Origin of the sequence: Sanguibacter inulinus (genome assembly GCF_013415325.1) — a bacterium.
Classification (GTDB): domain Bacteria; phylum Actinomycetota; class Actinomycetes; order Actinomycetales; family Cellulomonadaceae; genus Sanguibacter; species Sanguibacter inulinus.
Genome location: NZ_JACBYE010000003.1, coordinates 1 through 166,482, shown reverse-complemented (window position 1 = coordinate 166,482; position 166,482 = coordinate 1). Strand labels below are relative to the sequence as shown.

General features: G+C 70.9%; 140 protein-coding genes, 3 tRNA genes, 2 pseudogenes and 2 riboswitches. Of the genes and pseudogenes, 65 read left to right on the top strand and 80 right to left on the bottom strand.

All coding sequences use genetic code 11. The features are described 5' to 3' along the window. The first annotated feature begins 39 nt into the window (after positions 1 to 39). Positions 40 to 198: an LPXTG cell wall anchor domain-containing protein gene (locus HZZ10_RS20150; RefSeq protein ID WP_373367310.1), complete on the top strand. Its 159-nt coding sequence runs from the start codon at positions 40 to 42 to the stop codon at positions 196 to 198. A gap of 22 nt (positions 199 to 220) precedes the next feature. Here HZZ10_RS20150 and HZZ10_RS02440 read toward each other — a convergent pair whose 3' ends face one another. The 9 genes from HZZ10_RS02440 to HZZ10_RS02400 form a co-directional block, all read right to left on the bottom strand. Continuing rightward, positions 221 to 562, bottom strand: coding sequence for a hypothetical protein (locus HZZ10_RS02440; RefSeq protein WP_156382662.1), 342 nt, complete (start codon positions 560 to 562; stop codon positions 221 to 223). A 127-nt stretch (positions 563 to 689) separates the two neighbouring features. Then, the gene (locus HZZ10_RS02435) at positions 690 to 1,340 is read right to left on the bottom strand and encodes a hypothetical protein (RefSeq protein WP_218928345.1); all 651 of its coding nucleotides are present in this window, start codon (positions 1,338 to 1,340) and stop codon (positions 690 to 692) included. Continuing rightward, entirely contained in the window at positions 1,331 to 1,975 is a 645-nt protein-coding gene (locus HZZ10_RS02430) for an RNA polymerase sigma factor (protein WP_218928344.1), read from the bottom strand. Before HZZ10_RS02430 ends, HZZ10_RS02435 begins: the two co-directional genes overlap by 10 nt. 84 nt (positions 1,976 to 2,059) lie before the next feature. Then, positions 2,060 to 2,197 (bottom strand): hypothetical protein, encoded by a 138-nt coding sequence (locus HZZ10_RS02425; protein WP_156382661.1) that lies wholly within the window; start codon positions 2,195 to 2,197, stop codon positions 2,060 to 2,062. 51 nt (positions 2,198 to 2,248) lie between these two features. After that, on the bottom strand, positions 2,249 to 2,857 hold the full coding sequence (locus HZZ10_RS02420; RefSeq protein ID WP_056129167.1) for a hypothetical protein: 609 nt from the start codon (positions 2,855 to 2,857) through the stop codon (positions 2,249 to 2,251). After that, positions 2,857 to 3,414 (bottom strand): DUF6286 domain-containing protein, encoded by a 558-nt coding sequence (locus HZZ10_RS02415; RefSeq protein WP_179912256.1) that lies wholly within the window; start codon positions 3,412 to 3,414, stop codon positions 2,857 to 2,859. The genes HZZ10_RS02420 and HZZ10_RS02415 overlap by 1 nt, the downstream gene beginning before the upstream one ends. Then, the gene (locus HZZ10_RS02410; protein WP_056129160.1) at positions 3,411 to 3,827 is read right to left on the bottom strand and encodes an Asp23/Gls24 family envelope stress response protein; all 417 of its coding nucleotides are present in this window, start codon (positions 3,825 to 3,827) and stop codon (positions 3,411 to 3,413) included. Before HZZ10_RS02410 ends, HZZ10_RS02415 begins: the two co-directional genes overlap by 4 nt. Continuing rightward, entirely contained in the window at positions 3,824 to 4,006 is a 183-nt protein-coding gene (locus HZZ10_RS02405) for a hypothetical protein (RefSeq protein ID WP_056129157.1), read from the bottom strand. Before HZZ10_RS02405 ends, HZZ10_RS02410 begins: the two co-directional genes overlap by 4 nt. 165 nt (positions 4,007 to 4,171) lie before the next feature. Then, a complete protein-coding gene (locus HZZ10_RS02400; protein WP_056129155.1) occupies positions 4,172 to 4,666 on the bottom strand; it encodes an Asp23/Gls24 family envelope stress response protein in 495 nt (164 codons plus the stop codon). 208 nt (positions 4,667 to 4,874) lie between these two features. On the opposite strand from HZZ10_RS02400, the gene HZZ10_RS19770 reads away from it, so the two are divergent. Beyond that, a complete protein-coding gene (locus HZZ10_RS19770) occupies positions 4,875 to 6,398 on the top strand; it encodes an Ig-like domain-containing protein (RefSeq protein WP_179912255.1) in 1,524 nt (507 codons plus the stop codon). Positions 6,399 to 6,515: 117 nt separating this feature from the next. Then, the gene (locus HZZ10_RS02390) at positions 6,516 to 6,728 is read left to right on the top strand and encodes a hypothetical protein (protein ID WP_179912254.1); all 213 of its coding nucleotides are present in this window, start codon (positions 6,516 to 6,518) and stop codon (positions 6,726 to 6,728) included. Positions 6,729 to 7,042: 314 nt separating this feature from the next. On the opposite strand, the gene HZZ10_RS02385 is transcribed toward HZZ10_RS02390, so the two are convergent. Beyond that, the gene (locus HZZ10_RS02385) at positions 7,043 to 8,161 is read right to left on the bottom strand and encodes a sugar kinase (RefSeq protein WP_056129149.1); all 1,119 of its coding nucleotides are present in this window, start codon (positions 8,159 to 8,161) and stop codon (positions 7,043 to 7,045) included. A 1-nt stretch (position 8,162) separates the two neighbouring features. After that, on the bottom strand, positions 8,163 to 8,816 hold the full coding sequence (gene eda / locus HZZ10_RS02380) for a bifunctional 4-hydroxy-2-oxoglutarate aldolase/2-dehydro-3-deoxy-phosphogluconate aldolase (RefSeq protein ID WP_056129145.1): 654 nt from the start codon (positions 8,814 to 8,816) through the stop codon (positions 8,163 to 8,165). An 83-nt stretch (positions 8,817 to 8,899) separates the two neighbouring features. Between eda and HZZ10_RS02375 the strand changes: the two genes are divergently transcribed. The 3 genes from HZZ10_RS02375 (at position 8,900) to HZZ10_RS02365 (ending at position 12,723) form a co-directional block, all read left to right on the top strand. Continuing rightward, complete coding sequence (locus tag HZZ10_RS02375) at positions 8,900 to 9,700, top strand: IclR family transcriptional regulator (RefSeq protein ID WP_179912253.1); 801 nt, start codon at positions 8,900 to 8,902, stop codon at positions 9,698 to 9,700. A gap of 188 nt (positions 9,701 to 9,888) precedes the next feature. Next, entirely contained in the window at positions 9,889 to 10,266 is a 378-nt protein-coding gene (locus HZZ10_RS02370; protein WP_056129138.1) for a universal stress protein, read from the top strand. Between the two features lie 417 nt (positions 10,267 to 10,683). Further along, on the top strand, positions 10,684 to 12,723 hold the full coding sequence (locus HZZ10_RS02365; protein ID WP_179912252.1) for a S8 family serine peptidase: 2,040 nt from the start codon (positions 10,684 to 10,686) through the stop codon (positions 12,721 to 12,723). A gap of 186 nt (positions 12,724 to 12,909) precedes the next feature. On the opposite strand, the gene HZZ10_RS02360 is transcribed toward HZZ10_RS02365, so the two are convergent. Then, positions 12,910 to 13,419 carry a DinB family protein gene (locus HZZ10_RS02360; RefSeq protein ID WP_056129133.1) on the bottom strand — a complete coding sequence of 170 codons (510 nt, stop codon included), beginning with the start codon at positions 13,417 to 13,419 and terminating at the stop codon, positions 12,910 to 12,912. 192 nt (positions 13,420 to 13,611) lie between these two features. Then, the gene (locus HZZ10_RS02355; RefSeq protein ID WP_179912251.1) at positions 13,612 to 14,463 is read right to left on the bottom strand and encodes an SDR family oxidoreductase; all 852 of its coding nucleotides are present in this window, start codon (positions 14,461 to 14,463) and stop codon (positions 13,612 to 13,614) included. A 142-nt stretch (positions 14,464 to 14,605) separates the two neighbouring features. Between HZZ10_RS02355 and HZZ10_RS02350 the strand changes: the two genes are divergently transcribed. After that, complete coding sequence (locus HZZ10_RS02350) at positions 14,606 to 15,052, top strand: winged helix-turn-helix transcriptional regulator (RefSeq protein ID WP_056129125.1); 447 nt, start codon at positions 14,606 to 14,608, stop codon at positions 15,050 to 15,052. A 22-nt stretch (positions 15,053 to 15,074) separates the two neighbouring features. Here the strand turns inward: HZZ10_RS02350 and HZZ10_RS02345 are convergent, their stop codons facing one another. From HZZ10_RS02345 to HZZ10_RS02330, 4 genes are all read right to left on the bottom strand, one after another. Then, a complete protein-coding gene (locus tag HZZ10_RS02345; RefSeq protein WP_179912250.1) occupies positions 15,075 to 16,409 on the bottom strand; it encodes a carboxylesterase family protein in 1,335 nt (444 codons plus the stop codon). Between the two features lie 173 nt (positions 16,410 to 16,582). Next, positions 16,583 to 17,833 (bottom strand): N(5)-(carboxyethyl)ornithine synthase, encoded by a 1,251-nt coding sequence (locus HZZ10_RS02340; protein ID WP_179912249.1) that lies wholly within the window; start codon positions 17,831 to 17,833, stop codon positions 16,583 to 16,585. A gap of 208 nt (positions 17,834 to 18,041) precedes the next feature. Continuing rightward, the gene (locus HZZ10_RS02335) at positions 18,042 to 19,031 is read right to left on the bottom strand and encodes an SDR family oxidoreductase (RefSeq protein WP_179912248.1); all 990 of its coding nucleotides are present in this window, start codon (positions 19,029 to 19,031) and stop codon (positions 18,042 to 18,044) included. A gap of 43 nt (positions 19,032 to 19,074) precedes the next feature. Beyond that, positions 19,075 to 19,836 carry a sensor domain-containing protein gene (locus HZZ10_RS02330; RefSeq protein ID WP_179912247.1) on the bottom strand — a complete coding sequence of 254 codons (762 nt, stop codon included), beginning with the start codon at positions 19,834 to 19,836 and terminating at the stop codon, positions 19,075 to 19,077. A gap of 212 nt (positions 19,837 to 20,048) precedes the next feature. Between HZZ10_RS02330 and HZZ10_RS02325 the strand changes: the two genes are divergently transcribed. The 3 genes from HZZ10_RS02325 to HZZ10_RS02315 all read left to right on the top strand — a co-directional run bounded on the left by HZZ10_RS02325 (position 20,049) and on the right by HZZ10_RS02315 (position 21,359). Next, complete coding sequence (locus HZZ10_RS02325) at positions 20,049 to 20,753, top strand: DUF429 domain-containing protein (protein ID WP_179912246.1); 705 nt, start codon at positions 20,049 to 20,051, stop codon at positions 20,751 to 20,753. Positions 20,754 to 20,832: 79 nt separating this feature from the next. Then, positions 20,833 to 21,099 (top strand): type II toxin-antitoxin system Phd/YefM family antitoxin, encoded by a 267-nt coding sequence (locus HZZ10_RS02320; protein ID WP_179912245.1) that lies wholly within the window; start codon positions 20,833 to 20,835, stop codon positions 21,097 to 21,099. Beyond that, positions 21,096 to 21,359: a type II toxin-antitoxin system RelE family toxin gene (locus HZZ10_RS02315; protein ID WP_179912244.1), complete on the top strand. Its 264-nt coding sequence runs from the start codon at positions 21,096 to 21,098 to the stop codon at positions 21,357 to 21,359. Before HZZ10_RS02320 ends, HZZ10_RS02315 begins: the two co-directional genes overlap by 4 nt. A 78-nt stretch (positions 21,360 to 21,437) precedes the next feature. On the opposite strand, the gene HZZ10_RS02310 is transcribed toward HZZ10_RS02315, so the two are convergent. Then, positions 21,438 to 21,511, bottom strand: a tRNA-Met gene (locus HZZ10_RS02310). A gap of 304 nt (positions 21,512 to 21,815) precedes the next feature. Here HZZ10_RS02310 and HZZ10_RS02305 point away from each other — a divergent pair. Both HZZ10_RS02305 and HZZ10_RS02300 read left to right on the top strand, forming a co-directional pair. After that, a complete protein-coding gene (locus HZZ10_RS02305; RefSeq protein WP_179912243.1) occupies positions 21,816 to 24,041 on the top strand; it encodes an MMPL family transporter in 2,226 nt (741 codons plus the stop codon). Positions 24,042 to 24,255: 214 nt separating this feature from the next. Further along, positions 24,256 to 25,242, top strand: a complete 987-nt coding sequence (locus HZZ10_RS02300; RefSeq protein WP_179912242.1) for an aldo/keto reductase — start codon at positions 24,256 to 24,258, stop codon at positions 25,240 to 25,242. Positions 25,243 to 25,308: 66 nt separating this feature from the next. Here HZZ10_RS02300 and HZZ10_RS02295 read toward each other — a convergent pair whose 3' ends face one another. The 4 genes from HZZ10_RS02295 to HZZ10_RS02280 form a co-directional block, all read right to left on the bottom strand. Continuing rightward, entirely contained in the window at positions 25,309 to 27,420 is a 2,112-nt protein-coding gene (locus tag HZZ10_RS02295) for a S9 family peptidase (protein ID WP_179912241.1), read from the bottom strand. A gap of 123 nt (positions 27,421 to 27,543) precedes the next feature. Further along, positions 27,544 to 27,617 (bottom strand) — tRNA-Met (locus tag HZZ10_RS02290). 61 nt (positions 27,618 to 27,678) lie between these two features. Continuing rightward, positions 27,679 to 28,179, bottom strand: coding sequence for a DUF2249 domain-containing protein (locus HZZ10_RS19985; protein WP_308507465.1), 501 nt, complete (start codon positions 28,177 to 28,179; stop codon positions 27,679 to 27,681). Continuing rightward, a complete protein-coding gene (locus HZZ10_RS02280) occupies positions 28,169 to 28,438 on the bottom strand; it encodes a DUF2249 domain-containing protein (RefSeq protein ID WP_056129097.1) in 270 nt (89 codons plus the stop codon). The genes HZZ10_RS19985 and HZZ10_RS02280 overlap by 11 nt, the downstream gene beginning before the upstream one ends. A 181-nt stretch (positions 28,439 to 28,619) precedes the next feature. Here HZZ10_RS02280 and HZZ10_RS02275 point away from each other — a divergent pair, with 181 nt between their 5' ends. The 4 genes from HZZ10_RS02275 to HZZ10_RS02260 are packed head-to-tail and all read left to right on the top strand — an operon-like array spanning position 28,620 to position 31,938. Next, positions 28,620 to 28,958 (top strand): metal-sulfur cluster assembly factor, encoded by a 339-nt coding sequence (locus HZZ10_RS02275; protein ID WP_235533829.1) that lies wholly within the window; start codon positions 28,620 to 28,622, stop codon positions 28,956 to 28,958. Then, positions 28,952 to 30,085, top strand: a complete 1,134-nt coding sequence (locus HZZ10_RS02270; RefSeq protein ID WP_179912240.1) for a DUF8744 domain-containing protein — start codon at positions 28,952 to 28,954, stop codon at positions 30,083 to 30,085. Before HZZ10_RS02275 ends, HZZ10_RS02270 begins: the two co-directional genes overlap by 7 nt. Continuing rightward, a complete protein-coding gene (locus HZZ10_RS19765; protein WP_218928343.1) occupies positions 30,082 to 31,497 on the top strand; it encodes a multicopper oxidase domain-containing protein in 1,416 nt (471 codons plus the stop codon). Before HZZ10_RS02270 ends, HZZ10_RS19765 begins: the two co-directional genes overlap by 4 nt. After that, positions 31,498 to 31,938, top strand: coding sequence for a hypothetical protein (locus HZZ10_RS02260; protein WP_179912239.1), 441 nt, complete (start codon positions 31,498 to 31,500; stop codon positions 31,936 to 31,938). Positions 31,939 to 31,940: 2 nt separating this feature from the next. Here HZZ10_RS02260 and HZZ10_RS02255 read toward each other — a convergent pair whose 3' ends face one another. From HZZ10_RS02255 to HZZ10_RS02240, 4 genes are all read right to left on the bottom strand, one after another. Next, on the bottom strand, positions 31,941 to 32,657 hold the full coding sequence (locus tag HZZ10_RS02255) for a helix-turn-helix transcriptional regulator (RefSeq protein ID WP_179912238.1): 717 nt from the start codon (positions 32,655 to 32,657) through the stop codon (positions 31,941 to 31,943). A gap of 144 nt (positions 32,658 to 32,801) precedes the next feature. Continuing rightward, a tRNA-Met gene (locus tag HZZ10_RS02250) sits at positions 32,802 to 32,875 on the bottom strand. 174 nt (positions 32,876 to 33,049) lie between these two features. Then, a complete protein-coding gene (locus HZZ10_RS02245; RefSeq protein ID WP_228086862.1) occupies positions 33,050 to 34,063 on the bottom strand; it encodes an aldose 1-epimerase in 1,014 nt (337 codons plus the stop codon). Between the two features lie 216 nt (positions 34,064 to 34,279). After that, positions 34,280 to 37,324 carry a UPF0182 family membrane protein gene (locus tag HZZ10_RS02240; RefSeq protein ID WP_179912237.1) on the bottom strand — a complete coding sequence of 1,015 codons (3,045 nt, stop codon included), beginning with the start codon at positions 37,322 to 37,324 and terminating at the stop codon, positions 34,280 to 34,282. 229 nt (positions 37,325 to 37,553) lie between these two features. Here HZZ10_RS02240 and HZZ10_RS02235 point away from each other — a divergent pair, with 229 nt between their 5' ends. Continuing rightward, positions 37,554 to 38,198, top strand: a complete 645-nt coding sequence (locus tag HZZ10_RS02235) for a PPA1309 family protein (protein ID WP_306525902.1) — start codon at positions 37,554 to 37,556, stop codon at positions 38,196 to 38,198. Positions 38,199 to 38,282: 84 nt separating this feature from the next. On the opposite strand, the gene HZZ10_RS02230 is transcribed toward HZZ10_RS02235, so the two are convergent. Then, entirely contained in the window at positions 38,283 to 39,473 is a 1,191-nt protein-coding gene (locus HZZ10_RS02230; protein ID WP_308507464.1) for a YlbL family protein, read from the bottom strand. 101 nt (positions 39,474 to 39,574) lie between these two features. Next, entirely contained in the window at positions 39,575 to 40,720 is a 1,146-nt protein-coding gene (locus HZZ10_RS02225) for a Rossmann-fold NAD(P)-binding domain-containing protein (protein ID WP_179912236.1), read from the bottom strand. Positions 40,721 to 40,806: 86 nt separating this feature from the next. Between HZZ10_RS02225 and HZZ10_RS02220 the strand changes: the two genes are divergently transcribed. Continuing rightward, positions 40,807 to 42,372, top strand: a complete 1,566-nt coding sequence (locus HZZ10_RS02220; protein WP_082543779.1) for a zinc-dependent metalloprotease — start codon at positions 40,807 to 40,809, stop codon at positions 42,370 to 42,372. Positions 42,373 to 42,398: 26 nt separating this feature from the next. Here HZZ10_RS02220 and HZZ10_RS02215 read toward each other — a convergent pair whose 3' ends face one another. After that, positions 42,399 to 42,968 carry a M48 family metallopeptidase gene (locus tag HZZ10_RS02215; protein ID WP_056129072.1) on the bottom strand — a complete coding sequence of 190 codons (570 nt, stop codon included), beginning with the start codon at positions 42,966 to 42,968 and terminating at the stop codon, positions 42,399 to 42,401. A 379-nt stretch (positions 42,969 to 43,347) separates the two neighbouring features. Between HZZ10_RS02215 and HZZ10_RS02210 the strand changes: the two genes are divergently transcribed. Then, the gene (locus HZZ10_RS02210; RefSeq protein WP_179912235.1) at positions 43,348 to 44,058 is read left to right on the top strand and encodes a TOMM precursor leader peptide-binding protein; all 711 of its coding nucleotides are present in this window, start codon (positions 43,348 to 43,350) and stop codon (positions 44,056 to 44,058) included. An 18-nt stretch (positions 44,059 to 44,076) separates the two neighbouring features. Here HZZ10_RS02210 and HZZ10_RS19120 read toward each other — a convergent pair whose 3' ends face one another. The 3 genes from HZZ10_RS19120 to HZZ10_RS02195 all read right to left on the bottom strand — a co-directional run bounded on the left by HZZ10_RS19120 (position 44,077) and on the right by HZZ10_RS02195 (position 47,010). Beyond that, positions 44,077 to 44,481 carry a WhiB family transcriptional regulator gene (locus HZZ10_RS19120; RefSeq protein WP_308507463.1) on the bottom strand — a complete coding sequence of 135 codons (405 nt, stop codon included), beginning with the start codon at positions 44,479 to 44,481 and terminating at the stop codon, positions 44,077 to 44,079. A 166-nt stretch (positions 44,482 to 44,647) separates the two neighbouring features. Continuing rightward, on the bottom strand, positions 44,648 to 44,806 hold the full coding sequence (locus tag HZZ10_RS02200; RefSeq protein ID WP_156382660.1) for a hypothetical protein: 159 nt from the start codon (positions 44,804 to 44,806) through the stop codon (positions 44,648 to 44,650). A 101-nt stretch (positions 44,807 to 44,907) separates the two neighbouring features. Then, positions 44,908 to 47,010, bottom strand: coding sequence for an ATP-dependent DNA helicase UvrD2 (locus HZZ10_RS02195; protein ID WP_228086859.1), 2,103 nt, complete (start codon positions 47,008 to 47,010; stop codon positions 44,908 to 44,910). A 141-nt stretch (positions 47,011 to 47,151) separates the two neighbouring features. Between HZZ10_RS02195 and HZZ10_RS02190 the strand changes: the two genes are divergently transcribed. Beyond that, positions 47,152 to 47,430 (top strand): mycoredoxin, encoded by a 279-nt coding sequence (locus tag HZZ10_RS02190; RefSeq protein ID WP_056129062.1) that lies wholly within the window; start codon positions 47,152 to 47,154, stop codon positions 47,428 to 47,430. A gap of 151 nt (positions 47,431 to 47,581) precedes the next feature. On the opposite strand, the gene nudC is transcribed toward HZZ10_RS02190, so the two are convergent. Next, complete coding sequence (gene nudC / locus HZZ10_RS02185; protein WP_179912234.1) at positions 47,582 to 48,577, bottom strand: NAD(+) diphosphatase; 996 nt, start codon at positions 48,575 to 48,577, stop codon at positions 47,582 to 47,584. 127 nt (positions 48,578 to 48,704) lie between these two features. Here nudC and HZZ10_RS02180 point away from each other — a divergent pair, with 127 nt between their 5' ends. Further along, a complete protein-coding gene (locus HZZ10_RS02180) occupies positions 48,705 to 50,288 on the top strand; it encodes a phosphotransferase (protein ID WP_179912233.1) in 1,584 nt (527 codons plus the stop codon). On the opposite strand, the gene HZZ10_RS02175 is transcribed toward HZZ10_RS02180, so the two are convergent. The 3 genes from HZZ10_RS02175 to HZZ10_RS02165 form a co-directional block, all read right to left on the bottom strand. Further along, entirely contained in the window at positions 50,246 to 53,752 is a 3,507-nt protein-coding gene (locus tag HZZ10_RS02175; RefSeq protein WP_179912232.1) for an ATP-dependent helicase, read from the bottom strand. The genes HZZ10_RS02180 and HZZ10_RS02175 overlap by 43 nt on opposite strands. Further along, a complete protein-coding gene (locus HZZ10_RS02170; protein WP_179912231.1) occupies positions 53,749 to 57,096 on the bottom strand; it encodes an ATP-dependent helicase in 3,348 nt (1,115 codons plus the stop codon). The genes HZZ10_RS02175 and HZZ10_RS02170 overlap by 4 nt, the downstream gene beginning before the upstream one ends. A gap of 63 nt (positions 57,097 to 57,159) precedes the next feature. Beyond that, a complete protein-coding gene (locus HZZ10_RS02165) occupies positions 57,160 to 58,341 on the bottom strand; it encodes a DUF3152 domain-containing protein (protein WP_179912230.1) in 1,182 nt (393 codons plus the stop codon). A 97-nt stretch (positions 58,342 to 58,438) separates the two neighbouring features. Between HZZ10_RS02165 and HZZ10_RS02160 the strand changes: the two genes are divergently transcribed. The 7 genes from HZZ10_RS02160 to HZZ10_RS02130 all read left to right on the top strand — a co-directional run bounded on the left by HZZ10_RS02160 (position 58,439) and on the right by HZZ10_RS02130 (position 66,968). After that, positions 58,439 to 59,113 carry a TetR/AcrR family transcriptional regulator gene (locus HZZ10_RS02160; protein WP_056129050.1) on the top strand — a complete coding sequence of 225 codons (675 nt, stop codon included), beginning with the start codon at positions 58,439 to 58,441 and terminating at the stop codon, positions 59,111 to 59,113. A gap of 65 nt (positions 59,114 to 59,178) precedes the next feature. Then, a complete protein-coding gene (locus tag HZZ10_RS02155) occupies positions 59,179 to 59,403 on the top strand; it encodes a DUF3107 domain-containing protein (RefSeq protein ID WP_056129045.1) in 225 nt (74 codons plus the stop codon). 220 nt (positions 59,404 to 59,623) lie between these two features. Further along, positions 59,624 to 60,919 carry an ABC transporter substrate-binding protein gene (locus tag HZZ10_RS02150; RefSeq protein WP_179912229.1) on the top strand — a complete coding sequence of 432 codons (1,296 nt, stop codon included), beginning with the start codon at positions 59,624 to 59,626 and terminating at the stop codon, positions 60,917 to 60,919. Between the two features lie 8 nt (positions 60,920 to 60,927). Beyond that, positions 60,928 to 61,887, top strand: coding sequence for a carbohydrate ABC transporter permease (locus HZZ10_RS02145; protein WP_082543774.1), 960 nt, complete (start codon positions 60,928 to 60,930; stop codon positions 61,885 to 61,887). Beyond that, positions 61,887 to 62,816 carry a carbohydrate ABC transporter permease gene (locus HZZ10_RS02140; RefSeq protein WP_082543773.1) on the top strand — a complete coding sequence of 310 codons (930 nt, stop codon included), beginning with the start codon at positions 61,887 to 61,889 and terminating at the stop codon, positions 62,814 to 62,816. Before HZZ10_RS02145 ends, HZZ10_RS02140 begins: the two co-directional genes overlap by 1 nt. 83 nt (positions 62,817 to 62,899) lie before the next feature. Beyond that, entirely contained in the window at positions 62,900 to 65,707 is a 2,808-nt protein-coding gene (locus tag HZZ10_RS02135) for a beta-galactosidase (RefSeq protein WP_218928340.1), read from the top strand. A gap of 22 nt (positions 65,708 to 65,729) precedes the next feature. Beyond that, the gene (locus HZZ10_RS02130) at positions 65,730 to 66,968 is read left to right on the top strand and encodes an ROK family transcriptional regulator (RefSeq protein WP_056129036.1); all 1,239 of its coding nucleotides are present in this window, start codon (positions 65,730 to 65,732) and stop codon (positions 66,966 to 66,968) included. Positions 66,969 to 67,117: 149 nt separating this feature from the next. Here HZZ10_RS02130 and HZZ10_RS02125 read toward each other — a convergent pair whose 3' ends face one another. After that, positions 67,118 to 67,852 (bottom strand): ferritin-like fold-containing protein, encoded by a 735-nt coding sequence (locus HZZ10_RS02125; protein ID WP_179912227.1) that lies wholly within the window; start codon positions 67,850 to 67,852, stop codon positions 67,118 to 67,120. 309 nt (positions 67,853 to 68,161) lie between these two features. On the opposite strand from HZZ10_RS02125, the gene HZZ10_RS02120 reads away from it, so the two are divergent. Next, entirely contained in the window at positions 68,162 to 69,967 is a 1,806-nt protein-coding gene (locus HZZ10_RS02120; RefSeq protein ID WP_179912226.1) for a DEAD/DEAH box helicase, read from the top strand. Between the two features lie 174 nt (positions 69,968 to 70,141). Here the strand turns inward: HZZ10_RS02120 and HZZ10_RS02115 are convergent, their stop codons facing one another. Beyond that, the gene (locus HZZ10_RS02115) at positions 70,142 to 70,762 is read right to left on the bottom strand and encodes a MarC family protein (protein WP_179912267.1); all 621 of its coding nucleotides are present in this window, start codon (positions 70,760 to 70,762) and stop codon (positions 70,142 to 70,144) included. A 5-nt stretch (positions 70,763 to 70,767) separates the two neighbouring features. Next, positions 70,768 to 71,622 (bottom strand): PHP domain-containing protein, encoded by an 855-nt coding sequence (locus HZZ10_RS02110; RefSeq protein ID WP_179912225.1) that lies wholly within the window; start codon positions 71,620 to 71,622, stop codon positions 70,768 to 70,770. A 131-nt stretch (positions 71,623 to 71,753) separates the two neighbouring features. Here HZZ10_RS02110 and HZZ10_RS02105 point away from each other — a divergent pair, with 131 nt between their 5' ends. Then, on the top strand, positions 71,754 to 72,638 hold the full coding sequence (locus HZZ10_RS02105; RefSeq protein WP_179912224.1) for an alpha/beta fold hydrolase: 885 nt from the start codon (positions 71,754 to 71,756) through the stop codon (positions 72,636 to 72,638). A 10-nt stretch (positions 72,639 to 72,648) separates the two neighbouring features. Further along, complete coding sequence (locus tag HZZ10_RS02100) at positions 72,649 to 74,208, top strand: aminopeptidase P family protein (protein ID WP_056129024.1); 1,560 nt, start codon at positions 72,649 to 72,651, stop codon at positions 74,206 to 74,208. 141 nt (positions 74,209 to 74,349) lie between these two features. Here HZZ10_RS02100 and HZZ10_RS02095 read toward each other — a convergent pair whose 3' ends face one another. Continuing rightward, positions 74,350 to 75,195, bottom strand: a complete 846-nt coding sequence (locus tag HZZ10_RS02095) for a YflT domain-containing protein (RefSeq protein WP_228086857.1) — start codon at positions 75,193 to 75,195, stop codon at positions 74,350 to 74,352. A 146-nt stretch (positions 75,196 to 75,341) separates the two neighbouring features. On the opposite strand from HZZ10_RS02095, the gene HZZ10_RS02090 reads away from it, so the two are divergent. From HZZ10_RS02090 to HZZ10_RS02080, 3 genes are all read left to right on the top strand, one after another. Continuing rightward, on the top strand, positions 75,342 to 76,625 hold the full coding sequence (locus HZZ10_RS02090; RefSeq protein ID WP_179912223.1) for a magnesium transporter MgtE N-terminal domain-containing protein: 1,284 nt from the start codon (positions 75,342 to 75,344) through the stop codon (positions 76,623 to 76,625). Further along, positions 76,618 to 77,217, top strand: coding sequence for a DUF1003 domain-containing protein (locus HZZ10_RS02085; protein WP_179912222.1), 600 nt, complete (start codon positions 76,618 to 76,620; stop codon positions 77,215 to 77,217). Before HZZ10_RS02090 ends, HZZ10_RS02085 begins: the two co-directional genes overlap by 8 nt. A gap of 141 nt (positions 77,218 to 77,358) precedes the next feature. Further along, entirely contained in the window at positions 77,359 to 78,522 is a 1,164-nt protein-coding gene (locus HZZ10_RS02080; protein ID WP_179912221.1) for an Mrp/NBP35 family ATP-binding protein, read from the top strand. A gap of 13 nt (positions 78,523 to 78,535) precedes the next feature. Here the strand turns inward: HZZ10_RS02080 and HZZ10_RS20145 are convergent, their stop codons facing one another. After that, entirely contained in the window at positions 78,536 to 78,796 is a 261-nt protein-coding gene (locus HZZ10_RS20145) for a PTS transporter subunit EIIB (RefSeq protein ID WP_373367309.1), read from the bottom strand. Between HZZ10_RS20145 and HZZ10_RS19285 the strand changes: the two genes are divergently transcribed. Next, positions 78,726 to 78,983, top strand: a complete 258-nt coding sequence (locus HZZ10_RS19285; protein ID WP_228086856.1) for a hypothetical protein — start codon at positions 78,726 to 78,728, stop codon at positions 78,981 to 78,983. The two genes, HZZ10_RS20145 and HZZ10_RS19285, sit on opposite strands and share 71 nt — an antisense overlap. 37 nt (positions 78,984 to 79,020) lie before the next feature. Here HZZ10_RS19285 and HZZ10_RS02070 read toward each other — a convergent pair whose 3' ends face one another. The 3 genes from HZZ10_RS02070 to HZZ10_RS02060 all read right to left on the bottom strand — a co-directional run bounded on the left by HZZ10_RS02070 (position 79,021) and on the right by HZZ10_RS02060 (position 83,433). Continuing rightward, the gene (locus tag HZZ10_RS02070; RefSeq protein ID WP_179912219.1) at positions 79,021 to 79,917 is read right to left on the bottom strand and encodes a PRD domain-containing protein; all 897 of its coding nucleotides are present in this window, start codon (positions 79,915 to 79,917) and stop codon (positions 79,021 to 79,023) included. A gap of 130 nt (positions 79,918 to 80,047) precedes the next feature. Further along, positions 80,048 to 81,460, bottom strand: a complete 1,413-nt coding sequence (locus tag HZZ10_RS02065; protein WP_179912218.1) for a glycoside hydrolase family 1 protein — start codon at positions 81,458 to 81,460, stop codon at positions 80,048 to 80,050. Positions 81,461 to 81,477: 17 nt separating this feature from the next. Then, the gene (locus HZZ10_RS02060; RefSeq protein WP_179912217.1) at positions 81,478 to 83,433 is read right to left on the bottom strand and encodes a beta-glucoside-specific PTS transporter subunit IIABC; all 1,956 of its coding nucleotides are present in this window, start codon (positions 83,431 to 83,433) and stop codon (positions 81,478 to 81,480) included. Between the two features lie 310 nt (positions 83,434 to 83,743). On the opposite strand from HZZ10_RS02060, the gene HZZ10_RS02055 reads away from it, so the two are divergent. From HZZ10_RS02055 to HZZ10_RS02030, 6 genes are all read left to right on the top strand, one after another. Then, a complete protein-coding gene (locus HZZ10_RS02055) occupies positions 83,744 to 84,406 on the top strand; it encodes a histidine phosphatase family protein (protein ID WP_179912216.1) in 663 nt (220 codons plus the stop codon). A 274-nt stretch (positions 84,407 to 84,680) separates the two neighbouring features. Then, complete coding sequence (locus HZZ10_RS02050; protein ID WP_179912215.1) at positions 84,681 to 84,950, top strand: HPr family phosphocarrier protein; 270 nt, start codon at positions 84,681 to 84,683, stop codon at positions 84,948 to 84,950. Between the two features lie 284 nt (positions 84,951 to 85,234). After that, positions 85,235 to 86,260: a hypothetical protein gene (locus HZZ10_RS02045; protein ID WP_179912214.1), complete on the top strand. Its 1,026-nt coding sequence runs from the start codon at positions 85,235 to 85,237 to the stop codon at positions 86,258 to 86,260. 74 nt (positions 86,261 to 86,334) lie between these two features. Continuing rightward, positions 86,335 to 87,927 (top strand): efflux RND transporter periplasmic adaptor subunit, encoded by a 1,593-nt coding sequence (locus tag HZZ10_RS02040; protein WP_179912213.1) that lies wholly within the window; start codon positions 86,335 to 86,337, stop codon positions 87,925 to 87,927. Next, a complete protein-coding gene (locus HZZ10_RS02035; protein ID WP_179912212.1) occupies positions 87,924 to 88,631 on the top strand; it encodes an ABC transporter ATP-binding protein in 708 nt (235 codons plus the stop codon). Before HZZ10_RS02040 ends, HZZ10_RS02035 begins: the two co-directional genes overlap by 4 nt. Before the next feature lie 80 nt (positions 88,632 to 88,711). After that, entirely contained in the window at positions 88,712 to 90,160 is a 1,449-nt protein-coding gene (locus HZZ10_RS02030; protein ID WP_373367307.1) for an ABC transporter permease, read from the top strand. 95 nt (positions 90,161 to 90,255) lie between these two features. On the opposite strand, the gene HZZ10_RS02025 is transcribed toward HZZ10_RS02030, so the two are convergent. Continuing rightward, on the bottom strand, positions 90,256 to 91,056 hold the full coding sequence (locus HZZ10_RS02025; protein WP_179912211.1) for an exodeoxyribonuclease III: 801 nt from the start codon (positions 91,054 to 91,056) through the stop codon (positions 90,256 to 90,258). A 166-nt stretch (positions 91,057 to 91,222) separates the two neighbouring features. Continuing rightward, the gene (locus HZZ10_RS02020; RefSeq protein WP_179912210.1) at positions 91,223 to 91,810 is read right to left on the bottom strand and encodes a TetR/AcrR family transcriptional regulator; all 588 of its coding nucleotides are present in this window, start codon (positions 91,808 to 91,810) and stop codon (positions 91,223 to 91,225) included. Between the two features lie 95 nt (positions 91,811 to 91,905). Here HZZ10_RS02020 and HZZ10_RS02015 point away from each other — a divergent pair, with 95 nt between their 5' ends. Then, positions 91,906 to 92,865, top strand: coding sequence for a zinc-dependent alcohol dehydrogenase family protein (locus tag HZZ10_RS02015; RefSeq protein ID WP_179912209.1), 960 nt, complete (start codon positions 91,906 to 91,908; stop codon positions 92,863 to 92,865). Between the two features lie 152 nt (positions 92,866 to 93,017). On the opposite strand, the gene HZZ10_RS02010 is transcribed toward HZZ10_RS02015, so the two are convergent. Together HZZ10_RS02010 and glyA are read right to left on the bottom strand one after the other, a co-directional pair. Continuing rightward, positions 93,018 to 93,905, bottom strand: a complete 888-nt coding sequence (locus HZZ10_RS02010; RefSeq protein ID WP_179912208.1) for a bifunctional methylenetetrahydrofolate dehydrogenase/methenyltetrahydrofolate cyclohydrolase — start codon at positions 93,903 to 93,905, stop codon at positions 93,018 to 93,020. Positions 93,906 to 94,056: 151 nt separating this feature from the next. Continuing rightward, positions 94,057 to 95,349, bottom strand: coding sequence for a serine hydroxymethyltransferase (glyA, locus tag HZZ10_RS02005; protein WP_056128973.1), 1,293 nt, complete (start codon positions 95,347 to 95,349; stop codon positions 94,057 to 94,059). Between the two features lie 121 nt (positions 95,350 to 95,470). Beyond that, a riboswitch (ZMP/ZTP riboswitch) is annotated at positions 95,471 to 95,610 on the bottom strand. Positions 95,611 to 95,975: 365 nt separating this feature from the next. On the opposite strand from glyA, the gene chvE reads away from it, so the two are divergent. From chvE to HZZ10_RS01980, 5 genes are all read left to right on the top strand, one after another. After that, on the top strand, positions 95,976 to 97,118 hold the full coding sequence (gene chvE / locus HZZ10_RS02000) for a multiple monosaccharide ABC transporter substrate-binding protein (RefSeq protein ID WP_179912207.1): 1,143 nt from the start codon (positions 95,976 to 95,978) through the stop codon (positions 97,116 to 97,118). Positions 97,119 to 97,211: 93 nt separating this feature from the next. Continuing rightward, on the top strand, positions 97,212 to 98,750 hold the full coding sequence (mmsA, locus tag HZZ10_RS01995; protein ID WP_056128966.1) for a multiple monosaccharide ABC transporter ATP-binding protein: 1,539 nt from the start codon (positions 97,212 to 97,214) through the stop codon (positions 98,748 to 98,750). Further along, positions 98,747 to 99,928 carry a multiple monosaccharide ABC transporter permease gene (mmsB, locus tag HZZ10_RS01990; RefSeq protein WP_056128963.1) on the top strand — a complete coding sequence of 394 codons (1,182 nt, stop codon included), beginning with the start codon at positions 98,747 to 98,749 and terminating at the stop codon, positions 99,926 to 99,928. Before mmsA ends, mmsB begins: the two co-directional genes overlap by 4 nt. Positions 99,929 to 100,058: 130 nt before the next feature. Then, positions 100,059 to 101,321: an ROK family transcriptional regulator gene (locus HZZ10_RS01985; protein ID WP_235533825.1), complete on the top strand. Its 1,263-nt coding sequence runs from the start codon at positions 100,059 to 100,061 to the stop codon at positions 101,319 to 101,321. Continuing rightward, positions 101,318 to 102,076: an ATP-binding cassette domain-containing protein gene (locus HZZ10_RS01980; protein WP_056128953.1), complete on the top strand. Its 759-nt coding sequence runs from the start codon at positions 101,318 to 101,320 to the stop codon at positions 102,074 to 102,076. Before HZZ10_RS01985 ends, HZZ10_RS01980 begins: the two co-directional genes overlap by 4 nt. 123 nt (positions 102,077 to 102,199) lie before the next feature. Here the strand turns inward: HZZ10_RS01980 and HZZ10_RS01975 are convergent, their stop codons facing one another. Continuing rightward, a complete protein-coding gene (locus HZZ10_RS01975) occupies positions 102,200 to 102,727 on the bottom strand; it encodes a GNAT family N-acetyltransferase (RefSeq protein ID WP_056128952.1) in 528 nt (175 codons plus the stop codon). 86 nt (positions 102,728 to 102,813) lie between these two features. Beyond that, positions 102,814 to 103,518: a GntR family transcriptional regulator gene (locus HZZ10_RS01970; protein WP_308507461.1), complete on the bottom strand. Its 705-nt coding sequence runs from the start codon at positions 103,516 to 103,518 to the stop codon at positions 102,814 to 102,816. Between the two features lie 132 nt (positions 103,519 to 103,650). On the opposite strand from HZZ10_RS01970, the gene HZZ10_RS01965 reads away from it, so the two are divergent. Next, positions 103,651 to 104,946, top strand: coding sequence for an amidohydrolase (locus tag HZZ10_RS01965; RefSeq protein ID WP_179912206.1), 1,296 nt, complete (start codon positions 103,651 to 103,653; stop codon positions 104,944 to 104,946). Positions 104,947 to 105,051: 105 nt separating this feature from the next. Further along, positions 105,052 to 105,945 (top strand): formyltetrahydrofolate deformylase, encoded by an 894-nt coding sequence (purU, locus tag HZZ10_RS01960; protein ID WP_056128948.1) that lies wholly within the window; start codon positions 105,052 to 105,054, stop codon positions 105,943 to 105,945. 70 nt (positions 105,946 to 106,015) lie between these two features. Here the strand turns inward: purU and pulA are convergent, their stop codons facing one another. Both pulA and HZZ10_RS01950 read right to left on the bottom strand, forming a co-directional pair. Continuing rightward, positions 106,016 to 112,897, bottom strand: coding sequence for a pullulanase-type alpha-1,6-glucosidase (pulA, locus tag HZZ10_RS01955; RefSeq protein ID WP_179912205.1), 6,882 nt, complete (start codon positions 112,895 to 112,897; stop codon positions 106,016 to 106,018). 435 nt (positions 112,898 to 113,332) lie between these two features. Further along, complete coding sequence (locus HZZ10_RS01950) at positions 113,333 to 114,322, bottom strand: malate dehydrogenase (protein ID WP_179912204.1); 990 nt, start codon at positions 114,320 to 114,322, stop codon at positions 113,333 to 113,335. A 403-nt stretch (positions 114,323 to 114,725) separates the two neighbouring features. Here HZZ10_RS01950 and HZZ10_RS01945 point away from each other — a divergent pair, with 403 nt between their 5' ends. Then, the gene (locus tag HZZ10_RS01945; RefSeq protein ID WP_179912203.1) at positions 114,726 to 115,985 is read left to right on the top strand and encodes an MIP/aquaporin family protein; all 1,260 of its coding nucleotides are present in this window, start codon (positions 114,726 to 114,728) and stop codon (positions 115,983 to 115,985) included. 143 nt (positions 115,986 to 116,128) lie between these two features. Here HZZ10_RS01945 and HZZ10_RS01940 read toward each other — a convergent pair whose 3' ends face one another. Then, entirely contained in the window at positions 116,129 to 116,605 is a 477-nt protein-coding gene (locus HZZ10_RS01940) for a DUF3017 domain-containing protein (protein ID WP_179912202.1), read from the bottom strand. Positions 116,606 to 116,676: 71 nt separating this feature from the next. Here HZZ10_RS01940 and HZZ10_RS01935 point away from each other — a divergent pair, with 71 nt between their 5' ends. After that, the gene (locus tag HZZ10_RS01935) at positions 116,677 to 118,077 is read left to right on the top strand and encodes an NAD(P)/FAD-dependent oxidoreductase (protein WP_228086854.1); all 1,401 of its coding nucleotides are present in this window, start codon (positions 116,677 to 116,679) and stop codon (positions 118,075 to 118,077) included. A 77-nt stretch (positions 118,078 to 118,154) separates the two neighbouring features. Here the strand turns inward: HZZ10_RS01935 and purH are convergent, their stop codons facing one another. Both purH and purN read right to left on the bottom strand, forming a co-directional pair. Next, positions 118,155 to 119,816, bottom strand: coding sequence for a bifunctional phosphoribosylaminoimidazolecarboxamide formyltransferase/IMP cyclohydrolase (purH, locus tag HZZ10_RS01930; protein WP_179912201.1), 1,662 nt, complete (start codon positions 119,814 to 119,816; stop codon positions 118,155 to 118,157). A gap of 68 nt (positions 119,817 to 119,884) precedes the next feature. Beyond that, positions 119,885 to 119,974, bottom strand: a riboswitch (ZMP/ZTP riboswitch). A gap of 128 nt (positions 119,975 to 120,102) precedes the next feature. Next, positions 120,103 to 120,789 carry a phosphoribosylglycinamide formyltransferase gene (gene purN / locus HZZ10_RS01925; protein ID WP_082543763.1) on the bottom strand — a complete coding sequence of 229 codons (687 nt, stop codon included), beginning with the start codon at positions 120,787 to 120,789 and terminating at the stop codon, positions 120,103 to 120,105. 98 nt (positions 120,790 to 120,887) lie between these two features. On the opposite strand from purN, the gene HZZ10_RS01920 reads away from it, so the two are divergent. After that, positions 120,888 to 121,505 carry a hypothetical protein gene (locus tag HZZ10_RS01920; RefSeq protein WP_179912200.1) on the top strand — a complete coding sequence of 206 codons (618 nt, stop codon included), beginning with the start codon at positions 120,888 to 120,890 and terminating at the stop codon, positions 121,503 to 121,505. On the opposite strand, the gene HZZ10_RS01915 is transcribed toward HZZ10_RS01920, so the two are convergent. The 8 genes from HZZ10_RS01915 to HZZ10_RS01880 form a co-directional block, all read right to left on the bottom strand. Beyond that, positions 121,481 to 122,953 (bottom strand): cell division protein PerM, encoded by a 1,473-nt coding sequence (locus HZZ10_RS01915; RefSeq protein ID WP_179912199.1) that lies wholly within the window; start codon positions 122,951 to 122,953, stop codon positions 121,481 to 121,483. The two genes, HZZ10_RS01920 and HZZ10_RS01915, sit on opposite strands and share 25 nt — an antisense overlap. 255 nt (positions 122,954 to 123,208) lie before the next feature. Then, positions 123,209 to 124,099 carry a succinate--CoA ligase subunit alpha gene (gene sucD / locus HZZ10_RS01910; protein ID WP_056128929.1) on the bottom strand — a complete coding sequence of 297 codons (891 nt, stop codon included), beginning with the start codon at positions 124,097 to 124,099 and terminating at the stop codon, positions 123,209 to 123,211. Positions 124,100 to 124,132: 33 nt separating this feature from the next. Continuing rightward, positions 124,133 to 125,305 (bottom strand): ADP-forming succinate--CoA ligase subunit beta, encoded by a 1,173-nt coding sequence (gene sucC, locus HZZ10_RS01905; RefSeq protein WP_056128925.1) that lies wholly within the window; start codon positions 125,303 to 125,305, stop codon positions 124,133 to 124,135. A 205-nt stretch (positions 125,306 to 125,510) separates the two neighbouring features. Next, positions 125,511 to 126,530 carry a magnesium and cobalt transport protein CorA gene (locus tag HZZ10_RS01900; protein WP_373367306.1) on the bottom strand — a complete coding sequence of 340 codons (1,020 nt, stop codon included), beginning with the start codon at positions 126,528 to 126,530 and terminating at the stop codon, positions 125,511 to 125,513. A gap of 327 nt (positions 126,531 to 126,857) precedes the next feature. Continuing rightward, positions 126,858 to 127,367 (bottom strand): GNAT family N-acetyltransferase, encoded by a 510-nt coding sequence (locus tag HZZ10_RS01895; protein WP_308507459.1) that lies wholly within the window; start codon positions 127,365 to 127,367, stop codon positions 126,858 to 126,860. A gap of 187 nt (positions 127,368 to 127,554) precedes the next feature. Further along, a complete protein-coding gene (locus HZZ10_RS01890; RefSeq protein ID WP_056128922.1) occupies positions 127,555 to 128,205 on the bottom strand; it encodes an AIM24 family protein in 651 nt (216 codons plus the stop codon). A 131-nt stretch (positions 128,206 to 128,336) separates the two neighbouring features. After that, positions 128,337 to 131,138, bottom strand: a complete 2,802-nt coding sequence (gene pcrA, locus HZZ10_RS01885) for a DNA helicase PcrA (RefSeq protein WP_179912197.1) — start codon at positions 131,136 to 131,138, stop codon at positions 128,337 to 128,339. 58 nt (positions 131,139 to 131,196) lie between these two features. Further along, positions 131,197 to 131,679, bottom strand: a complete 483-nt coding sequence (locus HZZ10_RS01880; protein ID WP_179912196.1) for a DUF456 domain-containing protein — start codon at positions 131,677 to 131,679, stop codon at positions 131,197 to 131,199. 46 nt (positions 131,680 to 131,725) lie between these two features. Between HZZ10_RS01880 and HZZ10_RS01875 the strand changes: the two genes are divergently transcribed. Together HZZ10_RS01875 and HZZ10_RS19280 are read left to right on the top strand one after the other, a co-directional pair. Further along, on the top strand, positions 131,726 to 132,958 hold the full coding sequence (locus tag HZZ10_RS01875) for a S66 family peptidase (RefSeq protein ID WP_179912195.1): 1,233 nt from the start codon (positions 131,726 to 131,728) through the stop codon (positions 132,956 to 132,958). 544 nt (positions 132,959 to 133,502) lie between these two features. Continuing rightward, complete coding sequence (locus tag HZZ10_RS19280; protein WP_373367305.1) at positions 133,503 to 135,197, top strand: HNH endonuclease signature motif containing protein; 1,695 nt, start codon at positions 133,503 to 133,505, stop codon at positions 135,195 to 135,197. Positions 135,198 to 135,285: 88 nt separating this feature from the next. Here the strand turns inward: HZZ10_RS19280 and HZZ10_RS01860 are convergent, their stop codons facing one another. The 7 genes and pseudogenes from HZZ10_RS01860 to HZZ10_RS20135 all read right to left on the bottom strand — a co-directional run. Then, positions 135,286 to 135,834, bottom strand: a complete 549-nt coding sequence (locus tag HZZ10_RS01860) for an AAA family ATPase (RefSeq protein ID WP_179912194.1) — start codon at positions 135,832 to 135,834, stop codon at positions 135,286 to 135,288. A 137-nt stretch (positions 135,835 to 135,971) separates the two neighbouring features. Further along, positions 135,972 to 136,319, bottom strand: a complete 348-nt coding sequence (locus HZZ10_RS01855; protein WP_056128908.1) for a hypothetical protein — start codon at positions 136,317 to 136,319, stop codon at positions 135,972 to 135,974. 258 nt (positions 136,320 to 136,577) lie between these two features. Next, positions 136,578 to 137,018, bottom strand: a complete 441-nt coding sequence (gene arfB, locus HZZ10_RS01850; protein WP_179912193.1) for an alternative ribosome rescue aminoacyl-tRNA hydrolase ArfB — start codon at positions 137,016 to 137,018, stop codon at positions 136,578 to 136,580. Positions 137,019 to 137,258: 240 nt separating this feature from the next. After that, positions 137,259 to 138,059 carry a sirohydrochlorin chelatase gene (locus HZZ10_RS01845; RefSeq protein WP_082543762.1) on the bottom strand — a complete coding sequence of 267 codons (801 nt, stop codon included), beginning with the start codon at positions 138,057 to 138,059 and terminating at the stop codon, positions 137,259 to 137,261. Between the two features lie 366 nt (positions 138,060 to 138,425). Further along, positions 138,426 to 139,088 (bottom strand): LuxR C-terminal-related transcriptional regulator, encoded by a 663-nt coding sequence (locus tag HZZ10_RS01840; protein WP_179912192.1) that lies wholly within the window; start codon positions 139,086 to 139,088, stop codon positions 138,426 to 138,428. Then, positions 139,085 to 139,525, bottom strand: a pseudogene (locus HZZ10_RS20140) (histidine kinase); the annotation flags it as partial. The pseudogene HZZ10_RS20140 and the gene HZZ10_RS01840, both read right to left, overlap by 4 nt. Positions 139,526 to 140,467: 942 nt before the next feature. Further along, positions 140,468 to 140,536 (bottom strand): annotated as a pseudogene (locus tag HZZ10_RS20135) (hypothetical protein); the annotation flags it as partial. A 331-nt stretch (positions 140,537 to 140,867) separates the two neighbouring features. Here HZZ10_RS20135 and HZZ10_RS01830 point away from each other — a divergent pair. Both HZZ10_RS01830 and HZZ10_RS01825 read left to right on the top strand, forming a co-directional pair. Then, a complete protein-coding gene (locus HZZ10_RS01830; RefSeq protein WP_179912191.1) occupies positions 140,868 to 142,535 on the top strand; it encodes a PspC domain-containing protein in 1,668 nt (555 codons plus the stop codon). Continuing rightward, positions 142,532 to 143,464, top strand: coding sequence for a hypothetical protein (locus HZZ10_RS01825; RefSeq protein ID WP_179912190.1), 933 nt, complete (start codon positions 142,532 to 142,534; stop codon positions 143,462 to 143,464). The genes HZZ10_RS01830 and HZZ10_RS01825 overlap by 4 nt, the downstream gene beginning before the upstream one ends. Before the next feature lie 244 nt (positions 143,465 to 143,708). Here the strand turns inward: HZZ10_RS01825 and HZZ10_RS19760 are convergent, their stop codons facing one another. From HZZ10_RS19760 to HZZ10_RS01805, 4 genes are all read right to left on the bottom strand, one after another. Next, positions 143,709 to 144,581, bottom strand: coding sequence for a hypothetical protein (locus HZZ10_RS19760; protein WP_306525899.1), 873 nt, complete (start codon positions 144,579 to 144,581; stop codon positions 143,709 to 143,711). A 194-nt stretch (positions 144,582 to 144,775) separates the two neighbouring features. Beyond that, a complete protein-coding gene (gene guaA, locus HZZ10_RS01815; protein ID WP_056128894.1) occupies positions 144,776 to 146,356 on the bottom strand; it encodes a glutamine-hydrolyzing GMP synthase in 1,581 nt (526 codons plus the stop codon). A gap of 192 nt (positions 146,357 to 146,548) precedes the next feature. After that, the gene (locus HZZ10_RS01810; RefSeq protein WP_179912189.1) at positions 146,549 to 147,241 is read right to left on the bottom strand and encodes a pyridoxine/pyridoxamine 5'-phosphate oxidase; all 693 of its coding nucleotides are present in this window, start codon (positions 147,239 to 147,241) and stop codon (positions 146,549 to 146,551) included. A 64-nt stretch (positions 147,242 to 147,305) separates the two neighbouring features. Then, entirely contained in the window at positions 147,306 to 147,890 is a 585-nt protein-coding gene (locus tag HZZ10_RS01805) for a TetR/AcrR family transcriptional regulator (protein ID WP_179912188.1), read from the bottom strand. 95 nt (positions 147,891 to 147,985) lie between these two features. Here HZZ10_RS01805 and HZZ10_RS01800 point away from each other — a divergent pair, with 95 nt between their 5' ends. After that, positions 147,986 to 148,231, top strand: coding sequence for a hypothetical protein (locus tag HZZ10_RS01800; protein WP_056128885.1), 246 nt, complete (start codon positions 147,986 to 147,988; stop codon positions 148,229 to 148,231). Then, positions 148,228 to 149,256, top strand: coding sequence for an SRPBCC family protein (locus HZZ10_RS01795; protein WP_179912187.1), 1,029 nt, complete (start codon positions 148,228 to 148,230; stop codon positions 149,254 to 149,256). The genes HZZ10_RS01800 and HZZ10_RS01795 overlap by 4 nt, the downstream gene beginning before the upstream one ends. Here the strand turns inward: HZZ10_RS01795 and HZZ10_RS01790 are convergent. Next, a complete protein-coding gene (locus HZZ10_RS01790; RefSeq protein WP_179912186.1) occupies positions 149,241 to 149,852 on the bottom strand; it encodes a hypothetical protein in 612 nt (203 codons plus the stop codon). The genes HZZ10_RS01795 and HZZ10_RS01790 overlap by 16 nt on opposite strands. A 28-nt stretch (positions 149,853 to 149,880) precedes the next feature. Continuing rightward, positions 149,881 to 150,291, bottom strand: a complete 411-nt coding sequence (locus HZZ10_RS01785; protein WP_179912185.1) for a DUF3817 domain-containing protein — start codon at positions 150,289 to 150,291, stop codon at positions 149,881 to 149,883. 54 nt (positions 150,292 to 150,345) lie between these two features. Between HZZ10_RS01785 and HZZ10_RS01780 the strand changes: the two genes are divergently transcribed. The 3 genes from HZZ10_RS01780 (at position 150,346) to HZZ10_RS01770 (ending at position 154,833) form a co-directional block, all read left to right on the top strand. Continuing rightward, the gene (locus HZZ10_RS01780; protein WP_179912184.1) at positions 150,346 to 152,184 is read left to right on the top strand and encodes an ABC transporter ATP-binding protein; all 1,839 of its coding nucleotides are present in this window, start codon (positions 150,346 to 150,348) and stop codon (positions 152,182 to 152,184) included. After that, entirely contained in the window at positions 152,181 to 153,923 is a 1,743-nt protein-coding gene (locus tag HZZ10_RS01775; protein ID WP_056128866.1) for an ABC transporter ATP-binding protein, read from the top strand. Before HZZ10_RS01780 ends, HZZ10_RS01775 begins: the two co-directional genes overlap by 4 nt. 226 nt (positions 153,924 to 154,149) lie before the next feature. Further along, a complete protein-coding gene (locus HZZ10_RS01770; RefSeq protein WP_056128864.1) occupies positions 154,150 to 154,833 on the top strand; it encodes a YceI family protein in 684 nt (227 codons plus the stop codon). 169 nt (positions 154,834 to 155,002) lie between these two features. Here the strand turns inward: HZZ10_RS01770 and HZZ10_RS01765 are convergent, their stop codons facing one another. From HZZ10_RS01765 to HZZ10_RS01755, 3 genes are all read right to left on the bottom strand, one after another. After that, the gene (locus HZZ10_RS01765) at positions 155,003 to 155,884 is read right to left on the bottom strand and encodes an SURF1 family protein (protein ID WP_308507457.1); all 882 of its coding nucleotides are present in this window, start codon (positions 155,882 to 155,884) and stop codon (positions 155,003 to 155,005) included. A 93-nt stretch (positions 155,885 to 155,977) separates the two neighbouring features. Then, positions 155,978 to 156,715 carry an ABC transporter permease gene (locus HZZ10_RS01760; RefSeq protein ID WP_179912183.1) on the bottom strand — a complete coding sequence of 246 codons (738 nt, stop codon included), beginning with the start codon at positions 156,713 to 156,715 and terminating at the stop codon, positions 155,978 to 155,980. Next, on the bottom strand, positions 156,712 to 157,710 hold the full coding sequence (locus tag HZZ10_RS01755; protein ID WP_179912182.1) for an ABC transporter ATP-binding protein: 999 nt from the start codon (positions 157,708 to 157,710) through the stop codon (positions 156,712 to 156,714). The genes HZZ10_RS01760 and HZZ10_RS01755 overlap by 4 nt, the downstream gene beginning before the upstream one ends. A 118-nt stretch (positions 157,711 to 157,828) precedes the next feature. On the opposite strand from HZZ10_RS01755, the gene HZZ10_RS01750 reads away from it, so the two are divergent. The 4 genes from HZZ10_RS01750 (at position 157,829) to HZZ10_RS01735 (ending at position 164,851) form a co-directional block, all read left to right on the top strand. Next, positions 157,829 to 158,809, top strand: a complete 981-nt coding sequence (locus HZZ10_RS01750; protein ID WP_179912181.1) for a TetR/AcrR family transcriptional regulator — start codon at positions 157,829 to 157,831, stop codon at positions 158,807 to 158,809. A gap of 101 nt (positions 158,810 to 158,910) precedes the next feature. Beyond that, positions 158,911 to 161,427, top strand: coding sequence for a phosphoketolase family protein (locus HZZ10_RS01745; protein ID WP_179912180.1), 2,517 nt, complete (start codon positions 158,911 to 158,913; stop codon positions 161,425 to 161,427). Beyond that, complete coding sequence (gene pta, locus HZZ10_RS01740) at positions 161,424 to 163,625, top strand: phosphate acetyltransferase (RefSeq protein WP_179912179.1); 2,202 nt, start codon at positions 161,424 to 161,426, stop codon at positions 163,623 to 163,625. Before HZZ10_RS01745 ends, pta begins: the two co-directional genes overlap by 4 nt. Next, positions 163,622 to 164,851 carry an acetate/propionate family kinase gene (locus HZZ10_RS01735; protein WP_056128854.1) on the top strand — a complete coding sequence of 410 codons (1,230 nt, stop codon included), beginning with the start codon at positions 163,622 to 163,624 and terminating at the stop codon, positions 164,849 to 164,851. Before pta ends, HZZ10_RS01735 begins: the two co-directional genes overlap by 4 nt. Positions 164,852 to 165,054: 203 nt before the next feature. On the opposite strand, the gene HZZ10_RS01730 is transcribed toward HZZ10_RS01735, so the two are convergent. After that, positions 165,055 to 166,482 (bottom strand): UDP-glucose dehydrogenase family protein (locus tag HZZ10_RS01730; RefSeq protein ID WP_179912178.1); only part of this gene is annotated, 1,428 nt, incomplete at its 5' end.

The window sequence follows — 166,482 nt, the reverse complement described above, 5'->3', positions numbered from 1 at the left end:
CCCGGGACGCCCGTCCCCACCCATCCTGGTGTCGCACGCGTGACCTCGCGGCCGACGGCCGGGACCTCTGACCTGGCATCGACAGGCAGCTCGGCTGCCACCCTGGTCCCCGCGGCAGCAGCGCTGCTCGGAGCCGGAGTCGCATCGGTCTGGTCGGTCCGCCGCCGCCGCCGAGGACATGTCCGTCACGCACGCTGACAGGACCGTTACGCCCGACGGCTCAGCGGGTGACCTCTGCGGAAGTCACCGGCTCGACCGTCAGGACGCTCACCTCGACCGAGCCCGGCTCGAGGCCGTGCTCGACGAGCAGCTCCCGGACGACCTCGCGGACCCTGTGCGCGACAAGACGCGCCTCGTCTCCCTGCACGGCGAGGTGCACGGCCACGTCGACGGTCCCGCCTGTCGGCGTGAGGCGGACGAGGTCTTCCGGGTCGGGAGCCGTCGACCACGAGCGGACCACGGTCGCCAGCGTCGGCTCGACCCGGAGCACCCCGGGGTCGGCGAGGATCGCCTGCGCGATCTCGCGGCGCACCGCGTCGGTGCCGGCCCGACCTGTCGTCACCGGTCGACCTGTCGTCTCCGGACCACGCGTCGTCACCCGGACGCCGGGTGTCGTCGGCACACCAGGGGTCACCGGAACCCCCGGCACCAGGTGCGGCGCTCCGGGCATCCTCTGGCTGGGGTTCGTCTCAGACATCGCGCGTGTCCCTCACCTCGATGTCGACGCGGACCACGTCGACTCCCACCTCGCTGCTCACTCTTCTCCTCACGCTGCTGCGGACCTCGGCCGCGACCGCCGGGATCGAGGCCGACACGGGCACGGTGATCTGCAGGGTCGCCTCGACCCTGGACGGCCGGGCACGGCCGTAGCTGTCGGGCCCCTGCCGCAGGTCCAGGACGCCGACGGGGCTGGCCTGCCACGGTCCACGACCGTCGACGACGAGCGAGACCACGCAGCGCTCGACCTCGACACCCGGGACCGCGTCGCCGGCTCGCCGGGCGCTCGCCGAGACCGCCTGCTCGCTCACGGTCAGCTCCGGGGCCGGCTCGCTGACCTCGGGCTCGTCGAGCGGGAACCGGCGACCACGGCGCACCTCTGCGCGGGCCACGTCCATGATCCGGCCGAGCACGGCGGGATCCGGCTCGAGACCGGGGGCGGTCCGCTCGGCCTCGCGCTCGAGCGCGGTCAGGCTCGCGAGCTCGCCGAGGTCTCGGCGGGCCTGCTCGCAGTGCGGGCAGCCTCGCTCGTGCTCGTCGGGGGGTGACCCGATCCTGTCCCAGACCGCGTCCATGTCGCGGCCGCAGGCCAGGCGGGAGGACGGACGCTCGCTCATCGCCATGCTTCCATTCCTTTCGCCAGGTTCTGCCGGGCCCGTGCGATCCGACCGCGCACCGTCGACAGGGGCAGGCCGGTCGCTGCGGCGATCTCGGGGTACGAGAGCTCGTGCAGCTCCCGGAGCACCCAGCATGCCCGCTGCTCGTCCGTGAGCCTGCCGAGCTCGACGTTCAGCCGTCGGAGCTGCTCGGCGTGCTCGGTCGCGGCCACGGGGTCTGCTGACCCCGTCCCTGCGGCGAGCCTGCCACGAGAGCCGGCCTCGAACACCGTGTCGTCCCCGGCCGGCTCCGTGCTGCGACGGGCTCTGGTCCTCAGCACCGACATGCACCGTCGGGTCATGATCTGGTAGACCCAGCCGTGGAACGCTGGCAGGTCTGTCAAGGACGGCAGCTTGCGCCAGACCGAGACCATCGTGTCCTGGAGCGCGTCCTCGGCCTCGCCCCGGTCGCCCAGCAACCGCACCGCGAGCCTGAAGAGCGGGCCCTGGTACCGACGGCTCAGCTCTTCGAAGGCCGCGAGGTCCCCGGACTGCGCACGTCCGACGATGGTCGCCTCGGACGGTCCGTGGGCCCCGCCGTCAGGTGGGGACGTCACGACGTCCCGGGCCGGGGACCGGTGGTCTCCGTGCGGACCGCTCACCCTCGCTCACCTCCTCGTCGTCGCTCCTACCTTCTCCGCAGATGCGTCCCTCGGCACCTCGAGACGGGTGCTGGGGCGCAGGTCTCACCCGCCGTCCGGCGTGCGCCTCGGCTGGTCCGGACGGCGCTCGGTCTTGCGGACCAGGTGGCCGGCACGGTTGATCACGGTGCCGAGGCCACGCAGGCCCCAGCTCACGACTCGGGTCATCACGCTGGCGATCATGGGGTTCTCCTGAGGTGTGCGGGGTGGGGGGAAGGGGCTTCAGACGGACGGTCAGACCGTGATCTGACCGTGCGTGCGCCGGGTGCGCTGGACGTCGACGAGCACGCCCAGGCGCGCGAGCCGCGTGTCCAGGGCCGTGGCGACCGATGCCGCCACGACAGTGTCGACCTCGCGCAGGACCTCGCCGAGGTCGGCGCGGTCGTCGACCACGAGGCGCAGCGTGAGGTCCGGGGTGCGGGCGCTTCCGCGGAGCACGGCGCTGGCGCCGCTGACACCGGCGAGCGACCTCGCCTGCTCCTCCACGGCGTCGGTGAGGACCGACGGCGCGCACGCCGTGAGGCCCGTCACGGACGACGACTGGAGGCGGAGGTCCTTGGCCTCGTGCTTGCGCGGGACCTGCGCGACCAGCCAGGCCGCGCTCGCGAGGGCGAGGACGAGCGCCACGACCCCCACGACGACGGGGAACCAGGACTGGTCCCCCACGGTCGTGCCCGAGATCAGGTCGGCGTCGCGCCCGGGGAGCCGCTCGGCGAGGTCGGCGGGCAGCACAGAGCTCCACGCCCCCGTCGCGATGCCCGTGACGAGTGCACCGAGGACCAGCAGGACCAGCCCGGTGATGCCGAGCCAGGTCCGGTTGAGACGAGAGGGTGCGTGGTGCATCAGGACTCCTTCACTCGGACACGGGACTGGACGGGGCGGACCGGGCCGGTCCCGAGGACGTCGAGACGCGACCGGACGGCCTCTTCCACGGCGCTACGGACCGTGTCGGCATCGTCGAGCGACGACGTCACGGCCAGGACCCGCACCGCGGTGCTGGAGGCGCTGACGTCGACGTGCTCGACACCGTCGACCTCGTCGGCGGCAGCTGCGGCGAGCCGGGCGAGACCGCGCTGGGTGAGCACCACCTCGGACTGCTCGGCGTTCTCGACCTCCAGCGCGATCGCAGCGCCGCTGCGCCTGCCGGGGACGACTGCTGCCAGGAGCAGCACGACACCGAGGACGAGGACGACCGCACCGGTCGCGAGGACCGTGGTCGACCCCCAGGTCTGCTGCCCCAGGGACGACGCAGGGTCGACGAACCACGTCGGCCAGGTGCCGTCGACGAGGCGCGACACGCTCGCGACCGTGAGGACCACGGCGCCCGCGAGGACGACGAGCGCCACGACCGAGGCGGTCAGGGAACGGCTCGGTCGAGGCCTGAGCTGGACCTGGTTCATCGCAGTCTCTCCTTCCTGGTGCGTGCGCCGGCCGGTGCCGGCTGGAGCCCGTCGATGCGGACGTCCACGCGCCGGACCTGGACACCGGTCAGCGCGGTGACCCGCTGCTGCACCCGGTCCCTGATGGTGTCTGCGGCCGACCGCAGCGACACGGGGTAGGCGAGCCCGACGGTGACCCGCAGGTCGGCGAAGCCGCTGTGGAGGTCCACCTCGACCGTGGGCCGGGTCCGACCTCCGACCCGCTCGCGCCAGCCCAGCAGCCCGCGTGACGTGCTGTACGTCTCGCTGACCTCGTCGACGACCTGCGAGGCGATCTTCTCCACCACGCCGTCGGAGAGCGTCAGGGTCCCGCGAGCACGCGGCTCGTCCGCCTGACCGGACCCGACGCCGGTGGTGGGCGTCGAGGCGCTCATCGCTTCTCGGACGCTCGGCCCAGGATGCCCTGGACGTCGATGCGGCCGTCGAGCGCCAGACCGACGACCAGCCCGATGCTGCCGAAGGCGAGGACGGTGATGAAGGCGGCGAACGAGCCGAAGGCGGCCGTGAGCCCGAGGACGAGCCCGACGGCGAGGCCGATCATGGTGCGCGACATGAGAGTTCCTTCTGTTGGCATGAGGGTGGTGGCCAGAGCGTGGGGGTCAGCGGTGCGGGTGCCAGAGGGGGGTCAGGCACCCGCACCGCCGTCATGGGGCGACGCTTCAGCGCGCGTCGGTCAGCGCAGGGTGTGGCAGCGCAGGGTGGGGCAGCGCCGGGTCGGTCAGCGCAGCTCGGCCGACTCGAACGAGGAGGACGTGTCCTCTGCGTCGTCGTCCGGCAGGTGCACGTCGGTGACGTTGATGTTCACCGCGACGACCTCGAGGCCGGTGCCGTACTCGACGGCCTGGATGACGTTCTCGCGGATCTGCTCGCTGACCTGGACGACCGACTCGCCGTAGTCCAGGACGATCGCGATCTCGATCGCGGTCTGGGTCTCGCCCTTCTCCACGGAGACGCCGCCGGTGACGTTGGTCTGGCTGCCAGGGATGCGCTGCGCGAGGGCGTTCACGGCACGACGCGCGGCGTTGCCCATCGCGTAGACGCCGGGGACCTCGCGGGTGGCCATCCCGGCGATCTTGGCGACGACGCTCTCGGCGACGGTCGTGTCGCCGTGCTCGGTGTGCAGGGCGTCGAGCTCGCGCTGCTGGGTCTCGTCCTGCGCGGCCTCCCGAACGCGACGTTCTTCGCCGGTGGCGGGGATCTGGTCCTGCGACATGGTGAGCTCTCCTTCGTGGTGCTCTGTGAAACACGGTCACAGGTAAGGACGCCACGACCTCACGGATCGTCACGGACGAGTTCTCGGAGGCCGGGTGAAACCGCGACGAGCGGTCGCGCCGCCCCGCGCGACGGGTGACGATCCTCCTCGTCCCGACGCCGCTGCGGCGGCGTCTCGTCCTCCCCCTTCCCCCCCGGAACGAGCACGCATGTCCCGATCCCCCAACCCCCGCAGGCGGCCCCAGCCTCGCGTCCGCCGACCTCGTATCTCTGCGCGCGGTGCTGCGGTCCTCTGCCTCACCAGCCTGAGCCTCGGCCCGGCGGTCCTCTCCGCCCCGCCCGCCGTCGCGGCCGAGCTGACGTCTGCCGTCACCTCGGCGGCCCTCGCCTCGACCACCTTCTGGGCGTGGGAGGCCGTCCGGCTGGACGTCGCCTGGGCTGTGCCGGACGGTGCACGAGGCGGCGACACGTTCACGATCTCGCTGCCCGACGAGCTGCGGCCCTTCTCGACGGTCGGCTTCGACCTGCTCAGCCCGGACGGTGACCGGGTCGCCTCTGCCGTGTGGGAGGGGCGGACGGCTGTCGTCACCCTCAGCGACTACGTCGACGAGAGGTCCGGTGTCACCGGCCACGTGTTCTTCGACGTCGCATGGCACGGCGCCCGCTTCGGCACCGCACCGCAGCAGCGGGTCCTCGACCTCGCCGGTACGCCGGTCCCCGTGACGATGCTCGGCGACGCCGAGGACGTCGTCCCCGACGGCTACGCCGGGACGTGGGGATTCTGGCAGCACCCCGACCAGGGGACGACGCAGACGCAGTCGGCCGCCGGGTGGGAGATCCGCCTGCCGTCTCGGGCCGAGGGCTTCGACGGGCCCGTCACGGTGACGGAGTCTCTGGACCCGGGGCAGGTCCTCGACTGCGACTCGTTCTCGCTCAGCGGGCAGGTCGGCGCAGGCCGCGGCACCCCTGTGTACTCGGTCCTCGAATCGGCCCCCGAGCGCGTGCTCGCCTTCGAGTGCGACCCGAGCGGCTTCACCCTGACCCTCGACGAGATCCGGCCCGGCGAGATCATGGTCGGGAGGTTCGGCGGTGACCTGGTCGAGCTCGGGCGCGAGCCGTCGAGCACGGTGACCATCAGCCACGCCGACGGCACGCAGGTGCTGACCGCCCGCCTCGTCCGGACCGTCTCGGGCGGAGCAGGGTCGGGCGTCGGCACTCCTGCTCCGGTGCCGGTGCCTGGTCCGACTCCTGCTCCCGAGCCCGCGCCAGACCCCGTCCCGTCTCCAGCGCCGGCCCCAGCTCCCGCCCCGGGGCCTGACCCGACCAGGCCCACCGAGCCCGCGCCGGAGAGCCCCTCGGACCCACCGACCCCTCAGCCCTCCGGACCGGCTGCACCCGACGACTCCCCTGCCGTCCCCGGGCCGCCCCGTGAGCCGGGCGGGCAGGACCAGACCACCTCAGTCCTGCGTCCCGGACCGTTCGATGCAGGTGCGGGTGGTGGATCTGCCGCCCCTCGGCAGCACTCCGCGACGGCGACAGACGTCTCGTCCACGTCAGCGCCCTCCGACGCCGCAGTCGAGTCCCGAGCCCTTGCCGTGACAGGCCCCGGGTCGGCGCCGGCTGTCGCCGCGTCGGTCGGCGCGCTGCTCACCGCCGGAGCCACCCTGCTCCGCGCCGCCCGCACGACCCGACGACCACTGACCCGCCCGGCACACAGCCGCCGGTCTGGTTGACACGTCTCCCGACGATGCCAGTTCCGATCGCCACGGTTTCAGCGCTCGGTGTCAGGGTCGACTCACACCTCAAGAGACCCGAGTGAAGATTGTCCTTCTTCCGACTAAGGTCCGGGTATGACCTCCCTAGCGCTCAACCGGTGGATCGTCGACCGATCAGCAGCACTGGGGCGGCTCGAGCGCGTGCACGGCACTATGACCGGCGGGCTCTCCGGTCGGCCACGCGACGTCACTGAGCTCAACCATGCGCTCTTCCTGCGCCTCGCGGCCGAGGTCCAAGGTTTTTGTCGGGACCTGCACGACGAGGCCATCGACGCGAGGGTCTCATGACCGCACGGCGCTCCACGAGGACCGACCGCACCATCACGAAGAGCTCGCCAGACCTGAAGTCCGGGTCTCGGGTCACCGTGTCGTTCGGCCGTCATGACACGACAGGGATGGTCCTTCGCAAGACCGTGACAGGCAGGTATGCCGTCGAGGTCCAGGTCGATGGTGCTGATGAACCTGTGACCACCAGCTACGCGCGGAGCGAGCTCCAGGTAGCCCCGGACCGCAGCTGACCCGCTCGACGGCGTGAGCACGACCGCCGGACGACAGCGCAGAGGGCCCGAGCCACGGTCGGCTCGGGCCCTCTGCGCGAACAGCTAGCGCTGCACGCGCGCGCTGCCTCCACCGGCGAGCTTGGCGACCTCGGCGAGGCTCGCCGTCGAGGTGTCCCCCGGGGTTGTCATGGCGATCGCGCCGTGCGCGGCCCCGTACTCGACGGCCGACTGGATGTCGCCGATCTCCATGAGCCCGTAGGCGAGGCCGGAGGCGAAGGAGTCGCCGCCACCCACGCGGTCGAGGATCTCGAGGTTCGGGCGGTGCGTCGCCTCGGCGAAGCCCTGCTCACGGCTCCACGCGATGGCGCCCCAGTCGTTGTCCGACGCGGAGTGGACGCCGCGCATGGTCGTGGCGATCACCTGGAAGTTCGGGTACGCCGCGGCCGCGGTCTCGATCATCGCGCGGAAGGCACCGGTGTCGAGGTCGGTGAGGTTCTCGTCGACCCCTTCGACCTCGAAGCCGAGGCTGGCCGTGAAGTCTTCCTCGTTGCCGATCATCACGTCGACGTACTGCGCGAGCCGCGTGTTGACCTCCTGGGCTCGGGCCGAGCCGCCGATGCCCTTCCACAGGGAGGGACGGAAGTTGAGGTCGTAGGACACGATCGTCCCGTGCTCGCGGGCCGAGCGCATGGCCGCCTCGGCGACGTCTGCCGAGGACTCGGAGAGCGCCGCGAAGATGCCGCCTGTGTGCAGCCAGCGGACGCCGCGACGGCCGAAGAGGTCGTCCCAGTCGACGTCACCGGGCTGCATCTGCGAGATCGCGGTGTTGCCACGGTCCGAGACGCCGACGGCCCCGCGCACCCCGAAGCCGCGCTCGGTGAAGTTGATGCCGTTGCGGACCGAGCGGCCGATACCGTCGTAGTCCACCCAGCGGATGTAGCTCGTGTCGATGCCGCCGGTGAGGATGAAGTCCTCGACCAGACGGCCGACCTCGTTGTCCGCGAGGGCGGTGACGACAGCTCCGCGCAGGCCGAAGCAGCGGCGCAGGCCGCGGGCGACGTTGTACTCGCCGCCACCCTCCCACGCGTCGAAGCTGCGGGCGGTCTTGATGCGGCGCTCACCCGGGTCGAGGCGGAGCATGACCTCGCCGAGGGACACGACGTCGAAGTCGCAGTCTGCGGCGGGGCGGACGGTCAGGGCGGGGCTGGTGGTCTCAGGCATGTCAGGCTCCGATCGTGGCGGGGGTCTGGGCGGCCAGCTCGACGGCCTCGGCGGTGCGGCGGGTGATCTCGGCCCAGTCCTCGGCCTCGATGAGGCTGCGCTCGACCATCCACGAGCCGCCCGCAGCGATCACGGACGGCAGGGCGAGGTAGTCACCGACGGTCGCGGCGGAGATCCCTCCGGTGGGCACGAAGCGCAGGCCAGGGAACGGTGCGGAGAAGGCCTTGATCGCCGACGGCCCGCCGAGGGTCGCCGCGGGGAAGAGCTTGACGATGTCGAGGCCGAGCGCGAGGGCGGCCATGATGTCGCTCGGGGTGGCGACACCGGGCAGGATCGGCACACCCACAGCCTGCGCGCGCTCGACGACAGCAGCACTGAGCCCGGGCGAGACGAGGAACTGCGCACCGGCCTCGACGGCGCTGTCGACCTGCTCGGGACGCACCACGGTGCCGGCTCCGACGACGAGCTCGGGGAGGGCCTTGAGCGCTGTGAGCGCGGCCTGCGCACCCGCCGTGCGGTAGGTGACCTCGATGACGTCGAGCCCGCCGTCGAGGAGAGCCTTGCCGAGCGGGACGGCATGGTCGGGGTTGTCGATGACGACGACGGGGACGATCCGTGCCGCCGCGAGGGATTCGGTGATGGTCTTCTCTGACATGTCCGCGTGAACCTCTGCTATCGTTTCGTATGGGCAAACGGTCGTTGCCGGTTGCGAAATCAGGATAACAAAGGAGCGGGACCATGGACAGAGCGGGTCACGACGGCACAGACCACCCAGGCAGCTCCCCCGACGCGACCTCCCCGATGGGCAGCGTCGACAAGGCGCTCCTCGCCCTCCAAGAGCTCAGTGCCGCCGGGACGGGCGGTCTGCCGCTCGCCGACCTCGCGCAGCGGCTCGGCCTCAACAAGACCTCCTTGCACCGCACGCTCGCAGCCCTGAGGTTCCGCGGCTTCGCCGACCAGGACGCAGCAACCGGGCACTACGTCCTCGGCCCCGCAGCCACAGCCCTCGCCTCGTCGTACCTCTCCGAGGAGAACCTGCCGAGCCTGCTGCAGAACGCCCTCACCTCGCTGTGCGCCCAGACCGACGAGCTCGTGCACCTCGGGGTGCTCTCGGGCGCGGAGATCCTCTACCTCGACAAGGTCGAACCGGCCCGTCCGGTCCGCGTGTGGTCGGCCGTCGGCCGCCGCCAGCCCGCTGCGACCACAGGCCTCGGCCGCGCGATCCTCTCGCGCAGGTCCGTCGACCCGGCCTCGCTCGCGTGGTTCGCCGGCGACAGGCTGCCCGCCGAGCGGCTCGCCCAGATCCTCGACCTCTCGCGGTCGCGGGGGTACGCGACCGAGACCGAGGAGAACGAGGTGGGCATCAGCTGCCTCGCCGTGCCGCTGCTGCGCGACGGCGCAGCGATCGCGGCGATGTCGATCACGGCCCCGTCCGAGCGCATGACGGATGCCCGCAGGACCGAGCTCGCGACGACCATCGCGCGGGAGATCCCCCCGCTCCTCCCGGCCGGGATGAGCCTGCCGGCTGAGCTCGGCTGACACAGACAGGGCGTCCGGACGACCAGACGGGCCGCTTGGCCCTAGGCTGTGACCAGCGGCCCGACCTCCCGGTGACGGGAACGGGTCGTGTGCTCGGCCTGCGTGCGTCCCGACCATCGGAGTCCGGGCACCGGTAGGCCTGCGCACGCACGGCTCGACACTTCGCACCGACACAGGAGTTCTGCGACATGACCGTTCTGGTGGCCTACAACGAGACCCCTCAGGGTGAGGCAGCCTTCGCGGCGGCCGTGGCCGAGGCGGCCCGCCGCACGACGACGGTCACGGTGCTCGTCCTGACCCCGCAGCCCGATGCCGCGCCCGTCCCCCCGCACCTCGCCCACCTGCTCGAGACCGTCGCAGGAGAGAAGGTCGAGGTCGCGTTCCGCCTCGACAGCATCGACGTCGCCGACGCGATCCTCGACCACGCCGAGCGCTCCGGGGCCGAGGTCATCGTCATCGGCTCGCGCAAGCGCTCGAGCGTCGGCAAGTTCCTCCTCGGCAGCACCACGCAGCGCGTGCTGCTCGACTCGGCCGTCCCGGTGCTCGTCATCAAGGCGACGCACTGACGCTCGCCGTCGAGACGCACCTCTGACCCATGCCCTCAGGGCGCTCCTGTGACGCACGCTGTCGGGTCCTCCTCTGACCCGTGCCCTCGGGACGCTCCTCTGACGCTCGCCGCCAGGGCGAACCACCGACGCGGCAGCCCCGCTCGGCGTGTCTCTCGTCACACTGCGCCCAGAAATTCGTTGAGGATTCAACGATCGTGCTCTCCGCACCTGCGACGACGTCCGACAGGGCCCATCCCCGTCGCTCCTGACGTCGAACTTGTCACGCTCCACCGTGGGTGGAATCTAGTTGAATGCTTAACCGCGCCGAACGTCACGCCGATGAGCACATAGATCAGCAGCCGGCACCGTGCCGCTGCGGCGGACACGGAAGGCACGAGCATGACGAGCACGAGACCCGGCTTGAGAAGCCTTGTCGTGGCACTGGTGACAGCAGCCCTGGCGACGGGGACCATCGCCGCTGGCGCACTCCCGGCAACCGCGGCCGACCCTGCCGCAGAGCCGACCACCTGGCTGGTCCAGGTCGACGGCGACCCAGCCGCCGTGACCGCGGACCTCGCCGAGCAGGGTGTCACCACGGTCCAGGAGTACGACGCCGCCCTCGACGGCTACGTCGTCGAGGCGACACCCGAGCAGATCGACGCGATCTCCCAGACCGAGGGCGTCGCCGAGGTCGAGCCCGACCTCGACGTGAGCATCACCGAGAGCTCGAGCCAGAGCGGCGCCCCCTGGGACCTCGACAGGCTCGACCAGGTGGCCCTCCCCCTCGACAAGACCTACACCTACCCGAGCTCGGCCGGCGCGGGCGTGCGCGTCTACGTCCTCGACACCGGCGTGGACTCGGCGATCCCCGAGCTCGGCGGACGGGTCGCCCCGGGGTTCTCCGCCTTCGCGGACACGACCGGGACAGCCGACTGCCACGGCCACGGCACCCACGTCGCCGGCACTGTCGCCTCGCGCACCTACGGTGTCGCGAAGTCTGCGACCGTCGTCCCGGTCCGTGTCCTCGGGTGCTCCGGGTCGGGCAAGATGTCCGACGTCATCAGCGGTCTCGACTGGGTGGTCAAGAACCACCCGGCCGGCACGCCCGGGGTCGTCAACATGTCCCTGTCGGGGGCACGCAGCGACATCATGGGTCGGGCCGTCGACGCCGCGACAGCAGCGGGCCTCCTCGTCGTCGTCGCCGCAGGCAACACGAACACCGACGCCTGCCAGGCCTCCCCGTCGGACGTGCCCTCGGCACTGACCGTCGGAGCCAGCACGATCACCGACTCCCGCGCGACCTTCTCGAGCTGGGGCACCTGCGTCGACGGCTTCGCCCCCGGTGAGCGCATCGTCTCGACAGCGCCCGGCGGCACGACGGCGACCCGTTCCGGCACCTCGATGGCGGCCCCGCACGTCGCCGGGCTCGCAGCGCTCCTGCTCGCCGACTCCCCGCGGCTGACCCCCAAGGACGTCACCGACAGGCTCGTCAGCTCGAGCCGGACGGGCGTCACCGACCGCAGCGCGGGCAGCCCGGACCGACTCTTCGGCCTCACTCCGGCGACGGCCCCGGTCACGGCGCCCGCTCCGGCTCCGGCTCCAGCTCCGGCTCCGGCTCCGGCACCTGCTCCGGTCGCGCCTGCCGCCCCCACGAAGCTCGCGGTCTCGGCGGTCACGACAGTCGCGGGCACGGTCTCGTGGACGCCCGCTGCGGGCACCCCGGCCACGAGCTGGACCGTCCAGCGCTCGACCGACGGCAAGACGTGGACGACGGTCGCCGCCCAGGGCACGACAGCCCGGCTCAGCGGGCTGGCCCCCGCCACGAAGTACCAGGTCCGGGTGGCAGCGAACGCTGCTGCAGGCCGGAGCCCGTGGGCGACGGTCACCGTCACGACCGCCGCACGACCCTCGGGGATCCGCACGCCCACCGTCACGTCGAGGGCCCCGTCCACCGCGGCGCTGACCTGGACCGCTCCCGCGACCTCGGGCACGCTCATCACGGACTACAGGGTCGAGCTGTCACGAGACGGCAAGAAGTGGTCGACCTTCGCCGACGGCGTCAGCACGGCGCCGAAGGTCCAGCTCACGGGTCTCGCCCCGTCGGCGACCTACAGCGTGCGCATCACCCCTGTCGCCGACGGCACGACGACAGGCGCGCAGGCCGTCGTCAAGGTGACGACCCTCGCGGCGCCCTCCGCACCCCGAGCCATGAAGGTGACCGCGAGCACTGCCACCACGCTCTCCCTCGCCTGGACGGCGCCGGCGACGTCTGGCCCTCAGGTCACCGACTACAAGGTCCAGGTCACGCGCGACCGCAAGACCTGGACGACCGTCAAGGACGGCGTGAGCCCCAAGACCTCGGTGCAGATCACCGGCCTCGCGAAGAACACGGCATACACGGTCCGGGTCACGGCGATCTCCGGGACCGCCTCGAGCACCTCCTACGCCGAGATCAAGGCCTCGACCCGCAAGTGACCTACGGCAAGCCCTGAGGCCACGCTCCTCCGTCACGGGCAGATCGACGCGAGGCATGTCCTCCCGGTCCTCCGGGAAGACGACACGCACAGCGAAGGGGCACCAGCATCGCTGGTGCCCCTTTCTCTGCGTGCAGGCCGCTCTCGGCCTCGCGGGTCCTCGTGCCGGCGACGACCGGTCGCCCGGTCACTCTCCCGTGGTGCCGTCCAGCAGCTCGCGGAGGATGTCGACGTGCCCGAGGTGCCGGGCGGTCTCTTCGATGACGTGCACGAGGACCCAGCGGAGCGACGGGTACTCGGGGTTGTCGGGCGCCTCGTCGAGGTCGTGCCGGGCGAGCACCTCGTCAGCCTCCGCCCATGACGCCCTGTAGTCGTCGATGATCTCCGCCAGGGAGTCCTGAGCGGTCACGCGGAACTCACCGTCCGGGTCCTCGTCGCTGCCGAAGCGGCGGTCGTAGGGGCGCTGCTCGACGGCCTCGACGAACCACGACCGCTCGACGTCGGCCAGGTGGCGGATGATCCCCGACACCGTGGTGAGGCTGGGCAGCAGACGCCGCGCGGCGTCCTCGTCACTGAGACCCTGCGCCTTGATGACGACGGTCTCGCGGTTGAGCATCAAGAAGCCCATGAGGGTGCTCTTCTCGTCACCGCGTCCGGGAGGCTGGGTCCGGGGAGTGTCCTGCGTCACATCGCTCATGATCCCGAGTGTAAGAGGACCAAGGGTCGGCGTGAAGGCCCGCAGCGGGCTGGGTGCGCAGAGGCCGGGGGTGCCGTCCTGGCACCCCCGGCCTCTGCGTCGATCACCTGAGGTCGCGCGGACCCTCCGGCCGGCAGGACTCCCGCGCGGCAGGGCAGGTGACGCCCGCTGCCACCGCTCCCGCTGTCACCGTCAGAGCGCTGCGCGCAGCGCCTCGACGAGCCCGGTGGTCGGACGGCCGAGGAGCGTGCTCAGGTCGCTCGTGACCGTCGCGAGCTCACCGTCGCGGATGTTGCCGTCGAGAGCGACGACAAAGCCGACGGTCCCCTCGTCGAGGCCGAAGCCTGCGAGGACGGCGGCGTGCTCCTCGGGCGAGACGCGGTGGTACGAGACCTCGCGGCCGAGCACCTCGCCGGCAGCGGCGGCGAGCTCGTCGTGCGTCCAGGCGACGTCACCCGAGAGCTCGTAGACCTTGCCCGCGTGCGAGTCGTCGACGAGGACCACGGCAGCGGCCTCGGCGAAGTCCGAGCGGGGCGCCGAGGCGACCTTGCCGTCTCCGACGCTCGCGAGGATCTCGCCCGAGTCCTTGGCCTGCTGGACGGGCTGGAGGTAGTTCTCGGTGTACCAGTTGTTGCGCAGGATGGTCGTGGCCAGGCCCGACTGCGCGAGGTACTCCTCGGTCGCCTTGTGGTCGGGGGCGAGCACGAGGGTCGAGGTGTCGGCCTGCGGTGCACTCGTGTAGACGACGCGGCCGACGCCCGCAGCCTTCGCGGCGTCGATCACGGCGACGTGCTGCGGGACGCGCTGGCCCACCTCGGAGGAGGAGACGAGCAGCAGGGTGTCGACACCCTCGAAGGCCGCCGCGAGAGTCTCGGGGCGCGAGTAGTCGGCCTCGCGGACCAGGACGCCGCGGGCGGCGAGGTCAGCGGCCTTGGCCGGGGTGCGCACAGCGGCGACGACCTGGTCGGCGGGGGTGCCGCGCTCGAGCAGGGACTCGACGACGAGGCGTCCGAGGTGTCCGGTGGCTCCGGTGACAGCGATCATGGCGTGCTCCTTGTGAGATGGCCGCGCAGACAGGTCCCGCGGCGACGATTCGGCAACACGACGAGCATGGCACTAACTTTTCGAAAGTGCAATCCTTTCCGCAGCACTATCGGTTTCTGATGCACGGTCGTATACTCGAGACATGGCCAGGACCGAGAACGTCGAGACCCACGACCCCGCCGCACCGCGCGAGGTCGGGACCGACGACCTCGAAGACTTCTCGGAGTTCGCCCCCGACGTCTTCCAGCGCGGCTGCAGCTCACGGCAGACCCTCGAGATCGTCGCGGCGAAGTGGGGCGTCCTCGCGCTCGCGGCCCTGCGCGACGGGTCCGTGCGCTTCAACGCGCTGCGCCGCAAGATCGACGGCGTGAGCGAGAAGATGCTGTCCCAGACCCTCCAGGCCCTCGAGCGCGACGGCCTGGTGGTCCGCGAGGTCCGCGAGACGATCCCGCCGCACGTCGAGTACAGCCTCACTGCGCTCGGCACCCAGGTGTCCGACAGCCTCGCCTCGCTCATCCGCGTCATCGAGGACGCCGTCCCCGAGGTGGTCGAGGCCCGCGAGGCCTACGACTCCCGCAAGCCCGCCTGAGCAGCGCAAGGTCGTCGACAGGTCACCGCACCGCTGTGCACCTGAGGACACCCGGGACTGACGCGTCCCGCCCTAGGTCGTCACCCCGGGCGAAGGCTCCCCACACAGCACGGACAGCTCGTGCCGCCTCCTGGACCTGGTCCCACGACGCCCCATCGACCAGCTCGGCTCGCGCCCAGGTCTTCTCGTCGCCGAAGAGCATCGGCAGGTCGACAGTGTGCGCGGCACCCCACGGGTTCCCGGGCGCGGACCACGACAGCACGTACCTGTGCACCCGCCCACCTGCTCGCGCGTGCCGACGGGCGAAGCGCCGCGCCGACCGCCCGTAGACGACCTCGGTGAGAGCAGCGACGAGGGCACGGCGCACGAGCGGCCCGACGACGGGCAGCGCGATCACCCGCTGGACCACGGGAACCTCGCGGACGAAGAGCCGAGCCTCTTCCGAGGTGCAGCCGATGAGCAGGTCGACCTCCTCGGCCACGGCGTCCCACGCGTCGTCGACGGCGTCTTCGGGCGGGAGCGGGTCGAAGCCGTACTGGGTGCCGAAGGGCATCGCAGCACGCAGCCCCGAACCCTTCGCGGTCTTCGCGACAGCAGACTGCCGGGCGACGACCTCGTCGACCGGGGTCTGCGCGGTGATGCCCTCGGCGGCCTCGAGCATCGCCGCGTTCATCGCGCTCCTCCCACGGGAGATGCCGAGCGGGGCGCTCTGGACGATCGCACGGGAGAACAACGACGCAGCCCCAGCCACCGCCATGAGGTGCGCGACGGCATCCCCGCCCGCCGACTGCCCGAAGACCGTCACCCGCGCAGGATCTCCCCCGAAGGCCTCGACGTTGCGCTGGACCCATCGCAGGGCCTCCACCTGGTCGAGCAGCCCGAGGTTCGCAGGGCGCCCGGCACGCCCTCCGAGGTACCCGAAGATCCCGAGCCTGTAGGTGACGGTCACCGCGACGACCCGCTGCTCGGCGACCAGGGGCGCCGGGTCCATCACCGGGACGTCACCGGCACCCGAGGTGTACGAGCCACCGTGGATCCAGACCATCACCGGGAGCCGCTCCCCGGCCTGGACGTCACGCGGCACCGTGACCGAGAGGTTCTGGCAGCTCTCGTCCGTCGCGAGCGAGCTGAAGTCACCGCCGAGCACCCGTTCGAGGAAGACCACCGGTGCCTGCGGGCACGCTGGCGCCCATCCTGTCGCCTCGAGCACCTCGGTCCTGTCGGCAGCCGGGACCGGCTCCTCGAACCGGCCCGCCGTGGCGTAGGGGATCCCCGTGGCGCGCAGCACGCCGGCGTCGGTGTCGACCCAGCCCACGACGGTCCCCGACGGTGGGGCGAAGGTCGGTCGCTCGGTCATGGTGCCCCTCTCGGTAGTCCTTGCGCGGGCAGCATCAAGGGTATCGACCACCTCAGCCTCTGGCTCGCCCCGCACTCCGCCGCGCTCCGCCCTGACCTGGTCGCGCGAGGTGCGTCTCCGGCGACCACCGTCTGAGCGGCCTGCGGGTCGCGGACCTCAGCCCTGCGGGACCGTCAGGCCTCCTGGGCGTGCGGGTACGCCTCGGCCCGGTGCTGGAACCTGAGGATCGCCGGGTTCTCGACGACCCCGTCACGAATCTCGATCGCACGCGCGACGGTCTCGTCGGACGCCCAGCCCGACGGTCCGCTCATGACCGAGCGCAGGAAGGGCAGCACGGCGTCGCTGATCTCCCAGGTCGCCGAGTTCCACAGGTACGAGGGGCTGTGGTCGACGGCGTAGTAGAGGATGTGGTCGCCCACCTCGAAGGTCGGCTCCGCGAAGGTCGTCGGCCGCGCCCAGGAGAACCCCATCCCCTCGTCGCACGACACGTCGACCACGAGGCTCCCCGGCCTGAACGCACCGAGGTCGTCCTCGCAGAGGTAGGTCAGCGGGGCGTCGGTGTCCTGCAGCGTGCAGTTCACGACGATGTCGAACTCCGCCAGGTAGGGGGCGAGCGGGACGCGCCCCTCCTCGGTCAGCACGTGGCTGAGGTTCGGGGCCGTCTCGTCGTGGTCCAGCTGGACGATGCGCGCCGAGTGGATCGGCGAGCCGACGGCTGCCACGTCGCGGTTGGTGAGCACGTGGACGTCGTGGACGCCGTGCGCCCTCAGCGCTGTCACGGCACCACGCGCCGTCGCGCCGAAGCCGATGACGATCGCGTTGAGGCGGCGTCCGTAGTCCCCCGTCGACCCGGCGAGCTGGAGCGCGTGCAGGACCGAGCAGTACCCGGCGATCTCGTTGTTCTTGTGGAACACGTGCAGCGCGAACCGCCCGTCCCCCGTCCAGTGGTTCATGGCCTCGAAGGCCACGAGGGTGAGGCGACGGTCGATCGCCTGCTGGGTCATCTCGACGTCCTGCACGCAGTGCGGCCACCCCCACAGCACCTGCCCCTCGCGCAGCTCCGCGAGCTCGTGCGCCTGCGGCTTGGGCAGGAGGACGACGTCCGACCTCTCGAGGAGCGCAGCGCGCGGCAGGACCTGACCGACCAGGCCTGACAGGCGCTCGTCCGTCATGCCGAAGGCCGAGCCGTAGCCGTTCTCGACGATCATCCTCTCGCGCAGGTCTGCGTCGATGCGATCGAGGTGCGAGGGGTGGATGGGCAGCCGACGCTCGTCGGTCTTCTGCGAGGTCGCGAGCACCCCGAGGGTGAGCAGCTCTCCGGGGACCTCGTGCGCCGGGACGTGCGCGGGCTCGTGCCCCGCCTCGAGGACAGCCTCGTCGCGCGGTTCGTGCTTCGGACCGGACTGCTCTGACCTGTCGGTCATCGTCGCTCCCTCACGGTCACCGCCATGGTGAACCGTTCCAAGAGTACGTCCGCACAGCGTCAAGAGCAGACCAAAGATCTCTCCACGGCTGTCGGCAGGAGGTCCCGTCGACCGTCACGGGACCTCCCGGCACGCACTCGGGCCAGGGCTTGGTGACAACCGCAGGGCGGCGCCCCGGCCCGGCGACGGGCGCAGACGAACCTCCACCTCAGACCCGGAACCGCTCCACCAGGTCGTCCATCACTGCGTCCATCCGTGCGTCGACCTGCCGTCGGGCCGGGTCCGCGTCGTGCCACGCGACGATCTCGCGCGCACCCTGCTCGAAGGTCGTGCGCGGCACGAACCCCGGGGCGACGCTGCGGATCTTGGCGTTGTCGAAGACCATCGAGTGCGCCTTGTCTCCGAGCAGCCCGGCACCCCACCCAGGGTCGACGGCCGCGATCGCGTCCGACGGCACGTGGACGATCTTCGCCTCGACCCCTGCTGCTCGCGCGAGCGACTGGGTGATGTGGTCCCACGTCAGCGCCTCGTCCGAGGTGATGTGGAAGGTGTCGCCGACGACCCTCGGGTTTGCCAGCAGCGGGACGAAGCCGAGCGCGAAGTCGTCGGTGTGCGTGATCGTCCACAGCGACGTGCCGTCACCGTGCACGACGACCTCCTTGCCGGCGCGCATCCGCTCGACCACGGTCCACCCGCCGTCGAGCGGGACGGAGGTCTGGTCGTAGGTGTGCGACGGTCGGACGATCGTGGCCGGGAACCCGGTGTCGCGGTACGCGGCGACGAGCAGGTCTTCGCACGCGATCTTGTCCTGGGAGTAGCCCCAGAACGGGTTGCGCAAGGGCGTGGACTCGAGGACCGGGCTGCGGGCGGGCGGCGTCTGGTACGCCGAGGCGGAGCTGATGAAGACGTACTGCCCGGTCCTGCCGGTGAAGAGGTCGACGTCCTGCTGCACGTGGCCGGGGGTGAAGGCCACCCAGTCCACGACAGCGTCGAAGTCACTCCCGCCGAGCGCCTCGCGCACCGACCCTGGGTCGCGGACGTCGGCGCGCACCGAGCGCACCTCCGCCGGGAGAGGACGGGTCGTTGACGACCCGCGGTTGAGCACGGTGACGTCGTAGCCGCGCTCGACAGCGAGCCGCACGCTCGCCGAGCTGATGACGCCGCTGCCACCGATGAACAAGACTGTGGGTGCACTCATCGTCCGACACTATCGGCGCGACGGCGATCACGCCCGGAGATGGTCAGCGCGCGACGGTCAGGGTCGGCTCGTCGAGCAGCGTCCGCGCGAACCCTGCCTGAAGGCGTGCCATCGCCCGGGTCATCGGCAGCAGGGTCAGCAGGAAGACGATCCCTGCGGCGAGCTTGAAGCCTGTCGAGTTGAGCATCTCGAGGGCATCACGGGCGGCGCCGCTGAGGTCGTCGTTGCCGGTGTTCTCCGGGAGGAACCTCACCCAGGCGTAGACGGTCGTCCCCGCGACGGCGCCGACCCACCAGGTGACCGTGACGGTGAAGGTGACGATCGACAGGATCCAGCCAGTCAGCGCGTGCACGGTCTCCCGCCAGCCCTGGGGGTCGCGCAGCGACGCGAGGACGCGGCGCGTCGACGACGGGCGCTCCGCGCCGACAGGTGCACCCGGTCCGGGCGCTGCCGCTCGACGAGGCTCCGCGAGAGGCAGGTCTCCGGCGAGCACGGCACGTCGCACCGTCCTGCTCCGCTCGACCGAGGCGAACCACCGCGCGACGACCAGCACACCCGCCGCGATCGGCAGCCCCACCCAGAAGACCATGAGCGGCACGGCGACGGCGAGCCCTGTGAAGACCACGACGAAGGCGACCAAAGACCACGGGAGCGTCACCAGCACGTACGCCGTATCGGCGCCGAGGCTGCGGATGCGGCGCACGACGGCGGTCCACGGCGTGCTCGCCTCCGTCTGCCACGGCTGGTCGGCCGGGTCCGGAACACTGTCTGCGCGGTGCGGGAGGCGCGCGGTCGTCTCGATCATGAGTCCATCCTCCTCGCCCCTGCGTCCCGCGACCATCAGGTCAGCCACCCAGTCTTGAGGTAGGGCTGTCCCTACCAGCCACAGCGCCTCGCGCTCCTCGCCCCCCGCCCCCGGGAGCACTGGCTCGTTCTCCTCCCTCCCTCAGGCGGCTCTGGGCTGCCGGCCCTGTCCCCAGCCCGCGCGCTCAGCACGCACCTGGTACTCCTAGAACCATGACCAAGACGACCCGGGTGCTCGGGGTGGACGCGTGCCGGGCCGGCTGGGTCGGCGTGGCATGGGACGGCGACGGCGCGACGGCGCTCGCCGCGCAGGACATCGGCTCGCTCGTCGCTGCTGCCGAGCTCGGCGGTCGTGTCTCGGTCGTGGCGATCGACATCCCGATCGGCCTCCCGGACACCGGTCGACGGCAGGCCGACGTCCTGGCGAAGCTGGAGATCGGACGGTTGCGCTCGTCGGTCTTCATGACCCCGGTCCGCCCCGCCCTCGAGGCGGACGACCACCCGAGCGCCGTAGTCCTGAACCGCGAGCTCGCCGGCGAAGGCGTCTCGATCCAGGCCTTCGGGCTGCGGTCGAAGGTGTTCGAGGTCGAACGGTTCGTCCGCAGCCCGGCATGCGAGGACCGCACGGTCCTCGAGGTGCACCCCGAGGTGGTCTTCGCCCGGATGAACGGCGCCCCGCTGACCGACCGCAAGAAGACCTGGGCGGGTGCCGAGACACGCAGGGCACTGCTCGCCGAGCGCGGCCTGGTCCTGTCGGGGGCGGGCGGGCTGTCCGGTGTCGACGTGGGGGTCGACGACGTCCTCGACGCCGCTGCGACGGCCTGGACCGCGCGTCGTCACACCCGCGGCCAGTCCGAGGCGCTCCCTGCGACCCCTGAGATCTTCAGCGACGGATGGCCCGCCGCGATCTGGGTGTAGGCGAGCCGGCGTCGTCGGGTTCATCCACAGGCACATCGCCTTGCTGACATCGACCCATGCGGTGACTAGGATCATGGTCATGACAACCACCTCGTTGGCCTCCGTGAAAGCCCGGCTCTCGTCGTACGTCGACTCCGTCCACGACACGCACGAGCGTGTGGTGATCACCCGCCACGGCGAACCTGCTGCGGTGCTCATCTCTCCCGACGACCTCGCCTCTCTCGAGGAGACCATCGCTGTGCTCTCCGATCCCGCAGCCATGGCAGAGCTCGCCGAGGCACAGGCCGCTGTGGCCGCAGGCGACGTCGTGCCGCTCGACCAGGTGACGATGCGACAGACCTCGTGACGTATCGGGTCCTCCTCGCCCCTCCAGCCCGACGAGCCCTGGAGACGACCCTGCCCGAGGCGGTCGCAGCAGCCGCCTGGGAGTTCATCCGAGGCCCCCTCGCAGAAGGGCCTCTGCGCGTCGGCAAGCCCCTCCAGGGCGAGCTCACCGGGATGTGGTCGGCGCGCCGTGGCGAGTACCGGATCGTCTACACGGTCCAAGGAGACGTGGTCACGATCACCGTCCTGAGGATCTCTCACCGCAGGGACGCCTACCGCTGAGCTGCTGAGCGAGACGTCCGCCGCCTAGGACGCAACGCAGAACGGCCCCCGATCGATGATCGAGGGCCGTTCTTCTTGTAGCGGGGACAGGATTTGAACCTGCGACCTCTGGGTTATGAGCCCAGCGAGCTACCGAGCTGCTCCACCCCGCGTCGGTGATCCCTACTCTACGCCATCTGGGCCCGAGGTCCAACCAGACCTCCCCCGGGGGCCTCGGCACCCTCACCGGCGCCTCCGACCAGCCCCGGCAGCCCTCAGCGCCGGCGGGCACCGCGGGCCCCCTCTCCGCGTCCCCCCTCCCGGCACCCTGCGCTGTCGACCGAGCCGCACGGGTCGACAGACCGCGCCCTGCTACCGCGCCTGCGGTACCGACGATCAACCACCTGCCGGATTCGCCGAGGACCCGCCACGAGCAGGATCGGTAGCGATCGCAACCCCCTGCCCCAAGGAGTGCCCATGTCCACGTTCCTCTCTCGTCTCGGGCGCTCGAGCGCCCGGCACCGGCTGGTGGTGGTCGGTGTCTGGCTGGCCGTCTTCGCCGGGCTCGCCGGGATCCTCGGGGTCAACGGCTCCGGCGACAGCGCCCCGCAGACCATCCCCGGGTCGCGCGCCTCGCAGGCCCTGGAGGTCATGAACCGGGAGTTCCCGGCTGCGCAGGCCCCACCCGAGAACACCCTCCAGCTGGTCTTCGCGCCCCAGGACGCCGAGGTCACCGACCCAGGCGTCTCGTCGCAGATCGACAGCGTGCTGGCCGAGGCGGCCTCGCTGCCCGGTGTCGAGTCGGTCTCGGACCCCTTCGCCCCCGACGCGCCCTACACCTCCCCAGACGGCACCCTGGCGGTGGCGACCCTGATCTACGGCGACCTCTCCGACGACGCCCAGGTCACCTCCTACGACGCGGCCCTCGCCCTCCAGGAGTCCGCACCGGCCGACCTCGGGGTCGAGCTCGGCGGCAACCTCGTCCCGCTCGGGGCGGAGTCCGGCCCCGGCGAGGTCGTGGGAGTCCTCATCGCCTTCCTGGTCCTGGTCCTGACCTTCGGCTCGATGCGGGCCGCGGGGGCGAACCTGCTCATCGCGGTCTTCGGCGTGGGTGTCGGGCTCGTCGGTGTGCTGGCCTACGGCTCAATCACCCCGATCGGGGAGAACTCGATCATCCTCGCCTCGATGCTCGGACTGGCCGTGGGCATCGACTACTCCCTGTTCATCCTGTCCAGGTTCCGCACCGAGCTGCGCTCGGGCCGCTCGGTCGAGGACTCGATCGCCCGCGCCACGGGCACCGCCGGGACCGCCGTCGTCTTCGCCGGCCTGACAGTCATCGTCGCCCTGGCCGCGCTCATGGTCGCCGGCATCGACTTCGTCACCGAGATGGGCATGGCCGGAGCCTTCGGCGTCCTGGTCGCCGTCCTGCTCTCCCTGACTCTGCTGCCGGTCTTCATGAAGACGCTCGGGGTCAAGGCACTGTCCAAGAAGCACCGGAAGGACCTGGCCGCCGGAGTGGTCTTCGACGAGGACACCACCCCGAAGCACGGCTTCGTGCGGCGCTGGGGGCAGGCCGTCGTGCGCCGCCCCGTGATCTCGCTGGTCACCGGAGTGCTGGTGCTGGTCGTGGTCGCCCTGCCGATGCTCTCCATGAAGACCGCCTTCAACGTCCCCGGCGGCACCGACCCCGAGTCGACCGAGCGCGCCGCCTACACCCTCATCCTCGACGAGCTCGGTGGCGTCCAGAGCCCGTTGATCGTCCTGGCCGAGGGCGACGACGTCGCCTCGAGCACCACCGCCCTCGAAGACCAGCTCACCGGCATGGCCGGCGTGGCTCAGGTGACCCCGGCCGAGGTCAGCGCCGACGGCCAGACCGCCCGCATCACCCTCATCCCCACAGGCGGTCCCATCGACGACTCCACCAAGGACCTCGTCCACCAGCTGCGCGAGGACGCCGACTCGATCTCCGGCATCCACCTCGAGGTCACGGGCGAGACAGCCATCGGCATAGACCAGGACGCCGCACTGTCCGACGCCCTGGTCACGTACCTCGTCGTCATCGTGCTCATCTCCCTCGCCCTGCTGGTCCTGCTGTTCCGCTCCCTGCTCATCCCCCTCGTGGCCACCCTCGGCTTCCTGCTCTCCGTCGGAGCCTCCTTCGGCGCTTCCGTCGCGGTCTTCCAGTGGGGCTGGCTGCCCGCCCTGGTCAACGCACCCCAGGGCGACCCGATGCTCTCCCTCCTGCCGATCCTGCTCGTCGGGGTGCTCTTCGGTCTCGCGATGGACTACCAGGTCTTCCTCGTCTCACGCATCAAGGAGATGCACGACCGCGGCCTCACCCCCAAGGACGCCGTCGTCGAGGGCTTCTCGCGCTCGGCCCCGGTGCTCGTGGCAGCCGCCACGATCATGACGGTCGTCTTCGCAGGATTCGCGACGAGCACCTTCTCGGTCGCCGCGTCGATCGCCTTCGGGCTCATGGTCGGCGTCCTGGCCGACGCCTTCATCGTCCGCCTCGTCCTCATGCCAGCCCTGCTCTCCCTCCTGGGCAAGAGCGCCTGGTACATGCCCCGCTGGCTCGACAAGATCCTCCCCAGCGTCGACGTGGAGGGGCACGCGGTCGAGCACGCCTCGGCACCGATCGCAGGCGACGACGAGCCGTCGCAGACAGGCGACAGGGACAGCCTGCAGGGCACGCACGTCTGACCTGGGGTCCTGACCTGCAGGTGCGACCTGCCCTCTCACGAGCGGTCTGGGGCCACGGCCCCAGACCGCTCGTGCGCAGCTCGTGTCATTGGACGGGCCTTGGAGGCAGGTGCTGGGCAACGGGGTACCAGCAGCCCCTGCCTCTCCGCCCAGACCCGTCCTAGCGTGGTCCAGGTCAGCACCACGAGCACCACCGACCACCACGGAGGACCAGATGCACACTCGAACTCTCGGCCAGGGCCTGCAGGTCTCCGCGGTCGGCCTGGGCGCGATGGGCATGTCGATGAGCTACGGGCCGAACCCTGGCACGCGCGACGAGATGATCGCCGTGCTGCGCGGGGCTGTCGACCGCGGCGTGACCTTCTTCGACACCGCGGAGGTCTACGGCCCCTACGTCAACGAGGAGCTGGTCGGCGAGGCTCTCGCACCGGTCCGCGACGAGGTGGTGATCGCCACGAAGTTCGGCTGGCACATCGAGGACGGGCACATGGTCGGTCTCGACAGCCGCCCCGAGCAGATCCGCCGGGTCGCCGACGCCTCGCTGCGCAGGCTCCGGACCGACACGATCGACCTGTTCTACCAGCACCGCGTGGATCCCGACGTCCCCGTCGAAGAGGTCGCGGGGGCCGTGGCCGAGCTCGTCCAGGCGGGCAAGGTCCGCCACCTCGGGCTCTCCGAGGCGGGCGCCGGGACGATCCGCCGCGCCCATGCCGTCCACCCCGTCACCGCCGTCCAGAGCGAGTACTCGTTGTGGACCCGTGACCCTGAGCCCGAGGTCCTGCCCACGCTCGCCGAGCTCGGGATCGGGTTCGTCCCCTTCAGCCCGCTCGGCAAGGGGTTCCTCACGGGCTCGGTCGACACCTCGACCACCTTCAGCGAGGGCGACATCCGCAACCGCGTGCCGCGCTTCACTGCCGAGAACCTCGCCGCGAACCAGGCGCTGGTCGACCACGTCCGCGCCCTCGCGACGATCAAGGGCAGCACGCCGGGGCAGGTCGCGCTCGCGTGGCTGCTCGCCCAGCAGCCGTGGATCGTCCCGATCCCCGGCACCCGCCGGATCGAGCGCGTCGAGGAGAACGCCGGCGCGACCACCCTCGCGCTCTCGGCCGACGAGGTCGCCGACCTCGACGCCCTCACCCGGACCGTCCCGGTGAGCGGCAACCGCTACGACGACTCCGGCATGGCGATGGTCGGCCTGTAGGGAGCCCGCGCGACGATGGCTGAGGGGCCGCACCCGACCTGGGTGCAGCCCCTCGCTCGTCGTTGCTCAGACGCCGTCGACCATCGGGCTCACGGGCAGGTGCTGCGCCCACCACGCCAGCACGTGCTCGAGCCGCTGGAGCCTGTGCTGCGGGCGGCCGGACCGGGTGAGCTCGTGCCCCTCCCCCGGGAACAGCAGCAGCTCGGACTCGACACCGCGCCGCTTGAGCTCGACGAACCACCGCTGCCCCTGCTCTACGGGGCAGCGCCAGTCCTGCTCGGAGTGGATCACGAGGGTCGGTGTGGTCACCTTCGCCACGTGCGCCATCGGAGACTGCGCGGCGACACGGGCTCGGGCCTCGTCGGTGTCCCCGTCGCCCAGGTACTCGAGCCCGAAGAACCAGCCGATGTCGCTCGACCCGACAAAGCTGACAGGGTCGAGGAAACCGCGCTCGACGATGGCTGCTTCAAAACGGTCGGTCCGGGTGGTGAGCCACGCCGTGAGGTACCCGCCGTAGGAGCCACCCATGACGCCGACCCTGTCCGCGTCGAGGGCGGGGTCGGTCAGAGCGGCGTCGAGCAACGCGAGCACGTCCTCGGTGTCGACGGTGCCGAAGGCGTGGCGGATGGCCGAGCCGTGCGCGGAGCCGTAGCCGGCCGCGCCGCGCGGGTTGCCGTAGACCACGGCGTAGCCGGCCTCGGCGAGGGTCTGCACCTCGTCGAAGAGCGCGACCGTGTACTGCGCGAAGGGCCCTCCGTGGATCATGAGGATCGTCGGGTGCGGCCCTGCGCCGAATCGCTCGGGGTCCGGGGTGACCACCCAGCCGTGGACGGGGTAGCCGTCAGGCGCCGTGCTGGTCACCTCGACGGGCTCGCGCACGCGCCCCGTGGCACGCAGCGGCGCGGACCAGTCGGTCAGCGTGCCCGTGGCCCCGGTCTGCAGGTCGACCACGTGCACGTCGCCCGACGTCGCTGGGCTGGCGACAGTCGCGACGGCGAGTGCTGAGCCCGCTCCAGGCTCCGCTCCCGCCACGTGTGACGCACCGGTTCCGCCGGGCGAGCTCGCCGCCGGCGCCCTCGTCGCGGCACCGTGCACGACCACGTCCCCGCCGAGGAGCTCGCGTGCCGCGCCGTCGACCTGCAGCTCGTGGAGCACCACGGTCCCACGGCGGAGCTCACCGACCAGGACGCCGTGGGCTGTGGCGGCGAAGGTTGCCGGGTCGAGGTCCACGGCTTCCTCGTCGGTCACCCGGGCCGGCACGCCCACGGGAGCCGGCGCGCCGTCCTGCGTGGTCAGCGGCAGGTGGAACAGGCCGGTCTGGCGCGCCACGAAGTCTCGTCCCGACGGCCCCATGTCCTGGGCCAGGAGCCAGAGGGCCGAGCCGTCGGCCGACGGGAGCGCAGCGGCGACGGCGAGGGTCGACCCAGAGTCGGCATCCGTCAGCGGTCGCAGCGTCGGGTCCCCCTCGGGTGCGGTGTCGACGACCACGGCGTCCGAGCGCCGGTCCTGGTGCCGAGCGGTGTGCCTCGCCCCGACCGCGACGACGTGCCGGCCGTCGGGCAGCCAGGCGATGCTCGTGAGGTCGACGTCACCGTCGGTCACCTGCCGTGCGGTCGGCCCTGCGTCCTGCGCTGCGGGCACCGCCGTCCGGGAGGCCGGGTCGACCGGGACGTCGACGACGAACAGCTGGCGGCGCTTGTCGTGCGTGAATCCGACGCCGTCGTGACGATACGTGAGCTCGGTGATGTGGCGCGGAGGCTCCGCACCGGGGTTGCCGCCGGGGACGTAGCGCCCCTCGTCGGGGACCCGTGCCAGGAAGGCGAGCATCGACCCGTCCGGGCTGAGCTGCGGGCCGCCCGCGCCGAGAGGCAGGTCGGTCAGCCGGACGGGCTCGCCCCCGGACGCCTCGACCACGTGCACCTGGGGCCGCCCCTCGGGCTCGGCGCGCAGGAAGGCCACCCACCGCCCGTCGGGCGAGACCTGCGGCTCGGTGTCCCGGTGCCCTCGCGTGAGTCGCACGGGCGGCGTCGAGCCGTCGACGGCGATCCTCCAGAGCTGGCCGACGTACTCGTCGAGGTCCAGGTCTGGAGCGGTCCTGGCCACGACGACGAAGGTGCCGTCAGGGGCGAGTGCCGGAGTTCCGGGGGCGTGCAGCAGGGAGAGGTCGGCGGGGATCATGGATCGACCGTAGTACGACCTCCCGACGTCGAGCGATCGGTCCTGACGGGGACGGGCACCTGACAGGGGACGAGAGAGGCCCTCCTGGTCGGAACCAGGAAGGCCTCTCTCGCACTGCATCTGTAGCGGGGACAGGATTTGAACCTGCGACCTCTGGGTTATGAGCCCAGCGAGCTACCGAGCTGCTCCACCCCGCGTCGGTACTCACCATCCTACGCCACCGCGGGGTGCACCTCAGCCATCAGGACCTGCGGGCGGCTACGCCTCCGCGATCCGTCCGATGCGGACCCTCCAGACCTCAGGCCCCTCCTCGAGATACTCCCAGGTGAACGCGTCGGGGCTCTCGGCCGCGAGCTGGTAGTACAGCGGCTTCGGGTCGTGGTCGTTGACGAGGACGAAGCCCGTGCCGAAGGGCAGCTGGTCGAAGGTCGTGAAGATCAGCGCGTGGCGGGTGCGCGGGATCTCGGTACGGACGTCGACGATGCGGTCTGGTGTCAGGGTCATCAGTGGTTCCTCCGGTGCGTGGGCGAGGTCCGCGAGCCGTTGCTCGACGCGGGCGACGTGGTGCATGGTGCCGTCCAGGCGCAGCGCCTGGTCCGGGTGACGGTGCCGGAGCAGGACCCAGCCGTCGGCAGCCAGCCGCCCGGCATCCTGCGGGCGACCTGCCTCGGCGAGCGCACGGCACGCGCGGGCGAGCGTCCGGGCGAGCCCGTCGACGACGTCGACGGCCGGCGCGGTCGACGAGCCGTCAGTCGGCACGGGTGATCGCGACACGCCACTGGAGGGGCCCGGCCTCGAGATAGGTCCACTCGAAGGCACCGGGCCAGAGGGCCTCGGTCTGGTAGCGCAGCGGCTTGGGGTCGTGGTCGTTGCGGATGACGAAGGTCTCGCCGTCCGCGAGCGCCTGCAGACGGGCGAAGATCACGTCGTGCCGTGCGCCGTGCGGCAGCGTCCGCACGTCGAGGTCGAGCGACCCGCTGTCGTCGACGGGGTCTGGCAGTGCGGCTTCAGATGACATCGGAGCTCCTCGGGGTGGCGGACGAACTAGCACATCTTGTTTTTACTACTCGACTAGTGAAAACTACACCCATGCCAGGTGCCCACCGCAAGCCCGCCGTGCCAGAGCCCGTCCCGACCACCACGCCAGGCGCGTCCCCTGGCTCGCCCGCCACGCTCGGCTCCCCACGCCCTGATGCCACGTGAGCCGCGACCTGCTCTCCGTCACCCGGTTCCTCGCACCCGGGACCGAGACCGCCCAGCTCCGGGAGGAGCTGCGCTCGGTCATCGACCCTGAGCTGGGGATCGACATCGTCTCGCTGGGGCTCGTGTACGGGGTGGAGCTCAACGGCAGGGTGGCTGCCGTCGTGATGACCACCACCACCCCTGCCTGCCCCCTGGGTGAGTACCTGACCGACGAGGTGCGCAGGGTCCTCGTGGAGAGCGGCGCCGTGGACCGTGTGGAGGTCGTCATCACCCACGCACCTGCGTGGTCTGCCGACATGATGAGCGCCGAGACCAAGCAGGCCTTCGGATGGTGACCGCGACCACGCCCGCCGTCGCCCGGCCCGACGGCCAGCAGCGCACGGCGCGCCGCATCCCGATCTTCGTGGCTGCCCTGCTCTGCCTGCTCGCAGCCCTGTGGGGAGGCCTTCTCCTCCTCGGGCTCCCGCTGCCGACCCTCGCGAGCAGCACAGCCTCCGACCACGGGCCGCTCATCACCCTCGGCTTCCTCGGGACCGTCATCTCGCTCGAGCGGGCCGTCGCGCTCGGCAGGTCCTGGGGCTTCCTCGCCCCCGCCGTCTCAGGGGCCGGAGGCCTCGCCCTGCTCGTCGGTCAGCCGCTCGCCGGACGCCTGCTCCTCTGCCTCGCGTCCGTCCTCCTCTGCGTGATCTACCTCGTCGTGCACAGGATCCAGCCGGCCTTCCACCTGCGCGTGATGGCTCTGGGAGCACTCTGCTGGTACGTCGCGACAGTGCTGTGGCTCGCCGGGTGGACAGTGCCCCGCATGGTCCCGTGGCTCGCGGGCTTCCTGGTCCTGACGATCCTCGGCGAACGCCTCGAGCTGGCACGGGTGGGCATGCTCCGCCCGTCGGCGGTACGCCAGCTCGCCGCCGCGGGCGCACTGTTCCTCGTCGGCCTCCTGGTCGCCACGGCGTTCCCCGAGACATCGACGGGGACCCGTCTCGCCGGCGCCGGGATGCTCGCCCTGGCCCTGTGGGGAGCAGCGCACGACGTCGCCCGCCGCACCGTCCGCGTGCCGGGCGTCACGCGGTTCATGGCGGTGTGCCTGCTGGCCGGGTACGTGTGGCTCGCGGTCGGCGGGACGATCTGGCTCGTCGCGGGCGACCTCGGCTCGAGCCTCGCCGTCTACGACTCCGGGCTCCACGCAGTCTTCCTCGGCTTCGTCATGTCGATGATCTTCGGGCACGCGCCCGTGATCGTCCCGGCGGTCCTGCGGGTGCGCCTGCCGTTCCACCCCTCCTTCTACGCGCACGTCGTCCTGCTGCACACGGCTCTCGCCGCCCGACTCGTCGGCGGGGACGCGCTCGGGTCGAACCCGTGGTGGACAGGCGGCGGGATCGCGACCGAGGTCGCCGTCGTCCTCTTCCTCGTCGCCTCGGCCACCGCGGTCGTCAGGGCACGTCGCACGGGACGGACAGCGTGAGCACCACGACGGCGGAACCCGGACCTGCACCCGCCACCCAGCCGGCCGCCGACCGCAGAGGGCTGCTCGGAGGGCTCGCCCTCGGTGCGCTCATGGTCGTCGTCGCCCTGGTGGTCGCGCTCACCGGACCCGGGGTCCCCAGCTCTCGGTCTGCCACCGTCACCGGTGCCGCAGGGACGCAGACCATCCAGGTGACCCTGGCCGGGATGCGCGTCTCCCCGGCGGTGATCGAGATCGCGGCCGGGACCCACGTCGTCCTCGAGGTCACGAACACCGACGGCATGCGGCACGACCTCGCACTCGCCACCGGGCAGCAGACACCCATGCTCGCCACCGGAGAGTCCGCGACCCTCGACCTCGGCGTCGTCGACGCCGACACCGAGGGGTGGTGCACAGTCCCCGGTCACCGGGCGGCAGGCATGACCCTCGACATCCTCACGACTGGGGCCTCGGCTGCGCCGGACGACGGCGCCAGCACCGACGACGGCCACGACATGGCAGCCATGCCCAGCGCAGGTACCGAGACGGACGACTCCGTCACGGTCGACCCGCAGGCAGTCCCCGGACCCGACTGGCAGCCCTTCGACCCGGAGCTCGCACCCCTGCCCGGCGGCACGGAGCACGCTGTGCGGATGGTGGTCACCGACACCGTGACCGAGGTCGCCCCGGGCGTCCGACAGACCCTGTGGACCTTCGACGGGTCGGCACCCGGTCCCACGCTCCACGGCTCCGTCGGCGACCTCTTCACAGTCACGTTCGTCAACGAGGCGAGCATGGGCCACAGCATCGACTTCCACGCCGGCACGCTCGCCCCCGACGAGCCGATGCGGACGATCGACCCGGGCCAAGAGCTGACCTACCAGTTCGTCGCGGCAGGTTCGGGTGCCTGGCTCTACCACTGCAGCACCGCGCCGATGTCGCTGCACATCGCCAACGGGATGTACGGGGCTGTCATCATCGAGCCGCCGGGCCTCCCCCCGGTCGACACCGAGCTCGTGCTCGTCCAGTCCGAGCTCTACCTCGGCCCCCAGGACGGCACTGCCGACGAGGATGCGATCGCCGCGGAGGCCCCGAGCGCCGTCGTGTTCAACGGCTACGTCGACCAGTACGTGCACGCCCCGATCGCCGTCCGCGCGGGTGAGCGCATCCGCATCTGGGTCGTCGACGCCGGACCGCAGGAAGCCACAGCCTTCCACGTCGTCGGCGGTCAGCTCGACACCGTCTTCAAAGAAGGTGCCTATCTGCTGCGGCCCGGGAACGCCGAGCAGGGCCGCGCCCAGGTGCTCGACCTCGCCCCCGCCCAGGGTGGCTTCGTCGAGCTCATCCTGCCCGAGCCCGGGCACTACACCTTCGTGGACCACGCGATGGTCGACGCCGAGCGTGGAGCCCGCGGGATCCTGGAGGCGTCGTAGGTGCTCACCGTCTGGTCGCTCGTGCGGTTCGTGCACGTCCTCGGTGCCATCCTCTGGGTGGGTGGTCAGCTCACCGTCTCGGCTCTCGTCCTGCCCGTCGCGCGCAGGCGTCTCGGTGAGGAGCAGCGCGCGGCCCTCATGCGGAGCCTGGGCATGCGCCTCGGCATCGTGACGGTGGTCGCCTTCATCCCGCTGCAGGTGACCACCGGCGTCCTCCTCGCAGCGCACAAGGGCGTGACGATCGGCTCGCTCGCAGAGCCGGGCTACGGACGGATGCTCGCCGGCAAGCTCACGGCCTTCGTGCTCGTCATGCTCGCCGCAGCCCTGCACGGCTGGGCCACCGGGGCCGGGCGGCGGACGCTCGCCCGCGCGCTCGCAGTCTCGACCCTGGTCGGCTCGGTCGGTGTGGTCCTGCTGGCCACGGCCCTGCCGATCACCTGAGCTCAGCCCTCGTCGCCCCGGTCGTCCACCTCAGGATCGCGCGCCGAGGTCGTCGCACTCCTCTCGATCCGTGCGACGCACAGCGTCGGTTCGACGAAGGGGTCCAGACCGGTCGCCTGCCACGGCGAGCGGAGCTCGGCGAGGGCTCCCTGCATGAGTCCGAGGTGGAGCGCGCACACGACGTCGGTGTGCCGGACCGCCACGTCCCGGAACGGGCAGTGACGGAGGTTGACGACAGCGACAGGACCGTCCTGCAGGGTCTCGGGGGCGAAGCCGACGTCGTCGAGGACTCGCTCCAGACGCGCGAGGCTCTCCTCGTCCGAGGCCCGCTGCGAGGGCAGGTCGCTCTCGACCAGATGGCGACCCCAGTCGCGTCCGGCCTCAGCGGCCTGTGCCCGCCCACCGCCCATCGTCACGACAAGACCGGTGAGCATCTCCGCGAGGAGTCCGTAGCTCGTCGGCCCGGACGCCTCGCCACGCGCGGCGTAGAGGACGCGCCGCCGACCAGGTGTCGTACGTTCCTCGGTCTCCCGCGTCGCCAACCCGTCGTCGACGAGCCCGTCGAGGTGGAACCGTGCGGTGTTCGGGTGCAGACCTGTCGCCGCGGCGAGGTCGAGGACACCGAGCGGTCCGCGGGCGGCCCGGAGCCTGTCGAGCACCTCCGCGCGCCGCGACCCGAGGGGCTGGCCGGACGGCGCGTCCGTGAGGCCTCCGGGCATCGCCAGCGCCTCCCCCAGCCATGAAAAAACGACGGTCGTCGGGTCAAAGCCTACAGCGCTGACGCCACCCGACAGCGACGAAGACCCTGCCTCTCGAGGGAGACAGGGTCTTCGTGTCGTACATCGTGCGGTTCACTTCACAAGTAGCGGGGACAGGATTTGAACCTGCGACCTCTGGGTTATGAGCCCAGCGAGCTACCGAGCTGCTCCACCCCGCGTCGGTAAAGACAACGTTACGTCGCGTGGGCCGGGAGTCCAAGTCGATCGTGCCCGTAGAGCGTGTGACTCCGCTCTCAACCCTGGCCAGGATCGTCGACATGACCCGGTGAGGTCGACCGTCCACCAGCCCGGACGGGGTCGGAGACGGACGCTCTCACCGCTCGACGCGGACGTCAGCCCTGCTGGCCGCGCACCACGTGCACACCGAGCTCGAAGGTCTTCGCCTGCCCGACGGCGACCCGCACCTCGTCGGCCCTGTCGGGGCGGTTGAAGGCGTCGGTCGTCGTCTCGAGCGACTCGATGGCCACGGACTCGCGCTTGCGCTCGAGGGCGTCGCTCGTGAAGACGAGGAGCGTCCCAGTCTTCTGCCACACCGCGAGGCCGTCGCCTGTCGCCGGGTCGGTCAGCAGCGTGCGGATCACACCGTCGGCGTCGGGCACCAGACGGTCCCAGGCGTCGTCGTACTCGACGCCCTCGAGGGTCTCGTGGACGAGGTCGGCGTCCATCGGGGCGTAGGCGGCGTCGCCCGGCAGCGGGATGAGGTCGGCGTCGTTGACGATCTGCGCACGGGCGGGGACGCGCAGGGCCAGGCCGTCGATGGTGTCGTGCCCGGGCAGCGTGAAGTACGGGTGCCATCCCGCAGCGACCGGGGCGTCGGTCTCGCCGACGTTGCGGTACGTGAGCGTCAGGTCGAGCGACGTCGCGGTGAGGTCGAAGCGGACCGTCGCGTCGAGAGCGAAGGGGTAGCCCTCGACGTCGCCCGGACGGACCTCGAAGGCGAAGGTGATGCTCACGGCGTCGGCGGCAGGGTCGACGTCCTCGGCGACGACGGTCCAGTCGTGACCGCGCGCGTGGCCGTGGATGACCTCCTTGTCGACGGGGAACTGAAGCCCCATCTCGTGGGTGACGCCGTCGAAGGTGTAGCGGTCGTCCTTGAGACGGTTGGCGAAGGGGAAGAGGATCGCGCTGCGGCCACCGTGCTGCAGCTGGAAGTCGGCCTCGTCGCTGTAGCCGTCGATGTACCCGGCCCAGCCGTCACGCCAGGGAGCGGTCCACGACAGCACCGTCGCGCCGCGGACCAAGATCTCTGCCCGGGCACCGCTCGCGTGCTGGAGGATCTTCGTGGGGAGCGAGCCGAACGACCCGTCCGTGATCGCGTGCTGTCCCGTGGTGTTCATCGTTGTCATGGCGCAATGGTCGTCCGTGGGAGCACCGTGAGGCAAACCACGTCCACCCTCGGGGCCTACCTCCCCGCACCAAGAGCGCGCCCGGTCCGTCAGCAGCGCACCGGGCACCGGGCACCGGGATGGTGACCGGTGGGACGAGACGCCGACGGCGGCCCCCTCTGGTATCAGAGGAGACCGCCGTCGTCGGTCGATCAGGTGCAGCGTGGGAGCGCCGGATCAGTTCCCGAGCGCCTCGTCGGCCGCGAGGGCTGCCTCGAGGGCGAGCTGCAGACGGTCCTGAGCCTCGCCGTAGGCGGCGAAGTCACCGTCGGTCAGCGCGGACTGGCTGTCGTCGAGCGCCTTCTTGGCATCTGCCAGCGCCTCGTTCAGCTGCGTCCGTGCGTCACCCGCGGGGACGTCGGTCGTCGGGGCGTCCGTCGGGTCTGTCGTCGGCTCGGCGGTCGGGGTGTCGGTCGCCCCGTCCGTCGGTGCCGACGGGTCCGTCGGGGCGTCTGTCGGGTCGTCGACAGGCACCTCGCCCTCGTCGGGGGTCTCCGCGTCACCGGCTGTCGCACCGGAGTCACCGGCGAACACCTGGTCGAGAGCCTCGTCGAGGGTGTTGGCGAAGCCGACCTCGTCACCGAAGGCCACGAGGACCTTGCGCAGCAGCGGGAAGACCGTGCCGCTCGACGACTGGACGTACACAGGCTGCACGTACAGCAGGCCGCCACCCATGGGCAGGGTGAGCAGGTTGCCGTTGATCACCGTCGAGTTTCCCTGCCGCAGCAGGTTGAGGTCCTGGGCGATCTCCGAGTCGGAGTTGAAGTTGTTCTGCACCTGGCCGGGGCCGGGCACCGTCGAACCTCGCGGCAGCTCGAGGAGCCGCAGCTTGCCGTAGCCCTCGGCGACCTCTCCAGCCGTGTTGCCGGCCTCGGCGTCGACCGCGAGGTACCCGGTCATGACGTTGCGGTCGCTCGTACCACCGGTGATGAACGACGAGGACAGCGAGAAGGACGGAGCGTCCTGGCCCGGCATCTGGAGCGTCTGGTAGTACGGCGGCTGGAGCGTCGTGTTCGAGGTCCCACCGGTCGGGTCTGTCGGGCTGCGCCAGAAGTCCTGACCGGAGAAGAACTCGCTCGCCGTGTCCACGTGGTAGCGCGTGAGGAGCGCACGCTGGACCTTGAACATGTCCTCCGGGTAGCGCATGTGGCTCATGAGGTCGCCGGAGATCTCGGAGATCGGCTGGATCATGTTCGGGAACACACCCTGCCAGGCCTGCAGGACCGGGTCCTCGGTGTCCCACGCGTAGAGCGTGACCGAGCCGTCGTAGGCGTCGACGGTGGCCTTGACCGAGTTGCGGATGTAGTTGACCTGCTGCGGCGCGAGCGCCTGGATCGAGGTCGACGTCGCCGTGAGCGAGTCGGCCGTGACGTCCTCGAGGGACTCCGAGGCCGAGTACGGGTACTCGTTCGAGGTGGTGTAGCCGTCGATGATCCACTTGACCCGGCCGTCCACCACGGCCGGGTACACGCGCCCGTCGAGTGTCAGGTACGGAGCGACCTTCTCGACGCGGGCCCGCGGGTCGCGGTCGTAGACGATCTGCGACTCGGAGGTCACACGGTCGGAGAAGAGGATCTCCTCGGACTGGAACTTGAGCGCGTAGAGCAGCTTGTTCATGAAGGAACCGAGGTCCGGTCCGATGGCCGTGTCGGCGGTCGGGAAGGTCGTGTTGACCTGCCCGCCCTCTTCGTCCGTCGGGTAGTCGAGCTCCCACGGGTCCGTGCCCTCGGGGGCACCGACGATGGAATAGCTCGGGGACTTCGGGCTGAAGTAGATCCGCGGCTCGTAGCCGTTGTCGGTCTCCTCGGTCAGCGCGCCGACCGACGGGATGCCGCCCTCGTAGAAGGCCGGACGGCCGTCCGGTCCGATCTGGTTGCCGTAAGCCGCGACCACACCGAAGCCGTGGGTGTAGACCGTGTGGTCGTTGACCCAGTTGCGCTGGTCGCCGCCGAGGCCGTTGAGGTCGAGCTCGCGCACGGCGATGACCGTGTCCCTGCTCTCCCCCTCGATCTCGTAGCGGTCGACCGAGAGCGTGTCCGCGAAGTTGTAGTAGCCACGGTTCTGCTGCAGCTGACGGAACGACGGGCTGACGATCGTCGGGTCGAGCAGACGGATCGACTGCGTGGTCTGGGCGTCCTCGCGGAGCGCACCGGCTTCGGCGGTCGTCTTGGCGTTGTACGACTCGGTCTCGATCTCGTCGAGGCCGAAGGCCGTCCGTGTCGCGTCGATGTTGCGCTGGATGAAGTCGGCCTCGAGCTCCTGGGCGTTCGGGGTGACCTGGAAGCGCTGGACGATCGCCGGGTAGATGCCACCGACGGCGATCGCGGCGACGACCATGAGGCCGACACCGATCGCCGGCAGACGCCAGTTGCCACGGACCGCGGTGATGACGAACAGGACCGCGACGAGCAGAGCGACCCCGGCGAGGATCGCCTTGGCCGGGATGACGGCGTTGACGTCGGCGAAGGACGCACCTGCGAAGCGGTCGTTCTCGGTCTTGAGGATCGAGTAGCGGTCCAGCCAGTAGTTGACACCGAGCAGCACCATGATGACCGCGGCCGTGGTCGCGAGCTGGATGCGCGCGGCACCCGTCGTCCGGACGCCACCGTCACCCAGGCGCACACCCCCGTAGAGGTACAGGGTCGCGATCGCACCGATGCCGGAGATGATCGCGACAGCCATGAGGAAGCTCACCACGAAGCGCAGCACGGGCAGCGTGAAGATGAAGAACGACAGGTCCATGCCGTACTGCGGGTCGGTCGTGCCGAAGGGCACCGAGTTCAGCGCGAGCAGCACCGTCGTCCACTGCGAGGACGCCGCGATGCCGGCGAACAGCCCGACGAGCAGCGGAGCGGCGACCATCACCAGACGACGCAGGGGCTCGATCGCCTCGCGGTACTGGTCGAGGGTCGCCTGCTCGGGCGTCGACGGCGCATAGATGGGGCGCTTGCGGTACGCGAGCTGCAGGCTCGCGTAGACCGCGGCGGCCATCACGAGGAACCCGGCGACGAACAGGGCGGCACGCGTGCCCCACTGCGTCCACAGGACCTTCTCGTACCCGAGCTGGTCGAACCACATCACCTCCGTCCAGAACTGCGCGAGCAGGAAGAGGGCCACCACGACGACGCCGACTGCGGCGACGGTGATGACGAGCGGACTCGGCCTACGGCGACCCGGTCCCCGTGCGGGGGCTGGTCGACGAGGGGGCGCTGCTGAAGACACGGCGTGGGATCCTCGCTGTTGGTGACACTCGTGCACGAGCACCCCGAGGGAGCACTCACACAGTGAACGCGTGCGGTCTCCTCAAGGTTCCCACAGTTCATGGGGGTATCGCCTGCTCCGGCGGGCTTCCCGACCGGCACGACGGCTCGGGGCGCTGGCGGCGCACCCGCCCGACGCGCTGCGCCCGGCTGCCTGCCGTCCCGGCGCGAGGTCTGCGAGACTTGTCCGCATGACTGACGCACCTGCCACGCCGACCGGCCCGACCGGCGACGCCCACGACTCGACCGGGACCCCGGACCGCCAGACGGCGCAGGCCGCACCCGCGCAGCAGCAGGCTCCGTCGATGGCCGAGATCTTCCTCGCGGAGGCCGTCGTCGACGTCGAGGCCCACGTCGCCTCGACAGGGTGGGACGCCCCGCTGCGGGTCTTCGCGCTCGTCTCGACGCAGGCCGCCCTCGAGGCCGAGCCCGAGCTCGCGAAGATGCTCCCCGCCGAGACCGTCGAGGCTGCACGGGACAACCCGCTGCACCTGACCTCGGTCGAGCAGGACGGCGTGCCCGACTCGGTCGAGCTCGACGACCTGCTCGCGTCGATCACCTGGCCCGAGGCCGTGACAGGCGCCGCGCTCGTCGTCGAGCGGATCATCCTGCCGCCGACGGCCGAGGAGGGCATCCCCGAGGACCCGTCGGCCGCGCTCGCGTACCTGTCCGAGCACCCGGACCGTCAGGACGTCCGGATGGCCGTCGGCGTGCTGCGTGACGGGACGTCGTGGTGCGCGCTGCGCTCGCGGTCCAACGACTCGGCCGCCGAGGTCGCCGGCGGACCGGCACTCGTCCCAGGCCTCGTGGAGGCGCTCCGCGCGACCTTCGACTGAGCGGGCCGGTCCTGCCGACCCTGCCGGCTCGAGCAGCGGGAGACGCCTGAGCACCGACGGCCCTCTCGGGGCCTGCCACTGGTGTCAGCCGGCTGTGCAGGTGTCGAGCGTGCTGCCCTCGCCCGCGCCGATCGCGACCATCGCGGCCCGCGCCTCGGCCAGCGTCGCCACCTTCGCGACCTGCAGACCTTCCGGCACGTGGCCGACGACCTCGTCGCAGTTGGCTGCGGGTGCGAGGAACCAGGTGGCCCCGTCGCGCACGGCGCCGTCGAGCTTCTGGCGGATGCCGCCGATGGGTCCCACCTGCCCTGCGAGGTCCATGGTCCCGGTCCCGGCGATCACCTGACCGTTCGCCTCGTCCTCGGGCGTCAGCCTGTCGATGATCCCGAGCGCGAACATGGTCCCGGCGCTCGGTCCGCCGATGTTCTCGATCTGGATGCTCACGTCGACGGGGAAGTCGAAGCTGCTCTGCACCACGACACCCAGGCGTGAGCCGTCTTGTCCCTCGACGGCCCCCGTGGTCACGGTGAGGTCGGTCGGGGTCCCGTCGCGGACCACGCCGAGCGTCACGTCGGTCCCGGGGTCGATCGTCGTCAGACGCTCGAGCAGGTCCTCGGAGGATGCCAGCGGCTCCCCGTCGAGAGAGGCGATCACGTCGCCCGGCTCGACGACACCGCTAGCCCCGGAGTCTGCTGCGGTCTCGACGGCCGAGAGCGTCACCGGCACGTCGTAGCCGAGCTCGGTGAGCGCCGCGTACGTCGCCATCTCCTGCGAGGAGGTCATCTCGGCCGAGCTCTGCGCGTCGAGCTCCTCGCGCGAGACGGACTTCGGGAACACTGTCTCGACGGGTGCCACGACCCGCGTCGGGTCGACCCACCCCTGGACCACCTGGGCGAGGTTCACGGGGAAGCCCGGGCCGCCGCTGACCCCGACTGTCGTCAGGCGCAGCTCGCCCGTGGACTCGTAGGTCGGGGCGCCGGTGATCTCGATGAGCGGCGTGCCGTCCTCCTCGCCGAGGGTGTCGCGGGTCGGCCCCGGAGAGCGCACAGCGTACGGCGACGGGAGGATCGCCAGGCCGGAGAGCAGCAGCACCGTCGCCATGAACGAGATGCCGAGCGTGATCGAGCGCGCCGACGGGCGCTCGCGTCCGGGCAGCGCGTACGGCTCGCGGAGGTTGCGCTCGAGAGCGCTCTCCCGGCCAGCCTCCGGAGCCGCAGAGGGCTGGTCGGACGACTGGTCTGCGGGGGGCTGGGTCGACATCTTCTTGCGGCGCACCGACCCATCATCCCCGAGAAGTCTGGCAGCGTGCTGAGCGACGGGTCGGTTCCTGTCGACCGTCCGGTGCTGGGCCGGTGCTGGGCTGGCGCAGCACCGGTTCAGCGGCGGCCGCGGGCCTGCCTCCAGACTGCGGCTGTCCCGAGCAGGGCGACAGCTGCTCCAGCCGCACCGAGGGCCGCCGCGTCACGGCGCGCGACCCTGCGCCCACCGACACCGAGACGCCCACGGGCCTGGTCGACCAGCAGCTCGAGGCACGAGCGGCTGGACCACCCCGGCACCCAGCCGGCCGCCGTCAGACGGCGTGCCGACACGGTCCAGGGGTAGACCGTGCACGCGAGGTCCGACGCGGGAGCGGGCAGCGCGCCGACCCTGTGCAGCCGCTCGGCGGCGGCGAAGGCGACCGCGGCCGGGAGGTCGACGGTCCGCAGACCGGTGATCGCGACGACCTCGTCAGGGTCGAGGACGTCCGGCGCGCCGTCACGCACCGCGCCGACGGTGAGCGCACCTGTGAGGCCATGCTCCACGCAGACAGCCACAGCCGACGCCAGGTCGTCGACGTGCACGAGCTGCCAGTCGCGGCGCGTCCCCCGGACGGTGAGGATCCGCGGTGCCTCGAAGTGCCGGGTGAGGAGCGTGTCGACGCCGGGGCCGACGAGGACCGCAGGCCGCAGCACTGTCAGCCTCGGGACCTGGTGCACGGCCGCCGCCTCGCGCAGCGCAGCCTCGAAGGCCCGCAGGTCGCCCGCAGCGCCCTCGTCAGGCTCGTCGGGTTCGAGACCGGGGTCGGGGGCTGTGCTGCCTGCGCCGTCTGTGCCGTCGCTGTCGTCGCCGTCGTCGCCGTCGCCGTCGCCGTCGCCGTCGTCACCATCGTCGATGAGCGCCCGACCGGGCGCGGCTCCCTCGACCATCGCCGAGCTGATGCCGACCACGTGGACCACCCCGGCGGCCACGGCCGCCGCGACCGCGGCGTGCACCCGCTCCGCGGTCTCCGCCCGGCGCTCAGCCGTGCGGCGGGCGACGACAGACTCGAAGTCGCCCGTCTGACCGACGATCACGACAGCCTCCGCGCCGTCGAGCCCGGCGGACCCGTCGTCCGAGGCAGGGTGCTCAGAGATGGCTGCTCCCGCGTCGCCACCGCCACCTGGCGCGTGCAGGCGCACGCCGAGCGCCTCCCGCAGGCCGCGGGCGACCGGGGATTCGCCGACGACGACGGTGCGCCCTGAGCGAACCAGGTGTGGTGTCATGGTGAATCTGGCCTCTCGCAGTACGTCTGTGTGGTTACCGTAGTCAGAACGAAGCCCGGTCCGAGTCATCGCCCCAGGAGATCCTCATGAGCAGCGACCCGTTCGACCCCAGCGGTGCGCCGCGCGAGCCCGACCCGAACCAGTGGGAAGAGCTCCTGCGGTCCATGTTCGGGGCGGACGCCGACGAGGCCATGGCCGAGCTCAAGTCCCGGGGCCTCGACCCCGAGCTGCTCGCCGCAGGCTCGGCGCTGCAGAACGACCCCGCGATGCTCCGTCAGGTCCTCGACCAGGTCAAGCAGATGCTGACGGCGACAGGCACGGGCCCTGTCAACGCGGACGTCGCGCACGACGTCGCTCGTCAGGCGGCTGTCGCCGAGGGCGACCCGTCGCTGTCCGCACGGGACACCCGCGTCGCGACCGAGGCGCTGTCTGTCGCCGAGCTCTGGCTCGACGCCGCGACCGAGCTGCCCCCGGGTGGCGGACGGTCGCTCGCGTGGAGCCGGTCCGAGTGGGTCGAGCACACGCTCCCCGCCTGGAGCGCGCTCGCCCAGCCCGTCGCGGCCTCGGTGGCCGACGCCCTCGGCGCCGTCCTGCGCGACCAGCTGCCCGAAGACCTCAGCGAGCTCGGTGGCCCCGACTCGGGGATCCCCGGCATGGCTGGCCTGTCGAGCTTCTTCGGCGGGACCGACGGATTCGACCCCGCTCAGATGATGCGCCAGATCGGCTCGGCCGTCTTCGGCATGCAGGTCGGCACGGCCGCCGGGACGCTGTCCCGTGAGGTCTTCGGTGCGACGGACATCGGCGTCCCGCTGCTCAGCGAGCCCGCGACGGTCCTCGTCCCCTCGAACGTCAAGGCCTTCGCCGAGGGGCTCGACGCCCCCGAAGACGAGGTCAGGCTGTTCCTCGCGCTCCGCGAGGTCGCGCACGCCCGCCTCTTCACGCACGTCTCCTGGCTGCGCGGTCACCTGCTCGGGCTCGTCGAGGCCTACGCCCAGGGCATCACGATCGACATGTCGGCCCTCGAGTCCTCCATGCGCGAGATCGACCCGACAGACACCGAGGCGCTGCGCGGTGCGCTCTCCGGCGGCGTGTTCGGCCTGCAGTCGACCCCCGAGCAGGAGGCCACCCTGCTGCGCCTCGAGACCGTCCTGGCCCTCGTCGAGGGCTGGGTCGACGAGGTCGTGGCGCGTGCCGCGCTCCCCCACCTGCCGCACTCCGTCGCGCTGCGCGAGATGATCCGTCGCCGCCGCGCGGCCGGCGGACCTGCCGAGCAGACCTTCGCCTCCCTCGTCGGGCTCGAGCTGCGTCCACGACGCTCGCGAGACGCCGCCACCCTCTGGGCCACCATCGACGCGCAGGTGGGGTCCGAGGCCCGCGACGCGGTCTGGGACCACCCGGACCTGCTGCCCGGGACCGAAGACCTCGACGACCCGGCCGGCTACTTCAGCCGTCGCGAGCAGGTCACCGCCGAGCAGTCGGACGTCGACAAGGCTCTCGCCGAGATCTTCGGGGACGACACGGCAGGAGAGCCTTCCGCTGCTGGCAGCGACGAGGGCAGCGTCCAGACCGACGGTCCGACGAGCGCCGGCTCACCCGACGACGACACGTCCGGTGACGAGCCTGACGGCCAGGGGTCGGCTCCCCGCTCCTGAGACTCCGCTCCTCAGGCAGGCTCGGCTCAGGCGGGGTCGTCGTCCTCGTCGTCCTGGGGCGGCATCTCGTCAGCCCCCGTGTCGCAGGCGAAGGAGAACCCCTCGAGGAACCCCCGGGCCCGCTCGGTCCGGGGGTAGGCGTCGAGCAGCGCCCAGAACTCGGGCCCGTGGCCGGCGTGCAGCGTGTGGGCGAGCTCGTGGAGCAGCACGTAGTCGAGCACCCACGAGGGCATCCCGCGCACCCGCGTCGAGATGCGGATCGACCTGTCGGGCAGGGTGCACGACCCCCAGCGTCGTCCTTGGCGGCTGGACCACCGCACGGACGATGGCCGGGCACGGCCGTCGAGGTACTTCTCGGAGAGGACCGCCGCCCGCGTCGCGAGCCCCTCGTCGGAGGGTCTGCGGCGCTGCTCCTTGTCCGCGAGGCGCGCCACCATCCGCGCGACCCACTCTGCCTCCTGGGCGCGCGAGAACCGTGCAGGGATGGAGACGATCGTCCGGTCCCCGTCGCGGTACGCACTCACCGTGCTCTTGCGTCGACGGCTGCGTCGGACCTCGACCTGGGGGACTGGCACTCCGTCGACGGTGTCGGGCACAGACGAACCGTAGCGTCTCGGCGGCTGATCACGAAGCATCTCACCGGGGCGGTGCGTCCTTTCGCCCGGTCTCACTCCGTCCACCGGACGATCGAGACGACTCCTGTGGAGAACCTCCGCAGGCTCCCAGGTCACGAGACGATGGACCTCCGCGACAGGTCTGGCAGCCGTCGTCCAGGTGCACGCCCCTGCCGACAGCACCCCCAGGACGGAGACCACAGTGCGGAGGACCTCCACCCCGGGCAGGCCCAGCCGAGGGGTGGGCGCTGCCTCGCAGACAGCCGCGACCGATCCCGGCCAGGTCACGTCGGCGCTGCTCGACGACGCCGCCGCGGTCGACGCACGATCACGGTCCCAGGGGACGACGGGAGGACCTGTCGTGGCAGCCCGAGCCCGGCGGGTCGTGGCGGTCGTCGGGACAGGTCGTCTCGGAGCCGTCGCTGTCGACGTCCTGACCGCGAGCGGCATCGGCACGCTGCTGCTCGTCGACCCGCGGGAGGTCCGGCCGTCCGACGTCGGCGTGGGAGGCCTGCGCGAGCACCACGTCGGCCGGCGCTGGGACGACGCGCTGCGCGACCTGGTCGTCCTGGCCCGGCGTAGGACGCAGGTCGGCGACGCTGAGCACGACTCCCCTGACGTCGTCGTCCTCGTCGTCGAGGAGGGGGTCGGGGTGCTGCGGACGGCACGGCTCGTGGCTGAGGGAGTCCCGCACCTGGTCGTGACGGTGACGGCGTGGGGAGCCGTGGTGGGGCCCTTCGTGCTGCCTGGTCAGACGGCGTGCGTGCGCTGTGTCGAGCTCCAGGTCGAGTCCCTGGGCGATCTCGCGGACGACGATGCTCTGCATGCTGCAGGGCCGGCGGCGCTCGGTGCCGCGCCTGGCGGACGGCTGCCGCAGTCGTCTGCGGTCGCGGCGACGGCGGGTGCGCTCGTCGCGGCGGAGGTGGTGGCCTACCTCGACGGGCGGCGGCCCGCGACAGCCGGGGCGAGCATCGACGTCGAGACGCTCGATGCCATGCCCCGGCTGCGGGGCTGGTCGGTGCACCCGCGCTGCGGGTGCACCGAGACGGGTGTCGTGGCACCCGGGTGCTGACGAGGGGCTGACGTCATGTCATGCCACCTCGGTCTTGCGGGGGCGTCCCCGCCCTCTCTTCTTCGCGACGACGACGCCGTCGACGAAGACCTCTCCACCCCACACGCCCCACGGCTCGGCGCGGTCGACCGCACCGGTGAGGCAGGCTGCCGCGAGCGGGCACTCCTTGCAGAGGGCCTTGGCCTGCTCGACCTGGGCCGACTGCTCGGCGAACCAGAGCTCGGGGTCGTTGTTGCGGCAGGGCACGAGGCCCGCGACGAGCTCGTCGAACTCCTGGCCCTCGAGCTGGGTGAGTGTTGCTGCAGGTCGAGCGTCCCTGCGGACCCTCGCCTGGTCGTGCGTCGGCTCCTGGGTGGTGCTGGGTCGAGCCCAAGCCCCGGAGCCGCCCTGTGACATCGTGTCGAGCAGCGTTGTAGGCCGCACGGTGTCCTCCTTGTATCCCGTTTTCTCACATGGTCTGGCTGTGAGGGATGCGCGGAGCCTGAGTACGACGAGCCGACCCCCGCAGACGCGGAGACAGGCTGGTGGTACGAAGAAGGCCGCGGATCCCTGAGGACTCCGCGGCCTGGACGGCTCGTCTGAACAGTCGTCAGACGGTGTGTGCCCTGGGTGCGGAGACGTGGGTGCGGTCGATGCCGGCGAACCGACGACGAGTGGAGACAGCGGTCGCGGCTGAGCCGACCTTCGCTGGGTAGCTCGCAGCGTCGCGGCTTCCGATGACCGTTGCGGTCATGATGTTGATCTCCATCTAGCACCCACCTCCTCTCGTCTCGGGCTCAGACCTCTCGGTCGTCGCCGCTCCTTCTTCGGACTCTTGAACCTTAGGGCTGGCGGTTCTCGACCTGCAAGTTAATTACCGAGTTTCTTTTCGACATGTGCTCGGACCACCCCGAGGACCTCTGCCCCGTAGGTCTCGACCTTGCCCGGGCCGACCCCGTCGATCCGCACCAGGTCAGCGTTCGAGGTCGGTGCGAGCTCGGCCATGGCGCGCAGGATCGAGTCCGAGAACACGACGAACTTCGGCCTGTCGATCGCCTCGGCGCGGGCGGTCCGCCAGTCCTTGAGCGCCTCGTAGAGCTCGGCGTCGTACTCCCCCGTGACGACGACCGCCGTCCGGCCGCCGACGTCTCGGGGCGCGCGCCGGATCCCGGCTGCCGGGTTGTCGCTCGGCCACAGCCCGTCGAGGAACCGTGTGCGACGCCGTCCGGCGCGTCCTCCGGGGTTGCGAGCCCGGGCGAAGGAGAGGTCGAGGTGCTCCCTGGCACGGGTGATGCCGACGTAGAGCAGGCGCCGCTCTTCGGCGACGGCCTCGTCGGTCTCCGCGAGCGAGATGGGCATGAGCCCCTCGCTCATCCCAGCGAGGAACACCGCGTCCCACTCGAGTCCCTTGGCCGCGTGCAGCGAGGCGAGGGTGACACCCTCGACAGTCGGTGCGTGCTGAGCCGATGCGCGCTCTTCGAGGTCCTGGATGAGGTCGGGCAGCGAGGCTCGACGCTTGTCCCAGAGGTCGTCCGCGAGCCCCACGAGGGCCTGCATGGACTCCCACCGCTCACGGGCGGCGCCGCGGGTCGCGGGCGGCACGGCCGACCAGCCCGCCGAGGTGAGGACGTCCCGGACCGTCGTCGGCATCGGGATGTCAGGCTCGGCGGAGCGCGCGGCACCTCGGAGCAGGACGATCGCGTCGCGCACCTCGCGGCGGACGAAGAACCTCTCCCCTCCCCTGACCAGGTAGGCGATCCCAGCGTCGGCGAGCGCGGCCTCGAAGCCTTCGGACTGGGCGTTGGTGCGGTACAGGACGGCGATCTCCGAGGGAGCGGTCCCGGCGGCGATGAGCCGTCCCACCTTGGTCGCGATGCCCTTGGCCTCGGCCTCGTCGTCGTCGTAGGTCGTGTACGCGACAGGCGGGCCCGAGGGGCGCTGCGCGACGAGCTCGAGCGCCGGGTGGCTGCCCGAGCGGCGCACGCCCTTGGTGGCGAGCAGCTTGTTCGCGAGGCCGACGACCTGGGGCGTGGACCTGTAGTCGCGGACCAGCCGGACGACCTGGGCGTCGGGGTGGGTCTTCTTGAAGCTCAGCAGGTGGTGGGGCGTCGCACCCGTGAAGGAGTAGATGGTCTGGCTCGGGTCACCGACGACGCAGAGCTCTTCACGCCCGCCGAGCCACTGGTCGAGGACGAACTGCTGGAGCGGGGAGACGTCCTGGTACTCGTCGACCACGAAGTGCCTGTACTGGCTGCGGACCGTCTCGGCGATGGTGTGGTTCGAGGCGAGCATGTCCCCCAGCATGAGCAGGACGTCTTCGAAGTCGATGACCGACCGCTCCGTCTTGACCTCTTCGTAGGCGGTGATGAGGCGGGCGACTGTGCGGTGGTCGAAGCCGGCGGGAGCAGGTCGCCCCTTTGCGACGCAGGCGCGCTCGTAGTCTTCCGCCGTGACGAGCGAGACCTTGGCCCACTCCACCTCGGAGGAGAGGTCGCGCACGGCGACGCGGTCGACGCTGAGGCTGAGCCTGCGGGCGGCCTCGCCGACCGCGGGGGCCTTGTGCTCGAGGATGCGGGGCGGTGGGCCGCCGACGACCTGCGGCCAGAAGAAGCTCAGCTGGCGCAGCGCGGCGGCGTGGAAGGTCCGGGCCTGGACCCCGCTCACGCCGAGGTCGCGCAGCCGGGTCCGCATCTCGCCCGCGGCGCGCGCTGTGAAGGTCACGGCGAGGACCGTCGTCGGCTTGTACATGCCTGTCCGGACGCCGTAGGCGATCCGGTGCGTGATGGCGCGCGTCTTGCCGGTCCCCGCGCCCGCGAGGACGCAGACCGGACCTGTGAGCGCCTCGGCGACGGCTCGCTGGTCCGGGTCGAGGGCCTCGAGGATCGCCTCGGGAGTCCGCGGGACGCTCGAGACGAGCGCACCGGTCGGCTGTGACGGCAGGGAAGGCTGGGAGGAAGACGTCGGTGCAGGCATGAGGACTCCATCTTCCCAGCCCGCACCGACACGTCGGGACGAAAGACGGGAATACTGGTGGTCGACCTCAGGGTTGTCCACGACGAGGCGCCGCCCGCCGGGCAGCATGCCGCACATCTCTCGAGAGGAGAGTCTCCCGCCATGAGCGAGACCACCGCCACCTCCCCCACGCTCCCCCCTGCCGGCGAGGTCGTGATGTACACGACGTCCTGGTGCGGCTACTGCCGCCGCCTGAAGACGCAGATGGACTCGGCCGGGATCGGCTACACCGAGGTCAACATCGAAGAGGTCCCCGGGACCGCCGAGTACGTCGAGCAGGTCAACGGCGGCAACCAAACCGTCCCGACGCTGGTGTTCCCGGACGGGTCGTCGGCGACCAACCCGTCGCTCGCCGACGTCAAGGCGCGCCTCGCGGCCTGACGCAGCGACGCACGGCGCGGCGGCTCACCGAGCCGCAAGGCGCACGCAGCACACGAGAGACCGTCTGGGCCGCAGCCCGACGGTCTCTTGTCGTGTGCAGACCGTGGCCTGCCCGCCGCCCCTCCTCGTCAGACGAGACCGAGCGTGCCGCTCAGGCTCCCGGCAGCTCGCCGCCGTACCAGTCCTCGATGAGGGCGCGGGCGATCGAGGCCCGGCTCGGGAGGCCGAGCTCTCCTGACTCGACGGCCCGGAGCATCTCCGTCCGCGTGAACCAGCGGGCCTCGGTCACCTCGACACCGTCCACCTGGATGTCGCGCGTCTGGGCGTGGGCGACGAAGCCGAGCATGAGCGAGGCAGGGAAGGGCCAGGGCTGGCTGCCCCGGTACTCGACGCCTCCGACGACGATCCCGACCTCTTCGAGCACCTCGCGGCGGACGGCCGCCTCGAGGGGCTCACCGGGCTCGACGTAGCCGGCGAGGGTCGAGAACCGGTTCGCGGGCCACTGGGCGGCGTGACCGAGCAGCATCCTGTCGTCCTCGTCGAGCACCGCCATGATCACCGCAGGGTCGGTGCGCGGGTAGTGGTCGGACCCGTCGTTGCTGCAGCGCCGCACCCAGCCGCCGTCGACAGGCTCGGTCGGCTCGCCGCAGCGAGGGCAGCGCGGGTGGGCGGCGTGCCAGGCTGCGAGGGCCACGGCCTCGGTCGCGAGCCCGACGTCGCGGGTGGTGAGCTGGGCACCGAGCTCACGGAGCGACCCCCAGCTGTGACGGGCGACGACAGCGTCGGCCGCGCTCACCGGGGCGACACCTTCGAGGCCGAGCTCGTCCGCGCCAGCGGCATCGGGGAGGATGCACGCGACGTAGGCGCGGTCGTCGTCTGCTCCGAGGTAGAGCCAGGTGGGACGCGTCTCGGGTGAGTGCGCCGCAGCGTCGGCGACATCGAGGACCTCAGCCGCTGGGACGAGCGCGAGCAGGCGCTCGGGACCGTCACCAGGGACGACGGCGAGACGCTTGCGGTGCACGAGCAGCACGAGAGTCCCCGGCTCGGCGAGCACCGTCCTGACGATCTCGGGCTCGGTGCGGCGCTCGGCGCGGCGTGCTGTGGTGGCTCGTGAGAGCGGTAGCTGGTCCCAGTCGACATGTCCCATGCCTCCACCGTACGACGATCCAGCAGCCCGGGCGGCCCGGGCCGGGCCGCGCGCTCGACCCACCCGCACCCCGCCGGTGCGGGGTGCCTCCGGGCCGTGGGACACCCTTTGCGTCTACCGTGGGGAGGTGCCACGTTCACCGCTCGCTCTCGCAGCCCTCTCCACCCTGGCCGTGCCCGGACTCGACGTGCACGCCGTCCAGCCGTGCTCTGCGCCCGACGGCTTCGACGCCGCGACCGCGATCGACTCCGAGCTGCGCCGCTGGGTCGTCCGCGCGCCCGCGACTCTCGCGGCCGGCGCCGCGCTCGAGGCCGAGGTCGCCTTCCTCGCCGCCCTCGAGGGCTACGTCGACGACGGTCGACTGCCCTTCGAGGTCCCGCGCGCTGCCGGGTTCGCCCCGCTCCCCGAGGGCGGACGGGCTGTCGTCTACCCCGACCTGCCGGGACACCCGCTGCGGGTCGAGCGGATCGTCCCCGGACCTGGTCTGAGCGCGAGCCTAGGAAGGTCGGTCGGCGCGCTGCACGAGCTCCCGGTGTCCATCGTCGAGCGGGCCGGGCTGCCCGTGTACTCCGCGCAGGAGTACCGCGAGCGTCGGCTCTCCGAGGTCGACGCCGCAGCGTCGACCGGGCGGGTGCCTGTCGGCCTGCTGCGCCGCTGGGAGCGCGCGCTCGAAGACGTGGCCATGTGGCGGTTCAGCCCCACGATCACGCACACAGCGCTCTCGGCCGAGACCTTCCTCGTGCGGTCGGGGCAGGTGAGCGCCATCAGCGACTTCGCCGAGGTCCAGGTCGGCGACCCTGCCGACGACCTCGCGTGGCTGCTCGTCACAGCGCCCCACGACGCTGTCGACTCGATCCTCGAGGCCTACCAGCTGCGCCGGACCGAGCTGACCGACGCCCACCTCGTCGACAGGGCGCTGCTCGCCTCAGAGCTCGCCCTCGCCCGCTGGTTGCTGCACGGGGTGCGGACCAAGGACGACGAGATCGTCGAAGACGCCGTCGGCATGCTCGCCGACCTCGAGCGCGCCTCGACCGAGGTCGGGGCCTTCTCGGTCGCGAGCGGTCAGAGCTCTGCGGGTGCTGGCAGCCCGGCCTCCGGAGCCACGTCTCGGGCGTCGTCGGTCCACGCCCAGGCGCAGGACGAGGCGATCGACCGTGCCCGGGCCTCGCGCTCGACAGGGTCGACGCCTGTGGCGCGGGACGCCGCTGGGGGATCTTCGGCCGGGACCGGGTCTGGAGCGAGCGCTGGAGCAGATGACGCACCGTCGGCCGGATCGCGGTCGTCGTCAGGTGCCTCTCCGTCGACAGCTGCTGCACCCTCGTCGGGCTCCGCCTCGCAGGCGGACGCGGGCGGGGACGACACCATCGGAGACGACGAGATCCGGCTGCCCGACTACGGCAAGGTCGAGCCGCGCCCGCACCAGGACGTCGCGACAGCTGCGTTCACAGCCCCCGTGCGGGTCGTCGGATCCGACGCTGTCGCTGCTCCGTCCGGACCGCGCACCAGCGGGACACCGCGTGCTGGTGAGACTCCGAGCTCTGATCAGACACGGCGCACCGATGAGACACCGAGCTCTGATCAGACACCGCGCGCTGACGGGATGAAGACCTCAGGCCCTGGCGCCGTGCCGCCCCCGCCGACCGAGGCTGTCGCGACCGTGGAGCCCGATCACCCGCGCGGGGATCCCGACGGCTCGACGTCCGAGCGCTGACCGTCCCCTCGGACGAGGGCCTCGAGCTCGGCGAGCCCGGCGAGGCGTCCTGGGCGGACCGTCGTGTCGTCGGCGACGTAGTAGAACGCCGCCGAGACGTCCTCGAGCGGGGTGCCTGACCACTGCGACCAGGCGAGCCTGTAGACGGCGAGCTGGACCTCACGGGCACGGGCAGCCTCGAGGTCGCGCGGCACACGACCGGTCTTCCAGTCGACGACGACCACACCCGGCGCTCGGCCGTCCGCGCCAGGCCTCGCGGGATCGACGAACACGGCGTCGATCCGCGTGCGGGTGATGACCCCCGCGATCATGGTGTCGATGCCCACCTCGACGGCGAGCGGGGTCAGCTCGGCCCACTCGGACGCCTCGAAGGTCCGTTGGAGGTCGGACAGGGCGGTGTCCTCGTCGACGAGGTCGTCGTCGGCCCCCGGCATGTCGTCGAGGTCGAAGAGCGAGGTGGCGCCGTAGCGACGCTCGACCCACAGGTGGAAGGCCGTCCCTCGGCGGGAGTGCACCGAGGGCTGCCGCGGGACGGGGCGGCGCAGGGCGAGAGCGTAGGCCCCGCGGTCCTTGGCGATCTCGACGAGTCCCGACGCGGAGACGTGCGCGGGGAAATCCATGGCTGTCGCGGCGCTGCGCCGGGTCATCCGTTCGGCGAGCAGGATCTCGCTCAGCTCGGTGAGGTCGGTGCCGTCGCGGCCGATCACGGGCTCGACGCTCGCGGGGGCAGGCTCGTGCGTGACGTCGACGAGGGCGTCGAGCACGTGGTCGCGGGCGTTCCGGAGCACCTCGAGCGGGTCCGTCTGGGGTCCGGCACCGCCAGACGGCGCTCCCTTCCCGGCGAGCGGGCTCTGGGCCAGGTCGCCGTGACGTGCCTCGTCGGCCTCGAGCGGGGGCCAGACCGCTTCGTTGGTCAGCTCTTCACGGGGGTTCGTCGCAGACGGCTCGGGCTGCTCGGCGACCGTGAACTCGGCGAGCACCCCGGCCTCGTGGAGCTCTGCGAGGAAGATCGACGGGGTCGCCGGCTTGCTCGCGCTGCGCCACCACGCACCGGTGAGGAGCAGGTCGCTGCGCGCACGGGTGAAGGCGACGTAGGCGAGCCGGCGCTCTTCGGCGACCTCGTGCTCGCCGCAGCGCGCTCTGAAGTCGACCAGACGCGCGTTGAGCTCGGCCGAGTCCTCAGCGCCGCCGAGGGACAGCTCAGGCAGGTCCTGGGCGTCTCCGCGCAGCGGGAAAGGGAGCTCCCCGAGGCCAGTCAGCCATCCTGAGGAGGTCGGGCCCTTGTCCGTGCTCGCTCGGGTCGACGGGAAGGCACCGTCGACGAGCCCGGGGACCGCCACGACGTCCCACTCGAGGCCCTTGGACGCGTGCACGGTGATCAGCTGGACGGCCTCGGGGTCGGGGGTCCCTGCCGGACGGTCGAGTCCGCGCTCGCGCTTCTCGGCAGTCGCGAGCCAGGCGAGGAAGGCACCGAGCGTCGCGAGCTGGGAGGTGTCGGAGAAGGTCGCCGCGACGTCACGGAAGGCGTCAAGGTGGGCACGCCCCCGTGGGTCGGCGGTCGGTCTGCCGGCTCGTGCGTCGTCCCGGCTGCGCGCGGCGACCAGGGCCATCTCGATGTCGAGCCCGAGGGCACGCTCGGCTCGGTCCACCAGCTCGGGCAGGGAGAGATAGGTGAGGGCCCGGAGCTCACGCAGCATCGCGGCGAGCGAGCGCAGACGGGTCCATCCCGCTGTGGTGAAGGACCTCCCGTCGGGCCCGGTCCAGCCTTCGGGGGGCAGGTCGTCGAGGGCGTCGACGATCGACCTGTCGTCGGAGATGTCTCCCTCGACAGGCCTGTCCGCCCGGGTCCGTCGTCCGAGCTCGGCCGAGCGGCTCGCGAGGGCGTGCAGGTCGGACGCGCCGAGGTTGAGCCTGGGGCCTGTGAGCAGTCGCATGAGCGAGTCTCCGCGCGACGGGTCGTGGACCACCTCGAGCAGAGCGACGAGGTCGACCACCTCGGGGGTGGTGAGCAGCCCGCCGAGGCCGACGACCTCGACGGGCAGACCACGCCCGCGCAGCGCTGCCTCGATCGCCGGGAACTGGCTGCGCGCCCTGCACAGGACAGCGGCTGTCGTCTGGCCGGGTGCCCAGCGCTTGGCGACGAACTCGGCGATCGCCGACGCCTCTTCTTCGATCGTCGCGGCGTACACGCCGTGGACCGAGCCCAGGCCCGCTGTCGGACGAGGGTCGAGGGAGGGCAGGGAGTTGTCCGGGTCTGCGAGGTAGAGCGGACGCGACGTGGTGTTGGCGACGTCGAGGATCGCGAGGTCGTTGCGCCACGACGTGCTCAGCCTGTGCACCACTGCGGGACGGCCGTCGGCGTCGCGGAACTGCCCGGGGAACCTGGCGGGACCCGAGGCGCTGGCGCCGCGCCAGCCGTAGATCGACTGGTTGGGGTCGCCGACAGCGGTGACGGGGTGACCGTCACCGAAGAGTGCGCTCAGCAGGCGGATCTGAGCGTACGAGGTGTCCTGGTACTCGTCGAGCAGCACCACGGAGTAGCGGGCGCGCTCCCCAGCGGCGACGGCGTCGACCTCGAGGGCGAGCTGCGCGGCGAGGGACACCTGGTCGCCGAAGTCCACGGCGTCCATCGTGCGCTTGCGCCGCTGGAAGGCGTCGACGACCTCGAGGAGCGCGTGCCTCTCACCGAGGGAACGCGCGAGCTTGCCGAGGTCGGCGTGCAGCGAGCGGCGCTTGCCGCCGAAGGGCGTCGTGACGATCTGGTCGACGAGCGTCTCGATCTGGTCCCGGGCCTCGGTGACGGTGAGCAGGTGCTCGCTCAGTGCGTTCGACAGGTCGAGGACGGCCGAGACGACGGTCGACACCGCGGCGTCGGTCCCGAGGTCGCCGTGCCAGCTCTCGACGACGTCGCTCGCGACCTGCCAGCTCGACGCCTCGGAGAGCAGACGGGCTCCGGGCTCGCGGCCGATCCGCAGACCGTGGTCCTTGACGAGCGAGGCGGCGTAGGAGTTGTAGGTCGAGATGGTGGGGCGGTCGAGCGCGTCGAGGGCAGACCCTCCCGACCCGGCGCGGCTGCGTCGGAGCTGGCGCAGCCGGCGTCCCACCCTGTCGGAGAGCTCGCCGGCAGCCTTGCGCGTGAAGGTCAGACCGAGGACCTCCTGCGGCTCGACGAAGCCGTTGGCGATGAGCCACACGACACGGGCCGACATCGTCTCGGTCTTGCCCGAGCCTGCCCCGGCGACGACGAGCATCGGTGCCATGGGCGCCTCGATGACAGCGGCCTGCTCGTCGGTCGGCCTGTGCTGCCCGAGCAGGTCGGCGATGTCAGCGGCGCTGAGTGTCGGGCGGTGGCCCGCGCTCTGGTCCGGGCGGTCGCCCGCGTCCAGGTTCGAGCGGTGGCCCGCGCTGCGGTCCAGGCGGTCGCCCGCGTTCAGGTCCGGGCGGTCGCCCGCGGGGACGGTCATCTCTGCTCCTCCGGGAGGACGGCCGGTATGCCGAGGTCGACGACGTGCCGCCCTTCGGACTGGACGGGGCAGGCGCGGCGCACGCTGCAGGTGGGGCACAGGGAGTTCTCGACGGCTCTGAACCTCGCGCCGGCCATGGTCTCGGCGGCCTCGGTCACGAGGGTCTGCGCCCAGCTGCCCTCGGCCTCTCCGAGGGCTTCTTGGGTGCGTCGGGTGGCTCGCACCCCCTCCCCCACGAACACGAGCTGGGCGCCGACGCTGTGCACGTCCGGGCCGAGCTCGGGGAAGGCTCCGGACTCGACGGCGAGCTGGTACGCACCGAGCTGTGCGTTGGTCGACGCCTCGGCGACGCTCGGGATGCCCCGGCCTGTCTTGAGGTCGGTCACCCTCACGCCGTCGTCGCCGCTGCGCTCGAGCCTGTCGACCGAGCCACGCAGCACGGCGCGCCCGACCTGCACCTCGAAGGACTCTTCGACGAGCACAGGGCCGGAGATCTCGGTGTAGTACTCGGCCAGCCGCCGGATCATCGCGTCGGCCCGGCGGCGCGTCTGGGTCGCGGGCCAGCCGTCGGGCATGCCGAGCTCGTGCCAGCGGCGGTCGAGCTCGGAGGCGAGCTCGGCGTGCCCTGCGGCGGGGAGCTCGCGGGCGATGTCGTGGACGAGGTTGCCGACAGACTGCGAGAGGGCGCTGCCGGCGGTCCCGCCCGCGCTCTCGAGCGCCCAGCGGAGTGCGCAGCGGTGCACCTGCTCGACCTTCGACGGCGACACGGGGACGGTCTCGTCGGGTGCGCGCAGGGCAGCCGAGCTGGAGAGCTCGGCCGAGCCGTACCAGCTGGTCGGGTCAGCCTCGGCGACTCCCGACACCGTGAGCCTGGCGAGCAGACCAGCGACAGACCGGGCCCGCGCCGCACCGGCGCCGGTCCCCTCGGTCAGGGCAGCCGCGAGCTCGGAGCGCAGCGTCGCCACGACACCGCGCAGGTCGAGCGGGGCGGCGAAGACGTCCGGCGGTTCGCTGTCGCTGCCGTCCGCGTCCGGCGAGACGAGGTCGACGAAGACCGACGGCTCGGAGTCGACGTCGCGCACGGCGGTGACGACGAGTCGGCGGGTCGGCCGGGAGACAGCCACGGCGAAGGCGCGGAGCTCGTCGGCGAGGACAGCCCGCCGCGCGTCACGCCCTGTGCCAGAGGCGTCCTGGGACCGCCCGGAGAGGATGTCGACGAGGGCCTGCGAGCCGAGCATCGAGTCACGCAGGCGGAGGTCGGGCCAGGTGCCGTCCTGCACACCGGCGACGACGACGACCTCCCACTCGCCCCCGGCGGCACCTGCCGGTGTGAGCAGCTGGACGGTGTCCGACGCCGCCGCGCGCGCAGCGAGGTTGTCGGCGGGGAGGTCTTGGGACTCGACGTGGTCGACGAAGGCGAGGGCTGTCGCCTGCGGGACACGCTCGACGAAGGTCTCCGCGGCGCGGAACACGGCCATCACGGAGTCGAGGTCACGGTCGGCGCGGGCCGCGCCGGGTCCACCGTTGACGGCGATCGACCGCCAGCTCTCGGCGACCCCTGCGGCGTCCCACAGCGCCCACAGGACGGTCTGCGCGTTCGCACCCGGAGCGTCGAGCGCAGTGCGCCCTGCGGCGAGCATCTGTGCGACACGGCGCGGACCGCGGACCACGTCGGAGGGCAGGGTGACGACGCGGGCGGGGTCCCCGAGGGCCTCGACCAGCAGCGCGTCGGAGGTGCGCCCACCACCGCCCTCGAGCTCTTCGGCACGCAGGGCGCGACGCAGCCGGCGCAGGCCCACGGCGTCGATCCCACCGAGCGGAGACGTGAGGAGCTCGACGGCGACCTCCGGCTCGAGCTCTCCTGTCGCGGCAGCCCGTAGGGCGCGCAGCAGCGGCCGGACCGCGGGCTCGTCACGCAGCGCGACATCGGTCCCGACGACCGCGACGGGCACACCGGCCCCGCCGAGGGCACGGCGCAGGCGCACGAGCTCGGACCCGGAGCGGGCCACCACGGCCATCTGCGACCAGGCGGTCCCGGCGACGAGGTGCTCGGCGCGCAGGGTCTTGGCGACGTGCGCCTCTTCGAGCGCAGGGCTCGGGAGCACAGCGGTCTCGACAGTGCCGTCGTGGTCCTCACGGAGCTCGACGTCGTGCTCGGACCCGGCCTCCTCCTCGCGGGACAGCCCGAGAACCACGGACCGCGCGGGAGCCCGCCGGTGCTCGACCGCCCCGACCGACCCGATCTCCTGCGTGACAGATCGCACGGCCTCGCGCAGCCGCGCGCCGTGCCGCCAGACCGTCCCGAGGGCCAGCACCTGGGCGCCAAGCTCACCGACGGCCCCAGGGGCCTGGTCGAGCGACCGGCTCGACGGCGGCGAGCCCGCCGGCGACCGGCCGACGAGCGCCGGGGTCGCACCGCGGAAGGCCTGCGCGGAGGTATCGGGGTCCGCGAGCAGCACGAGGCGGGCTCCGTCGCCGGCGAGGACGTGGCAGAGGCGGGCGGTGGCTGCCGTGGCCTCTTGGTAGTCGTCGACCACGACGAGGTCCCACCGAGGCCTGTCGTCGTCCTGCCAGGTCTCGAGGGTGCGCGCGGCCTCGTCGACGATCCCGGCCGGGTCGTAGCGCTCCCCCGAGTCGGGCGTCAGCTGACGCAGCGCCATCACCGAGAGGTATTCGTCGTAGAGGCGCCCCGCAGCAGCCCACTCGGGGCGCTCGTGCCGGTGGCCGAGCGTCACGAGGTCGGCGGGCCCGAGGCCACGCTCGGCCGAGCGCATGAGGAGGTCGCGGAGCTCTTCGCGGAAGCCCCGCAGCTCGAGAGTCTCCTCAGGGAAGGTCGAGGGCCACCCGACGTCGGCGCCCTCCCCCGCAGCGTGCCCGGCGAGGAGCTCAGCGAGGACGAGGTCCTGCTCAGGCCCGGTCACCAACGTCGGAGCGGGCTCTCCGAGAGCCTGCGCGCGAGCGGTGAGGATCGTGAAGGCCGCCGACGGGGCCGTCCGGACGACAGCGCCACGCACGGTGAGCCCGAGTCGCGCGGCGAGGGTGTCACGCAGGTGCCCCGCGCCGCGACGGGTCGCCCCGAGCACGAGGATCTTGTCGGGCGAGGTGCCGTGCTGCTCGACGGCTGCGGCTGCGACCTCGAGCGCGAGAGTCGTCTTCCCCGACCCCGGGGCGCCGAGGACCAGGCTCACAGGCTGCTCGAAGACCGCACCGAGCGCGTGCGCCTGCGACTCGTCGAGCCGCGGTGCGCGAGACCGCGAGGCGACTCGCTCAGCAGACCCGTCGACGGCGTCGAGCACGTCGAGGGCCCCGGCAGCGACAGGCGGTCTGAGTTCCACAGACCGCATCCCATCACGAGCCACCGACACCTGGAGAACCGGACCACCGGCAGTCGTCCGGGCGGCGGCAGCCTACGGCCTCGGCCACCCGTTCGGCACGCAGCGGATGGTCGTGCCGCTCTGCTGGACCATCACGGGCGCGAGGGAGTCTGTCGCCCCGCACTGCTCGTGCCTGTGCCCCAGGACGTGGCCGACCTCATGGTTGATGAGGTACTGGCGGTAGGCCGCCATGTCCTCGCCGTAGTTGGGTGAGCCTTCGACCCAGCGGAGGTAGTTGAGCACGGCGTGGTCGGTCACGCCGCAGGACCACAGCCCGCCGGTGTCGAGCGGCGCGCAGAGCCTGTCGACGGTGCTCGGGCTGGCGAGGGTCACGGTGAAGGTGGCGTCTGCCGCGTCGGTGCGGGCGAAGGTGCGGGACCCGTCACCGCCCCAGCTGCGAGGGTCGTTGAGGGTGGTCAGCACGAGGTCGGCGACCTTGGTGCCGTCCACGTCGAGACCCTGCTCGACCTGGATGCGGACCGTGGAGACCTCTCCAGCACCCGGGGCCGGGCTCGAGCCGGGGACCACGTCGAGGACACCGGTCCCGGACTCGGGGACGTCTGCCGAGAGGATGCCTGCGGCGAAGTCGACCTCGTCGACACCCTCGGGCAGCACGGGCGCGACAGCCTCGCTCGCCCCGAGCTCGGCCACCTGGGCGGGATCGTCGGCCGCGAGGCCAGCGACGTCGCCCGACCCGGAGGCTGCGGAGTCACCGGCCTGCGGGCGGGCTGCAGCGATGTCGGGGAGCGCCTCGATGTCGAGGGGGTTGAGGGAGAGCACGCTGCCGGAGCCCGCTGCGCTGTCGGAGCCGGACCCGGACACCGCGGTGGCACTGACCCCCGAGCCCTCTCCGGCGGCGGCCTCAGGGGTCGGCTCGGCGAGGACGTCGCGCTCGTCGTCCCGGCTGGCCCGGTCGTCGGCCCGAGGCTGCGCGCCGGTGGCCGTCCCGGCAGGTGAGATCGATGCATCCGGCTGCTGGTTGTCCAGAGCCGACCACACGGCTCCGGCCCCGGTGCCCGCCAGCACGCCGGCCAGGACGACAGCCACGGCGGGTCGCACGCGCATCCCAGAACGGCGAGAAACCCGGGTTGACGTGCGGATCTGCCCGCTCGACCGCTCGGCGCGCAGCTGGCTCCGGGTGAGCCCCGACGAGTCTCCCGACTGCGGCGAGCGCGAGGCGTCGCGGGCGTCTGGGAGGGGTCGGGGGGTGGGCACGGCTCCCATGGTGCCAGAGATGATAGGCCGAAGGACCTAGTCTGGGGCTGTGGTCAACCACCCTGCACCCGATCCTCACAGACGGGCCAAGCCCCGCATGCCGAAGAACGAGCGGCAGGCGCAGATCCTCACGATCGCGCAGGACCTCTTCGCGGCCCAGGGCTTCCACCACATCTCGATGGACGACATCGCCGACAGGGCCGAGGTGTCCAAGCCGATCCTCTATCGCCACTTCCCGTCCAAGCTCGACCTCTACCTCGCCGTCATCGACGAGCGCGGGCAGGCCCTGGTGGACGCCGTGGCCCTCGCCCTGGTGCCCGTCCGCGAGGCTGTCGCCGCCGCGGCGGCGTCGGGCGCCGACGACGCGAGCGTCGACGGCTACGACGTGGTGCACGCCGTCGTCCGCGCCTACGTGGACTTCGCCGAGGGCTGCGGCGTCGCAGCCTCGCTGCTCTTCGAGTCCGACGTCACCCGTGACGACCTGGTCCGCGAGCGCGTAGAAGACCCGAACCGGCGCAACGCCGAGTTGTTCGCCGGGGTCCTCGAGTCGATCACCGACCTCACACCGGCCCAGACGCTGACCATCGCCCGGACGGCGACGGCGATGGCGCGGGTCGCCGCCTCCGACGCCCTGCGGGGTGAGCGCGCGGCCGATGCGGCCCGTCGCCCCGAGGACGCGGCGGAGATGGACACCCCTGAGCTCATCGCACAGTTCGCTTGGCGCGGAATTCACGGGATGGTGCGACGCGAAGTGCCCTCCGAGGGGCGATGATCGTCGGGAGACATCACGAGCACGGCTGACCGGCGGCGCTCACGACCTGAGGAGAGTGGGACTTCGTGGAGATCACGATCGGTGTTCAGAACCTGGCGCGCGAGATCGTCGTCGAGACCGACGCGACCGCGGACGACGTCGCCGCACGCGTGAGCGCGGCGCTCAAGGACGGCACCGTCCTGGAGCTCACCGACGCCAAGGGGCGCCGGGTGCTCGTCCCGGCCGCGACCATCGGCTACGTGGAGCTCGGCTCCGAGGAGCAGCGCAAGGTGGGCTTCGGCGCCATCTGAGGCGTCCGGACCAGCGCACCGCACGACCCGAAGGCTCCCCAGGCGCTCGCCGCCCGGGGAGCCTTCGTGCGTCCCGGCAAGGACCGCCTCCTCGGAAAGCGCATGCCGCACCCTGGACACCAGTTCTTCTAAGGGTTAATTTAACCCTGCGAGGCAACGGGCGACGACGCCCGGGGGCGACGGTGCCCGGCTCGCGACGATCGCAAGGAGGCGACCCACGATGGGCATCATGGACAAGGACTTCTCTCGACGCGGATTCCTGACGAGCACGCTCGTGGCGGCGGCCGGTGTCATCACGCTGACCGCCTGCGGCTCGGACAGCGGAGGCGGTGGGGGTGACGGCAGGCTCGTCATGACGGTCTGGGGCGGGGAGGTCGACAAGGCTGCCTACCAGGCGCGGATCGACGCCCTCGTCGAGGCGTACCCCGAGATGAGCGTGACGCTCCAGCTGATCCTCTCCGACAGCTACGCGCAGAAGGTCCAGACGATGATCGCCGGAGGCTCCGGCCCGGACATCATGCAGGTCGCCGAGAACGTCAACGTCTACTCGAGCAAGAACCAGCTGCTGCCCCTCGACGAGCACATCGCGACGGCCAAGCTCGACCTCGACTCGCGCTTCGGCCCCGTCGGCTCGGTCTACTCCTACGAGGACACGGTCTACGCGATCCCGGACCGCTCGGGCGCGGCCATCCTCTACTACAACAAGGGCCTCTTCGAGTCGGCCGGGATCTCGGCACCGACGGCGGACTGGACCTGGGACGACATGCTCTCGGCAGCCCAGGAGCTCACGGTCCCTGGCGAGCGCTGGGGCTACGCAGGCGCGGGCTGGTGGCCGCTGTGGTGGAGCTTCGCCCACCAGAACGGCGGGGCCATCATCGACGAGGCAGGCCGTCCGACCGCCGACTCCGACGCCGTGGTCGAGGCGCTGCAGTACTGCGGCGACCTCGTGTTCAAGCACAAGGTGGTCCCCTCGACGATCGACTACGCCAACATGGGCACAGACATGGGCGGTGACCCCGCCTTCGCCGCCGGTCTCGTCGCGATGAACACCACGGGATTCTGGAACGTCGGCTCCCTCGCGGAGCAGGACACCGTCGAGTGGGACATCGCCCCGATGTGGCGCGGCAAGGAGCAGGCCGTCGCGACCTTCGGCTCCGGCCTGGCGATCTCCCGGACCGCCAAGGACCCTGCGCTCGCCTTCAAGGCCATCGACTTCCTCACGAGCGACAAGGCCCAGCCCCTGGTCATCTCGATGAAGCAGGACGTCCCGGCGAACGTCGAGGTGCAGCAGTCGGACGCGTTCCTCTCGCCGTCCTGGATGACCGACCCCGTCAACATGCAGGCCTTCCCCGAGTCGTCGTCCTTCGCCTTCAAGTCGACGTTCATCCCGCAGTGGAACGAGATGCAGCAGGCCTTCACCGACGGTCTCGCGGACTTCTGGCTCGGCAAGCAGGAGGCGGCGCCCGCGCTCGCGACCATCCAGGAGCGCCTCGAGTCGATCATCCCGGCGAAGTAGGCCCTCCCATGGCCACCTCGCTCAGCCCCTCGGCGACGAAGCCGACGGAGCCACCAGCACCCGCAGCCCCCGTGCGACGGATGTCCACGAGCCGCAAGCGGGAGGCACGGTACTTCTACCTGTTCATCTCGCCGTGGATCGTCGGGTTCCTCGCCTTCATGCTCGGCCCGATGATCGCCTCGGTCTACTACTCCCTCACCGACTGGGACACCTTCACGCCACCGACCTTCGTCGGGATCGACAACTACGTGCGGCTCTTCACCGAGGACCCGATCTTCTGGAAGGCCCTCGGCAACACCTTCTACTACGCGGCGATCTCCGTGCCGCTCGGTCTCGTCCTGGGCCTGTGGCTCGCGCACCTGCTCAACAAGCAGGTCCGGGCCCGCAAGCTGTTCCGCACCCTCATCTACCTGCCGACGCTCGTCCCGCTCGTCGCGACGGCCATGATCTTCCAGATGGTCCTCGCCCCGGACGGCCCGCTCAACGGTCTGCTCGGGTGGTTCGGGATCGACGGACCGGCCTGGCTGCTCGACCCGGACTGGGTCAAGCCGGCGCTCATCCTGCTCTCGGCCTGGGGGGCAGGCGGCGCCACGGTGCTCCTGCTCGCGACCATGAAGGGCATCCCGAACGAGTTCTACGAGGCCGCCGAGATCGACGGGGCGGGATCGGCCCGGCAGTTCTGGTCGATCACCTTCCCGCAGGTCACGCCCATCATCTTCTTCAACCTCATCATGGGGCTGATCGGCGCGTTCCAGATCTTCTCGCAGGTGTACATCCTCACCTCGGGCGGTCCGAACAACGCGAGCCAGATGGTCGTCCCGCTGCTCTTCAACGAGGCCTTCTCCTACTACCGGATGGGCTACGCCTCGGCGATCTCGTGGGTCCTGTTCGTCATCATCCTGCTGTTCACCCTCGTCGCCTTCCGCACGTCGCGACGCTGGGTCTTCTACGAGACGGAGATGCGCTGATGGCCATCACGACCACACCGGCGGCGGTCACGGCGCAGACCACGCGGGCGCCGCGCGACGAGCCCGAGGGCCGCGGCCGCACGCTGCGGGCCTTCAAGGCCTCCCCCGCGACCTACGCCGTCCTGCTGATCGTCTCCGCGATCCTCTTCGTGCCCTTCGTGTTCGTCGTCTCGATCGCCCTGTCGAGCGACCAGACCGTCAACACCAACAGCTTCACGGTGATCCCCCGGGAGTTCGAGTGGGGCAACTTCGTCAGGGTCTTCACCTCAGACCTGCCGATGGGGCGCTTCGTCGTGAACTCATGTGTCATCGCGTTCTTCGCGGTGATCGGTCAGGTGATCTCGAGCTCGCTCGTCGGGTACGCCTTCGCCAGGCTGCGAGCGCCCGGCAAGAACGCGGTGTTCCTCGTGGTCCTCGCGACCATGATGATCCCCGCGCAGATCACGATGATCCCGCAGTTCATCCTCTTCAAAGAGCTCGGCTGGGTGAACACCTTCTTGCCGCTCATCGTGCCGAACTTCTTCTCGAACGCCTTCAACATCTTCCTCGTGCGCCAGTTCGTCTCGCGGATGTCCTCGGAGGTCGACGAGGCCGCGATGATGGACGGTCTGGGGTTCTTCGGCATCTACCGCCGCATGATCCTGCCGATGATGTTCCCGATCCTCGTGGCGATCGGCATCTTCACGCTCACCGCCACGTGGGGCGATTTCATGGGCCCGCTGATCTACCTCAACGACGAGTCGAAGATGCCGCTCGCCCTCGGCGTCCAGTACATCGCGAGCACCGGGCAGGCGCTGCAGGCACCACCGTGGAACTTCGTCATGGTCGGCTCGCTGCTGCTCACCGTGCCGATGATCTGCGTCTACTACCTCGGCCAGAAGTACCTCTACGAGATGAACCTCAGCGGCGGAAGTGCAGGTGTGAAGTGATGACCCCTTCTCAGGAACCTGGAGGCACGGCCCTTCTCCCCCACAGCCCTGGCGGGCAGACGGGCCCACGGCACAGACCCGGCGTGACCCTGACCGACGGGCTCCTCGTGATCGACGGCGAGCCACGCGTCGTGCTCTGCGCGTCGTTGTTCTACTTCCGCATCCCGCGGTCGCAGTGGCGCGAGAGGCTCGAGCAGGTGCGCGCGTCGGGGTACACCGCCGTCGACGTGTACCTGCCGTGGAACTTCCACGAGATCACCCCGGGCGTGTGGGACTTCACCGGAGAGCGCGACGTCGCGGCCTTCCTCGACCTCGCGGCCGAGGTCGGTCTGCTCGTGGTCGCCCGACCGGGGCCGTACATCTGCTCCGAGTGGGACGGCGGTGCTCTGCCCGCGTGGCTCACCCTCGACCCCGACCTCCAGGTGCGTCAGCACGAGCCGAGGTTCCTCGAGCAGGTCGCGCGGTGGTTCGACCAGGTGGTCCCGATCCTCGCGGCCCGCCAGCTCGGCGACCCGCTGGGCACCCAGACGACCGGCACCGGGGCGGGCGGGACCGTCGTGCTCGTGCAGGCGGAGAACGAGCTCGACTTCTTCGACTGCCACGACAGGACCGGCTACGTGGGCGCGCTGCGCGACCTTCTCGTCGGGCACGGCATCAGCGTGCCCGTCGTGGCGTGCAGCGGGCAGGGCGACCTGTACGGGGCGACAGGCGACGCGCAGGGCGTGGCCCCGGCCTGCAACTTCTACCCCGACGACACGTCCCCCGCCGTCGAGTCCGAGGTGCTCCGCTGCACGGCCGAGCTCGCTGCCCGCGGACTGCCGCTGCTGGTCACCGAGACGAACCGTCTGCACACGACGCTGCGCAGGCTGCTCGTCTCCGGGGCACGGCTGCTCGCGCCGTACCTGCAGGCCTCCGGCTACAACTTCGGGGCGACCCCCTCGGTCGGCAACTGGGGCGACCCGGGCAGCTTCATGGCTCACGACTACGACTTCGCGGGGTACGTGACCCCCGAGGGCACAGAGCGGCACGGCTTCCTCGAGGCGCAGCTGCTGGCCCGCGTCGTCGCGACGCTCGGTCCACGGCTCGCCGCGAGCACCCCGGCCACCGGTGCCGCGACCGAGGTCGAGCACGTCGGCTTCCCGACGAGCGACCACCTCGCCGCACTCGACCTGGCGGGCGGCGGCAGGCTCGTCGGACTGCCCAACCTCTCGACCGAGACCGGCACCGCGGTGCTGCGCGCGGCAGACGGCCCTGTCGACGTCGAGGTCGCGGGCATGCAGTGCGCCCTCGTCCTGGTCGACCTTCCGCTCGCCGGCTGGGGACGGCCGGAGACGCTGGCACTCGCGAGCGCAGACCTCGTGGGCGTGCGCGAGGGCGTCACGGGACTGCAGGTGGAACTGGTGTCGGACAGCGCGACCACCGTGGTGCTGTCCGGCTGCGGTGACGATGCGACGGTCGACGGGGGACCTGCCGGTGACGTGGTCCGCCTGACGCTGGACGGCGCCCGGCCCTCGGCCCTGGTGACCACAGCGGCGGGGCGCATCGTCGTCTCGCTGTCGACAGTCGCCGACGCGACCCGGCACACCGCGCCGGTCGACGCTCGGAGGTCACGCCACGAGGCCGCAGAGCCTTCCGCTGCAGAGCCTGGAGAGACCGGCGGCACAGCCCTCGGGCTGGTCCCCCTCCCCGCCGCGCGCACCACCCCCGCGCATCTCTACGACGACGTGGCACCGTCGACGCACGGCGACCGTGCACCGACGCTCGAGTCCCTCGGCGTCTACCGCGGTCGCGGCCGGTACAGGACGACGGTCGACGCGAGCGCGGCCGAGGCCGTGCTCCTCGTCGGGGCGAGCGACATCGTCGACCTGCGCCTGAGCGGCGCTGCCCTTGGCACCACCGACGAGGTCCTGCCCTCCGTCGCGCGCTTCGGAGCGGCGCACCTGGTCGACCTGGGCCACCGCCACGGCGAGGTCGACCTCACCGCAGACGTGGAGATCTGGGGGCACGCCAACTTCGACGACCACAGGCTCCCGGCGCTGCGGCTCGGATCGCTGCGCGGGGTCGGCGAGGCCTACGCCGTCGAGTCGGTCATCGACGTCACGGCCGGATGGGAGGTCGCGACAGCTGACGCCGAGGGCCTCTCGGGTGATCTTGCGGGTGACGTCTCGGCGCCCTCAGCCTCCTCCTGGCCGGGCCGCGGACCGCGGCCGCTCCGCACGCTCGGCGGGTGGTCGAGCACACGGCTCGGCGCTCCGCTGAGCTACACGCAGTCTGTCGTCGTCCCGCACGGCACCCGGCCGGCGCTGCGTCTGCACGGCCAGACGCGGCCTGTCCACGTCGCCGTCGACGGACTCCCGTCCGTCCTCGTGCACCCCGTCGACCCGTGGCTCGTGCTCCCCGACGCTCCGGCGGTGAACGGCTCAGGTGCCCGGCACCACCTCGCGATCACCTGGCCCCACGACCCGTCGCAGCCGGGGATGCGGGCCGAGATCCTCGTGCTCAGGCCGCTGACGACGTGGGAGGTCGCTCCTCTGACCGAGCACAGCCTCGACGAGCAGGCTGCCGCGCGCCGGTCGGGGACTACCGTCGACCTGCCCGTCGAGCTGGATGCGGGCGAGGATCTGTGGCTCGATCTCGACGTGCCCACGAGCCCGACGGGGCTGCGGCTGCAGCTGGCCGGGCACCAGGTCCGGGTGACGGCGTGGCTGGGCGGCCGCAGCCTCGGGCGAGTGTGGCTCGGCGACCAGGCCCGACCCGTCGTGAGCGGCGGCGACCCGGAGTCGCTGTGGACCCCCGACGTCCCGGCCGGATCTGTCCTCACCCTGCTGGTCCACGGGACCGCGGGCGACCTCCCGCCGAGGCTCGACAGCGTGGCACTATCAGCACCATGAACCCAGCAGGTGGCGGTGCGCCATGAGCAGACGGACCGCTCGTGACCTGCGCTCCGAGAGCCGGATGGCGGTGCTCCGGGCGTTCTTCACGCTCCGCACCGCCACCCGGCAGGAGCTGTCCCAGCACACAGGCCTGAGCGTCGCGACGGTCTCGACGCTGGTCAAGGAGTTCCTCTCCGCAGGTGTCGTGCAGATCGAGGCCATGGTGTCGACAGGGGTCGGCCGTCCCCTTGAGCTGCTGCGTCTCGACCCGGGGCGCGGCTACCTCGTGGGGGTCGACGTCGCCGAGACCTACGTCGAGACGACGGTCTTCGACCTCAGCCTCGAGCCCCGCGGGACGGTCTCTGTCCCGCTCGACGAGCACCTCAACTCCCCCCAGTACGTGGTCGACGGGATCCGTCTCGCCGTCCACGGCGTGCTCGCCCTCGCGTCGATCGAGGCGTCCTCCGTGGTCGGGGTCGGCGTGAGCCTGCCCGGGCAGGTCCAGCCCGACCTCGGCGTCTCGGTCTTCGCGCCGAACTGGGACTGGCACGACGTCCGCATCAAAGACCTGCTGACCGACGACCTCGGCATGCACGTGCACGTCGACAACCCGCTCAAGGCCATCACCGTCGCCGAGCTCTGGTTCGGGGCCGGCCGCGAGCACCGCGACCTGGCGATCGTCAACCTCGGGACCGGTGTGGGCTCGGGCTTCGCGCTCAACGGCGAGCTCGTGCGCGGGGTGAGCAACAACGCGGGCGAGTGGGGTCACACGCTCCTCGTCTTCGAGGGGCGGCTGTGCAGGTGCGGTCGGCGCGGCTGCGTGGAGGCCTACGTCGGGGTCGGCGGGCTGATGGCGACCCTCGCCGAGATCCAGCCTGCGCACCCCGCACTACGGATCACGCAGCAGAAGCCTTTTGTCGACGCCGTGCAGTCGGGGCTCGTCTCGGGCGACGGGGCGATGGTCGAGCTCGTCGACAGGACGGCCCGGTACCTGGCGGCGAGCCTGGGCGACCTCGTCAACATGATCAACCCCGAGCACGTGGTGCTCACGGGCTGGACCGTCGCCCGCCTCGGAGACTGGCTCATCCCCCTCGTCCGCGAGAAGATCCAGCCGGCCGCCCTGGCGAGCAGCCTGGCCGTGCTGACCATCAGCGCGTCGGCCCTGTCGTCGAGCACCGTCGCCCTCGGGATGAGCACGCTGACCCTCGAGCACTTCCTCGCGGCTGTCGGTCTGCCCAGCAGCGCCGGGACCACAGGCAGCAGCACCGCCGCAGGCTGAGCGCCGGAGCCCGACCGAGGTCTACGCCCAGCCGCGGGACCTCGGACGTACGGTCGGCCTCAGGCTGGAGGTGTGCAGGTCGCCCTGAGCAGGTTGGCCGAGCAGGTTGGGCCGAGCAGGTCGGGCCGAGCAGGGAGGGCGAGCCGCCCTCAGGCCGTGAGCCCGATGCGCCCCATCCGGCGCGAGTGCGCCGCGGTGAGGTGCGAGAACAGCTTGGCGCCCGAGGTCGACTGCTCGGCCGGGTCGACGGGCTCGCAGGCGAGCACGCGGACGAGGCCCGGTCGTGCGCTGAGCAGGTCGTTGACGAAGCCGAGGGCCTCGCCGACCAGGCGGCGTCCCCACAGGGCGAGCCTGGACCCGAGGACCTCGTCGGCGGCTGCGGCTGCAGCGAGCTGCTCGGCCGCGAGCGCGTCGGGCGCGAAGGACTCGAGCGCCGCGTCGATGACGGCCCGGCTGGGTCCGTCGAACCGCTCGGCGAGGACCTGGAGGAAGTCGTGGGCGACCCCGAAGCCCACGTAGCCCTTGAGCAGGCCCTCCCACCAGGTGCTGGGTGCTGTGCGGTCGACGAAGTTGTCGAAGCTGCCGACGAAGGACCCGAGCCGGTCTGTGGCGTCCTCGCCGAGGGTCGTGATGCGGTCGAGGACCTCGCCCTGCCCCGCGAGGGCTGCGGAGGCGAGGTGGGCGAGCTGGAGGCAGGTGTCGAAGTCTTCGGCGTGGCGGGAGTCGCCGGCGAGCTGGGTGAAGGCGGCGAGCTGGCCGTAGGCGACGAGGCCGAGGAGCTCGCACTCGTCGGCGACGCTCGGCGGGGTGCGCAGACCTGGGCTGACCTGCGACGTCGCAGGCGCTGTGGGCGCCGGGTGGACCGGTGCGTGTGCTTCGCTCATCCGACCAGGATAGGCCGGTCGGTGGCGCCCTCGGCTCGGGGCGTGCGCGAGGACCGTCGCCAGCGGCAGGAACCTGCCCGTCGTGGGCGTCGTCGGCTAGACTGCACCCTGTACAACGGTTGCCCGGTCGTCTCGACCCTCGTCGTGCGCTACGCCCCGCTGCGTGGATGCCGCCCGACACCGCCTATCTACGATCGGCTGCCGGCCACAGGCGAGCTTGCCCGTCCTGACACCGGAACGTCGTAGACCTGTCTGCGCCGTGGCCCCTGCAGCGACGTGTGGCGCCGCCCAGACATCACATGAGGCAACGTGACCAGCTCTACTTCCAGCAGCGTGCAGGCTGCAGACGTGACATTCGGCGACTTCGGTGTCCGCCCCGAGATCGTCCAGGCCCTCGCCGACGCCGGCATCGTGGCTCCCTTCCCCATCCAGGCGATGACGCTGCCGGTGGCGATGGCGGGGCACGACATCATCGGCCAGGCCAAGACGGGAACCGGTAAGACCCTCGGCTTCGGCGTGCCGCTCCTCCACCGCGTCGTCGCACCGGGTGAGCCCGGGTACGACGAGCTGCCCGCACCGGGCAAGCCGCAGGCTCTTGTCATCGTCCCCACGCGCGAGCTCGCCGTGCAGGTCGCCAAGGACCTCGACGCGGCGTCGACCAAGCGGTCGGTCCGCATCGTCCAGCTCTACGGCGGCCGTGCCTACGAGCCGCAGGTCAAGGCGCTCGAGCAGGGCGTCGAGGTCGTCGTCGGCACCCCGGGACGCATGATCGACCTGCTCAAGCAGGGCTTCCTCGACCTCACCCGCGCCCAGTGCGTGGTGCTCGACGAGGCCGACGAGATGCTCGACCTCGGATTCCTGCCCGACGTCGAGAAGCTGCTCTCGCGCACCCCGGCCGTGCGCCACACGATGCTGTTCTCGGCGACCATGCCGGGTGCTGTCGTCGCGATGGCCCGCCGGTACATGAAGCAGCCGACGCACATCCGCGCGAACGACCCCGACGACGGCGGCCAGACCGTCAAGAACATCAAGCAGGTCGTCTACCGCGCCCACGCCCTCGACAAGGTCGAGGTGCTCGCCAGGATCCTGCAGTCCGAGGGCCGTGGCCTCTCGATCGTCTTCGCGCGGACCAAGCGCACGGCGGCCAAGGTCGCCGACGAGCTCGCCGACCGCGGTTTTGCCTCCGGTGCGATCCACGGAGACCTCGGCCAGGGCGCCCGCGAGCAGGCGCTGCGCGCCTTCCGCTCGGGCAAGATCGACGTCCTCGTCGCGACCGACGTCGCCGCCCGTGGCATCGACGTGGACGAGGTGACCCACGTGGTCAACTACCAGTGCCCCGAGGACGAGAAGACGTACCTGCACCGCACAGGCCGCACGGGCCGCGCCGGGCACAAGGGCACTGCGGTGACCTTCGTCGACTGGGACGACCTGCCCCGCTGGTCGCTCATCAACAAGGCGCTCGACCTCGGCATCCCCGAGCCCGTCGAGACCTACTCGACGTCCCCGCACCTCTACACGGACCTCAACATCCCCGAGGGCACCAAGGGCCGTCTGCCGAAGTCGGCCCAGACGCGTGCCGGCCTCGACGCGGAGACCCTCGAAGACCTCGGCGAGACCGGCAAGCGCGGAGCGGCCCGCCCTGCGCAGTCCGGTGGTCGTGGCGACTCGGCTCGCGGTGACTCGAGCCGGTCCGACTCTGGCCGTGGCGGTCGCTCGGGCGAGCGCTCCGGCGGTCAGGGCGGACGCAGCCACGGCGGTCGCGACAGCGCACGACGTGACGACGCCCCCCGTGACGACGCTCCCCGTGACAGCGCCCCGCGTCAGGCTGAGTCGGCTCCTCGTGCTGAGCGTGCCGCCGAGGGTCCTGCGGCAGGCGAGGCACCGGCCGAGGGCACCCGTCGTCCGCGGACCCGTCAGCGCACCCGCACCACGGGGACGGCCGCGAGCAGCACGGGCTCGACGGATGCTCCCGCCTCCGCCCCGTCCGAGCAGCCCTCGAGCACGCCGAGCACCGACGGCGAGGGCACCCGCCCGCGCCGTCGTCGTCGCCGGCCGGCTGGCGCCTCGGGCGCTTCGGAGCAGGGCCGCAGCCCGGAGGCCCCGGTCTCTGCCTGACGGTCCGAGCCCCAGCAGCACCTAGCAGCACAGCGAGAGCGGCGGTCCCCGACGGGGCCGCCGCTCTCGGCGTCTGCGGGTGTACCCGGTCAGACGACGACGAGGCCTGCACCCGCCGTCAGACGGGTGCAGGCCTCGCACGCTGAGCGGCCTCTTCGAGGCCGCCGTCGCCCGCTACGCGGTCTGGACGAAGGCGATGACAGCGTCCGCGATGAGCTGGACGGCGATGGCCGCGAGCAGCAGACCCGCGATCCGGGTGACGAGCAGCGTGCCGCCCTCGCCCAGCAGCCTGTGCACGACGCTCGCGAAGCGCATCGCGGCCCACAGGCACACGCACACGAGGACGAAGCCGACGAAGATCGAGGTGAGGTCGCGGACGTCGCCGTCGGCGCGCTGCACGAACAGCATCGAGGCGACGATCGCACCTGGGCCGGCGAGCAGCGGGGTACCCAGCGGGACGAGGGCGACGTTGACGTTCTTCGAGCTGGCGGTCGGCTCTTCCATCTTGCCGGTGAGCAGCTCCATCGAGATGAGGAACAGCAGCACACCGCCCGAGGCCTGGAGCGCGGGGATCGAGATGTGCATGTAGGTGAGCAGCTGCTGCCCGAAGACTGCGAAAGCGAGGATGACACCGGCGGCGACGAAGATCGCGGTCCGGGCGGCCTTGGCGCGCTGCTTGTGCGTCATGGCGCTGGTGAGCCCGAGGAAGATCGGCACCGTCCCCGGGGGGTCCATGATGACGAACAGGGTGATGAAGACCTCGATGAACAGACGAGCGTCGAACACGGCGTCCAAGGCGCTCACGGGCGGATCACGTCACTACGACCTATCTCTTCGATCTGGGCGAGCACCTCGGGGTGTGTGGTGTTCTCGCCGAGCCGGTTGGGTTTTCCGGCTCCGTGGTAGTCGCTCGAGCCGGTCACGAAGAGACCGAGGGACCGGGCAATCATAGTGAGTCGGCGCTGCTGGTCCGGACCGTTGTCGCGGTGGCGCACCTCGAGCCCGACGAGCCCTGCGGCGGCCATCTCCTCGATGACGGCGTCGCCGACCACCCGGCCTCGCAGGTCTGCCCCAGGGTGCGCGAAGACGGGTACCCCGCCGGCCGCCCGCACGGCCCGGATCGCGTCGATCGCGTCGGGGGCGTAGTGCGGCACGTAGTAGTCGGAGCCTGTGCGCAAGATCGTGGCGAAGGCCGCAGACCTGTCGGGGGCGTAGCCGGCGTGCACGAGGGCATCGGCCAGGTGCGGTCGCCCGATCGTCGTGCCCGGCTCGGTCTGGGCCAGGATGTCGTCCCACGTGAGGTCGAAGTCTCGGCTCAGCAGCTCGACCATCGTCCGCGCCCGTTCGGACCGCGCCCGGCGCACCTCGTCGTTCTGCGCCACGAGGACCGGGTGCTCGGGGTCGTGGAGATAGCTGAGCAGGTGGACGCTGATGCCCTCGGACCTGGCCGACACCTCGGTGCCGCGGACCAGCGCGACCCCCGTCCGCAGCGACGCCTCGGCGGCCTCGGCCCAGCCCGACGTCGTGTCGTGGTCGGTGAGCGCGACGACGTCCAGACCTGCGGCTGCCGCAGACTCCACGACACCGCCGGGACTCTCCGTGCCGTCCGAGGCGTTGGAGTGGGTGTGGAGGTCGATCAGGAGGTCGCTGGGCACTCGCACACTCTACTTTCACGGCACGTGCCCGGGCCGCGCGCCACGTGCGCAGCCCCCGGTGCGATCCTGGTCGGCGGCCCTCGCTGGTCCTCGACCAGTACTTACCCGACCGAGAGAACAGGTGGAACACCGTGCAGCGTCCGGCGATCGTCTTCATCCACGGGGTGCGCAGCTCGAGCGCGCTCTGGGAGCCCCAGCTCGAGGCCGTGCGGGCCGAGGGCTACGAGGCCGTCGCCGTCGACCTGCCGGGGCACGGCTCACGACGTGACGAGCGCTTCACCCTCGAGGGAGCGCTCGACGTGGTCGATGCAGCCGTCGCCTCGGTCGGCGGGGGCACGGGCCCCGTGGTCGTGGCGGGCCTCTCGCTCGGTGGCTACGTCACCCTCGAGTACGCGGCGCGTCGCCCTGCACGGCTCGTCGGCGCTGTCGCGTCGGCCTGCACCTGCGACCCGCACGGCAAGCCCGTGCTGCTCTACAGGGACGCGGCGCACCACGTCGCGCGGACCCTGACGTCGGTGCGTGCGCACCTGCCCGTGCTGCCGCGACGACCGCGCGCGTCAGCGGTGGGGCGGGCCGCGGGGCTCCCCGTCACGGCAGCTGCCGCGGAGCACGCCGGCGGCCCGGTGCGGCTGGACGGCGCCACAGCCTTCAGGCCCGGCTGGGACGTGGTCACCGACATGCTCGGACAGCTCGCCGGGCGGTCCGCCGTCGAGAGCGCCTCGAAGATCGACGTCCCCCTGTGGTTCGTCAACGGCAAGCGGGACCACATGCGCCTCGAGGAGAAGAAGTACCTCGCCGCCGCGCCGCACGCCCGGCTGGTCGTGATCCCCGGCGCCGGCCACGACGTGAGCTCGGAGGCCCCGGACGAGTACACGGCGGTCCTGCTCGGGGCCCTCGCGGACCTCGAGGCAGGCCGGGCCCGCACCCCGGCGCAGGCCCCGGCTCCCGCGGGCTCCCACCAGCGCACCCACCACCAGGGACCATCGGTGGCTGTGCCGGACGCCTCCGTGGTGTGAAGATGGTGGGATGAGCTCGGACACCACTGACACCAGCACCCTCGGCGCCGACAGCACCCCTGACGCCCCCGAGGGAACCGCCCAGGCACTCGAGGACCGCAACGAGAACCGCTCGCAGCGCCCCTCGTCTGCTGCCTTCCGCGACTTCATCACGAGCGGCTGGGGCCCGCGCGTCGACCTGGGCGTCGTCCCGGGCGCGGCTGCGCCCTACACCGCAGCCCGACGCGACGCGGTGTCGGCCGCCTTCCCCGGCGAGCGCCTCGTGGTGCCAGCCGGGACGCTCAAGCAGCGCTCCAACGACACGGACTACAGGTTCCGTCCGCACTCGGCCTTCGCGCACCTGACAGGCTTCGGCTCGGACCAGGAGCCCGACGCCGTCCTCGTCTTCCACCCGCTCGGCGACGAGGGCCACGAGGCTGTCCTCTACGTCCGCCCGCTCGCCCCGCGCGACACCGAGGAGTTCTACGCCGACTCCCGCTACGGCGAGTTCTGGGTCGGGGCCCGCCCGTCGCTCGACGACGTCACGACCTCGACGGGCATCCGTGCCGCGCACATCGACGAGCTCCCCGACGCGCTCGCGAAGGACACCGGCGAGGGCGGCGTGCGCCTGCGCGTCGTGCCCGGCGCCGACGAGTCCACGTCGATCCTCGTCGAGTCGCTGCGACACCTCGCGGGCGAGGTCGACGACGCCGAGACCGCCGAGGTCGACGCCCAGCTCGCCGAGATGCTCTCCGAGCTGCGCCTGATCAAGGACGAGCACGAGATCGGCCAGATGCGCGAGGCCGTCGACCAGACGATCGCCGGATTCGAGAAGGTCGTGCGCGCCCTGCCCCGCGCGACCGCACACGCACGCGGCGAGCGCGTCGTCGAGACCACCTTCGACGGGCACGCCCGCCTCGAGGGCAACACCGTCGGCTACGAGACCATCGCCGCAGCGGGCGAGCACGCGACCACGCTGCACTGGATCCGCAACGACGGCCAGGTGCGCTCGGGCGAGCTGATCCTGGTCGACGCCGGGGTCGAGGTCGAGTCGCTCTACACGGCCGACGTGACCCGCACCCTCCCCGTCGACGGCACCTACACCGACGTCCAGCGCCGCGTCTACACGGCTGTGCTCGACGCGGCCGACGCCGCCTTCGCCGTCGCGAAGCCCGGGACGAAGTTCGCCGACATCCACGCCGCGGCGATGGTCGTCATCGCGGAGCGCCTCGGTGAGTGGGGCCTGCTGCCCGGGACCGCCGAGGAGTCCCTCGACCCCGAGGGTCAGTTCCACCGTCGCTGGATGGTGCACGGCACCAGCCACCACCTCGGCATGGACGTGCACGACTGCGCCCAGGCCCGCCGCGAGATGTACCTCGACGCCGTGCTCGAGCCCGGCATGGTGTTCACCATCGAGCCCGGTCTGTACTTCAAGAGCGACGACCTGTCGGTCCCCGAGGAGTACCGCGGGATCGGCGTGCGCATCGAGGACGACGTCCTCATCACGGCCGACGGCCACGAGAACCTCTCCGCGGCGCTCCCCCGCCGTCCCGAAGAGGTCGAGGCCTGGATGGCGTCGCTGCGCGACTGACCGCACCGCCAGACCGCAGGGCGACCTCGCCCTGAGCACGACGCAGCCCACCTAGTCTCCGGACCAGGTGGGCTGCGTCGTGCTCGAGGTCAGACGTCCGTCCGCGGCTGCAGAGCGGAGGGATGACGGCTCGTGCTCAGCTCACACGTCTGCCGGCGGCTGCGGGGCGGCAGGCTGCTGTGTCGGCGCCTGCTGCGTCGGTGGCTGCTGGGTCTGCGTGGCGGGCGGCTGCTGGACCGAGGGCTGCTGGACCGGCGGGACGGGAGCCTGCTGCTGCGGGCTGCCCGGGTACTGCGGCTTGCCGTCGACCACCCGGACGCCGTAGCGGGGTTCTCCGCTGGGGGTCACGTGCTGGGGCGACGGTGCGGGAGCTGTCGGTGCCTGTGGCGCCGCAGGTGCTGCGGGCGGTGTCGGCGCGCCGTAGGACTGGCCGTAGGCGGGCGGCTGGACAGGCTGCGCGGAGGCGAGCGGGTGGGCGGCCTGCGCTGGGGCAGGACGCCCGAGGAGGTTCGCCTCGCGCAGGATCTGCGTGGCCTGCCCGGCGGTCTCCCGCTCGCAGAGCACGGCGTAGGACGACGCCACGATCTGGCTGGACGACGTGAAGTCGCGCTTGCCGCGCGTCAGCGAGAAGGACAAGACCGAGAACAGCAGACCGAAGCCTGCACCGATCCCGATCGCCGCGACGATCGAGTAGACCGAGCCCTCGGGCGAGAACATCGTCAGCAGCAGCCCGACGAAGAGGCCGAACCACGCTCCGGAGGCCATGCCGGCGACGGCGACGCGCGGGTAGGTCAACCGGCCCGTGACCCGCTCGACCATCTTGAGGTCGGTGCCGACGATCGTCACCTGCTGGACTGGGAAGCCCTTGTCCGACAGAGCCTCGACAGCCTTCTGGGCGTCGAGGTAGGTCGAGTGGACGGCGATCTGCTCACCCTGGGGCAGGGTCGGCAGCTTGGGTGCGACGGAGTTCTGGCGAGGCATGCTCATGCCTCATTCTTGCGCAGAGTCCACCCGCCTGCCAGGGACGTCCTCTCACCGCTGAAAAGCGCTCTCGTGCCTCTGGTCAGGAGCATCACAGCCGGACCGGCCGGCGGGCGCATGCCAGACCTCGACGGGGTGCGTAGTCTTACCGCGTGAGCAGCGCCGGAACTCAGGTCTTTGTCGCGCGCCTCGCCGGAACCACGGTCTTCGATCCGCTCGGAGACCAGGTCGGCCGGGTGCGCGACGTCGTCGTCCTCGTCCGCTCCAAAGGTGCGCCGCGCGCCGTCGGGCTCGTCGTCGAGGTCCCGGGCCGCCGCCGCGTCTTCTTGCCGCTCACGCGCGTCACGAGCATCGACGCCGGACAGGTGATCTCGACGGGGCTGCTCAACATGCGCAGGTTCGAGCAGCGCGCCATGGAGACCCTCGCCGTCGCCGAGCTCTTCGACCGCACGGTCGAGATGGTCGACGGCTCAGGGCCGGTCACCATCGAAGACGTGTCGATCGAGAAGCAGCGCACAGGAGACTGGCGAGTCAACAAGCTCTTCGTCCGCCGTGCGGGCTCGGGCAAGGGGGCGCTCGGTCTGCGTCGCCGCGGGCACACGCAGGTCGTCGACGTCGAGGCCGTGACCGGTCTCGCGGACGTCTCGGCGGCCCAGGGCGCTGCCCTGCTGCTCGAGGCCTACGACGCCCTCAAGCCAGCCGCCCTCGCCGACGTGCTGCACGACCTCGGCGAGAACCGCCGCATCGAGGTGGCCGGGGCCCTCGACAACGACCGCCTCGCCGACGTCCTCGAAGAGCTCCCGGGCGACGACCAGGTCTCGATCTTGTCCTCCCTCGACACGGGCCGGGCCGCCGACGTCCTCGAGGCCATGCAGCCCGACGACGCCGCCGACCTCCTGCACGAGCTCCCCGACGCCCAGGCCGCCGAGCTGCTCGGCCTCATGGAGCCCGACGAGGCCAAAGACGTCCGCCGCCTGCTCGCCTACGACGAGAACACCGCCGGCGGCATGATGACCACCGAGCCCGTCATCCTCTCCCCCGAGACTCCGATCGCCGCGGCGATGGCGCACATCCGCCGCGCCGACCTGTCACCGGCTCTCGCGTCGATGGTCTTCGTGGTGCGTCCGCCGCTCGAGACCCCGACGGGGCGGTTCCTCGGTGTGGTGCACTTCCAGAAGATGCTCCGCGAGCCCCCGCACGAACCCCTCGGGTCGGTCCTGGACACCGACGTCGAGCACGTGCAGACCGACGCGCCGCTCGGGCAGGTGGCCAGGATCCTCGCCGCGTACAACCTGCTGGCCCTGCCCGTGCTCGACAGCGAACGACGGCTGCTCGGTGTGGTCTCGGTCGACGACGCGCTCGACCACATGCTCCCGGCCGACTGGCGCGAGAGCGACGACACCGAGAGCACCAGGAACGAGGTGACCCGTGGCTGAGCGCCTCGACACGCCGAAGGAGTCACGCCGGAGCCTGATCCCACGGGTGCGGGTGGAGCACGACGCCTTCGGTCGCGCCTCCGAGGGGATCGCGCGGTTCATGGGGACACCCAGGTTCCTCGTCTACATGACGGCCTTCTGCATCGCGTGGCTGGCCTGGAACGTCTGGGGCCCGGAGAACCTGCAGTTCGACTCTGCGGCGCTCGGCTTCACGGCGCTCACGCTCATGCTCTCCCTGCAGGCGTCGTACTCCGCGCCGCTGATCCTCCTCGCGCAGAACCGTCAGACCGACCGCGACAGGGTCACGGCCGAGCAAGACCGCCAGCGCGGCGAGCGCAACCTCGCCGACACCGAGTACCTCGCCCGTGAGATGGCTGCGCTGCGCATCGCCCTGAGCGAGGTCGCGACCCGTGACTTCGTGAGGTCGGAGATCCGCAACCTCCTCGAGGAGATCGCGGTGAAGGACTCCGCCCGCGACGCGGAGCGGGAGGCAGAACGCGACGCCGAGCGCGAGGCGGACCGGGAGGCTGAACGTGAAGCAGGTCGAGAGGCCGAACGGGACGTGAGCCGGGAGGCCGACCGACAGGACTGAGGACCGCGGCGCTCGCTCGAGCGCAGGGCCTCGCCCTGCGTCGCGGTCCCGGTCACGGTCACGGTGAGGGCGCCTCTCGTGCGGGTGACCAGGGCCTCTCGTCCCGGGAAGGCCACCCGGCCGCCCGCGTAGGATCGAGGTATGGCTGACTCTCTCCTCCCGGCTGACCTGAGTGCTCTCGAGACCGCAGTCCGCGAGGCGATGGGCCGGGTGATCGACCCGGAGATCCGACGTCCGATCGCCGACCTGGGGATGATCCGTTCGATCGAGGTGCGCCCTCTCGCCGGGGGCGGCGCGCAGGCAGTCGTCGGCGTCGACCTGACGACGGCCGGCTGCCCCATGAAGAGCACGTTGTCCAAGGACTCGACGGCGGCCGCGCTGAGCGTCGAGGGCATCGACGAGGTGGCCGTCGAGCTCGGGGTGATGAGCACCGAGCAGCGCGCAGGCCTGCGCTCGATGCTCCGCGGCGGTGAGGACGCGCCGCGCATCCCCTTCGCGGAGCCGGGGTCGCTGACCCGCGTGTATGCGATCGCCTCCGGGAAGGGTGGCGTCGGGAAGTCCTCCGTGACTGCCAACCTCGCGGCCGCGATGGCACGGGACGGCCTCTCGGTGGGTGTCATCGACGCCGACATCTACGGTTTCTCGATCCCCCGGCTGCTGGGCGTGACGCAGCAGCCGACGAAGGTCGACAGCATGCTCCTCCCGCCGATCGCGCACGAGATCAAGGTGGTCTCGATCGGCATGTTCGTGCCGGCCGGTCAGCCTGTCGTCTGGCGCGGGCCGATGCTGCACAGGGCTCTCGAGCAGTTCCTCAGCGACGTGTTCTGGGGCGATCTCGACGTCCTGCTGCTCGACCTCCCGCCCGGCACGGGCGACATCGCGATCTCGGTCGCGCAGCTGGTGCCATCGAGCGAGATCGTCGTGGTCACCACCCCGCAGGTCGCTGCTGCTGAGGTGGCGGAACGCGCTGGGTCGGTCGCGCTGCAGACCAACCAGTCTGTGGTCGGCGTCGTCGAGAACATGTCGTGGCTCGAGCAGCCTGACGGCAGCCGCCTCGAGATCTTCGGCTCTGGCGGTGGCGATCGGGTCGCGGCGAACCTCACCGAGATGACGGGCGGGCCTGTGCCGCTCCTCGGCCAGGTACCGCTCGACGTGGTGCTCCGCGAGTCCGGTGATGACGGGGTCCCCGTGGTGCTGAGCCACCCGGAGTCACCTGCGGCTGTGGCTCTCACGGAGGTCGCGCGGGCGCTCACGGTCCGCAGCCGAGGACTCGCTGGGCGCAGCCTCGGGATCTCACCGCTCTGACCCCGAGCTGCGATCAGTCTCCGGCGGAGGACGTCAGCTGCAGCCTGAGGGCTTCGAAGACCTCCACGAGCCCCTGGCTCAAGGCGACCTGAAGCTCTCCACCCTGGAAGACGACGACAGCCACCGTCCTGAGACGTCCGAGAATCTCTAGGTCAGCGCACGCTGGGTCCGCCAGGACGAACCGCAAGCGAGACCAGCACCGGGTGAGCCTGACGACGTTCGCAGCACCGCCGACGGCGGACAGGACCTCTACGGCTGCCGCGATGCTGGTCACGCTCACGCCCACGCCCACGCCCACGCTCACGCTCACGCTCACGGCCGCACCCTCGTCCGCTCTCACGCTCACGGCCGCACCCTCGTCCGCTCTCTCGCTCACGGCCGCACCCTCGTCCGCTCTCTCGCTCACTCCCGCACCCTCGTCCACGCCCACTCCCGCGCCCTCGCCCTCGCCCTCGCCCTGACTCACACCCGCGCCGGCGCCCGAGCCCGCGCCCGTCATCATGCGAGCAGCGGGCGGTCGGTGGTGGGCGCGGCGGGCCCAGTCAGCGCTGCCGTCCGCGTCGGCTCATCGGTGAGCCGTGCGACGTGGAGGCACAAGAACAGGACCTCGTCCTCGTCGACGTTCCAGCCGAAGCGCTCGTCGAGCAGAGCGGCGATCCGCAGCGCGGACCCGTACTCGCGAGGCCGGGCCGCGCGGACGGCCTCAGAGAGCTGGAGCCCCGGACGGTTCGTGCTCCGGCCGGCCCGTTCACGGGCGAAGAGGTAGCGCAGGTGGGTCACGAACCTGGCGACCTCGACAGAGTCCTCGTCGATCTCGGTGCCGTGCTCGTCCCGGATGATCGAGAGGACCTCAGAGAGCACCTCCGTCATGCGCACCGTGGTCCCGATGTCGACCGTGCCGAACTGCGTGGTGACCAGGTGCAGGGCGATGGGCACAGCCTCGAGGTCAGGGAGCCGGACTCCCCTGCGCTGCTCGATGATCTCGAGCGCCGTCCGCCCCACGGCCACCTCCGCAGGGTAGAGGGTGGCGATCTCCCAGCTCAGCGGGTACTCGATCGAGATGCCCTCGGCTGCCCGCCGCAGCGCAAAGCTGATGTGGTCGGCCAGCGGGACCAGCACGTGACGGGTCACGTGGTCGCCCAGCGCGGCGCGGGCGACAGCCACGATCTCTTCTGTCAGGACGATGTCGTCGAGCGGGATCTCGTCGACGAAGGCCGCCAGCCGTTCGGCCGTCGTGCTAGCCGAGGGGACGAAGGCCTTCTCGACCAGCAGCGGGTCGATCGGGTCGCCTGGACGCGCCTGGAACCCGATGCCTCGGCCGAGGACGACCGACTCGGCACCGTGCTCGTCGACCCCGAGCACGACGTTGTTGTTGAACACCTTGGCCACTCTCACGTGCTTCTCCTCCGGAGCGGTCTGGAGTGCCGTCGTGGGACGGCCTGGAGCGACGAAGACCCGACCTGCAGACAGGCGTCATCCGTGCGTCGTCGGCTCAGACGACGCCAGCCTGCACGGGACCTGCTGGTCAGGCCTGCTCGCCGTTTGTCTCGATGAGGGCCTTGTACCAGCCGAAGCTGTCCTTGCGGACCCGCCTGAGGTCTCTGAGGTCGGTCTCGTCGCGGTCCACGTAGACGAAGCCGTAACGCTTGCGCACCCCCTGGTGGGTGGACACGAGGTCGATCGCCGACCACGGGCAGAAGCCGATCACCTCGACGCCGTCGGTCAGCGCCAGCTGCATCTGCTCGACGTGCTGCGAGAGGTACTCGATGCGGTACGGGTCGTGGACCGTGCCGTCCTCTTCGAGGACGTCGAAGGCTCCGAGACCGTTCTCGGTCACCATGAGCGGGAGGTGGTAGCGGTCGTAGATCTCACGGAACGTCGTCCGGAAACCGACGGGGTCGACCTCCCACCCGAACTCGTTCTTGGTGAGATACGGGTTCGGTGCCGTCCTGTACACCCCCTCCTCCCCGAGGACGATGTGCTGGTCTCCCGTGTCGCCGGCATCTGTGCCATCACCGAGAGGAGCGGCGACGGTGTGGGTCGTGTAGTAGTTGAAGGCTATGAAGTCAGGGTGGCCCGCAGCCAGCACCTCCATGTCGCCGTGGTCGACCCGGGGAGCCCAGCCCCGCTCGACCAGGTAGGCCCAGGCCGTCGTGCTGTACCGACCGTGGACGGCCACGTCCAGGTAGAGCCAGTTGCGGATGGCGCTGAAGGTGGTGGCTGCCACGACGTCCTCGGGGGCTGGGCTGGCCGGGTAGACCGAGGAGATGTTCGGCGCCGGCCCGATCTTCGCCGCGGGGAGAACCTCGTGGGCGAGCGCCATTGCCCGGGCCTGCGCGACCAGCATGTGGTGGTTCTGCTGGTACACCTCCCGGGCGGGGTCGTCGGTCCCCGGAGGCAGGATCCCGAGAGCAGCCCCGTGCATCACCATCATGTTCTGCTCGTTGATCGTCAACCAGTAGGTGACCTTGTCACCGAACTCCTCGAAGAGGATGCCGGCGTACCTGACGAAGGCGTCCACGGTGCTCCGCTCGGACCACCCGCCCTTCTCCTGCAGGGCCTGCGGCAGGTCGAAGTGGTACATGGTCAGCACGGGTTCGATCCCGGCCGCACGGAGCTCGTCGATGAGCCGGTGGTAGAAGTCGATGCCGGCGGGGTTCACCTCGCCGTCGCCGTCAGGGACGATCCGGCTCCAGGCAGCAGAGAACCTGTAGGCGGACAGACCGAGCTCGGCGAAGAGCGCCACGTCGTCGGTGACGCGGTGGTAGTGGTCGCTCGCGACCGTGTAGTCGCTGGTCCCGGCAGGATAGGACTCACGAGCGTCGATGACGCTCGGACCCTTGCCGTCTTCGTCCCAGGCCCCCTCGACCTGGTAGGCAGAGGTCGACGCTCCCCAGAGGAACCCCGGTGGGAACGCAGCGAGACTGTCGTACTTCATGGTGGTGCTCCTTCTGCTCAGCGGACCACGGTGAGGACCGTGGAGGTCAGGTCGACGTCGCCCGGTCGTGCGGCGAGGACGTCATGGTGTGGACGGGCGTCGAGGACCAAGACGACGGTGACGGGGTTGAACCCCTCGGCGGTCACGCCCGCGAGGTCGACGAGGGCGAGCAGGTCGCCGCGCACCACGTGCTGCCCCTTCTCGACACGCGTGACGAAGTGGCGGCCTTCGAGCCGGACCGTGTCGATACCGACGTGGACGAGCACCTCGACACCGTCGACGGACCTCACCCCGTAGGCGTGAGGCATGACGCTCACGACCTCGCCGTCGAAGGGGGCGTGGATGCTCCCTCCGCTCGGGACCACGCCGAGGCCGTAGCCCAGAGCACCCGACGAGAAGACAGCGTCTGGCACAGCCGCGAGCGGGACTGCCCTCCCGACGACCGGAGAGCCGACTGTGGTCACCGAGGTGAGGGTCGCGGTCCGACCTCCCGGAGCCGCTGCGGGAGGGCTGGTCGGTGCGGGTGCAGGCACTCCGGTCGCCCCGCCGGGACCGTCACCGACCCCGGTCGTGCTGGCGTCACCGGCCGCTCCGGCTGCCCGTCCGGGGGCATCGGCCGAGACTGTCTCGGGTGGGTCCTCGAAACCGAGGAAGATCGTCAGCAAGAACGCAAGGACGATGGCGATGCCGCTCCCGACCACCTGGAGCGTGAAGTTCCCGATGTTCATGTACGCACTCAGCGACACGAGGCCGGGGAGGGCGAAGACGTCGGCCGCTGACCCTCCGGCCGACGCGATCCCTCCGCCGACCCCTCCGGCGATGCAGGCGTAGACGAACGGCCTCTTCAGCCGCAGGGTCACACCGTAGATCGCCGGCTCGGTCACCCCGGCCAGCAACCCAGACACAGCCGCAGGCCCGGCGATCAGCCGCAGGTCCCGATTGCGCGTCTTGACGAAGACCGCGATGCACGCCGCCGCCTGCGCCATGACCGCGGCGACGAGCGGACCGCTCAGCACAGAGAAGCCGTTGGTCGCGAGGTCGTTGATCATCACGGGCACAAATCCCCAGTGCACACCGAAGATCACGAAGACCTGCCAGAAGGCTCCGAGCAGCGCGCCGCCGACCGCAGGGCTGAGTGTCCAGAGCCAGGTGATGGCGTCGGAGAGACCGCTGCCGAGAGCACTGGTGACAGGTCCGATCGTCAGCAGCGTGACGGGTACCAGGACAGCGACGACGAAGAACGGCGTGAGGAAATTCCGCAGGGACGAGGGGAGCGCCTTGTCGAGCAGCTTCTCGAGGTGGCTCTGCACCCACACGGCCACGATGATCGGGATCACCGACGAGACGTAGCTGACCATGACGACAGGCAGGCCGAAGAAGTGCACGGGGGTACCTGCGGTGTCGAGCGCGATGATCGACGGGTGGACGAGGGCTGCTGCGACCGCCATGGCGACGAAGGGGTTCGCCCCGAATCGCCGCGCGGAGGTCACCGCGAGCAGGACCGGCAAGAAGGTGAACAGCCCGTCTCCGGCCGCGTTGAGGATGACGTAGCTCTGCGACTGCGTGTCGAGCCACCCGAGCGTCCCGACGAGCGCCAGCAGAGCCTTGAGCAGCCCGGTCCCGGCCAGCGCCCAGAGGAGCGGGCTGAAGATGGTCGACACCAGGTCGATGAAGCCGCTCAGCAGGCTCCGGCGACCGCCCGCGCTCCCGCCTGCCTGCTCTCCCCCGAGGTTCATGATCTTGCCGAGCTCCGCGTAGGCCTGCGGCACGTCGTTGCCGACGACCACCTGCAGCTGCCCGCCGCTCGTGACGACCGCGATGACGCCCGCAGTGGCCTCGAGAGCAGCCGTGTCGGCCTTCGAGTCATCGTTCAACCTGAAACGCAGGCGTGTCGCGCAGTGGACGACCGAGGCGACGTTGACCTCGCCTCCGACGTGCTCGAGGACGCTCTGCGCCATCTCGTCGTATCTCACGCTGACTCCTCTCTGAACCAATCCGACAAAAGGGATGTCGCAGGGAACAAAAAAGACCCAAGCCCGGGTCGAGTCGCGCGATGGGCACGAGTCGAGCCACAGCTTGGGTCTTGCCTTGAGGTAAGTAACAATCCCAGATCTGAGACGGACGACGGGTCATCCGCAGCTCGAACATAACCCAGGGGGCAGAGCGTGTCCAGGACGAGCCCTCCCGCCGTCGCCAGGCTGTGGACGACGCCGCTCGCCCGGGTCTGCCGTCCGCGTTCCGCACCCCAGACGGAGCCCGGCGCAGGCGGTAGCATCCCCTGGCATGCTGACCCTGCACCTCGTCCGGCACGGACGCACAGTCTTCAACACCGAGCGCCGGCTGCAAGGCTGGTGCGACTCTCCCCTCACCGCAGACGGGCTCGTCGGGGTGCGGTCGACTGCCTCCCACCTGGCCGCCACCCGTCTGGACGCGGCGTACACCAGCCCGTCGGGACGCACCCGCACGACTGCCGCAGAGATCCTCGCCCACCACCCCGGCACACCCCTCGTCGCAGTGGACGGGCTGAAGGAGATGAGCTTCGGCGACCTCGAGGCATCCCCCGAGGACGAGCTCTTCCGCGAGGTCGACGCCCGGGAGCTCTTCGGCTCGGTACTCGCCGGGACCCACCCGGGCTTCCCCGAGGGCGAACCGGCGCACGAGTACATCGAGCGTGTCGTCGCAGCCTTCGAGACGATCGAGCGCGCGCACCTCGACGACGAGCACGTCCTCGTCGTCAGCCACGGGGTGACGCTCGCGGTCTACCTGCGGCTCGTCGTCGGGGGCGACCTCGAGCCGCTCGCGAACGCCAGCGTCTCGACGGTCTCGGTCGACCGTGCGGGGAGCCGGAGCGCGCTCAACGTCGGGTTCGACCCCTCGGGCCAGGGGGTCTCGGCAGGATTCGAGCCCGCAGAGGACACGACGGTCGTTGAGACCCCGAAGCCCTGACCCAGGCCGGGACCCGCTACCAGGCATGCGGTCCACGAGACAGCCCTGCACCTGGGGACCGACGCCCTCAGAAGCGGAGCTGAGGCTTGACGTGCTGATCAGCAGGGACGTATAACGGTTCCCACCCGAGGATTGTCACTGACCCGATCAGGCAAGACCTGGACCCAGCACCCCGTCGCACGACGGGCGTCGCCGGCGTCCAGGTCTTTTTTTGTCTGCGTACGGGCGTGCACCATCCCGGGCCTCCACCTACCGAGCACCCGAGGAGCACCCAGTGCCACGACGTCTGGTCACCATCGCCTCAGCCTCCGGCCTGCACGCCCGGCCGGCCTCGCTGTTCACCCGGGCAGCCGCTGCCACAGGGCACGAGATCACGATCGGGCGACCCGACGAGGAACCTGTCGACGCGTCAAGCATCTTGCTCGTCATGTCGCTGGGCCTGTCACGGGACGAAGACGTCGTCCTCGAGTCCCACGCCCTCGAGGCCGAGACCGCTCTCGACGACCTCGCGGCACTGCTCGGGACCGACCTCGACGCCGCATGAGGCCGCCGACCGCGCGCAGCACCCGGTCCCACCCCTGGCGGAGGTCACCGCCCCTCGAGACGCTCGGGCACGTCCAGCCGGATCACGCGGGGCGACGCTCGCACGCACAGAACCCGAGGTCAGCGCCGCGGCGACCACCTCCGGAAGAAGTAACCCTCGGTCGCGTCGATATCCACCTCTGGGTGGATACCCAGGCGACTCCCAGCAGTCTAAGGTCGTGCCGTCACCGTCCGGTGACCAAGTACATGCGTGATCTTTAAACTACTTTGCCGAGGAGCCTCTCGATGATGACCCGCCCCGCACACCGGCTCGCCGCTGGCCTCGCCGTCATCGGGCTCCTCGCCCTGACTGGCTGCTCAGACGACGCGGAAGGGGGCGGTTCGGAGTCGAGCAGCGCCGCCACGAGCCCTCTGACCGCGTACTTCGCCGACGTCGACCAGGAGTTCGACCAGGCGGAGAGCGACCGCCAGCAGGTCGAGATCGAGAACCTCGTCGCCGAGTGCATGGCTGACGCCGGTTTTGAGTACATCCCCCAGGACAACACTGGGAGCACCGTCGTCATGGACGAGACGGACATGGAGGAGCAGAACACCGAGGAGTGGATCTCCAAGAACGGCTACGGCATGTGGTCGTACAACGAAGCGCCGACCGACGAGGCCGACGAGGAGGTCGAGGAGTGGGTCGACCCCAACGCCGACTACGTCGCCTCGCTCTCGGAGTCGGCCGCCGCCGCGTACTACGAGACCCTCAACGGCCCGGACATCTGGTCCGACATGACCGAAGAGGAGATGGAGACCTACGAGTACGACTGGGAGCAGGCGGGCTGCTACGGCTGGGCCAGCAACGAGGTCTACCCCGACATGGCCGGAGCGGACTCCGAGTTCGAGCCTCTCTTCGACGCGATGAACGCCATGTACGAAGAGCAGATGTCCTCCCCCGAGCTCAAGACCCTGCAGTCTGAGTGGTCGGCCTGCATGGCTGACGCCGGGTACCCCGACCTCGCGACTCCCGAAGACGCGATGAACGCGGTCAACGAGCAGCAGAACGCGCTCTGGGAGAACCTCCCGCAGCCTGAGAACCCGGACGACCCTGACGCCGTGTGGCCCGAGCCCTCCACCGAGGACCTCAAGGCCGTGAAGGAGAACGACATCGAGACGGCTCTTGCCGACTTCCGGTGCAAGGAGTCTGTGAAGTGGACCGAGCGTGAGCAGAAGGTCACCTTCGCTCTCGAGGAGCAGTTCATCAAGGACCACAAGGCCGAGCTCGACGCCTACAAGGCCTCGATGATCGAAGACGCCGCCGCGTCCTGACGGACCGCTCTCGCTCCCACCACCTCTCTCGCCGCGCCCGTACGCGGCCTTTCTCACAGGAGAACGGTTCAGTCATGACAGCAGCGAAGCCTCTCTCGAGGTTCTTCAGCGGCAACCGCGTCATCTGGCTGCTCGCAGCCGTGGCCGTCGTGTTCCTCACGGCCGGGATCGTCATCGCACGATTCATCGAGTCCCCGGCTGACGCAGCAGCGAAGGTCGCCCCGCCCGAGGCCGGGCTCATCACCGTGCCCGTCGAGAACCGCGTCATCGCCAACGACGTCAGCCTGCGCGCCGACGTGCTCTACGACGAGTCCGTCGCAGTCGCGATCGACACGACAGACATCTCAGGGACCCCTGTCGTCACAGGCCAGGTCCCCGAGGTGGGCACGACGATCGACGCCGCCTCGGTGGTGCTCGAGGTCGCCGGGCGGCCTGTCATCGCGCTGCCGGGCGAGCTGCCTGCCTACAGGACCCTCAGGGTCGGGGTGTCTGGGCCTGACGTCGTCCAGCTCAAGCAGGCTCTGGCTGCTCTCGGGATCAACCCCGGGAACGTCGAGTCCGACGTGTACGACGCGGCGACAGTCGCAGCCGTCGACCAGCTGTACGTGGCGGCGGGCTACCCGTCACCTGCGGCGAGCGACGAAGACACCGCGGCGCTGCAGTCGGCCCGCGACGGGCTGCGGTCGGCGAAGGACATGCTGGCGGAGGCCGAAGCTGCGCTGACGACTGCAGCCGGTGGTGCGACGAAGTCCGAGCGGATGACTGCTCAGAGCGAGGTCAACGACGCACAGCGCCTGCTGAACCAGAAGATCGCCGCTCGGGACACCCCACAGCCTCCTCCCGAGGAAGGGGCTGGCGACCCGCCGTCTCCCCAGAGCCTCCAAGACGAGGTCGACAGCGCTCAGGAAGCACTCGATATCGCCATCGCGGCTCGCGAGGAGAAGAACGCGGGCACAGGCACCTCGAGCGAGGTCACCGCTCGCGACAACGCCCGCGCGGCCGTCGAGCAGGCTCAGGCAGACCTCGACACGGCGCTCGAGAGCACCATGACAGCACTCCCGGCAGCCGAGGTCGTGTACTTCTCGAACCTGCCGCGCCGCGTGGACCAGGTCCAGACCAAGCGAGGCACCACACTCTCGGGGTCGACGCCGTTCATGAGCGTCTCCGGCGCCGACGTGGTCGTCGAGGGCTCGCTCGCGGCCTCCGACGCCGAGCTGCTCGAGGTCGGCATGACCGGCACGTTCCCCGTCCCTGACGGCGGCGGGACCATCACCGGCACGGTCTCGGAGATCGTCCCGGCCACCGAGTCGGAAGCGCCCGAGGGTGAGGACGGCGGTGAGGGTGAGGGCGGAGACAGCGCCACGACGTCGCGCTTCACGGTGACCTTCGTGCCCGGAGGGCTCACCGACGAGCAGATCGCCGTGCTGCTCGGCCAGAACATCAAGATCACCGTCCCTGTGAGCTCGACCGGTGAAGAGGTGCTGGCCGTCCCGGCAGCGGCGCTCACCGCTGGCTCGGGCGGCGAGTCGCGCATCGAGCGGGCCGCCTCCGACGGTACGACAGCGCTCGTGACGGTCGAGACGGGCCTGGCAGCCGACGGCTTCGTGCAGATCGTGTCGTCCGAGCAGCCGCTCTCGGCCTCCGACCAGGTCGTGGTCGGCAAGTGACCGCTGTCGACGAGCAGACCGTCGAGGTCGCAGTACGTCAACCCGTCGTCGAGCTGGTCGACCTCACGCGCACCTTCCCGGGGCCCGTGAACGCCCTGACCGACGTGAACCTCACGGTGCGGTCCGGTGACTACCTGTCGATCATCGGGCCGTCGGGGTCTGGCAAGTCGACCCTGCTGCACATCCTGGGTCTGCTCGACCGTCCGACCAGCGGTGAGTACAGGCTCGACGGTCTGCCCACAGGCACCGCGTCCGAGTCGGACCGTGCAGCGCTGCGCGGTGGCCGGATCGGTTTTGTGTTCCAGTCCTTCCACCTCCTGCCGCACCGCACGGTCCTCGACAACGTCCTGCTCGCGACGCTCTACTCGGGCGTCCCGCGCGGCGAGCGGGAGCAGCGGGCTCGCACAGCGCTCGAGCGCGTGGGCCTCGACCACCGTGTCGACTTCACGCCCTCGACGCTCTCGGGCGGTGAGCGCCAGCGCGTCGCGATCGCCCGCTCGGTGGTCGCCGACCCCAAGCTGTTGCTCGCCGACGAACCCACCGGGAACCTCGACACCAAGAACTCGGCAGGGATCATGGATCTCTTCGACGAGCTCCACGCCGACGGTCTGACCCTCGTGGTCATCACCCACGACCTCGCGGTCTCAACCCGAGCCGAGCGCCGGGTCCGCATCTCCGACGGCCGTCTGCAGGAGCTCGCATGATCTTCCGACGTCCCCGACGAGAGGGAACCGCGCCCCTTGCCACCCGACCGGTCGACAGTTCTGGAGGCGGCACGTCCGTCGTGACAGACGATGCTCCGGCACCCCCCGAGACCCAGGGACCCCAGTCCGACGACCACCAGCCCGACGGTCCGTCCGACCCGGAGAAGGACGGGCTCGCCGACCTCCTGGACGGCGCGGCCGCAGAGCCGACGTGGTCCGAACGCCTGCGTCGCACGGCTGGCCGCCTCGTGTTCTGGCGCTCCGGACGCACCCGCCTCGACCGCTCCGAGATCCACCTCGGTGCACGCCGGGACAGGTTCTCGCTGCGCGACCTCTTCGCCGAGGCTGCGCACGGGATCGGCGCCAAGCCGGGCCGTCTCGTGCTGACGATCTTGGGCACGGTGCTCGGCATCGGATCTGTCGTGGTCACCGTGGGCCTGGCCCAGACCGCCGCAGGTCAGATCAGTGCACAGTTCGACGCGGTCTCTGCCACGCAGGCTCTCGTGCAGCCTGGGACGACGGGATCGTCGTGGAGCGGGAACGCCCGCCCCAAGACGTCGCTGCCGTGGGACGCACCGGAACGGGTGCTGCGGCTCAACGGCGTGGAGGGGGCCGGCATGCTGGGGACAGTCGACATCAAGGACGCCGCTGTCACAGCCGTCCCCGTCAACGATCCTTCAGCCCCCAAGGTCGTGTCTCCGAGTGTCGTGGCCGCCTCGGGCGGGCTGCTCGACGCGGTCCGCGGAGAGGTCGTCACCGGCCGGTTCTTCGACGACCGTCACAGCGAGCGGGCCGACAGGGTCGTGGTGCTGGGTCAGCGGGCCGCCGACCAGCTCGGGCTGAGTCGCGTCGAGAGCCAGCCGTCGATCTTCATCGGCGACGACAGCTACACGGTCGTCGGGATCGTCGACGCGATGCAACGCCGCCCGGACCTGCTGGACTCCGTGATCTTGCCTCTCGGCACTGCGCGGGCAGACTTCGGCCTCACGTCAGCCGAGGAGATGCACCTGCGGATCGCGACGGGATCGGGCCCGCTGATCAGCCAGCAGGTGCCGATCGCGCTCGACCCGAACACCCCCGAGAACTTCGAGGTGAAGGCTCCTGCCCAGGCCTCGGAGCTGCGTCAGGCCGTCCAGGCCGACATCAACGCGATCTTCCTCGCGCTCGGCGGAGTCGCACTGCTCGTCGGAGGACTCGGGATCGCCAACGTCACGCTGCTCTCCGTCATGGAGCGCCGGGGTGAGATCGGCCTGCGACGGGCGCTCGGGGCGTCCAAGAAGAACATCGCCGGGCAGTTCGTGGTCGAGTCTGTGGTCATCGGGATGCTCGGCGGGCTCATCGGCGCGGCGATCGGCGTGTTCGTCGTGGTGGGGGTGTCGATCCTCAAAGACTGGACGGCGATCCTCGACGTCCGGATGGCGCTCGGTGCCGCGGCGATGGGCGGGGTGATCGGCCTCGTCGCCGGTCTGTACCCCGCCATGAAGGCCTCGGCGATCGAGCCGATCACCGCGCTGCGCGGAGGCATCTGAGCCGACCGGCCAGCACAGGCACACAGCGAGACGACGACGGGCCCGGCACCTCTTCGCGAGGTCCCGGGCCCGTGGTCGGCTGTGTGCTGGGGCTGTCAGAGCGCGTAGTCCGCGAGGAGCGGGGCGTGGTCGCTCCAGCGTGCCTCGTAGGAGTCGGCACGGTCGACGTGCACGTTCGACGCGAGCTCGGCCAGAGCCGGCGAGACGAGCTGGTAGTCGATGCGCCACCCGGCGTCGTTGGCGAAGGACTGACCACGGTTGGACCACCACGTGTACGGCCCGGGGCCCTCGCCGCCGTGGCGACGGCCGAGGTCGACCCAGCCGGCCTCGAACCAGCGGTCGAGGTAGGCACGCTCCTCGGGCAGGAATCCTGCCGACTTGAGGTTGCCCTTCCAGTTCTTGATGTCGACGTTCTGGTGGGCGATGTTGACGTCCCCGCCGACGACCACGTGGGCGCCGCTCTCGAGGAGCTCGCGCATGCGCGCGTCGACCTTCTCGAGGTGCGCGAACTTCTGGTCCATCTTCGGCGTGCCGGCGGTGCCCGAGTGGATGTAGACGGAGACGACCGTGATGGTCTCCCCCGTCGGGAGCTCGATGTCGGCCTCGACCCAGCGACCGGTGTCGACGGGGACCTCCGGCTCGCCGTTGCCGAGCCCGACACGCACAGCCTTGAACGGGAGGGTCGTGGCGATGGCGACGCCCGCACGACCCTTGATGTCGCAGGCCTGGTGGACGCTGTTCCAGCCTTCGCCGAGCAGACCCTCGAGGATCTCGTCGGTCGCGCGGACCTCTTGGAGCAGCAGGATCTCCGGTGTGCGCTGGGCGAGCCACTCCCCCATCCCGTTGCGGTACGCGGCACGGATGCCGTTGACGTTGGCTGTAGCGATGGTGACCATGCGCCTATCCAACCTCATCCCACCGACAGGGCGTGAACCGCCGAGGCCGTCCCCGCCGTGTCGGCGGCGGGCAGGACGCCCATCGCCGAGGCCGTGCGCACCGGGCCGGCGGCGGACAGACGCCGGGGCCCGAGTCCCGGCTGCGAGCCGGTCGGCAGACCAGATGTCAGGCCGGGCGGTCCACTGGCGGGTCCTCCGGAGCTCGGAGCGCGTCGACAGCAAGGACCGCGAGACGTCGGGCGGCCGTGTCACGTGCCGCGGGGGCGAGCGCGCTGAGCCCTCGGACTGCGAGCAGGACGAGGACGAGGTCGTCGATCTCGAAGTCCGAGCGCAGCCTCCCCTGCGCCTGGGCGCGCCGAGCCAGGCCCGTGAGCCGCCGGAGGATCTCACGCCTCTCGGCCGAGATCAGCTGGTCCGGCGGGTCTGCCGACAGGAAGGCGTCCATGAAGCCCCGGTTGTGGACGTTGGCCGTCACGAGACTCGTCACCACCGAGGTCAGCCCATGCCACGCGTCGGGATCTTCGCACCCGTCCTCGACGGTCTCCTTGCACGACCGGATCTCGACGGCGAAGGCCTCCGCGACGAGATCCTGCCTGCTCGGGAAGCGACGGTAGAGGGTCGCAGGCCCAACCTCAGCCTTACGAGCGATCTCGCGCATCCCCACATCGAGGCCCGACTCGGCGAAGAGCTCACGCGCCGCGGCGAGGATGCGGTCGCGGTTGTCGCGTGCGTCGGACCGCAGCTTCTGAGTCACCTGCTGACCAACCTCTCTCACTTCGACGATGTGGACGGGTGCGTCCGTTAGCGTCCCGAGAGTACAGCCCCAGGCCACCATCGAGGAGAGAACCAGTGCGCGCAGTGATGATCCAGCAGTTCGGAGACCCGAGCGGGATGGCGGTGGTCGAGCTGCCCCCGCCCGTCCCGCAATCCGCCCACCTCGTGGTGCAGACGGAGGCGATCGGGGTCGGCGGGGTCGACGCCGTCGTCCGGAGGGGCGCCCTCGGACCGGCATTCTCCGAGGGCATGATCCTCGGCAGCGAGGTCGCAGGCACGGTGTCCTCGGTCGGAGCCGGGGTCGACCCGGCGTGGGTCGGCCGCCGCGTGTGGGCCTTCACAGGGACGAGCGGCGGGTACGCGGAGCAGGCCGTCGCGCGGGCCGACGACGTCGTGGAGCTGCCCGACGGGCTGTCCTCGGTCGACGCGGTGACTGTCGGAGGAGCGGCCACGGTCGCCCAGCTCGCTCTGACCCACGCGCACCTGCGTGCGGGCGAGTCGCTCTTGGTCCGTGGGGCTGCCGGGAGCATCGGGATCGCGGCCGTCGAGCTCGGGGTCCGTGCCGGGGCGAGCATCGTGGCGGTCACGACGTCGTCCCAGGAGCGGGGTGACCGGCTGCGCGCGCTCGGCGCGACGCACGTGCTCGACCGGGACGGCCGGGCCGAGGACGGTGGCTCGGCCACCTTCGACGTCATCGTCGACATCGCGGGCGGCGCTGCGCTGCCCGACTTCGTCGACAGGCTCGCGCCGAACGGGCGCATGGTGCTGCTCGGCGTCGTGGCCGGCTTCCCGCCGGCGGACTTCGGCGCACGGCTCCTGTCCACGTTCCAGCAGTCGCGGTCGTTCGCGACCTTCAGCCTCGACTCGGTCCCGGCCTCCGTGCGCGACCCTGTCCGTGCCGCGCAGCTCGCCGCGGCGTCCCGTGGGGAGCTGCACGCCGTGGTGGACGACGTCCTGCCGCTCGCGCAGGCGGCCGACGCTCACCGGCGGATGGACCTCGGTTCTGTCTTCGGGCGGATCGTACTGGTGCCCTGAGGGCCGAACGTCAGACGCAGGTCAGACGCGGGTCGAGCGCGACGAGGCCACCGGACCGTGCACCGGTGGCCTCGTCGCGCGTGAGGCTAGGAACCTCGCGAGAGGCCGGGCTCGGCTCCTCACGGGAGGCCGTGCTCGGCTCCTCGCGAGGATCAGCGCGCCGCGAGCACGCGCTCTGCGGTGTCGACGACGTTGGCGAGGAGCATCGCGCGCGTCATCGGTCCTACCCCGCCGGGGTTCGGCGAGATCCACGCGGCGACCTCGGCGACAGCCGGGTCGACGTCGCCGACGACCTTGCTCTTGCCGGTCTCAGGGTCCGTCGTCCTGCTGACGCCGACGTCGATGACGACGGCGCCCGCCTTGACGTCTTCAGCCTTGACGATCCCGGGCACCCCGGCCGCGGCGACGATCACGTCGGCGCTGCGCAGGTGCGAGGAGAGGTCGGTCGTCCCGGTGTGCGTGAGCGTCACCGTGGCGTTGACCGCCCGGCGGGTCAGCAGCAGCCCGATCGACCGACCGACCGTCGTACCGCGACCGACGACCACCACATGCTTGCCCGCCAGGGAGATCCCGTTGCGCTCGACGAGGTCGATGATGCCTGCGGGGGTGCAGGGAAGTGACGACTCGATCGGCTCGTTCGTGCGCAGCACCAGACGCCCGAGGTTGGTCGGGTGCAGGCCGTCGGCGTCCTTGGCGGGGTCGACGAGCTCGAGCACCCGGTTGGTGTCGATGCCCTTCGGCAGCGGGAGCTGGACGATGTAGCCGGTGCAGCGCGGGTCGTCGTTGAGGCGACGCACCGCCGCCTCGATCTCCTCCTGCGCGGCCTCCTCAGGGAGGTCTTCGCGGATGGACTCGATGCCCACCTCGGCGCAGTCGCGGTGCTTGCCCGCGACGTACCACTGCGAGCCGGGGTCGCTGCCGACGAGCAGCGTGCCCAGCCCGGGTGTCACGCCAGCGGCGCGGAGCGTCGCGACGCGGGTGGTCAGCTCGTCCTTGATCTGACGGGACGCGGCCTTGCCGTCGAGGATCTGTGCGGTCATGGGTGTCTCCTCAAGATTCTGTGCTCAGGTGCGCCCGGTCGGGGCGGCTGGGCGCGGGTGCCAGGTGCGGCCGGCGGCTCGTGGCCAGTCGCCCGTGGAGCAGGGCAGCAGCCCGGCACGGACGGTGCCGGGCTGCTGCCCAGGGGACGGCTCAGTACTGCTGGAGCCCGGGGTACAGCGGGAAGTCGCCCGTGAGCTTGTCCACGCGCGCCTTGAGGGACTCGACGTCGGTCGCGGCGCCAGCCTTGAGCGCCTCCGCGATGATGTCGGCGACCTCGGTAAACTCTTCGTCGCCGAAGCCGCGGGCGGCCAGCGCAGGCGTGCCGATGCGCAGGCCCGAGGTGACGCGCGGGGGGCGCGGGTCGAAGGGCACGGCGTTGCGGTTCACGGTGATGCCCACGGCGTGCAGGAGGTCTTCGGCCTGCTGGCCGTCGAGGTCGGAGTGGCGCAGGTCGACGAGCACGAGGTGCACGTCGGTGCCTCCGGTGAGGACGGAGACGCCTGCCTCGGTGACGTCGGCCGCGGTGAGGCGGTCGGCGATGATCTTGGCACCGCGCAGCACGCGGTGCTGGCGCTCGGCGAACTCCTCGGAGGCGGCGATCTTGAAGGCGACGGCCTTGGCGGCCACCACGTGCATGAGCGGTCCACCCTGCTGACCTGGGAACACGGCCGAGTCGATCTTCTTGGCGTACTCCTCGCGGGACAGGATGAAGCCGGAGCGGGGCCCGCCGATCGTCTTGTGGACGGTCGACGAGACGACGTCGGCGTGCTCGACAGGGTTGGGGTGCAGACCGGCGGCGACGAGACCCGCGAAGTGCGCCATGTCGACCCAGAGCTTCGCGCCGACCTCGTCGGCGATCGACCTGAAGGCCGCGAAGTCGAGGTGGCGCGGGTAGGCGGACCAGCCGCCGATGATCACGTCGGGGCGCTCGGCGAGGGCGGTCTCGCGGACCTTGTCCATGTCGACGAGGTGGGTCTCGGGGTCGACGCCGTACGCGGCGACCTCGTAGAGGCGGCCGGAGAAGTTGATCTTCATGCCGTGCGTGAGGTGACCACCGTGCGCGAGCTCGAGGCCGAGGATCTTGTCGCCCTTGTTGATGAGGGCGTGCAGCACAGCGGCGTTGGCCGTCGCACCCGAGTGCGGCTGGACGTTCGCGTGCTCGGCGCCGTAGAGGGCCTTGACCCGCTGGATCGCGAGCGTCTCGGCGATGTCGACCTGCTCGCAGCCGCCGTAGTAGCGCTTGCCGGGGTAGCCCTCGGCGTACTTGTTGGTGAGCACGGAGCCCTGGGCCTCGAGCACGGCCCGCGGGACGAAGTTCTCGGAGGCGATCATCTCGAGGGTGTCGCGCTGACGCGCGAGCTCGCCGTCGAGGACTGCCGCGATCTCGGGGTCGACCTGGGCGATGCCCTGGTTCATGACGGTGTTCTCGTTCAGAGCGGTCATGTTCTCTCCTTGCAGCGGGGGTCGGTCGGCCTGCCCCGTGCGGGACCGGCTGGCGTACCTGCTGCGTGAGCACGGCCCGGGACTCGTCGTCCGGGCACGCGCACACGCACCGTGTACGGGTGACCGGGGCCCAGGCGGACGACCCGAAGTCGAGTGGTGCACGTCGCTCCCCGGTGGTGGTCCACCATCCTGTGCTGGTCCCCCGGGGCCTCTCGGACCGCTCGGGCGACGTGGGCACAGACGCCAGTCACGACGTGGAGATCGTAGCCCACGGTCGCCGGACGACGCCAGGGTCGTCCACGCCCACGACGACGTCCCGGGCACGCCCGGGACGACAGCTCGCTGAGGGTCAAGCGCGAGCGTTCGACACCCTTGGGTTCACGTCCCAAAATCACCCGCAGCCTATTTTCACGGCCTAGACGCGAAAGAAGGGCACTTAGTCCCAGTATGGCGTGACCAAACTGTGATCACAGCGAACCCGTTCCGCAATCATTTCCACCTTGACTTCGGGACTCGAAGTCATAGAGTGGTCTCATCGCTCAGACAGAGATGTCCGGGCCTCCAGAACGACAGCGGCCCCGACGACGGGGCCGACCACCTCTCAAGGACGACGAGGAGCACTCACCATGCGTGGAATCAAGTTTGCGGCGATGGGCGCGGTCCTGGCCTTCGGCCTCGCCGCGTGCAGCGGCGACGGAGCGGGCAGCAGCTCGGGCGAGTCGGGCGCGGCAGAAGAGGGCACCGGCGTCATCGGTGTCGCGATGCCGACCCAGACCTCCGAGCGCTGGATCGCTGACGGCGACGCCGTGAAGTCCGGGCTCGAGGCAGCCGGCTACGAGGTCGACCTGCAGTTCGGCAACGACGACATCCCCACCCAGCAGCAGCAGATCGACCAGATGATCAACAAGGACGTCGACCTCCTCATCATCGCCTCGATCGACGGCACGGCGCTCGCGACGCAGCTCCAGGCCGCGGCCGACGCCGACATCCCCGTCATCGCCTACGACCGCCTCATCCGCGACAGCGAGAACGTCGACTTCTACGTGACCTTCGACAACGAGAACGTCGGCGTCCAGCAGGCCACCTCGCTGCTCGTCGGTCTCGGCCTCCTCAACGAGGACGGCTCCAAGGGCGACGCGACCGGACCGTTCAACATCGAGCTCTTCGCAGGGTCGCTCGACGACAACAACGCCACGTTCTTCTTCGACGGCGCGATGAAGACCCTCCAGCCCTACATCGACGAGGGCACGATCGTCGTCAAGTCCGGCCAGACGAGCATCGAGCAGGTCGCGACGCTCCGCTGGCTCCAGGAGACCGCGCAGAAGCGCATGGAGGACCTCCTGACCTCGACGTACGGCGGCGGCTCCGAGCAGCTCGACGGCGTCCTGTCCCCGTACGACGGCATCTCCCGCGGCATCATCACCGCGCTGCAGAACGCCGGCTACGGCACCACCATCGCCGACGGTCTCCCCGTCGTCACCGGCCAGGACGCGGAGATCGCGTCGGTCAAGCTCATCGCCGACGGCACGCAGTTCGCGACGATCTTCAAGGACACCCGCAAGCTCGCCGACCAGGCCGTCACCGCGGCCGACTCGTTCCTCAAGGGCGAAGAGCCCGAGGCGAACGACACCACGTCCTACGACAACGGTGTGAAGGTCGTCCCGTCCTTCCTCCTCGAGTCGGACATCGTCTACACCGACAACATCACCGAGCTCCTCGTCGACTCCGGCTACTGGACCGCCGAGCAGGTCGAGTCCGGCCAGGCCTGACACACCTCTCACCGCTCGGTCGGCGCGGCACCTCGTCGCGCCGACCGAGCACCCCCCATCCACGCTCCACCACGGAAGGACGGCTGAGGACGGATGTCTAGCCCGATTCTGGAGATGCGCTCCATCACCAAGACCTTTCCCGGGGTCAAGGCCCTGCAAGACGTCACCCTCGAGGTCGCCAGCGGCGAGATCCACGCCATCTGCGGCGAGAACGGTGCCGGCAAGTCCACCCTCATGAAGGTGCTCTCCGGGGTCTACCCGCACGGCAGCTACACGGGCGAGATCCTCTTCGACGGTGAGGAGGTGCGCTTCGGATCGATCAACGACTCCGAGGACAAGGGCATCGTCATCATCCACCAGGAGCTCGCCCTGGTCCCCTACCTCTCGATCGCCGAGAACATCTTCCTCGGCAACGAGCGCAGGCGCGGCGGGCTCATCGACTGGAACCAGACCAACGCCGACGCCGCCGAGCTCATGGCGCAGGTCGGCCTGGACGAGCTCCCGGTCACGCCTGTCGGCGCCCTCGGCGTCGGCAAGCAGCAGCTGGTCGAGATCGCCAAGGCACTGTCCAAGAAGGTCCGTCTGCTGATCCTCGACGAGCCGACCGCAGCCCTCAACGACTCCGACTCCGAGCACCTGCTCGGCCTGCTGCGCGACCTCAAGGCCCGCGGCATCACGTCGATCATGATCTCGCACAAGCTCAACGAGATCGCGAGCATCGCGGACTCCACGACGATCATCCGCGACGGCCAGACCATCGAGAAGCTCGACATGCGCTCGGGTGAGGTCACCCAGGACCGCATCATCCGCGGGATGGTCGGCCGTGACCTCGAGCACCGGTACCCCGAGCACGAGGCCACCCTCGGTGCCGAGGTGCTGCGGGTCGAGGACTGGACCGTCTACCACCCGACAGAGCCGGGCCGTGTCGTGGTCGACAAGGCCAACCTCACCGTCCGCGCCGGGGAGATCGTCGGCATCGCCGGTCTCATGGGCGCAGGGCGCACCGAGCTCGCGATGAGCATCTTCGGGCGCTCCTACGGCAGCAAGGCGACGGGCAAGGTCTTCCTGCACGGCAAGGAGATCAGCACCAAGACCGTCAGCGAGGCGATCTCGCACGGCCTCGCCTACGCGACCGAGGACCGCAAGAAGTACGGCCTCAACCTCATCGAGGACGTGCGCAGCAACATCTCGGCGGCGAGCCTGGGCAAGCTGTCCAAGGGCGGCTGGGTCAACGGCAACGAAGAGATCCAGGTCGCCGAGGGCTACCGCAAGAGCATGAACATCAAGACCTCGACGGTCATGGCCCTCACCGGGAAGCTCTCGGGCGGGAACCAGCAGAAGGTCGTCCTCAGCAAGTGGATCTACACGGACCCTGAGGTCCTCATCCTCGACGAGCCCACCCGTGGCATCGACGTCGGCGCGAAGTACGAGATCTACACGATCATCAACGCGCTGGCCGACGCCGGGAAGGCCGTCATCCTCATCTCGTCCGAGCTGCCCGAGGTCCTCGGGATCTGCGACCGGATCTACACCCTCGCGTTCGGACGGATCACCGGTCAGGTCGACCGTGCCGGCGCCACCCAAGAAAGCCTCATGGAGCTCATGACACAGGAGAAGGAGCCGGTTCGATGACCGCCGTCGCAGGACTCAAGGAGATCTTCACCAAGAATCTCCGCACGAGCGGGATCTACATCGCGTTCGTCGCCATCATCGGGCTCTTCACGGTGCTCACGGACGGGATGCTGCTCAGCCCGGGCAACCTCACGAACATCGTCCTGCAGTACTCGTACATCCTGATCCTCGCGATCGGCATGGTCATCGTCATCATCGGCGGGCACATCGACCTGTCGGTCGGCTCGGTCGTCGCGCTGACCGGTGCGACCTCGGCGATCATCGTCATCAAGCACGGGCAGCCCTGGTGGGTCGGCATCCTCGCCGCCCTCGCGGTCGGCCTCGTGGTCGGTGCGTGGCAGGGCTTCTGGGTCGCGTACATCGGGATCCCGGCGTTCATCGTCACCCTGGCCGGCATGCTCCTGTTCCGCGGGATGACGCTCCAGGTCCTCGACAACATCTCGCTCTCGCCGTTCCCGGCCGAGTACCAGAAGGTCGCCGGCGGGTTCCTCAACGGGTTCCTCGGCGGCAACGGCTTTGACGTGTTCACGCTCGTCATCGCAGCCATCGCCCTCGTCGGCTTCGCCGTCAGCCAGTTCCGCACCCGCCAGGGACGCATCCACTACAAGCAGGCCGTCGAGGCCATGCCGCTGTTCGTCCTGCGCCTGGTGCTCGTCTCGGCTGTGGTGATGGCCTTCGCCTACCAGCTCTCGAAGAGCCGTGGTCTGCCGATCGTGCTCATCATCCTCGGTGTGCTCATCATGATCTACACGATCGTCACGACGAAGACGGTCTTCGGCCGCCACGTCTACGCGATCGGTGGCAACCTCTCGGCCGCCCAGCTCTCGGGTGTCAAGGTCAAGCAGGTCAACTTCTGGATCTTCGTCAACATGGGCTTCCTGTCGGCCGTCGCCGGAGTCGTCTACTCCTCGCGGTCCAACGGTGCCCAGCCCTCCGCCGGCAACATGTTCGAGCTCGACGCGATCGCCGCGGCCTTCATCGGTGGTGCGTCGACGACAGGTGGTGTCGGGCGTGTGACCGGTGCCATGGTCGGTGCGCTCATCATGGCCGTGATGACCAACGGCATGTCCATCATGGGGATCGACCAGTCGGTCCAGCAGATGGTCAAGGGCCTCGTGCTCCTGCTCGCCGTCGCCTTCGACATCTTCAACAAGCGACGCGCCGGCGCTGGCCGCTGAGCATCGCCTGAGCGCTGGCCTGGTGCGGACCGACTCTCGGTCCGCACCAGGCCAGCGTCGTCCGTGGACCCCGTCCTCCAGGGGGCGGAACACCCCCGAGAGCACACGACGACGAAGGTAGGCTGAGCCCGTGAGAGGTCGAGTGGCGATCAGCGGCTCCCAGTCTTCGCTCCGCGAAGCCAACCGGGCCCTCATCGTCGACACCATCAAGCGCTACGGCGGCCTCACCCAGGTCGAGCTCGTCGCGGCGACGGGCCTCTCCCCCGCGACCATCTCGACCATCGTCAAAGAGCTGCTCGGCGGCGGGATCGTCGACACGCAGAACACCACGCGCAGCGGCCGGCGCGCGCAGATGGTCACCCTCGCCCGTCGCGTCGGGCTCGTCGCCGGCGTGCAGTTCGGCCACCGCCACCTCAAGGTGGCCCTCGGCGACTTCGGGCGTACCGTCGTCGCCGAGCAGCAGATGCCGTTGCCTGTCGACCACCGCTCGGACACCGGGCTCGACAGGGCGGCCCTGCTCGTCGTCGAGCTGCTCGAGAGCGTCGGGGCCCCGATCGAGGAGCTCCTCACCATCGGCCTCGCGGTCCCGGCCCCTGTCGACGTGTCGACGGGCGAGATCTCCGTGCACGGGATCATGCGTGGCTGGGACGGCCAGCAGCTCGGGCAGGTGATGTCCGAGCGGCTCGCCCGCCCTGTCGTCGTCGACAACGACGCGAACGTCGCGGCCCTCGCCGAGCACGAGCTCGGCGCAGCACGCGGCTTCCAGGACGTCGTCTACGTCAGGGCCTCGTACTCGACGGGTGCGGGGATCATCCTCAACGGGCACCTGCACAGGGGTTTTGCCGGGACCGCCGGGGAGATCGGCCACGTGCAGGTCGACCCGAGCGGGAGCATCTGCCGCTGCGGCAACCGTGGGTGCCTCGACACCGTCGTCTCGTCGACGGCGCTGCTCGACCTGCTCCGCGGCTCGCACGGCGACCTCACGCTCCGCGACCTCGTGGCCAAGGGGATCGCCGGGGACCTCGGCTGCCGCCGGGTCCTCGCCGACGCGGGTGACCGCATCGGCTCCGTGGTCGCGATGCTCGCCGGGACCCTCAACCCCCAGCTCGTCGTGGTCGGCGGAGAGCTGGCCGCCGCCGGCGAGCTGGTGGTCGGACCGCTCCGGCAGGCCGTGCTGCGGCACATCGCCCCGAACACCGTCGCACCGCTCCAGGTGGTAGCCGGCGAGCTCGGCGAAGAGGCTGAGGTGACAGGCGCGCTGCTCCTCGCGCTCCGGTCGACCGAGGTCGCGACAGACTACGAGACGATCAGCACCACGCCCGAAGGCTCCGACGGCACCGCCGCCGCGGAGGACCTCAGCCTGACCCGACGCACCGAAGGGGACCTGACGTGACGACAGCCCGCCCGACCCCCGCGCTCTCGCTCCGAGGGATCGACAAGTCCTTCGGCGCCGTCAAGGCGCTCTCCAGCATCGACCTCGACATCCACAGCGGCGAGGTCGTCGCGCTCGTCGGCGACAACGCCGCCGGCAAGTCGACCATCGCGAAGGTGATCGCCGGGGTCATCACGCCCGACGCCGGGATCATCGAGTCCGACGGCGTGCCCGTGACCATCCCGACGCCGACGAGCGCGCACGCCCTCGGGATCACCACGGTGTTCCAGGAGCTCGCCCTCGCCGAGAACCTCGACATCGTCTCGAACCTGTACCTCGGGCGTGAGCTGCACAAGGGCAACCTGCTGCTCGAGTCCGAGATGGAAGACGTCGCACGCCAGATCTTGCGGGACCTGAGGATCAGGGTGCCGTCCGTGCGCACCCTCGTGGCGGACCTCTCTGGCGGGCAGCGGCAGGCCGTCGCGATCGCCCGGACGCTGCTCGGCAAGCCGCGGATCGTCATCCTCGACGAGCCGACGGCCTCGCTGTCCGTGTCGAGCACAGCAGAGGTGCTCACACTGATCGAGCGGCTGCGCGACCTCGGGCACGGCGTGGTGCTCATCAGCCACAACATGGGTGATGTCCGGGCCGTGGCGGACCGCATCGAGGTGCTGCGGCACGGCCGCAACAACGGCAGCTTCGCGGCACGGACCGTGAGCTACGAAGACATCATCGCGGCGATCACCGGGGCTGTGGACTTCTCGACCCGGCGGTGAGGCTGGGCTGGCACCGAGCACGACGCAGCCCGCGTGCCGGACCTGCCTCGGTCTGGCACGCGGGCTGCGGGCTCTGCTCTGCGCTGCTCTGCTCTGCGCTGTGACGCTGGTTGTGCGTCGTGCTCAGGCGTTCTGGACCGGCTCCGCGTCGGAGTGCACGTCGGTGTCGTCCATCTCGCCGAGGATGCGGCGCAGGTAGGCGTAGGTGAGGTCGCCGGCGACCTGGTCGTGCTGGTGCTCGTAGCCGGCCTTCTGGTACATCGCGAGGTTCTGCTTGGAGTCCTTGCCCGTGAAGACCCAGATCTCGGTGGTCTCCTCCGGCAGGTGCGGCAGGACCGCGAACATCATCTGCGTGCCGATGCCCTTGCCCTGGAGGTCGGGGGCGACGGCGAGGCGGCCGAGGGTGGCCTTGTCGTCCTCGATCTCGACGCGGACCGAGCCGACGAGGCGGTGCCCGGACCAGGCGCCGAGCGTGACGACGCCCTCGGCGACGAGGTCGGCGCGCAGCTCGGAGAGGGTCTGGGTCAGCGGCGGGATGTTCGGGTCGCCGTAGACCTGGGCCTCGGTGACGAAGGCAGCACGGCGCAGGGTGAGCAGCTCGCCCGCGTGCTCGTCGGTCACCAGTGAGATCGTGATGTCTAGGTCGCTCATGTGTCCATCGTCTCAGACTTCCGGGCACCTGACCGGCCCATCCACCAGGTGTTCACCTCGGAGGTGCTGCTCCTGCGCGGGCTGCCTCAGCTGCTCGCTCGGTCTTGCCGGGCGCGCGCGGAGGCGAGGCTCGACCGCAGGTGGTCGCGCGTCAACCTGTCGGCCTCCTCGACGTCGCCGGCGCGGATCGCGTCGAGCAGCGCCGCGTGCTCGGAGACCATCACGTGGAGGTCGTCGTGCTGGCCGAGCATCCAGCGCATGCGGCTCGCCGTGAGCGCGGAGATCTCGTCGAGCACGGCGTTGCCGGCCATCGCCGACACGGCCTCGTGGAAGTCGGCAGCCGCACGCCGCGCTGTCGTCGCGTCGCCGTCGCGCGCTCCCCCGGCCTCGCGGTCGAGCGCCGCCGCAGCCACCTCGAGGTGTGCGGCAGTCCGTCGCTCGGCCGCGAGACGGACGGTGAGCACCTCGATCGCGGAGCGCACCTCGACGAGGTCGAGCAGGTCACGGTCGGTGAAGGTCCGCACGACGGCCCAGCTCCGCGGGCGCGGAGTGACCAGGCCTTCGGAGGCGAGGGTCTGGAGGGCCTCGCGGACGGGGACGCGGCTCACGTCGAGGGATGCGGCGAGCTCACGCTCGACCAGCCGGCTGCCCGGGGCGCGGACGCCGTCGACGATCTGGTCGCGCAGCAGGCGGGTGACGCGCTCGGTCTCTGAGAGGGCCGGGCGGGTGACCCGCTCGGTCTCCGAGAGAGCGGTGCGGGTCAGGTCGGGCTCGGCGGGGGCGCTGCTCACGGAGCCATCCTCCCAGGTGCAGGTGGGACGCAGGGGCGCGCCCACGGCTCCTCGGACCCGGGGTGCCGCGCACCACAAATGGTATACCGTTTGCTCTCGGGTCTGTGTGGGCCCCGCACCGAGAGGATCGACATGACCGGAACCCAGAGCACCACCGTCTCCGTCCTGCGCGACGTCCGCCCCTGGGGCGGCCCGTCGGTCGACCTCACGATCTCGGACGGCATCATCAGGGCGATCGACGCACACGTCGCCAGCCCGAGCGCTCCGGTCCAGCAGCCGACCGCGAGCGCAGCAGCTGCCTCGGGCGCGGGGACCGGCGCTGGGGCTGGCACCGCCGGCACTGCTGGCACCGTCGGCACTGTCGTCGACGGCCGCGGTCTCCTCGCCCTCCCTGGCTTCGTCAACGCGCACGCGCACGTCGACAAGAGCTGGTGGGGCAAGCCGTGGGTCAGCTACGGCGGCGAGGCGACGACGCAGGGCCGCATCGCCCACGAGCGCGCGCACCGCGACGAGCTGGGCATCCCTGGGACCGACGTGACGCTGCGGGTCCTGCGCGAGCTGCTGCGGCACGGCACCACCGCGATCCGCACGCACGTCGACGTCGACCTCGGCCTGGGCACCCGGGGGATCGACGTCGTCCGCGAGTCCCTCGCCGAGCTGGGCGGCGCGATCACCGCGGAGATCGTCGCCTTCCCGCAGGACGGCGTGCTGCGCCGCCCCGGCGTGATCGACCTGCTCGACCAGGCCGCGGCGGCTGGAGCCGAGCACATCGGCGGGCTCGACCCGGCGTCGATCGACCGGGACCCCGTCGGGCAGCTCGACGCACTCTTCGACGTCGCGGGCCGTCACGGCGTGGGCATCGACCTGCACCTGCACGACGGCGGCGCGCTCGGGGCCTTCCAGATCGAGCTGATCGTCGAGCGCACGCTGCGGACGGGTCTGCAGGGCAAGGTCAACGTCGCGCACGGTTTCGCGGTCGGCGAGCTGCCTGCCACCCAGCAGCGCGATCTTGTCGCGGCGATGGGCGAGGCGGGCGTGAGCATGACGACAGTCGCGCCGATCGGGGCGGCTCCTCTGCCTGTCGCCCTCCTCGAAGAGCACGGTGTCTCTGTCGGCCTCGGGACCGACGGCATCCGTGACCTGTGGAGCCCCTACGGCACGGGCGACCTGCTCGCCCTCACCACGCGCCTCGCCCAGCAGACCCGACTGCGCTACGACGAGGAGCTCGTGCACGCTGCGCGGATCGCCACGAGCGCGGCGGCGTCCTTCGTCGGGCGCGAGACGCACGACCTCGTCGTGGGGGCGCGGGCTGACGTCGTGCTGGTCGACGCGGAGAACGTCCCCGACGCCGTCGTGCGTGCCCCACGCCGCGATCTCGTCGTCGCCGGCGGCCGAGTGGTCGTCCGCGACGGCGAGGTGCTCGTCTAGCGGCGAGCACCTCGCCGGCAGACCAGCAGGCGCCCCTCGGCTGCGGCCGAGGGTCGCCTGCCGGACGCCCGCCCCGGGAGGTCGCCGACGAACTACCCTGTGCGAGTGACCACGACAGCCCCCTCCGCGCCCGCCGGCAGCACGCAGCCCGGCACCCCCGAGCACTGGGTGCTCACGCTCTCCTGCCCCGACAGGGCGGGCATCGTGCACGCCGTCGCGGGTGCGCTCGCCGAGCACGGCGGCAACATCACGGAGTCGCAGCAGTTCGGCGACGCGGAGACGCAGCTGTTCTTCATGCGGGTACAGGTGGAGTCGACGGCCTCGCGCGAGGAGCTCGTCTCGGCTCTCGAGCCGCTCGCGGAGACCTTCTCGATGTCGTGGCGCCTCGACGTGGTCGGGCGCCCGGTGCGCACCCTCGTGCTGGTGAGCACCGCGGCGCACTGCCTCAACGACCTGCTGTTCCGGCAGCGCTCGGAGAACCTGCCGATCGACATCGTCGGGGTGGTCGGCAACCACCGGGACCTCGAGCCGCTGACCGAGTTCTACGGCAAGGAGTTCCACCACATCCCTGTCACCAAGGACACCAAGGCCGAGGCCGAGGCGCGGCTGCTCGCGCTGGTGCGTGAGCTCGACGTCGAGCTCGTGGTGCTCGCCCGGTACATGCAGATCCTCTCGGACGACCTGTGCCGCGAGCTCGAGGGCCAGGTCATCAACATCCACCACTCGTTCTTGCCGAGCTTCAAGGGTGCGAAGCCGTACCACCAGGCGCACGACCGTGGCGTCAAGCTCATCGGTGCGACGTCTCACTTCGTCACGGGCGACCTCGACGAGGGACCGATCATCGAGCAGGACGTCGAGCGTGTGGACCACACCCGCACCGTCGAAGACCTCGTCGCCCTCGGCCAGGACGTCGAGCGCCGCGTGCTGGCCCGCGCCGTGAGGTGGCACGCGGAGCACCGGGTGCTGCTCAACGGGCACAGGACGGTCATCTTCCGCTGACGCTGGGTCCTAAGACGACGACGGGCCGCACGGAGATCCGTGCGGCCCGTCGTCGTCTCTGTACCTCTCGCTAGCCGGCGTCGTCCCGGCGGCGGCGGGCGGTGATCGTCGCTGCACCCGCGCCGAGCAGCACGAGGGCGAGGACGGCTGCCGCGAACGGAGCGGCGCCGGTGAGGCTCAGCCCGCCGCCCGGTCCTGACGCCCCTGCACCGCTGCCGTCGACAGCGAGCACGGTGAGCGCTGCTGACCCCTCGGTGCCCGACGCGAGCCCGACAGCCCGGATGGTGTGCGCACCGGGCTCGGTGGCGAGCGGCACGGTCACCCGGACCGACAGCGCGCCATCGTCCCCGGCTGCCCGGGCGACGAGCAGCTGCGGCTCCGAGTTGAGCCACACCTGGACGGTCTCACCCGGCGCGAAGCCGGAGGCGTCGACCGTCAGGCTCTCGCCTGCGCGGACAGTGCTGGCGGAGAGCGTGACGACCGCGCCGTCGACGCCGTCGGTCGGGCCGTCGGTCGGTCCACCCGTCGGGCCATCTGTCGGTCCAGCCGTCGGCTCCTCCGTCGGCGGTTCGGTCGGCTCGGTCGGCCCGGCGACCTGGGTCTCCGTGAGCACGGCCACGGTCCGTGCGGGCACCGTCACCTGACCCGTCGCAGCGTCCCAGGTGGTCTCGCGCACCACGGCGTCCGACCCGTCGGCCTGCACGGACGAGAGCGCGAGCTCACGCCCGACAAGACCGTCGACGGTCTGGGTGACAGACTCCGGGCTCGCGTTGAACACCACGAGCAGCCCGTCGAGCGCCGGGTCTACGTCGGCGCCCACGGTGTCGTCGACGTGCATGACGATCACGCCGGGTGCCGCGTCGGCGCCCGACCCCGGGAAGGTGACCTTCTCGGTGATGAGCCCTGCCTCGCCGAGCCTGAACAGCGGGGTCGAGAACCGCAGGCGCAGCAGGTCGGAGGCGGCTGCCTGGGCTGTCGCCATGTCGGCAGGGGCAGGCTTGAGCGCCGGGTCGGCGAGAAGCGGGCGCATGTAGTCCCACTTGTCGCCGTTCTTCTCCTCGGGAGGCAGACCGGACCCGAAGGTGTTCTCCTGGCCGGTCCAGTCGATCTCGTTGAAGTGGTCTCCCGAGTTGAAGCTGTCGCGGTCGAGCGACTTGCTGCGCAGCAGGTCCGTCCCGGCGTGCCAGAAGGACGGGGTCTGCGACAGGGTCGTCGTGGCGAGGGACAGCGTGTTCATCCGGACCCTGTCGGCCATCGAGGTCTCGACGGGCAGCTTGAGGGTGAGGATGTCGAAGAGCGTCTCGTTGTCGTGGGCATCCACGTAGGTGACGACCTCTTCAGGTGAGTCGGCGTAGCCGGCAGGCTGGCCGTTGTAGTCGATCTCGTCGCCGCGCTGGACCGTGCCCGCCGACGTCTCGAAGCTGAAGGCCCGCAGGTTCCCGGCGAGGCCGAGACGCACGAGGTCTGTGCTGTGCGCGAGGGCCGCGAGCTCTTCGGGCGAGCCGTCGTTGAGCGTGGCGGGGTCGCTCGTGCTCGTCGGGCGCCCGTTGGGGGCGGTCCCGAGCCCCGTGCCGAAGCCCTGCTGGAAGATGCTGTCACCCGAGACCGGGCTTCCTCCGTGCACGGCGTCGCGCAGGCGGTCGGAGAAGGTCCCGATGCCCGTGCCGCCGAGCTGCCCCTGGGTGGCCTGCTCGAAGAGCGCGTTGTCGGCGACCTCCCCGAAGTTCCAGCCCTCGCCGTAGAGGTAGACCGACGAGCCGTCGACCCCGTCCTTCTCGAGGGTCAGGGCGTCGAGACCAGCGCGCACGGCGAGCATGGTGTCGCGGGAGTGATGGCCCATGAGGTCGAAGCGGAAGCCGTCGACCTTGTAGTCCCGCGCCCACGTGACGACGGAGTCGACCATGAGGCGCTCGGCCATCGCGTTCTCGGTCGCGACGTTCTCGCAGCACGTCGAGGTCTCGACGGCCCCTGTCGCGCTGAGGCGCTGGTAGTAGCCGGGGACCACGCGGTCGAGCACAGACTTCTCGGACTGGCCGCTCGCCGCGGTGTGGTTGAACACCTGGTCGAGGACCACCTGGAGGTCGCTCGCGTGCAGGCCGCCGACCATGGAGCGGAACTCGGCGACGCGTGCCCCGCCGTCCTGGTTGCCCTCGGTCGCGTACGACCCCTCGGGCGCCGTGAAGTGCAGCGGATCGTAGCCCCAGTTGAAGGCGTCGGTGCTCGCGACAGCGCCGACGGCCGCCTGCTGCTCGGTCGAGTCGGGGGCGAAGCCGCTGAGGTCGCCGGTGGTCTCCTGCAGGGCCCGGTCTTCTTCGATCGTGGCGATGTCGAAGGTCGGCAGCAGGTGCACGGTGTTGAGCCCTGCGGCCGCGAGCGACCTCAGGTGCTTCATGCCGTCGGAGTCACGGGTGAAGGCCTTGTAGGTCCCGCGCTCTGCCTCGGGGACGGACTCGTCGGTGATCGAGAAGTCGCGCACGTGCAGCTCGTAGATGCTGCGGTCGACGTCGCGCTCGACCACAGGCTGCGGGGTGTCGGCCCACAGCGCCGGCTGATAGGTCGGGTCCGCGAGGTCGACGAGGACGGACTGCGCGGAGTTGAGCGTGAGCGCGACGGACGAGGGGTCTGTCACGACGTTGTGCTCGACGGCGCCCGTCGAGTGGACGTAGACCTCGACGTCGTAGACGTACGCGGCGTCCTTCCATGACGCGGCACCCTGGGTGACCCAGGTCCCGTCGGCCTGCCGGACAGCAGGTACGTCGGTCGGGGTGCCCGCGGCGAGGCCGTCACCGTCGAGCCACACCCGGGTCGTCACGGACTTCGCCGTCGGCGCCCAGAGGGTCAGCGTCGGGACGTCGCCGTCCCACGTCGCACCGAGCGGGGTGTCGGCGGCGACGGTGAAGAGGTCGTCGACGACCCCGGAGACCTGCACGCCTGTCGAGTACTCGAGCCCGGCAGGGCCGGCCTGGGTGAGGCGCAGCTCTCCGGTGAGCAGACCGGCGACCTGCTCGTCGGTCACACCCGCGTCGAGGGCGAGCGCGAGGTACCCGCTGGCGAGAGGGTGCCGGGTGCGCAGGTCCTCAGGCACGCCGTCGGGCAGCAGCGTCAGCGGGAGGTCGGTGCCGTCAGGCGTCGTGACGACACCGTCCTGCACGGTGATCCCGCCGGCCGGGGCGCCGTGCAGCGTCCAGGTCCGTGCGGCGGGGTCGCCGCCCTCGGGGACGGCTGCTGTCGGGAGCGCGAGCGTCCGCGCGTCGAGCCAGAAGGCCCGCGCACCGGCACCCGGCACGCTCTGGTCTGCCTGCACTGTCATCTCCCCCGTGGTCGAGTCGAGGCGGAACATCATGGTGACCCAGTCGGACGGGACGTCGAAGACGACGTTCTCGGCCGGGAGCGCGTCGTCCCAGTCTCCCTCGAAGACCGTCTTGGTCTCGTAGGTCCCGGCCTCGAGCCGGTCTGTGGTCAAGCTGTAGACGACACCGTCTGTCGTGGACATCCACGACGCGAGGCAGGTCGCGTCCCAGTCGGCAGCGCAGCCGAGCTCGGACTGGAAGTCGCCCGCGGCGACGGCGAGGCGACCGTCCGGGCTCCCCTCGAAGAAGTGCATGACCGTGTGCGAGACGTCGTCGTAGACGAAGGTGACGTCCTGGTCGGCGGGCAGGGTGAAGGTGACGTTCCCGCCGTCTCGGCCGTAGCTCTCGCTCCAGGCGTGGTCGATCACGGCCTTGTACTCGTGCGTCCCGGCGGTGAGCGGGAAGGTCTTGGAGTACACGGATCCCGCACGCTCGGTGAGCTCGGCGGAGACGCAGGTCTGCTGCCACGCACCCGTGCAGCCCATCGCGGCGTTCATGGTGCCGGCGATCGACACGGTGACGTCGCGCAGGGGCGTGGGCCCCTCGGGCTCTTCGGGGGCGGCCGCGGCGGCGACGGTCAGCACGCCTGCCGCACGGTCGAAGGTGAAGGTCGCCGTCGGCGCCTCGGCCGTCACCGTGAAGACGACGTCGCCGCCGTCCGCTCCCCCGTGGCTGGTGTCCCAGGAGAACCCCTCGACCACCTTGGCCTTGTAGGTGCCCGGCGTCAGCACGTCGGTCGTGAAGGTGTAGGTCGTGCCGTCAGCACCGGCGACCAGCTGACCGCCGACGCAGGCGTCGGAGAAGTCCGCCGCGCAGCCGAGCTGGGTCTGGAAGTCGCCCGCGACCGTGAAGACGGGCTCGCCGGCCGGGCTGCTGGTGCCGAGCTTCGTGGCGGGGTCGAACCAGAAGGTCCGCGGTCCACCCGGGTGGGTGTACGAGTAGTTGCCGTCGGCGGAGTTGTGCACCCCGCCGACGCCGTAGCTGTCGGCCCAGTCCGCACCGAAGGCGTACTTGTGCTGGTACGTGCCGGCCGGGATGTCGAAGGTCCCGGAGTAGAGACCGTCCTCGCCGAGCGTGAGGGCCGAGCCCTCGCAGCCCGGGGCCCAGTCGGAGCAGCCCATGGACGCGCCGTGGCTGCCGGGGACGGTGAGCCTGTCGCTCGGGTCAACGACGACCGGGGTGCCCGTGCCGTGGTCGTCGCCGATGCTCGCGGTGACGACGGTCTGGGTCAGCCTGTCGTCGGCGTCGCGCACGACGGCCCTGTACTCGACGACGGTGCCCGGCGCGAGCGCCGAGACATCCTGGTAGAGGCGCGGCGAGCCGTCGTCGACCGTGCCGAGCAGCTCCCAGTCCTGCGCACCGGCGACGCGGTACGAGAGGGTCGTCTCGGCGTAGCGCTCGGTGCCGAGCTCGACGGAGATCTCCTGCAGACCGGTCAGGCCCTGCCCCAGCGTCGGGGTGGTGAAGGCCGCCTCGACGGGTGCAGCATCTGCCGTGAGCGGGGCCTGCGCCTCGTAGACGACGGCCGAGAGGGCGGGCACGGTGACCGAGACGGTCCCGTCGGCGCCCGACGAGACGGGGGCGGTCGTGCCGTAGAGCGGCGCGAAGGCCGCGTCGGTGGTCAGCGCTGTGAGCTCGACCGTCGACTCGGTCGTCGCGTTGTTCACGGCGACGAGGATCTCGGCCGGGTCGCTCGCCTCGGTGTCGACACGCGAGAAGGCGTAGACACCGGCCCCCGAGGCGACGTGCTGCTCGATCTGCGCGCCGTCGGAGAGCGCCGGGTGGCCGGTCCGCAGGGCGGCGAGCTCGGCGATGTGCGTGTACAGCGGGGCGTCGGTGCCGTAGTGGTCACCCGCGCCGGACGACCCGTCGAGGAGCGCCTGGTCCCGGAACTCGGGGACCTGGGAGTCGAAGAGCGACTGGCGGGCGTTCTTGTCCTTGCCGTCACCGACGCTGCCGACGAAGCCCTGCTCGTCGCCGTAGTAGACGACGGGCTGCCCGCGGGTCAGGTACATGAGGGAGTGCGCGAGCTCGGAGCGGGCCAGCGGGTCGTCGGAGTCCTTGACCACGTAGCCGATGCGGCCCATGTCGTGGTTGCCGAGGAAGGTCGGCAGCGCGTGCGCGTTCTTGGTCGCGGTCGTGTACCTGTCGTCACCGTCGAAGAGCAGCTGGAGCCCGCGGGCGCTGTTGCCGTTGGCGTAGGACGACGCGGCCGACTGGTACGTGAAGTCGAGGACCGAGTCCATGTCGGTATCGCGCACGTAGGGCGAGAGCTTGACGGGGTCGGCGTCGTAGACCTCGCCGAACATGAAGAACTCGGGGTTGCCCGAGGCCGCCTTGACCGCGGTGGTCCACTCCTCCCAGAACGAGAAGTCCACGTGCTTGACGGTGTCGATGCGGAAGCCGTCGATGCCGGACTGCGCCCAGTGCGAGTAGATGTCGACGAAGCCCTGGACCACCTCGGGCTGGGAGGTGTCGAGGTCGTCGAGGCCGTCGAAGTCGCCGAGGACGACAGACTCGCCCTCCCAGGTGGAGTTGCCGCGGTTGTTGTACCGGGCCGGGTCGTTGAGCCAGGACGGCGTCTTGGCGTCTTCGAGGCCGATCGGCAGGAACGGAGTGTACGGCTCCTGCGTCGTCGGGCGGTAGGTGTACTGGCCCTCTTCGTAGTCGATGATGTCGGCCGTGTGGTTGGTGATGATGTCGAAGTAGACCTTGATGCCTCGCGCGTGGGCCTCGTCGATGAGCGCGTCGAGCTCTTCGTTGGTGCCCAGGTGCGGGTCGATGGTCGTGAAGTCGGTGATCCAGTAGCCGTGGTACCCGGCCGAGGCGTCCGCCCCGGTGCCCTGGACAGGCTGGTTCTTGAAGGAGGGCGTCAGCCAGATCGCCGTGGTGCCGAGTCCGTCGATGTAGTCGAGGTTGTCGCGCAGGCCCTGGATGTCACCGCCGTGGTAGAACCCCTTGTCGGTCGGGTCGAAGCCCGTGTCGAGGCGGTCCGTGGCCGGCACGCCGTCGACGAGCACTCCCCCGGTGTCGTTCGAGGGGTCGCCGTTGGCGAAGCGGTCTGTGAGGACGAAGTACATCTGCTCGTCGCCCCCGGGCTGGCGGACCGGGGCAGGCGCGTCCGCGTCGGTGGGCTCGGGGACGTCAGCGGTCGGGACGAAGCTCGTGCGGCCTGACGCGGTGTCGAAGACGACCTGCAGCTCGACCTCGCCCGCGGTGCTCAGCCGGATGTTCTCGGCGCCCGAGCCTGTGGTCCCGGAACGGCCCCAAGACGGGTCGTCCCAGGTGTCACCGGCGAGCACCTTGAGCTCGTAGTCGCCGCCGGGGACGGTGACGGTGGTCGAGTAGACCCCGTCGGTCGCCGTCGGGGCGAGCAGGCCCGCCTCGCAGGCGGGCTCCCAGTCGGCGGCGCAGCCGATCTCGGACTGGAGGCTGCCCACCAGGCGCGGCGCTCCGGGTGCTGCGGTGGCCGGGGCTGCGCTCACGGTGCCGGCGACACCGGCGAGGCTCGCTCCGAGCAGGGCGACCGCAGCCAGGGCTGCGGGGTATCTCCGAGACGGGCCTCGGAGCAGGGGGAACTGACGTGATCCTGCGTGGATCATCCACGACTCCTTCGTCGAGGGCGCGCGACGGTGCGCACCCAGGTCTGATGGGCAGGACTGTACGCGTTGCTGAAACTTGCAGCAAGGGTGCGGGTGAAGGTTGCAGCGTGGCGTCGAGACGTGGCTTTTCTCCTAGACGAATGCGGGCGAGACGGGCGCGAATCTTGCAGAGATTCATCCCAGGACCGAGTGCCTGGGAGCGCTCACCGATCGCCGCGGAGGGGCGTAGGCGCGTAGGCGCGTAGGCGCGTAGGCGCGTAGGCGCGGAGGTGCGGAAGCGCACGACCCTGGGGCCACCCGGACGCACGAAGACCCGGCCGCGCAGGCGACCGGGTCTTCGTGCTGTCGTGCAGTGTCAGGGTGGTGCAGCGCCCGAGTGGTTCAGTATCAGAGCAGTGCAGCGCCGGACTGGTTCGGTATCAGAGCAGCGAAGCGTCAGACCAGCCCGAGGCTGCGGACCGCGTCGCGCTCCTCGACCAGCTCACGCACCGACGCGTCGATGCGCTCGCGCGAGAAGTCGCCGATCTCGAGGCCCTGGACGATCTCCCACCGGCCGTCGCGCGAGACGACAGGGAAGGACGACACGAGCCCCTCGGGGACACCGTAGGAACCGTCGGAGACCAGACCAGCCGACGTCCAGTCGCCCTCGGGCGTCCCGTGCACCCAGTCGTGGACGTGGTCGACGGCGGCGTTGGCAGCCGACGCGGCCGACGACGCACCGCGTGCCTCGATGATCGCGGCCCCACGGGTCGCGACCGTCGGGATGAAGTCGTCGGTCAGCCACGACGTGTCGTCGGTCAGCGCGGTCGCTGGAGCGCCGGCGATCTCGGCGTGGAAGAGGTCGGGGTACTGCGTGGCGGAGTGGTTGCCCCAGATCGTCAGACGGCGGACCTCGGCGACCGAGACGCCGGCCTTGGTCGCCACCTGGCTCAGCGCACGGTTGTGGTCCAGCCGCGTCATCGCCGTGAAACGGTCGGCGGGGACGTCGGGGGCGTGCGACGAGGCGATGAGCGCGTTGGTGTTCGCGGGGTTGCCGACCACGAGGATCCGCACGTCGTCCGCAGCACCCGCGTTGATCGCGGCGCCCTGCGGTCCGAAGATGCCGCCGTTGGCCTCGAGCAGGTCACCGCGCTCCATGCCCTTGGTGCGCGGGCGCGCGCCGACGAGCAGGCCGATGTTGGTGCCCTCGAAGCCCTCGGTCGGGTTGTCGAAGATGTCGATGCCCGCGAGCAGCGGGAAGGCGCAGTCGTCGAGCTCCATGGCCGTGCCCTCGGCAGCCTTGACCCCCTGCGGGATCTCGAGGAGGCGCAGCCGGACGGGCGTGTCGGGCCCGAGCAGCTGGCCCGAGGCGATGCGGAACAGCAGCGCGTAGCCGATCTGGCCGGCGGCTCCTGTCACGGTGACGTTGACGGGGGTAGGGCTCATGTCACAACTCCTTCGTTCGGCACGGTCCTGGGGTGCACACACCTGCCGGACCCTGGAGGTGCGTCGACTGCACGACCTGGAGGAGCCGGACCACTCTCGATCCTGCCCTACACGGCTCGTGCACGACACTCGTACCTCGACGGGGGTTGCGCGGGGACGGACCTCGGCGACCGCGTCTCGGGTGCGTCAACGCTACTAGACTTCTCGACGTCAAGATACTTCTGGCAGAGTCCTCACCAGGAGGGATACCGTCAGACGCGGGCGACGCACAGCGTCTCGTCAGGCCGCTCCCAGGTGCGTCTGCCACCATGCTCGACGTAGACCTGCAGCCAGGGGGCCCGCGGTCACGCATCTCGTGCCGGGCAGCCCCGCGCTCACCACACCGACTCTCGACAGGACTCTCATGTCACACGACGCCCACGCACCGACGACGATCACGGAGACCGTGACCGTCCAGACCGCGGTCGACGACCCGACGACGGTCGCCGCACCGAAGCCGACCTCGCTCGCTGCGGTCGCCGGCGCAGAGCTCTTCGGCTCCTTCCTGTTCGTCTTCGTCGGTCTCGGTGCGGCGCTGTACGCGACGACGCAGGGCCTGAGCACCTTCGAGGTGGCCCTCGCCTACGGCATCGCGCTCATGGGTGCGCTCGCCGCCGTCGGGCACGTCTCGGGCGGTCACTTCAACCCGGCGGTCACGCTCGGCGCGACCCTGGCCGGGCGCACCTCGTGGCGCAGGCTCCCTGTCTACTGGGTCTCGCAGGTCGTCGGCGCCGTCGCCGGCGCCGCAGCACTCTTCGCGGCCCTGCCCGCCAGCTTCGCCTCCGAGTCCTCGGCCTACGCGACCCTGCGCGACTTCTTCTCGACGACGGCCAACGGCTACGGCGTCCACTCGGCCGCCTACCGCGCCGCCGAGACGGCCTTCTACACCCCGTACCTCGCCCAGGGCGCGACCCGTGCCCAGGTTGACGAGGCCATCACCGCGGGTCAGCTCGCAGCCCCCACCCTGCCGTCCTTCGGGACCGTCGAGGTCGTCATCTTCGAGGTCGTCCTCACGGCGCTGTTCGTCGGCATCTTCCTCGCCGTGACCGACCGCCGCGTCCGCTCGCGCATGGTGCCCGTCGTCCTCGGCCTGAGCTTCGCCGCTCTGCTCGTCGTCGCGTCCCCGATGTCCAACGGCTCGCTCAACCCGGCACGCTCGATCGCCGCCGCGGTGTTCTCCGACGGCTGGGCCTTCAGCCAGCTCTGGGTGTTCCTCGTCGCACCGCTCGCCGGTGCGGCGATCGCCGCGCTCTTCTACCGCGGCTTCGCCTCGGGCCCCACAGCGCTCAGCGCTGCCGTCGCGACGGGCATGCGTGACGAGATCGCCGTCGAGGAAGAGGCCGCCGACGCGCAGGCGCGCGACTCGCTCTTCGACCGCCCGGCCACGACCGACGAGCGCGATGCTGCTGACGCTGGAGCGGCTGTGACGGCCGTCGTCGTCGAGAAGACCGTCGTGGTCGAGAAGGTGGACGGAGCTGCGAAGGGTGACGCTGCTCCGAAGACTGACGACGCTGCGAAGACCGACGCTGCTCCGAAGGTCGACGGCGCCGAGGGTGCCGCGGCCGAGAAGGACGCAGGCGCCGAGGGCGTCTCGGCCGACGAGTCCTCGACCGACAAAGCCTGACCCGCTCACGCACCGCACCAGCGCTGCCCCGGACCTCTCAGAGGTCCGGGGCAGCGTGCGTCAGGGGCGACGGGCTGTTGCCGTCGTCTCAGAGGTCCGCGCCAGCGCGCACCATCGACGACGAGGTGCTCGGCGTCCTCGCCTCAGAGGTTCGGGGCGGTCTGCGCGAGGAAGGCCATCGCAGCGGCCAGCAGCAGGTAGAACACCACGTCGGCGGTCCGCGAGCGCACAGCGAGACCGACGACGTCTCCGGGGAGCACAGCCCGGCAGATCCCGGCGGTCACCAGCACCGCTGCGAGCGCGAGGGCGCCGGCCGAGGCACTGACGGTGACCACGAGGACGAGGACGACCACGAGCGCCCCCATGACGGCCCAGATGGCTGGGCTGCGACGCGGCTGGGCGGGCATCGGGTGCAGGCTCTGCGCGACGACGTGCTCGTTGAGCTCGTGGGGCTCGACGGGCTCGTGGGGGTCTTCTACCTCACCGCGCTCGCCTGGCGGGGCGGTCGCAGCAGCGCTGCTGAGCGCAGCGTCGTGCGCCTGCGCACCGTCGGCCAGGGGCACCGGCCCGAGGGGTCGGCCGGTCGAGTCCTGACCGGCCGTCACGTCGTCCACCGTCATCCCGCCTGCCGCTGTCGGTCTGCTCACCACTGTCACGAGCGCATCACCCGACCGAGACTACCGTTGGCTGCATGCATCGAACGCCTTCCCCCGCCGCGCCGTCGTCTGTGGACCACCCTGCGGACACCCTGATGGAGCCGTCTGCCGCCCGCCCGGTCGGGTCGCCGGCTCCGGAGCACCTGTCGGTCCTCGTCGTCGGGGCCGGTCTGGCAGGCGCGCAGACGGCCGCGGCACTGCGGGCCCACGGCAGCACCGGACGCATCACCGTGCTGGGTGCCGAGGGAGTCGCCCCGTACGACAGGCCTCCGCTGTCGAAAGAGCTCTTCACCCGCACGTCGCCGGCCTGGCTGGTCGACGAGACCGGTGCCGACCTCGACGTGCTGGCCGACGAGACCGTCCTCGGCGACCCGGCTGTCGCGCTGACCCTGGGCGCAGACGGTGGGCCGAGCATCGTCACCACGGCGTCAGGACGCACCATCACGGCGGACGTCGTGGTCCTGGCCTGCGGCTCGGAACCGGTCCGCCCGGTCGGGTGGGACAGCGCCACGACCCTGCACACCGCAGCAGACGCCGAGGCGCTGCGGGCGTCCCTGTCGCCAGGCCGTCGTCTGGTCTGCGTGGGGGCCGGCTGGATCGGGGCCGAGGTGGCCGGTGCTGCTGCCGCCCAGGGGGTCGAGGTGACCGTCGTCGAGGCTGCGCCCGTCGCGCTCCACCGCCAGCTCGGTGCGCAGGTCGGCGCGCTGCTCGCCGGCTGGTACGAGAAGGCCGGTGTCACGCTGGTCACCGGCGTGACCGTGACGTCTGTCGGCCCCGAGGGTGTGCACGTCGACCACGGGACGCGCCGGGAGATGGTCGGCGCCGACGTGGTGCTCGCCGCCGTCGGGGCCCGCCCGGCGACGGGGTGGTTGGCGGGCACCGTGCCGACAGGGCCGCGCGGAGACGTGCAGACCGACATCCACGGCCGTGTGCTCGCGGGACCAGGGTCTGCATCCGGTGAGGGCGCCGCGCCGGAGACCGCTGCCTCCCAGCCTGCGGTCTGGGCTGTCGGCGACTGCGCCACGCGCGCGGACGACGTGTGGGGCCAGGTGCACGGAGGCCACTGGTCTGCGGCGCTGCTGGACCCCGGCACCGTCGCACGCTCGATCCTCGGCCTCGAGACCCCGCCGGTCCCGGCGCCCTACGTGTTCTCGACCCAGCTGGGTCACGACCTCGCCCTCTTCGGCCTGCCGGACCCGACTGCGGACAGCGTCGTGCTGCGCGGCGACCCGTCGACCCCGGGGACCGGCTGGGTGGCGTGCTACGTCGGCGAGGCCGGGACCGTCACGGGGATCTTGGTGGTCGACTCTCCGCGCGACGTCGCCGCGGCACGACGCCTGATGGCCCAGGGGCCCGCGCTGCTCGACCTCGACAAGGTAGCCGATCCCAGGGTGCCGCTCAAGGCGACGGCAGCTGCCACGCCCAGCTCGGCCTGACCTGGAAGACTCGCTCACCCCCCAGACCCGGAGAGCCCGACCTGACCATGAGGAGGTCAGGCCGGGCTCGTCCCGTCTCAGTGTGCGAAGTGGCGCGTCCCCGTGAGGTACAGCGTGACCCCGGCGGCCTCGGCCGCGGCGATCACCTCGGCGTCGCGGACCGAGCCGCCCGGCTGGACCACGGCGCGGACACCCGCGTCGAGCAGCACCTGGAGCCCGTCGGCGAAGGGGAAGAAGGCGTCGGAGGCCGCGACGGCCCCGCGGGCGCGCTCGACGTCACCGGAGTTGGCGCGCTCGACCGCGAGGCGGCACGAGTCGACCCGGTTGACCTGTCCCATGCCGACCCCCACAGAGGCCCCGCCGTCGGCGAGCAGGATCGCGTTGGACTTCACGGCGCGCACGGCACGCCACGCGAACTCGAGGTCGGCGAGGGTCTGGGCGTCAGCGGCCTCACCTGTCGCAAGGGTCCAGCTCTCGGGCGCGTCGCCACCGGTCTCGGAGGCGGCGTCGACGCGGTCGACCTCCTGGACGAGCAGGCCGCCGCTGATCGGACGGGTCTCGACGGTCGCGGACGGCGCGCCGTCGACCTGGAGCAGGCGGATGTTCTTCTTGGCGCTGAGGATCTCGACGGCCTCCGGCTCGAAGCCCGGCGCGACGACGACCTCGGTGAAGATCGGGGCGATCTGCTCCGCGGCGGCCTTGGTGATGATGCCGTTGGCGGCGATCACACCGCCGAAGGCGCTCAGCGGGTCGCAGGCGTGGGCCTTGGCGTGCGCGTCGGCGATGTCGCTGCCGACGGCGATGCCGCAGGGGTTGGCGTGCTTGATGATCGCGACTGTCGCGCCCTCGTGGTCGTGGGCGGCGCGCCAGGCGGCGTCCGCGTCGACGTAGTTGTTGTAGCTCATGGCCTTGCCGTGCAGCTGGACGGCCTGGGCGAGGCCCCCCGTCGCACCCTCGGCCACGTAGATCGCAGCACCCTGGTGCGGGTTCTCGCCGTAGCGGAGCACGTCCGAGCGCGTCCAGGTGGCACCGCGCCAGGACGGGAAGCCCGTCGAGACGCCCAGACCGTCGGGGCCGTCGGTCAGCACGACGTCCGTCGGAGAGACGACCTCGCTCATCCACGTGGCGACGGCGACGTCATAGCTCGCGGTGTGCACGAAGGCCTGCGCGGCGAGCGCCTTGCGGTGCGCGTAGGTGAACCCGCCACCCTGGACCGCGACGACGACCTCGGGGTACGCGGCGGGGTCGACGACGACGGCGACGCTCGGGTGGTTCTTCGCGGCGGCGCGGACCATGGACGGACCGCCGATGTCGATCTGCTCGACGCACTCGTCGGGCGTCGCGCCCGAGGCGACAGTCGCCGTGAAGGGGTAGAGGTTGACGATCACGAGCTCGAAGGGCGTGACGCCGAGCTCGTCGAGCTGCGCGAGGTGGTCGGCCTTGCGGGTGTCGGCCAGGATGCCGGCGTGCACGCGCGGGTGCAGGGTCTTGACGCGTCCCTCGAGGCACTCGGGGAAGCCCGTGAGCTCTTCGACCCCGGTGACGGGCACACCCGCGGCAGCGATGGTCGAGGCTGTCGACCCTGTCGAGACGATCTCGACGCCGGCTGCGTGCAGCGCCTGGGCGAGCTCGGCGAGGCCGGTCTTGTCGTAGACGCTGACGAGGGCGCGTCGGACTGGGCGCTGCGAGTCGTCGGCGAGCTGGGCGACGGGCTCAGCGGACGGGTGTGCTGCGGACATCAGGGGTCTCCTCCGGGCTGCGGTTCTCGTGAGACCGCCCGTCCAGGTGCGACGAGCGGTGACGTGGACCCAGGCGCCCAGGCGGGCGGCGCAGCTGCGGGGGCGTTCCGGTCGCTCCCCGGTGGTGAACCCCACCCTCGCCAGTCGCGACCGAGATCCAGCCTAACCGAGATCGGACGCAGGCTGAAGGGGCGGGCTCGAGGGGGCGGCTGCAGCGGGGTAGGCCGGGGTGGCGCGGCCCAGAGCCGTGCCGTTCCGCGAGCAAGAAAGAAACCCAGCCCTGCCGTCAGACCTCAGGCGTCCCGACGACGACCCTGCGGCCCTCGACGCTCAGGCCGCCACGGGCGATCTTGCCGACCCACTCCACGAGCAGCGCACGCTCGACGGCCTTGATGCGCTCGTGGAGCGTCGGCTCGTCGTCACCGTCCTCGACGGCCACGGCTGCCTGCGCGACGATCGGGCCCGTGTCGACCCCCTCGTCGATGAGGTGCACTGTGCAGCCGGTGATCCGCACCCCGTGGGCGAGGGCGTCCCGGACGCCGTGCGCGCCGGGGAAGGCCGGGAGCAGCGCAGGGTGGGTGTTGAGGGTGCGTCCGCCGAAGGACGTGAGGAAGCTGCGGCCCAAGATCCTCATGAAGCCCGCGCTGACGACGTAGTCCGCGTGGAAGACCGCGACGGTCTCGGCGAGAGCACGGTCCCAGTCCTCGCGGGACGCGAAGTCGGAGGGCTCGACGACAGCGCACGCGACACCTGCCGCGCGGGCGTGGTCGAGGGCTCCGGCCCCGGGCTTGTCGGTCACGACGGCGACGACCCGGGCGCCGTAGGCCGGGTCTGCCTGGGCGTCGAGCAGGGCCGCGAGGTTGCTGCCCGCTCCCGAGGCGAGGACGACCACCCGAGCGGGCGATCCCTCGGTGCGCCCCACGACGGGGACGACGTGGCCGGACGGGGTACGGACGGGGTCACCAGGAGTCACGGTCGGAAGACTAGCCTGCCGACGCGCAGCCGCGCCGGACGGCTCCACAGGCCGGGCCGTCTGCACCACGGCCCGTTGCGGTACGGGATGATGGGCTCATGGGAAACCCGTACGCGCCCAAGCCCCCGGGCAGCACCCCGCACCGCCCGGTCGCGACCGGATCTCCGCAGGACGGCCAGGACGGCGGGCTCCCGCCGCAGTCCCCCGCACCGCAGCCACTCCCGGGCCAGCCCGTCACGCCTGCTCCGGGCGACCACGGCCAGCCGGGACCGGGTGGCGCACCGGGCAGCTGGGACGGGCGTGGGGCACCGCGCGCGCCACGCCCGCCGGTCGACCCCGAGAAGGCTCGCCTCGCGACCCGGGGAGTCATGATCTTCGGGCTCTACATGCTGGCCTCGCTGCTCCTCAGCTCGGTCGCGCTGCCCTGGCGGATGCTCAGCGTCGCCGTCGGTGTCGCTGCGCTGGTGGTCGGCGTCCGGGCCCTGCGGACCGTGTGGCGCGCAGGTCTGCGCGGTGGGCTCGTCGTGGTGCTGTCGGCCGGCATGCTCATGACCGTGATCCTCGGGCTCTCGACCCTCGCGGTGATCCCGGTCTGGGGCATCGAGACAGACCGTCAGACCTGCCTCGACGAGGCGATCACGATCACGGCCCAGACGTCCTGCCAGACCACGTACGAGACGGCGATCGACGACTACAGGTCGTCGCTGACCGACTGAGGCGGGGTCGTCGGAGCAGGCGCAGCGGTCGAGGTCGACGTGGTCGTCGACGCGCCCTTCGTCGGTGCAGCTCCCGCTGTCTCCTCGGCAGGTGCTGCCGTCCCGGGACCCTCCCCCGTGCTGGAGCCTGCGCCACCGGCTCCGGGATCCACCTCAGCGTCGCCGCCCGCTCTCCCCCGCCCGCGCACGGACCGCCACGCGGCCACCACGGCGGCGTGCACCTCTGCGCGGGTGGCGAGCAGCACCAGCAGCGCGCCGAGACCGGTCTGCGCGGCGACGCACCCGCCGAGGTAGACGGGCGAGGCCCCGACGTCGGCGAGCCTGCCGGGACCGGCGACCCCCGAGGCGAGGCCCACCATGATCGCGGTGACCAGCCCGCTCCCCACGCCGACGAGCCCGGCGAGGGGGACGACGTGCCACCACACGAGGCTGTCGGTGCGGCGGGTCGCGGCCCACCCGCCGCAGATCCCGGCGACGACGACGAGCACAGGTGCCCAGAGCGCGATGCCACCCCCGGTGCTCGGAGCCGGCAGCGCGCCGAGGAGCGGGATGGCGGGCAGCGGCCCTGAGGTGACGAAGTCAGGCCCGAAGTGCGTCCCGGAGCCGACGGAGAACCCCGGTCCCGCCAACCAGGTCACGGCGAGCACCGCGAGGTTGGGCAGGACGGCGAGCTGGGCGATCCCGAGGGAGATGGTGCTCGCGGCGTCGAGGCTCAGGTCGCTCAGCACGTCTCCGACGGTCGACCAGCCCATGAGCACCCAGAAGAGCGTGAGGAGACCGGCGAGCACGCCGAGGACAGCCGCGGCCGAGAGCGCGCCACGCACACCGACCCGCAGCAGCTGCGGAACCCGCGCGACGAGCGCACGTGCCTGCGCCACGAGCGGTCCGGGCTCCGGGCCTGTGAGCAGCCCCCAGCCGAGACCCAGGAGGGCGACCACCAGACCACCGACCACGGACGAGGCGAGCTGGAGCCCGTCGGTCGACCCTGTCACGAGCGCGACGAGCAGGACGCCGACGACGTAGGTCGCGACCGCCGTCCACAGCGCGGACCGCGTCGCGACGATCGTGCGCCGCGCCGAGACCAGGACCGCGAAGACGGCGACGGCCGTGATGCCGAGCGGCACGAGGGTCACTGTCGCGGCACCTGTGTGCAAGGGGGCACCGTGCCCGAGCAGCCAGAGTCGGGCGGCCACAGGGACTGCGGCAGTCCAGCCCGAGGTCACGGCGCTCAGCTGGGCGTTGGCGGCCACGGCCATCGCGATGGCGGGCACGACGACCACGGCGAGCGAGAAGACGAGGGCCTGCACGGCCCCGAGGACCCCGGACACCCACGGGGCGCCGAGGTCGAGGCTGGGCCACCGGCGGGTCTTCTCGGGCTGCTCGAGCGTCCGTCGCACGGCACCGGGGCGGGTGCTGGTCGGGTCGTCGCTGCGAGGTCCTCGGTTCACACCGATCATGGTCTCCCCTCGTGGCCTCCGGGCGAGGGAGGCCGGACGGTGAGCCGGGCGACACCGGGCGTGAAAGTTCTGCGGAGACGTGGGGCCCGCGGCCACGGACGTCGCGAGGAACCGCCTGCCCTGGCAACGGCCGCGATGGACCCATCAGGTCTGGCCCAGGGGCGAAGACCGCAGGCCCGCCCCGGACGTACCGGGACGGGCCTGCGGGTCGTGCTGGCGGCCAGCAGGCCGCCGCTGAGCAGCTGCTCAGGCGGAGAGGATCTCCCGCATGAGCGCGGCGGTCTCGGACGGCGTCTTGCCGACCTTGACGCCGGCGGCCTCGAGGGCCTCCTTCTTGGCCTGCGCGGTGCCCGACGAGCCGGAGACGATGGCGCCGGCGTGGCCCATGGTCTTGCCCTCGGGAGCCGTGAAGCCTGCGACGTAGCCCACCACGGGCTTCGTCACGTGCTCGGCGATGTACGCCGCCGCACGCTCCTCGGCGTCGCCACCGATCTCGCCGATCATGACGATCGCGGCGGTCTCGGGGTCGGCCTCGAAGGCCTCGAGGGCGTCGATGTGCGTCGTCCCGATGATCGGGTCTCCGCCGATGCCGATCGCGGTCGAGAAGCCGAAGTCACGGAGCTCGTACATCATCTGGTACGTGAGCGTGCCCGACTTGGACACGAGCCCGATCTTGCCAGCACCCGTGATGTTCGCGGGGATGATGCCGACGTTCGACAGCCCGGGGCTGATGAGGCCGGGGCAGTTCGGGCCGATGAGCCGCACGCCGCGCTCCTGAGCGAGCGTGAAGAACTCGGCGGTGTCCTTGACGGGGACACCCTCGGTGATGATGACGACGAGCGGGATGCCTGCCTCGATGGCCTCGACGACGGCGGCCTTGGTGAAGGCCGGCGGCACGAAGATCACGGAGACGTCAGCACCGGTCTCGGTCATCGCGTCGGCGACAGAGCCGAACACGGGGACGTCGACGCTCGACTCGCCCTTCGGGAAGGTGACGGAGGTGCCGGCCTTGCGCGGGTTCACGCCACCGACGATGTTCGTGCCCGAGGCGAGCATGCGCGTGGTGTGCTTCTGCCCCTCGGATCCGGTCATGCCCTGAACGATGACCTTGGAGTCCTCAGTGATGAAGATTGCCATTGTTGTGTCGCTTCTTCTCTCGTTCGGGTGCGGTCAGACCGACGCGTGGGCGAGCTCGGCAGCCTTGTCGGCGCCGCCGTCCATGGTGTCGGCGAGGGTCACGAGCGGGTGCGCAGCCTCGATGAGGATCGCGCGTCCCTCCTCGACGTTGTTGCCGTCGAGACGGACGACGAGAGGCTTGGTCGCGGCGTCGCCGAGCACCTTGAGGGCGCCGACGATGCCGTTCGCGACAGCGTCGCACGCGGTGATGCCGCCGAAGACGTTGACGAAGACGCTCTTGACCTGCTCGTCGCCGAGGATGACGTCGAGGCCCGCGGCCATGACCTCGGCCGAGGCGCCACCACCGATGTCGAGGAAGTTGGCGGGCTTGACCCCGCCGTGCGCCTCACCGGCGTACGCGACGACGTCGAGGGTGCTCATGACGAGCCCAGCGCCGTTGCCGATGATGCCGACCTCACCGTCGAGCTTGACGTAGTTGAGGTCGTTCTCCTTGGCCTTGGCCTCGAGAGGGTCGGCCGCAGCCTTGTCCTCGAGCTCGGCGTGCTCCGCGTGGCGGAACCCGGCGTTCTCGTCGAGGGTGACCTTGCCGTCGAGGGCGACGATCGAGCCGTCCTCGGTGCGGACGAGGGGGTTGACCTCGACGAGCGTCGCGTCCTCTTCCTTGTAGACGGTCCACAGCTTCTGGAACGCGTCGACGACCTGGGCCTTGATGTCGTCGGCGAAGCCGGCGGCCTCGGCGATCTCGATGGCCTTGGCCTCGTCGATCCCGACGATCGGGTCCACGGCGACCTTGGCGAGAGCCTCGGGGCGCTCGACCGCGAGCTGCTCGATCTCCATGCCACCCTCGACGCTCGCCATGGCGAGGTACGAGCGGTTGGCCCGGTCGAGGAGCACCGAGAAGTAGAACTCCTCGGCGATCTTCGCGCCGGCCGCGATCATGACGCGGTGGACGGTGTGTCCCTTGATGTCCATGCCGAGGATCTCTTCGGCCCTGGCGGCTGCCTCGTCGGGGGTGTGGGCGAGCTTGACGCCGCCCGCCTTCCCGCGGCCTCCGACCTTGACCTGCGCCTTGACGACGACAGTTCCTCCGCCGAGCTCTTCTGCGCCTGAGCGAGCCTCTTCAGGAGTGGTCGCGACCACTCCACCCAGCACGGGAACGCCGTGCTTCTCGAAGATGTCGCGCGCCTGGTATTCGAACAGGTCCACCCTGCTGCGTCCTTCCGTCGACCGGTACACAGATGTCTCGACATCGAGACACTTCTGGACAGCGTAGTGCCGATCACCCGATCGGCGCTCCTGACACTGTGTCAGGTAGGCCACAGTGCGCGGGGTCCTGCGGGTGCGCAGGCGCGAGCCCGCTCGGCTGACCTGCGGACTTGCAGGCGGGCGGGCTCGCGGGCCTGTGCGCGGGCTACATCCACTTCTTCCGCTTGAAGACGACGTACAGCCCGACACCGAGCACGACCATCGCGGTGACGGCCATCGGATAACCGAGAGCCCAGTGGAGCTCGGGCATGCTGTCGAAGTTCATGCCGTAGATCGCACCGATGAGCGTCGGCGCGAAGAGGATCGCCGCCCACCCGGAGATCTTCTTCATGTCCTCGTTCTGGCGCTGGCTGACCAGGGTCGCGTTGACCGTGAGGATCTGCGCGAGAGCGTCGCGGAGCTCGGCGACCCGCGTGTCGACCCGCAGCAGGTGGTCGGAGACGTCCTGCAGGTAGGTGCGCAGCGCGTCGGGGATCCCGTACCTGTCGAAGCCCTTGCCGAGCGCGTCGAGCACGTCGGTCAGCGACGAGGTCGCGTGCTGGAGGTCGATGACCTCCTGGCTCAGGCGGTAGATGCGCTCGGTGACGGCCGCGTCGCCGCTGAAGACCTGGCGCTCGATCTGCTCCTTGTCGACAGCGAGGCCGCGCAGGACCGGCAGGTAGCCGTCGACGATCGCGTCGAGCAGCCTGTAGAGGACAGCCTCTGGGCCGAGGGCGAGCAGCCTGTCGTCGTCGAGCAGGGTGTGGTCGGCGATCTCGGTCGAGCTGCCCGGCAGGGTGGTCTCGTCCGAGCCGTCGATCCACCGTCCGTCCTGGCAGAGCACCGCGATGGCGTGCGGTCGCACGAGCACGTGGAACTCCGAGAAGTCGACGTCTTCGATGTCGTCGAGGTAGCGCGCCGAGCGCACGACGAGGAACAGGACGTCGCCGTAGCGCTCGAGCTTGGGACGCTGACCGGCGTGGTGCAGGTCTTCGACGAGCACGGGGTGCAGGTCCCACGCGTGCGCGAGCTCGTCGACGTCGTCCGCGGTCGGCGTCGGGAAGAGGCTGAGCGTCATCGTGCCGGGCTCGTCCTGGGCGAAGCGCAGGGCCTCCGCGATGCTCACCTCGTGCGGCGCCGCGGTGAGGTGACCGTCCACGACGTACCGGGTGCGCCGGGTCGACACCGTCGTCTCGGGGGCCCCAGGGCCGGAAGCAGCCTGTGAGGACCGCCAGAACCGACTGCCCCGACGCGGACCCGCTGCGTCACTCTGCCTGTGCATCACTCGCACTCTCTTCCTCGGTGGCCCGTGGGCCTGCGGTCGTGGCGGCACGCGTCGCCCCACCGAGGGTACGGGGGCGCGGCTGGCCGGGCCGACCGACGGCGGAGCGCGTCGGTCTGGCGGGCGGCGGCCGTGGTCGGCTGGGCTCTTGCGGACGGTCGAGACCGGTGGCCTTCGCCCAGCCCGATCGCCTCTCAGCCTGGCTGCATCCCTGCCGACCGCGACCAGCCGTCAGAGCGCTCGGCTCATCTCGACCTCGAGCTCGTCGGGAGCGAGCGGGTACGGGACCGTACGACCTGTCGCGACGAAGCCGCGGCGCTCGTAGAACGCGCGAGCACGGGCGTTCTCCTCGTGGACGTGGAGCGTCAACCGGTCGCTCTCGGTCCGCGCCCAGTCTTCGATCGTCGTGAGCAGGGCGTCCGCCAGGCCGACCTCCCGGCCGCGGGCGTCGGGCGCGACGTAGACACCGACGAGCAGCGGACCCGTCGAGACGTCGGGCACGAAGCCGCCCATGGTCGCGACCCAGCGTCCTGACGCGTCGATCGCGGCGATCGCGATGCCGTGCTCCGCGCTGCCACGGGCACCGCGCATCCTCCACTCTGCCTCGTCGTGGGACTGAGCGGTCTCGAGCGTCTCGACGTACGCCTTCGGGGTGTCGCGGATCATCTCGAGACGCAGCGCGCGGACCTCGCGCCAGTCGTCTGCAGTCGTCCGTCTGATGGTGAGCTCGTGTGCTGTCACCGGCCACAGCCTAGGACCGGCGGGCGGATCGATCCAGCCTGGCTGGCGGGTCTGGCAGGACTGGCCGGTCTGGCGGATCCGGCCGGACTGGCCGGCCAGGTGAGCGGACGAGATACCTGTCAGATGGTCGGGCGGGCGGGCGGCAGGACGGGCGAAGGCTCAACCAGAGGCCCAGTCAGACATTCAGTCAGACAGTCTCGGACGGCTGGACGACCACGAAACCCGGACCGTGGAAGGAGTACTGGATCGCCTCGCCGGAGCCGCGGCCGATGAAGGACATCGCGCTCATCGAGCTGACGATGGTCGGGGCGATGCTCGCCGACCAGCACACGGCCGCGTCGGTGTCGACGAAGACCGGGCGCTGCGAGCAGTCGAGGATCAGCGGCGGGCCGTCGGAGGTGAGCGCAACAGTCCCGTGGCCGCCGATGACGGTGTTGAACAGGCCGGCTCCGACCATCCCGGCTCCGCTCGTGCGGTGCACGTCCCACTGCAGGTTCGCGTCGAAGGCGAGGAGCGAGTGCCCGCCGACGCTGATGCCCTCCCCCTCGAGCAGCATGGTGAAGACGTTCGCCGCGCGGCGGGCGAGGTAGACCTCGCCCTGGCCGCTCATCCGCATGAGCGGCTGGTCCTCGGCGGTGAGCACCCGCTTCATCACCTTGGCGACCGAGCCGGCGCCCTCGTGCTTGAACTGGACCTGGCCGGTGTACGCGACCATGACGCCCTTGGCGGCGATGACGTCGGGGCCGAGGGACACCCGCAGCATCTTGGGGCTCTGCAGGGTGTACCGCTCGCCGGTGTGGACCTCGTTGTGGGCCTGGTTGAAGAGCTCGCTTCGCATGGCACGAGTATGCCCTGCGAGGTGGGCGTGTGGCAGGATGCCCGGCCGCTGAACCGGCACGCCAGACACCCGGTTGCCCGCCGTCTGGCTGCTGTCTGGCTGCTGGGCCTGCTCGTCCGGCAGGCCCAGCCTCAGAGCTTGGTGACCGGGGCGAACCTCAGCAGGAGCCGCTTGGTGCCGTCCCCGCCGAAGTCGATCTTCGCGACGGCCTTGGTGCCGACACCCTCGACGGCCAGGACGGTCCCGAGACCGAAGGAGTCGTGCGTGACCCTGTCGCCGACGGCGAGCGACGGGATGTCCCCCTCTGCCTTGCCACCGCCCGAGCCGAAGCTGGGCGCCGCGGGCTCGGCCTGCTTCTTCCACGCCGGGATGGTCGTGGTCTTCGAGCTGCGGTAGCCGCTGCCGCCGATGGGCGGGGCGAAGTCGTCGTCGTCCGAGGACCGTCGTCGCTGTCCGGATCCGTAGCCACCCGACCCGTACCCGCCGGAGTAGCCACCCGGGCCGCGGAGCGCGGACATGCTCGACTCACGACGACGCCAGTCCCAGAGCTCTTCGGGGACCTCGTCGAGGAACCGGCTCGCCGGGAACTCGTTGGCCATGCCCCACGCGGACCGCACGGCCGACCGCGAGATGTACAGCCGTTCACGCGCTCGGGTGATGCCGACGTAGGCGAGGCGGCGCTCTTCGGCGAGCTCGACCTCGTCGTGCAGCGACCGCATGTGCGGGAAGGTCCCGTCTTCCATACCGGTGAGGAACACGACGGGGAACTCGAGGCCCTTGGCCGTGTGCAACGTCATGAGCGTGACGACCCCGGGGTCGACCACTGGGACACCCTCGTGACCGGAGTCGTCGGCGCTGGGGATCTGGTCGGAGTCGGCCACGAGCGAGACGCGCTCGAGGAAGTCTGCGAGCGTGCCCTCGGGCTCGGACTCCTCGAACTCGCTCGCGACGGCGTGGAGCTCGGCGAGGTTCTCCACGCGCGACTCGTCCTGCGGGTCGTCGCTCGCGCGGAGGTCTTTGAGGTACCCGGTGCGGTCGAGGACCTCGCCGATGATCTCGGCCGGCCCAGCGCCACCCTCGGCGAGCTCGCGGAGCCCGTCCATGAGGTCGCGGAAGGCCTTGAGCGGCGTCCGGGTCCGGGTCGTCAGGCCAGGGATCTCGTCGAGCCTGTCGAGCGCCTCGCCGAAGGACGACCTGTCACGCTCTGCCTGGGCGACGACCATCGACTCGGCCCTGTCCCCCAGCCCGCGCTTGGGCACGTTGAGGATGCGGCGCATGTTGACGTCGTCGTCAGGGTTGGCGACGGCGCGCAGGTAGGCGATGACGTCCTTGATCTCGCGGCGCTCGTAGAAGCGCGTGCCGCCGACCACCTTGTAGGGCAGGCCGACGCGGATCAGGACCTCTTCGAGCGCACGGGACTGCGCGTTGGTGCGGTAGAAGATCGCGACGTCGCCTGGGCGCACCTTCTCGGTGTCGCCGAGGCGGTCGATCTCCTGGGCGATGAACCGGGCCTCTTCGTGCTCGTTGTCGGCGACGTAGCCGATGATCTTCGCGCCCTCGCCCGCGTCGGTCCACAGGCGCTTGGGCTTGCGGTCGGTGTTGCGCGAGATCACGGCGTTCGCGGCCGAGAGGATGTTCTGGGTCGAGCGGTAGTTCTGCTCGAGCAGGATGGTCCGCGCGTCCGGGTAGTCGGCCTCGAACTCGAGGATGTTGCGGATCGTCGCACCACGGAAGGCGTAGATCGACTGGTCCGCGTCACCGACGACGGTCAGCTCGCCGGGCGGGAGCGCACCGGGCTGGCTGGCGTGCTGGCTGGTCTGCTGGCCCTGCCCCTGCGCCAGGTGGTCGCTGTCGTCCTGGGCACCCGTGCCGCCGGGGTGGTCCGACTCGTCGGGAGCCTGCTCGTCTGCGGTGCCAGACGTGCCGCCGTCGCGCCGGGGCGCCGAGCCGGCGAGCTCCCGGACGAGGATGTACTGCGCGTGGTTGGTGTCCTGGTACTCGTCGACGAGGATGTGGCGGAACCTGCGCCTGTAGTGCTCGGCGACGGCCGGGTGCTCCTGCAGCAGCGTGACCGTGGACATGATGAGGTCGTCGAAGTCGAGGGCGTGCGCCTGCCGCAGCCTCGTCTGGTACCGGGTGTAGACGTCGGAGAGCACCTGGTCGACCTCGTTGGCGGTCGACCCCGAGGGCGACGACGCGCCCGACTCAGCGGCGTAGCGCTCAGGGGTGACCAGCTCGTCCTTGAGGGAGGAGATCTTGTTCTGGAGCTGCTTCGCGGGGAACTTCTTGGGGTCCAGGTCGAGCTCGCGCAGCACCATGGTGAGCAGCCGCTGAGAGTCGGCGGAGTCGTAGATCGAGAAGCTCTGGCGCAGCCCGAGGGACTTGGCCTCACGGCGCAAGATCCGCACGCAGGCCGAGTGGAAGGTCGAGACCCACATCCGCCCGGCCGCTGGCCCCACGAGCGCGGCGACGCGTTCACGCATCTCCGCAGCGGCCTTGTTGGTGAAGGTGATCGCGAGGATCTCCGACGGCCTCGCCCGACCCGTCGCGAGCAGGTGCGCGATGCGGTGGGTGAGCACCCGGGTCTTCCCCGACCCGGCGCCCGCGACGATGAGGAGCGGGCTCCCACCGTGCTCGACAGCCTCGCGCTGCTGCGGGTTCAGGCCTTCGACGAGCTCGACGGCGACCTTGGACGCACGGTCACGGGCCTGCTCTGCGGACGCCTCCCAGTCCTGCGGGTGCGCGGCTGCGACACGCGCGAGGGCGTCGCTCGCGGGACCTGCAGGAGAGGAGCCCGCTGCGTGGGCGTCGGACCCGCCGGGTGCGCTCGCGCCGGACGCCGGCCCGGGAGCCTCGCCTGCGGCCGCCTGCGCGGGGGCGCGACCGAGGCCTGCGCCGTCGAAACCTGGGAGGTGATCAAAGAGAGAAGTCATAGCGGACCCAGCCTAAGCGTCAGGACCGACACGAGGGACCGCCGGTGACACTCCCCAGTCACGTGACGATCAGCCCGACCACCCACGCACCGACGGCGACGAGCGAGCCCGCCAGCTCGATGAGCACCGTGAGCGCTGTCGCCGTGAGAGCGGCCTTCGTGGCCGACCACGCGAGCGCCGCGTCGCGACGCCGGGAGAGCTCGCAGAGGAAGATCCCGCCGACGAACCCGACGAAGAGCCCGACCACGGGGATGACGAAGAACAGGATGATCCCCGCGACCGCGCCGACCACGACGGTCGAGCCCGGGACCTGAGCGCGTGTCATGTGCCGCCCCGCGACGAGGTACTTGACCACGGCCGAGGCGGCCACGGCGACGACCGCAACGACGAAGACCGCCCACGCGACCGCGCCGCCGGTCATGATCGTCCACACCAGCAGCGCGGCGAGGATCACGAGGCCGCCGGGGATGATCTGCGTGGTCCCGCCCACCAGCCCGACGAGCATGACGAGGCCGACGACGACTTCCAAGATTCCTGACATGCGGGTCACCCTAGGCCCCCGGAGCCGCTGTGCGAGGGTTGTGCTCATGCAGATCAGGTACCCGCGCCCCCTCCGCCCCGGCGACACCATCGGGGTGACCGCACCGTCGAGCGGCGTCGGTGACACGGTCCGCGGCAGGTTCGACCACGCCGTGTCCTGGCTCCGCGAGCGCGGCTACGAGGTCCAGCTGGGAGAGTGCCTGGACGGGACGACGCACGTGAGCGCGCCTGTGCTCGAGCGGGCCGCGGAGCTGCAGCGGATGCTCACCGATCCCGAGGTCCGGGCGGTGATCCCGCCGTGGGGCGGCGAGACCGCGATCGACCTGCTCCCGCACCTCGACATGGCGGCCGTCGCAGCCGCCGAGCCGACGTGGATGGTCGGGTTCTCCGACATCTCGACGATCCTCACGCCGCTGACGCTGCTCACCGGGTGGGCCACGCTGCACGGCACCAACCTCATGGACACCCCGTACGAGGTGCCGGCCCCGCTGCTCTCGTGGTTGGACGTCGCGACGGCAGCACCCGGGGCCACGCTGCGCCAGGCGAGCCCTGGGATGCACCGCGCCTCCGGCTGGGACGACTGGGGTGTCGACCCGACAGTCTCCCAGCACACGTGGGACGGGACCGGTGGGTGGCGCAGGATCGACCGCCCGGACGACGTCGACGGCACTGGCGGGCTGGTCCTGGAGGGGCGGGTCGTCGGAGGCTGCATCGAGACGCAGTCGGGGATCGCCGGGACGCCTTTCGGGCGGACGGCGGCGCTGCGTGGCGGCTCTGGGGGTGACGAATCTGCGGGGGTTGGTTCGGCGGGTGTCGGTTCGGCGGGTGTCGGTTCGGCGGGTGTCGGTTCGGCGGGTGTTAGTTCTACGGATGTCGGTTCTGCAACTTTCGGTTCTGCGGATGTCGGATCTGCGTCTGACGACTCTGCGTCTGGCAGGTCTGGGATACTCGATGCCAGGCCTGTGGCCGGGCCTCTGATCGTCTACATCGAGGCCGCCGGTGAGGACGCGCTGTCGATCTGCCGCAGGCTGCACGGCATGCGCCTGGCCGGGTACTTCGACGGGGCGGTCGCGGTGCTCGTCGGGCGGACGTCGGCACCCGACTCCCCCACGATGACTCAGGACGAGGCCGTCCTCGACGCCCTGGGGAGTCTCGGGGTCCCGATCGTCGCGGACGTCGAGTGCGGTCACGTCCCGCCCTACCTGCTGATGGTCAACGGGTCGTGGGGACGGCTCGTGTGGACCGAGGAAGAGCAGTACCTGGAGCAGTCGCTGGTCTGAAGGTGCGGGAGCGGGCGGGACCCCGTCTGCTCGTGGGAGAGGGTGGAGCCCGGTCAGCGTGCGGACGAGGGCGGAGCCCGGGTGAGTGTCTGGAAGAGGGCTAGGCCCGGTCCGAGTGTCTCTACGAGGGCGGAGCCGGGCATCCCGGTGGGCCCTCAGACTGCGCCCTCGGGTCACAGCCTCTCCGCGTAGCGCTGACGACCACGACCACGCTGCCGCGGCTCGTGTCAGTGGGTATCCGTAGAATTGCCGCATGACGACGATAGCGGTGATACCTCGCGATACGGTCGGGCGGCGCCCCACCGTCTCTGCGCTCGCGCGGCGCGATGCCGTCGGCGTTCGGCACTCTCGCGACACGGTCAGGACAGGGCCAGCCGAGGCGACACAGCGTCCTGCTCCCGCTCCCGCTCCCGCTCCCGCTCCCGCTCCCGCTCCTGCTCCTGCTCCTGCTCCTGCTCCGACCAGCCTGACCTCCCTCTGGACCCGACCGCCACCGACCTCCTACGCCGAGGCCGACGAGGCCCTGGGGGTCCTGCTCGACGCCGTGGTGGCTGCTGATCGTGAGCTGGCCGTGGTGGCTGCCCGCCGGGCAGATCTGATCGACCAGGTACGACGGTGGTCGCGGTTCTCCGTCGACGCGCTGGCACAGGCGCGGGGTCAGGAGCGCGGGTCGATCGAAGACCATCGCATCGCTTCGCGGTCCACGACCGCCGAGCTGGCGTGCAGCCTGCGGGTCCCCGAAGGATCGGCGATGGTCCTCCTCGACGAGGCCCAGGCACTGGTCCACGAGCTGCCCGCGACGATGACCGCACTCGGTGAGGGGACGCTGTCCTACAGGCATGCCCAGGTGGTCATGTCGGCCACAGCCGCTCTCGACGAGGGCCCGACGCTGGTGCTGGACGCGATCCTGGCCGAGCGGGCGAAGACCACCACGGTGGCGCACCTGGGTCGGGTAGCGCGGCGCGCCCGTGAACGTCATGACCCGCGCCCACTGGTCGAGCGTCACACGGTCGCCCTGGTCGAGCGCCGGGTCGAGCTCGAGCCCGGGCGAGACGGCATGTCCTGGCTGCACCAGCTCATGCCTGCAGTGCACGCCGCAGCGATCTTCAACCGGCTCTCCGACATCGCCATCTCCTGCCAAGGCCCTGAGGAGACCCGAACGCTGGCGCAGCTGCGTGCCGACGCGTGCATCGAGCTGCTCCTGGACGACGACGCGCGGGCAGCAGCGGACGGCGGGTCTGCCTGGACTGCGCCGCATGGTACGGACTCACAACACTTCTCGAGCTCCCAGCCCGGCTCGGACTCACTGCGCGGCTCAGACCCACGGCGCGGCTCAAGCTCACAGCCCGCCTCGGACTCAGAGCGCGGCTCGAGCTCACAGCCCGGCTCAGGTAGAGCCTCCAGCTCATCAGGCGAGCTCGACCCGTCCCCACAAGAGCCGAGCACTCCTCAGCACCTCCGATCTCGAGGGACCTCGACCACTCCGGCTCTGAGCACGAGCGGTGGCCCCACCTCACCCGCCGCCCTCGAACACCCCTCGACCAGGGCGCCCGGGAGCACCCTGCCCGTCTCGGTGCGGGGCATCCGTCCCGTCGTGGCCGTCACCGTGCCCGTCATGACGCTGCTCGGACACTCTGAGGAACCGGGCGACCTCGCCGGCTACGGGCCCATCGACGCCGCGACAGCACGCGAGCTCGCAGCCCACGCCACCAGCTTCATCCGGCTCCTGACCCACCCGGAGACCGGGACGGTCCTCTCCGTAGGCAGAGACAGGTATGCCGTCCCCGCGGACCTGCGTACGTGGCTCCAGATCCGTGACGACACCTGCCGGTTCCCCGGGTGCTCACGACGAGCCGCCCGATGCGACGTCGACCACATCACCGACTGGGCCCGAGGCGGCACCACCAGCCACAGCAACCTCATCCACCTGTGCAGGAAGCACCACCGCCTCAAGCACACCACCCGATGGACCCCACGGATGGCCAGCACCATCACCGAGGGCACCTCCCAGAGCCCTGCCGAGGAGACCGCGAGCCACACCGACGACTCCGTCGTGCACTGGGACGCGCCGTCGGGGCGCACCCATCTCGATCATCCTGCAGTCCAGCTCTCCGACCCTGTCGGCAGGTCCGGACACGTTGCCGTCACGCCCAAGACGCCGGCCCGTGGCACGCCGATCCGGACCGGGCTTCCGGAGGGAAGGACTGACCATGACCTCGGCGACCACCCGCCCTCCTGACCGGGACAAGCAGCCGGGGCGACTCTTGCTCCGCGGATTCCAGGGGCGTACTCACCGTCGGGAGCCGTGACCAGCCGGCCCGTGATCATCACCAGCCCGTGGCGTCGAGCACCTCGAGAGCGACGTCCTCGACTGCGCGACCGTCGGTGGAGATCACGACGACAGACTTCGACGCGCGCTGCTGCAGCAGCATCGCGGCACGGAGGCTGCGGTCGATGTGCAGGTCCACCCGATCACCAGTCTCGCGCCGCGCAAGACGCTGAGCGACGGTCCTGGCACCAGCGACGAGGACCACGCTGGTGAACTCGACCTCGGACGACACCACACCTCCGGCAGACGATGCGCGGACCGCCCGCCGGATCATCTCTTCTTCGAGAACACTCACGGTGTTGGTGTAGATCAGCCGCGTCTGACCGACCTCGGCAAACCCAGACCACACACTCGCAAGGTTCCTCTCGACGATCCCCGATCGTGAAGGGTCTCCGGGCGGCGCGGGGAAGATGTGCCCGAGGGTGTCGCCGTCGATCACGCAGTGAGCCACGCAGCGCTGCTCGAGGATCGCGGAGAGCTCCCATCCGACAGTCGTCTTGCCTGTCCCTGAAGCACCGCCGAGCAGGAGTATCTGGATCGTGGTCATCGCGCACGACGCTAGCCCTCGAGCCCCGGAGCCCGCGAGAGTTTTTTGTGGCTGGCCGCGGTGACGCGGAGAACGCGCTCACTCCCCCCAGGGAGCGCTCCACCTCGACTCCGAGAGCGAGGATCAGCCGGAACGCCTCAGACGAAGACAGCGATCACGACGTTGACCAGGGTCAGTCCGCCGATCGTGTGCTTGACCGCAGGGGCTACGGCGTCGCCTCTCTTCTTCGCGACGAGTGCGAGCACGGTGACGACCAGGGCGATGACGAGCTTGATCCCGATCTTGACCATCGACGGGTCTTTGTCGAGCGAGTCGACCGACTCGGCCAGACCGACCATGAGGACGCCGGTGACGAGCGCCGTCGCAGCGCCGTGGAAAGTACCGCGGTAGACCCCTGGCTGGCGGATCGTGGCGATGTACCCACCGAGCACGATGGCCCAACCGACGAGGTGGAGGACGAGGAGGAGGTTGTAGAGGAAGTCCATGCTCAGATCTTAATGACTTGTCGTCAGAAAATCACCTCTCGTAGTGGCCGTGTGACGACGATCCGCGACCACGCGGTGGATCAGAGTGCGACTGGGACGCGACCAGCCAGGCCACACGATGTGTCACTGCAGATTTCCATGCATCCCCTGCAGGCGGATCAGTCCGCCCGCCCTCGTGACAAATCAGTCCGCTTGCCCACGCGATGGATCAGTCCGCCCGCCCTCGTGGCGGATCAGTCCGCACACCCTCGTGACGGATCAGTCCGCGTGCCCACGTGAAGACCGGCCCGCCTTGATCGAGCCACGGTTCTTCTTCGCGGTCAGTCTGCGCTCGACGGATCCACGCGTAGGTCGGGTCGCCCGACGCGACCGCGGCGGAGGCGCGAGGGCCTCGCGCACGGTCTGTGCCAGGCGATCTCGTGCAGTTGCCCGATTTCTCAGCTGAGCACGGTTCTCGGACGAGACGATGACGAGGGCCCCGTTCACCAGGGAACCCCGCAGCCGCGTCATGAGCCGTTCCTGCAGCGCCTGCGGCAACGCCTCGACCGCGGCAGAGGTCGCGGGCTCCCACAGGAGCTCGACACGGCTGTCTGCGGTATTGACTCCCTGACCGCCGGGTCCCGAAGACCGCGAGAACCGCCACGAGAGCTCGCTCGCGGGGATGCTCAGTGCGTCGGTGACGCGGACGGGGGTATCCATGCCCCAAGCATGCCCGCACCACCCCCGGCTGACGCAAGGCGATACAACGTCCAGGGGAGAGAGCGTCAGATCACCCGCTCGTCGACGTCTCGACGTCTCGACGTCTCAGCCACTCACCCGTGACCTGCGTCCGTCGTCAGGCTCGACCTCTCAACCACTCACCCGTGACCCGCGCCCGTCCACAGGCTCGACCTCTCAACTACGCACTCACGACGTGCGTGCGCGTCCGCGAGCTCGACCTCAGACCGTCAACCGGCTCCGCAGCGTCTCGAGAGCAGCCTCGTAACGGTCGACGACGATCTGGGCGACGAGAGGGTGCGCTCCGATGGGCTCGGCGACGATCTCCGCGCCAGCCTTCGCGAGCCGACGCTGGAAGAAGCCAGGCGCGAGCAGGTACGAGGCGAGGACCACACGACCATGCTCCGGTCCCCCCAGTGACGCACGAGCAAGGTCAGCGGCGACGTCGACGCGAGGCGCAGCCGCCGAGCAGTAGCCGACAGTCACCGGACCGTCCCAGGCCGCGGCGACGTCGGCCGCGACGGCGTCCACGTCGAGGGTCGCGGCCGCGACGCTCGACCCCGCAGCTGCGACCACCACCGAGTCCCCTGCCAGCGCACCTGCCTCGTCGAGCCTGTCGACGAGGATCGTCGCGAGCCGAGGGTCTGGGCCGAGGGCACCGGCGGAGATGGTCGGTGAGCCTGCGGCGACCCGCGCCTCGACAGCCTGACGGATGTCGACGGTGACGTGGAACCCTCCGGACAGCAGGAGCGGAACGATGACCACCGGTCGTGACGGGGAGATCGACGCGACGACCTCGTCGACCTGCGGGTACTGGACGTCGACGTAGGTCTCGAGCACGTCGACGTCGGGGAGCAGCGTCCGGACCTGCCCCACGAGGTGTGCGATGACCGCCCGACCGTAGGGGTCGTCGGTCCCGTGCGAGCAGGCGACGAGGACAGGTCGCGCGTCGTCAGGGTCCACCGGGAGGCCGTCGGCGAGGTCGGTTCCGTCGAGGTCTTCAGGTGGGGTGGCACGCGTCATCGGACCATCGTGCACGACGTGGCCCCCGTCGCGCACCTTGCGGTGCCACCCAGACCCGGTGTTCTCGCCGTCGGGAGCGGGACCTGCGACGCGGATCGTCGAGCGTCCCCGCCCACCTGGTCCATGCCGTCACGGAGGCCGACGGCAGCCGAGCGGCAGCGCGGGAAATCCTCGCTCGCGGGTGCACCTTCCTCACCGGACCGGCCGGAGCGACTGTCGCGCGGCGACCGGGCCGGTCAGAGCGACTGTCGCGCGGCGACCGGGCCGGTCAGAGCAACCGCCGCGCAGCAGCCTGGACAGTCTGGGCAGCAGACGCGCCACCCACCACTACAGGCTGAGCAGCGGCGGCGATAGCCCACCGACCACTCAGAGCAGCCGGCGCGCCGCAGCCCAACGGGTCAGCTCGTGCCGCGACGACAGCTGCAGCTTGCGCAGCACTGCCGAGACATGGGTCTCGACAGTCTTGATGGAGATGAACAGCTCGCTCGCGACCTCGCGGTAGGAGTACCCGCGGGCGATCAGGCGCATGACCTCCTGCTCACGGGCCGACAGCCTGTCGAGCTCGTCGTCAGCGACAGCGACGTCGGCTGCCTGCGTCCCGAAGGAGTCGAGGACGAAGCCCGCGAGGCGTGGTGAGAAGACGGCGTCCCCTCCGGAGACCCTGTCGATGGCGTCGCTCAGCTCCGGTCCGGAGATGGCCTTCGTCACGTAACCCCGCGCCCCGGCACGGATGACGGCAACCACGTCTTCTGCGGCGTCCGAGACAGACAGCGCGAGGAAGCGGGTACCCGCGAGCAGGTCCGCGCAGCGTGTGATGACCTCGGCGCCGCCCCCACCCCCGCCACCGGGCAGGTGGACGTCGAGCAGCACGACTGTCGGCATGGTCGCCCGGATCACCGCCACGGCCGCATCGACGTCCGGCGCCTCACCGACGACCTCGACGTGGGCGTCGAGGCTGGCACGCACACCCGCACGGAACATGTCGTGGTCGTCGACGAGGACGGCTCGGGTCGGGTGGTCGGCGCTCATGTGCTGGTCTCCTGCGAGGTCGAGGGTGCTGACGGGGATGCGGCCGGGTAGGTCGCCGGAGGCAACGGTGGGGCTCCAGCCGGACGCGACGCTGGGCCAGCCGCCGGACGGGACGCCGGACCTCCAGCATGGCGAGACACAGGGTTCGCGTCCGGACGCGATCCGGGGGTCGCCGCCTGAGGCGCACCCTGGGCAGCCGCCGGGTGCGACGCCTCGGCACTGTGCTCGACGAGCGGGACCTTCAGACGGACCTCCGTGCCCCCACCAGGCCCCGAGCGCACGCTCGCCTGGCCGCCGCGTCTCTGCACCCGCCCGAGGATCGACTCCCGCACCCCGAACCTGTCGTGCGGGATCGCCTCGACGTCAAAGCCCTCCCCGCGGTCCCGGATGAACACCTCGGCCGCAGCCTCGCTCACCTCGAGATAGACGGAGACTGGCGGGCGTCCGTGCACGACAGCGTTGACTGTCGCCTCTCGTGCAGCCTGGAGCAGTGCCCTGGTCGCGTCGTTGGGCGGGCAGTCACCCACCACCACGACGTCGACCGACACGGCCTCGTCGCCTCCCAGCCGCTCGCTCATGCGGTTCTCGACGTCGGCGACGAGACCCCGGAGGTCGGCGGCGAGGGATGTCCCCTCCGCGGGCCTGTCGTCGTACAGCCACTCCCGGAGCTCGCGCTCCTGGTTGCGGGCGAGCCGGGTGACCTCACCGGGCCTGTCGGCGCTGCGCTGGATGAGCGCGAGGGTCTGCAGGACGGAGTCGTGCAGGTGGGCGGCGATGTCAGCACGCTCGTTGGCCCGCTCTCGTGCCGCGCGCTCCTCGCCGAGCTCACGCAGGAGCCGCAGCCACCAGGGCGCGAGGACCAGGGCGGCTCCGGCGAGGACCGCGAGCGCGGCGACGACTGCAGGGAGCATCGCGCTGGACGGCATGTCCTGGCTGACCAGGGCCAGCACGCCGACGAGCGCCAGGACGAGTCCTCCCACCAGCCGCAGGACACCGTTGGGCGTCCGACCGCCGGCACGGTTCAGCAGGTCGCCGCGCTGGCTGGCGTCGAGCTGGCTCCACGCCAGCCCGGTGCCGCCGAGGGCGATGACGACAGGCAGCACCCACGACCACTCGATCGTCACGCCGAACCGGCTCGCGACGAGGGCGCTCGCGCCGGCGAGGAGCAGAGACCCCACGAGGATGTCGCGGACGGGGAGGCGGCTGAGCAACCGGCTCATCGGGCTCGCTGCGTCGAGGCCCGGAGCCTGGTCGGTGCGGGGAGCGAGGCGTGCGAGCGCCGGGTCGCGCAGGTCGGCAGCGGCCCGGGCGGGGTCACCGACCGGGACCGTCGTCCAGAGGAACACGTAGGCGAAGATGCCCGCTCCCCCGACGAGGCTGAGCAGCAGCATGAGGATGCGGACGGTCTTGACGGGCACGTCGAGGTGCGCGGCGACGCCGAGGCACACCCCGCCGAGGATCCGGCCTCCGCGCGGTCTGCGCAGCGGGAGCCGCGGGGCCGTCCGGGGCGGCACGCCGGTCTGGTCGGCGGGCGGCGTGGGAGCGCTCGTCGACGTCTCGGGTCCGGGATCGGTCACGGTGGGGGTCACCCTCTGATCGTGGCACGGTGCGCCGCCGACCGGCGCCTCGCGACCACTCTAGAGGGGAGGACAGGGGGAAAGATCAGGGCTGTGGACGACTTGGAGGCCACGATCCCCTGACCGGCCCCGACGAGGATCAGGGTCGGATCAGGGACACACCCGATGGTCGACGGCGCACCCGGCGGGCCAGGATCGAGGCATGAGCACATCAGACCCTTCAGACCAGGGGCCTCAGGCGCCAGGTTCGCCGGCTGGACCGCCGGCGCCAGGCCCCGGAAGCCCGACGCCCACCCCCGGCCCGGGCACCGGTGGTCCGGCCCCGACCTCAGGTCCCGAGCCGACGCCCGGCTCGACCGACCACGTCGCGAGCTTCTTCGCCTCGGTCCGTCGCACCGGGCTGGTGCGCACGCCCGACCGCTGGATCGGTGGTGTCGCGTCAGGTCTCGCGCTGAGGCTCGGCGTCGACGCACTGCTGGTCCGGGCCGCCTTCGGGGTGCTCGCCCTCATCTCCGGCGCGGGCCTCGTCCTCTACGCACTCGCCTGGGCGCTGCTGCCCGAGCAGTCGGACGGGCGCATCCACCTCGAGGAGACGATCCGCGGTCGCTTCGACGCGGCGATCGCCGGAGCCGGGCTGCTGCTCGTCGTCGGCCTCAGCTGGGACCCGGGCCGGTTCGGCTGGTGGGGCCCCTGGGGCTTCGGCTGGCTCGACGACCTCTTCGGCATCGCCCTGGTGGCCTTCGTCGTCTCGGTCTTCGTCACAGCACGGCGGCGCCGTCGTGACGGGGCTGGCGCCAGCGGCGCTGGCGCACCGTGGTCGTACCCCGGCACCCCGGGGGCCGGATCGCCTCCGCCCTACCCTGGCTCAGCTCCCGGTTCAGCCGGGTCACCCGCTTCAGCCACGAGCCCGTCCTGGCCGGGTGCCGCCGACGCGACGACTACCGGACCTGGAACGAGCACGACCGCGTACACCGGACCCAGCCTGGACAAGCGCCCGACGGGCACACCCACGCAGCAGCCTCGTAGCTCCTCCGGGCCCATCCCAGGGGCCTACGGACCGCCCGCCGGGGCCACGGCTCCCTGGGGTCTGTCTACCGCACCCGCTCCGTCTCCCACAGCTCCTACACCTCCCCCAGCTCCCCCAGCTCCTGCGGCACCCACAGTCATCGGGTGGTCCTCGGAGCAGAAGGCCGAGAAGAAGGTCAGCGGCCCCGGCCGCGCGACAGTCGGCCTGGTCGCCGGCCTCGCGCTCCTGGTCTTCGCGGGACTGCTCGTGGCGGACCGCTCGGAGTCCTTCGACGGCAACGTCGGAGTCACCACCTTCGGGGTGCTCGCGGTCTTGGCAGGGGTAGGCATCGCCGTCGCCGGCCTGCGTGGACGCCGGTCCGGGACCCTCGGGTTCTTCGCGATCGTGGCCATCGTCCTCGCGAGCCCGCTCGTCGCGCTCCAGGGCGTCGGCTCCGGCCTGGGGGCCGGCTTCGACGCAGGGTCGACGACCTTCATGGGCGACAGCACCTACCGCCCGACCTCGAGCGAGGTCGCCACCGACGGGTTCGCCGTCGGGCTCGGGTCGACCACGGTCGACCTCACGGGCATCGACCTGCCACGCGGCGAGACCATCGAGGTCCCCGTCCACGTGGGCGCCGGGGACCTCACCGTCCTCGTCCCGGCAGACACCCCCGTCTCCGCGCAGGTGGACGTCGGCGCAGGCAGCATCGAGTGGCGCCTCGACGACGACTGGTCGACCGAGTCCGGCGTCGGACGGTCGACCAGCTTCGAGAACCAGGCTGTTCGCGACGGCGAGACCGCCCGCATCCACGTCACCGTCGCCGCAGGCGCAGGCAAGATCACGATCGAGGAGACCTCATGACCACCCCGTACCCGACCGAGGACGACCCCGCACGCGACGCCGACACCGCAGGTCCCGTGAGCAACCAGCCCGACCACGTCGCGCATGACGACACGGCCGCCACAGCTTCCGGCGTCACTGGGCAGTCGCCGGAGAGCACGGAGCCTGAGACTGAGAGCGGGGCTGCGACTGAGGCTGCGGCTGCACCTGCACCTGCACCTGCACCTGCACCTGCACCTGGCGAGGCTGTCACCGAGCACATCGCTGTCAGCGCCGCGCAGTCCCCGGGCTCTGAGACCGCGGAGACCATCAGGCTCGACGGCGTCGCCGTCACCGAGCGTCTCGGAGCCAGCAGCACGGCTCGGCTCGAGACCCGAGACGTCCACGAGACCGCAGAGTCCGGAGAGCCTGGAGAGCCTGGAGAGCCTGGAGACATCCGCGAGTCTGGAAAGACCTGGGAGACCTGGGAGACCTGGGAGACCAAGGAGACCGGAGGGACCCGGGAGGCCGGAGACACCCGGGAGACCGGAGAGATCCGAGAGACCGGAGAGATCCGAGAGTCGACGAGGTTCGACGCGGACGGTTCTGGGTACGCAGACCACGACAGGAGTGGTGCCCCACGCGCAGAGGAGCAGACCTCGGCTGCCCCGACGACGTCGTACCCGGTCGTCACAGCCCAGGGCGCGGCACCCGAGGCAGCGCCCGCCACAGGCACAGGCACAGGCACAGCCACGAGCGTCGCCAGCCCGGTCCACGACTCGCCCCGACGTCGCGGAGCCCGCATGGGGACCGTCGTCTGGGGCATCTTGCTCGCCGCGATCGGTGCCGGCATTGTCGCGCGAGGGCTCGGGGTCGACTTCGACGTCGAGCTCGCCCTGATCATCGTGCTCAGCGTCATGGGCGGCGCGCTGCTCGTCGGCTCGGTCGTCGCGGGCATCCGCAGGACCTGAGACGAGCACCGGACCGTCCGGGCCCGGACGAGCAGGACGGGGCACGGCACGGCGCCACGTGGAGGGACCCGTCACAGACGCACGTCGCAGAGAGCCGTCACAGAGACTCGTCACAGACGCCCGTCATGGACGCACGTCAAAGGCGCCGTCACAGAGAAGAGGCGGGACCCCTCAGGGGGCCCCGCCTCTTCTCTGCTCAGCGGACCTCAGACGTGTCGTCTGAGCTCAGCCCCGCCGGTCGACGTCACGCCTTGTCGTTCGTCCCGTCCGTCGGCTCGCCCGGAGCTGTCCGGTCGGCAGGCGGTGTCACCCGGTCGGCGGGCGACGCCCAGCCGCCGAGCCTGTCGTCCTTGGCCGGTCCGGCCGTCCCGGTCTCGCCGGAGGTGACGACCGGGGTCGTCCCCGTGGTGGGCCGCTCCCCGGCGGGGGCGGGCGACGGCGTCGCGGCGCGGTCGGAGCGGCTGACCCTCACCGGCTCCTGGGTCGCAGTCGTGGACGTCGCGGACGTCGTCGTGACGGGAGCAGCGGTCGCCGGGCTCGTCGTCTCGGGGACGACGGTGGTCGCGGCGTCCTTCTCGTGCTTGTCGTTCTTGTCGCGGGTGGAGCGTCGCGTCTGCACCTCGTCCGAGGACGCCTGGTGCGAGCCCACGGTCCGGCTGCCGCTCGACGTCTCGACGACGACGGGCGGACCGCCAGCGACCCTGCGCAGCGCCCAGCCGACGAGGATGAACAGCACACCGAGGCCCGCGACGAGCGCCGCGATGCCGAAGGACACCACAGACGTGAACAGCGAGGCCCGCAGGAACGACGCGTTCATCACCGTCTCGCGGCGCGGGTCGTCCTGGTCGAGCTGCGCGTAGGTCTGCCCGTCGGACATCTCGAGCGCGTGCTTGTTGATGACCTCAGCCTGCGCGAAGGCCGAGAACGGGTCGTTGACCTTCTTGCCGGCGAGGAACGACGCGTCCTCGGACACCACGATCCCCTCCTGCGACAGCTTGTCGGCGACCGCCCACCACGTGACTCCCCCGGCGATGATCATCAGGACACCAGCGATGATGCTGATGAGACCGACGACCCCGACTCCTCGACTCTGCCTGATCGTGACTGTGCTCGACATCAGAATCTCCCTCAAGATTGGCCCTGCAAGACTGCACTGCTGGGATCACCGTAGCCAAGGTCAGGCCTGCTCGCAGGGACGTCGCCCGCCCGGGGGCGGCGCGCGACGCAGCCGCCTCACCGCCAGACGCACGACGGGCGGTGACGGGATGTCCCGTCACCGCCCGTCCGACGCTCTCGGCTACAGCCGGAGCGTCACTCCCACTCGATGGTGCCCGGCGGCTTCGAGGTGACGTCCAGGACCACACGGTTGACCTCGCGCACCTCGTTCGTGATGCGGGTCGAGATGATCGACAGGACGTCGTAGGGCAGGCGCGTCCAGTCGGCCGTCATAGCGTCCTCGGACGACACGGGGCGCAGCACGATCGGGTGACCGTAGGTGCGGCCGTCGCCCTGGACACCGACAGAGCGGACGTCGGCGAGCAGCACGACGGGGCACTGCCAGATCTCGCGGTCGAGACCCGCCTTGCTGAGCTCCTCACGGGCGATCGCGTCGGCTGCGCGCAGGATCTCGAGGCGCTCGGCGGTGACGTCACCGACGATGCGGATGCCCAGGCCCGGCCCGGGGAAGGGCTGGCGCCAGACGATGACCTCGGGCACGCCGAGCTCGAGGCCGACGGCGCGGACCTCGTCCTTGAACAGGGTGCGCAGCGGCTCGACGAGCGAGAACTGCAGGTCGTCGGGCAGGCCGCCGACGTTGTGGTGGCTCTTGATGTTGGCCGCACCCTCGCCACCGCCGGACTCGACGACGTCGGGGTAGAGCGTGCCCTGCACGAGGAACTTGACCTCGGAGCCGGACTCGCCGGCCTCCTCGACGACCTCGCGCGCAGCGTCCTCGAAGACCCTGATGAACTCGCGGCCGATGATCTTGCGCTTGGTCTCGGGGTCGCTCACGCCGGCGAGCGCCGTGAGGAACCTCTCGCGTGCGTCGACGACCTTGAGCTGGACGCCCGTGGACTCGACGAAGTCGACCTCGACCTGCTCGGCCTCGCCCTCGCGGAGCAGACCGTGGTCGACGAACACGCAGGTGAGCTGCGACCCGACGGCCTTCTGCACGAGCGCCGCGGCGACCGAGGAGTCGACACCACCGGAGAGCCCGCAGATGACGCGCGCGTCGCCGACCTGCTCGCGGATGATCGCGACCTGGTCGTCGATGACGTTCGCCGGCGTCCAGGTCGGCTCGAGGCCGGCGCCGACGTAGAGGAAGTTCTCGAGGGCCTGCTGGCCCAGCGGGGAGTGCTTGACCTCGGGGTGCCACTGCACGCCGTACAGACGGCGCTCGGTGTTCTCGAAGGCCGCGACGGGCGAGCCGGCCGAGGTCGCGAGGACCTCGAAGCCCTCGGGGGCCGAGTGCACGGCGTCCCCGTGGCTCATCCAGGTGGTCTGCTGCTCGGGCGAGCCGTGCAGCAGGGCACCGGCCTGGCAGACGTCGACAGCCGTGCCGCCGTACTCGGACACCCCCGTCTGCGCGACCTCGCCGCCGAGGGCCTTGGCCATCGCCTGGAAGCCGTAGCAGATGCCGAAGACCGGGACCCCGGCCTCGAACAGCGCGGGGTCCACGAAGGGGGCGCCGTGGGCGTAGACCGACGAGGGCCCGCCCGAGAGGATGATCGCCGCGGGGTCCTTGGCGAGCATCTGCTCGACCGTCGCGGTGTGCGGGACGATCTCGGAGTAGACCTTGGCCTCACGGACGCGGCGGGCGATCAGCTGCGCGTACTGCGCACCGAAGTCGACGACCAGGACCGGGCGGGGCAGAGAGGTGGGGGTGTGCGTCACGCGGACCAGGATAGTCGTCCCGCAGTCCGGCTGGGGTCACCGTCCGCGGTACAGCACTGACCAGACCAGTGTGCAGACCTGACCAGACCAGCACTCAGACCGGGCCGAGGCTGCGTGCACGCCTGGCTCAGACCTGAGTGCCTGTGCGAGCGCAGACCTCACCGCAGGCGAGCCAGTGCCTGACACTGCTGCTCAGGGCCACAGCCGGTCGGTCGACCACTCCCCCGCGACGTCGCTCGGCCGGTACCGCAGCCGCACGTGAGCCCTGCTGTGGTCCGCCTGCCAGAACTCGACGGATACCGGCCGCACCGACCACAGCGTCCACCCGGGCGACGCGTCGTCAGGGTGCGCAGCCGCCTCGACCTCAGCGGCGGCGAGCGCCTCGGAGAGGTCGTCGGACGGGGCCATCGGTGCGCTCTGCTCCCCCGCGAGGTACGCGGCGCGGGCCGCCGGCGGACGCGCGAGGAAGTCGGCGGCGGCCTCGTCGGCGGGACGGCGCACGACGTCACCGACCACCCGGACCTGCCGCCCGACGGCAGGCCAGAAGAAGGTCAGCGCAGCACGCGGGTTCTCGTCGAGGTCGCGGCCCTTGGGGCTCGTCGCCTGCCCGGCGAACACCCAGCCCTCGTCCGACACGTCCTTAAGGATCACGACGCGGGCCGAGACCTCCCCCGAGGCCGCGGCGGTCGAGACCGTCACCGCGTGCGGGGCGAGCACCCCGGCGTCGACGGCGTGCTCGAGCCACTCGAGGAACAGCGCCTCGGGGACGGCGGGCGCGGCGGCGACGTCGAAGGTCGGGAGCTCTGCCCCGAAGCTGGGGAGGCCGCGCAGGCGTCTGCGGACAGCGCCGGGAGCGACGGGTGAGGCGGTGGGGTGCGCAGTCACGACGAGACCTCCGGGAGACGTAGGGCTGATGGAGAAGTGGGCGCGGCGTGACCCGGACGACCAGTCATGACTCCTCCAGACCGCAGAGCGTCCGCGCTCCGCGCAGCGCGCGCTCGAGGGCTGTGTCGTCGCCGAGCGCCCGGGCCAGGACGTAGCCGCCCTGGACCGTCGCGACGACGGTCATCGCACGGTCGTGCGCCTCGGTCTCGGAGAACCCCTGCTCCCACAGGGCGAGCGTCACGAGGTCGAGCAGCCCCGTGAAGTACTCCTCGAGCGGTGCACGCAGCGTCGGGTCGGCCATGACGACGGGATCGCTGGTCATGCGGCCCACGGCGCAGCCTGCGAGCGCGTCGCGCGGCGCCCCGAGGTACGCGCGCAGCCGTCCGCTCGAGCTCCCGCCACCGGCGAGCGTCCCGCGGGCCCTGTCGAGGGACTCCTCGGTGGTGCGGACCAGAGCCGTGCGTGCGAGGTCCGTCTTGCTCGGGAAGTGGTGGTAGAGGCTGCCCTGCCCGACGCCGCTGCGCTCGAGGACCTGGCGCGGAGTGGTCGCGTCGACCCCCTGCTCCCCGTAGAGCTCCTGGGCTGCACGGACGAGCCGTTCGCGGGCCGTGAGGACGTCGGCGGCTGGCGCGGTCGTGGTCGTGGTCATGCCTGGACCGTAGCAGCCCTACCCGCAGGTATGCAGCGCGGGATAGAAAGCAACCTTGGTTGACAACCTGCCCACTAGCAACTTAGGTTGACGGCATGCCGACCCCCGACGTCGCCGCCACAGCGGCTGACACCTCTGATCCCCGCGCAGGTCTGCGAGCCGTCGCGTCGCTGCGCGTCCTCGCCGACTCGCTCGAGCTGCGCCAGGTCGAGGCGGCCCTGCGCGCCGGGATGAGCTGGCAGGCCGTCGCGGACGCCCTCGGGGTCTCCCGGCAGGCCGTCCACAAGAAGTACTCGAAGCGCATCGACCCCACGATCCCCGTCCCCAGGAGGAACGCATGAGCAAGCTCAGCCGCGCCGCTGCGACGAGCCAGACCCTCTCCCTCGTCGCGATGGAGGAGGCCTCCAGGCTCGGCCTGCGGGAGGCCGACCTCGAGCACCTGCTGCTGGCCCTCGTGGTCAGCGACCAGCCTGCTGGCATCGCGCTGCGCTCGACGGGCATCACGCTCGCCGACGCACGCACCGCCGTCGAGTCGCTCCACAGCGAGCAGCTCGCCTCGCTCGGGATCAGCACAGGGCTGCCCGACGCTGGACGCATCGTGTTCCACGAGACCGGCGGCTACGAGTGGACCCGGCGGGCGAGCGACCTCATCGGGCGCGCCGCCGGGCGGGGACGAGCCGGTGACGCTGCCGCGGTCCTGCGCGAGCTGCTCGCCGAGCCCAGCGGGCTGGTCACCGACCTGCTCGAGCGCCTGGGGACCACACCGCAGCAGGTCCTCGCGGAGCTCGCCCGGGTCGAGGCCGAACCCCGACCCCGACAGGCACGCCCTCGGGCACCCGGTGTCGCGACGGGATCGGCCGAGACCTTCGTCCCTGCCTCGGTCGACGAGGTCTGGGCGCTCGTGTCAGCCCCCGGGCGGGTCCCGGAGTGGTACCCGAGCATCGCCTCCGTCGAGACGACCGGGTCCGGCGAGGAGACCACCTGGGCCGCCAGGACGAGCACCACCGACTCCTCGGGCAAGCCTGTGCGCGTCCGACCCGACCGCCTGCGGTGCCAGGTGGAGCTGGTCGACTCCTCGCCCCGGACCCGGGTCCGGTGGCGGTTCGTCTACCCCGACGCGGCTGTGCGCCGACCCGTCGTCGTCGAGATCGCGCTCGCCCCGACCGCCGGCGGGACACAGGTCTCGGTCGTGCAGACATGGGTGCGCTCGACAGGGTGGCGGGCCGTCGTGGCCGCCCCGCTGCGGCCGCTCCAGCGGGTGCTGCTCTGGCTCGCCGTGTTCCAGACAGGCAGCGCGATCAGCCGCGCCTTCCGTCAGCCGCACCTCCCGTCAGACCGAGACAGCGCGAGCTACCCGCAGGAGTAACCGCCCGCGACGAGACCCGCCTGCTGCTCGAAGTAGTTGCCGCAGGGGTCGACGCCCTCGGCCAGGTACATCAGCGAGAAGTCGGGGCCGAAGAGGCGCCACTGGCGCACGTGCTCCGACTCATGGGCGACGAGGTCTGCCCCGAGGTCTCGCTGCCCGTCCGGGCTGAGGAAGGTGTCACCGTAGGTCGTGCCGCCACGCTGGACCAGGAACGACCGCACGTCGAAGCAGACCCACAGCCCGGCCTGCCGCTCGCAGGTCGCACCAGCCTCGACAGCACGGACCCGGTGGCCGGCGCCCTGGGTCGTCGCGAGGAGAGAGCGGCCGAGAGAGCACGCGACGCCCGAGGCGGGCGTGGTCGGGCAGAGCCTGTCCGCGTAGGGGCCCGAGGAGTAGTCGACGGTCTGGGCATCCGCCGCGGGAAGGCTCGTGAGGCCGGTGAGGCTCGTGAGTCTCGTGGCGGGCTGGGCCGGCGGGGAGACGGCTGCCGCAGGGCCTGCACCGAGGAGGGCGCAGACCACGACCGCTGCGCACAGCGCCCGTGCGACGGCGCGCGGACCCAGGGCCCACGAGACCGTGCGCCGGTCAGCCCTCACGAGGAGCCGTTCCCGCCCGCCGGGTCCGTCAGACCGTCCGCGCCTGGGCGACCCGCGCCTCGGCGTCGGCGTGCACCCGCTTCTCGACGAGGAAGGACATCACCGGGACCACGCCTCCCAGGACCATGACGACGAGCCGTCCTACGGTCCAGCGCATCTTCGACCAGAGGTCGACCACGGTGACCAGGTACACGACGTAGATCCAGCCGTGCGCGTACGGGATCCAGGTCACGTACCGCATGATGTCGTCGTCGACCTTGAAGACGTATTTCATGGCCATCTCGACCACCAGCACGAGCAGCATCACACCGGTCACGTAGGCCATCACGCGGTACCGCTTGAGGGCGCCCTGAGCAGCGCGGATGATCTTCTCGCGTGCCGCGACGGCTGCCTCGGTGGGGGCCGCCGAGGCAGCGGTCGGGTCTGAGGGGGACGTCATCTGAAACCTTCCGGTTATTCTCTGGCCCGCTGTCGGTGCCAGACCCTAATGTTAATGACCGTGCGTTCCCTTCCCCTCACCGACCTCGGCCGACCTCCGCTCACCTCACCCGGCGCCTTCCTCGCATGGCAGTCCCGCCGCCAGATCGACGTGCTCTCCATGTCGGTCTTCCTCGGGATCCTCACCTTCCTGTCGCAGGCGGTGACACCCTTCGTCCTCGGGCGAGCCCTCGACGAGGGATTGCAGCAGGGCCTGAGCACGGCGTTGCTCGGATGGGCCGCGATCATGCTCGGCGCCGGTGTCGTCCAGGTGGTCGCCGGAGGCATCGGGCACCGCTACGACGTGCAGAACTGGCTCCGCGCAGCCTTCGCCGTCTCCCAGCTCGTGGGCGACAAGATCAGCCGCAGCGGCGACGCCGTCACCGAGGACATCCCGACGGGTGAGGTCGTCTCGACCGTCGCGACAGACTCCGGCCGGGTGGGCGAGTTCTACTTCAACCTCGCGCGCTTCGTCGGGTCGGTCGTCGCGTACGCGGTCGTCGCCGTCCTCATGCTCACGACCTCGCTCCAGCTGGGGCTGGTCGTGGTCGTCGGGCTGCCTGCTGTCGCCGCGATCCTCGGGCTGCTGGTCAAGCCGCTCCAGGCCCGCCAGGCTGCCCAGCGCGAGGCCTCGGGCCGGCTCACCACCCTCGGCGCGGACACCGTCTCGGGTCTGCGCATCCTGCGCGGCATCGGCGGCGAGGGCGCCTTCACCGACAGGTACCGCGCCCAGTCCCAGCGGGTCCGCCAGGCCGCGGTCCGCGTCGCCACGACGCAGTCCTACCTCGATGCGCTCCAGGTGCTGCTGCCCGGCCTCTTCGTCGCGCTCGTGCTGTGGCTCAGCGCCACGAAGGCCATCGAGGGCGAGATCACCGCAGGGCAGCTCGTGACCTTCTACGGCTACGCGGCCTTCCTCACGTGGCCGATGCAGAACCTCACGCAGACCCTGCAGATCACCACCCGGGCCTTCGTGTCGGTCCGCAAGATCATCACGGTGCTCAAGGTCGAGGCGGCCGCGGGCGCCGGCACAGCGACTGACGAGGCACCCGCTACGACCGAGCCGCTGCACGACGTCACGACAGGCGTCACTCTCGAGCCTGGACGGATCGTCGCGCTCGTCAGTGCCGACCCCGACGACTCGGCGAAGGTCGCGACCCGCATGGGCCGCTTCAACGACGACCTCGAGGCCGGCACGCCGGTGCTCCTCGGCGACGTGCCCCTGCGCGACGTCGACAAGACGGCCCTGCGCGACCGCGTGGTCGTCGCCGAGGCCACGTCCCACCTGTTCTCCGGTGTGCTGCGCGACGAGCTCGACGTGCGGGACCGCGCGACCGACGACGAGATCTACGCGGCGCTCACGGTCGCCGACGCGCACGACGTCCTCGAGTCCACACCAGGTGGCCTCACGGGCGAGCTCCCCGAGAAGGGCCGCTCGCTCTCCGGCGGGCAGCGTCAGCGTGTCGCGCTGGCCCGTGCCCTGCTCACCGAGGCCGAGTACCTGCTGCTCGTCGAGCCGACGAGCGCCGTCGACGCGCACACCGAGGCGCGCATCGCCGAGCGGCTCGTCGCCGCCCGGGCGGGCCGCTCGACCCTCGTGGTCACCGCCAGCCCGCTCGTGCTCGACCACGTCGACGAGATCCTCGTCCTGCACGAGGACGAGGTGATCGTCCGCGGCTCGCACCGTGAGCTGCTCGACGGCGTCGGCCCCGAGTACGACCACTACAGGTCGGTCGTCGGACGGTCGCTGGCCGAAGAGCCCGCGTCCGAGAAACCCGCAGCCGGCGACGCCTCACGGATCGACAGCACATCCACCAGCACGACCACCGACGACTCCACCCAGGAGGTGACCCGATGACCAGCACGACGCTCCCGATCGCCGACGGCACGACAGTCCGGCGGCACACCGCGATGCTGCTGCGCCAGAACAAGGGCCCCCTCGCCGGGGTCGTCAGCCTGCACACCGTCGCGGCCCTCGTCGGCCTCGTCGGTCCGCTGCTCCTCGGACGGCTGGTCGACGAGGTCACGAACGGCGCGACGCAGTCCTTCGTCAACAACACCGTCCTGTTCCTCGTGGTCGCCGTCGTCGCGCAGAGCGTCGTCATCCGCTTCGCCCAGCGCAACGCGATGATCTTCGGCGAGACGGTGTTCGCCGACCTCCGCGAAGACTTCCTCGCGACGGTCACCGAGCTCCCGCTCTCGACCGTCGAGCGGTCTGGGACCGGTGACCTCGTCGGTCGCACGACCAACGACGTCGACCGCATCCAGCACTCCGTGCGCTTCGGCGTGCCGCGGATCCTCGTGGCGAGCGTGACGATCCTCCTGACGATCGTCGCGGCCTTCGTCACGGCGCCGCTCGTGGCGATCGCGATGCTCGTCGGCTTCCCGATCATCTTCTTCATCGGTCGCTGGTACCTCGCCCGCGCGACCCCCGCCTACCAGCGGGAGTCGGCCGCGTACGCGACCCTCAACGGCACCATCACGGAGTCGGTCGAGGGCACCCGGACCGTGGACGCGCTCGGCCTCGGCCAGCGGCGCCGCGACAAGGTCCGCAAGGACCTCCAGGAGGCCTTCGCCGCCGAGAAGAAGACCCTGAACCTGCGCACCGTGCTCATCCCGGGCATGGACGCCGCCTTCGTCATCGGGCCGATCGCCGTGCTCCTGTGGGGCGCGTACCTGCTCGAGCAGGGTCACGTCACCCTCGGTGCCGTCACCACGGTCGTCCTCTACTCGACCCAGCTGGTCGGCCCCGTGTGGGAGCTCATCTTCTGGCTGGACGAGATCCAGGTCGCGGCGGCCTCGCTCGCCCGCATCATCGGTGTCGGGCTGGTCGAGCGCGACCGTGAGCAGGGCGAGCGCGTGCCGACCGACGAGCACATCGTCGCGACAGGTGTCGAGTACGCGTACAGGCCAGGGCACAACGTGCTGCACGGCATCGACCTCGACCTCGCCGTCGGCGAGCGGCTCGCCGTCGTCGGCCCGTCGGGTGCTGGCAAGTCGACGCTCGGCCGCATGCTCGCCGGCATCCACCCTCCCACCGGAGGATCGGTCCGGGTGGGCGGGGTGCCGCTCGTGGAGCTGCCGCTCGAGGACCTGCGCAGCCACGTCGCGCTCGTCACCCAGGAGCACCACGTGTTCGTCGGGACCCTCGCCGAGAACCTGCGGCTGGCCGACGCCGGCGCGGACGACGCGAAGCTCCTCGAGGCGCTCGCCGCCGTCGACGCGAAGTCGTGGGTCGAGGCTCTCGACCTCGGGCTCGAGACGGAGGTCGGCTCGGGCGGTCACGTGCTCACCCCCGCGCAGGCGCAGCAGGTCGCGCTCGCGCGGCTCGTGCTGCTCGACCCGCACACGTTGATCCTCGACGAGGCGACCAGCCTGCTCGACCCACGGGCAGCCCGGCACCTCGAGCGCTCGCTCAACGCCGTGCTGACGGGCCGGACCGTCGTCGCGATCGCCCACCGCCTGCACACCGCGCACGACGCCGACAGGGTCGCCGTGGTCGACGGCGGGCTCATCACCGAGATCGGGCCGCACGACGAGCTCGTCGCGGCCGACGGCGAGTACGCACGGCTCTGGCACAGCTGGCAGCAGGCGTAGCGGCGAGGACGACGAGCACTGCTCGCTGGTCCGAGCGGAGGGTTGGCCGCGGGTACTCGCGGCAGCAGCCCGAGCACGAGCAGCAGCAGCAGCAGCAGCACGATCAGCATGGTCTGAGGGCCGTCCCGGGGAATCCTGGGGCGGCCCTCAGGGCTTTCCCAGGGTCGTCTGGGTTACTTGAAGGGTCAGTCATTTCCGCCGCACCCCTCACGACGGGACTCCCCCCATGAAGAAGAAGCTCATCATCGCGGTCATCGCCCTGGTCGTGGTCGTCGCCGCAGTCGTCGGCGGCACCGCGCTCTACGCCAAGATCGAGAACGACAAGGCCCCCGAAGAGCTCGGCCTCTCGACCCCGACGGCCTCGGCCAGCACCGGGACCGGTGAGACCGCCGACCCGGCCGACCTCGCGGGAGACTGGACCATCGCGGACGGCTCGCAGGCCGGCTACCGCGTGGACGAGGTCCTCAACGGTCAGGACGTCACAGTCGTCGGTCGCACCGAGGACGTAGACGGCACCCTCACCATCGACGGCACCGAGCTCAGCGCCGCCGACATCACCGTCTCGATGACGACTGTCGCGACCGACAACAGCAACCGCGACAGCCAGTTCCTGGACATCCTCAAGACCGCCGAGAACCCCACCTCGACCTTCACGCTGACCGAGCCCGTCGACATCTCGGCAGTGAGCTCGGGCGTCGCGTCGGTCCAGGCCGTCGGTGACCTCACGATCGCCGGCGTCACCAAGAGCGTCACGGTCGCCCTCGAGGCGCAGACCACCGCCGACGGCGTCGAGGTCTCGGGCACCATCCCGGTCACCTTCTCCGACTTCGGCGTCGACGCCCCCGACCTCGGGTTCGTCAAGGTCGAGGACAGCGGGACCGTCGAGATGCTGCTGCAGCTCACGAAGTAGCAGGTCACAGAGCAGCGGCTCACGAGGTAGCAACCCGACAGACGACGGCCCGGCTCTGGCGCACTGCGCCGATCCGGGCCGTCGTGCGCGGAGGGACACCTTCTCTGACTGCGGCAGGGCAGGCTTTCGTCCGCGTCAGGCGTCCACCGACATCAGGCTGCTGGCTAGGTCAGGCTTCTGCCTCGGCGCGGGCGAGCGCGCCGAAGGGGTCTTCGTCTGCGCTCTTCTCCTCACCACGGGTCTCGTCCCGGACCAGCCGCAACCAGAGCAGCACCGCGAACCCGCCGAAGATCCACCACTGCAGGGCGTAGAAGAGGTTCTGCAGGTTCAGCCCGTCGCCGCCCTCGATGCTGGGCCTGTCCAGCAGGACGATCGCATCGGCCTGGGACGGCTGCGAGGACGACACCACGAGGTACCCGGAGTAGATCGGTCCGCCCCAGACGTTGGCGAGCGAGGCCGAGCTGATCGAGTCGGTCCGGCCGAGCACCGAGGACCCCTGCCCGAGGGCCTCGGAGGCCTGCAGGTACCCCACGAGCCGGACCGTGCCGGCAGGCTCGGCGAGGTCCGACGCGTCGACGTCGGGGTCGCTGCCGTCGGTGGTCGCCGGGACCCAGCCCCGCACCACGGGCAGGACCGGAGCACCGGAGAGGTCCGCCCACGAGGCGCCACCGGTCCCGTCCTCGGAGACCCGCATCGCCGTGAGCACCAAGAACCCGGGCTCGCCGTCGTGCGCGCGACCCTCGACGAGCATCTGCGTGCCGGGCACGTACTCACCCTCGACCCACGCCTGGCGACCCACGAGGTCGCCGGGGAAGGTCGACTGCGGCTCGAGGAGCGCCCCGAGCCCTTCGGGCCCCTGGTTCTGCGCCTCGGCCGCGGCCTGCCTGTCGGCGAGGTCGCCGCGCTCGTGCGCCCGGTCCAGCTGCCACACGCCGAGGCGTGCGCAGACCGCTGCAACGAGCAGGAAGAGGAGGAGCAGCCCGATCATCCGCGGTCGCAGCGCGACCGAGACCATCGAGGGTCGCACAGGGGGGTCGGACGGGTTCGGCACGCGCCCAGGCTACCTCGCGCCCCTGGGAGGGCTGAGCCGGTCGGCTCGCCCCGTGAGGGGCGAGCCGACCGACCGCTCCCCTGCAGAGCGCAGCTACCCCCGGCGCCGCAGCGCTGCCCCGGTGAGCGCGACGCAGCCCGCGCACCAGGCGATCAGCACGAGCAGCGGACCTGTCTCGATCGTGAAGCTCGACCCGGCCAGCCCAGACCTGATCAGCTGGGCCATCGGCTCGATCGGCAGCACGGCGTGGACCGACGCGAGCCAGGACGGGAACTGCTCGGCCGGGACGGAGACCGGCGAGAAGAGCAGGATGACGAAGACGACGAGCTGGGTGAACAGCATCGCGAGCGACGGCGGCAGCAGCGCTGCGACCGTGTAGCCGATGGCGGCAGCCGTGAGCGAGACGAGCAGGGCCGCAGGCAGCACCCACCACGAGACGTCGAGCGAGATGTCGTAGCGCAGCACCCCGACGAACACCGCGAGCACGGTGCCGGGCAGCGCCACGAGGGTCCACACGGTGAGGTCGGCCGCGAGGAAGACGAGCCGCGGGACCGGGAGCGTCATGAGCCACTGCGCGCTGCCCTCGGTCTTGGCCTGCGCGAGCATCTGCGGCGCCATGACCAGACCGATGACGATCAACGTGATGGTCGGTGCCCCGGTGGCGAGGTAGAGCGCGGCGTCACCCTCGAGGTCGCCCATGAGGATGCCGAAGCCGAGCACGGTCCCCACGGCGAGGGCTCCCTGCACGACGACGAGGAGCGGCAGGTAGACAGACTGGCGTCGGAGCTGCCACTGGGTGAGCAGACCGTACTGCTGCAGGACGGTGGTCATCGGAGGGTTCCTTCGGTGGTGTCGGCATCGTGCCCGGCAGGGACGGGTGCGTGGGTGGAAGTCTCGCCGGCAGCACCGACGAGCTCGACGTAGACGTCTTCGAGCGACGCCGGGGTGACCGAGTAGCGGTCGAGGTCGCCGCGGTCGACGGCGTCCTGCGCCCAGGCGACAGCCTCTGCGGCGCGCGCCGCAGGCACAGACGCACGGGCACGCAGCCCGTCGTGGCCCGTCTCGGTCGCGCACGGCGGCCACGCCACGGTCCGCCCGGGTGGGAGGTCGACGTCGAGCTGGAGCGTGGAGCGCAACGGGTGGGTCAGCTCGGCGACGGTCCCGTGGGCGATCACCCGTCCCCGGTCGAGGATGACGAGGTCGTCGACCGCGTGCTCGGCCTCGCGCACGTTGTGGGTCACGAGCAGGACCCCGGCGCCGTCGTCGGCCAGTGCCTTGATCTGGGTCCACAGGAGGCGACGCCGGACGGGGTCCACGTCGTTGGTGGGCTCGTCGAGGATCACCAGACGCCCGGGGACGACGGCCGTCATCGCGAAGGCGGTGAGCCTGGCGACTCCCCCGGAGACCTTGTGCGCCGGGGTCGAGGCCCACTGACCGAGGTCGAGCGCCTCGATGAGACCGTCCGTCCGCCGGGCGACGTCGCGTCTGGCACCACCCCGGATCCGGCCGACCAGCTCGATCGCCGTGCGCGGGGTGAGCCCGGTGATGGGGACGTTCGCCTGAGCCTGGACGCTGATCTCCCGGCGGGTGCGCTCGGGGTGCGCGACGACGTCGTGACCGACCACCCGGAGCGAGCCGGAGTCGGGCAGCAGCAGCCCTGCCACCTGGTTCACCAGGGTGGTCTTGCCTGCGCCGTTGTGGCCGAGCAGACCGACGACAGCCCCCTCGGGCACGGTCAGGCTGACGCCGTCGTTGGCGCGCAGGGGCCGCCTGCCTCCGAAGGTCTTGGTGACGTCGGCGACGTCGAGTGCGGGTACCGCGGTCATGATCGTCCTCTCGTGGGGATCCAGGTCGAATACCTTTCGGTATCCGGGATACCGATGCGTATGTACCGGACCGTATCAGAGTCGAGTACTGCTGGGTATCTCTCTGTAGACTCATCAGATGGCATCCCACGAGACCCCGCGCAGGCGCACGTCCCAGCGCTCGCCCTCCGACGGCGACGCAGGCGGGCGCACAGGCAAGGGCAAGGGGAAGGAGGCGCCGGCCGACGACTCCTCCTCGAGGTCAGGCAGCCAGAACCCAGCGGTCGCCCTCGCCGCGCAGGCTCTCGCCGAGGCCACGGCCGCCCTCGGCGAGGCGCTGCGGTCGGCGACCTCAGATGCCGTCGGGGCCGTCGAGGGCGACCTCGCGCAGACCCTGCGCTCAGCCGCCGCGAACGTCGAGAACGTCGCCTCGAAGTTCACCCGACGCTCGAACCGGTCCGACCGCACCCGGGCCGACCTGCTCGCGGCAGCCGTCGACCTCTTCGCGAGCCGGGGCTACGGGGCCACGTCGGTCGAAGACGTCGCAGCAGCCGCCGGCTACACCAAGGGAGCCGTCTACTCCCGCTTCCCGTCGAAGTCCGACCTCTTCCTCGGGATCTTCCGGGAGCACCTCGACCGTGCGCCGGGTGACCCCGGTCCCCTCGACATGCCCGCCCAGGCCCCGAGCAGCGAGGAGCACCTTGCGCTGCTGCGCGAGTCGCGGACGGACCCGCGCCTCACGCTCAGCTCCGAGCTGGCGACCTTCGGGCTGCGCAACCCCGAGCACCGGGCCGAGGCAGGCGCGCTCTACGCCCGACTGCTCGACGAGTCGGTCGACGCGCTGCTGGCCGAGGAGGGCCGGCTCGCCGACGAGGCCGGAGCCTCCCGACCTGCGGGCACTCCTGAGGAGCGCAGGGCAGCCCGCGAGCGCCTGCTGGTCGCGAGCGCGGTCACCCACCACCTGAGCATGCTCAACGCGCTCGGTGTCGCGGGTGTCGACGACGAGACCTGGTTGCGCCTGGTCCGTGGGGTGTGGCCCGTGCAGGGACCAAGGTCCGGTACCGAGAACACCGGCGGGACCTCCGGTGACGGAACTCACGGCACAGACGAAAGCCGCTAGCACGGACCGAACTCCCGATCTCACACCAAAGACCTAGTGCGCGCAGACCGCGGATGCGGTTACATGAAAGCGTTCACCCATCACTTCGGTTGGAGATCGTCATGACACGTTCTGCTCTTGGTGGTACACCCCACGCAGAGGTCCGGTCCTCCTCGTCCGACGCCTGGCGCTCGCGACCCGACACGCCTCTCGACGACGAGACGCTCGAGCGCATCCACGGGTGGTGGCGGGCTGCCAACTACCTGTCGATCGGTCAGATCTACCTGCTGTCCAACCCCCTCATGCGCACCGAGCTGACCCGCGACGACGTCAAGCCGCGCCTCCTCGGCCACTGGGGCACGACCCCCGGTCTGAACTTCCTCTACGCCCACCTCAACCGGGCGATCGCCGAGCGCAACCTGTCGACCATGTACGTCACCGGCCCGGGCCACGGCGGCCCGGGGCTCGTCGCGAACTCCTACCTCGAGGGCACGTACACCGAGACCTACCCGGACATCACCCAGGACGACGAGGGCCTGCGCAGGCTGTTCCGCCAGTTCTCCTTCCCGGGTGGGATCCCCAGCCACGTGGCCCCCGAGACCCCGGGCTCGATCCACGAGGGTGGCGAGCTCGGCTACGCGCTGTCCCACGCCTACGGCGCGGCCTTCGACAACCCCGACCTGCTGGTCGCGGCCGTGGTCGGCGACGGCGAGGCCGAGACTGGCCCGCTCGCGACCAGCTGGCACTCCAACAAGTTCGTCAACCCGGCCCAGGACGGCGTCGTCCTGCCGATCCTGCACCTCAACGGCTACAAGATCGCCAACCCGACGGTGCTCGCCCGGATCTCCGACGACGAGCTCGAGTCGCTCATGGTCGGCTACGGGCACAAGCCCTACGTCTTCGTCGGAGGCTTCGACGACGAAGACCCGGTGTCGATCCACCGCCGCTTCGCCGAGCTGCTCGACGAGGCCCTCGACGACATCGTCGAGATCAAGGCCCGTGCCGCGGGTGGGGACACCGCCCGTCCGATGTGGCCGATGATCGTCTTCCGCACCCCCAAGGGCTGGACCTGCCCGCCCGAGATCGACGGCAAGAAGACCGAGGGCTCGTGGCGCGCCCACCAGGTGCCGCTCGCCTCGGCCCGGGACACGCCCGAGCACCTCGAGGTGCTGCGCGGCTGGCTCGAGTCCTACAAGGCCGACGAGCTCTTCGATGACAGCGGCCGCCTCGTCGCCGACGTCGCCTCCCTCGCCCCCGAGGGCGAGCTGCGGATGAGCGCTAACCCGCACACCAACGGCGGTCTGCTGCTCAAAGACCTCCGCCTGCCCGACTTCCGGGACTTCGCGGTCGACGTGCCCACCCCGGGTGGCTCCATCAGCGAGGCGACCCGTGTGCTCGGCGCCTGGCTGACCGAGGTGGTCCGCCTCAACCCCGAGAACTTCCGCATCTTCGGTCCGGACGAGACGGCGTCGAACAGGCTGCAGCCCGTCTTCGACGTGACCGACAAGCAGTGGAACGCGGCGACGATCCCCGACGACCTCGACGACCACCTCGCCCGCGCCGGCCGCGTCATGGAGATGCTCTCCGAGCACCAGTGCCAGGGTTGGCTCGAGGGATACCTGCTCACGGGCCGCCACGGGCTGTTCAACTGCTACGAGGCGTTCATCCACATCATCGACTCGATGTTCAACCAGCACGCCAAGTGGCTGAAGATCACCCGTGAGATCCCGTGGCGCCAGCCGATGGCCTCGCTCAACTACCTGCTGTCGAGCCACGTGTGGCGCCAGGACCACAACGGCTTCTCGCACCAGGACCCGGGCTTCATCGACCACGTGGTGAACAAGAAGGCCGAGGTCGTCCGCGTCTACCTGCCGCCGGACGCCAACACCCTGCTCTCGACCTACGACCACTGCCTGCGCAGCCGCGACTACGTCAACGTGGTCGTGGCGGGCAAGCAGCCGGCCCCGAACTTCCTCTCGATGGACGAGGCCGTCGCGCACTGCACGCGCGGCCTGGGCATCTGGGACTGGGCCGGCAGCGAGGTCGCCGGGGAGGACCCCGACGTCGTGCTCGGCTGCGCGGGCGACGTCCCGACCCTCGAGGTCCTCGCGGCGGCGGACCTGCTCCGCCAGCACCTGCCCGAGCTCAAGGTCCGCGTGGTCAACGTCGTCGACCTCATGCGTCTGCAGGACGAGAAGGAGCACCCGCACGGGCTCTCCGACCGCGACTTCGACACCCTCTTCACGACCACCAAGCCTGTCGTGTTCGCCTACCACGGCTACCCGTGGCTCATCCACCGCCTCACCTACCGCCGCGCCGGGCACAACAACATCCACGTGCGCGGCTACAAGGAAGAGGGCACCACGACCACACCGTTCGACATGGTCATGCTCAACGACCTCGACCGGTTCCACCTCGTCATGGACGTCATCGACCAGGTCCCGCACCTGGGCAGCCGGGCCGCCGTGCTCCGGCAGGAGATGTCCGACGCGCGCCTGCGGGCGCGGCAGTACACCCGAGACCACGGGGAAGACCTCCCCGAGGTCCGCGACTGGGTGTGGCCCGACGCGGGCGACACCGCGACCCAGGTGGGCGGGCCACAGGCCGCCACCGTTTCCACTGGAGGCGACAACGAGTGAGCTCCTCCGCTCGCAGCATCTTCATCACGTCCCCCGAGGGTGAGACCGGCAAGTCCACGGTCGCCCTCGGGGTTCTCGACCTCCTCACGCGCCGCGTGCAGCGGGTCGGTGTGTTCCGTCCGGTCACCCGGACGGGGCACACCGCCCGCGGCGCGGCCGCGTCGGCCGAGGGGGCAGAGCGCGACTACGTCGTCGAGCTGCTCCTGGCCCACGACGGCGTCGACCTCACCTACGAGGAGTGCGTCGGCGTCACGTACGACGACCTGCACGACGACCCCGAGGCGGCGCTGTCGCAGATCGTCACGAAGTACCACGAGGTCGAGAAGAAGTGCGACCTCGTGGTGATCGTCGGGACCGACTACACCGACGTCACCGGGCCGACCGAGCTGGCCTTCAACGCCCGGATCGCCGCCAACCTCGGCGCCCCCGTGCTGCTCGTGCTCTCGGGCAAGGACCGCTCCCCCGCCGGGATCCGGCAGATGAGCGAGGTCTCGGTCTCCGAGCTCCAGTCCAACCACGCGCAGGTCATCGGTGTGGTGGCGAACCGTTGCTTCCCCGACGACCTCGAGGCCATCCGCGCCGAGTTCGCCGGCGAGACGCTGCCCGTCTGGACCATGCCGGACGACCCCTTCCTCGTCGCACCGACAGTCGGACAGCTCATGGGAGCCGTCGGCGGTCGCCTGCTCCTGGGCGAGGAGGCGCTCCTCGGCCGCGAGGTGCTCGACGTCCTCGTCGGAGCCATGAACTTCGAGAACCTGCTCGACAGGCTCGCCGACGGCGCCGTGGTCATCACCCCCGGTGACCGCACCGACGTGCTGCTCGGCCTCCTCACCGCGCAGACCGCCAAGAACTTCCCGTCGCTCGCCGGCATCATCCTCAACGGAGGCTTCCTGCCGCCCGACGCCGTGAGCCGCCTCATCGCGGACCTCGACCCGAGCGTCCCGATCATCCAGACGGACCTCGGGACCTTCCGCTCGGCGAGCGCCGCCGCGTCTGCCCGCGGTCGCGTCACCAAGGACTCCCAGCGCAAGGTCGACACGGCCCTCGCCCTCTTCGAGCAGAACGTCGACGCGGCCTCGCTGCTCGCGAGCCTCGACGTCGAGCGTCCCGAGGTCGTCACCCCGCTGATGTTCGAGTACGAGCTGCTCAACAGGGCCCGCGCCGACCGCAAGCACATCGTGCTGCCCGAGGGCACCGACGACCGCATCCTGCGCGCAGCCTCGACGCTCCTGCAGCGCCAGGTCGCGCACCTGACGATCCTCGGCGACGAGGAGTCGATCCGGGCCCGCGCCGTCGAGCTCGGTCTGGACATCTCCGAGGCGAAGGTCATCGACCCGCACACGGGCGACCTGCACGAAGAGTTCGCCCAGGCGTACACGGTCATGCGCGCCCACAAGGGCATGACCGTCGACCGCGCCCGCGAGATCGTCAGCTCGGTCTCGTACTTCGGCACGATGATGGTCCAGCTCGGCTACGCCGACGGCATGGTGTCGGGCGCTGCCCACACGACAGCGCACACCATCCGCCCGGCCTTCGAGATCATCAAGACCGTCCCGAACGTCTCGGTGGTCTCGTCGGTGTTCATCATGTGCCTCGAAGACCGCGTCCTCGTCTACGGCGACTGCGCCGTCAACCCGGACCCGACGGCGGAGCAGCTCGCCGACATCGCGATCTCCTCGGCTGCGACTGCCGTGCAGTTCGGCGTCGAGCCCCGTATCGCGATGCTCTCCTACTCGACGGGCGAGTCCGGCTCGGGCGCGGACGTCGACAAGGTGCGCGCCGCCACGGCCCTCGTCCGCGAGCGCCGCCCGGACCTCTTCGTCGAGGGCCCGATCCAGTACGACGCGGCGGTCGACGCCTCCGTCGCCGCCTCGAAGATGCCCGACTCGGCCGTCGCCGGCCGCGCGACCGTCTTCGTGTTCCCCGACCTCAACACCGGGAACAACACGTACAAGGCCGTGCAGCGCTCGGCCGGGGCGATCGCCGTCGGACCTGTCCTGCAGGGCCTGAGGATGCCCGTCAACGACCTGTCCCGCGGGGCGCTCGTGCAAGACATCGTCAACACCGTCGCGATCACCGCGATCCAGGCGCAGGCGCTCTCGGCCGAGAAGGCCCGCGCCGCCGAGGAGGCGGCAGCCGCCGCACCGACCCCCGAGCCCGCCACGGGCTCTCACGAAGCTGGAGCACACACCGCATGAACCCGACGTCAGACGAGCGCCCCCGCGCCACCTCGAGCGTCCTCGTCATCAACGCCGGCTCCTCGTCGGTGAAGTACCAGCTGGTCGACCCCACCGGCGGCGAGGCGATCGCCTCGGGCATCGTCGAGAAGATCGGCTCGTCCGAGGGCTCGGTCTCGCACAAGTTCGAGGGCACCAAGACCCAGCGCACGGTCGACGTGCCCGACCACGGTGCCGCGCTGCGCGTCGTGCTCGACCTCTTCTCCGAGATCGGCCCGAGCCTGGCCGACGCGAACGTCGTCGCTGTCGGGCACCGTGTCGTCCAGGGCGGCAGCCTGTTCTCGGGCCCCGTCGTGATCGACGATGCGATCGTCGAGGACATCCGCGGTCTCATCCCGCTCGCGCCCCTGCACAACCCTGGGCACGTGCGCGGCATCGAGGTCGCCCGGGCACTGTTCCCGGACGTCCCGCACGTGGCCGTCTTCGACACCGCGTTCTTCCAGACGCTCCCCGAGGCCGCGTACACCTACGCGATCGACGCCGAGGTGGCCCGCGCGCACGGTGTGCGCCGCTACGGCTTCCACGGCACCAGCCACGAGTACGTGTCGAAGGAGGTCGCGCGGGTCCTCGACCGTCCGCTCGAAGACCTCAACACCATCGTGCTGCACCTCGGCAACGGTGCATCGGCGTCGGCCGTGCGCGGTGGGGTGGCAGTCGAGACCTCGATGGGTCTCACGCCGCTCGAGGGCCTGGTCATGGGCACCCGCTCGGGGGACATCGACCCGGCGATCGTCTTCCACCTGCACCGCAACGCCGGCATGTCGATCGACGAGATCGACGACTTGCTCAACAAGCGCTCGGGCATCCTCGGCCTCGCCGGGGACAACGACTTCCGCACCCTGCACGAGCTCGTCGCAGCAGGTCACGAGGGCGCTCGCCTGGCCCTCGACGTGTACGTGCACAGGCTGAAGAAGTACATCGGCTCGTACCTCGCGGTCCTCGGCCGCGTCGACGTCATCGCCTTCACCGCCGGCGTCGGCGAGAACGACGAGATCGTGCGTCGCCTCGTCATGCGTGGTCTCACGGACCTCGGCATCGAGATCGACGAGGTCGTCAACGACGTCCGCTCCCCCGAGGCGCGGACCATCTCGCCCGAGGGCACGAAGATCCGCGTGATGATCGTCCCGACGAACGAAGAGCTCGCGATCGCCCGCCAGAGCCTCGAGATCGTCGGCGCGCAGGGCTGAGCACAGGTCTGAGCACAGGTCTGAGCACGGGCCTGCGCACGGTCCTGAGCACGACGACAAGACGTCAGGTGCGCACCTTCTCGGGGGTGCGCACCTGACGTCGTCCTGGGGGTAGACCCTGCTCAGGCTGTCAGCACGACGGATCGTCAGTACTCAGGACCGTCAGCACAGGGGCTCGAGGCGGCCGTGACCGGACCTCGTCGTCAGCAGGGCAGGTCGGCCGACTTGTCGACGACACGGCCGGCAGCCTGCGACCGGTTGCTCACCACGACCGGGACGGGCACCGGTGCGGTGTGCGGACGTCCGAGCGCCCAGTAGTCCCAGCCGGCTGCCCGGAACCTGTCGGCGTCGAGGGCGTTGCGGGTGTCGACCACGGTGCGGGTCCGGACCTGGGCTCCCATCTGCGCGGGGTCCGCGGTCCGGAACTCCTGCCACTCGGTCAGCAGGACCGTGACCTCCGCGCCTGCGAGCGCCTGGTCGAGGCTCGCCGCGTACTCCAGGTCGGGATACACACGGTGCGCGTTGACCGACGCCTCGGGGTCGTAGACCGAGACGATCGCGCCCTCGAGGTAGAGCATCCGGGCGACGTCGAGAGCCGGGGCGTCCCGGACGTCGTCGGAGTCGGGCTTGAAGGCCGCACCGAGGGCTGCGACCCTCACCCCCATGAGGTCTCCGCCGGCCACCTGCCGGATGAGCGCGACGGTCCGCAGGCGCCTGCGGACGTTGATCGCGTCGACCTCACCGAGGAAGGCGACCGCCTCGCCGATCCCGAGCTCTTCAGCACGGTGCTTGAAGGAGCGGATGTCCTTGGGCAGGCACCCTCCGCCAAAACCGAGGCCGGGCTTGAGGAACTTGGAGCCGATGCGCTCGTCGAGACCCAGTGCCTCCGCCAGCCGGATGACGTCGGCCCCCGTGGCCTCGCACACCTCGGACATCGCGTTGATGTACGAGATCTTCGTGGCGAGGAAGGAGTTGGCTGCCGACTTCACGAGCTCGGCCGTCGCGAGGTCCGTGACGATGAGCGGCGTGCCCTCGGCGAGGATCGGCTCGAAGGCCGCCCGCAGACGGTCTTCGGCCCACGCAGACGTGACGCCGAAGACGAGCCTGTCCGGGTGCAGGGTGTCCTGGACCGCGAAGCCCTCGCGCAGGAACTCGGGGTTCCAGGCGACCTCGAGCTCGGCCCCCAGGGGCGAGATCTCCTGGACCAGGGTGGTGAGGCGCTCAGCCGTGCCGATCGGCACAGTCGACTTCCCGACGAGCAGCACCTTGCGGGTGATGCGGCGGGCGAGCTCGGTGAAGGCCGAGTCGACGAACCGCAGGTCCGCCGCCTCCGAGCCCATCTGCTGGGGTGTGCCGACGCACACGAAGTGCACGTCGCCGAACTCCGCGGCCTCGTCGAGGTCTGTCGTGAAGCGCAGCCGTCCGCTCGCGAGAGCCTCGTCGAGCTTCTCGGGCAGGCCAGGCTCGAAGAACGGCACGGTGCCCTCGTTGAGCAGGTCGACCTTGCGCTGGTCGATGTCGACTCCGAGGACCTCGAAGCCGAGGTAGGCCATGGCGACGGCGTGGGTGGCACCGAGATATCCCGTACCGATCACGGTGAGGCGGGGGGCACGCTCGGGGCTGGGTGAGGC

Excerpts from the sequence above, each read along its gene's own strand:
- pcrA (WP_179912197.1), bottom strand. The coding sequence starts at position 131,138 with ATGACTTCTCTCTTTGATCACCTCCCAGGTTTCGACGGCGCAGGCCTC.
- HZZ10_RS02175 (WP_179912232.1), bottom strand. The coding sequence starts at position 53,752 with ATGACCGTCCCCGCGGGCGACCGCCCGGACCTGAACGCGGGCGACCGC.
- HZZ10_RS01855 (WP_056128908.1), bottom strand. The coding sequence starts at position 136,319 with ATGGACTTCCTCTACAACCTCCTCCTCGTCCTCCACCTCGTCGGTTGG.
- HZZ10_RS02350 (WP_056129125.1), top strand. The coding sequence starts at position 14,606 with ATGGCCAGGACCGAGAACGTCGAGACCCACGACCCCGCCGCACCGCGC.
- HZZ10_RS02355 (WP_179912251.1), bottom strand. The coding sequence starts at position 14,463 with ATGATCGCTGTCACCGGAGCCACCGGACACCTCGGACGCCTCGTCGTC.
- HZZ10_RS19760 (WP_306525899.1), bottom strand. The coding sequence starts at position 144,581 with ATGTCGAGCACAGTCACGATCAGGCAGAGTCGAGGAGTCGGGGTCGTC.
- HZZ10_RS01760 (WP_179912183.1), bottom strand. The coding sequence starts at position 156,715 with ATGACCACCGTCCTGCAGCAGTACGGTCTGCTCACCCAGTGGCAGCTC.
- HZZ10_RS01950 (WP_179912204.1), bottom strand. The coding sequence starts at position 114,322 with ATGAGCCCTACCCCCGTCAACGTCACCGTGACAGGAGCCGCCGGCCAG.
- HZZ10_RS01830 (WP_179912191.1), top strand. The coding sequence starts at position 140,868 with ATGAGCACATCAGACCCTTCAGACCAGGGGCCTCAGGCGCCAGGTTCG.
- HZZ10_RS02300 (WP_179912242.1), top strand. The coding sequence starts at position 24,256 with ATGCACACTCGAACTCTCGGCCAGGGCCTGCAGGTCTCCGCGGTCGGC.
- HZZ10_RS02150 (WP_179912229.1), top strand. The coding sequence starts at position 59,624 with ATGGGCATCATGGACAAGGACTTCTCTCGACGCGGATTCCTGACGAGC.
- pulA (WP_179912205.1), bottom strand. The coding sequence starts at position 112,897 with ATGATCCACGCAGGATCACGTCAGTTCCCCCTGCTCCGAGGCCCGTCT.
- nudC (WP_179912234.1), bottom strand. The coding sequence starts at position 48,577 with ATGGGACATGTCGACTGGGACCAGCTACCGCTCTCACGAGCCACCACA.
- HZZ10_RS02140 (WP_082543773.1), top strand. The coding sequence starts at position 61,887 with ATGGCCATCACGACCACACCGGCGGCGGTCACGGCGCAGACCACGCGG.
- HZZ10_RS02305 (WP_179912243.1), top strand. The coding sequence starts at position 21,816 with ATGTCCACGTTCCTCTCTCGTCTCGGGCGCTCGAGCGCCCGGCACCGG.
- HZZ10_RS01775 (WP_056128866.1), top strand. The coding sequence starts at position 152,181 with ATGACCAGCACGACGCTCCCGATCGCCGACGGCACGACAGTCCGGCGG.
- HZZ10_RS02235 (WP_306525902.1), top strand. The coding sequence starts at position 37,554 with ATGACTGACGCACCTGCCACGCCGACCGGCCCGACCGGCGACGCCCAC.
- HZZ10_RS02370 (WP_056129138.1), top strand. The coding sequence starts at position 9,889 with ATGACCGTTCTGGTGGCCTACAACGAGACCCCTCAGGGTGAGGCAGCC.
- HZZ10_RS01945 (WP_179912203.1), top strand. The coding sequence starts at position 114,726 with ATGTCACACGACGCCCACGCACCGACGACGATCACGGAGACCGTGACC.
- HZZ10_RS02435 (WP_218928345.1), bottom strand. The coding sequence starts at position 1,340 with ATGGCGATGAGCGAGCGTCCGTCCTCCCGCCTGGCCTGCGGCCGCGAC.
- HZZ10_RS02145 (WP_082543774.1), top strand. The coding sequence starts at position 60,928 with ATGGCCACCTCGCTCAGCCCCTCGGCGACGAAGCCGACGGAGCCACCA.
- HZZ10_RS02385 (WP_056129149.1), bottom strand. The coding sequence starts at position 8,161 with ATGCCTGAGACCACCAGCCCCGCCCTGACCGTCCGCCCCGCCGCAGAC.
- HZZ10_RS02245 (WP_228086862.1), bottom strand. The coding sequence starts at position 34,063 with ATGACAACGATGAACACCACGGGACAGCACGCGATCACGGACGGGTCG.
- mmsA (WP_056128966.1), top strand. The coding sequence starts at position 97,212 with ATGTCTAGCCCGATTCTGGAGATGCGCTCCATCACCAAGACCTTTCCC.
- chvE (WP_179912207.1), top strand. The coding sequence starts at position 95,976 with ATGCGTGGAATCAAGTTTGCGGCGATGGGCGCGGTCCTGGCCTTCGGC.
- HZZ10_RS02025 (WP_179912211.1), bottom strand. The coding sequence starts at position 91,056 with ATGGTCACCATCGCTACAGCCAACGTCAACGGCATCCGTGCCGCGTAC.
- HZZ10_RS02375 (WP_179912253.1), top strand. The coding sequence starts at position 8,900 with ATGGACAGAGCGGGTCACGACGGCACAGACCACCCAGGCAGCTCCCCC.
- HZZ10_RS02045 (WP_179912214.1), top strand. The coding sequence starts at position 85,235 with ATGATGACCCGCCCCGCACACCGGCTCGCCGCTGGCCTCGCCGTCATC.
- glyA (WP_056128973.1), bottom strand. The coding sequence starts at position 95,349 with ATGACCGCTCTGAACGAGAACACCGTCATGAACCAGGGCATCGCCCAG.
- HZZ10_RS02325 (WP_179912246.1), top strand. The coding sequence starts at position 20,049 with ATGACCAAGACGACCCGGGTGCTCGGGGTGGACGCGTGCCGGGCCGGC.
- arfB (WP_179912193.1), bottom strand. The coding sequence starts at position 137,018 with ATGGATACCCCCGTCCGCGTCACCGACGCACTGAGCATCCCCGCGAGC.
- HZZ10_RS02225 (WP_179912236.1), bottom strand. The coding sequence starts at position 40,720 with ATGACACCACACCTGGTTCGCTCAGGGCGCACCGTCGTCGTCGGCGAA.
- HZZ10_RS02320 (WP_179912245.1), top strand. The coding sequence starts at position 20,833 with ATGACAACCACCTCGTTGGCCTCCGTGAAAGCCCGGCTCTCGTCGTAC.
- sucD (WP_056128929.1), bottom strand. The coding sequence starts at position 124,099 with ATGGCAATCTTCATCACTGAGGACTCCAAGGTCATCGTTCAGGGCATG.
- HZZ10_RS02190 (WP_056129062.1), top strand. The coding sequence starts at position 47,152 with ATGAGCGAGACCACCGCCACCTCCCCCACGCTCCCCCCTGCCGGCGAG.
- HZZ10_RS01825 (WP_179912190.1), top strand. The coding sequence starts at position 142,532 with ATGACCACCCCGTACCCGACCGAGGACGACCCCGCACGCGACGCCGAC.
- HZZ10_RS02080 (WP_179912221.1), top strand. The coding sequence starts at position 77,359 with ATGGCTGACTCTCTCCTCCCGGCTGACCTGAGTGCTCTCGAGACCGCA.
- HZZ10_RS02270 (WP_179912240.1), top strand. The coding sequence starts at position 28,952 with ATGGTGACCGCGACCACGCCCGCCGTCGCCCGGCCCGACGGCCAGCAG.
- HZZ10_RS02010 (WP_179912208.1), bottom strand. The coding sequence starts at position 93,905 with ATGACCGCACAGATCCTCGACGGCAAGGCCGCGTCCCGTCAGATCAAG.
- HZZ10_RS02195 (WP_228086859.1), bottom strand. The coding sequence starts at position 47,010 with ATGCCTGCACCGACGTCTTCCTCCCAGCCTTCCCTGCCGTCACAGCCG.
- HZZ10_RS02390 (WP_179912254.1), top strand. The coding sequence starts at position 6,516 with ATGACCTCCCTAGCGCTCAACCGGTGGATCGTCGACCGATCAGCAGCA.
- HZZ10_RS01800 (WP_056128885.1), top strand. The coding sequence starts at position 147,986 with ATGCCGACCCCCGACGTCGCCGCCACAGCGGCTGACACCTCTGATCCC.
- HZZ10_RS02410 (WP_056129160.1), bottom strand. The coding sequence starts at position 3,827 with ATGAGCGCCTCGACGCCCACCACCGGCGTCGGGTCCGGTCAGGCGGAC.
- HZZ10_RS01750 (WP_179912181.1), top strand. The coding sequence starts at position 157,829 with ATGGCATCCCACGAGACCCCGCGCAGGCGCACGTCCCAGCGCTCGCCC.
- HZZ10_RS02170 (WP_179912231.1), bottom strand. The coding sequence starts at position 57,096 with ATGCGGTCTGTGGAACTCAGACCGCCTGTCGCTGCCGGGGCCCTCGAC.
- HZZ10_RS01780 (WP_179912184.1), top strand. The coding sequence starts at position 150,346 with ATGACCGTGCGTTCCCTTCCCCTCACCGACCTCGGCCGACCTCCGCTC.
- HZZ10_RS02280 (WP_056129097.1), bottom strand. The coding sequence starts at position 28,438 with ATGTCATCTGAAGCCGCACTGCCAGACCCCGTCGACGACAGCGGGTCG.
- HZZ10_RS02425 (WP_156382661.1), bottom strand. The coding sequence starts at position 2,197 with ATGATCGCCAGCGTGATGACCCGAGTCGTGAGCTGGGGCCTGCGTGGC.
- eda (WP_056129145.1), bottom strand. The coding sequence starts at position 8,816 with ATGTCAGAGAAGACCATCACCGAATCCCTCGCGGCGGCACGGATCGTC.
- HZZ10_RS01805 (WP_179912188.1), bottom strand. The coding sequence starts at position 147,890 with ATGACCACGACCACGACCGCGCCAGCCGCCGACGTCCTCACGGCCCGC.
- HZZ10_RS01755 (WP_179912182.1), bottom strand. The coding sequence starts at position 157,710 with ATGACCGCGGTACCCGCACTCGACGTCGCCGACGTCACCAAGACCTTC.
- HZZ10_RS01735 (WP_056128854.1), top strand. The coding sequence starts at position 163,622 with ATGAACCCGACGTCAGACGAGCGCCCCCGCGCCACCTCGAGCGTCCTC.
- purH (WP_179912201.1), bottom strand. The coding sequence starts at position 119,816 with ATGTCCGCAGCACACCCGTCCGCTGAGCCCGTCGCCCAGCTCGCCGAC.
- HZZ10_RS01965 (WP_179912206.1), top strand. The coding sequence starts at position 103,651 with ATGACCGGAACCCAGAGCACCACCGTCTCCGTCCTGCGCGACGTCCGC.
- HZZ10_RS01940 (WP_179912202.1), bottom strand. The coding sequence starts at position 116,605 with ATGACGGTGGACGACGTGACGGCCGGTCAGGACTCGACCGGCCGACCC.
- HZZ10_RS02360 (WP_056129133.1), bottom strand. The coding sequence starts at position 13,419 with ATGAGCGATGTGACGCAGGACACTCCCCGGACCCAGCCTCCCGGACGC.
- HZZ10_RS19770 (WP_179912255.1), top strand. The coding sequence starts at position 4,875 with ATGTCCCGATCCCCCAACCCCCGCAGGCGGCCCCAGCCTCGCGTCCGC.
- HZZ10_RS02100 (WP_056129024.1), top strand. The coding sequence starts at position 72,649 with ATGAGCTCGGACACCACTGACACCAGCACCCTCGGCGCCGACAGCACC.
- HZZ10_RS02420 (WP_056129167.1), bottom strand. The coding sequence starts at position 2,857 with ATGCACCACGCACCCTCTCGTCTCAACCGGACCTGGCTCGGCATCACC.
- HZZ10_RS01935 (WP_228086854.1), top strand. The coding sequence starts at position 116,677 with ATGCATCGAACGCCTTCCCCCGCCGCGCCGTCGTCTGTGGACCACCCT.
- HZZ10_RS02400 (WP_056129155.1), bottom strand. The coding sequence starts at position 4,666 with ATGTCGCAGGACCAGATCCCCGCCACCGGCGAAGAACGTCGCGTTCGG.
- HZZ10_RS01880 (WP_179912196.1), bottom strand. The coding sequence starts at position 131,679 with ATGTCAGGAATCTTGGAAGTCGTCGTCGGCCTCGTCATGCTCGTCGGG.
- HZZ10_RS01890 (WP_056128922.1), bottom strand. The coding sequence starts at position 128,205 with ATGCGAAGCGAGCTCTTCAACCAGGCCCACAACGAGGTCCACACCGGC.
- HZZ10_RS02335 (WP_179912248.1), bottom strand. The coding sequence starts at position 19,031 with ATGAGTGCACCCACAGTCTTGTTCATCGGTGGCAGCGGCGTCATCAGC.
- HZZ10_RS02055 (WP_179912216.1), top strand. The coding sequence starts at position 83,744 with ATGCTGACCCTGCACCTCGTCCGGCACGGACGCACAGTCTTCAACACC.
- HZZ10_RS02130 (WP_056129036.1), top strand. The coding sequence starts at position 65,730 with ATGAGCAGACGGACCGCTCGTGACCTGCGCTCCGAGAGCCGGATGGCG.
- HZZ10_RS01745 (WP_179912180.1), top strand. The coding sequence starts at position 158,911 with ATGACACGTTCTGCTCTTGGTGGTACACCCCACGCAGAGGTCCGGTCC.
- HZZ10_RS02200 (WP_156382660.1), bottom strand. The coding sequence starts at position 44,806 with ATGGAGATCAACATCATGACCGCAACGGTCATCGGAAGCCGCGACGCT.
- HZZ10_RS02330 (WP_179912247.1), bottom strand. The coding sequence starts at position 19,836 with ATGATCGAGACGACCGCGCGCCTCCCGCACCGCGCAGACAGTGTTCCG.
- HZZ10_RS01845 (WP_082543762.1), bottom strand. The coding sequence starts at position 138,059 with ATGACGCGTGCCACCCCACCTGAAGACCTCGACGGAACCGACCTCGCC.
- HZZ10_RS02345 (WP_179912250.1), bottom strand. The coding sequence starts at position 16,409 with ATGACCGAGCGACCGACCTTCGCCCCACCGTCGGGGACCGTCGTGGGC.
- HZZ10_RS02160 (WP_056129050.1), top strand. The coding sequence starts at position 58,439 with ATGCCGAAGAACGAGCGGCAGGCGCAGATCCTCACGATCGCGCAGGAC.
- HZZ10_RS01840 (WP_179912192.1), bottom strand. The coding sequence starts at position 139,088 with ATGAGCGCCGACCACCCGACCCGAGCCGTCCTCGTCGACGACCACGAC.
- HZZ10_RS02415 (WP_179912256.1), bottom strand. The coding sequence starts at position 3,414 with ATGAACCAGGTCCAGCTCAGGCCTCGACCGAGCCGTTCCCTGACCGCC.
- HZZ10_RS02040 (WP_179912213.1), top strand. The coding sequence starts at position 86,335 with ATGACAGCAGCGAAGCCTCTCTCGAGGTTCTTCAGCGGCAACCGCGTC.
- HZZ10_RS01785 (WP_179912185.1), bottom strand. The coding sequence starts at position 150,291 with ATGACGTCCCCCTCAGACCCGACCGCTGCCTCGGCGGCCCCCACCGAG.
- mmsB (WP_056128963.1), top strand. The coding sequence starts at position 98,747 with ATGACCGCCGTCGCAGGACTCAAGGAGATCTTCACCAAGAATCTCCGC.
- HZZ10_RS02340 (WP_179912249.1), bottom strand. The coding sequence starts at position 17,833 with ATGACCGACAGGTCAGAGCAGTCCGGTCCGAAGCACGAACCGCGCGAC.
- HZZ10_RS02295 (WP_179912241.1), bottom strand. The coding sequence starts at position 27,420 with ATGATCCCCGCCGACCTCTCCCTGCTGCACGCCCCCGGAACTCCGGCA.
- HZZ10_RS01795 (WP_179912187.1), top strand. The coding sequence starts at position 148,228 with ATGAGCAAGCTCAGCCGCGCCGCTGCGACGAGCCAGACCCTCTCCCTC.
- HZZ10_RS02065 (WP_179912218.1), bottom strand. The coding sequence starts at position 81,460 with ATGAAGTACGACAGTCTCGCTGCGTTCCCACCGGGGTTCCTCTGGGGA.
- HZZ10_RS01875 (WP_179912195.1), top strand. The coding sequence starts at position 131,726 with ATGCAGATCAGGTACCCGCGCCCCCTCCGCCCCGGCGACACCATCGGG.
- HZZ10_RS01770 (WP_056128864.1), top strand. The coding sequence starts at position 154,150 with ATGAAGAAGAAGCTCATCATCGCGGTCATCGCCCTGGTCGTGGTCGTC.
- HZZ10_RS01975 (WP_056128952.1), bottom strand. The coding sequence starts at position 102,727 with ATGAGCGACCTAGACATCACGATCTCACTGGTGACCGACGAGCACGCG.
- HZZ10_RS02255 (WP_179912238.1), bottom strand. The coding sequence starts at position 32,657 with ATGCCCGGAGGCCTCACGGACGCGCCGTCCGGCCAGCCCCTCGGGTCG.
- HZZ10_RS01860 (WP_179912194.1), bottom strand. The coding sequence starts at position 135,834 with ATGACCACGATCCAGATACTCCTGCTCGGCGGTGCTTCAGGGACAGGC.
- HZZ10_RS02095 (WP_228086857.1), bottom strand. The coding sequence starts at position 75,195 with ATGAGCATGCCTCGCCAGAACTCCGTCGCACCCAAGCTGCCGACCCTG.
- HZZ10_RS02220 (WP_082543779.1), top strand. The coding sequence starts at position 40,807 with ATGAGCAGCGACCCGTTCGACCCCAGCGGTGCGCCGCGCGAGCCCGAC.
- HZZ10_RS01920 (WP_179912200.1), top strand. The coding sequence starts at position 120,888 with ATGGGAAACCCGTACGCGCCCAAGCCCCCGGGCAGCACCCCGCACCGC.
- HZZ10_RS02125 (WP_179912227.1), bottom strand. The coding sequence starts at position 67,852 with ATGAGCGAAGCACACGCACCGGTCCACCCGGCGCCCACAGCGCCTGCG.
- HZZ10_RS02405 (WP_056129157.1), bottom strand. The coding sequence starts at position 4,006 with ATGTCGCGCACCATGATCGGCCTCGCCGTCGGGCTCGTCCTCGGGCTC.